This is a genomic window from Lewinella sp. IMCC34191, from assembly GCF_003390935.1.
In the GTDB taxonomy this organism is placed as follows: domain Bacteria; phylum Bacteroidota; class Bacteroidia; order Chitinophagales; family Saprospiraceae; genus Neolewinella.
This window is the reverse complement of sequence record NZ_QNQZ01000002.1, coordinates 57,178-287,863: the sequence shown is the minus strand read 5'-3', so window position 1 is coordinate 287,863 and position 230,686 is coordinate 57,178. Positions and strand designations below refer to the sequence as shown.

At 59.0% G+C, this 230,686-nt stretch carries 171 protein-coding genes, 1 tRNA gene and 1 pseudogene (2 of these 173 running past the window's edge); 93 read left to right on the top strand and 80 right to left on the bottom strand.

Annotation, left to right across the window (positions count from 1 at the left end; translation table 11 throughout):
- Window positions 1-1,901, top strand: the 3' portion of a protein-coding gene (locus DRW39_RS05720; RefSeq protein WP_116106054.1) for a glycosyl hydrolase family 95 catalytic domain-containing protein. It extends 484 nt beyond the left edge of the window; only the last 1,901 of its 2,385 coding nucleotides appear in the window; the start codon falls outside the window, past its left edge; it ends in the stop codon at window positions 1,899-1,901.
- A 2-nt stretch (window positions 1,902-1,903) separates the two neighbouring features.
- Here the strand turns inward: DRW39_RS05720 and DRW39_RS05715 are convergent, their stop codons facing one another.
- Window positions 1,904-2,698 carry an SDR family NAD(P)-dependent oxidoreductase gene (locus DRW39_RS05715; protein ID WP_116106053.1) on the bottom strand — a complete coding sequence of 265 codons (795 nt, stop codon included), beginning with the start codon at window positions 2,696-2,698 and terminating at the stop codon, window positions 1,904-1,906.
- A gap of 349 nt (window positions 2,699-3,047) precedes the next feature.
- Here DRW39_RS05715 and DRW39_RS05710 point away from each other — a divergent pair, with 349 nt between their 5' ends.
- The 4 genes from DRW39_RS05710 to DRW39_RS05695 all read left to right on the top strand — a co-directional run bounded on the left by DRW39_RS05710 (window position 3,048) and on the right by DRW39_RS05695 (window position 8,115).
- Window positions 3,048-4,178: a PepSY-associated TM helix domain-containing protein gene (locus DRW39_RS05710; protein WP_116106354.1), complete on the top strand. Its 1,131-nt coding sequence runs from the start codon at window positions 3,048-3,050 to the stop codon at window positions 4,176-4,178.
- 72 nt (window positions 4,179-4,250) lie between these two features.
- A complete protein-coding gene (locus tag DRW39_RS05705; protein WP_116106052.1) occupies window positions 4,251-4,835 on the top strand; it encodes a hypothetical protein in 585 nt (194 codons plus the stop codon).
- A gap of 52 nt (window positions 4,836-4,887) precedes the next feature.
- A complete protein-coding gene (locus DRW39_RS05700) occupies window positions 4,888-5,532 on the top strand; it encodes an SDR family oxidoreductase (RefSeq protein WP_116106051.1) in 645 nt (214 codons plus the stop codon).
- A gap of 153 nt (window positions 5,533-5,685) precedes the next feature.
- On the top strand, window positions 5,686-8,115 hold the full coding sequence (locus tag DRW39_RS05695) for a glycosyl hydrolase 115 family protein (protein ID WP_116106050.1): 2,430 nt from the start codon (window positions 5,686-5,688) through the stop codon (window positions 8,113-8,115).
- Window positions 8,116-8,732: 617 nt separating this feature from the next.
- Here DRW39_RS05695 and DRW39_RS05690 read toward each other — a convergent pair.
- Window positions 8,733-9,860 carry an NAD(P)-dependent alcohol dehydrogenase gene (locus tag DRW39_RS05690; protein WP_116106049.1) on the bottom strand — a complete coding sequence of 376 codons (1,128 nt, stop codon included), beginning with the start codon at window positions 9,858-9,860 and terminating at the stop codon, window positions 8,733-8,735.
- 580 nt (window positions 9,861-10,440) lie between these two features.
- On the opposite strand from DRW39_RS05690, the gene DRW39_RS05685 reads away from it, so the two are divergent.
- Window positions 10,441-11,802: an FAD-binding protein gene (locus DRW39_RS05685; protein WP_116106048.1), complete on the top strand. Its 1,362-nt coding sequence runs from the start codon at window positions 10,441-10,443 to the stop codon at window positions 11,800-11,802.
- A 52-nt stretch (window positions 11,803-11,854) separates the two neighbouring features.
- On the opposite strand, the gene DRW39_RS05680 is transcribed toward DRW39_RS05685, so the two are convergent.
- Window positions 11,855-12,970 (bottom strand): SMP-30/gluconolactonase/LRE family protein, encoded by a 1,116-nt coding sequence (locus DRW39_RS05680; protein WP_116106047.1) that lies wholly within the window; start codon window positions 12,968-12,970, stop codon window positions 11,855-11,857.
- 132 nt (window positions 12,971-13,102) lie between these two features.
- On the opposite strand from DRW39_RS05680, the gene DRW39_RS05675 reads away from it, so the two are divergent.
- Together DRW39_RS05675 and DRW39_RS05670 are read left to right on the top strand one after the other, a co-directional pair.
- Window positions 13,103-13,912, top strand: a complete 810-nt coding sequence (locus DRW39_RS05675) for a C1 family peptidase (protein ID WP_116106046.1) — start codon at window positions 13,103-13,105, stop codon at window positions 13,910-13,912.
- Window positions 13,913-13,947: 35 nt separating this feature from the next.
- A complete protein-coding gene (locus DRW39_RS05670) occupies window positions 13,948-16,389 on the top strand; it encodes a TonB-dependent receptor (RefSeq protein WP_116106045.1) in 2,442 nt (813 codons plus the stop codon).
- A 28-nt stretch (window positions 16,390-16,417) separates the two neighbouring features.
- Here the strand turns inward: DRW39_RS05670 and DRW39_RS05665 are convergent, their stop codons facing one another.
- The 3 genes from DRW39_RS05665 to DRW39_RS05655 are packed head-to-tail and all read right to left on the bottom strand — an operon-like array spanning window position 16,418 to window position 19,404.
- Window positions 16,418-17,689, bottom strand: coding sequence for a metal-dependent hydrolase family protein (locus DRW39_RS05665; protein WP_116106044.1), 1,272 nt, complete (start codon window positions 17,687-17,689; stop codon window positions 16,418-16,420).
- Between the two features lie 18 nt (window positions 17,690-17,707).
- On the bottom strand, window positions 17,708-18,127 hold the full coding sequence (locus tag DRW39_RS05660; RefSeq protein WP_116106043.1) for a hypothetical protein: 420 nt from the start codon (window positions 18,125-18,127) through the stop codon (window positions 17,708-17,710).
- Window positions 18,128-18,156: 29 nt separating this feature from the next.
- Window positions 18,157-19,404, bottom strand: a complete 1,248-nt coding sequence (locus DRW39_RS05655) for a Gfo/Idh/MocA family protein (RefSeq protein WP_198664798.1) — start codon at window positions 19,402-19,404, stop codon at window positions 18,157-18,159.
- A 285-nt stretch (window positions 19,405-19,689) separates the two neighbouring features.
- On the opposite strand from DRW39_RS05655, the gene DRW39_RS05650 reads away from it, so the two are divergent.
- Window positions 19,690-20,307 (top strand): hypothetical protein, encoded by a 618-nt coding sequence (locus DRW39_RS05650; protein WP_157975948.1) that lies wholly within the window; start codon window positions 19,690-19,692, stop codon window positions 20,305-20,307.
- 28 nt (window positions 20,308-20,335) lie between these two features.
- Here DRW39_RS05650 and DRW39_RS05645 read toward each other — a convergent pair whose 3' ends face one another.
- Window positions 20,336-20,764 (bottom strand): hypothetical protein, encoded by a 429-nt coding sequence (locus DRW39_RS05645; RefSeq protein ID WP_116106041.1) that lies wholly within the window; start codon window positions 20,762-20,764, stop codon window positions 20,336-20,338.
- A 110-nt stretch (window positions 20,765-20,874) separates the two neighbouring features.
- Here DRW39_RS05645 and DRW39_RS22870 point away from each other — a divergent pair.
- The 3 genes and pseudogenes from DRW39_RS22870 to DRW39_RS05635 all read left to right on the top strand — a co-directional run.
- Window positions 20,875-21,027, top strand: a pseudogene (locus tag DRW39_RS22870) (glycosyl hydrolase family 28-related protein); the annotation flags it as partial.
- 167 nt (window positions 21,028-21,194) lie between these two features.
- Window positions 21,195-21,392 (top strand): hypothetical protein, encoded by a 198-nt coding sequence (locus DRW39_RS22600; RefSeq protein ID WP_232830073.1) that lies wholly within the window; start codon window positions 21,195-21,197, stop codon window positions 21,390-21,392.
- A gap of 93 nt (window positions 21,393-21,485) precedes the next feature.
- Window positions 21,486-22,901 (top strand): cellulase family glycosylhydrolase, encoded by a 1,416-nt coding sequence (locus tag DRW39_RS05635; protein ID WP_157975947.1) that lies wholly within the window; start codon window positions 21,486-21,488, stop codon window positions 22,899-22,901.
- Between the two features lie 12 nt (window positions 22,902-22,913).
- Here the strand turns inward: DRW39_RS05635 and DRW39_RS05630 are convergent, their stop codons facing one another.
- Together DRW39_RS05630 and DRW39_RS05625 are read right to left on the bottom strand one after the other, a co-directional pair.
- Complete coding sequence (locus DRW39_RS05630; RefSeq protein WP_116106038.1) at window positions 22,914-24,341, bottom strand: amidohydrolase; 1,428 nt, start codon at window positions 24,339-24,341, stop codon at window positions 22,914-22,916.
- Window positions 24,342-24,403: 62 nt separating this feature from the next.
- Window positions 24,404-24,943: a hypothetical protein gene (locus tag DRW39_RS05625; protein ID WP_116106037.1), complete on the bottom strand. Its 540-nt coding sequence runs from the start codon at window positions 24,941-24,943 to the stop codon at window positions 24,404-24,406.
- Window positions 24,944-25,169: 226 nt separating this feature from the next.
- Here DRW39_RS05625 and DRW39_RS05620 point away from each other — a divergent pair, with 226 nt between their 5' ends.
- Both DRW39_RS05620 and DRW39_RS05615 read left to right on the top strand, forming a co-directional pair.
- The gene (locus DRW39_RS05620; protein ID WP_116106036.1) at window positions 25,170-26,093 is read left to right on the top strand and encodes a Gfo/Idh/MocA family protein; all 924 of its coding nucleotides are present in this window, start codon (window positions 25,170-25,172) and stop codon (window positions 26,091-26,093) included.
- 140 nt (window positions 26,094-26,233) lie between these two features.
- A complete protein-coding gene (locus DRW39_RS05615) occupies window positions 26,234-26,998 on the top strand; it encodes a glutamate--tRNA ligase family protein (protein ID WP_116106035.1) in 765 nt (254 codons plus the stop codon).
- Here the strand turns inward: DRW39_RS05615 and DRW39_RS05610 are convergent.
- Genes DRW39_RS05610 through DRW39_RS05580 form a run of 7 tightly spaced genes read right to left on the bottom strand, consistent with a single transcriptional unit; the run spans window position 26,937 to window position 34,281 of the window.
- On the bottom strand, window positions 26,937-27,896 hold the full coding sequence (locus DRW39_RS05610) for a hypothetical protein (RefSeq protein ID WP_116106034.1): 960 nt from the start codon (window positions 27,894-27,896) through the stop codon (window positions 26,937-26,939). The genes DRW39_RS05615 and DRW39_RS05610 overlap by 62 nt on opposite strands.
- Window positions 27,897-27,901: 5 nt before the next feature.
- On the bottom strand, window positions 27,902-29,674 hold the full coding sequence (gene asnB / locus DRW39_RS05605; protein WP_116106033.1) for an asparagine synthase (glutamine-hydrolyzing): 1,773 nt from the start codon (window positions 29,672-29,674) through the stop codon (window positions 27,902-27,904).
- A 2-nt stretch (window positions 29,675-29,676) separates the two neighbouring features.
- The gene (locus DRW39_RS05600; protein WP_116106032.1) at window positions 29,677-30,027 is read right to left on the bottom strand and encodes a hypothetical protein; all 351 of its coding nucleotides are present in this window, start codon (window positions 30,025-30,027) and stop codon (window positions 29,677-29,679) included.
- A gap of 53 nt (window positions 30,028-30,080) precedes the next feature.
- Complete coding sequence (locus DRW39_RS05595) at window positions 30,081-31,259, bottom strand: DoxX family membrane protein (protein WP_116106031.1); 1,179 nt, start codon at window positions 31,257-31,259, stop codon at window positions 30,081-30,083.
- A gap of 6 nt (window positions 31,260-31,265) precedes the next feature.
- Complete coding sequence (locus DRW39_RS05590; protein WP_116106030.1) at window positions 31,266-32,126, bottom strand: sulfotransferase; 861 nt, start codon at window positions 32,124-32,126, stop codon at window positions 31,266-31,268.
- Window positions 32,127-32,154: 28 nt separating this feature from the next.
- Complete coding sequence (locus DRW39_RS05585; protein WP_116106029.1) at window positions 32,155-33,423, bottom strand: ABC transporter ATP-binding protein; 1,269 nt, start codon at window positions 33,421-33,423, stop codon at window positions 32,155-32,157.
- 30 nt (window positions 33,424-33,453) lie between these two features.
- Window positions 33,454-34,281, bottom strand: a complete 828-nt coding sequence (locus tag DRW39_RS05580; protein ID WP_116106028.1) for an ABC transporter permease — start codon at window positions 34,279-34,281, stop codon at window positions 33,454-33,456.
- 98 nt (window positions 34,282-34,379) lie between these two features.
- On the opposite strand from DRW39_RS05580, the gene DRW39_RS05575 reads away from it, so the two are divergent.
- Window positions 34,380-35,522 (top strand): glycosyltransferase, encoded by a 1,143-nt coding sequence (locus tag DRW39_RS05575; RefSeq protein ID WP_157975946.1) that lies wholly within the window; start codon window positions 34,380-34,382, stop codon window positions 35,520-35,522.
- Here DRW39_RS05575 and DRW39_RS05570 read toward each other — a convergent pair.
- The 7 genes from DRW39_RS05570 to DRW39_RS05540 all read right to left on the bottom strand — a co-directional run bounded on the left by DRW39_RS05570 (window position 35,459) and on the right by DRW39_RS05540 (window position 41,597).
- On the bottom strand, window positions 35,459-36,463 hold the full coding sequence (locus DRW39_RS05570; protein ID WP_157975945.1) for a glycosyltransferase family 2 protein: 1,005 nt from the start codon (window positions 36,461-36,463) through the stop codon (window positions 35,459-35,461). The genes DRW39_RS05575 and DRW39_RS05570 overlap by 64 nt on opposite strands.
- Window positions 36,456-37,127, bottom strand: a complete 672-nt coding sequence (locus DRW39_RS05565; RefSeq protein WP_116106025.1) for a hypothetical protein — start codon at window positions 37,125-37,127, stop codon at window positions 36,456-36,458. The genes DRW39_RS05570 and DRW39_RS05565 overlap by 8 nt, the downstream gene beginning before the upstream one ends.
- A gap of 6 nt (window positions 37,128-37,133) precedes the next feature.
- On the bottom strand, window positions 37,134-38,069 hold the full coding sequence (locus tag DRW39_RS05560; protein WP_116106024.1) for a hypothetical protein: 936 nt from the start codon (window positions 38,067-38,069) through the stop codon (window positions 37,134-37,136).
- Window positions 38,069-38,770 (bottom strand): acetyltransferase, encoded by a 702-nt coding sequence (locus DRW39_RS05555; RefSeq protein WP_116106023.1) that lies wholly within the window; start codon window positions 38,768-38,770, stop codon window positions 38,069-38,071. The genes DRW39_RS05560 and DRW39_RS05555 overlap by 1 nt, the downstream gene beginning before the upstream one ends.
- On the bottom strand, window positions 38,724-39,449 hold the full coding sequence (locus DRW39_RS05550) for a WbqC family protein (protein WP_116106022.1): 726 nt from the start codon (window positions 39,447-39,449) through the stop codon (window positions 38,724-38,726). The genes DRW39_RS05555 and DRW39_RS05550 overlap by 47 nt, the downstream gene beginning before the upstream one ends.
- Before the next feature lie 8 nt (window positions 39,450-39,457).
- Window positions 39,458-40,564: a DegT/DnrJ/EryC1/StrS family aminotransferase gene (locus tag DRW39_RS05545; RefSeq protein WP_198664797.1), complete on the bottom strand. Its 1,107-nt coding sequence runs from the start codon at window positions 40,562-40,564 to the stop codon at window positions 39,458-39,460.
- Window positions 40,565-40,673: 109 nt separating this feature from the next.
- Window positions 40,674-41,597: a YihY/virulence factor BrkB family protein gene (locus tag DRW39_RS05540; RefSeq protein ID WP_116106021.1), complete on the bottom strand. Its 924-nt coding sequence runs from the start codon at window positions 41,595-41,597 to the stop codon at window positions 40,674-40,676.
- Window positions 41,598-41,683: 86 nt separating this feature from the next.
- Here DRW39_RS05540 and scpA point away from each other — a divergent pair, with 86 nt between their 5' ends.
- A complete protein-coding gene (scpA, locus tag DRW39_RS05535; protein ID WP_116106020.1) occupies window positions 41,684-43,735 on the top strand; it encodes a methylmalonyl-CoA mutase in 2,052 nt (683 codons plus the stop codon).
- A gap of 200 nt (window positions 43,736-43,935) precedes the next feature.
- Here scpA and DRW39_RS05530 read toward each other — a convergent pair whose 3' ends face one another.
- The 3 genes from DRW39_RS05530 to DRW39_RS05520 are packed head-to-tail and all read right to left on the bottom strand — an operon-like array spanning window position 43,936 to window position 46,086.
- Complete coding sequence (locus DRW39_RS05530) at window positions 43,936-44,193, bottom strand: hypothetical protein (protein ID WP_116106019.1); 258 nt, start codon at window positions 44,191-44,193, stop codon at window positions 43,936-43,938.
- Window positions 44,194-44,206: 13 nt separating this feature from the next.
- Window positions 44,207-45,055, bottom strand: coding sequence for an HAD-IIA family hydrolase (locus DRW39_RS05525; protein ID WP_116106018.1), 849 nt, complete (start codon window positions 45,053-45,055; stop codon window positions 44,207-44,209).
- Window positions 45,056-45,063: 8 nt separating this feature from the next.
- Window positions 45,064-46,086: a hypothetical protein gene (locus DRW39_RS05520; RefSeq protein ID WP_232830072.1), complete on the bottom strand. Its 1,023-nt coding sequence runs from the start codon at window positions 46,084-46,086 to the stop codon at window positions 45,064-45,066.
- A gap of 84 nt (window positions 46,087-46,170) precedes the next feature.
- Between DRW39_RS05520 and DRW39_RS05515 the strand changes: the two genes are divergently transcribed.
- Window positions 46,171-46,530, top strand: a complete 360-nt coding sequence (locus tag DRW39_RS05515) for a hypothetical protein (protein WP_116106016.1) — start codon at window positions 46,171-46,173, stop codon at window positions 46,528-46,530.
- Here the strand turns inward: DRW39_RS05515 and DRW39_RS05510 are convergent, their stop codons facing one another.
- On the bottom strand, window positions 46,531-47,859 hold the full coding sequence (locus DRW39_RS05510) for a glutamine synthetase family protein (RefSeq protein ID WP_116106015.1): 1,329 nt from the start codon (window positions 47,857-47,859) through the stop codon (window positions 46,531-46,533).
- A 62-nt stretch (window positions 47,860-47,921) separates the two neighbouring features.
- Here DRW39_RS05510 and DRW39_RS05505 point away from each other — a divergent pair, with 62 nt between their 5' ends.
- On the top strand, window positions 47,922-48,620 hold the full coding sequence (locus tag DRW39_RS05505) for a TVP38/TMEM64 family protein (RefSeq protein WP_116106014.1): 699 nt from the start codon (window positions 47,922-47,924) through the stop codon (window positions 48,618-48,620).
- 95 nt (window positions 48,621-48,715) lie between these two features.
- Here the strand turns inward: DRW39_RS05505 and dnaX are convergent, their stop codons facing one another.
- The 3 genes from dnaX to DRW39_RS05490 are packed head-to-tail and all read right to left on the bottom strand — an operon-like array spanning window position 48,716 to window position 51,296.
- The gene (gene dnaX / locus DRW39_RS05500; protein ID WP_116106013.1) at window positions 48,716-50,446 is read right to left on the bottom strand and encodes a DNA polymerase III subunit gamma/tau; all 1,731 of its coding nucleotides are present in this window, start codon (window positions 50,444-50,446) and stop codon (window positions 48,716-48,718) included.
- Window positions 50,447-50,472: 26 nt separating this feature from the next.
- Window positions 50,473-50,802, bottom strand: a complete 330-nt coding sequence (locus tag DRW39_RS05495; RefSeq protein WP_116106012.1) for a hypothetical protein — start codon at window positions 50,800-50,802, stop codon at window positions 50,473-50,475.
- Window positions 50,799-51,296 (bottom strand): SixA phosphatase family protein, encoded by a 498-nt coding sequence (locus DRW39_RS05490; protein ID WP_116106011.1) that lies wholly within the window; start codon window positions 51,294-51,296, stop codon window positions 50,799-50,801. The genes DRW39_RS05495 and DRW39_RS05490 overlap by 4 nt, the downstream gene beginning before the upstream one ends.
- Before the next feature lie 100 nt (window positions 51,297-51,396).
- Here DRW39_RS05490 and DRW39_RS05485 point away from each other — a divergent pair, with 100 nt between their 5' ends.
- The 4 genes from DRW39_RS05485 (at window position 51,397) to DRW39_RS05470 (ending at window position 55,703) form a co-directional block, all read left to right on the top strand.
- A complete protein-coding gene (locus DRW39_RS05485; RefSeq protein WP_116106010.1) occupies window positions 51,397-52,086 on the top strand; it encodes a response regulator transcription factor in 690 nt (229 codons plus the stop codon).
- A complete protein-coding gene (locus DRW39_RS05480) occupies window positions 52,076-53,137 on the top strand; it encodes a sensor histidine kinase (RefSeq protein WP_116106009.1) in 1,062 nt (353 codons plus the stop codon). Before DRW39_RS05485 ends, DRW39_RS05480 begins: the two co-directional genes overlap by 11 nt.
- Window positions 53,138-53,275: 138 nt before the next feature.
- Window positions 53,276-53,671 carry a BlaI/MecI/CopY family transcriptional regulator gene (locus tag DRW39_RS05475; RefSeq protein WP_116106008.1) on the top strand — a complete coding sequence of 132 codons (396 nt, stop codon included), beginning with the start codon at window positions 53,276-53,278 and terminating at the stop codon, window positions 53,669-53,671.
- A complete protein-coding gene (locus DRW39_RS05470) occupies window positions 53,658-55,703 on the top strand; it encodes a M56 family metallopeptidase (protein WP_116106007.1) in 2,046 nt (681 codons plus the stop codon). Before DRW39_RS05475 ends, DRW39_RS05470 begins: the two co-directional genes overlap by 14 nt.
- 1 nt (window position 55,704) lies before the next feature.
- Here DRW39_RS05470 and DRW39_RS05465 read toward each other — a convergent pair whose 3' ends face one another.
- The 7 genes from DRW39_RS05465 to DRW39_RS05430 all read right to left on the bottom strand — a co-directional run bounded on the left by DRW39_RS05465 (window position 55,705) and on the right by DRW39_RS05430 (window position 67,361).
- On the bottom strand, window positions 55,705-56,469 hold the full coding sequence (locus tag DRW39_RS05465) for a menaquinone biosynthetic enzyme MqnA/MqnD family protein (RefSeq protein ID WP_116106006.1): 765 nt from the start codon (window positions 56,467-56,469) through the stop codon (window positions 55,705-55,707).
- Complete coding sequence (locus DRW39_RS05460) at window positions 56,463-57,104, bottom strand: histidine phosphatase family protein (protein ID WP_116106005.1); 642 nt, start codon at window positions 57,102-57,104, stop codon at window positions 56,463-56,465. The genes DRW39_RS05465 and DRW39_RS05460 overlap by 7 nt, the downstream gene beginning before the upstream one ends.
- Window positions 57,105-57,151: 47 nt before the next feature.
- Complete coding sequence (gene mqnE, locus DRW39_RS05455) at window positions 57,152-58,342, bottom strand: aminofutalosine synthase MqnE (protein ID WP_116106004.1); 1,191 nt, start codon at window positions 58,340-58,342, stop codon at window positions 57,152-57,154.
- 71 nt (window positions 58,343-58,413) lie between these two features.
- On the bottom strand, window positions 58,414-59,052 hold the full coding sequence (locus tag DRW39_RS05450; RefSeq protein WP_157975944.1) for a hypothetical protein: 639 nt from the start codon (window positions 59,050-59,052) through the stop codon (window positions 58,414-58,416).
- Between the two features lie 324 nt (window positions 59,053-59,376).
- A complete protein-coding gene (locus DRW39_RS05440; RefSeq protein ID WP_116106001.1) occupies window positions 59,377-60,576 on the bottom strand; it encodes a hypothetical protein in 1,200 nt (399 codons plus the stop codon).
- Between the two features lie 57 nt (window positions 60,577-60,633).
- Window positions 60,634-65,652, bottom strand: coding sequence for a C25 family cysteine peptidase (locus tag DRW39_RS05435; RefSeq protein ID WP_157975943.1), 5,019 nt, complete (start codon window positions 65,650-65,652; stop codon window positions 60,634-60,636).
- Between the two features lie 122 nt (window positions 65,653-65,774).
- Window positions 65,775-67,361 carry an ArnT family glycosyltransferase gene (locus DRW39_RS05430; RefSeq protein ID WP_157975942.1) on the bottom strand — a complete coding sequence of 529 codons (1,587 nt, stop codon included), beginning with the start codon at window positions 67,359-67,361 and terminating at the stop codon, window positions 65,775-65,777.
- Window positions 67,362-67,570: 209 nt separating this feature from the next.
- Between DRW39_RS05430 and DRW39_RS05425 the strand changes: the two genes are divergently transcribed.
- On the top strand, window positions 67,571-68,065 hold the full coding sequence (locus tag DRW39_RS05425) for a hypothetical protein (RefSeq protein WP_116105998.1): 495 nt from the start codon (window positions 67,571-67,573) through the stop codon (window positions 68,063-68,065).
- Between the two features lie 68 nt (window positions 68,066-68,133).
- Here the strand turns inward: DRW39_RS05425 and DRW39_RS05420 are convergent, their stop codons facing one another.
- The 3 genes from DRW39_RS05420 to aspS form a co-directional block, all read right to left on the bottom strand.
- A complete protein-coding gene (locus DRW39_RS05420; protein WP_157975941.1) occupies window positions 68,134-68,847 on the bottom strand; it encodes a hypothetical protein in 714 nt (237 codons plus the stop codon).
- 366 nt (window positions 68,848-69,213) lie between these two features.
- Complete coding sequence (locus DRW39_RS05415; protein ID WP_157975940.1) at window positions 69,214-70,002, bottom strand: T9SS type A sorting domain-containing protein; 789 nt, start codon at window positions 70,000-70,002, stop codon at window positions 69,214-69,216.
- A 779-nt stretch (window positions 70,003-70,781) separates the two neighbouring features.
- Complete coding sequence (gene aspS / locus DRW39_RS05410; protein ID WP_116105995.1) at window positions 70,782-72,542, bottom strand: aspartate--tRNA ligase; 1,761 nt, start codon at window positions 72,540-72,542, stop codon at window positions 70,782-70,784.
- A 278-nt stretch (window positions 72,543-72,820) separates the two neighbouring features.
- Between aspS and DRW39_RS05405 the strand changes: the two genes are divergently transcribed.
- Entirely contained in the window at window positions 72,821-75,835 is a 3,015-nt protein-coding gene (locus DRW39_RS05405) for a T9SS type A sorting domain-containing protein (protein WP_198664796.1), read from the top strand.
- A 10-nt stretch (window positions 75,836-75,845) separates the two neighbouring features.
- Here DRW39_RS05405 and DRW39_RS05400 read toward each other — a convergent pair whose 3' ends face one another.
- Window positions 75,846-77,180 carry a polysaccharide deacetylase family protein gene (locus DRW39_RS05400; RefSeq protein WP_116105993.1) on the bottom strand — a complete coding sequence of 445 codons (1,335 nt, stop codon included), beginning with the start codon at window positions 77,178-77,180 and terminating at the stop codon, window positions 75,846-75,848.
- A gap of 93 nt (window positions 77,181-77,273) precedes the next feature.
- Window positions 77,274-78,722, bottom strand: coding sequence for an ArnT family glycosyltransferase (locus tag DRW39_RS05395; protein WP_116105992.1), 1,449 nt, complete (start codon window positions 78,720-78,722; stop codon window positions 77,274-77,276).
- 35 nt (window positions 78,723-78,757) lie between these two features.
- Here DRW39_RS05395 and DRW39_RS05390 point away from each other — a divergent pair, with 35 nt between their 5' ends.
- Window positions 78,758-80,188: an ArnT family glycosyltransferase gene (locus DRW39_RS05390; RefSeq protein ID WP_116105991.1), complete on the top strand. Its 1,431-nt coding sequence runs from the start codon at window positions 78,758-78,760 to the stop codon at window positions 80,186-80,188.
- A 6-nt stretch (window positions 80,189-80,194) separates the two neighbouring features.
- Here DRW39_RS05390 and DRW39_RS05385 read toward each other — a convergent pair whose 3' ends face one another.
- Window positions 80,195-81,601 (bottom strand): ArnT family glycosyltransferase, encoded by a 1,407-nt coding sequence (locus DRW39_RS05385; protein WP_157975939.1) that lies wholly within the window; start codon window positions 81,599-81,601, stop codon window positions 80,195-80,197.
- Between the two features lie 198 nt (window positions 81,602-81,799).
- Between DRW39_RS05385 and proB the strand changes: the two genes are divergently transcribed.
- The 5 genes from proB (at window position 81,800) to DRW39_RS05360 (ending at window position 87,518) form a co-directional block, all read left to right on the top strand.
- Window positions 81,800-82,588, top strand: a complete 789-nt coding sequence (proB, locus tag DRW39_RS05380; RefSeq protein ID WP_116105989.1) for a glutamate 5-kinase — start codon at window positions 81,800-81,802, stop codon at window positions 82,586-82,588.
- A 26-nt stretch (window positions 82,589-82,614) separates the two neighbouring features.
- Window positions 82,615-84,108, top strand: a complete 1,494-nt coding sequence (locus tag DRW39_RS05375) for a hypothetical protein (RefSeq protein ID WP_116105988.1) — start codon at window positions 82,615-82,617, stop codon at window positions 84,106-84,108.
- Between the two features lie 77 nt (window positions 84,109-84,185).
- Complete coding sequence (locus DRW39_RS05370; RefSeq protein ID WP_232830071.1) at window positions 84,186-84,932, top strand: MlaE family ABC transporter permease; 747 nt, start codon at window positions 84,186-84,188, stop codon at window positions 84,930-84,932.
- A 10-nt stretch (window positions 84,933-84,942) separates the two neighbouring features.
- The gene (locus DRW39_RS05365) at window positions 84,943-85,719 is read left to right on the top strand and encodes an ABC transporter ATP-binding protein (RefSeq protein WP_116105986.1); all 777 of its coding nucleotides are present in this window, start codon (window positions 84,943-84,945) and stop codon (window positions 85,717-85,719) included.
- Between the two features lie 755 nt (window positions 85,720-86,474).
- Window positions 86,475-87,518, top strand: a complete 1,044-nt coding sequence (locus tag DRW39_RS05360; protein WP_116105985.1) for an isoaspartyl peptidase/L-asparaginase family protein — start codon at window positions 86,475-86,477, stop codon at window positions 87,516-87,518.
- Window positions 87,519-87,698: 180 nt separating this feature from the next.
- Here the strand turns inward: DRW39_RS05360 and DRW39_RS05355 are convergent, their stop codons facing one another.
- Entirely contained in the window at window positions 87,699-88,328 is a 630-nt protein-coding gene (locus DRW39_RS05355) for an NAD(P)H-dependent oxidoreductase (RefSeq protein ID WP_116105984.1), read from the bottom strand.
- Between the two features lie 145 nt (window positions 88,329-88,473).
- Between DRW39_RS05355 and DRW39_RS05350 the strand changes: the two genes are divergently transcribed.
- Both DRW39_RS05350 and DRW39_RS05345 read left to right on the top strand, forming a co-directional pair.
- Window positions 88,474-88,558, top strand: a tRNA-Leu gene (locus tag DRW39_RS05350).
- A 76-nt stretch (window positions 88,559-88,634) separates the two neighbouring features.
- The gene (locus tag DRW39_RS05345) at window positions 88,635-89,396 is read left to right on the top strand and encodes a geranylgeranylglyceryl/heptaprenylglyceryl phosphate synthase (RefSeq protein WP_116105983.1); all 762 of its coding nucleotides are present in this window, start codon (window positions 88,635-88,637) and stop codon (window positions 89,394-89,396) included.
- A gap of 110 nt (window positions 89,397-89,506) precedes the next feature.
- Here the strand turns inward: DRW39_RS05345 and DRW39_RS05340 are convergent, their stop codons facing one another.
- The gene (locus DRW39_RS05340) at window positions 89,507-89,626 is read right to left on the bottom strand and encodes an STAS/SEC14 domain-containing protein (protein ID WP_410503593.1); all 120 of its coding nucleotides are present in this window, start codon (window positions 89,624-89,626) and stop codon (window positions 89,507-89,509) included.
- Between the two features lie 335 nt (window positions 89,627-89,961).
- Here DRW39_RS05340 and DRW39_RS05335 point away from each other — a divergent pair, with 335 nt between their 5' ends.
- The 3 genes from DRW39_RS05335 to DRW39_RS05325 all read left to right on the top strand — a co-directional run bounded on the left by DRW39_RS05335 (window position 89,962) and on the right by DRW39_RS05325 (window position 94,624).
- The gene (locus DRW39_RS05335; protein ID WP_116105981.1) at window positions 89,962-91,281 is read left to right on the top strand and encodes an NAD(P)/FAD-dependent oxidoreductase; all 1,320 of its coding nucleotides are present in this window, start codon (window positions 89,962-89,964) and stop codon (window positions 91,279-91,281) included.
- Window positions 91,282-91,459: 178 nt separating this feature from the next.
- Window positions 91,460-92,617 carry a fasciclin domain-containing protein gene (locus tag DRW39_RS05330; protein WP_116105980.1) on the top strand — a complete coding sequence of 386 codons (1,158 nt, stop codon included), beginning with the start codon at window positions 91,460-91,462 and terminating at the stop codon, window positions 92,615-92,617.
- Between the two features lie 411 nt (window positions 92,618-93,028).
- A complete protein-coding gene (locus tag DRW39_RS05325) occupies window positions 93,029-94,624 on the top strand; it encodes a hypothetical protein (RefSeq protein WP_116105979.1) in 1,596 nt (531 codons plus the stop codon).
- An 11-nt stretch (window positions 94,625-94,635) separates the two neighbouring features.
- Here DRW39_RS05325 and DRW39_RS05320 read toward each other — a convergent pair whose 3' ends face one another.
- From DRW39_RS05320 to pyk, 3 genes are all read right to left on the bottom strand, one after another.
- Window positions 94,636-95,391: a DUF4292 domain-containing protein gene (locus DRW39_RS05320; RefSeq protein ID WP_116105978.1), complete on the bottom strand. Its 756-nt coding sequence runs from the start codon at window positions 95,389-95,391 to the stop codon at window positions 94,636-94,638.
- Between the two features lie 17 nt (window positions 95,392-95,408).
- A complete protein-coding gene (locus DRW39_RS05315; RefSeq protein ID WP_116105977.1) occupies window positions 95,409-96,959 on the bottom strand; it encodes a tetratricopeptide repeat protein in 1,551 nt (516 codons plus the stop codon).
- A 95-nt stretch (window positions 96,960-97,054) separates the two neighbouring features.
- The gene (gene pyk / locus DRW39_RS05310; protein WP_116105976.1) at window positions 97,055-98,485 is read right to left on the bottom strand and encodes a pyruvate kinase; all 1,431 of its coding nucleotides are present in this window, start codon (window positions 98,483-98,485) and stop codon (window positions 97,055-97,057) included.
- 282 nt (window positions 98,486-98,767) lie between these two features.
- On the opposite strand from pyk, the gene DRW39_RS05305 reads away from it, so the two are divergent.
- From DRW39_RS05305 to DRW39_RS05295, 3 genes are all read left to right on the top strand, one after another.
- Window positions 98,768-99,862 (top strand): glycoside hydrolase family 105 protein, encoded by a 1,095-nt coding sequence (locus DRW39_RS05305; protein WP_116105975.1) that lies wholly within the window; start codon window positions 98,768-98,770, stop codon window positions 99,860-99,862.
- Window positions 99,859-101,121 carry an alginate lyase family protein gene (locus tag DRW39_RS05300; RefSeq protein ID WP_116105974.1) on the top strand — a complete coding sequence of 421 codons (1,263 nt, stop codon included), beginning with the start codon at window positions 99,859-99,861 and terminating at the stop codon, window positions 101,119-101,121. The genes DRW39_RS05305 and DRW39_RS05300 overlap by 4 nt, the downstream gene beginning before the upstream one ends.
- Window positions 101,122-101,205: 84 nt before the next feature.
- Window positions 101,206-104,238 (top strand): T9SS type A sorting domain-containing protein, encoded by a 3,033-nt coding sequence (locus DRW39_RS05295; RefSeq protein ID WP_116105973.1) that lies wholly within the window; start codon window positions 101,206-101,208, stop codon window positions 104,236-104,238.
- Window positions 104,239-104,249: 11 nt separating this feature from the next.
- Here the strand turns inward: DRW39_RS05295 and DRW39_RS05290 are convergent, their stop codons facing one another.
- Window positions 104,250-105,488, bottom strand: a complete 1,239-nt coding sequence (locus tag DRW39_RS05290; RefSeq protein ID WP_232830070.1) for an alginate lyase family protein — start codon at window positions 105,486-105,488, stop codon at window positions 104,250-104,252.
- Window positions 105,489-105,708: 220 nt separating this feature from the next.
- Here DRW39_RS05290 and DRW39_RS05285 point away from each other — a divergent pair, with 220 nt between their 5' ends.
- The 4 genes from DRW39_RS05285 to DRW39_RS05270 all read left to right on the top strand — a co-directional run bounded on the left by DRW39_RS05285 (window position 105,709) and on the right by DRW39_RS05270 (window position 116,957).
- Window positions 105,709-108,633 carry a TonB-dependent receptor gene (locus tag DRW39_RS05285; RefSeq protein ID WP_116105971.1) on the top strand — a complete coding sequence of 975 codons (2,925 nt, stop codon included), beginning with the start codon at window positions 105,709-105,711 and terminating at the stop codon, window positions 108,631-108,633.
- Window positions 108,634-108,688: 55 nt separating this feature from the next.
- The gene (locus tag DRW39_RS05280; RefSeq protein WP_116105970.1) at window positions 108,689-110,284 is read left to right on the top strand and encodes a T9SS type A sorting domain-containing protein; all 1,596 of its coding nucleotides are present in this window, start codon (window positions 108,689-108,691) and stop codon (window positions 110,282-110,284) included.
- A 98-nt stretch (window positions 110,285-110,382) separates the two neighbouring features.
- Window positions 110,383-112,809 (top strand): glycoside hydrolase family 2 protein, encoded by a 2,427-nt coding sequence (locus DRW39_RS05275; RefSeq protein WP_116105969.1) that lies wholly within the window; start codon window positions 110,383-110,385, stop codon window positions 112,807-112,809.
- A gap of 143 nt (window positions 112,810-112,952) precedes the next feature.
- Window positions 112,953-116,957, top strand: coding sequence for a two-component regulator propeller domain-containing protein (locus DRW39_RS05270; protein WP_116105968.1), 4,005 nt, complete (start codon window positions 112,953-112,955; stop codon window positions 116,955-116,957).
- Between the two features lie 8 nt (window positions 116,958-116,965).
- Here DRW39_RS05270 and DRW39_RS05265 read toward each other — a convergent pair whose 3' ends face one another.
- Window positions 116,966-117,790, bottom strand: coding sequence for a hypothetical protein (locus tag DRW39_RS05265; RefSeq protein ID WP_116105967.1), 825 nt, complete (start codon window positions 117,788-117,790; stop codon window positions 116,966-116,968).
- 73 nt (window positions 117,791-117,863) lie between these two features.
- Here DRW39_RS05265 and DRW39_RS05260 point away from each other — a divergent pair, with 73 nt between their 5' ends.
- Window positions 117,864-119,000 (top strand): alpha/beta hydrolase, encoded by a 1,137-nt coding sequence (locus DRW39_RS05260; RefSeq protein ID WP_116105966.1) that lies wholly within the window; start codon window positions 117,864-117,866, stop codon window positions 118,998-119,000.
- A 1-nt stretch (window position 119,001) separates the two neighbouring features.
- Here the strand turns inward: DRW39_RS05260 and DRW39_RS05255 are convergent, their stop codons facing one another.
- Both DRW39_RS05255 and DRW39_RS05250 read right to left on the bottom strand, forming a co-directional pair.
- Window positions 119,002-119,745, bottom strand: coding sequence for a T9SS type A sorting domain-containing protein (locus DRW39_RS05255; protein WP_116105965.1), 744 nt, complete (start codon window positions 119,743-119,745; stop codon window positions 119,002-119,004).
- 69 nt (window positions 119,746-119,814) lie between these two features.
- Window positions 119,815-120,957 carry a serine hydrolase domain-containing protein gene (locus tag DRW39_RS05250; RefSeq protein ID WP_116105964.1) on the bottom strand — a complete coding sequence of 381 codons (1,143 nt, stop codon included), beginning with the start codon at window positions 120,955-120,957 and terminating at the stop codon, window positions 119,815-119,817.
- An 87-nt stretch (window positions 120,958-121,044) separates the two neighbouring features.
- On the opposite strand from DRW39_RS05250, the gene DRW39_RS05245 reads away from it, so the two are divergent.
- From DRW39_RS05245 to DRW39_RS05190, 12 genes are all read left to right on the top strand, one after another.
- The gene (locus DRW39_RS05245) at window positions 121,045-123,909 is read left to right on the top strand and encodes a hypothetical protein (RefSeq protein ID WP_116105963.1); all 2,865 of its coding nucleotides are present in this window, start codon (window positions 121,045-121,047) and stop codon (window positions 123,907-123,909) included.
- Window positions 123,909-124,556: a hypothetical protein gene (locus tag DRW39_RS05240; protein WP_116105962.1), complete on the top strand. Its 648-nt coding sequence runs from the start codon at window positions 123,909-123,911 to the stop codon at window positions 124,554-124,556. The genes DRW39_RS05245 and DRW39_RS05240 overlap by 1 nt, the downstream gene beginning before the upstream one ends.
- A gap of 1 nt (window position 124,557) precedes the next feature.
- Complete coding sequence (locus DRW39_RS05235) at window positions 124,558-125,049, top strand: hypothetical protein (protein WP_116105961.1); 492 nt, start codon at window positions 124,558-124,560, stop codon at window positions 125,047-125,049.
- 551 nt (window positions 125,050-125,600) lie between these two features.
- Window positions 125,601-126,578, top strand: a complete 978-nt coding sequence (locus DRW39_RS05230) for a ribonucleotide-diphosphate reductase subunit beta (protein WP_116105960.1) — start codon at window positions 125,601-125,603, stop codon at window positions 126,576-126,578.
- Between the two features lie 55 nt (window positions 126,579-126,633).
- Window positions 126,634-127,023 (top strand): four helix bundle protein, encoded by a 390-nt coding sequence (locus tag DRW39_RS05225; protein WP_116105959.1) that lies wholly within the window; start codon window positions 126,634-126,636, stop codon window positions 127,021-127,023.
- Window positions 127,024-127,143: 120 nt separating this feature from the next.
- Window positions 127,144-129,639, top strand: coding sequence for a ribonucleoside-diphosphate reductase subunit alpha (locus tag DRW39_RS05220; protein ID WP_116105958.1), 2,496 nt, complete (start codon window positions 127,144-127,146; stop codon window positions 129,637-129,639).
- Between the two features lie 200 nt (window positions 129,640-129,839).
- Window positions 129,840-131,645, top strand: coding sequence for a CRTAC1 family protein (locus tag DRW39_RS05215; RefSeq protein ID WP_116105957.1), 1,806 nt, complete (start codon window positions 129,840-129,842; stop codon window positions 131,643-131,645).
- On the top strand, window positions 131,642-133,417 hold the full coding sequence (locus DRW39_RS05210; RefSeq protein WP_116105956.1) for a hypothetical protein: 1,776 nt from the start codon (window positions 131,642-131,644) through the stop codon (window positions 133,415-133,417). Before DRW39_RS05215 ends, DRW39_RS05210 begins: the two co-directional genes overlap by 4 nt.
- A 237-nt stretch (window positions 133,418-133,654) precedes the next feature.
- Window positions 133,655-134,041, top strand: a complete 387-nt coding sequence (locus DRW39_RS05205) for a BlaI/MecI/CopY family transcriptional regulator (protein ID WP_116105955.1) — start codon at window positions 133,655-133,657, stop codon at window positions 134,039-134,041.
- Complete coding sequence (locus tag DRW39_RS05200; RefSeq protein ID WP_198664795.1) at window positions 134,034-135,509, top strand: M56 family metallopeptidase; 1,476 nt, start codon at window positions 134,034-134,036, stop codon at window positions 135,507-135,509. Before DRW39_RS05205 ends, DRW39_RS05200 begins: the two co-directional genes overlap by 8 nt.
- Before the next feature lie 295 nt (window positions 135,510-135,804).
- Entirely contained in the window at window positions 135,805-138,075 is a 2,271-nt protein-coding gene (locus tag DRW39_RS05195) for a hypothetical protein (protein WP_116105953.1), read from the top strand.
- A gap of 102 nt (window positions 138,076-138,177) precedes the next feature.
- The gene (locus DRW39_RS05190) at window positions 138,178-138,987 is read left to right on the top strand and encodes a hypothetical protein (RefSeq protein WP_116105952.1); all 810 of its coding nucleotides are present in this window, start codon (window positions 138,178-138,180) and stop codon (window positions 138,985-138,987) included.
- A 21-nt stretch (window positions 138,988-139,008) separates the two neighbouring features.
- Here the strand turns inward: DRW39_RS05190 and DRW39_RS05185 are convergent, their stop codons facing one another.
- Window positions 139,009-141,543 carry a CHAT domain-containing protein gene (locus DRW39_RS05185; protein WP_116105951.1) on the bottom strand — a complete coding sequence of 845 codons (2,535 nt, stop codon included), beginning with the start codon at window positions 141,541-141,543 and terminating at the stop codon, window positions 139,009-139,011.
- A gap of 263 nt (window positions 141,544-141,806) precedes the next feature.
- On the opposite strand from DRW39_RS05185, the gene DRW39_RS05180 reads away from it, so the two are divergent.
- Window positions 141,807-142,832 carry a T9SS type A sorting domain-containing protein gene (locus DRW39_RS05180; RefSeq protein ID WP_116105950.1) on the top strand — a complete coding sequence of 342 codons (1,026 nt, stop codon included), beginning with the start codon at window positions 141,807-141,809 and terminating at the stop codon, window positions 142,830-142,832.
- 74 nt (window positions 142,833-142,906) lie between these two features.
- On the opposite strand, the gene DRW39_RS05175 is transcribed toward DRW39_RS05180, so the two are convergent.
- From DRW39_RS05175 to DRW39_RS05165, 3 genes are all read right to left on the bottom strand, one after another.
- The gene (locus DRW39_RS05175) at window positions 142,907-144,763 is read right to left on the bottom strand and encodes a tetratricopeptide repeat protein (protein ID WP_116105949.1); all 1,857 of its coding nucleotides are present in this window, start codon (window positions 144,761-144,763) and stop codon (window positions 142,907-142,909) included.
- Window positions 144,760-145,380, bottom strand: coding sequence for a response regulator transcription factor (locus DRW39_RS05170; RefSeq protein WP_116105948.1), 621 nt, complete (start codon window positions 145,378-145,380; stop codon window positions 144,760-144,762). The genes DRW39_RS05175 and DRW39_RS05170 overlap by 4 nt, the downstream gene beginning before the upstream one ends.
- Before the next feature lie 457 nt (window positions 145,381-145,837).
- On the bottom strand, window positions 145,838-149,386 hold the full coding sequence (locus DRW39_RS05165) for a hypothetical protein (protein ID WP_116105947.1): 3,549 nt from the start codon (window positions 149,384-149,386) through the stop codon (window positions 145,838-145,840).
- A gap of 193 nt (window positions 149,387-149,579) precedes the next feature.
- Between DRW39_RS05165 and DRW39_RS05160 the strand changes: the two genes are divergently transcribed.
- The 3 genes from DRW39_RS05160 to DRW39_RS05150 all read left to right on the top strand — a co-directional run bounded on the left by DRW39_RS05160 (window position 149,580) and on the right by DRW39_RS05150 (window position 151,793).
- Complete coding sequence (locus tag DRW39_RS05160) at window positions 149,580-150,143, top strand: RNA polymerase sigma factor (protein WP_116105946.1); 564 nt, start codon at window positions 149,580-149,582, stop codon at window positions 150,141-150,143.
- 6 nt (window positions 150,144-150,149) lie between these two features.
- Window positions 150,150-150,926 carry a hypothetical protein gene (locus tag DRW39_RS05155; RefSeq protein ID WP_116105945.1) on the top strand — a complete coding sequence of 259 codons (777 nt, stop codon included), beginning with the start codon at window positions 150,150-150,152 and terminating at the stop codon, window positions 150,924-150,926.
- A gap of 75 nt (window positions 150,927-151,001) precedes the next feature.
- Window positions 151,002-151,793, top strand: coding sequence for a DUF1206 domain-containing protein (locus tag DRW39_RS05150; protein WP_116105944.1), 792 nt, complete (start codon window positions 151,002-151,004; stop codon window positions 151,791-151,793).
- A gap of 141 nt (window positions 151,794-151,934) precedes the next feature.
- Here DRW39_RS05150 and DRW39_RS05145 read toward each other — a convergent pair whose 3' ends face one another.
- On the bottom strand, window positions 151,935-153,554 hold the full coding sequence (locus tag DRW39_RS05145; protein WP_116105943.1) for a hypothetical protein: 1,620 nt from the start codon (window positions 153,552-153,554) through the stop codon (window positions 151,935-151,937).
- Between the two features lie 68 nt (window positions 153,555-153,622).
- Complete coding sequence (locus DRW39_RS05140) at window positions 153,623-154,384, bottom strand: hypothetical protein (protein WP_116105942.1); 762 nt, start codon at window positions 154,382-154,384, stop codon at window positions 153,623-153,625.
- A gap of 61 nt (window positions 154,385-154,445) precedes the next feature.
- Between DRW39_RS05140 and DRW39_RS05135 the strand changes: the two genes are divergently transcribed.
- The 5 genes from DRW39_RS05135 (at window position 154,446) to DRW39_RS05115 (ending at window position 164,357) form a co-directional block, all read left to right on the top strand.
- A complete protein-coding gene (locus DRW39_RS05135) occupies window positions 154,446-155,696 on the top strand; it encodes an erythromycin esterase family protein (RefSeq protein WP_116105941.1) in 1,251 nt (416 codons plus the stop codon).
- A gap of 29 nt (window positions 155,697-155,725) precedes the next feature.
- Window positions 155,726-156,529: a DUF3298 and DUF4163 domain-containing protein gene (locus DRW39_RS05130; RefSeq protein WP_116105940.1), complete on the top strand. Its 804-nt coding sequence runs from the start codon at window positions 155,726-155,728 to the stop codon at window positions 156,527-156,529.
- A 715-nt stretch (window positions 156,530-157,244) separates the two neighbouring features.
- Window positions 157,245-159,845 (top strand): TonB-dependent receptor domain-containing protein, encoded by a 2,601-nt coding sequence (locus DRW39_RS05125; RefSeq protein WP_116105939.1) that lies wholly within the window; start codon window positions 157,245-157,247, stop codon window positions 159,843-159,845.
- 834 nt (window positions 159,846-160,679) lie between these two features.
- Entirely contained in the window at window positions 160,680-162,833 is a 2,154-nt protein-coding gene (locus tag DRW39_RS05120) for a gliding motility-associated C-terminal domain-containing protein (RefSeq protein ID WP_198664794.1), read from the top strand.
- Window positions 162,834-162,995: 162 nt separating this feature from the next.
- A complete protein-coding gene (locus DRW39_RS05115) occupies window positions 162,996-164,357 on the top strand; it encodes a TrpB-like pyridoxal phosphate-dependent enzyme (RefSeq protein WP_116105937.1) in 1,362 nt (453 codons plus the stop codon).
- A gap of 2 nt (window positions 164,358-164,359) precedes the next feature.
- On the opposite strand, the gene DRW39_RS05110 is transcribed toward DRW39_RS05115, so the two are convergent.
- Complete coding sequence (locus DRW39_RS05110; protein WP_116105936.1) at window positions 164,360-165,289, bottom strand: polysaccharide deacetylase family protein; 930 nt, start codon at window positions 165,287-165,289, stop codon at window positions 164,360-164,362.
- Between the two features lie 125 nt (window positions 165,290-165,414).
- Here DRW39_RS05110 and DRW39_RS05105 point away from each other — a divergent pair, with 125 nt between their 5' ends.
- A complete protein-coding gene (locus DRW39_RS05105; RefSeq protein WP_116105935.1) occupies window positions 165,415-166,566 on the top strand; it encodes a PQQ-dependent sugar dehydrogenase in 1,152 nt (383 codons plus the stop codon).
- A 13-nt stretch (window positions 166,567-166,579) separates the two neighbouring features.
- Here the strand turns inward: DRW39_RS05105 and DRW39_RS05100 are convergent, their stop codons facing one another.
- Complete coding sequence (locus tag DRW39_RS05100) at window positions 166,580-167,047, bottom strand: hypothetical protein (protein WP_116105934.1); 468 nt, start codon at window positions 167,045-167,047, stop codon at window positions 166,580-166,582.
- 333 nt (window positions 167,048-167,380) lie between these two features.
- Here DRW39_RS05100 and DRW39_RS05090 point away from each other — a divergent pair, with 333 nt between their 5' ends.
- The 12 genes from DRW39_RS05090 to DRW39_RS05035 all read left to right on the top strand — a co-directional run bounded on the left by DRW39_RS05090 (window position 167,381) and on the right by DRW39_RS05035 (window position 180,694).
- Window positions 167,381-168,106 (top strand): inorganic pyrophosphatase, encoded by a 726-nt coding sequence (locus tag DRW39_RS05090; protein ID WP_116105932.1) that lies wholly within the window; start codon window positions 167,381-167,383, stop codon window positions 168,104-168,106.
- A 67-nt stretch (window positions 168,107-168,173) separates the two neighbouring features.
- Window positions 168,174-168,617: a hypothetical protein gene (locus DRW39_RS05085; protein ID WP_116105931.1), complete on the top strand. Its 444-nt coding sequence runs from the start codon at window positions 168,174-168,176 to the stop codon at window positions 168,615-168,617.
- 71 nt (window positions 168,618-168,688) lie between these two features.
- Window positions 168,689-170,008: a serine hydrolase domain-containing protein gene (locus DRW39_RS05080; protein ID WP_116105930.1), complete on the top strand. Its 1,320-nt coding sequence runs from the start codon at window positions 168,689-168,691 to the stop codon at window positions 170,006-170,008.
- A 90-nt stretch (window positions 170,009-170,098) separates the two neighbouring features.
- Window positions 170,099-170,554, top strand: coding sequence for a hypothetical protein (locus DRW39_RS05075; RefSeq protein ID WP_157975937.1), 456 nt, complete (start codon window positions 170,099-170,101; stop codon window positions 170,552-170,554).
- 64 nt (window positions 170,555-170,618) lie between these two features.
- On the top strand, window positions 170,619-171,245 hold the full coding sequence (locus DRW39_RS05070; RefSeq protein WP_116105928.1) for a hypothetical protein: 627 nt from the start codon (window positions 170,619-170,621) through the stop codon (window positions 171,243-171,245).
- Between the two features lie 61 nt (window positions 171,246-171,306).
- On the top strand, window positions 171,307-171,645 hold the full coding sequence (locus tag DRW39_RS05065) for a hypothetical protein (protein WP_116105927.1): 339 nt from the start codon (window positions 171,307-171,309) through the stop codon (window positions 171,643-171,645).
- Window positions 171,646-171,696: 51 nt separating this feature from the next.
- A complete protein-coding gene (locus tag DRW39_RS05060; RefSeq protein ID WP_116105926.1) occupies window positions 171,697-172,644 on the top strand; it encodes an SMP-30/gluconolactonase/LRE family protein in 948 nt (315 codons plus the stop codon).
- A gap of 130 nt (window positions 172,645-172,774) precedes the next feature.
- The gene (locus DRW39_RS05055) at window positions 172,775-173,587 is read left to right on the top strand and encodes a hypothetical protein (protein WP_157975936.1); all 813 of its coding nucleotides are present in this window, start codon (window positions 172,775-172,777) and stop codon (window positions 173,585-173,587) included.
- 158 nt (window positions 173,588-173,745) lie between these two features.
- Complete coding sequence (locus tag DRW39_RS05050; RefSeq protein WP_116105924.1) at window positions 173,746-175,365, top strand: zinc-dependent metalloprotease; 1,620 nt, start codon at window positions 173,746-173,748, stop codon at window positions 175,363-175,365.
- A 283-nt stretch (window positions 175,366-175,648) separates the two neighbouring features.
- A complete protein-coding gene (locus DRW39_RS05045; protein WP_116105923.1) occupies window positions 175,649-178,768 on the top strand; it encodes a SusC/RagA family TonB-linked outer membrane protein in 3,120 nt (1,039 codons plus the stop codon).
- Window positions 178,769-178,778: 10 nt separating this feature from the next.
- Window positions 178,779-180,179: a SusD/RagB family nutrient-binding outer membrane lipoprotein gene (locus tag DRW39_RS05040; RefSeq protein WP_116105922.1), complete on the top strand. Its 1,401-nt coding sequence runs from the start codon at window positions 178,779-178,781 to the stop codon at window positions 180,177-180,179.
- 119 nt (window positions 180,180-180,298) lie between these two features.
- On the top strand, window positions 180,299-180,694 hold the full coding sequence (locus DRW39_RS05035; protein ID WP_116105921.1) for a GlcG/HbpS family heme-binding protein: 396 nt from the start codon (window positions 180,299-180,301) through the stop codon (window positions 180,692-180,694).
- 4 nt (window positions 180,695-180,698) lie between these two features.
- On the opposite strand, the gene DRW39_RS05030 is transcribed toward DRW39_RS05035, so the two are convergent.
- The 3 genes from DRW39_RS05030 to DRW39_RS05020 are packed head-to-tail and all read right to left on the bottom strand — an operon-like array spanning window position 180,699 to window position 186,417.
- Window positions 180,699-182,099, bottom strand: a complete 1,401-nt coding sequence (locus tag DRW39_RS05030; RefSeq protein ID WP_116105920.1) for an efflux transporter outer membrane subunit — start codon at window positions 182,097-182,099, stop codon at window positions 180,699-180,701.
- Window positions 182,086-185,271 (bottom strand): efflux RND transporter permease subunit, encoded by a 3,186-nt coding sequence (locus DRW39_RS05025; RefSeq protein WP_116105919.1) that lies wholly within the window; start codon window positions 185,269-185,271, stop codon window positions 182,086-182,088. The genes DRW39_RS05030 and DRW39_RS05025 overlap by 14 nt, the downstream gene beginning before the upstream one ends.
- A gap of 21 nt (window positions 185,272-185,292) precedes the next feature.
- Window positions 185,293-186,417, bottom strand: a complete 1,125-nt coding sequence (locus DRW39_RS05020) for an efflux RND transporter periplasmic adaptor subunit (RefSeq protein ID WP_116105918.1) — start codon at window positions 186,415-186,417, stop codon at window positions 185,293-185,295.
- Between the two features lie 275 nt (window positions 186,418-186,692).
- On the opposite strand from DRW39_RS05020, the gene DRW39_RS05015 reads away from it, so the two are divergent.
- Window positions 186,693-187,256 carry a RidA family protein gene (locus DRW39_RS05015; protein ID WP_116105917.1) on the top strand — a complete coding sequence of 188 codons (564 nt, stop codon included), beginning with the start codon at window positions 186,693-186,695 and terminating at the stop codon, window positions 187,254-187,256.
- Here the strand turns inward: DRW39_RS05015 and DRW39_RS05010 are convergent.
- The 3 genes from DRW39_RS05010 to DRW39_RS05000 all read right to left on the bottom strand — a co-directional run bounded on the left by DRW39_RS05010 (window position 187,246) and on the right by DRW39_RS05000 (window position 190,987).
- A complete protein-coding gene (locus DRW39_RS05010) occupies window positions 187,246-187,950 on the bottom strand; it encodes a hypothetical protein (RefSeq protein ID WP_116105916.1) in 705 nt (234 codons plus the stop codon). The genes DRW39_RS05015 and DRW39_RS05010 overlap by 11 nt on opposite strands.
- A 23-nt stretch (window positions 187,951-187,973) precedes the next feature.
- The gene (locus tag DRW39_RS05005) at window positions 187,974-189,473 is read right to left on the bottom strand and encodes an SUMF1/EgtB/PvdO family nonheme iron enzyme (RefSeq protein ID WP_116105915.1); all 1,500 of its coding nucleotides are present in this window, start codon (window positions 189,471-189,473) and stop codon (window positions 187,974-187,976) included.
- Between the two features lie 299 nt (window positions 189,474-189,772).
- Window positions 189,773-190,987, bottom strand: coding sequence for a hypothetical protein (locus DRW39_RS05000; RefSeq protein WP_116105914.1), 1,215 nt, complete (start codon window positions 190,985-190,987; stop codon window positions 189,773-189,775).
- A 94-nt stretch (window positions 190,988-191,081) separates the two neighbouring features.
- Here DRW39_RS05000 and DRW39_RS04995 point away from each other — a divergent pair, with 94 nt between their 5' ends.
- Window positions 191,082-192,647 carry a YifB family Mg chelatase-like AAA ATPase gene (locus DRW39_RS04995; RefSeq protein WP_116105913.1) on the top strand — a complete coding sequence of 522 codons (1,566 nt, stop codon included), beginning with the start codon at window positions 191,082-191,084 and terminating at the stop codon, window positions 192,645-192,647.
- Between the two features lie 12 nt (window positions 192,648-192,659).
- Here the strand turns inward: DRW39_RS04995 and DRW39_RS04990 are convergent, their stop codons facing one another.
- Window positions 192,660-193,874: an OmpA family protein gene (locus DRW39_RS04990; RefSeq protein WP_116105912.1), complete on the bottom strand. Its 1,215-nt coding sequence runs from the start codon at window positions 193,872-193,874 to the stop codon at window positions 192,660-192,662.
- Between the two features lie 81 nt (window positions 193,875-193,955).
- On the opposite strand from DRW39_RS04990, the gene DRW39_RS04985 reads away from it, so the two are divergent.
- A complete protein-coding gene (locus tag DRW39_RS04985; RefSeq protein ID WP_116105911.1) occupies window positions 193,956-194,447 on the top strand; it encodes a DUF4385 domain-containing protein in 492 nt (163 codons plus the stop codon).
- On the opposite strand, the gene argE is transcribed toward DRW39_RS04985, so the two are convergent.
- Window positions 194,448-195,599: an acetylornithine deacetylase gene (gene argE / locus DRW39_RS04980; RefSeq protein ID WP_116105910.1), complete on the bottom strand. Its 1,152-nt coding sequence runs from the start codon at window positions 195,597-195,599 to the stop codon at window positions 194,448-194,450.
- A 134-nt stretch (window positions 195,600-195,733) separates the two neighbouring features.
- On the opposite strand from argE, the gene DRW39_RS04975 reads away from it, so the two are divergent.
- Window positions 195,734-196,411, top strand: a complete 678-nt coding sequence (locus DRW39_RS04975; protein ID WP_157975935.1) for a coiled-coil domain-containing protein — start codon at window positions 195,734-195,736, stop codon at window positions 196,409-196,411.
- A 160-nt stretch (window positions 196,412-196,571) separates the two neighbouring features.
- Window positions 196,572-197,720 carry an SPL family radical SAM protein gene (locus DRW39_RS04970; RefSeq protein ID WP_198664793.1) on the top strand — a complete coding sequence of 383 codons (1,149 nt, stop codon included), beginning with the start codon at window positions 196,572-196,574 and terminating at the stop codon, window positions 197,718-197,720.
- 1 nt (window position 197,721) lies between these two features.
- On the opposite strand, the gene DRW39_RS04965 is transcribed toward DRW39_RS04970, so the two are convergent.
- A complete protein-coding gene (locus DRW39_RS04965; RefSeq protein ID WP_232830069.1) occupies window positions 197,722-198,132 on the bottom strand; it encodes a CBS domain-containing protein in 411 nt (136 codons plus the stop codon).
- Window positions 198,133-198,263: 131 nt separating this feature from the next.
- On the opposite strand from DRW39_RS04965, the gene DRW39_RS04960 reads away from it, so the two are divergent.
- Window positions 198,264-199,802 carry a T9SS type A sorting domain-containing protein gene (locus tag DRW39_RS04960; protein ID WP_116105908.1) on the top strand — a complete coding sequence of 513 codons (1,539 nt, stop codon included), beginning with the start codon at window positions 198,264-198,266 and terminating at the stop codon, window positions 199,800-199,802.
- A 1-nt stretch (window position 199,803) separates the two neighbouring features.
- Here DRW39_RS04960 and DRW39_RS04955 read toward each other — a convergent pair whose 3' ends face one another.
- Window positions 199,804-200,787 (bottom strand): tocopherol cyclase family protein, encoded by a 984-nt coding sequence (locus DRW39_RS04955; protein WP_116105907.1) that lies wholly within the window; start codon window positions 200,785-200,787, stop codon window positions 199,804-199,806.
- Between the two features lie 520 nt (window positions 200,788-201,307).
- Here DRW39_RS04955 and DRW39_RS04950 point away from each other — a divergent pair.
- Both DRW39_RS04950 and DRW39_RS04945 read left to right on the top strand, forming a co-directional pair.
- Window positions 201,308-202,837, top strand: a complete 1,530-nt coding sequence (locus tag DRW39_RS04950) for a T9SS type A sorting domain-containing protein (protein ID WP_116105906.1) — start codon at window positions 201,308-201,310, stop codon at window positions 202,835-202,837.
- A 120-nt stretch (window positions 202,838-202,957) separates the two neighbouring features.
- Window positions 202,958-208,897: an alpha-2-macroglobulin family protein gene (locus DRW39_RS04945; RefSeq protein WP_116105905.1), complete on the top strand. Its 5,940-nt coding sequence runs from the start codon at window positions 202,958-202,960 to the stop codon at window positions 208,895-208,897.
- Between the two features lie 135 nt (window positions 208,898-209,032).
- Here DRW39_RS04945 and DRW39_RS04940 read toward each other — a convergent pair whose 3' ends face one another.
- Both DRW39_RS04940 and DRW39_RS04935 read right to left on the bottom strand, forming a co-directional pair.
- Complete coding sequence (locus DRW39_RS04940; RefSeq protein WP_116105904.1) at window positions 209,033-209,758, bottom strand: LytR/AlgR family response regulator transcription factor; 726 nt, start codon at window positions 209,756-209,758, stop codon at window positions 209,033-209,035.
- A gap of 84 nt (window positions 209,759-209,842) precedes the next feature.
- Complete coding sequence (locus DRW39_RS04935; RefSeq protein ID WP_116105903.1) at window positions 209,843-210,928, bottom strand: sensor histidine kinase; 1,086 nt, start codon at window positions 210,926-210,928, stop codon at window positions 209,843-209,845.
- A 67-nt stretch (window positions 210,929-210,995) separates the two neighbouring features.
- On the opposite strand from DRW39_RS04935, the gene DRW39_RS04930 reads away from it, so the two are divergent.
- Both DRW39_RS04930 and DRW39_RS04925 read left to right on the top strand, forming a co-directional pair.
- Window positions 210,996-211,307, top strand: a complete 312-nt coding sequence (locus tag DRW39_RS04930) for a hypothetical protein (RefSeq protein WP_116105902.1) — start codon at window positions 210,996-210,998, stop codon at window positions 211,305-211,307.
- A 54-nt stretch (window positions 211,308-211,361) separates the two neighbouring features.
- Window positions 211,362-212,789 (top strand): rhodanese-like domain-containing protein, encoded by a 1,428-nt coding sequence (locus DRW39_RS04925; protein WP_116105901.1) that lies wholly within the window; start codon window positions 211,362-211,364, stop codon window positions 212,787-212,789.
- 62 nt (window positions 212,790-212,851) lie between these two features.
- Here the strand turns inward: DRW39_RS04925 and DRW39_RS04920 are convergent, their stop codons facing one another.
- Window positions 212,852-213,943, bottom strand: coding sequence for an alkene reductase (locus DRW39_RS04920; RefSeq protein WP_116105900.1), 1,092 nt, complete (start codon window positions 213,941-213,943; stop codon window positions 212,852-212,854).
- Window positions 213,944-214,158: 215 nt separating this feature from the next.
- Here DRW39_RS04920 and DRW39_RS04915 point away from each other — a divergent pair, with 215 nt between their 5' ends.
- Entirely contained in the window at window positions 214,159-214,827 is a 669-nt protein-coding gene (locus DRW39_RS04915; protein WP_157975934.1) for a hypothetical protein, read from the top strand.
- Window positions 214,828-214,839: 12 nt separating this feature from the next.
- On the opposite strand, the gene DRW39_RS04910 is transcribed toward DRW39_RS04915, so the two are convergent.
- The 5 genes from DRW39_RS04910 to DRW39_RS04890 all read right to left on the bottom strand — a co-directional run bounded on the left by DRW39_RS04910 (window position 214,840) and on the right by DRW39_RS04890 (window position 222,172).
- Window positions 214,840-215,250 carry a PPC domain-containing DNA-binding protein gene (locus DRW39_RS04910; RefSeq protein WP_116106349.1) on the bottom strand — a complete coding sequence of 137 codons (411 nt, stop codon included), beginning with the start codon at window positions 215,248-215,250 and terminating at the stop codon, window positions 214,840-214,842.
- 136 nt (window positions 215,251-215,386) lie between these two features.
- Complete coding sequence (locus tag DRW39_RS04905) at window positions 215,387-217,753, bottom strand: acyl-CoA dehydrogenase (RefSeq protein ID WP_232830068.1); 2,367 nt, start codon at window positions 217,751-217,753, stop codon at window positions 215,387-215,389.
- A gap of 89 nt (window positions 217,754-217,842) precedes the next feature.
- Entirely contained in the window at window positions 217,843-218,529 is a 687-nt protein-coding gene (locus DRW39_RS04900) for a hypothetical protein (protein WP_116105897.1), read from the bottom strand.
- The gene (locus DRW39_RS04895) at window positions 218,516-219,247 is read right to left on the bottom strand and encodes a hypothetical protein (protein WP_116105896.1); all 732 of its coding nucleotides are present in this window, start codon (window positions 219,245-219,247) and stop codon (window positions 218,516-218,518) included. The genes DRW39_RS04900 and DRW39_RS04895 overlap by 14 nt, the downstream gene beginning before the upstream one ends.
- On the bottom strand, window positions 219,248-222,172 hold the full coding sequence (locus tag DRW39_RS04890) for a DEAD/DEAH box helicase family protein (protein ID WP_116105895.1): 2,925 nt from the start codon (window positions 222,170-222,172) through the stop codon (window positions 219,248-219,250).
- 481 nt (window positions 222,173-222,653) lie between these two features.
- Here DRW39_RS04890 and DRW39_RS04885 point away from each other — a divergent pair, with 481 nt between their 5' ends.
- From DRW39_RS04885 to DRW39_RS04875, 3 genes are all read left to right on the top strand, one after another.
- The gene (locus DRW39_RS04885; protein ID WP_157975933.1) at window positions 222,654-223,571 is read left to right on the top strand and encodes a hypothetical protein; all 918 of its coding nucleotides are present in this window, start codon (window positions 222,654-222,656) and stop codon (window positions 223,569-223,571) included.
- Between the two features lie 217 nt (window positions 223,572-223,788).
- On the top strand, window positions 223,789-224,478 hold the full coding sequence (locus DRW39_RS04880) for a hypothetical protein (RefSeq protein WP_116105893.1): 690 nt from the start codon (window positions 223,789-223,791) through the stop codon (window positions 224,476-224,478).
- Window positions 224,479-224,963: 485 nt separating this feature from the next.
- Window positions 224,964-225,866 (top strand): sterol desaturase family protein, encoded by a 903-nt coding sequence (locus tag DRW39_RS04875; RefSeq protein ID WP_116105892.1) that lies wholly within the window; start codon window positions 224,964-224,966, stop codon window positions 225,864-225,866.
- Here DRW39_RS04875 and DRW39_RS04870 read toward each other — a convergent pair.
- Window positions 225,842-227,056, bottom strand: a complete 1,215-nt coding sequence (locus DRW39_RS04870) for a carboxypeptidase-like regulatory domain-containing protein (protein WP_157975932.1) — start codon at window positions 227,054-227,056, stop codon at window positions 225,842-225,844. The genes DRW39_RS04875 and DRW39_RS04870 overlap by 25 nt on opposite strands.
- A gap of 81 nt (window positions 227,057-227,137) precedes the next feature.
- Window positions 227,138-227,926: a DUF4382 domain-containing protein gene (locus DRW39_RS04865; protein WP_116105890.1), complete on the bottom strand. Its 789-nt coding sequence runs from the start codon at window positions 227,924-227,926 to the stop codon at window positions 227,138-227,140.
- A 148-nt stretch (window positions 227,927-228,074) separates the two neighbouring features.
- Between DRW39_RS04865 and DRW39_RS04860 the strand changes: the two genes are divergently transcribed.
- The gene (locus DRW39_RS04860; protein ID WP_116105889.1) at window positions 228,075-230,093 is read left to right on the top strand and encodes a thioredoxin domain-containing protein; all 2,019 of its coding nucleotides are present in this window, start codon (window positions 228,075-228,077) and stop codon (window positions 230,091-230,093) included.
- Window positions 230,094-230,099: 6 nt separating this feature from the next.
- Window positions 230,100-230,686, top strand: partial view of a PorP/SprF family type IX secretion system membrane protein gene (locus DRW39_RS04855; protein WP_116105888.1) — the 5' portion only. The gene runs 385 nt beyond the window's last position; 587 of the gene's 972 nt are visible here — the first part of the coding sequence; the start codon lies at window positions 230,100-230,102; its stop codon lies beyond the right edge, outside the window.

The window sequence follows — 230,686 nt, the reverse complement described above, 5'->3', positions numbered from 1 at the left end:
ACTTCGTCAGCCATCCCGATCAGGTGGTGGTCATCCGCCTGACGGCCGACCGGCCCGGTGCCCTCAACACCACGCTGGACTTTAAAAGCCTGTTGCGCTACGATTTCGCCCGCGGCAACCGGCAGCTGGACGTCCACGGCTATGCCCCCTACAGTGCGGAACCCAGCTACCACGACGTGCCCGACCCCGTCCGCTTCGACCCGGAGCGCGGGACCCGCTTTTCTTCCCTGTTCCGGGTGAGCAAGACCGACGGGCAGGTCAGTGTCAGCGACAGTACGCTCAGCATCCGCAACGCCAGCGAGGCGGTGCTGCTGGTGTCCATTGCCACCAGCTTTAATGGTTTCGACAAAGATCCGGCCCGGCAGGGACGAAACAACCGCACCCTCGCCGCTCAGGCGCTGGAAGTAGCGGCCAGCTACTCCTGCGATGCCCTGAAGGAGCGCCACATCGCCGATTACCGTGGCTTCTACGACCGCGTTCAACTCGATCTGGGTAGCACGGACGCCCCCCTGCTGCCTACCGACGCGCGACTCCAGCGCTACGCCACCGGCGCGGAAGACACCCAGCTGGAGGAACTCTACTTTAACTTCGGACGCTACCTGCTTATCTCGAGCAGCCGTACGCCCGAGGTGCCGGCCAACCTGCAGGGACTCTGGAACCCCTACCTCCGCCCCCCGTGGAGCAGCAACTACACCACCAATATCAACGTAGAGGAGAACTACTGGCTGGCGGGTCCGGCCAATCTTTCCGAACTGCACGAACCCCTGCTGGGCTGGATCCGGAACCTGGCCGTCACCGGCGAGGCCAGTGCGCGGAATTATTACAACAGCGGCGGTTGGTCCGTCGCCCATAACTCCGACATCTGGGCCATGAGCAATCCGGTAGGGGAGAAGGACGGCGGCGTCAACTGGGCCAACTGGAACATGGGCGGGGCCTGGCTCGCCACCCACTTGTGGGAGCACTATCTCTTTACGCTGGACACCGCCTTCCTGCACGAGGAAGCCTATCCGCTGCTGAAGGGGGCGACGCAGTTCTGCATGGACTGGGTCGTGCGCGACTACCAGGGGCACTGGATCACCTCCCCGTCCACCTCACCGGAAGCGAAGTACGTGACCAAATCGGGCTACGTCGGCTCCACCCTATACGGCGGCACGGCGGATCTGGCCATGATGAAGGAGCTTTTCGATGATTTCATCGGCGCGTCGCTGACCCTGGGTATTCAGGATTCCTTCCTGCAGGAGGTCTACAACGTCAAGGCGGAACTTCATCCCTACCGGCTAGGGCGAAAGGGAAACATCCGGGAGTGGTTCTACGACTGGAACGACGAAGATCCCCGCCACCGGCATCAGACCCACCTCTTCGGCGTGCATCCCGGGCACCACATCGCGCCGGACCTGACGCCGCAGCTGGCCCGGGCCGCACGGGTGTCCCTGGATCTAAAGGGCAACGAAAGCACGGGCTGGTCGAAGGGCTGGCGCATCAATCTATGGGCCAGGCTCTGGGATGGTGACCGCGCCTACCGACTCTACCGGTCCTTACTGAAGTACGTTCCGGCGAAGGGGGCCGTCCACGGCGGCACCTATCCGAACCTGCTCGACGCCCACCCACCCTTCCAGATCGACGGCAACTTCGGCGGCGCGGCGGGCATCATCGAGATGCTGGTGCAGTCCACCGAGGATCACATCCGCTTCACGCCCGCCCTGCCAAAGGCGTGGTCGCGCGGCAGCCTCACGGGCGTACGCACCCGCGGCGGCTGCGAGGTGACCCTGGAGTGGTCGGAGAACCGGCTGCAGCGGACGACCATCAAGGCACTGAAGGATACCCGGACGACCGTCATCCACGGGCAACGGGAGTTACCCCTGCGGCTGAAGGCGGGGGAGTCGCGGGTGATGAACTGGTAGGCCTACACGATGAAGTTCACCACGCCACCGTCCACGCGCAGGGCAGCTCCGTTGGTGGCCGACGACAGGGGGCTGGCCACGTAAGCCACCATATTCGCCACCTCTTCCGGCTCGGCCCAGCGGTGGATGAGGGAGGTCGGGCGCTTTTCGTCGATGAAGTCGGCCTTCACCTGATCCAGTGACTTGTCCTTTTTTTCCGCCTGTTCCTTCAGGGAGGCTTCGTTGGCGCGGCTCATGGTGGGGCCGGGCAGGACGGAATTGACCGTCACGTTGGTTCCCTTGGTCAGGCGGGCGAGGCCACGGGAAAGGGCGAGCTGGGCGGTCTTGCTGACGCCGTAGTGGATCATCTCGGTGGGGATGTTTTCCCCCGATTCGCTGGAGATAAAGATGATGCGTCCCTCGTTTTTCTTGAGCATACGGGGGAAGTAGTGGCGGGCCAGCCGGACGCCGCTCATCACGTTGACGTCAAAGGTTTGCAGCCACTGCTCGTCGGTGATCTCCGCGAAGGGGACCTCGCCGAAGATGCCGACGTTATTAACCAGGATATCAACGTCGGGAAGCTCCTGGAGCAGGCGATCCACATCTTCCGTTTTGGAAAAATCGGCGGCGATGCCCCGTACCTGTTCGTTGCCGGTTTCATGGCTTAATTGCGTCGCTACCTCGTTGACGTCGGCCTGCTTGCGACCGTTGACGATCACCTCCGCGCCTTCCCGCGCGAGAAGATTGGCGATGGCGTATCCGATGCCGGCCGTAGAGCCGGTGACAAGGGCGGTTTTTCCGCTTAGCTGCAAATCCATGGGTAGTGTTTTCCTTCCAACGATTGCCCGGTAGGGAGGTTGAGCCAGGGGCCGCATTAAGAAATTTTGAATTTATTGGTCAAGCGCTTGTTTTAGAGGAGGTGTGAAGTTTACATTTGTACTATATCGAATTAGTCTAAATAACATTAAGGTGCCCTTTCGTGCCTTTATCCCCGCAAAATGACCTCAGCCGGCCCGTGCGTCCCCCGTTGGTGTTCCAGCGGCCGAATCGATCCCAGACTCGTCCGTACCAACTTAGGCAACGACTTTCCTGTGTCAGTTTGTGACCGGTCCTCCGGTGGTGAAGCTTGCTTTGTCGCTGGGGGACCACTTGATTCCCTTGCATACCATGGCTAAACCAGCATCCTACGGCTTTCGCGACCTCATGAACGACGTGCATCTCTGGCTCGGACTGGCCAGCAGCATCATCCTTTTTCTCGTGTGTCTGAGCGGTACCATTCTCACCTTTGAGCACGAGATTAAGGATGCTACGCGGGAGACGATGACCGTAAACGTGGGGGCTGAAAAGCGCGACGTGGCTGACTTATTTCACCAAGTCGAAAGTCAGGAAGGGACGGTGACCGGCTTTACCCTACCGGCGGCCGACGACGAACCCTACCGTTTCTCCGTGCAGGATCCGACGCAGCGCCGGGGCCGGATCGTGCTTGCCGACCCCTATACCGGCGCCGTGCAAGGCGAAGGGCCTTCCTCCGCCGACGGTTTCCTGCTGCGGATGTTCCGGCTCCACCGCTGGCTGCTACTGGATTCGGCCGTGGGTCGCCCCATCGTGGGTGTGGCCACCATCATTTTCATGCTGCTGGCCGTCTCGGGCATCATTATTTGGTTTCCGAAAAAGCTTCGCTGGAAGTACATCAAACAGGGTTTCAAAATTAAAACCTCCGCCGGCTGGAAACGCATCAACCACGACCTGCACAACACGCTGGGTTTTTACGCCTGCCTCCTCATCGTGGTCATGGGGCTCACCGGACTGTGCTGGTCGTTCGATGGCTACCGGGAGGGGCTATCGGCCGTCATCGGCGCGAAGGTCTTCGACCGTAGCGGACCGGCATTCGAAACGGGCGGCGGGGCGCAGGTAAAAGACATTTCACCGGAAGGCGCGTTGGCTGTAGCCCGATCGACATTTCCCGGCGAGGGGGAGTGGTCCGTCAATCTACCCAGTGAGCGCAACGCCTTCTTTTCCGTTCGTAAGTATGCGGCCGAATCCTGGTCGCCGGTTACCTACGACCAGGTTTTTATCGGCCGCAGCGGGGAGGTGCTGGCCATCAATCGCTTTTCGGATAAGAGCCTAGGCGAGCGAATCGCCTCCCTGATCAAACCCCTGCATACGGGCGAAATCTTCGGCACCTTTTCTAAAGTACTGTACTTCCTGGCCTGCCTGATCGCGACCAGCCTGCCGGTCACCGGTACGATTATCTGGACCAATAAGCTGAACAAGAAGCGGCGGCGGGCAATGAACTAAATGCCTTATCTTACGCTCTTAGTAACGACTTTACGGATATTTCCGTGAAGCACTTTTAGGATTCCATACACTATGAAAACCACGTACCCGCAACTGCTTTTTGGCAGATTGTACTTCCTGATTCTATTCCTGCTCACCACCGGCCTTTCCGCGCAGGATTCGCTCGCCGTTCCCGGTCACCTCGAGGTGGAGCTGGAGCCGGCGGCCTTCATTTTTCGGGGCTACTCGATTAACATTGGCTACCAGACCGGACCCATCCGGATCAGCGTGAAGTCCTTTGCCGCCAATCAGCCCCGGTTGATACTTGGCAATACGATCTTTGCGATCCAGAGTTCCGGCATCGGATTCGAGGCGGATTACCTGTTCCGCCCGCGAAGCACTCCCTTCGTCGGGCTGCTCAGCGATTACCACAGCGATCAGCTTTTCGCCTCGAGCGGCGGCGCCACGGGGGTCCGGCAATCGGTGAGTGCCGGCGTACGGCTAGGCTACCGCTATTTCTTCGCCAAATTGGTGAAACCATACCGGGGCTTTTACCTGTCCGGCTCGGTGGCGGCCTTTACCAAACTGAGCGGGGCGCAATTGGAAATCGACGGCCGGAATATTCCTCCCCGCCCGCTCTACCTCATTCCCGCCGTGAACGTCGGCTACCATTTCTGAGGTATTTGCCAACCAGAAGCGCGGCTGAAACCTTGGTAAGGAAAGAACCATCATGAACGTTTTAATTATCGGCGCCCACGGACAGATCGGCCAAATCGTAACGGATAAAATGAACGCGGCTTCGGACTTTACACCGGTCGCCCTCATTCGTAAATCCGAGCAGCGGGAAATGTTCCGCGATAAGGGGGTAGAGGCCCGGGTAGCCAGCCTGGAGGGCAGCGTATCCGAACTGGCCGCGCAAATGAATAAGATCGACGCCGTCGTATTTACCGCCGGATCCGGAGGCAGTACCGGCCCCGACAAGACCCTGACCATCGACCTCGACGGTGCCGTGAAGGCCATGGAAGCCGCCGAGCAGGCCGGTGTGCGCCGCTTCGTCATCGTCAGCGCGCTCGGCACCGGCGACCGGAGCACCTGGACCAACGAAGACATGAAGCCCTACTACGTCGCCAAGCACTACGCCGACAAGATGCTCCAGCAGTCCGGGCTCGACTACACCATTCTCCGTCCCGGAATGCTGAAAAACGAGGACGGCACCGGCAAGATCAACGTAGCGTCCCCGATGGATACGAAGGAGGTTCCCCGGCCCGACGTCGCGGAGGTCATCCTCGCGGTGCTACGGGATAAAAGCACGGTAGGTCAGGTCATCACCTTCAATCGCGGCGACGTACCCATCACCGAGGCGATCGGGGGGTAGGTCCCTGCAAATGAAAGCAGTCCACTTCGGCAAGCACGCCGTCAGGCTGGCCAGGGAAACGGAGACGGTGTGGTTTGTCCGGATTCGTTGACGAACATTTTACCTGCGCTCCGCCGCCCGCTTCAATGATTAGGATCGGCGTACATTTCAGCAATGGCAATTCCCCTTCCGCGTTTTCTTCTATTCCTGCTCGTCTTTGCGTGCGCCGGTGGGCCGGCCATTGCGAGCGACATCCTCATCTTTGACGGGCAACGAACGCCGACCATCTACGTGGCCCCGCAGGCCGACTCCCTGATCTGGTGGGCGGCCCGGGACCTGGCGGCTGACCTCTCCCAAATGGCGGGACGGAAGATCGCCGTGGAAACCGCCGATACCGCGGACCGTAGCGCCACGGGCATCTACGTCTATGAGGCTCCCGCGGGTGAATTCCCCGCGGGAAGCTGGGAAAATTTCACGATCCGGGCGCAGGACAACAACCTTCACGTACGGGGCAGCGACCTGCGGGGAACCGTATACGGCATCTTCGACCTGGCCGAGCGACTGGGCGTCTCCCCGTGGAAGTGGTGGGCCGACGTTACGCCGCTACCCCGCGAAAGCCTCACGCTCGAACTGCCGGATGACGGACTGGCCGAAGGTCCCTCCGTGAAGTACCGCGGCATCTTTCTCAACGACGAGGACTGGGGCCTGCAGCCCTGGGCCGCCAACACCTTCGAACCGGAGACGGGCGATATCGGCCCCAAGACCTACGAGAAAATCTTTCAGCTGCTGCTGCGCCTGAAGGCCAATACCATCTGGCCCGCCATGCACCCCTCCACCCGGGCATTCTTCTCCATTCCCGGCAACCGGGAGATGGCCGAGCGCTACCACATCTTCGTGGGCAGCTCCCACGCCGAGCCGATGCTGCGCAACAACGTCGATGAGTGGGACCACGACCGCTACGGGGAATACAATTTCCAGACCAACGCCGACACCATCCTGAACTACTGGCGGCAGCGGGTGATCGAAACCCGGGCCGACAATTACCTCTACACCGTCGGTATGCGCGGCATCCATGACTCCGGTATGGAGGGTGACGCCACCGTCGAGGAGCGGGTTGCGCTGTTAGATACCATCATCAGCGCGCAACGCCGGATGCTGGCGGATGAAAAAGGCGTGGCCGCGGAAAGCGTGCCCCAGGTCTTCGTCTCCTATAAGGAAGTGCTCGACCTGTACGACGCCGGCCTGAAGGTGCCCGATGACATTACCCTCATGTGGACCGACGACAACTACGGCTACATCCGTCGCCTCAGCGAGGGCGCCGAACGGGAACGCGGCGGGGGCAGCGGCGTGTATTACCACCTGAGTTACTGGGGCCGGCCGCACGACTACCTGTGGCTGTCATCCACCCAGCCCGGTCTGATCTGGTACGAAATGCAGCGGGCCTACGCCAACGGTACCCGCGACATCTGGATCGCCAACGTAGGCGACATCAAGCCCGCGGAATACAATATGGAGTTCTTCCTGGACCTGGCCTGGGACGTGGAGGCTATCGGTCGGGATGAGATTGACCAGCACCTGCTAGACTGGGCGGGGCGAGAGTTCGGAGGTTTTGGCGCCCCGGAGATCGCCGCCCTCCTGCGGGAATTTTACCGGCTGGCGATGCTGCGTAAACCGGAGTTCATGGGTTGGAGCCAGACGGAGCCGACCACCGAAACCCGCCCCGCCGCCTTCACTTCCGCCAACGGGGACGAACTGCAGCGCCGCATTGACGCTTACCGTGATTTGTACGCGCAGTCGCGGGATATTGCCGCCCTGTTGCCCATCGCCCGCCGGGACGCCTACTTCGAGTTGGTGGACTATCCCGTCCGTGGCGCCGCGCTGCTGAACCAGGTCTACGGCTATGCCACCCAGGCATCCCGTGCCAATGATCCTATCCACCAGGACAGCCTGCAACAGGCCGCCCGAACGGCCCACGAAGAGATCAGTGTCCTGACGAACTACTACAACGACGTACTGGCCGGCGGAAAATGGAACGGGATGATCGATTATCGATCCCGGGGCCTGCCGGTCTTCGACCTGCCTGACTTTCGCGACGATGCTTCCACCGCCCCCTCTCCAGCTACCACCTCCGCCCCGCTCCCCCTACCCGTAGCAGCGTACACCACCGCTGAAGCGCCCGATACCTTCCACTGGGAAACCATTCCGGGGCTTGGCTACGGCGGGGAAGCTTTGACGCTCTTCCCCCTTGAAATTGCCCACTTTGCCGAGCACCCGTTCGTGGAATACACCTTCGAAGTGGACGAGCCCGGTGACTATACCATAGAAGTCCGGTGTCTGCCCACCCACGCCAACGACTACGGCCACGCCCTCGGTGTCTCCGTCGACGGACAGGAAACCACCGACTACCGCCTCAATACCCGCGGCCGCAGCGAAGCCTGGAAGCAGGGCGTGCTGGGGAATCACATCCCGGTAAAGCACGAAGTGAGCGTAAGCGAGCCCGGCACCCACACCCTCCGCCTTTCCGTCAACCAAACCGGCATCGTGATCGACCAGATCGGGGTATACCCAGTGGGGTATCCGGAGTTTTATGAGCTGCGGCGGTAGGGTTTTCCTCAGTGGTGTGCCGAACGTAGCGGAAGCGGAGTTCGTCCCCCCACGGGTCGACAAGAATACGCTTCTCGGAAACAGTTCAAGCCCAACCTCCCGGGCAGACGAGCTTCCGCTCGGCGGACCAGGAGGGCCCGATCCCGGGTCAAAGAATAGCGGGGCGAGCCATCCCCGGAGCTGGAGCTCCGGGACCCTGGGTGGGGTGGAGGAGCTCCAGCTCCGCCGAATGTATCGTGCGTTGACGGGTATTCGACGGGCTAGGCGAGCCATCCCCGGAGCTGGAGCTCCGGGACCCTCGGTCGGGGTGGAGGAGCTCCAGCTCCGCCGAGTGTGCCATACGTTGTCGGGTATTCGACGGGCTAGGTGAGCCATCCCCGGAGCTGGAGCTCCGGGACCCTGGGCGGGGTGGAGGAGCTCCAGCTCCGCCGAGTGTATCGTGCGTTGCCGGGTATTCGACGGGTGAGGCAAGCGATCCCCGGAGCTGGAGCTACGGGACCCCTGGGCGGGGTGGAGGAGCTCCAGCTCCGCCGAGTGTATCAAGCGTTGCCGGGTATTCGACGGGCGGGGCAAGCGATCCCCGGAGCTGGAGCTTCGGGACCCTGAAGCACTCAATTTCACCCCTTCACCACTTCCCCCCGGGTAGGCTGGTGGATCGACTCGGCCTTTGCTTTACCGCCGGCCATTTTCGAACGGAGCGATTCCATATCGATGACGTGGCGGAATTCGTGATCCGTGGTGTTATCGCGGAGCTTGGTGAAGACGTCGTTGATCCGGTCCATCTCGATGACTTCGATCTTCGGGCGGATGTTGTGCTGGGCGCAGAGATCGATGACCTCCTGGGTTTCCTTGATGCCGCCGATCAGCGACCCGGCGATCTCGATGCGGTTAAAGACCACGTCGGCGGGGACGAATTCCGGGATTTTGATAAAATTGCCCACCATCGCGAGGGTCGAGTTCTTTTTCATCAGCGGAATGAAGGTCGACAGGTCGAAGGGGTAGGGGATCGTATTGATCATGAGATTCAGGCTCATGGCATGCTGCTCCATGGCATCTTCGTCGCTCGTCACGACGACCTCGTCGGCACCCAGGGCGAGGATGGCGTCGCGCTTGCTTTCGTGGCCGGTGAAGGCGATGACCTTCGCGCCGAGGGCCTTGCCCAGCTGGACGGCCATGTGTCCGAGGCCACCGATACCGGCGACGCCCAGGGTCTGGCCTTCCTTCAGGTTCCAGTGCTTCATGGGCGAGTAGGTGGTGACGCCGGCGCAGAGGATCGGTCCGACGTACTCCGGCTCCAGCCCTTCGGGGATCGTGATGCCGAACTCCTCGCGGACCACCATATGGGTGGTGTAGCCGCCGTAGGTATTGGATCCGTCCGGCACGGTGGGCCCGTTATAGGTCAGGGTAGCGCCCTTCGGGCCGGTGCAGTACTGCTCCATGTCATTCTTGCACTCCTCGCACTGCTGGCAGCTGTTGACCATGCAGCCAACGCCGATGAGGTCGCCTTCTTGAAATTTCGTCACGCCCTCACCGACGATCGTCACGCGGCCCACGATCTCGTGGCCGGGTACACAGGGGTAGACGGAGTTGTCCCAGTCGTCGTTGACCTGGTGGACGTCGGAGTGGCACACGCCGCAGTAGATGACTTCGAAGCCGATCTCGCCCGGGCGCGGGTCTTTGCGGTCGAAAACAACGGGTTTCAGGGTATCATTGGCGGAGATAGCGCCGTATCCGTAGACTTGCATAGTGTTTGGTTTATCGTTTAGTTAATTACCCCAGTCCGGCTGCCCCACGACGGGGAAACTGGATGGCGGAAGTTTTTTACGGAGGTAAGTGGGGAAACAGGACAGGGTCGGTAGGAGGGCCCACCTTCCGTCGGTATGCCAAACTGGAATATGGGGAGTTGGTTCACGGTAGCTCGGTCCTCCGAATGCCCCTCGCTGGACTAGGGTGCGTTCGGACCTGGGGGTCCTCAACGCTTGCTGGGTCGCACCGAGGTTAAGGGCGGAAATGGGGTGAGGACCTCGGGTCCGATTGGTGGAGGAATGCCCCTCGCTGGGCTCGGGTGCGTTCGGACCTGGGGGGCCTCAACGCTTGCTGGGTCGCATCGAGGTTATGGGCGGAAATGGGGTGAGGACCTCGGGTCCGATTGGTGGAGGAATGCCCCTCGCTGGGCTCGGGTGCGTTCGGACCTGGAGGTCCTCAACCCGGGGCTACAGTCCCGACAATTCACCTACCTGCCGGGTAGAAGAGCTACCGCTCGGCGGACCGGTGGGTAAACGCTACCTTGCCTACGCCCCCAGCTCTCCCAAAAGTCGTCACGCAATGAACCGGAAAGAATTTATGAAAACTACCTCCATGGCCGTCGCCGGCGGTCTCGTCGTTGCCTTCACCGCCTGTTCCCCACAGGTGCTGCCGGGACTGGTGGAAGAGCCCGGTGCCCGCAAGAACTGGGCCGGGAATTACACCTACCACGCCGAGCAACTGTACCGGCCGGAAACGGTGGAGGAAGTGCAGGAGCTGATGGTGGAGCTGGGTAGCCTGAAGGCTTTGGGTTCGCGTCATTGTTTCAATAACATCGCCGACAGCCCCGGAAGCCAGATATCCACCTCGGGCCTGAATAAGTTGCTTTCGGTGGACGAGGAAGCCATGACCGTCACCGTTCAGGCGGGCGCCCGCTACGGTGACTTCGCCGAGGAGCTGCACGGGCGGGGCTACGCGCTCCACAACCTGGCGTCCCTGCCCCACATCACGGTGGCCGGTGCCTGTGCAACCGGTACCCACGGTTCCGGCGTGGAGAACGGCAATCTGGCTACGGCCGTGGTTTCCCTCGACTTAGTCAAGCCCGACGGCGAATTAGTGACCCTCGACCGCGAGCACCCCGACTTTCCCGCCGTCGTGGTCGGTCTGGGTGCCTTCGGCATCGTGACCCAGCTTACCCTAGCGATGCAACCCACCTTCGACGTCCGCCAGGATATCTACAACAACCTGCCCCTGACCTCGGTGGTCGACCACTTCGACACCATCATGTCGGCCGGCTACAGCGTGAGCCTCTTCACCAACTGGCTCGACGGCAACGTCAGCGAAGTCTGGATCAAGCGAAGAACGGACGAGGAAGTGGAAGAAATGGGCGGCGAATACTACGGCTCCCTGGCGGCCACGGAAAATATGCACCCCATCGCGGGACTCTCCACCGACGCGGTCAGCGACCAGATGGGCCGGCCGGGGCCCTGGTACGACCGCTTGCCCCACTTCAAGATGGGCTTCACCCCCAGCGCGGGGGAGGAACTGCAGTCGGAATTTTTCGTGCCGCGGGAAAACGCCGTCGAAGCCATCCTAGCCATCGAGGCCATGGCGGGCGAGGTTAATCCCCTGTTGCTGATCTCCGAGATCCGTACCATTGCCGCCGACGATTTCTGGATGAGCCCGGCTTACCAGCGCGACAGCGTGGCGCTTCACTTTACGTGGAAGCAGCAGGAGGAGGAAGTACTGGCCTTATTGCCCGCCATCGAGGAGGCGCTGGCTCCCTTCGCGGTACGTCCGCACTGGGGTAAGCTCTTCACCATCAATGCCGCAACCCTCCGCCAGCGCTACCCGAAGATGAATGACTTCGTGGCGCTGGCGAAGCGTTACGACCCGGAAGGGAAGTTCCGGAATACCTACCTGGACAACCGGGTGGTGCAATAGTTATTCGGATCGGATTACTGCCAGTTTTTGCGTTTCACTTATCGGTACAAGCCTACCGGTCGTTGGTGTCGGTAGTCGTGCCGAGGAACTCCGCGGGCACCTGGATGATCGTCATGTTGTGAATGTCGTCGTAACGCGTATTCACGAAGTTCTCGTTCGGGCTGTCGAAGTTGGCGACGAAGAGCTTATTACCCACCAGCAGGGGCTCGCACGGTTGGTCCATTTTGCCGTCCGCTCCGGTGGTATCGCCGTTCTCGGCCAGGGTGTGCACCGTTCCGTCCGGCTCGACGATCCGGATGGCGTTCGCCTGGGAATCGGCGATGTAGAGGTTGTCCGTGTTACGGTCGATGAAAAGGCCGTCGCAGCTGGGAATGGTCCCGTACTCGACGAATATATCCCGCGAGGCTACGGTTCCGTCCGCGTTCATCGCAAACTTGAATACGCGTCCGTCGCTGAACATGCCCACGAACAGGTTGCCTTCGCTATCGAAGTCCAGCCCATCGGTACCGAAGGCCTTGCCATTCGGCTGGCGGATGGCATGCAACGTATCGATGAGGTATTTGGCATCCATGCTGGCGGCCACGTGGATGGAATCGTTGAGGTCCGCTTCCGGAAAACGCCAGATGCCGCTGGTGTTGGTGGAGTCTTCCACTTCCCACTTCGTGTCGGTCACGTAAAGGGCTCCGTCGTGCCAACGCACGCCGTTGGGGTGCTTGAGGCCGGTCACGACCACGTCGACGCCGGTGGGCTTGCCGTCCTCCATGTTGAGGCGCAGGATCCGGCTGGCGTAGTCTTTATCCACGTAGTATTGATTATCGGCGATGTACAGGTTGCCGTCCGTCCCAAAGGTGATGCCCATCGGGCCGGCCTTCTGTGTTTCCGGGTGGGCGGGGGTAGCGTAGAAAACGCTCCATTCGTATTCGGGGGTAATCTTCAGGAGTAGCCCGGGATATTCCGGATTATTGAAGTTGGGGTTGGATACATAGACGTTTCCGGCCCGGTCGATGGCCATACCGTCGGGCTGCGCCAGGAAGTCCGGGAAACGGAAGAGCATATGCTGGTCGCCGGGCTGCAGGTCCGTGCCCGCGGTCATATCGGGCGCGACATCCTGGGCGGCGGCGCGCAGGCAGAAACAGGTCAACAGGAGGGTTAGCTTAATTACTTTCATTTGGCTTGACTAGGGTTACGCTATCAGAGGTCGCCAGGTGGGGGGTGGGTTCGGCAACAAGCCCACAGAACATACGCTGCGGCCGGCCGGTACCGTTAATCATGCCGAGTAGCTTTTTAATTACCCACACGCATGACAATCACCCGCCAGCTAGCCCTGCTGTTCTCCGTATTGCTTTCTTCCTGCCTCTTTGCCCAACAACCCTACGGCACGGCCAAGAGCGCCGAAAAACTGCAGGGCCTGAGTGACCTGGAGGCCATCGACCAGATGATGTACTACATCCCCGGCATCGGCAGTTCCGCCCGGGAAGATCTGCTGCGGCAGAACATCAAACCGTATATGATGCCGATCCGGCAAGTCCCGCAGACCGGAATGGAGTGGGCCTACGCCCTGGCCGATGCCCTGGAATACTACGTCAACCTCAACACCAACTTCAAGGACAACATGAGCCCGGACTACATCAGCATGAGTCTGGCCAACGCCGGCACCCGTCCGAACCTGGTCGACGGGCTCGGGCTGCTCATGAATTCCGGTACCGTAAGTGCCGCCATCGTTCCCTACAACAGCAACACCATTCCGAACTCCGTTTACTCCGTAGCCCGCTTCGGGATCGAAAACTTCGGCTACCTCTTCCGGCCGGAGACCCGCGCCCGCAACCGGGTCTTCGAGGCCCGGAAAGCCCTCAGTCGCGGTAACCCCGTGATCGTGGAACTGGCCACCGACGGCACCTTTACGGATCTCAAATCCGACAGTTACGAGCCCACCGGCCCCGCCACCGAGAAGCACTTCATGACCGTAATCGGTTACGACGGCGAAGCGGAAACCTTCGAGCTACGCAGCTCGCTGGGCCGCAATTGGGGCAACGGCGGCTACGTCACCATCAGCTACGACGACTTCGGGGATATGGCGCAGACGGGCTACGTACTGATTCCGAAAGAGTGAGTTTTTAGTTCCCAATCCCGCGGTACCTTAGCGACATGAAATGTTGCCTGCCGCTACTCACCTTGCTCTTCGGATGTTTTTCGGCGGTAGCCGGTGCCCAAACCGTCCTGCAAGTCCTGGACGAAGAAGGGGAGCCCCTCGCCGGCGCGGCCGTCATTCGCCTGCCGGAGGAGCAACTCGGTTACACCGACGAAAGCGGTCAGCTCGCCGTCGTCCTTTCCGCGGACGATAGCCTGCGCGTCAGCTTTATCGGGTTCGAGCCGCTTACCGTCCACGCTGAGGAGATGCGTAGCGGGCTTAACCACCTGAACATGCTTGAATTGAGCTCCGGCATCAGCCTGATGACGGCCACCATCGTCGGGCGCCGCGACGAACGCACCAACACCTTGCCCTACCAAGTAGAAACCATCGATCGGGAGAGCCAGGCCAAGATTCAGTCGCTGACCACCGTTGACGCCCTGGAATCCCTTAGCGGAGTTTACGTGCAGCGCTCCCAGCTCGGCGGTGGCAGTCCGGTCATACGGGGCTTCGAGGCGAACCGGGTACTGCTCGTGGTCGACGGCGTGCGCATGAACAATGCCATCTACCGCAGCGGCCACCTCCAGAGCGCCATCACCGTCGACCCGAACGTGCTGGAACGCATCGAAGTCATCTACGGGGCCGGAGCCCTCACCTACGGCAGTGACGCGATCGGGGGCGTCGTTCACTTCCGGACGCGTACCCCGGAATTCCGCCCCGACGGAGGGTGGGGCGGCTACCAGAACGCCAACTTCGCCACGGCCGCCAATGCCCTCAACTACGCCGGCGGCTTCGACTACGGCGGCAGCAACTGGGCCGGACTGACCAGCTATTCCGTGACCAGCATCGGCGACCTGCGCGCCGGCGGCAACCGGCCCGACGCTTACGGGGACTTCGGCCTGCGCGATCAGTACGTGGTTGGCGACGAAGTGGTCGACAACGACAACCCCCAGCTCCAGGTAGGCAGCGGCTACGATCAGTACAACCTGCTGCAGAAATTCCGCTTCCGCCTGGCCGAGCGGGTCGAATTGGATGCGAACTTTCAGTACTCCACGACCTCCGATATTCCCCGCTACGACGCCCTCATCGAACGCCGCAACGGCAACCTCCGCTGGGCACGGTGGGATTACGGTCCGCAGACCCGCGCGCTCGGCAGCCTTCGCCTCTCCGACCGCCGCCCCACCGCCCTCTACGACGTGGCTACCTACCTGCTAGCCTACCAGTACACCGAGGAGGACCGCATTCAGCGCCGGCTCGGCAGTACCCTCACCACCGAGAACCTGGAAGACATCGATGCCTACACCCTGCAGGTAGACTTTGCCAAGAACCTGGCACCCGGCACGGATCTCCGTTACGGCCTGGATGGGCGCTACGACGAAGTGACTTCCACCGCCACCCCCGCCGGTGAACCCACCCGTTACCCCGGGGGCGGCAGCCAGCTTGGCGTGGGCGGAGTGTACGTAGACCTCAGCCACCGCTTCGCAGACTACTGGCGGGTGCGCGGCGGCATCCGCTACAACTACCAGCGCCTCACCGGATCCTTTACGCCGAATGACGTCGTCTCCTGGCCGGAGGATTACCTGACCGGCATCACAAACAATTCCGACGCCCTCACCGCCGCCGTCGGCCTCCGCTACCGCCGGTCGGGCAATTCCGTGCGCCTACTTTTCGCCCAGGGCTTCCGCGCCCCCAACGTCGACGACTTCGGTAAGTTCCGGGAGCAGAACGGCCGCGTCCAGGTACCCAATCCCAACCTCGGCCCCGAACGATCCAATACCCTCGAGGTGGCCTACGGGCGGCTGGAAGGTCCCTTCCGCTTCGAAGCGACCGCCTACGGGACCATCCTTACGGACGCCGTCATCCGCAGCGCCGGCACCCTCCCCGACGGCAGCGATTCCTTCGTGAGCCGCGGCGATACCCTCTACACCGATACCAACGTCAACGCCGAACGGGCCTGGGTCTACGGCTTCGATCTCGCTACCGCCTGGAACTTCGCTACCGGCTGGGAACTGCACGGCCGCTTCAATTGGCTGCGCGGCGAACGGCGGCAGGAAACGCCCGACGGAGCGTTCCTTACCCTGCCCCAGGACCATATCCCCTCGGCCTACGGCCAGTTCGGCCTCCGCTACGAGCGGGGCCACTGGTGGGCGCGCGGCCGGGTCGACTTCCAGGTCCGAAAGCAGTTCGAAGACTACGCCGTCAACTCCATCGACGGGACCGCCGCCACCGGCTATACCCTCGATCGGGTCGGCAGCTCCGACAACATCGATCTCACCCCCAAAATGGAGGGTTCCCCCGGCTGGTACACCCTGAATGCCTACGCCGGCTACGACTTCTCCGAGCGCTGGTCCGTCCAGCTCAAGGCCGAAAACCTCCTCGACCGTTTCTACTGGCGTTTCGCCAGCGGCGTGGCCGCCCCGGGCGTCGATCTCGGATTGGGCGTCCGCTATCAGTGGTAATTGGGGCGGCGGAGCGCAGGTATAATGCCTACTCCAAGTCGACTTCCTTTCCTCCGAGCATCACCCACTGCACCTCCCGCAACCGGGACATGGCCTCCAGCGGGTTGCCGCTCACCACCACCAGATCGGCCAGCAGCCCGGCCCTGATCTGACCGATTCGCTCGGATAGTCCCATCACCTGCGCATTGCCGGAGGTGACCGACCGGAGTACCGCTTCCGGCTCCATCCCGTAGTCCACCATCATCTCCAACTCACGGACATTATCGCCGTGTGAGAACACCCCGACGTCACCACCCGCCACGATAGTCACGCCGGCCGCGAGGGCGGCGGCGAAGGAGGCACGCTTCTCCCGGATCCGCTCGGGCTCGGGGTCCCTTCCCTTTCGCCACCCGCGGTACTGTAGGATGGCGTCGCCGGCCGCCAGGGTAGGGCAGAGGGCTACGCCCCGTTCGGCCATCAGCTCAAATACTTCGGGGGTGCCGCCGTCACCGTGCTCGATGGTGGCGACGCCGGCCAGGGTGGCCCGCCGCATGCCCTCCGCCGTCGCGGCGTGAGCCACGACCGGCCGGCCGCTGCTGTTGGCTACTTCCACGATTAGATCCAGCTCGTCCTGGGTGAAGGTCGGCATGGCTTCCCCGTTCGGTCCCCAGCGGTAGTCGGCGTACACTTTGATAAGGTCGGCACCGTGGCCGATCTGGTCGCGGACTACCCGGATGATGTCGTCGTGGCCGTCGGCTTCCTCGGCTCCGAGGGGAACCTCGACGCCCTCCCGGAATCCCTTCGGTCCGTAGCTTCCCGAGGCTACGATGGCCTTGCCGGCCACGATCAGGCGTGGACCGGGAATGACGCCCTTCTCGATGGTTTGCTTGAGCCCCACGTCCACGTAACCAGCCCCCTCCGATCCGAGGTCGCGTACGGTGGTGAAGCCCGCGCGCAGGGTTCGTCCGGCGTGAACCCCGCCGCGGATGGCCCGCTCGGCGTAGGACTCATTGAGCACCTGTTCGTTCCAACCGACCTCGTTGTAGGGGTGAAGCAACAGGTGGGCGTGTCCCTCAATCATTCCGGGCATCAGGGTTCCGTCGGGGTAGTCGACCACCTTACAGCCATCCCCTCCCAGCTCCGAGGCCGTTCCGACGGCGGCGATGGTGTCACCCCGGACGAGTACGGCCCGGTTTTCGTGTAATTCGCTGCCGTCGAATACGTGGCGGGCGGTGATCAGGGTGCATTCGGCGTCCTGGGCGGATAGCACGAGGGAAAGAAGAAAAAGTACGGAAGTAAGCAGGAAAGGGGTCGAGCGCATACCGCCAAGATAATCCGCCTATTCCTCCTCGCTGGCGAGTTGCTCCAGGCGTTCGGTCTCGTTGACTTCCACCACCCCGAGAATGATCAGGTGGCCGTTGAAGTCACGCACGATGTAGCGGGTCCGGAAGTCGGTCATCCGCTCCCCGGCTTCGTTCCAGAAGATCCATTCCATTTCGACCAGCCGGATCACCCCGTTGATGGGGCTTTCCCCGATCAGGCGGTGGGTGATCTGCCGGACGCCCAGCTCGTCGTAGCTGCGGAATACCAGCTCGCAGTTGCGCAGGAAGGCCGGCCGGTCCAGCACCACCGCGTCCCCCGTGGCCGAGTACAGGGTGGCGTGGAAGTCGTACATGGCGGCTATCTGCAGGCTGTCGGCGGCCGTAAAGTAGGCGGCGTAGCGATCGAAGAAGCGGACGGTAGCGGGAGGTAGCGGCATAGGGCCTAAAAATACCAAGCTTTGCGCAGCTACCCGAGCTCCACCTCCTCCCCCGAATCGGCGGCCCGGTAAATCGCCTGCATGATCCGTACGTCGCGCAAGCCTTCTTCCCCGGGCGTCTTCGGTTCCCGGTTTTCGATTACCGAAGCGGCCATCTCATCCAGCATCGGGACGAACTGATTGGAATCCGAGATGGCTACCTCCTCGATTTGGTGTTTCGACTCGCTCCGGTCGGTGACCTTCAGGTTGCGGACGAAGTAGTCGGTGGCCGGGTCGAGGGTGATCTCCCCCTTATCGCCCTGCACGTGGATGCGTTTGTTATTGGTCGTGAGGTAGCTCGAGGAACAGTTGGCCACCGCTCCGCCAGGGAAGACCAGGCGCCACTCGATTCCCTCCTCGACGTCGATTTCCGGCCGGCCCGATCCCTCATGGTAGCGCGCGCTCACCGATACGGGTTCCTCGCCCATTAGGTAGCGGGCGCCGTTCAGGGAGTAAATACCGATGTCGTACAGACTACCCCCGCCGGCGACATCCTTTTTGGCGCGCCATTGATTCCTGGGTTCTTCCAAGGGTAAAAGGCGGTGGTGGTCGGCTACGATCAGGGACGGGGTACCGATACGTCCTTCTTTTATCAGGTCGATCGCCATGAGGTTGTAGGGGTCGTACTGGGCCCGGTAGCCGATCATCAGCTTCTTACCGGCTTGCTTGCCGGCGTCGATCATGGCCTGGCAATCCTCGGCGGTGACGGCCAAGGGCTTTTCGCAGAGGACGTGCTTGCCCGCCGCGAAGGCGCGTTCGGTCAGTTCCCGGTGAAAGACATTTGGGGTGATGATGTACACTACGTCGACCTCCGGATCATCGGCAATCTCGTCGAAGGTCTCGTAGCTGTAGAGGTGCTCGTCGCTAATGCCGTAGGTAGCGGCGATTTTCGCCCGCTTTTCCTCGTTACCGGATACCAGGGCCGTTAGCTTACACTTCTTGGTATCCCCGAGGTGGGGGATGATGATATTGGCGGCATAGTCGCCGAGGCCCACGATCGCGAAGCCGATACGCTCCTCCGGGGGCAGGCCGAGTTCGAGTCCTTTGGGCATGGGGCGGCCCACCAGTTCGGCGGGCGGAAATCCTTCCACGATGGGTCCGGTGGCACCGGCGGTGCGGGCGGGTGTCTGGGCCGATGCCGAGCCCGATAGCAGGGGCAGGGTGGACAGGGCCAGTAGTCCGCCACCGGTTTTGACGAAATCGCGGCGGTGGAGGCGTGGGGTGGATGTGTCGTTCATTGGGTCTTGGTTGTGGGTCTAATGCAATCATTCCCGTAACTCGAAAAAGCGAGATTCGGTTCCGAAACCATGCGCCGCACCTAGGCCGGCTACCGGGTCAAGATCATCCCGACTTGTCCTCTGTATCGCCCAGCTTACCAGGCTCATCGCTTGTGGATTTCCTGCTTTTCCCAATAGGCTTTATACCTGCGCCCCGCCGCCAAAATTGATGTGTTCAGCAGTCCGTAACGATGGCCGGTGCGGGGTCATTAAGGAGTAAGTCCCTCACTTATTAACCAAAGCACTATGCGTTATTTGCTGACTCCTCTTGCGCTGCTTGTCCTGATGCTGACCAGCTGCAGCGCACCCGACCCGAAAACGGGTGAAGCCGTAGTCGCCACCGAAGCGGAAGAAACCACCCCGGTCGCGGCATCCGCCGTCGAGCCGACCAACGGCAATGTGCTGTGTACGATCAACGGGGAGCCCTGGTCCTATACCGAGGCTACCGCCTTTACCAACACCTTCAAAAAGACCGGCGACCGCTACGCCTACGTCACCTTCGAGAACGACCGGACGGAAAAACCGGAAAAGATCCAGCTCCACTTCAATATCACGAAGCAGGAGATAGAAATGGCGATCGTGAACCTCTACCCGGTCGTCGACGGAGAGACCAAAACCGCGAAGTACAATTGGAACCCCAATAAGCTTACTACCCAACCGGAGAACCAAGTGTCCGGCACCCTGACCCCAACCGAAGAAACCCTATCCGGATCGGCCGACCTGGATAAGCTTGAAATCGCCGCGGGTAGCACCCTGTCCGGCCATTCGGATTACCAACGCCTCTCCATCCGGGATATAGTGTTCACGGACCTGCCCTACGAGGACCACGACGAGATGATGAAAGGACTACAGCCGGGCGGGTAGCGCCTTACTGCCCCGGTGGACGGCGTGATCAATCATTGGTGCACTCGGTTACTTCGAGCGGCATCTGTCCGGTAAATTCCAGGCTATCGCGGGACGCGAATGCGGTCCCGTCGGCAGTTACGGGGCCGTAGCCTTCGACCAGGCGGTCCCCCCTGCGGAGAAAGGCCACTTCGCGGTCGCTTACCTGGCCTTCCGACCGAAAGGTGTAGGTGGCAAACAGGGTGTCTCCGCTCCACGCGCCCTCCAGGGTGCCGGTGTTTCGGTCTTTCTCGGCCAGGGCGTAATCGAGGGTGCCCCGGGTATTTCCCTGTGGATCGGTCAAAGACAGCTTTACCGTATCCCCCTGGCCGGCGTAGGTATAGCAGGAGGCGGACTCCCCGACTTCATCTTCTGCTGCCGGGGTGGTCGTCTCATTGCAGGCGAAACATAGGAAGAGAAGATAGTAGGATGGTTTCATATGTTGCTGTTCCGTGGTTGCTACAGATTAACGACTTTGCGGCCGGGGGTGTGCGGATTACCTGCGCTCCGCCGCCCGGTTAACGTTGGGGGAATGAGTAGCTTGGGAGCATGAGGAGAATCCGGTTCTTTGTAATTTTCAGTTGTTGGTTGTCGGTGCTTGCGGGGCAGCAGCCGCCGGCGGTCTACGATGTGTACGACTTCGGGGCCAAGGGCGACGGGGTGACCAATGACCGTGATGCTATCCAGCGGGCGATCGACGCCTGTGCGGCCGGCAGCCCCGGATCGGCAGCATTTCGAATATCCGTTTTCGGAACATCCGGGGGGACGACTTCACCCAGCAGTTTCCCTCCATCATCACCGGCATACCGGGCCATAATATCCAGCATGTCACCCTGGAGAACATCGACCTCAACGTCCGTGGCGGAATCATGGAAGGTAACCGGGAGGTCATGGAGTACGATGGCAACTACCCGGAGGGCAACAAATTCGGCAATACCGGTGCCCACGGTTTCTTCGTGCGGCACACCGACCGGATCGATTTCATCGACTGCACGGTCACGACGGAGGAAAGGGATGCCCGCCCCTGGCTCGACACGGACGGAGTGGGGGAGGTCAATATTCGGTAGCGGGTCGTCAATAGGCAGATATCTAGCGTAGAAATTAAAATTCCTACTTTGAATTCCGGCTATTTGGCCCCACCCAAAAAACCCATTCCGACCATGCAAAAATTTTACCCCCTGCTCCGTACTCCGTGCGGCGTACTGGTTTTGATGATCTTCCTGCTTCCTTCCGCGACCCTTTTTGCTCAGTCCGGCCCGACGGCCGCCGAGCTGTCAGCGGACATGACCGTTGGATGGAATTTAGGCAACTCCCTGGAAGTCCCAACCGGTGAAACGGATTGGGGAAATCCAGCGACTACCAAACGACTCATCGATTCCGTAGCCGCCGCCGGATTCAACGTGCTCCGCATTCCGACGGCCTGGAACAGTTACGCCGACCCGAATACGCTCGTTATTGATCCCGCCTGGCTGGCCCGCGTCAAGGAAGTCGTAGACTATGGCCGGGCGAATGAGATGTACGTTATTCTCAACAGCCACTGGGACGGCGGATGGCTGGAAGAGAAACCTTTCTACGCCGATCAGGAATCGGTAAACGCTAAGCAAAAAGCTTACTGGACCCAGATAGCCAACTACTTCGCGGATTATGACGAGCACCTGCTGTTTGCCGGCACCAATGAAGTCCGTGCCGACTACAACAACCCTACAGACGAATACATCGAAGTCCAGCAATCCTACCTCCAAACTTTCGTAGATGCCGTGCGGGCCACGGGCGGTAATAACCTGGACCGTAGCCTGATCGTGCAGACCTATAACACCAATATCTGGCACGGGCTGGAGCACTTTACGCTACCTACCGACGTCGTTGCCGACCGGCTCTTCGTGGAAGTGCACTCCTATGACCCCTACAATTATACGCTTAACCCGAATATCAGCGAGGCCTGTACGGTTTGGGGCACCCCCTGGGCGGAAGGTGACGTATGCGACTGGGGGCAGGAGGATTACCATGACGATCTCTTCGCCCGCGTTAAGGCGGAATGGGTCGACGAAGGGGTGCCGGTCATCCTCGGCGAATTCGGGGTTGTCAGGCGGTCATCCCTCACCGGTCAGGAACGGGCGGATCACCTGGCCTCCCGGGCGTACTACCTGGACTACATCGTAAGCGAAGCCCGGGAAAACGGCATTGTGCCTGTCTACTGGGACAACGGCTGGGCCGGTGATAACGGCTTCGCCCTATTCGACCGGACCACGGGTGCCAGCGTAGACCAGGGAGCAGTCGACGCGTTGACCGCCGACCTTCTGTCCGCGAATCCCTTCGTGCCGACTAACCAGATAGCAGACTATGGAATCCTTACCGGGGCCAACCCTTTCTCCGGTACCACGCAGTTGACCATCGGCCGGCCGGAGGCGGTCCGGGATCTACGGGTGCTGGATATATACGGTCGGGAAATGCCCGTCGCAGCTTACCGTACCGGAAGCGCTACCGTGATGATCGGCGAAACCTACCCTCGGGGCACGTACATCGTACTTCTGAACGGCGAGCGGGGTCGGCAGTCCATACCCCTGATCAAGCAGTAGCGGCTGCCGTGATCAATTCCGGTAGTCCAGCGGCGGCTCTCGGTCGCCCAACATGGCTTTGTAGACGAAGTCGCTGCCGCGTTGCTCGTCCAACTCCGCCTGCGCCTTTTCGAGCAGTTCGGGCCGGCTGAAGAGATCGATGGCGGTGAGGGTCATGGTTTTGGCGGCTACAACCATTCCTTTTTTACCGATGCTCATGCCGCCCGCCGCGATGGCCTGCCAGCTGTGGGCAGAGGTGCCGGGCACCCAGGTAGCGGTACGCAGTCCGACGGTCGGAACCGCCCAACTGACGTCGCCAACGTCGGTAGAGCCGCCCGTCCCCCGGCGGATGACCTGGAAGGGTTCGACCTCCGCGGCGGAAGCCGGGTCGGCCTTCGCATTTTCGAAGGTTCCCGCGATCGATTCGGCGAATGCCCGCTCCCCGGCATCGTATTCGACGCCGCCGACCTGCTCCAGATTGGCGTGCATAACCTCCCCGAGGGTTACGTTGGGCAGGAGGTTATAGGCCCCGTGGATGACTTCGTAGTCCATGGTCGTACCGGTACCGAGGGCGGCTCCCTCCGCGGCATTGACCACCCGTTCGAAGAGCTTGTTCACTTCAGCCATTTCGGGGTGGCGGACGTAGTAGAAGACTTCGGCGAAATCGGGAATAACATTGGGTGCTTCGCCGCCGCGGGTGATGACGTAGTGGATCCGCGATTCCATTTCCATGTGTTCGCGGAGCATGTTGACCATCACGTTCATGGCTTCCACGCCGTCGAGCGCCGAGCGGCCGTTCTGGGGGGCGGCGGAGGCGTGGGCGGATATCCCGTGGAAGCGGAATTTGGCCGACTTGTTAGACAGGGAAGAAGCCGCATCGGCGGAGTTCCCGTCGGACGGGTGCCAGTGAATGACGGCATCCACGCCGTCGAACAGGCCGGCCCGGACCATGTACACCTTCCCGGCGCCCCCCTCCTCGGCGGGCGTGCCGTAGAAGCGGATGGTCCCCTCCATTTCGTTTTCCTGTAGCCAGTTCTTCACGGCAATGGCCGCGGCGGCCGATCCGGTACCGAAGAGGTGGTGCCCGCAGGCGTGGCCGGCCTCTACGTCATTCCGTTCTTCCCGCGTGGCGCTGGCCGTCTGGGTGATGCCCGGCAGGGCGTCGAACTCCCCGAGGATGCCGATGGTCGGCCCGCCGTTGCCGTAGGTGGCGGTGAAGGCGGTGGGAATATCGGCCACGCCGGCCTCGATGGTGAAGCCTTCGTCCTTCAGCAATTGCTGGAGCAGCGCGGAGCTTTCCTCCTCCTGGTAGCCGACTTCGGCAAAATCCCAGATCTGTTTGGCTACGGCGAAGTAGTCGTCGGCCTGCCGGTCGATGTCTTGCAACACCGCCGCGTGATCTTGGGCGGCCAGGGCGGAAGCGGCCAGGACCATTACGAATCCCAGGTAGAGGTTTTTCATTCTTGAGGCTTTTGGGTAAGCCTGAAAAGTACCCCTAAACCCGCAGATAAGAAAGTGCCCGGCTAGAACCGGTAGCCCATACGTAGCCCGGGCTGCACGCAAACGCTCTTGGCCGTGTAGCTGTCCGATCCCAGGCTGACCGATTGGGCTCCGGGGCGGGTAGCTACGCCGATGACCATTTCCAGATAGAGGCCCCGCATACCCTCCTCCTCGCGGCCGAAGGCCCAGCGATAGCCGGCTTGCAGGCTGGTTTCCACGGTCTTTTGCGTGGCGGTATCTTCGTTGGTAGCGCGGCTCAATTCCTCCTCGTGAAAGGCGGCGTGCAGGCCGGCGAACAGTCCGCGGGCGGGGCGCAGGAAATAATCGGCCCCGAATCCGATGCCCGAGGTACGGACGTTGACGTTCCGTTCCGCGATCACCAGGCTGGGTTGCTCGTGGTTGAAGGTCGTTACCCCCAGGCGCAGGTGGCGGTGCTGGTAACCAACGCGCACGGCATAACCACTGCGGGCGATGGACAATGCGTCCAGGTCAGCCTCGAGGCGTCCGGGAAAATCAGATTGGGAAAATAGGGAAGTGGGGTGCAGGCAAAATACCAGCAGCATTAATCCGCAAAAGCGGACAATCCGTGTAAAATTCATCGTGTCGTTTCTATAGTGTCTCGCTTCACCGGAAATATCCGAGAAGTATAAATCCAACCCAAATATCGGTTAAAAGTTTGGATCAGACAACAAACGGAGGGTTGCGTTTACGTTAAAGTCGGTTTTCGCGGCGGAGCGCAGGTAAAACAGGCTTACTCCCAGCGCGGGTAATTTCTATCTTGCCCGGTACATGCCGGATACACCCCACTTACGAATCGCCCTGGTAGGCCTCGGCGACATCGCGGAAAAGGCCTACTTACCCCTGATGACCTCGCGGGGCGGGGTAAAGCCGATCCTGTGTACGCGCGACGAAGCGACGCTCACCCGATTGGCGAAGCAGTACCGCGTCGAGGAAACGTACACTTCGGTGAATGATCTGGTCAAGCACCGGCCCGACGCCGCCATGGTGCACGCGGCGACTTCGGCCCACGCGGGTATTGTGGCATCGCTCCTGGAGGAGGGGATACCGGTTTTCGTGGATAAACCGCTCTGCGATTCACTCGTGGCCTCCAAGAAGCTCATCAACCTCGCGCGGAGGAAGCGAACGCCGTTGTTCGTAGGGTTCAACCGACGGTACGCTCCCCTCATTCATTCGCTGCTCGGCAAGGACGCGGCCATCCAGCTCAACTGGCATAAGAACCGGGTAGATATGGCGGGGGAACCGCGATCCTTCGTTTACGACGACTTCATTCACGTGGTCGATAGCCTCCGGGTACTCGGTCGCGGACCGGTGGAGGAACTCCGGGTACATACCCGGATGCGCGGCGACTTGCTGGCCAGCGTGCAGGTACGCTGGCGGCAGGGGGAGTGCCTGGTTACCGGCGGCATGAATCGCGTCAGCGGACGCACCGAAGAGCGGGTCGAGTATTATACCGCCGGGCACAAATGGGAAATTGTCGAACTCCACGAAGGCTACCACTACCATAAAGACCGCACCGAGCACCTCGGCTTCGGCAACTGGACGCCCACTCTCGAAAAGCGGGGCTTCGTCGCCATGATCGACCACTGGCTCCGCGTGGTGCGCGGTCAGCCCCCCCCCGCCAACTACCTGGATGGCGTTTTGGAGAGTCACCGCATCTGCGAAGAAGTGCTGGGGGCGTTGGATGACGGGTAGGGGCACCGATTGCCGCTTTGTACCAAGGTCGATAGCTTTCTAGCCGAGACTTCACGGACAGGCTCAAGTGAGAAGCACCCAGCACCCAGTACCCAGCACCCAGTACCCAGTACCCAACCAGCCCTCCGTACCTTCGTCACATGCACCGAATAGCGCCCACCCCCTCCGGCTATCTGCACGTCGGCAACGCGGCCAACTTCGCGGCCAATGCGCTGCTGGCCGAGGGTGGATCGCTGCTGCTGCGTATTGATGACCTGGACCGACAGCGATTCCGGCGGGAGTACCTGGAGGATGTATTCGACGTACTACACTGGCTTGGGATCGAGTGGACCCACGGGCCGAAGGACGCCGAGGATTTCGAACGGCACTGGAGCCAGGACCATCGGATGCCGATGTACAAAACGGCTCTGGATCAGCTCCTTACCTGCGCTCCGACGCAAATATTTGCCTGCCCCTGCTCGCGGAAGGAGCTGGCGGAGGGGGAACACGTACACGGGTGCCTGCGCGGACATATTGCCTTCGACCGGGCAGGGGTAGCGTGGCGGGTCGATACCCGTGGAACGGCCCTACACCAGACTATGGCATGGTTTGCCGTACGGAAGAAAGACGGGCGGCCCAGCTACCAGCTGGCGTGTACCGTGGATGACTTTCACTACGGCATTACCGAATGCGCGCGGGGGGAGGACCTGCGGGACAGTACAGCCGCCCAGGCGATGCTGAGCGATCTGCTGGGCTATCCGCCGCTGCGGGAACGCATTCGCTTCGTTCACCACCCCTTAATGTGCGTGAACGGCCAGAAACTTTCGAAGAGCCAGGGGGCCGCGGCCGTTAGGGACTCGGGGCTTACCCCAGCCGCTTTTTTTTCGGAGGCGCGAGCCTGGCTGCGCGCAGCAGACGACGCTTGAGCCGGCGCAGGCTGTTCAGGAACCGCCTTTCCGGGGTAGCCAGGGGCCAACGTAGAATGTACTCGGTGTATTCCGGATATTTCTTCCGCTGGATGACCGGGTCCGGCTGGTAGGCGGCCAGAAAGTTGGTGACGTAATCGGTTGTGATGGAACCGGCGGGGAGGGGGGGCTTGGGGGCGAGCTCCATACGCTCCAGGCCGGCGGCGATCTCCTGCCGTTTAAATTCCCGGTCGATCAGCAGATTGTCTTTGTAGTCTTCGCCGAGTTTGGCCCCCAGTAGGGCGGCTTTAAAATCGGCGTCGGACTCCTGCTCGTTGCGCCAGTAACCCTGCATTTCGGGGCGCACGTTCTGGTGCTTGTGGTAGTGCAGGAAGGTTTTGCGGGCGATGTCGTGATAGTGCTGCTCAAAGTCGTGGATACCCACCACGATCGGGGTGCGGTAAGCCTGGTAGCCGCGGTCGATCATGCGGTCGATGGTCGTCGCCTCGGGACGCAGGGTAGTGCCGTCCTCCGGGATCTCCGAGATGGCCATGCCCGCCACCCAGCTGCGGTAGATGCCGTTTCCGGCGGTGCGGATGATGGGGATGAACTTGTCGACCGTAAGGCCCTGCACGTACCAAATCGTGTCGTGCACGGACTCCGCCACTTCGTACAGCTGCCGGAAGCCCTCCGCATGAACCAGTACATCCGCATCGATGCAGAAGGTCCACTTGCACCCGCTCGCGGCCGCCAGGCGGTAGGTCTTGGCGATTGCCGCGGCAAAGGGTCGCTCCTCGACGATGACGATTCGGTGCTCCGGCACGAAAGCACGGATAAGGTCCGCGCAGGCTTCCACGGTACGTTCTCCGGCGCTGCGGATCACCCAAAAGGTATTTTCGGTCCACTGATGGTCGGTCATGTCGGTCAGTTGATTCGTAGCCACTGCTCCAGGAAGACGAGGTGATAGGCCTCCTCGCCGGTGAGGCGTTGGAGGTCCACCGGCCGGGAGAGCAGCCCTAATTTTTGTAATTCCCCGCCGTTCACGAAATCGGCGAAGGCCGGCCCCTTCAGGGCATCCCGGTGCTGGAAACCGAAGCCCTGCTTGCGGCGGTTCAGCACGCTGGCCGGCAGTCGGCCGCGGAGCTTATCGTACAGCATCTTTTTATTTCGGTTGGGGTCGAAATAGGTTTCCGTCGGCAAGGAGTAGACGAATTCGAACAGTTCGTGGTCGAGAAAGGGGACGCGTACTTCCAGGGAGTGCAGCATGCTGGAAGAGTCGGCGCGCTGCAGGCAGTTATCGAGCATGAAGGTGTCCATGTCCAGGCGCTGCCAGGATTTGATCTTGTCCGGCGACTGCCCGTAATGCCGTGCGAAATAATCGTAGGCGCGGTCCTGCATCCGGTCCATCCATTCGGGTGCGATGATTCCCCTGCCCCGCAGGTAGTGGTAGACGCCGGTCTGCTCGCGGGCATATTCTTCCAGTCGTTGGGTCTTCAGGCTCCCGTTACCGCGCGCGGCACGGAGAATGCTGCGGGGCCCCGGACGCCACCGGTTCATCTGGGGGTACCAGTGGTAGCCGGCCAGGAGTTCGTCGCCCCCGTCGCCCCCCAGGACGACCTTGTGGGTGCGGGCGGCGTATTCCGCGATGTAGTGGTAAGTCAGTTGGCTGCTGACGGCGAAGGGCTCGTCGTAGTGACGAACCAGGCGCTCGATCAGGGGGAAGACATTGTCTTCGTAGTCCAGCAGCCGGACGTGGTGGCGGGCATCGAAGGCCGCGGCGATATCGGCCGCCGGGAGGTGTTCGCTCCGGTCGCTGCCGGCAAAGCCGAGGGAGAAAGCGTCCACTTCCTGCTTCAGGTCGTGCATGTGCATGAGCACCGACGAGCTGTCGTAGCCACCACTTAGAAACAGGCCTACGGGTACGTCGCTGACCAGGTGTTCCCGCACGGATTGGCATAACAATTCGTTCATCCGCTCGGAGGCCGCGGCGTAGGGCATCGGCCGGATCTCTTCCTTGAGCTCCCAGTAGCGCACCATCCGCTGGGCGGCGGTATCGGCATCCACTTCCAGGTAGTGAGCCGGCCGCAGCTTATGTAATCCCTCGTAGACGGTATGCGGGTGGGGGATGTAGGAATAGATAAAGAAGTCCGCCAGCGCATCCTGCCTGATCTCCTTGCGGAAGGCCGGATCGCGGGTGACGGCCTTGATCTCGGAAGCGAAGACGAAGCGGTTGCCAGCGGCGTGGTACACCAGGGGCTTGATACCGAAGCGGTCGCGGACGACGAAGAGCTTGCGGCGGTTCTCGTCCCAGAGCCCGAAGGCGAACATGCCCTTGATGCGGGCCAGGAGGGCATCGAGGCCCCATTCTTCGTATCCGTGCACCAGGACTTCGGTGTCGGAAGTGGAGCGGAAGACATGCCCCCGGCTCCGTAACTCCTGGCGTAGGGGGGCGTAATTGTATATCTCGCCGTTGAAGGTGATCCAGATACTGCCGTCTTCGTTAGCCATCGGCTGGTGGCCCCGCTCGCTGAGGTCTAGGATCGACAGTCGGCGGTGCCCCAGGGCCAGTTGCCCCTCGCTTCGTATCTCGGTTCCGTATCCGTCGGGGCCACGGTGGATCAGCGTGTCCCGCATCGTATCGAAGAGGTCGCGATCGACGGTACCCGCAAAGTTTAGCTGGCCGATGATTCCACACATAATTACTCGGCTTGGGGGGTGAGGGGTAGGAAAAAGCTATCGCGGGCTACGGTAAAGTACTCCAGCTTGGGCAGCACGACCTTTTCCCGGTATACGATCTTCAGGCCGGCCAGGTCTTCAATCTGAAGGTTGCGTTGATCGGCGGACTGCTGCATATGGGGCGGTACGCTAAACCGGCTGATGAGTTCGGGGTCGTAGCGATTTTTGTTTCGGATGAACGTCTCCAGAAAGTGCTCGAAGGTAGCCGCACGGGCAGTATCGTAGCGTTCCATGCCACGGGTGCTTCGGAAGGCTTCCACCCGACGGAGATTGGTGGGGTCATCTCTCTCGTTCCAGTCGGTCAGCAGGTTCACCAGTTCAGCGTCGTTACACTGGCCGTACGTATTGGCCAGGGTCTTTTGCCGGCTCAGGAAGTAAAACCGGTATCGTAGGGTGAAAAGTAGGTGGCATCCAGTTCCGTTTCTTCTCCCTGTTTGTCTACGAGGTAAAAGGTATAGCTGTTGATGAATCCGCAGTCGTACCACGCCAATTTCCCGATGTGAACGGCCAGGGGAAGCAAAAGGAGCAACAGCCAATAGGTCAGGCGACTGCGCCAGGTAAAGAGCTGAGCTACCGCCTCTTTGCGGAACAACAGGAAGTAAATGAAGACCACTTCCAGCAAGGACCACTGCCAGAACAGGATGCCGCTGAACAGGTAGACGACCAGGTGGAAGAGCATCAGGCTGAGCGATACTACGATGGCGGTGGTCCGGTTCGTGAACAACAGTATCGGAAAGGCGATCTCGATCAGGATCGTCAGCCAGAGCAGGGGTTTCGGGCTCAGTTCCAGCATGTCCGCCAGGAACTGCTTGCTCCGGGCCGACCAGCCCTCCAGCCAGCCCTCGTCCACGGCCGCCGCGAATAGATTGTAGAGGTTGTTATAGTTCGGCCAATCCATTTCCAGCTTCCCGATGCCGGCCGCGATATACCACAGGCTGAGCGGGGCCATGACCAGCGGAACCAATAGCCCGTAGGGCTTCCGAATGCGGATAAAGCAATTCACGGCCAGGAAGCACCACGCCAGCGAGAGGATGTGGGGAAAGATGAACTTGTGGACGTGGTCGTAGCCGATCAACTGGGGCTGGCGGAGCTGGCCGGTCATCATCACCAGATCGATGAGAAAGAGCGGAATAAAGAGGGGCCGCCCGATGGCCAGGATGCCGAGGCCGACGAGCAGCAACCGATCCGCGATCATCCAATTGTTGAAGTAATGGTTGTAGTCCAGCAGGCCCAGGCTGTAGGTCTGCAGCCCGATCGCCGCGATCAACAAGGCCCGGGCTTCGGCGGGCAAATGGCGAAGGTCGACACCCCGCCACCGATCGAGGACGACGCAGATTAGCCCCAAGAAGCCGATTGAAAGTATTCGCCGTCCGTTAAGCCCCTTTACAAAATCAAGTGTCGGGGTAGTCGTATAAATCGACTCGGGTAGGGGCAGGTGGCGCAGTAAATCATCCAGGAAGTGCATACCGACCAGGGACAGGATCAGCAGGGCGACGAGGCGCAGGTAAGGAGCTTGTCGGAGGGAGGATGCGCTGAATAAGGCCATCGATCTTTATACCGCTCCTAGTTCCCTGCCGGCGAAAGCTTCCCGGATGGCGTCTATGTTGCTGATGTGCTGGTAATCCTTGAGCAGTTTATACGTTTTTGGTTTTGGCTGTTCGATCGACCGCACGTCGAGATGGTTCCAGATCGTATCGTAGGAAAAGTCCGGGGAGGTGATTTGCTCGTAGGTGAGTTCCAGGTAGGGATGACGATGCTTCTCCAACATCCCTTTCCATTCGGCGATGTCGTCCCGGGTGCGCTCCACGAACTCCAGCAGCAGGGGAATATCGATCTCGATGGTGGGCTTTTCGATCTTTTCGGATTTGGAAACCCACTGGTCGAGCACGCGCGCCTGGTACCAGGAGATGCCGGCGGCGAGCAGGTTTTCCCGGTGCAGCAGGATAATATCGTAGGGGGTCGTACCGAGGAAAATGGCTTCGATCTCGTCCCGGTACAGCGTACCGCCGTGAAACTTGATACCGATCACGGAGCGGTGGCTGTCAAATCCCTGGCTGTGATAGAAGGATTCCACGGTTTCCCGGGCATTGCGGTCTTCCCGTTCGCCGGCTTGCTCCTGCAGACGATCGAACTGGCGGCGGGCCTCGATCCCGTCGTCGAACAGCTTGCCCGTAAACGGTACCATGCCCATTTCCTGTAATTGCGCCTGGTAGTCGGGGTCGTCCTTCAGGATTTGCCCCCGCATGATGACGTCAGGGTGTTGGTTCAGGATGCTGGTGAGCATATTGCTGCCGCTCCGTTGGTGGCAGATGAGCGCGAAGCGTCGGGTAGGGAAAAAGCCCATCCTCCGGCCGCTGGTGATGGTGTTGCGGACGGTGGCGCGTACGTGGCCTTTGATTCTTCCGGGTAGCATAGCGTGGGGTTACTCGGCGATTGAGAAATTAGGTTCGGGCGGTTTCCCACCGGCAGGCGGGGGGCACCAGGAAGCCGTGGCGGTTCGCCTGGGGAAGTACCCCGCTGCCGTAGATGTCTTTCTCCAGCACCACCACCGATGTAGCGTTGAAGATGCGGTCTTCGGCAACGGAACCGGCACCGGCCCACAGGTCGATGAGATAGCGGTCGGGAATCAGATCCAGCGCGGGCAGTTCCACCACGAGCGTGTTATTTCCGGCTCGGGCGGAAAGGGGCTTCCCCTGAATGCGGTTATCCAGGGTCATCACCACTTCGCGGTAGCTGCGGCTGAATTTAATGGCGACCTGCAAGCTGGGGATATCCACCGTGGCTTCGTAATCCAGTTCCAGGCGGACGGACTCACCGGTGTATACGCCTCCGTTCTGATTGAGGCGTACGTCCGTGAACCGGATCCGTCCGCCGCCGTCGCGGTCGGTCCGCTCTGCCAGGCCGCTCGCTTCGGCCATATTCAGGCTGCCCTCGCGGTAGCGACCGATGGCCTCGCTGACGGTACCGTCGTAGGCCATCCGGCCGCCGTCCATCAGGATGCAGCGTCCGCAAAGCCCTTCCACCGCGCTCATGTTGTGGCTGACGAAGAGGATGGTACGTCCCTGTTCCCGGACGCTGTCCATCTTGCCCAGGCATTTTTGTTGGAAGGCCAGGTCACCTACGGCGAGTACTTCGTCGATGATCAGGATCTCCGGATCCAGGTGCGCGGCGACACTGAACGCCAGCCGGACCTTCATTCCGGAGGAGTAAAACTTCACCGGGGTATCGATGTGCTTCCTGATGCCGCTGAATTCGACGATCTCGTCGAAGCGGTCGCGGATCTCCCGGCGGGTCAGCCCCAGTACCGCACCGTTCATGAAGACGTTGTCGCGACCGGTCAGATCCTGGTGGAAGCCGGTCCCTACTTCCAACAAACTGGATACCCGGCCTTGGATGCGTATCTCGCCGGTGGTCGGCGGGGTGATGCGACTCAAGATTTTCAGCAGCGTACTTTTGCCCGCGCCGTTGTGGCCTACGATGCCTAGAACATCGCCCTGCTTTACCGTAAAGTTGACATCGCGTAGTGCCCAGAGAATGCTGTCATCCTCCTCGCCTTCGGTAAAGTTTTTGCGTTGCACCAGATTACGGAAGTTGCGGATGGGGTAGGTAGCGATTTGCCCTACGTGCTCCAATAGGGTTTCCGCGTGGTCACGGCCACCCAGGCGGTAACGTTTTCCCAGATCGGTAACTTCAATAACGTTTTCGTTCATAGTGCGGCTTTGAAGCCCGCGGTCACGGCATTAGGCCAAATCCGCAAAGTGACGCTCCACGCGTCTGAAATAAAAACAACCTACAATAAAGATAACGACCGCCACCAAGGCACCGATGCCGACCCACTCCCAGGGGAAGGGACGCGACTGCAGGAACATGGACCGCATGCCCTCGATGACCCCGACCATGGGGTTGATGGCGTACAGCGTACGGTATGCTTCGGGGATGTAATCTACCGAATAGACCACCGGAACACTGTACATCAACATCTTCACCAAAAAGTTCATGGCGTAGTTGACGTCGCGGTACTGCACGGCAACGGCGGCCAGCAGGCAACCGATACCGATACTCGTCAGGATGAGAATGAGCAACAGGACCGGAAACATAAAGATCGTATAGCTGGGTGCCTGACCGTAGTACAGGAGTAAGCCGATCAGGATAATAAACGCAATGGCAAAGTCCAGCAGCTTATTCAGCACGGCCGAAAGGGGCAACACCAGGCGGGGAAAGTAGACCTTACTGATCATGGCCCGGTTGGCCACGAGAGAGGTCGTAGCGTCGGTCAGGATGCCACTGAAGTAGGTCCAGACCACCATGGCGGTGTAACTGAACAGGATGTAGGGCGTGCCGTCGCTTTCCAGTTTGGCCAGGTTGCCAAAGATCACCGTGAACAGCACGGCCTGGATGAGGGGGTTAGCTACCGCCCACCCGACACCGAGTATACTCTGGGCGTATTTGATCTTGATGCCCCGGACGGAGAGGAAGTAGAGCAGATCGCGGTACTGCCAGAGTTCGGTCAGGCCAAGCAATTGCCACCCGCTGAGCGGCTTAATTATCGTCGTGGCCTGTGACTTCATCGGCTCGGTTTTCTCCACGAAGGTAGTCCGAGCATCAGGGACATACTATCTTTGGGTTGGATAATTCACAGTTTGATACCACAGCCCCCTTATTCTGCATGAAGCGACTCATCAAATTTGACATTGTCCATCCCCGTAAATACCTGAAACAGAAGCAAGCCGCGGAGCCCGCCATCCGCGATATGAACCTGGAAGAATACCGGGAGTGGTTGTTAAGCCTCTACTCTAATTACGGTGATTTTTATACCTATTACCTGAATCAGTCCGGGCAGTGGGAGGCGGAAGAATACTTTTTTCTGGACGGAGTCTTCACCCGAAAGGTAGCCGAGAAACTTTTTGGAAAGGCTCGGGCGCGGGCAATGGAGTTTGCCTTCCGCGCCTACCGGCGGGTCACGGGAAACCACCGGGCGTGGCGTAGCTACGTGGCGGATGCCTACATCCGGCACCGTAAGCCTGACGTGCTGTTTGCCCGCTCCCAACCGCAGCCTTCCTCCTTTTGGCAGCCCTACCGGGACGAGGCGCTCTTGGTCGCTCGCCTGAGCGCCCGCCTGCCGTACGAATGGCACCCCAACGATTTCGATCTCATCTATACCGATCAGCCCCACTTTAAAAAGATCTTCGAGGTCCACGGGGTGGATAGCATTCTGAACGACCAGGGCTTCGATCCCCGCATCAACGACCAGTTGGTGGAGGGCCGGCCCAGCCCTGGGGTCGTCTTTGTCGGTGGCATGGGTACGGAGAACTTCGCCGCCCGCACCGATTTCTTCGAGCGCCTGGCCGGCCGGACAAAATTCACCTGGTGGGGGTACTGGTGGGAACACGGCGGCGACGGCCGCACCCTGGCTGATTTCCCCAACCTGGCGGAGAGCTTCCGGGGCGTGACCAGTGGTCTGGAAATGTACCAGACCTATCACCATGCCGACATCTGCCTCAACGACTACGTCGACATCGCCGGGACCGTAGGCTTTAACCAACGGATGTTCGAGGTGATGGGCGTCGGTGGATTCATGCTGACCCGCATGGCACCGAACCTGGCGGCCACTTTCCCGCAGGGAATCTTTGCCACCTACGCCGACGATGAAGACTGCCTGCGGAAGATCGATTACTACCTGGAACATCCGGAGGAACGGGCCGCCATCGCCGCTCGCGGACAGCAGTTCACCCTGGAAAACTACAGCTACGAGCGGATTTCCGCGGATTTCTCGGCGGACTTATTAGCGCGCTTGGAAGCCGGTCGGTAACCTTTATTGCCCTTCAGCGAGGAAAGGATAAGCTGTCCGACGAACAGGGGGTCGTGCCGGAAGACACGATATAAATGCCGCGCCGCCCTGCGGTTTTCCTTTTCGTCGCGGTAGTGCTGGTAAAGGTGGAAATGCAAGATCGCCTTGCCGCGGGTGCCTTGGGCACTCCCGCGGGTCGCGGGGAAGTGCTTGTTGTAGGTTTCGATGTCCCGTAATTCCTGGTGCAGATGCGTCGGGTTCTTCCGGAATACTTGCTGAAAACCCGCCGGCGAGATGTAGTATGCCGCGTCGTCCCGCTCGTCGTAATAGATAGACCCGTTACGACTTAGATGCAGGAGCAGCGCGTAATCGGCCGCAATCACTTTATAGAACCAGTCCGGTAAGTCCCGAAGCTGATCGGTCCGGTACATGATCGATCCGATGTGCGGCGCGAGAACGTTGCGCATCGCTAAGTCGGCCTGGCTGTACACGCCGGTGGGGGGGCAGTTTACCTTTTCCGACATCTTGCGGATGTAGGGTTCGTATTTCGGGGTTTGGTGATAGGCCATGCGGGCATCGTGCAGGCAGTAGGCGATATCCGGCCGGTCCTCGAGGATCCGGTATTGCCGCTCCAGTTTGTGCGGATCGGTCCAGTAATCGTCACCGTCCAGCATGGCCGTGTACTTGCCCCGGCAGTTCAGCAGATTGGTGGTATTGTTCGTGCGGCCGGGGACCTCGTTCTTATACCGGACCGGGTGCAGGATCAGCTGGATTTTGTCGGGGTAGCGCGCTTTGTAATCCCGTAGTACGTCCTGGGTGCCGTCGTTGGAACAGTCGTCCCCGATGATGATCTCGAAGGGGAAGCTGGTCTCCTGTCGGAGCGCGCTGTCGATAGCCCGTCCAACTAGCTCGCGCTGGTTGTAAGTAATAATACTGACACTGACTTCGGGTAACTCACGCACAGTAAGTGAATTGTAGCGCGTTTGCCCGTACCGGGTTATCCTCCCCCGCGTTCCGGTTGCTGCCCTCGCGGTAGGCGGCGGGGGCCAGGTCAGCGGGAATCACCCGAAAGTCAAAGGACACCCGGCTCTTACCGGTATCGTTCGCCTTAGCCCCGTGGGCGTGGGTCGAACCGGGAAAACGAACGTACTCGCCCGGCCGGGCCTCCACCGGCTCGTAATCGGCCTGGCCGACCTCGCTTTCGATCCAAAAGGTATTGGTAGCGTAGGCCGGGGTGAGGGGGACCCAGTAGTTGATTTCGTTGGGGTCGTGTCCGTAATCGGCGTCGCGGTGGAACCGACTCTGCCCGGGCACGTCGGCGAAGAGGATGCGGTGGCTGGGTTTTGCCTGGTAGTAGATGGGGCCGTCGAACTGAGGACGAATCTCTTGGCGGATAAACTTGGCGTAGAGGTCATAAAATTGCTGCCCTTCCGGTGCATCCAGGGCGCTGTACATTCGCTTGAATACCGGAGACTGCTCCATATTCTTGTACAGGGAGTTAGCCAGGGAGGGTTCATCCGCATAGCTAGCGGTGAGCTCGCTGAGTTCCCGCGTCTCCAGGAATTCCTGAAAGAGGTTTTCGAAGGGGTAACGCTCCGGGTCGTAGGATAAAATGGTCGTCTTCATAGGTTTTTATTTTTGCCACCTGGCGCAGCCAAAACCGGTTTGCCCGAAGCCATTGCCGCAGTAAAAGAGATAGCGACCGTGCGGGGTGTCGACCACATCCGGGTAGGTCTGCATGGTGGAATCCCAGCCCGAATCGGCGAAATCGATGCCGGCCGCTTCGTCCTTGCGGATCCAGTTGACCGCGTCGTTACTCTCCGCGTATCCGATGCGGTAGGCGTCTTTTCCATCCCGGTAATCGTAGCTGCCCCGGTAGCAATACCACATTTTGTAGAGGTCACCGTCTTTGACGACGGCCGGCCGGGCGGTGCATTCGTTCTCGAAGGCGGGGGCAAAGATGTCCGGATTGTTGCGTTCCCAGTTCACGCCGTCCGTTGAGCGGGCGTACTTCAAATTATACAGCGGTTCAATCCGGTCGTTCACTTCCAGGAAGCCACTGCTGCTCGCGTACCACAGGTGCCAGACGCTTCCCTCGCGCAGGGCAAAGGGGCTGGCGGTGAAGTAGGGTTCGTAGCGGGTCCGATCAATGACCGCGCCGGGGAAGGGGCGCTGAAAGGATTTCCCCCCGTCCAGGCTGACGGCCAATCCAACAGCGTTGCGGTAGGGGACCGACACGGAAGGGTTCCAGCCGACATAGTACAGGTAGAGGTCACCGTTTTCGGCTCGCTCGATGCTGCACGGCATGATGCCGCCGTCATCGAAGGTACCCCGCTCACCGAGTTCCAGTATCGGGCGGTCGTGGAGGTAAACGACCTGGGTAGGGTCGGCGGCTTCCACCTCCAGGTAGGTCGGTATACTCTGCCCCTTTTGATTCCGTGGGGCGAAGTAGACCCGGATGCGGTCCTCATCGGGAAGGTAGAGCGAGGTTGGGGTACAGGCATGGGAAACCATCCAGGGCTGCTGCCCCCCGGTATGGAATACCCGTCCGAGTTTCTGCCAGGCCATTATCCGCCGGATTTATGGGAGATGCTGTCGAGATTGACGCTTTTTCCCCGGGCGACTTTTCCCTTGGCGCCCAAATGAATGGAATACGGCTCGGTATCCCGGGTGATAAGCGCGCCCATGCCTACCAGCGTTGCTTCTCCGATGATCGTTTCGTCGCGAATGGTGGCATTGACGCCAAAGAAAGCGTGATCGTGGATCGTGCAGGCGCCACTGATAACCACCTGGGAGGTTATGAAAACATGATTGCCGATGGTCGTATGGTGGCCGATGTGATTGCCACTCCAGAGTACGCAGTTGTCGCCGATGGTGACGAAGGGCTGTATGGTATTGTCTTCGAAGATGAAGCAATTCTCGCCCACATTGAGGTCCGGCCAGGTCGTGGCCTTACTGCTGACGTAGCTGATGATCGCGTACCCCTTTTCCTTGGCCGCCTCCAGCTTGGACCGTCGCAGGTGGCTCATCTGCTTGAAGGATATGGGCAGAAACATGGCGAATTCGCCCGGGGGATAATGCTCCTGTACGCTTTCGAAGTCGACGAGCGGCAGTCCTTCGTACGAATCCGACTTACGGTAGTCTGCATCGACGGTGAAGGCCACCACTTCGTGGGGACTGTCGTGGGTCAGGTAGAAATGGGCCAGACTGGCAAGCTGGGACTCACCGAAGAGAACGATTTTCTGCGGGTTGGTCTGTTGCGGGTTCATGTTGGTTGTTGGATGTCAGGGTATAGTGCGTAAGCCAGCGCCGGCAAACTTCGGGCTCGTGGTGAGCGAGCAGGTGTATGATGGAGTACCCCAAGCGCCCTGCCTGCCCGCTGTAGTCGAGTGTGGAGTGTAGGAAACGTAGTGAAATCCCCTGGTTGTTAAAGGCGGCCGCTTCGTACAGGTGGCGTCCGCCTTCCGGGTTCACAAAGGCCTCAGTTCCGGTTTCGTTCAGTAAGCTGAGGAGTTTGTCCTGCGTATCGGCATTCCGATCGTAGGTGAAGCTGCTGGAAGTCCCGAACACGGGTGCAATTTCGAGGTGTTCGGCCGTCAGTTCCACGCTTCTGGCGGCTAGAGCGCCTATATGCGTAGGCTCGGGGACGAACACGCGGTCGATCAGCTGACGCGTCGACTCATAAAAGGGGGCCCGTCGATACTGAAGATCAAATCGTTTAAGCCACTTCTTGCGGAAGCGTGCGTAGGGCTTTTCCGCTATGCGCCGATCCTTGATTGGCGTATCCATGTGGTCGGCGGCAACGGGTACGGTAAACCACCCGTCCGGTAGGCGATTCCGATTGATCCATCCATCATTGATGTATTGCACATCATCGTAAAAGATGAAGCGATCGGCCGCCATTACCAACTGAAAGTAGCCGGGGTAGGGGAAGAGATAGGGCTGCATAACCGCCGTCACCACCACTGCAGGATATTTTTACGGATGATCTTACAGATCCGCCGAACGTCGTCCAGGGGAAGATCGGGGTACAGCGGCAGGCAGACGACCGTACTGGCGGCCCGCTCCGACACCGGACAGGAACGTCGTAACTCCGGTGCAAGGAAATCCAATTGATTCAGGGAAGGTTCGAAGTACCGGCGGGGGTATATCTCCTCGGCGTTTAGCTTGGCGATGAACTCTTCCCGCATGGCGTTATCCCAGCAGAAGACGGGAAAGTAGGCGTAGTTGTAGTCGAGGCCCGGGTAGTTTGCCGGGTCCAGGCAGTTCAACGGCATCTCCGATAGCAGCTCCCGGTAAAGGTCGCTGATTCGCTTCCGCGCCGCGCGATTCTCTTCCAGGCGCGCCAGATTGAGCAGACCGATACCGCAGTGAAACTCGCTGTTTTTACCGTTGATCCCCAGCGATAGAAAGTCTCGGCCGGCGTGGCCAAAGCTTCGCATAAGCTGTAACCGCTCGATGATGTCGGGATCGGTGGACAGGACCGCACCCCCCTCAATCGTATGGAAGACCTTGGTAGCGTGAAAGCTCAGGGTGGAAATGTCGCCCCAGGTCAGAATGCTTTGGCCGTCTACCGCGACGTCGAAAGCGTGAGCCGCATCGTAGATCAGTTTCAGGTTGTGCCGCTCGGCTATGTCCGCCAGTGCCTCGTGATTACAGGGGTAGCCGTAAACGTGGGTAGCCAGGATGGCCGTGGTGTCCGGCCGGATAGCCTCCTCGATGAGGTCGGGGTTGAGGCAGAACCACTCCGGCTCGATGTCGACGAAGATCGGCGTCAGATCCGCCCAGAGTAAGGTGTTCGTAGTGGCTACGTAAGAGTAGGGGGTGGTGATCACGGAGCCGGTCAGGTCAAGTGCCCGGATAGCCAGTTGTATTGCTACGGTGCCGTTAGAAACCACTTTTAGCGGGGCGCTAAAGCGCTCGGTGAGCGTAGCTTCAAGTTGCCGGATTAGCGGACCGTTGTTCGTCACCCAATGGTTATCCCAAACTGACTCAAGCAGTTCATAATAATCCTGCCGGGTAGGCAGATAGGTTTTGCTAACTTGGATGGGTGTGTTGTTCACAAAGGGTCTCTGAAGCGGGGCTAGGCTCGACAAAAAACAAATACAAAATACCTTAGGTAAGGTAGTCTTATTTCCTCACATGGTATTTGGCCGTCCGCTCCGGCACCGGCTACACCTTGATGCCGTCCACTTTCCGGACCTCCTTAATGATGCGCACGGCATTGTGATCCGGGCGTATGGGGAAGCCGCGGCGCTTCGCCCAGGTGAAGGTGAATTCGGCTCCCAGGAAGAGGATGAGGCTGTTGTAGAAGGTCCACACCAGTAGGGTGACTAGCGCCCCGGCGGCCCCGTAGGTGTTGCCGAAGTTCGAGTTGCCGATATACAGCCCGATCAGGTAGCGGCCCAGCCCAAAAAGCAGGGCGGTGAAGATGGCGCCCGCCCAGATGTCCTTCCAGCGGGCCTTCCCGTCGGGGAGGAAGCGGAAGAGCAGGGCAAAAATGACCGCCGTGACAATCGTGGAGAGCACCCAACTGGTGATCGCCAGGACCGCAGGGCCGAGCGCCGGTAGGGAACTGGCGATTTGGTCCATGAAACCGATGATCAGCGCGTTGACGACCAGCGTGATCATCAGCAAGAAACCCAGCCCCACCACGAAGCTGAAACTCAGGAGCCGGGTTACAATGAATCCCATAACGTTGTTGCTGGGCCGCGCCTCGATCTGCCAGATCCGGTTCAGGCTCATCTTCAGCGTGGCAAATACGGTAGAGGCCGTGAAGAGCAGGGTGCCTATGCCCAATATCGTGGCCCATAGGCTATCACCGGTGGAGTAGGCATTACTTACGATTTCCTGTAGGGTGCTGGCGGCATCCGGTCCGAGCAGGCCGTTCAGTTCCCCGTACAGCCGGCCGGTGACCGCGTCTTCCCCCATAAAGTAGCTCGCGATCGCGATGGCGACCACCAGCAGCGGAGCAAAGCTGAAGACGGTGTAGTAGGCCAGCGCCGCGCCCAGCGTAAAGGCATCATCCTGGCCGTAGTTGGCGAACAACTCTTTGGTGAAGGAGATCGTACGTTTTATAAATGTTTGTTCGGGCACGGGCGGCGTCTTTGCTCATACAATACCGATACGACCGATAGTGTTCGCCCCGCCGATTTACGTATTTTACCCGCCACCCTGACTGTATGCAACGACCACAATTTTCCCGGCGCCCCGACCACATCCTGGGGCGAAAAACCCGCCTGCCGGGCGATCAACTTCCGCTGACTTCGGTCGCCGGCTACCCGCCCTACCTGCGCGGGCCCTACGCCAGCATGTACGTCGGCCGCCCCTGGACCATCCGTCAGTACGCGGGTTTTAGCACGGCGGCGGAGTCCAACGCCTTCTACCGCCGCAATCTGGCCGCCGGCCAGCGGGGGTTATCCGTTGCTTTTGACCTAGCCACCCACCGGGGGTACGACAGCGACCACGACCGCGTCCGCGGCGACGTGGGAAAGGCCGGCGTAGCCATCGATACCGTAGCCGATATGGAGCGGCTGTTCGACCAGATCCCGCTGGATAAGATGTCCGTGAGCATGACCATGAACGGAGCGGTGCTCCCGGTCATGGCCTTTTACATTGTTGCGGCGGAGCGCAGGGGAGTAGCTCCTGAAAAACTGAGCGGCACCATCCAGAACGACATTCTGAAGGAGTTCATGGTCCGCAATACATACATCTATCCGCCGGCCCCGAGTATGCGGATCGTCTCCGACATCTTCGCTTACACGGCTCAGCATATGCCCCGCTTCAACAGCATCAGCATCAGCGGCTACCACATGCACGAAGCCGGGGCCCCCGCGGCGGTGGAATTGGCGTACACCCTCGCCGACGGGCTGGCCTACGTACGGGCCGGCATTGCGGCGGGCCTCGACATCGACGACTTCGCCCCCCGCCTGAGCTTTTTCTGGGGGATCGGCATGAAGCACTTCACGGAGATCGCCAAGCTGCGGGCGGGCCGGCAGCTCTGGGCGGAGCTCATGGCCGAATTCAAGCCGAAGAACCCGAAGAGTTCGATGCTGCGGACGCACTGCCAGACCAGCGGCTACAGCCTCACCGAGCAGGACCCCTATAACAACGTAGCCCGCACCTGCATCGAAGCCATGGCCGCGGTTTTCGGAGGGACGCAGAGCCTGCACACCAACGCGCTGGACGAAGCGATCGCCCTGCCGACCGACTACAGCGCCAAGATTGCCCGGGATACCCAACTCTATCTGCAAAATGACCTCGGCATCACGCAGGCGGTCGACCCCTGGGGGGGCAGCTTCGACGTGGAAGGGGAAACGCGACGGCTCATGGACGAGGCGCGGCAACTGATCGCCGAGGTAGCCGAGGCTGGGGGGATGGTGCGCGCCATCGAATCCGGCCTGCCGAAGCTGCGGATCGAGGAGGCCTCCGCGCGCAAGCAGGCGGCCATCGATACCGGCAAGGAACAGATCGTAGCGGTCAACGTCTACCAGAACCGGGAAGCCGCAGACTTCGAGCTGCTGGAAGTCGACAACGACCGGGTCCGCCAAGAGCAACTTACCACCCTGGAGCGCACCAAACGCGAACGAGACCAATCGGAAACGGACCGCGCCCTGACCGCCCTGTCCGAAGCCGCAGCCGGTGACGGCAATCTACTCGCCGCCTCGGTGGATGCCGCCCGGGCCGGCGCTACGCTGGGTGAGATCAGCACGGCGCTGGAAGAGGTATTCGGCCGCTACCGGGCCAGCCACCAACTAATTAGCGGCGTCTACGCCGGTCACTCCGCTGGAGAAAGACTCCAGCAGGTGCGTAAGTTATCCGATCGCTTCTCCAAAGAAAACGGCCGCCGCCCCCGCATCCTCATTGCCAAGCTGGGGCAGGACGGCCACGATCGCGGCGCCAAGGTCATCGCCAGCGGCTTCGCGGACCTAGGCTTTGATGTCGACGTAGGCCCCCTTTTTCAGACACCGGACGAAGCTGTCCGGCAGGCCGTAGAGAACGACGTTCACCTGCTGGGCATCAGTTCGCTGGCTGCCGGCCATAAAACGCTGGTACCGGAAGTCATCAAGAGACTGGCGGAAGAAGACGCTGCGGATATCCGCGTCATCGTCGGCGGCGTCATTCCGCCCGCTGATTACGACTTTCTATACGAGCAGGGCGTCGTAGGCGTCTTCGGGCCTGGAACAAACATCACGGCCGCAGCGGAGGAGATATTGACGATGATGCTGGGGTAGCTAGCTATTTATTTAAGCATCGGATGTGTCAGGTCTGACAGTTTGTCAGACATCCGATGTGCTTTTGCTAAACTGTACCAGAATCGCTTCATATGGAGCTGAGTGAATCGCGTTCACTCCGGTTTTGGCCGGTTTGCCTGCGTAGATACACCTGACACATCCGATGTCTGTAACCTTGACGGACCTGACACATCTGATGTCTATTCCAGGCTGCGAATCCGGTAAAACTCCAGCAATCGCTTTGAATCCCGGTGGGGATAGAAGCGCGGTTCCACCCCCCAAGCGTTGATGTGGATGCCCGGCTCATCCCGGTCATCGACGAATTTGCCCAGTTCCTTCGGGTCATAGTCATCGGGTAATTGCTCGAGGATGCGGGGCTTAGCCACTGACCATTCCTCCCCCAGTTGGCTGCGAATGAGCCGGATGACCTTGCGATCTTTTTCGTCGTATGATGCCATGATCTACTGCTTTTTATTCTCCTACCGATTTACATACAAAGTCCGGAATAATGCCCGATGACTTGATTTCCGTTTCGGCGCTTTCCGGGCGGGTATTACCACTCAACACCAGGGCCGTTGAAACCCCATAGGTGTTCCCACCTAAAATATCCGTGTGCAGGGTGTCGCCCACCATCAGGATGTCGGCGGGGCAGACTTCTGGCATTTCCAGTGCCACGCTGTCTAGTGCCATCTGGAACATCTGGCTGGCGGGCTTACCAAACTTGACGAACTTCCGGCCCAGTACGTACTCCGCGAGCCGGGCGATGCTGCCGGTAGCCAGCGCGACATCATTTGCCGTGGTAGGGTAGAGAAGATCGGTGTTGGCCACCACCACCGGTACCTGACACTTGCGTAAAATGTTGATGAGGAGATTGATGTCGACGTTCATGTCGTAGCCCTCATCATCCAGGAAGGCTACCGCCCCGATCTCGTCTAGCCGCTCGAAATCGACGGCCGAAATCGGTATGGCCTCCAGGCCCGCGCCAATGATGTACTCCGCGGAAGCCGCCGTGCCCAGATAGGCCACCTTTCCCTTTTTTACCTTTTGTTCCAGGAAGTGGCGGGTCGTCGCACCACTCGTAATGATCTTGTCTTCGGAGATGCAGTGAATACCATAGTCCGCCATCCGAACGGCGGCGGCCTGGGGGCTGCGCGCCGCGTTATTGGTCAGTACCCGTACGTGTTTGCCCCTTTCCATCAACTTTTCCACGGTCTGTATGGCGTTGGGAATGGGGCCGCGGTGGTTGCGCAGGACGCCGTAGCTGTCGAAGAAAATTACGGGGAATTGCTCGGCTACATCGGCGAAGGAAGAAATGTCCATAGAGGGGATTAGAGTCTGAGCGTATCTAAAATCTTGTCGACGGTAAACTTCTCGTCCAGGGTCGGCAGGTGCGTCGTGAGGACATCACGGGACAACTGATCGGCAAAGGAGGGAAGAAAGAAGTACCGCCCCAGGCGAAGGGCATAATTTAACAGGAAAAAACGGTAGGCCTCCTTGATAAACAGCACCTCCGGGCGGGTGAGTGGAAAGACGTCGTGGTAGGATTTGAGAAAGAGCATAAAGCGATCCTCCAGCAGCCGGTCGACCTCGTAGGTGAAGGCGCTGCGATCGCCGATCTCGCTAACCACCCGACTCAGGAAGTAAAAGTCGACCACCCGTGTCGATATCCGAAACCAATCGTAGTCCCACCGACTGGCCAGCCGACCGTTGCGGTCAACGCTGAAGTTGCCGATGTTCCAGTCGACGAACACGGGAATTTTCTGAAAGCCGTAGACGTTGATCCGGAAGGTGTTCTCCAGGAAGCGCCGGCAGTGCTCCTCGATCAGCTCGTAGTGGTCGGGGTAATCCGTGCGGGCCGAGGCCACCAGGGCCGTTACGTCGGTCGTCATGTCGCGATCGCTACGGGGTAGGGTGTTGGTCACCAGGGTGCAGTCGCGGTGGAAATACGCCATCTCCCGGCCCAGTTGACTTACCTGGTCTTCGGTCAGGCGCTTGGGTGGGTTCTCCTGGATCTGGATCGGTCGGTAAAAGATGATCCAGGCGTCCTGATCCTCGTCGATGTGCCGGTGGAAGAAGAGTTGGTTGCCCTTCATCAGTCCCCGGCTCAGGAAGTTGGCGTAGCGCACCGGCAGGTTGTTGGCCAGCACGTTGATGATCGTATGGTCTTCGGCAAAGCCCTCGAAGGAACCGAAGTACGTTACTTTAGCAATAAGCACGTTACCGTCCTCCATCACGAGTTTGAAGACGTGGTTGGTCGATACCTTGGCACTGATGTCCTCGATGCTGCGAATCGCGCGGGTGTGGTCGTAGGCGCGCCAGGCGTACCGCAGTATGTTTTGATAGTTTGTCATGATCGGCGGTAAAGGTAGTTGATAGCCCCTGCGAATGGCAAACTTGTCCGATCAGCTTCGGTTGAGTTTTATAAAGTCGATTTCATGCGAGAAAACCCGTTACCCTTATTATTTCTCTTTGCCCTTATTGCCATTCTGCCCAGTCTTGCCCGTGGCCAGCACGCCCAAGCAGAGCCGGCCCAGCAGGCTAGCCAGCGAGCCGAACTAGCGCGCATTAAAAGAATGACCGTTTACGGCCCCCACCGCAAGAACCCCCTGGCCGCCGGTCGAATGCTGGTCATCAACGCAGCCGCCCGGCAGTCCGAACGGATCAAGCGACGGCGTATTCCGCGGGCCGAACGGCGGCAGCGCCGGTCCACCTTCACCTCGGTTCGCTACCGGGAACCCGCCCGCCTTCCGGCGGAAAAGACCAAACCAAGCGAAAAGAAATCAGGGTCCGGATGATCAGATCTGTTCGAAGTAGCGCTCCTTCTCCCAGTCGGTAACCGCCCCCAGAAAGCGTTCCCACTCCAGTAGGCGGGAACGGACGAAGTGATCGCAAAAGGCCGCTCCGAAGAGGCTGTTCACCCGTGCGCTCTGCCGCATGGCCTGCGCCGCCTGCCCCAGGTGCTTCGGTAGCCGGTTCCCGATCGCCTGATCGTACGAGCTGCCCCGCACCGCGTCCATCTCCAGGGGCAGCTCGTGCTCGATGCCGTAGAGGCCCGCCGCCAGGACCGCGGCAATCGCCAGGTAGGGGTTGGCATCCGCGCCCGGCACTCGGGTCTCCAGGCGGGTAGCGGCTCCGTCGCCCGGAATGTAGCGTAGAGCAACGGTCCGATTCTCTTCTCCCCAGTTGGCGCGGGTAGCGGCCCAGGATCCCTCCGTATACCGCTTGTAGCTGTTCACGGTCGGAGCAAACATTGGCATGATATCCGGTAGAAAGAGCAACTGGCCGGCGATGTAGTGCCGTAACAACTTACTCATGCCCCCTTCCGCCGAGGGATCGTAGAAGACGTTCTCGCCGTCGCGCCAAAGTGATTGGTGCATGTGCCCGCCGCAACCCGGGAGACTCGCCGAGGGCTTCGCCATGAAGCTGCTCACGAATCCGTGACGGTAGCTGATCTCCTTCACGCCGAGTTTCAGCAGCGCGGCCCGGTCGGCGGCTTCCAGCGCCGGCCGGTGGCTGACGGCCGCCTCCAGTACGCCGGGACCAGTCTCCGTATGCAATCCCTCGAGTTGTACCCCGAAACTCCGGAGCTGATCGAACAGGTCGCGGTGAAAGGAGGCGTGTTGGCTCGTGCGTAGCCCCGAATATCCGAACATGCCCGGAGTAAGTGGGCGGGGGGGAGCCGGTCGGGTCAGCGAGTCCGGCGTTTCCCGGTAGGTGAACCACTCGTACTCGGGCCCGAAACGTGCCGTAAAACCGAGGTCCTCCGCCCTTTGTACGATCCGGCGGAGCAGCGATCGGGGGCAGGCGGCCCCGGCAACGCCTTCATCGTTGCGAAAGTCACCCAGGAAGAAGGGAAGGGCATCCTCCCAGGGGATTTGCCTGATCGTATCGGGGTCAATACTGGCCAGGGCATCGGCAAAGCCCGGATCGGGAAGCGGATCGGGATACACCTGGTCGGCGATGTCCCACCCGAAGATGACGTTGCAGAAGCCGAAACCCTTATCCAGAGCCGACAATAATTTCTCCGCCGAAATATACTTGGCGCGCAGAACGCCGTCGAGGTCGGTCACGCCGATTTTGACGCGCTGTGTAGGATCTTCGCGGAGCTGATCGATTGCCTTCATCCGGGCGAAGATAGAAAACCCGGCGGCCGAACATTTCCCACGCCAGCCTTTACATACATATTATGAGCGAAGAAAAAACCAGCCGGCTGCAGATCATCGTTTACGTCGTTTCCGGACTGATCGTAGTCGGCCTTATCGGGGCATACTTCATGTTACCTGGTTTCCAGTCCGGCGTACAGGAAGCCTATGAGGTGGTTAGCAGTGGCGACAATCAGCGCATCACCGAATACGTCAAGCAGTTCGGCTTCTGGGGCCCCCTCGTGGTCATCCTCATCATGACCGTCCAGATGTTTCTCATCGTCGTCCCAAGTTGGCTGCTCATGATCATCGCTGTACTGGCCTACGGACCCTGGTGGGGCGGGTTGCTTTCCGTGGTCGCCGTTACCGTAGCCAGTACCGTCGGCTACGTCCTGGGCCAGGGACTGAGCGAAGCCAGCCTCACCAAACTGATCGGTGAAAAATCGGAGAAGAAACTCGAAGGTACCGTCAATAAATACGGCAGTGGCGCCGTCGTCCTTTTCCGCCTGGCGCCCTTCCTCAGCAACGATGCCATCAGTTTCGTGGCCGGTATGCTCAAAATGGGATACATCCGTTTCATTTTGGCCACCCTGGCGGGCATCATTCCCCTCACCGTCCTCATTGCCTTCTTCAGCCAGGACATCGAGCAACTGAAAGACATTCTCGTCTGGGTCGGCGGCATCGGCCTGGGCCTCTACGTCATTTACCTCGCCTACCAGTACTTCACGAACGATGATGACTAACGGGCGACGAAGTCGGCCACTAACGACGACGAAGTCGGCTGACTACTCCGGATGACGAAGTCAGCCGACCACCGTACCAAAGCCGACGAAGGCCATTATTCCTCCGGTCGCAAGTCAAACCTTTTCCGCAGCTCGTCCAGTGCCGGGTTCTTCTCCCGCATCTGCAGGTACTTATCCTTGGCCGACAAGCGCTTTTTAATCTTGGTCTGCACCGGCTTCAGGCTTTCGTCGTGCTCCAGGATCATGACCAGATTCGGGCGTTGGAAGGTGCTGCGGAGGTGTCGGATCAGGCTGTCATCTTCGCGCAGGGAGGCGATGGCCCGCGCGGAGCCGACCTTGACGACCACCTCTTCTTCCCCCTGCAGTATCGGAAGGGCTTGTTTGAGGAAGACGGCCAGGGGCGTGCCCTGCTGCTCGGTTACGAATACGTCCCATGCCCCCCGCAGATGCTCGGCGTCCAGTTCGGGGAGTTCCTCGGGCGCAACCGCATGCTCGACCTCTTCCTCGGCTTCGGCAATGAGGCTGGTCATGTCTACACTGGCAAAAGAAGCCGAGCCCAGGGTGGGAGCGGGGGCCTGCACGGGTGTCATCTCCGGGGCGGGCTCGGGGTCCTCGCTTTGCTCAGGACTTTTTTTTTCTGGGGCGGCGGGCGCAGGTAAATTGCTTTCGGAAGACGGGGTTGGTACCTCTACGGAGTCCGCGGCCTGGATAACGGGCGGCTCACTCCGGAATGCCCTTCGGATGCTGACCATCCGCAAAAGGCTCATCTCCACGTGCAGCCGCTTGTTGCGGGCCAGTTTGAAGTTCAGGTCGCACTCGTTGGCGAGGTCAAGCACCGTCAGTAGCATATTCGCGGGGGCCAGGCCCGCCTGCTGGCGGTACCGCTCCCGTAGCCGTTCGCCCACCTCCAGCAATTGAAGGGTGGCCGGGTCTTTGCACACCAGGAGGTCGCGCACGTGAGCCGACAATCCATTGAGGAAGAGGTCTTCGTCAAAGCCCCCCTTCAGGACCTCGTCGAATAGCAATAGCATACCCGAGCGGTCTTCGGTCAGGATGTAGTCCACGGCCCGGAAGAAGTAGTCATAATCGAGAACGTTCAGGTTCTCGATGACGGCCTCGTAGGTGATTGTTTTACCGCTGAAGCTGACGATCCGGTCGAAGATCGACAGGGCATCCCGCAGCGCACCGTCGGCCTTCTGCGCGATGATGTGCAGTGCGTCCTCATCGGCCTCGATCCCTTCCTGCTGGCAGATGCCCTGCAGGTGCTCGATGATGTCATTGGGCTGGATCCGCTTGAAGTCGAAGATCTGGCAACGGGAAAGGATCGTCGGAATGATCTTGTGCTTCTCCGTTGTCGCGAGGATGAAGATCGCGTAGGGAGGCGGTTCTTCCAGGGTCTTTAGGAAGGCGTTAAAGGCCTGCTGCGAGAGCATATGGACCTCATCGATGATAAATACCTTGTACTCCCCCTGCTGCGGGGCGAATCGTACCTGCTCGGTCAGCGAGCGGATGTGGTCGACCGAGTTGTTACTGGCCGCGTCCAGCTCGGTAATGTTGAGGCTGGCGTTATTGTTGAAGGCGACGCAACTGGGACAGACGTTGCAGGGCTCGTAGTCGGCCGTCCGGTTTTCACAGTTGAGCACTTTCGCCAAAATGCGCGCGGAAGTGGTCTTACCTACCCCCCGCGGACCACAAAATAGAAAGGCGTGTGCCAGGTGGTCCGTCTGTAGCGCATTCTTCAGCGTCTGGGAAACGTGCCGCTGTCCGACCACCTCATCGAAGCGTACGGGACGGTATTTTCTCGCGGAGACTACGAAATTGCTCATCCGTGCGAAGATACGATTTTACCTTCTCACTCGTCCCCGGCCGCCATCTCGCGGGAGACGATCACGCCGGCCTTCGTGTAGACCGAATCGATCCAGACGGGCTGCGACCGCACGATCCACATGATGCTGTCAAATTCGGTACGACTGTAATCGTGATCCGCGAGTATGGACTCAAAGTAGACGGTCTGCATGGAATCCCGAACCACAACCGGAATTTCAGCGATCAGTGCTTCCGCAAGCTGGAGCTCGGCGATGGTCTGCGACAGTCGGTCTACGTCTACCGGCGCCGGCCCCGGATCGACGTTTGCACACCCCAGGACCAGTAGGCACAGCATAAAGAGCGGGCGAAGGATCATTTATCGTCCTTGGGGTAAAGAAAGTCGATTCGCTTGGCTTCCGCTAATTTCCACTTGGACCACTTCTTGGTCTTTAGCGTACAGCCAACGATCCCCGTAGTAGGCACATTGCCGATGTAGTCGTCGTGCTCCATGGCGTTTGCCGCCTCGGTAAAGCCTGGATTATGGCCGAAAACCAGTACCGTGTCCCAGTCCTTCGGCAGTTCCCGGATCACCTTTTGAATGGTTTTCGGGCCGGCATGGTATAATTTCTTTTCCTTTACGACCTGAGATTTGCTCAAACCGAGCGCTTCGACGAAGGCGCGGGCGGTGTGTCGCGCGCGCTTGGCGCTGGAGGTAACGATGCCGTCTACCTTAATGCCGGACTGGGCGAGGCGGGCGGCCATTTTGGGCGCATCCTTTTTGCCCCGGGAGTTCAGCGGACGATCGTGATCTTTGAGGCTGGGGTCGGCCCAGCTGCTTTTAGCGTGACGGACTAGATATACTGTTTTCACTGGGCAATTTAATCTTTTGCTTTACGTGCTCTTAACACGTAGTTAAAGTGGAAGCCACACGCTTAGCCTAATTTTGCAGCTTATATAATCTGATGGCGTAATGACAGCAACACCGGCGAAGATACTCCTGGTCGACGATGAACCCGACATTCTGGAAATTCTGGAGTTTAACCTTCAGAAGGAAGGCTTCGAAGTCGCTACGGCCGGAAACGGGGAAGAAGGACTGGCCGTAGCCCGCGAATTTCAACCGGATCTGATTGTTCTCGACATCATGATGCCCGTTATGGACGGGGTAGAAGTTTGCCGCCAGCTTCGGGCCGATAGTAAATTCGACAACACGATCATTACCTTTCTCACCGCCCGCGAGGAAGATTACAGCCAGATCGCCGCCCTCGATACGGGGGGCGACGATTACATCACCAAGCCCATCCGGCCCCGTGTGCTCATCAGCCGCGTGAAGGCGTTGCTACGCCGTAACGCCCGTCAGGAAGAAGAGGAAGATACCAAATCCATACTTATTGGTGACCTGGAGATCGACCTGGAGCAAATCGTGGTCCGCCGCGGTGAGGAACGTATCGAGCTGGCCAAGAAGGAGTTCGATCTGCTCACCCTGCTGGCCGGAAAACCGGGTAAGGTCTTCAGCCGGGAAGAAATATTCAACAAAGTGTGGGGGTCCGACGTCATCGTGGGGAATCGGACCATCGACGTGCACATCAGAAAATTAAGGGAAAAACTTGGCGACCACTATATCAAAACCATCAAGGGTATCGGCTACAAATTTGAGTTCTAAGAGTCTCAAAAACAGTACGCCGCGGGAAATCGCCATTCGGACGGCCTTCTTCATCGCCCTGGCGACCGAGGGCTTCCTACTGCTGATCCTTGCTCTTCCCCCCGTGCCCTTCAGCTGGTGGCTCGTTCTCCTGTGCGGGCCGGCCACCTTCGTCATCAGCTACTTCATCGTCCTGATCACGCTGGATCGCTACATCTATCGCAAGATCAAACTGATCTATAAGACCATCCACAGCCAGAAGGTCAGCACCGACATCAAAAAGGAAGGGGTCGACCTCGACCAGCCCATCATCGACGACGTCGAACAGGAAGTCGCCGACTGGGCCGAAAGCCAGCAGGAGCAACTCGACCAGTACGAACGCTTTGCCGAATATCGGCGTCGCTACGTCGGTGATATCAGCCACGAACTGAAGACGCCCATCTTCAACATCCAGGGTTACCTCCACACCCTGATGGACCACGGGTACGACGACAACAAGATCACCCGCTCCTTCATCAAAAAGGCCGCCAAGAACGTGGAACGCCTGCAGACCATCGTCGAAGACCTGAGCGCCATCAGCCGGCTGGAGAGCGGCGACCTGATGTTCGACCCCGAACCCTTCAACATCAAGGAACTTGCCCAGGAGGTCATCGAGGAACTTGACCTGAAAAGCCGGCAGTCAGGCATCACCCTCGGCTTCAAAAGCGGTGCCGATATCGGATTCATGGTGAGTGCCGACCGGGAAAGCATCCGGCAGGTGCTGGTCAACCTCGTTTCCAACTCCATCAAGTATGGCAATCAGGGCGGGGCGACCCGTTTCGGCTTCTACGATATGGAAAGCTATATCCTCTGCGAGGTGGCGGACAACGGTATCGGTATCCCCGAAAAGCACCTGCCGCACGTATTCGATCGCTTCTACCGCGTGGATAAAAGCCGCAGCCGCCAGAAGGGAGGGAGCGGCCTGGGACTATCTATCGTGAAGCACATTATGGAGGCCCATCAACAGACCATCAACGTTAGAAGTACACCGGGTATGGGCTCCACTTTTGGTATTACCCTCGCCAAGGCGTAACAATTCTTCATTTGGGGAGTAAACCGCTACATGGCGGCTACCCGTTCTGACTATTTCCGCGCTCCCGGCGCAAGTATTTTTCCACTAAACTTGCAACTACGAAGGTCTTCGTATATATTTGTACGAAACAGTTCGTACATGCTTGCTCCAACCGAATCCGAATTAAACATCCTGCGCGTCCTCTGGGATGCCGGGCCGCTGACCGTAAGGGAAGTCAATGACGCCCTGAATAAGGCAATAGAGAGTGCCGGAGAAAAGCCGATAGGGTATACAACTACCCTCAAAATCATGCAGCTCATGGCCGAAAAGGGCCTGGTAGACCGCGACGTCAGTAGCCGAAGCCATGTCTATAAAGCTGCCGTAGCACAGGAGAGAACGCAGCGTAACCTGCTCAGCCGATTCGTCGACCGCGCATTCGGGGGGTCGCGCAGCGAACTGATCCTGCGGGCGCTGGGTGACGGGGAGGCTACGCCCGCCGAACTGGAGGAAATCAAGCAACTCATCAAGAAACTGGAGCAGGATGGTCATCAGTGATATTGCCGCTCTCGGTACCACCATACTGCATTCGCTCTGGCAGGCCACCCTACTGGCGGGCGTTCTTTGGCTGGTCAGCCGGCAACGCGGGTTATCCGCCCGGACGCGGTATAGCTTCGCTTACGCAACCTTGGTTGGGCAGTGCCTGCTGTCGGCAGCCACTTTTCTGCACTATCGTTCCCCCAGCCCCCACTTGGAAGCGACAGTGAAGCAGGCCGTCATCGAAATGGTCGCTGCGGGTCCGGCCGTGTCGACGCCGCGGCATCTACTCTATACACCCGATTTTTGGATGGCTGCCTTAGTGTCCTGCTGGTTGGTAGGTATGCTGGTCGGGTCCCTTAAACTGTCGGTCTCCCTATGGCATCTTCGGCGGATGCAGCGCACCGCGGTGACGGACGTGCCTCGGGAATTTGCCCAGCTGGTCAGGTACCTCGCAAACCGAATAGGATACACCGGGCCACTCCGCCTGAAGACCAGTAGCTCAGTCACTACGCCCATGTTGATCGGGCACCTAAAGCCGATCCTGCTTTTCCCCATTGCCATGGTCAACCAACTCTCTACCGAAGAGAGTGAAACCGTAATTCTGCACGAACTGGCCCACCTGCGGCGCCACGACCACTGGTTTAACCTGCTGCAGTGTTTGATTGAGGTCCTCTTCTACTACCATCCGGCCATCCACTGGATCGGTGCGCGCATCCGGGAGGAACGCGAGCACTGCTGCGATGACCTGGTACTGTACTACGGGCCGGGCCGCCTGCCGTACGCCAGAGCCCTCCTTCACTTTAGCCTCGCCGGTGCCGGCGAACCGGCAGCCCTTTCCCTTACCGACGGCGGCGGCCTGCTGGGTCGCGTACGTCGATTCCTGGATCAACAAGAAATAAGTTATAAAATGAAAAGTCGCCTTCTTCTCCTGCCCGTTATGGCCATCCTCGTTTTGGTCGCTACGGCCGCTTACGTGCCAACTGATTCGAGTTCTAATGCGGATGCCCCTTCCCCGGATCTGTCTTTACCTGCGCTCGCCGCCCAAAACACCCTGTCCGCCGGGGATACGCTGCCCCAGGGCACGCACCAGATGACCCGCATTTCCGACGGAAAAACCACCCGATTACGGGTGGAAGACGGAGAGATTAAGGAGCTTCAGCTGGACGGGAGAGAAATCCCCGAGGAAGAATTTTCGCAATACGAGGATCGCGCGGAAGAATTGCTCGGTGTCAGGCGCCAGGGAAACGACACCTTTATCACCGTGGACCCGTATACCTATGAGCACGACACCACCATTGTAATTGGAATCGGTCGACACGACGCTGCGCGCTTCCGCCGGGAGCTCGGCGAAAGCAGACGCAAGCTTGGTGAAAGCAGGCGAGCGCTCGCCGAGAGTAGTCGGGCACTGGCTGGCAGTCTTCAGGAATTGGACAACTTCAACTTCGATTTTGACTTTAGCGACCTGCAATCGGATATACACGGCCTCCATATCGACCTGGATTCCCTGGGACAAAGTCTGCGTGCCATTCAGATCGATGCCTTCGACGGAGACATCCTACTGGACGCGGATGTGGAGCTTATGGATAGCGTGTATACCCGTTCTCTAAATGGAATGAAAATCTACCGCCACCGGCTGGAAGAGATCGACGACATCGATAACCTGGATGAGCTGGAAGCCAAGGAAGAGGTCCTGCAAAAAGCGCTCGAACAGTTGGAAGAACGCAAGCGGCAACTAGGCGACCGGAAAGAGATCCGCGGAGAGGCCATGCTGGAACACGCCCGGTCCGTACGGGAACGCGCCCTGGCCCACGCCCGGGAAACCCGGGAAGCCCTTCAGCAGCGCCGCCACGCACCGGCGCTACAGCCTGACTGTCCGATCACCGTGATCGGAAGCGGTGCCGTCACGAATACGCAACTGGCCGTCGCTTCCGCTCGTTCCGGGGCGGGCGTGATCGAAATTGGCTCGCGCCCTTGTCCACCCGTGCAGGAAGTCCGCTCACCCGAGCCGATCATCTACTATGAAATCGGAGGGGACGCAAGGCCCCACTAGTTTAGACGGGTAATCCGGCCGTAACGTAGGAGAGAAACCGCTTGAGCGCCTTTCTTTTACCGGCATCCAGGCGGTAGTCGATGTGGTGGGTGTAATAATTCGTCAGGTCGAAGTCCGGGGCAGGGGAGGGCAGCAACAACTGCAACTGCGGCAGATGATCCAGCCCCTCGCGCAGCGCCGTATTGAACGATGCGATGAATTCCTCGGACAGATCCGGATTCGTGGTAACCCAGGCCGCGAATACGAAAGGTAGTCCGGTATGCTGTTTCCATGCCGTCCCTAAGTCGTAAACGTAGCGGAAGCGTTTGTCCAGACCAATTGTCCGGTCGCCGATCACCAGTCCGCCGATGGTGCCGTTGATATGATCGATATAACCGTCTTTCGCGTCGAGAAAGGTGACATGATGTTCCCAGTACTCTTCCAGAAGGAGACGCGCCAGCATGACAGACGTACGGCTGTGGTGATCGAGGTAGATATGCGTCATCTCCCGCAGCGGCACGTCGCCGTAAATGCATACCGTAGCTACCTCGCCGTCGGCACCGATGCAGTAGTCGCTGATGATCCGATATTCGTCAAGTTCGGGAAGAACGGCTACGGGCACCAGCCCGATTTCGGCTTCCCCGCTGGCCAGCCGGCGGGCGCATTCGCTGGGGATGGCCAGGTCGATTTGCAGCCGGTCGCTGAGGGAACTGCGGAGCAGTCCGTAGAGCAGCGGCTTGGTGTTGAGGTAGCTGACCGCTACCAATCGTGCTTTTTTCTTTACCATGCGCCGAGGGTCTGGGGGCCGGGCAGGTGCCGGCGATCGTTGCGGGTATGGAAGTGGTAGAGGCCATTCGGCTGCTGCTCGCCAATCCACAATCCGACGTTATTGTGCTTGAGCTCGTTCATCATGCTGATGGGCTTACCCATCATTAGGGTGATGAGTCCGCACATGGCTCTTCCGTGGCTACAGACCAGAATTTTGGATTCCGGGCGCTCGTCCAGGTGATCGATAAAGCGTTCCAGCCGTTCGCCGAGTTCGCGGGCACTCTCTCCGCCGCCGATACGGCCGTCCAGCTCACCGGCCGTCCAGCCGTTTTTAATACGCTGGTATTCGGCGATGCTATCCGGCGTGCCGAGTTTGCCTTCGTGGCTTCCCCAGCAAATTTCGTTAATGCTTTCGTGGCGTTCCCAGGGCAGGCCGCCATCGATAAAGGGGGAGACCGTTTCCCAGGTCCGCTTGAGTCCGCTGGTGAGTACTACCTCAAAATCTTCCTCGCCGTAGTGCTGGTGAAAGTGGCCGGCCTGCTGCCGTCCGGTATGGTTCAGGCTGGAGTCGACCCCGCTGCCCTGCACGATGCCGCGCAGGTTATAGTCGGTTTCTCCGTGACGGACGATATAGACGGTCTTTTGGTTTCCCATTTGGTAATACGTTAACGAAGGTTCGGGCGGTGGTGGTGCGGGCTAAACTAGACGACGGGCAGGGAGGTGTATCCGCGGTAGGCTTTATCGTCGGCGAACTCTACATCGGTGTAGTCCTTGATGACCCCGTATAACGTATCTCGCTCGATGGGACGGCGACCTACGGATCGGATCATCTTGACGAGGTCTTCGGTACTCATTGCCGGGTGCTTTTCGGCCCCAGCCATGGAGTAGATACGCGTGGTGTCGTCAATGGTGCCGTCGATATCGTTGACGCCGAAGGCCAGGCTCAACTGAGCGGTAGTGCGGCCGATCATGGGCCAGTAGGCCTTGACGTGGTCGAAGTTATCCAGGTAGATCCGGCCGATGGCGTAGTTGCGCAAATCTTCGATGACACTAACTTCCGGCAGGTGGCTCAGTTCGTTGTTTTCGTTGCGGAACTTGAGGGGGATATAGGTTTGGAAGCCACCGGTTTTATCCTGTAGCGCCCGCAGTTTCTCGAGGTGGTCTACCCGGTGGTGGTATTCCTCGATGTGTCCGTAAAGCATGGTCGCGTTCGACCGGCCACCCAGTTCGTGCCAGATTTCGTGAATACGCAGCCACTGTTCGCCGGTACACTTTCCGCCGGCGATCTGGTCGCGTACTTCCGGATGGAATATCTCCGCCCCGCCGCCGGGCATACTTTGCAAGCCGGCTTCCTTCATGAGGCGCATGCCTTCCTCGTAGCTGATTTTGGCCTTTTTGAAGATGTAGTGATATTCTACCGGCGTAAGCGCTTTAACGTGGAGATCGGGCCGGTGGGCACGAATCTGCCGGAACAACTCCGTGTAAAAGGGGACGTCGTACTGCGGCAGCACGCCACCGACGATGTGTACCTCCGTGACGGGCTGGTCGTCGTACTTACGGACGATGTCCATCATATCCTCCAGGGTGTACTCCCAGCCGTCTTCCCGCTTTTTGATCCGCCGGCTGTAGCTACAGAAGGTGCAGGTATAAAGGCAGACGTTCGTCGGCTCGATGTGAAAGTTGCGGTTGAAGTAGGTGTTGTCGCCGTGCTTCCGCTCCCGGATATGGTTGGCAAGCGCGCCTAAATACCCCAGTGGCGCTTCTTCATACAGGAGCAGGCCTTCCTCTGGCGTAATACGCTCGCCACGCTCGACTTTTTGGGCGACGGAGCGCAGGTTAGCAGCTAATCGGGAATCACGAAGCAGGGTGGAGAGGGAGGGGGCAGAAGTCATCCGGTTGAATTGGCGGTTCGGGATATAACAAACTCACCAACTTTCAGTTTTTTCTGAAAGAAATAATTCCCCTAATTAACATCTTCTACTATTCGCAACACGCTTTTATCGTCCGATCGCCAATCCAACCGGTAGCTCACCGTGTATTGGTTTCCAACGGTGAGTATGAGTTGGCGGCGCAGTTGTCGGTCCGCTACGGAGAGTCTTACCGTTCGTCCATCTTCAGCGCGTAGTTCGAGCCGGTTACCGTCGTAGGCGGTCACTTTTCCCCTCAGCTCATAGAGCGCGGGTGCTTCGATAGCGATGCTGGATCGATCGTCGGCCGGAGGGTGTTTTTCGGCGTTCGTTCCGCTGTTTCGGACGAGGGGGATATCCGTATACCGCAGTTCGGGCTCCTCTCTTTCAGGCTGAAGGTCGCGTAGAACGGTACAGTTTTCCGCTAAGGGATCGATTAATAGGGCTTCCAGCTGTTTAAGATCATCATCCCGGCGGACGGAAAGTTTCAGTTCCGCTTTTATCTGACGGGGGTGTGCGTTGACCACGGTTTCCACGCAGCGGTCGGCCTGTATGCGGGGGTAGATCAACGCTTCCGCACTGAGGCAATTGCAGACTTCGGTGGCTAATTGTTCTACGAAGGTTTGGGCGGAGAGGTGGCTACCCGCCAGCACTAAAAGGGAATAGAAATACCAACGGTAAAAGTCACAAACCATAGGTAAGGGTCGGGGAGTTGCCGCGATTCGGATATTGGAAGATACTGATCTTGACACGAAGTGCCTGGCAATATCGGAGTTGTATACGCTGGCCGACCTCCTACCACGGAGAGGAACTCAGCGTGCCAGATTTAAGTCGGTACGGCAACAACGGGGTCAGGCGTATTACTTGCGGACCGGGGGGGGGCAGCAGGGACGAATTTCCGCGCAGACGGGTGATAAAAATAGCGGGCATACCGACCGGGGCTCAAAGCTTGATTGGATTTTGGCCTTCCAGCCGAAAATGGCCATTTGCAGGGCGATCGGTAAAGTCCGAAAAAGCTCTTAGGAAGGGAAGTGGGAGGCTTTGATTTCTTGCCCCGCCCCGCTATACAGACGACGAAAGATAAGTATCCATATTCCTACCCAACAGAAAACGTAGAAGCGGTAGAAGTAGCCGGTACCCCCGACCGAGGGTTGGTACAGGAGGGTAGCTACGATCGCTCCGAGCAAGGCTGCGCACCATTCCCTGACGGAATAGGTTTGCCACCGTAACGTGCCGCCGGTCCATTCTTGCTGTAGGAAGGGGCTGACCACGGGCAGGAGGGGAAGTAAGGGGAGTAACAATAACCGGGCCTCTCTTGCCATCGCGGTGATGTATACTGCGGTGGTATTAGACAATGCCAGGAAAATGGCTGAGTAAACTAAATCCCGTTGAACGGGCGTCTGGCGGATTTCTTCCCGGTATCTGTACGCAAGTAGGAGGAAGGGGGCCAGTATGATGATCGTCAGAATCAGTGTCTCGTTGATCCTGACGTAGTCCCGGAAATTGGCCCTCCAGGCGAAGAAACGGGTAGTTTGGGTAAAAGCCATCGATTCTTGGGCCAGGTCGTTTGGTACGTAACTGTAGAGAAAAAGTAAAGCTGCTAATCCGGCGAAGCCGCATGCGATGATGGCCCCGACGGGCGACCAACTGGTGCGTTGCCAGAGTAAATAAGCCAGTACGGGTAAGCATAATAAGCTGGTTTCACGCACCACACAGGCCGCCGCAGCACAGGCGAGGGCGAGCAGGGGGCGACGATCTATTGCGCCATAGAGTACGATCAGCAGCAATAGGTACTGGTACAGGTCATCGTAGGTATGCGCGTGCGCGGTGAATAAGAATAAATTAGGGAAAACAAGTATGAAGGGCAGTAAGGTGAGTGGAGACACCGCCTTATCTGGCCACACTCGCTGTGTCAGGCGATGCAGTGCCAGCAGGCACAGTACGTAGCCCAAAAACTGTATCAGGGTGAAGAAGAGGGGGGAAGGCAAGCCCGTCCAGCGGGTACCGTACTGCATGATACTCACCATGAAGGGACGTCGGCCGAATTCCGAATCATTTAGCTTCCATTCGGTTTCCGTCTGCATGATGTCATCCTGCAGAATAGGATCCAGCGAAAAATTCAGCGTTTTAGTCCAGTTGTTCAGGTCACTGGGAAGCACGTAATTCACCAGAAAAATTGCGGCGCTTACCGCAATGATTACATACCAACTCCGTGTCATTTCCCGGCTAGTTTGTTTGATCCGCGGCTTCGTCTCTAGGACGTATTACGGATGCTCTTATCGAAGGATAACCAGCTTACCTAGCCCATTCTTGAAGTACTGATCGGTGACCGAGTGTCGATCGCGAAATTCCTGATTACCGGATGCCTGGTGGGAATCGAGGGGGGTGCCGCTGTCGTCGGCGGTAATGACGCGGTAGAGGTAAACACCATTGGCTAACTGATCACCGTACTCGTCGGTTCCGTCCCAGCTATACTGGGTTTGGTGCGTACCGATCTTGATATCCTCGTAAGCGAGCAGGTCGATATCCCGCACTACCCGACCCGATACGGTCATGATCTGGATTCGGAAAACTTCCGGTACGGCACTCCCCGTGAGGGTATAGACGAAGCGGGTCTGAGTCGTAAATGGGTTAGGATAGGTCAGTACGTTGGTGATCAACTGCTCGTTAAGCACCTCAAATTCTTGCTCGTATTCAAAGCGTCCGGACTTATTATTCGACCGGTCCTTCGCCTGTACTTTGAGTTGGTAGGTACCGTCCTGGGGCAGTTCGGGACGGAAGTAGATTTCGGCCATGTTTTCGCCGGTGGAAGGCGCGGGGATGTATTCGACCCGCTCGTCCGACATCTGGATGCGCTCGCCGCTTCTATTTTGTCCGGGATGTACCAACTCAATCTCGTAGGCCGACGAATCATCGAGCCGGCGGAACTGATTCTCATCGCGCAGCTGGATCAGAATTTCGGGTTTGGCGCTAACGAGTTCTCCGTTGGAAATCCGACGACCATCAAAATAAACTTTCAGGTCGGGGTCGACTAGATCCTTACCAACCCCCAGACTGGTGGTCAGGAGGTTGTTGAATAGAATCTCTTCCGGCTGATCTTCCTCGGGATTGAGCAACAACTGGACCCGAAGCCCGGAGTTGATGGTGGTGGTGGGCAGGGAAAATTGAACGGTATCTTGTCCGTTACCGGCGAGGGGCGGGCGGCGCTTGTACAAGCGGGTCACTTGGTTGAACTCATCCAAAACAGTCAGTTCGATGAGCATGCTGTCCATTGGAATGGGGGAGAGGTTTTCGTAGCCGATCTCCATTTTCGCTACTTCCCCCTGCAAGAGGGTATCCGGCACGGAATAGACAACGGCTGGGCTAACGGCTACGTCGCCCGGTCGTTGGTAATCGAAGTAAATATCCTGAAGCGTAGATGGTGTGTGCGATCTATCATCAAACACCTTAAATTCTGCTTTCAGGTACGGGAACTCCATAGGATCGACGTCGGCCAGTGAAACGACGAACGCTTGTTGGTCCTGAATAGGGAGCGGATTTTCTTCAATCAGTCGCCACTCGTTACCAGCATCACGTCCCAAAAGGCGAAAAAAGGTACTATCCCCTTCGCCGATTGTTTCGCTGTTAAACCGAAATCGCAGTTTGGTATAATGCTGTGCCGGACCCACCTCTGGGGTCGTGTAAATACCTCTATCCCAGCTTTCTGTTAGACCTACGCGGGCGTATGTCTGTGCTTGTGAATCAGTGCCTATAGCTTCGGCAAGTGCACCTTTGCCCTTTTGGTACATAAATGTGTAAGGTACTGAGCCAAGCGATTGCAACAGGCGGACTTGCTCAGCCCCTTCTTTTTCTAAGGCACCATAAAGCGTTTTGCCGAAAGTGGTAGAGTCTTGCTGCCAGCCGGAGTTGTGATACTCGATTTCATTTCCACGTTGCACACTCCAAACAAATACGTATTGACCATCCTGAACGTATTCGTCTAGGAATTGCATCAAACCCGTCCTTCCCTCGGGAGTACGGGTGTCAAAAGACCAGGGTGTACCACTTTTGGGCGCAGAATTATATGATCCATCACCGGGCGACCTGAACCAGGTACTGTTGTCGGTACTGTCCACAATCATTACCTGGATGCCGACGAGGATGTGCCAGGGGTGCGGGGAGTTAAATCGCTGGCCGTTCCATACCAGCCTGGGCATATCTCTGGACTCGAACAGCCCGTTTTCAATTTCAACTAAGTTTACGTTTTGGTTAAATTTCCAGCCTGGAGCGTTATTCGGTACTGATACATTCTCGACCGTACCATGTTGGAACTGGCCCGGGTGGGTTAGTGCATATCCAACTTCATGGGGTTGCTGTGCTTGGAGAAAGGTAAAATTGCTTTCACTCCACAAATATCCCTGGCCCAGCGTCAGACTACTATCTGGACTAATACGCCAAAAATAGGTCGTACTATCTTCAAAGTTAATCTGTGGTCGATACCGAATCACTCCGCCTGGCGCAATCAACGACTCTTCGGTTATAGGATCAGTAAAATTAGCCTCGCGGGACAACTGCACCAGATAACTTCTTTCCGGAGCGAGCGGATCGGAAGTTCCCGCTACCAAATCAAAGCCGGGCCCGACCACGGCATAGGGGGGAGGATAAGCTACCCGTGCCGTATTGGAGATGATCGTGAAGGGAACACCGGGCCGCCCCCCAATCGCCACTTCGTTGTTACTCTCGGCGCTCGTGGCGGGCAACTCCGATATCCGGTCCGTGGCATCCAGATCGAACAGGAGCCGGTTGTTACCGACCGCTTCGATACCGATATTGGGGATGTCCAGCGTGACGCTTTCCAGGTAATAGGGTGTAAGCACGTCAAAACGTCCTACATCCCGTACCTCACCGCTCGGCAACTCCTGGCGTACGTTGAGTACTACGCTATCCGATAATCCCTTGTCGTGCGTGCCCAGATTAAGGACGTTGAGTTTGACCCGAAACATACTATCCTGAGCAGGGATCACGTCGGGTTCGAATTGAACCGACGCGGGGTCTATCACCAAATCGGGCCCGGGGCGGGGGTGAAGTCGGAAGGCCGGATCGCCACTTAGGGAGAATTGCTCCATAAGTATGCCTATGGTGAAGTTACTGGTACCCGCAAATTCATTGATGGTAGCCCGTAGGATGTCACCCACGCCTTCCCCGTAGTAATCACTAGTTAGATTGGAATAAATGCTTCGGCCATATGTTCCAAGCGCACTGATGTATCCCAACCCCTTCGAGGCGGCGTACGTAATGGCTCCGCCTTCCGGTAAAAAAATGAACCGCTCACTGATACTTCGCGCCTCGGTGAATGCATCGCCACTGTAGCATCCGAGGCTCATCATAAACATATATTTATTCCGATTATGATAGTTCTGTGGATTGTCGATGCTGAAGTCAAACCCCTGGCTGCTGGAGTGCCCGTAAAAGGTTAGTACCGAAACTCCGCCGTTGATTCGGTCGAAGACGATATCCTGACGAGCTTCCTCGATCGGGTCGCTATTCGTTTTGTAGACGCTCGTTACATTGCCGGCGAAGAGGCTTGTCTCGAAAATTTCCTCCATGGTCCCTAGGTTGTACCGGATGGCATTCTGCTCGCCTGCCGTTCCACCTCCTCCGAGAAAGAGCGCCTGCTTCATCCATGCTACGTCATCGATGGTTTGGTCCACTTCGAAGATCTGCCGCTCTACTTCCTTGAGTTTTCGTAGGTAAATACCAACCTCTGCTCGATTGATTGCCGATAGCCGACCCGTGGCCAACTTGGAGCGGACCGTACCGATATCCGCGGAAAGTAGGTTGTCCGATGCCGGGTAACCGAAACTGGGAATGAAAAAGGTTTCCATCGCCGCTGCCAGATCGCTACTTTCTCGGATGCTGGGATACTCTCTTCCCTTTCCTACCAGGAATAAGTAGTTGAGTTGGGGGGCGACCTGCAAAGCGGCGTGGATATAGTTTCTAATAGCCTGGGGGTGACGACGAAGTCCGTAACCAAACGCGTCGTAAAGATCTTCGACATAAACGGTGTGGACCGAATACCCACCCCCCTGGACGCTCTCCCGGTAGGCGGCCAGATCGTCAATTTCCGTACCAGCCAGACGCCGACTAGTGAGAAGCAGATAGTCCGCTGCCGTACCTGGCAGCAGGTCGGCAAGCGAAATGACCTCCGTGGCGGCCGGATCAGCCGCTTCGTTGACCAGCACGTAATCTCTGCTGGCAGAACTAGCCGGCAAATTGAACCCTTCTGCGGAACCCGTGTACGCTCGGCCATCGGTCAGGTCGTACAGACGTAACTGGTCATTGCCACCCTCGAACACCAGGTTGCGTGCCGGGCCTCCCGGAAGCGAAAAATGAAGCGATCCGGCATTCGCTACGGCACGCGCAGGATAAGTAACCGCCACGAAAGCTAAATTCGCTTTGTCCCGATCTTCCGCCCGTCCAGTAATGCTGAAGTTGGCCGTGGTGCCAGTCAGGGAAAAGGTGAGTGTTGTATCGTGCAGGCTCCAGTCCCCTCCGGTTTCGATGGTCGCCAGGTCCTGGCTGTTGACGCTTACCTGTTGGGAGTGTGCGTCCCCGAATCCGAGTCCGAAGCGGACGTGCAGGCTGGCCTGACCCGCTACGGCCTCCGGCAGATCAAGTTTTTCACTAAAAGCGGTTGTCCCCCTGCTCGATAACAAATCGTTGCTACGCAGGGAACCGAAGCCCTCATTCCACTCATAATGGGAAAAATAGATGCTCTGACCGGAGGTGCGCCGAAAGTACTTGCTCTGGTGGGCGGAATATACTTTACCTGCTTCCCGGTAAATAGTAGAGGTCGGCTCTCCACCGGTTACCTGCGGCCCCGCCGTGTACCGGACTACTTCCCCTGGAGCCGCAGCCAGACTTACGTAGTAGGCTGACGTATCGGTATACATACCGTAGCGGGTATTCAAGAGCATATCGTCTCCGAACTCAAACAGGTGACGGTCCATTTCGCTCCGGGCCCGTTCGCCGTGAAAAAGCAACTCTCCGTTCACCACGTCCACGGGTACCTGTTCACCCAGGTGAATCACCCGCAGGCGGTTCAGGTCGCCACCGTCGGTCAACAAACCCGAGCTCGCAAGCACGTCGGCTGACACCCGGTACATGCCGTCTTCGGACACCTCCACCCGGAGGTGGCGGCTACCCGCGTCGTACCATTCGTGGCCGTAACGTACGCCGCTTTCTGTGGCCATTTGCGCACAAAGAGCAAGCGGAAAGACAAGGCTGAAGAGATAAAGGGTAAAGCTTCGGTACATAGTATGTGATTGGTTCGGCATAAGCCGAAAGGGGGTTCCTAAAAACCAACTTTAAAGGTAACGCAGTCAAATCGGACATGGGTACAAGTACCTACGGTAAATTGTCCGGTGTCGGACGCTCCTCACTGCATTTCAATCGTCGGACTCTGGTCACGGAGGGGGGGCATCCCCCGGTAGGCCAGACCAACACTGAGCTCCTTTACCCCATCGAAATTCATGATTTTGCCGGCGGGTCGACCGGCATATAAAAGCGTAGGGGCGCCGGCGCGCAGGTAGTTGACCTTTATCCCGGTCAGTTGCTCATACTCATAATCGCCACTCGGTAAGCGGTTGATCAGGAACAGGCGAATTGGTAGCGAGCCAGCCAGGTCGATATTCCGCGGCGCCGTGGCGTATACCCGCAGTTCGTCACTCGAAGTTGCCGGAAGCTCCAGGTCTAATCGCACGTCGGTAACTAGTTGGAAACTGTCAATGCGTCGTAATCGCATGCTCCCCTTCTGGGTGAGAAAAGTGTCCAGATTGGAATAATTCCAATTTGCCTGACCAAGTAAATAGACCGGATGGTCGTGGTACAGCGTATCCCGCTGCCAGATGTCGTACTGGCTTGGACGGTAAGCTACGTCGGTGAAGGTCCAGGCGGGCTTGCCCCCGGTGTAAAATTCATAGAGAGACGCGAAACGGTAGCTATTCTCAACGATGACCGGTGTGTCGCCGGCAATCTCCTGCAACCGCTCTACCCACGGTTGGTGATCGAAGGGCTTTTCGAAGGGTAGCCAGGTCCGCGGGGCCATCAGCAGGAGACGCGCCACCATGAGTATTCCGACCGTCAACCAGCATAGCCTGACCAGGAGATAACGCCACGATGGAAACCTTTGTACCGCACGGTAAGTAAGGTAGATCAGCGGTATGGAGAGCAGGGCCGTCCACTGTGCTTCCGTACGCCCCTTCGTAGTGGTGTACAGGAAAAAGACCAAAATGGCGGCCACTAGCCAACGCAGAGACCGCTCAAAACGGTCCCGGGCATGATCTCCGGTAAAGGTGCGTACGTAGTGGTAAAGGAGAAACGGGCTGAAGATCAACAGCTGATTGATAATGTACTGTAAGGTGTACTTGAATTGATAGGGGTCGTCTCGACCACTCAGGTGGTACCGGAACGAAGGATAATCGTGGCTATACTGCCAGTAGAGGTGTGGAAAAAACAACGCAACACCCGTCACCACCGCTACCCACGCTGCCGGGCTTCGAATTAGGTATCCCAGGTTGGGCAGGACCGAAAAGAGCATTAGCACCAATCCGTGATACTTGCTATACAACAGCGCTGCCATGGTCAACCCCCACACCGCCCCGAGGAGGTAACCCGGCCGCTGGAGAAATCTGCGGTAAGCCAGTAAGTACAGCGTCGTGAACAGCAGTAACGGGCCATCCGGGGTTGCGATGAATCCATACACCTCCAGCATCGGCTGGGCGGCTGCCAAAGCGGCCAGCGTCCATAGACTTTTTCCTTTTGGTTTGTCCAGCAGGTAGTACAGCCCCGTAAGGGTAGCGCATCCCGCCAGTACGTGGCCAAAACGCAAGCCAAAGGATCCGGGCAGCCAGTCCCTGCCCAGGGCGATCAGCACCGCCACCGCGGGCGGATGATCGAAGTAGCCCCAATCGAGCTGGCCGGCGTACATCCAGTAGTAGGTTTCGTCGGGATCCAGCGGGGTCAAGGCTGCTTGGGTTAGATTAAGCAACAACCACGCTAGCAGCAAATAAAATGGCCTGACAGTAGCGGTAGAGTGGAGCATAGAACGAAGGTAGGGTGGAACTCCGGTCATTGACTTGTCGGAGGCATCGGAACGCGGTGGCCGGCTGGTGATTTCTTCCGGTGCTTCTTAGTGATAGGTCTATGGCAGGGGTTTCGCATCTTTGCGGGTCCATGAAATACATAACCTTACTTCCGCTGATCATTTATATCTCCTGCCTCCTTGCTTGCGGTCAGGATGACTCCGTAACTTCCGAAGCCCCCGAATCCGATCTGGCACAACGCCTCCCCGGCACCTGGGAAACTGTCGAGCTCGAAGTAGACTACCGGACTTACATGGGAGCCGATACCGCTTACCAGGAGGTTATCCGGGAAGCGGACTGGGGCAAAGTCTACGGCGTAAGGCCACCGAGTACCGTCTATACCACCGACGGAAAGCTCAGAAGAACCTACCGCATGCGGTCCGGGGAAGTAGCTAACATCACCAACGGAATTTGGAAAGTCACCGGCGACAGTTTGTTGGTTATCGAACCGAATATCACCTACACTTATGCGTACGATCTTCAGGGAGACCGCCTGGAACTCACCGGTACCGTAGATCAGGATCAGGACGGAACCGCGGACGATGACTTCCGCGCCGTATACCGGCTCACCAGCAGTACTCGCTAAATATAAAAGACGGCCCCGCGAGCATTCGCGGAGCCGTCGACTCTTCATTATTGTGGTAGTAGCGTAGCCTAACGGGCTACAACGAAGCGGGCCATACGGTTCTGTAGCCGGATGGTGTATACTCCGGGCATTAGGGTAGGAACCCGGAAGCGCCGACCCTGCACCCGATACACGCCTACCTGGCTTCCGTTGGGTGCATAAATCTCCATATCGACATCCTCTGCGACCGTTTTGTCAAAGGTAATTTGCTGGCCGGAGGCAACCGGATTCGGGCTGAGTCCGAAGCTTAGGTTTTCCTCGGCCTGGTAAGTGACAAATTGCACGCCCAGGTCTGTCCGTGTACCGTCGAAGTCGTACTGCTCCAGGCGGTAGTAGTTTCCGCCCACGGCGGCTTTCCGGTCGACGTAGCGATAGGTGCTGTTCAGTCCCGTTGTTCCCTGTCCACCAATGGTGGAAACATGAACGAAGTCCTGTCCGTCGCTGCTGCGGGATATCACGAAGTGGCTGTTGTCCTCCTCTTCAGCGGTTTCCCAAACTAGGGCTACGTGGTCGTCAAAGGCTTTGGTGGTCCAGGATATCAGGGTAACCGGTGCTACGGAAGCAAGATTCGGCGCACCCAACGTACACACACCCAGGCAATCCCTAAATAAGTCGTTCAGTACCTCGACCGATTTTTTATCGTTGTTCGAGTGATAGTTTGAGGTCGACTGGCCCTTTCCACCTAAAATATGCAGATTAATCCCACCCCCGGTAAATATGAAGAAGGTTTTGTTGTCTACCAAGGTAGAAGCGGAGAATTTTGGATTCACATTTTGCCCTATCCTAATGGTGTCACCGCGTAAATCCGTAAATAATTCGAGATCGATATTATTAACCCCTTCCTCAATTGTAAGCGAACAGATCGTTTCCGGCGTTTCGCAGGCTTTGGTATGCTCCGTTCGATTGGTCGGTTGGCCATTAGCATCCGTTCCAGGATAATACTCGCAGTTACAGGAATTCTCCTGGGCTAACAAAGTAAGTGGCGAAAGAAAAACGGCCAGTATTAGTGGTTTAAATGATTTAAAATTCATCATAGTGTTGTGTTTGTGTTGGAAAGAGATAGCGCTGCTTATCAGGCTATGAAATATCTGTTTGGGATCGGGCGACTTCTATCGGGCAACGACCAGTCGGTTGGTTGATTCGTTGATGCGCACGGTGTAGACGCCCGGCTTCAGGGAAGGAACCCGGAAACTCGATGACTCCAGCATCAGGCTGGCGACAAGACGACCATCCGCGTTGAAGATGATGGCCTCCGCAGGTTTCGTCAGCTCGACGCCGAGACTTATGCGTTGACCGCTGGCCACCGGATTCGGGCTGAGGACGATTGCGTCGGGTGAAGCTTCCACTTCCCATTCTACGTATTGTACGCCGAGGGTTTCCATCGTTCCATCATAATCGTACTGGTCCAGGCGGTAGTAATTGGTGCCCCGATGTGGCTTTTGATCGCGATAGTGGTAGGTACTCGTCGTTTCAGTTGTACCCTGACCTCCGATTGATGCAATTTCAGTGAAGTTCACGCCATCGGTGCTGCGAGATACCATGAAGTGACTATTATCCAGTTCTTCTGCCGTCTCCCAAGACAATTCCACGTGATTCCGCTGCGGGGTAGTTGACCACGCTATTAGGGTAACGGGCGCTACGGAAGAGAAACTTGGAAAAAGGATGGTACAATCTCCCGGACAAAGGGAAAGAAAGAAGTTGTACCAGTTCACCCCGACTTCAAATACGGAAAGCACCAGTTGCGCTCTGTCGGAAGTCGCCATGGCTTCATAGGTGTCAAAGCTTTCTTTAAAATCAAAGCGAGTGTGCTTATTGGTAAGGGTCGAAAGCTTGAACAAGGGAATGGTACCCGGGCCGATATTCACTTCGACGTCTCGCAGATCTTCGAAGTCAGCCATGTCGACTATACCCTCCGATTCCATTTTAATTTCGCAAATGGAGGCTTGATCGGCGCACGCAGGGGATAGGATTCGGTTTTCGTTTGTACCCGATACGGTACAAACACAATCTTGTGCCGTTACCACGGCAGGGAGTATCAGGGCCGCATAAAGCAGCATCCTGTATAGGACGGAATTCATGGAATTGTGTTGTGTTGTTCAATTCGATGAATCTGATAATCAGACCATCGATAAGTGTAGTGTCAAAAAAAAGTGTCTCTCAAATCTTCTAAACCTAAAATAAAGTGTAGTTCAAGTGGGTACTGCCCTAAAAGTTGTGTTGTTCAATAGTGTCAATAGTGTCAATAGTGTTATGTAGCCAATAGTAGCGTCTCATAGTGTGTCGTGACCGCTAATGGTCAATAAATAAAAAGTCAGCGCTGACATAAACGATTAAAGGCGATATCATACAGGCGTGCCATTAGGCGCGCTTGCATCCATCACCGAACAGTAGACAATCCCTGTGTTAAGGGGGTAGAAAATTGTGTTGTTCAGTGTCGTAATTCGTGATCAACAGTATGATACATACGCAGGTCGGGCTTATCGAATACTCGATTAAACGTCATAAACCCTCGATGTAAACTGTTGATATGGTAGAAGCTAAAAACAAAAGTTTAATAAGCCGTAGATCCTCGCTATCAAAGCGTGCGATCCAATCATAATACAATTATACGGCCACCGGGTTCGATTTTCCTAAACATTATTGCCTTTATTTTCCCCATCGACATTTTTTAACGTTTCTATTCCACCGTTACGCGTAGCTGTAATTCGCGCAGCTGCTTTTCGTCGATGGGGGCCGGCGCGTCGATCATGACGTCGCGGCCCTGGTTGTTCTTCGGGAAGGCAATGTAGTCACGGATCGAACTCTTACCATTCATCACCGCGCACAGGCGGTCGAAGCCAAAGGCAATACCCGCGTGGGGTGGGGCGCCGTATTCAAAGGCCCCCATCAGGAAGCCGAACTGCGCCTCCGCCTCCTCCGGCGTGAAACCGAGGAGCTGGAAGTTCTTTTCCTGCAGCGCCCGGTCGAAGATCCGTACCGAGCCGCCACCGATCTCCGCGCCATTGATCACCAGGTCGTAGGCATCGGCCTTCAGCGATTTCATCGTTTCGTGGTCGCCGGTCAGCATCCGGTCCACTTCCTCGCGTTTCGGGCTCGTGAACGGGTGGTGCATGGCGTGGAAGCGCTCCGCCTCCTCGTCCCACTCCAGTAGCGGAAAGTCGACAACCCAGAGCGGCTTGAATACGCCGGCTGGGATCATGTCGTACTCCTGAGCCACGTGCAACCGCAGGTTACCGAGTTGCGTGCGGGTTTGCTCGTCGTTGCCGGAAAGGACCAACAGCAAGTCACCGGGCGTTGCACCTGCGCTCGCCGCCCAGGTCCCAAGCGCCTCCTGGTCGAAAAATTTGTCTACGCTGCTCTTGTAACTCCCGTTCTCGTTGCACTTGACATACACCAAGCCCTTGGCGCCGATTTGGGGGCGCTTCACCCACTCGGTGAGCGCATCCAGTTGCTTCCGGCTAAGGTCCGCCAAGCCGGGCACGCGAATACCCACCACGAGTTCCGCGCTGTCGAATACGTTGAAACCTTTGTTCTGTGCCACTTCGTTCAGTTCCACCAATTCCATACCGAAGCGCATATCGGGCTTGTCCGATCCGAAGCGGCGGATAGCCTCGTCGTACTGCATCCGGGGAAATTTACCCAGGTCGACGCCTTTCAGTTCCTGAAAGACGTGGCGGGTTAGTCCCTCGAAGGTATTCAGGACTTCCTCCTGCGTTACGAAGGCCATTTCACAGTCGATCTGGGTAAACTCCGGCTGGCGATCGGCTCGCAGGTCTTCGTCGCGGAAGCACTTCACGATCTGGAAGTAGCGGTCGTAGCCGGCAACCATCAGCAACTGCTTGAAAGTTTGCGGGCTCTGGGGGAGGGCGTAAAATTGCCCTTCGTTAAGACGGCTGGGCACCACGAAGTCGCGCGCACCCTCGGGCGTGCTCTTGATCAGGTTGGGGGTTTCGACCTCCAGGAAGTGCTGTCCCGCCAGGTAGGAGCGGACGGCCAGGGCCAGCTTGCTCCGGAAGATTAGGTTCTGCTGCAGCGGGTTGCGCCGTAGGTCGAGGTAACGGTACTTCATCCGTAGGTCGTCCCCGCCGTCGGTCTCGTCCTCGATGGTGAAGGGGGGGACCTTGGATTTATTCAGTACCGTCATCTCCCGGGCCAGGATCTCCACGTCGCCGGTGGGTCGGTTGGGGTTTTTGTTCGTCCGTTCGCGGACGGTCCCCTTTACCTGAATGACCCACTCCCGGCCCAGCTTCCGCGCCTGCTCGGTGAGGGGGGCGTCGTCGTCACTGTCGAAGACGACCTGGGTGATGCCGTAGCGGTCGCGCAAATCCACGAAGGTGAGGCCGCCGAAGTCGCGGCCGGCCTGTACCCATCCGCTGAGGGTTACTTCAGTGCCGGCGTCGGTAAGGCGGAGTTCGCCGCAGTTGTGGGTACGGAACATGGTCGCTGCTTTTTTGGGGCGGCAAAGGTACGTTAGTCTGGTAGTTCTTAGGTCGGTCTCGCCGACCGTCAACTTTACCCGACACTAAATTTTAGCGGGGGTAATTCGTTTTAGTAAATAAGACACCTAAGCCCAATACGGTCCTAATGGCCCGGTATTGAAAGGTTTTTAATGCAATTGATTGTTTTTCAGGCAATTGCATTTTCGGATAGACCTTGCAACAAATGCTACTTTTTCTTACCAGACGGTGGTTGCCGCTCTTTGCAGCGCTAACCGGTATGTTAACATCCACCACGGGATTCGCTCATGTCGATTTCATCGGCGAAGACCTCAATTGCAGTGCCGATAGCGAACCGCCCATCCCGAGTGGAGCTACAGCCGGGGGATGGCGACAGCTCGATCGCCTCACCGCACCGGATGGTGTGACTTCTTCTGCCCTCGGTAGTAGCGCGGATATCGACGGCAAGTACGCCGTCGTCGGTGCTCCCGAGGACGTGAACGGGGGTAAAGTGACCGGCGCCGCCTACGTCTATCACCGTACGCCTACCGGATGGGAGCAGATAGGTAAGGTCGTGCCGGGCGACGCCCGGGATGGCGATCGTTTCGGCGCTAGTGTTATTATCCGCGGACAATACGTGGTAGTGGGCGCCCCCGACCACGATGCCGGAAGCAAGAACACCGGAGCGGTATACGGCTTCGCGCTATCGGGAAGTAATCTCTTTCAAGTAGCCAAAGTATTAGCCTCCGATCGCTCGGCCAACGATCGATTCGGGGAGAGTCTGGCAGCCACGTACGACCGCTTATTCGTAGGGGCTAGTGGAGTGGACGGTGCTTCCAGCAACACCGGAGCGTGTTACGCTTTCCGATTAGTCGGCACGAAATTTTACCTGGAGCAAAAATTGGAAAGCTCGGACGCGGTGAACGGTCAGCAATTGGGCGGTAGCGTAGATGTAAGCGGGAACACCCTCATCGTGGGTGCATACCGCGACAATACCCAGGCCAGCGCCGCCGGGGCCGCCTATATCTGGAAGTACAACGGTTCGGCGTGGGTAGAAACGGCCAAATTATACGGGGGCAGCCTCGGGGGAACGGACCAGTTCGGTTTTGCCGTCACGATCGATGGCGGTAGGGCACTGGTCTGTGCCAGCCGCGATGACGACGGGGGCACGAATGCCGGTGCCGTATACGCGTTCGAAGAGCAGGCCGGAAGCTGGAACCAGATACAGAAGATCGTTGGCGGAGGGTCTCTTGGCGGCAATTTCGGAAGTACGCTGAAGCTACACGGAAGTTCCGCCGTGCTCGGTGCCGCGAAGGGCACGCAGGGACTTAATCAATCGGGGCAGGCGCACCTCTTCGTGTTTGATGGGTCTTCCTGGTCGGCTGAGTCGGATTTCCCCATTGATGATGGTACCGTCGAAGCAAAGGGATACTTTGGTTCCTGTGTTGCTTTTGACGGTAAATCCGTCATTATCGGCGCCAACGGACAGACCGGGGTGGCAAGCAATGCTGGAGCTATCTATACCTTTGAGCCGCGTTACACGCTATCCGCGGCCCGGTTAGTTGCTTGCGACGGGCCGGTAACCCTGCCGACTCCCGCAGCAACGGATAATTGTACGGTATCGGTCACTGTACAGCGTACGGGCGCGACCCAGTTCGCTGCTGCCGGCACCTATTCCGTCGTCTGGCACTTCGCCGATGCATCGGGCAATTATTCGTCCGCCACGCAAAGCATTGACGTGATAGTTCCCGGCCTGACTTTGCCATTCAGTGAGGACGTGGAAGCGACCACCGCCAGCCGCGCGTGCTGGATCACGGCCAACGGGGGATCGGCGAACGGATGGTCGCCCCTGGAGGATCCCACGCTGGCTTTTTCCGGTGATGGTGCTTTCTTCCTCGGGCCGGCGGCATCCGCTGATCACGATGACCGTCTCGCCAGCCCCGCTTTCGCCCTGACCGGTGGGACGGAGTATCTGCTGTCGCTGTATCACCGCCAATTGTCCGGCAGCCAGGATGAAAATTTACGAATCTACCTCGTTGACGCCGCGGATGATTCGGAGGTAAAGCAGTTGTTTGCCGATGCCGCCTTAACCGGTCATTACGAAAAGTTGAATCTGGTGTGGACCGTTCCCGCCGACGGAGAATACCGCATTGTCTTAGAAGCCACCGGCCCGGTCGGTGGGGCGGGTATCCTCGTCGACGACCTCTTGGTGGAGCAATTTGACCCCGGCAAAAACTGGAAGGGGCTGGTCGGAAACTCCGGTGATGAATGTACGACCGTCGTGGCATCCGGGCTGAGTGGGTTCGCCCGACACCGGGTGCTGGACGCCGCCGGCAATCTGGTCGTGGAAATCAACCCAAACGGGAACGACCTGGGCGACGTGAACGTCAGCCTAACCGATTACGCAGATTCGCGTCGGGCGCCATTCACCGGTCGCGAAGTGTTGGGTCGGTACATGGACATCTTACCACAAAACGGCTCCGGACCCTATATCAACAATGGAGGGGTCATTGTCCGCACCTATTACCGGCCGCAGGAACTGAGCCAATTCAATGCCGCGCGCTCGGAAAACAATGGCTGGTCGGATTTACTAATCATCCACTATTCAGACATCAACCAGGATTGCAATCTGGATAACAGCACGGGGTCCAACTATACCCTTGAAACTCCCACGGCTACGGGAGCGGTGAACGGCAGCGCCCAGTATCTCGAATTTACCACGACCAGCTTTTCCGAGTTCGGGGCCGCTTCGATGTCCGCCCTATCCGCTACGGTGGTTGATTTTACGGCCGTGCGCAATGCCGAAGGCGTATCGCTACAGTGGTGGGTGGAAGACGAAGCGAGCGTAGCTCACTACATCGTCGAAAAGTCTACCGACGGCCTTTCCTACTCGCCCACGGTCGGCGTACCCGCGCGCGGCATGGGTTTCTACGAAGCGCGGGATGGAAGCCCCGATGCGCTTACCTATTACCGCCTCCGGACGGTCGATTTAGACGGTTTGGAAATCTTCAGCCACGTGGTGAGCGTATCCGGTCGTCAACCGGCCTCCCGGACCACGGTCTATCCCGTACCGACCGACGACGTGACCTACGTCAGCTACCGGCAGGCGTTACCCGGTGCAGTACGGTTGCGCCTTACCGACCTTCAGGGTCGCGTGCTGAGCGATCGGCTGCTGGAAAAAGCCGCCGGCGAACACCGCGAGGAGGTCGATCTGAGTGGCCTCCCCGGCGGTACTTACGTGCTGGTGGTCAGCGGTATGGTCCGCACCGAGAGTTTTAAACTCGTAAAGCGGTAGGATCAGCCCGCTATCGATCGGACGCTCGGATCAACCAGCCGGGTGTGCCAGGTAGTAAATTGTAGCGGACGTAGCTGCCACTTCCGTCGGTCTGGACCGTCAGGATCCGCTCCGAAGGTGGATCGCTGACGATGCGCAGGGTCACAGCTTGCCAGCCCTCCGGTACGTACGTCTTGAAGGTGAGGGGGACGTTATAGACGGAATGGTCGAGCTGGCCGGACAGCGTAGACTTGATCGTTCCCTCGCTCAAGTGGCTGCTAACGGTAGTGGCCTCCCGCTCGCGGATGTACTTCGTCACGGTAGCGAAGGGGGCGATCCACAGGTGGTCTTCCCGCTCCTTGATGTAGCCGAAGTAATCTTCCAGTTCCTCGCCCGGGCGGGCAGCCCACCCGTAGTCATCCACCCCGTGGAATACCTCCACCAGCCAGACATTGTCGTGCGCCAGGATGGTGTCGATCCAGCTTTTCATGGTTTTCAGGCTGGTGCCGTCCGTCGGGCCGCGCTGCCACTGGACGTACTCCTTGTCCTGTGCCCCCGGGGCCTCCCGGCTGCCGCGATTGAGCTCGGCCAGGTAGGGAGCCGGCATACGGTTGCGGAGGGCGGGATAGATCTGGTGGGCGTACCGCATAACGCGCTCGTCCTCGGTGCCATAGGGCCCCTCGGCCGAGAAGGTCGCCTCCGGGCCGAGGTGGCGGCGGATATCATCGCGGCTCTGTTCGAGTTCGTAGAGCAGGTTGGCTTCGTCCAGTACCGCCAATCGGGGGTGGGTGACCGTGTGGCTCGCAATCTCGTGACCGTCCGCCTGGTACTGCCGCAGATCCCGCCAGGTAGTGGTGTCGACGGCGTTATCGTGAAAGACCACCGCGTCCGTATCCCGCAATTTCCCGTTGAGTAGCTTGCCGTAGGCTTCGTCCATTAGCCGGTAGGCTTCCCGTACCTGCCCGCTTTCGTAGGCCGCCCCGGCCCGGGAATGGTAATCGACGGCCTCGCTCGTCCCGGTAAACGCGATCAGGGAGGCGCGCTCGTAGAAATTGGTCGAATCGGTGGGCTGCTCGGCGGCCTCCCGCAGGATATCCTCCCGGTTACGACCGATAAACCGTCCGCCGAAGGACCCCCTGATCTTGCCGGTGATCACGTAGAACGTGGCCTTCAGGTCCAGGCTATCCAGGATCGGTCGCGCCACGGTAAACTGTGTGATGATGCCGTCATCGAAGGTCAGGGAAACGGCTCCGGTTTTGTCGCCCTGGTAGCGGGCGATTTCGGTCCGGCCAACCAGGGAGTCGGTTTGGGCCCGACCGATCAGACTCATCAACAGCAGAAAAAACACAAGGGTACGGCAATGCATAGGCGTAAGCGTATGAGACAACTTACGAAGGTGAACGGATTTGGGCGGCGGAGCGCAGGTAAAGCGTCCGTTAAATACCGTTATGTCGGCCGTTTAATTCTTTCCCGGTCTTTTGGTCAACCTGACCCCTTCGTCCAGGTACAGCACCTCGGCATCTCCCGGGTCCGGTAAGGGAATCCCCCGCTCCGATAGCCACAGGGTGATCCCGGTTTCCGCCCGGCGGTCCCGTTGAATGCCGTACAGCCGATTCAAGGTGCCGGTGAGCGGATAGGAGAGGGAAGAGACCTTATCGGGTGCTACACCGGCTACGTAAAAAGTGTAGGTTTCCGTATCCAGGCTATCCAGAATCGCATCGATCGCCTCGGCCTGCTTCCAGGCGGTGCGGTCCCGCCGATCGACCGTACCGTATAGGGACAGGGCGAAAATCGTAGCGCCCAGCAATCCGGTGAAGCCCACGATCCGGAGCCCGGTGTCCAGTCTGCGCTTTCTTTTGATGTAGGCTACTAAAGCCGTCAGTTGGGATCGCAGGAGGAGGGCGGCCCCGAGAAAATGAAAGGGCAAGGCCGGAAGCTGGTAGTATGCCGCCTGCTTCGGGGAAACGGCAATTGGCAAAACGGCGCAGAACCCCAGCAACAGGAGAAGGGACCCGTAGGCCTGCGCCCGTTCGTCCCGCCGACGGGGGAGCAGCAACAGCAATGCGCAGGCGATCACGCCGGGGAGGTTGGCCTTGATGAGCGAGGCGAATATCGAAAGCCGCGAATCCGCTACGTTCTCGGTAGCCTGACCGGTCAGGGCGGTGATCACCTGCCGGTCGAGGTATTCCCGGAAAAAGAGCAAAGCGTCAGGCTCGGCAAGAAAAAGCAGCCCGAAGGCCGCCCCGGTGGTGAAAACCGGAACCAGCAGCGCGGGCCAGCTCCACCGCCAATCCACGATCAGGCGGTGCAGCCAGGGCAGGGCGAGGATGAAGAGCCCCACGGGTCCCTTGGCCAGTACCGCCAGGAAGGCACCCACACCCACGGAGATCAGAGCCGGGTAGACGGCATTTCGTTCCCACCGGAAATAGGCATAGGTCGCTGATAAAAGAAGGAGTGTCATACCACATTCCAGCAGCGTGTTCGGGTAGCGCAGTTGTGTCTCCTGGTTGAGAGCGAACAGCAACAGGGGAAAGAAGAAAAGGGCGGCATTCTTGCGGCCCGCCAGTTCCCGCCAGATCAGGTACATCAGCCCCAGAGTCAGCGCCAGCACCGAGAAATTATAGAGGTCTTCCGTGTACAGGTGATCACCGAATACGCGGAAGTAAAGCGACTCCAGGTACAATAGCAGGGGCGGGTGCCCGTAGAATACCGAACCGCCCCCGTCGATAGTAGGTGCCCAGAAGCGGCCCAGCCCCTGGCTCATATTCCGGGCCGCGTTGGTGTAGGCCAAACCGTCGATGAACATACCGTCCCGCAGGATGGGTCCGATCATCAGTGCCATAATCAACGCGATGGGAATGGCCCAGAGCGCGAGGGTCGTCCCGTCAGGTTTTTGGAGGTGAGGCATAGGAATGGGCACAAAAGTAAGGTACCTTCGTCGCCGTGATCCCGGAATTATCCCGACGTACCGCGCTCGCTCTGCTGCTGGGCCTTACCCTTCTGTATGCATTCCTGTATCTCGGGGCCGAACCCTACCACGTCGGCGACGAGTCACGGGGCGGGATCAACGCCCTGGAAATGCTGGCCAACGGCGACTGGGTCAACCTCCACTACATGGGGGCCCCCGATGAGGTACGGGCCAAGCCGCCGCTGCTGATCTGGTGCATCTCCGGGAGCATGGCGCTGTTCGGGCAAACCGCCTTCGCCCTGCGCTTCCCGTCGGCAGTGGCAATCACCATTGCCTTCTACGTTCTGTTTCAGATCATCACCCTGTACCGGTCGCCGGGTTTCGCGCTGGTGGTTGGCCTGGTATTGCTTTCGGTGCCCGGGCTGGTCGGCTGGCACGTTGGCCGCACCGGAGATTTCGATGCCCTGCTCCTCCTGTTTTTGCTTTCCGGGCTCCTGTTCATCCTTCGCTATCTGGATTTTGGATTCCGCCGGGATATGCTTGCCGCGGGCTTCTTCTGGGGCTTTGCCTTCCTGACCAAGGGACTGGCCATGGGGGCTATGGTGCCGGGGCTGGTGGTCTATCTGCTGCTCACCGAACGGCTGGGCAGTACACTGCGTGATTCCCGATTCTGGGCGGGGATAGGTGTGTTTTTGCTGTTCCCCCTTTTCTGGTTTACGGTGGTCCAGCTGTACGGGGCTACCTGGGAGGACCCTCAGTATACGGGTGACAATGTTTTTGAACGCCTCATCGTCCACGACATCTATGAGCGCTTCACCAAAACGGATTTCGAGGGTAGAGAAACGACCTCCCAGTACGATTACATCCTGTATAGCCTCGACAAGATGTTCAATCTGTGGAACTTTGCCTTTTTTGCCTTTCTGTTCTATGGCATTTACCGGTGGGCACTCCTGCGCGGTCAGGCGGTGGAGTGGTTGCGTCGTCGGCGTCTGCTCTTGCTGTCGCTGTGTTTGTGGTTCCCCTACGCGGTAATCCTGTCGCTTACTACCCAGGCGCTACGGCAATACATCGTGCCGGTATTGCCCTTCGTCGGCATCGCCACGGTATTCGGATTTGAATACGTGTACCGGCGTTTACCGGCGATCCGCTATGTCTTTGCCGGACTGTTGGTGTTTACGCTCGGCCGCCGGCTATATGAGTTCGCTCACCCTCGCCCTGAGCCGCCAATCGTGGAATTCTTACCGGAAATCCGGGAGGCCGACCGGGTGTACGTTGAACTCGCTGCGCTAGCAAACGACGAATTGTATTACGTTTACCTGGCCAACCAGGAAGCGCTGGAATTTACCCCGCCCGATAATGCATCGGCGCCGGATTACCTGATCGTGCGCAAGGATAGCTCTTCTATAGAGGATGTTTACGATCGACAAGTAATCTTCGAATCGGAAACGGGGCTCATTTTCCGATAGGGGGCATCACCGCCGGCGGTACAGTTCACAGCAACCGTCGATGGGGCGGTAGAACTCGAAGTGCTGCATGAGGGTGTCGGAAAGGGGCGTTTGGGCCGCCGTATCGCGGGTGCGGAGGAGCAGGTACCCGACGTCGGGATTATCGACGACGCTACGCGCGGTAGCCGGCACGTCGATTTCGAAGGCCCGAATGTGATGATCCAGAAACATCAGTGAAGAGTGAACGTAGGGCACCGGTACCGGACGGTCGAGCAGGTGGTGTACGATCTGGAATCCATTGATGCCGAAGAAGGTCTTGTCCGCCTCCATCAGGCCGTCAATCTCCCGGGCGATGGCCCGTGGCTGGTCGCCCTTCCCGGCGTAGTAAACCGCATGGCCGATACCGAGTCCGATACCGACGATCGCGACCGCCCAAAGTACCCAGCGCCGGCGTAGTACATCGTCCCAAACCAGCCCTACGCAGGTTCCGACGTAAAGGGCCACGACCGGGTGAAGTTGAATCTGGTAATGGCCGAAGCGCTTACCCGTAAGCAATACCACGACCGTGACCAGCAGGGCCTCTAGCCCAAGATAGAGGAGCCAGGTCTGCTCGCCCCTTGTGAATCGGCCTTTTACCTGCGCTGCGGCGCCCAACAAAATGAACGGACTATAGCGCAGCAGGTAGTCACCCATGAACTTGAGACGAAGCAACCACGGGAGTTCGACGGGGTAGGCCGCCCCCACCTCTACGGTGTAAAACCACAATTCCGGAAGCAGACCCAGCGAGGCATAATAGCCCACTACGGCAGCTACCGGCAGAATAAACCCCCCAACCAGCAGCAGGCCATTGCCGATCATGTGGGCGGGGTGCTGGCGGTAAAACCACAGCAGGTACAAGCCGATGGCCAGGGCCTCGGCGGCTACGAAGGGCTTGATGACGCAGCCGATACCCAGCAGCAGTCCGGCCGCCGCCCACTGTTTCCGGTCGGCCACCACCGTAAGGGCCACCGCGGCGATGGTAAAGACATTAAAGAAGATTTCCGTGTTGGGCGACATCCCGTAGTAGGTGTATACACTACACATCAGGATGTACACCAGCCCGGCAACGTAGCCCGCCGACAATTGACCGGTTGCCCGCCGCGCGACCACCGATAACAGCCAGGCGCCCAGCGCGATAAAGGTAGTAGCCGCCAGGCGAAGCATCCAGATACTACCACCGGTTACCTTGATAAGCAGGGCATACAACCAGAAAATACCGACCGGCTTGGTATCGATGACGTCGCGCAGGTATACCTCCCCCCGCAGCAACTCGTCCGCCCCCACGATGTAGGTGCTCTCGTCGTGGTTGATGACCGATACGCTGAAACTGCCCCAGCGGATCGCCACGGCCAGGGTGAAAAAGAGAAGCGGAGCGATCCAGGAACGGTGGCGCATGATATGAGGCGGTGCAATGACGGAGCTAAGGTAGGGCACCCACATCGCCGTACACAAAGCACGCGCAAAGTTCTCCCTTCCCAACCCATCCCTAAAAGACTACCCAGCAACCAGCAACCAGCAACCAGTAACCAGTAACCAGTAACCAGCAACCACTAACCACTACCCACTACCATACTACCCACTACCTTTACCCTCATGTACCAGCGCCTAGTCATCAAGGTAGGAACCAACGTGCTCACCCGTGCCGACGGGCGGCTCGACATCACCAGCATCAGTAACCTCGTGGACCAGATCGCTTCGCTGAAGGAGCGCGGGGTCGAGTTGGTGCTCGTATCGTCGGGGGCGGTCGGGGCCGGAAAGGAACTGCTGCCGGGCCGCGCCAACGACGAAGCAGTAGCCCAGCGACAGGTCTATTCGGCCATCGGGCAGGTGCGGCTGATGGAACTCTACCGGAACTTTTTCGCGGGCCACCGGCTGCTCTGCGCGCAGGTGCTCGCCACGAAGGACGATTTCCGGAAGGGACAGCACTACGACAATATGCTCAACTGTTTCCGCGCCCTGTTACAGGACGAGATCGTGCCCGTGGTGAACGAAAACGACGTGGTCGCCGTCACCGAGCTGATGTTTACCGACAACGACGAGCTGGCCGGTCTGGTCGCCCGCATGGTCGGTGCCGATGCGCTCGTGATCCTCAGCAGCGTGGAAGGGCTGTACGACGGAGCACCCGAGCGGGACGATAGCCGGCTCATCGCCCGGGTAGCCGCCAACGATACGCAGGTAGATGCGGTCGTGCAGGCACGGCGGAGTAGCGGCGGCCGTGGTGGCATGGCGACCAAACTCCGCATTGCCCGGGAAACCGCCGCCCGGGGAATTCCCGTACTGATAGGTAATGGCCGGCGCCCGAACATCCTGGCGCATTTGTCTACCGATAACTGGCCGGGTACGGTAGTGGCCGCCCCGGACAATAGCCCGGCTACCGACTGAGTTCTTACACTTTATTGCCCTATCGTATGCGCCTACTGATTCCATTGGTTTCGCTGTTCCTGCTGCTTTTCGCCTGCGAGGTGGATCGCGATTACCTGACGGGCGACAGCGTGGAATTGCGCTTCAGCGTTGATACCCTCACCTTCGATACCGTATTCACCGCCCGGGGGAGTGCCACGCGGGTGTTTAAAGTGTACAATGACGCATCGGACCCGGTCATGATCGACCGCATCCACGTAGCGGGGGAGACGGGGGTAGAATTCACCTTCAACGCCGACGGCACCATGGGGCCGGAAGCGGAGGACGTGGTGATTTTCGGTCAGGACAGTATTTTCGTGTTCGTGGAAGTGGAGGTAGACCCCACGCAACCGAGTGCCGTCAGCCCCTTCGTTGCCACGGACCGCCTGCTTTTTGAGACGGGCAACTTCCAGCACGAGGTGACGCTCGAGGCCTATGGCCAAAACGCCTTTTATCTGAATGGATTTAACCGGGGTACCCTCGTGCAGCCCATTTGCACGGATGGCACTTTCACCCTGCCGACGGATCTGCCGACGGTGATCTACGGATCGCTGGTCATCGATTCCTGCGTATTGCGGGTACTGGCGGGCAGCCGCATCTACTTCCACGGAGGCCTACAGCGTGATAACCGGCCCGATGGGCTAGGCATCTTCGATGATGGCTTTATCTATACCTTTCCGTCCGGCCGGATCGAACTGCTCGGAACCCTGGAAGATCCGATCCTCCTCGCGACGGATCGCCTGGAGGAAGATTTCACGGAAAGTACCGGTGGGTACCGGGGGCTTATCCTCGGCCCGGAAAGCCGGGGCAACCGCATTGAGTTTACCGAGATACGCAACAGCATCATCGGGGTGACGGTAGACAGTCTGGCCGAGGTAAGCCTGGTCAATACCCGAATCACCAACAGTAGCCGGTCGGCGGTACTGAGCTACCAGGGGGACGTCACCGCGCGGAATTCCCTGTTTCATTCCAGCCAGTCGAGTACCCTCCAGTTTATAAAGGGTGGTAACCTGTTGCTCGAGCACTGCACCCTGGCGAATTACGGATCGACGGACCCCGCCCTGAGCCTGAGCAACTGCGCACCGGTACCCGACCAGGATTACTGCCTGCAGGCTCCGCTGCGGACGACCGTTCGGAACAGCATCATCGCCGGTGGCAGCCCGGCCGAGATCGAACTATTCGACGTCGACGGCCGCCAGAACGCCGCAACCTTCGACGTGCGCATCCTCAACAGCGTGGTCCGTACCGACCAGCGCTTTCTGAGCAGCCAGGGAAACCTCTACGAAGATTTTTACAGCACCATCTGTGAGGGGTGCTATAACCTGGAAGGTGGGGATCCGCTCTTTCAATCCATTCGCGACGATAAATATGTTCCCGACAGCCTGAGCGTTGCCCGTAATCTCGGGATTTATCTCCCCGACTTGCCGGTCGATCTGGAGGGGAATGACCGGGATACGGAGTCTCCCGACGCCGGAGCGCTGGAATGGCAGCCCGCCGGTTAGTGACCAAGGCAAACCAATACGGGGAACCCGACGTTAAACCGTGAACCCGCAATCCGCAACTACCCGCAACCCGCTTCATGGTCGTTACCAACATGCTTTTCCATCTGGGCCGCTACGTGTCGCTCTTGCGTGACTCGATCTCGCGCCCGGAGAAATTTTCGATGTACTATAAGGAGACGATGCGTCAGATGGATGCCATCGGGGTAGGTTCCGTCTTCATCGTTTTGCTCATCTCGGTCTTCATCGGTATGGTGACGGCGGTCCAGTTTGCCGATCAGCTGGGCGACAGCTTCGTACCGTCGTACTACATCGGCTATATCGTGCGGGACATCACCATCATCGAGATGGCGCCCACGATCACCTGCCTGGTACTGGCCGGTAAGGTGGGCTCCAACCTGGCCGCGGAAATCGGCGGGATGCGGCAAAAAGAACACATCGATGCCATGGAGATCATGGGCGTCAACACGGCGGCTTACCTGATCCTTCCCAAAATTATCGCAGCCGTTTTCGTCATCCCGATGCTGGTGGCTATTTCGGCTTTCGTGAGCATCATCGGGGGCTACCTGAGCACGGTGGTGCCGGGCACCATTTCGCATACGGAATACGTACTGGGGCTCCGGTCCTTCTTCGTGCCCCGCTATGTATTCATGATGTTCGTCAAGGCCGCCGTCTTTGCTTTTCTCCTGACCTCCATCAGTTGCTACATGGGGTACCACGTCAAGGGGGGTAGCATTGAACTCGGGGAGGCCAGCACGAGTGCGGTGGTAGTCAGCGACGTACTCATTTTGGTCTTTGACTTCCTTATCGCCCTAGTCCTCACCTAAACCGCCAGCTATGATTCGTACGGAAAACCTCGAAAAATCATTCGGCGAGAACCACGTTCTGAAGGGCGTATCGACCGAGTTCTACTCCGGCAAGCCGAACCTCATTATCGGTAGTTCGGGAGCGGGTAAGACAGTCCTGCTCAAGTTGTTGATCGGCCTGTTCGAGCCCTCCGAAGGCAAAGTTTATTACGACGATACCGACCTGTTCTCCCTCGACGACGAGGCGCTGCGGCAAGTGCGTATGAAGGTCGGCATGTTATTCCAGGGCAACGCGCTCTTCGACTCCATGTCGGTGGGGGAGAACATCCGCTTTCCCATGGATATGTTCACCAACAAAACGTTGGCCGAGAAGGAGAAACGGGTCGACGAATGCCTTGAGATGGTCAACATGGAGGGCATCAACGACCGCTACCCCTCGGAGGTCTCCGGCGGTATGCAGAAGCGGGTCGGTATCGCCCGGGCCATGGTGCTGGAACCCAAGTACCTTTTCTGCGATGAGCCCAACTCCGGCCTCGACCCGAAGACGAGTATCCTGATCGACGAATTGATCTGCGACCTCACCAATACCAATAACATCACGACCGTCATCAATACCCACGATATGAACTCGGTCATGGGCATCGGCGATAACATCGTCCTCCTCAAAGATGGCAATCTCGCCTGGCAGGGAGACAAGACCCAGGTGCTGGAAAGCGACAGCGAGGTACTGCAGGATTTCATCTTCGCCAGCCCGTTTTTAAGGCGGCTGCGGGAGGATGCGTTGAAGACGCGGCATGCGCATGATTAGGTGTCGGGTGTCGGACGCTCGCAGGAGCCCTTCGCTAGCGCTCGGCCACGCTCCGAGGTCCTGGCACCGTCAGATGGGGAGAGTATAAGACCTGCGAGTGTCCTTGGACCTCGGAGTGTCTGGCCTGAATAGCCCGTTACCATGATACCGGACGCTCGCAGGAGCCCATCGCTAGCGCTCGGCCACACTCCGAGGTCCTGGCACCGTCAGATGGGGAGAGCATAAGACCTGCGAGCGTCCTTGGACCTCGGAGTGTCTGGCCTGAATAGCTTGTTACCATGATACCGGACGCTCGCAGGAGCCCTTCGCTATCGCTCGGCCACACTCCGAGGTCCTGGCACCGTCAGGTGAGGAGAGTATAAGACCTGCGAGCGTCCTTGGACCTCGGAGTGTCTGGCCTGAATAGCCCGTTACCATGATACCGGACACTCGCAGGAGCCCTTCGCTATCGCTCGGCCACACTCCGAGGTCCTGGCACCGTCAGGTGAGGAGTGCATAAGACCTGCGAGCGTCCTTGGACCTCGGAGTGTCTGGCCTGAATAGCACGTTACCATGATACCGGACGCTCGCAGGAGCCCTTCGCTAACGCTCGGCCACACTCCGAGGTCCTGGCACCGTCAGGTGAGGAGAGCATAAGACCTGCGAGCGTCCTTGGACCTCGGAGTGTCTGGCCTAAGTATCAAGGATGGCAGGGCCGGAACCACGGAAAGTCGGTGCGCCTTCATTACCTTACTCCGGTAACCAAGCCCACCACCATGCGTCACCTGCTGTCTACTCTTATTCTGCTCACCGTAGCCCTGTTATGGACCGCCTGCCAGGAAACCGGCGAACCGGCCGTGGATAGCCCGCCGGAGTTGGAGGAGATCGGCGAAGTCCCTGAATATGCTATGGTCATCCACGGAGGGGCGGGCACCATTTTGAAAGAGAATATGACGGATGAACGGGCGGCCGGAATCCGGGAAGCGATGAACGCCGCCATGGATGCGGGGGAGGCGGTCCTGCGGGAGGGGGGAAGCGCGGCGGACGCCGTGGAGGCCACCATCTGGGTGATGGAAGACAGCCCGTACTTCAATTCCGGTAGGGGGGCGGTATTTACCAACGCCGGCATCAACGAACTGGACGCCAGTTTTATGACCGGCGAAAATCAGGAAGCCGGCGCGGTGGGTGGCATCACCAATTTGAAGCATCCCATCAGCGCGGCGCGGGCCGTTATGGAGCAATCCGAGCACGTATTACTGACCGGTAAGGGCGCCGAGGAATTTGCCGCCGGAGTAGGGCTCGAAGTGGTGGACCCCTCCTATTTCTACACGGAAGAACGCTACCAAAGCCTGCAGCGCGCCCTGGAGGGTGAGAAGGTCGAACAGGAAAAGATCGACGTAGACAAGAAGCACGGCACCGTCGGCTGCGTCGCCCTGGATAAAAGTGGCAACATTGCCGCCGGCACCAGCACGGGTGGCATGACCAATAAGCGATTCAACAGGCTCGGGGATAGCCCCATCATCGGCGCTGGTACGTACGCCAATAATGCCACCTGCGGCGTAAGCTGCACGGGTTGGGGCGAGTACTTCATTCGCTACGCGGTGGCCTATGATGTACACGCCCGGATGGCCTACGCCGGCGCCTCACTGCAGGAAGCCGCCGATGCCGTCATTCACAACACGCTGGTTGAGAAAGGGGGCACCGGCGGCCTCATCGCGTTGGATGCCGCGGGAAATATCGTCATGCCCTTCAATACGCCGGGAATGTACCGGGGCTACCTGAAGGCCGGCGGAGAGCGGGAGATCCTGTTCTACGAATAGCCCTACGCTCGTCTGCCGACCGCAGCGCAGCGCAGGTCGTCCGCCGAGCGTAGGGCTACTCGCGTTTCCTGGGGGGCAACCGTACACCGGCCTTGTACAGCGCAGCGCAGGTCGTCCGCCGAGCGTGGTCGAGCTTATCGACCTAGACCCGCCGGCGGACGAGCTCCGCTCGGCAGACGGCTATTGCTCCAGAAACATCTCTTCCAGCGGAACGCGCACCTTCGCCTTGTGCTGCGTAGCGTCTTCCTGCGAACGGTAGCCGACCGGAGCGATAACGGTAGCGGTGAGACCCCGTTCCGTCAGGCCCAGGATGCGGTCGTACTCACCGGCATCGAAGCCTTCCATCGGGCAGGTGTCGATGCGCATTTCGGCGGCGGCGGCGAGCAGCGTGCCTAGCGCAATGTAGACTTGCCGCTTGTTCCAGGCTTCGATGGATTCCACCGATTTACCGGCGACCGATCCCTTCATGTAGCTGGCGTAATCATTCAGCTGCTCGCGCGGTACGTCGTGTACCTCGGCGGTGCGGTCCATATAAGCGTCAATATGCTCGGGGGGCATCTCCTTCATGGCGCAGAACACGAAGACGTGCGAGCTCTCCGTGAGCTGGGGCTGATTATAGCTTGCCGTACGCAGTTGTTCCTTGAGTTCGGGATCTTGCACGACCATTACCCGGAAGGGTTGCAGTCCAAAACTGGTAGCGGCTAGATTGACCGCTTCCTGCAGCTTTCGCACGTCCTCATCGGATACCTGGCGATCGGTGTCAAATCTTTTGGTGGCGTAGCGCCACTGTAGGCTCTCTAAAAATTCCATGGTCTAATTAATTGTACATACATTAATTAGCGAGCTAAATAATAGTTTTGCGGCGGAGCGCAGGTAGAACAAATTTTTAAAGCCGGTAAGCATTGTAAAACTCCCCGGAACTTCCTACTTTTGCGTCCGCTTCGCGCCACAGCCTGCCCAGGTGGTGGAATTGGTAGACACGCCAGCTTGAGGGGCTGGTGTCCATTGCGGACGTGCAGGTTCGACTCCTGTCCTGGGCACATCACTTCAGACGGTCCGTTTGCTTCGGCAAGCGGACCGTTTTTAGTTGCCGCCCGGCAGTCATACCTTTGGGTTATGATCCTTAGCGCACTCACCCGGGCCCGCGAATCTGGCCGCAAACTGTTGGCCGTACTCATTGACCCGGATAAAGCGAGCCGCGCCAAGTTGAAAACGCTGGGGGAGCACAGTCGCGCCGGCTACGTCGATTTCTTCCTTTGGGGAGGGAGTCTGGTCAACCAGCCGCAATCCGAATACTATCTGCGCCTCCTCAAGGCGCACGCCGAAGTTCCGGTACTCCTGTTTCCCGGCTCCGTCTACCAGCTCGACGATCAGGCCGACGGGCTACTCCTGCTCTCTCTGATCTCGGGCCGCAATCCGGAATTACTCATCGGTAAGCACGTCACAGTGGCCGGGCGCATCAAACAGATGAAACTGCCGGCCTTTCCCACGGGGTACGTGCTGGTGGACGGGGGGCGGCCCACTTCCGTCTCCTACATGAGCGGCACTACGCCCATCCCCGCGGATAAGCCCGCCATTGCCGCAGCCACCGCCCTGGCGGGAGAGCAGTTGGGCCTGCGACTCATTTACCTGGATGCGGGTAGCGGCGCCCTACGGCCGGTGTCTCCCGAAATCATCAGTGCCGTCCGCGCGGAGGTAGACCTCCCCATCGTAGTTGGCGGGGGCATTCGCAGCCCGGAACGAGCCCGGCAGGCGCTCCAGGCCGGGGCCGATATGATCGTCGTGGGCAACGGCCTGGAAGGGAGCCTGGACTGGCTCCCCCGCCTCACCACCGAGGTAAATTCCTTCGGACGGGAATCGGTCACAGTGAAGCGCTAAGACCGTGCCAGCCAGCTTAGCGCGCGTTCCCGCGCGACCGGCCCGTAATGCTGTACTTCGGTGGTGGTAAAGGGTTTGGCCAGCTGGGTTATTCACGCCATCCAGTCTGCTTAACCGATAACGGCTACCCCTTCGAAATCACTGGCGTGGGCCGCGTCGAACTTCAGGTCACGCCAGGCCTTGCCGGCGGTCCAGGCGTCGACGTCGATCATTTTGAATAGATAGCGGATAACGCCTTATTTCTCGATGATGGCCCGGGCTTTCGGAAGCATTCGGTCGTAATCAGCCTGTTCCAGCTTGGTCGTGGCCCGCGTGATAATGATATAGGAGTCGGGGTGTTGAGCTATTTCTTCCCTAACTGGTTTCGCCTGTTTTCAGAATAGGATGGCGGATGGAGATACCCCGAGCTAAGCGGTCCCGGCGGGTATCTAAATCGACCCGCTATCCGTTAATCGGACAGAATATCGGAATGTGCGGACCGAACCGCTAGCACGGCACCTTACCTGCGCTCCGCCGCCATAGCGTCTTTGCGCGAACGAAAGCCCGTAATTTTTGTAATGCATCCATGGATGCACTCAATCTCCCCGCACCCGGTGACAAGGCCCGGATCGTTGTTGTCGGAGGTGGTTTTGCCGGCATCAATTTTGTCGATCATTTGGATACCCGGAACTACCAGGTTGTACTACTAGACCGACACAATTACCACACTTTCGCGCCGCTCCTTTACCAGGTGGCAACCGCCGGCCTCGAGGCCCCCGATATCTGTGGGCCCCTGAGAAAGTCCTTCCGCGGGAAGCCCGATTTTCACTTCCGGATGCTGGAGGTGCGGGGAATCGCTCCGGAACAACAACTTATTCGCACCGGTGCCGGTCCCATTCATTACGACCATCTTGTTATTGCCACCGGTACGCGCGCTAACTTTTTTGGTAGCCAGGACATCGAAGCGCACGCGCTGCCGCTGAAGACCGTACCGGATGCGCGGCGGCTGCGCAATCACATCTTTCAGACGCTGGAGCGCCTGGATATGACCAATGACCCCGTCGAACGCGAACGCCTGATGACCTTCGTCATTGTCGGGGGTGGTCCGTCGGGGGTCGAACTGGCTGGGGCCCTTTCGGAACTGAGGCGGCATGTCCTCAGCCGGGACTATCCCGATACGTCGATCGAGCAACTGCGCTTCATCCTCGTCGAGGGCGCCGATCAATTACTGAGCGGTTTCAGCGATAAATCCAGTTCGGATGCCCGTCGGAACCTGGAGGATATGGACATCGAGTTGCGCTTTGGAGCCCTGCTTGCCGGCTACGACGGGCAGACCGCTACGTTGAAGGACGGTACTACCATCCCGACCGCGACCGTCATCTGGGGGGCCGGCGTTACCGGGGACATCGTCGAGGGGCTGCGTCAGGATAGCCTGGAACGAGCTCGCTACATAGTGGACGATCAACTCCGCGTGCGTGGCTATGAGAATGTACATGCGCTCGGCGACGTGGCCTTATTAACCAACGCCCAATGGCCCAAGGGACATCCCGGGGTTGCCCAGGTTGCCATACAGATGGGAAGGAGGCTAGCCAAAAATTTCAATGCGCTGGCCCAGGGACATGCCGTAAAGCCTTTTAGCTACCTCGACAAGGGGAGCCTGGCCATCATCGGCCGGAACCGCGCCGTGGCCGACCTGCCGAAAAACCTGCACCTCAACGGTTTTCCGGCGTGGTTTATCTGGGCTTTTGTCCACATATTTTACCTCATCGGTTGGCGAAACCGGGCATTTACCTTTCTGAGTTGGGTCGCGAATTACGTGACCTACAACCGGGCCGTTCGGCTAGTGCTGGAACCATCGCTGGAGGAAGAATTACCGGAGGCGGAAAAGCTGACTACCCATCCGTAGGGGGGTGATACATATAATTTATAACAGTAATACCACGTCTGTAAAATGGTGGTCCCCGAAATTATTTAGGGGATAGAGTACATATTATTAGTTCCCGGTAAACCAATCGTGAAATTATTTGCTACATGAACATTGCTCATTGGGTTACGAAAACCCGCTCTGAAAATCCAAATTGAATATGAAACACGTTTTACCCATTTTATTTACCGCTGTTCTGGCCGTCTTCGGCGGCGTGCTGACCGCACAGTCCAACACCGTAGTCGACATCATCTCCGCGAGCGAGAACCACACCACCCTACAAGAAGCGCTGACCCCGGAACTGATCACCGCACTTTCGGGTGCAGGTCCCTTCACCGTCTTTGCTCCCACGGATGCTGCTTTCGAAATGTTATCCGAAGATGACCTCTCGTACCTCACCAATGAGGACAATGTCGATAGCCTGGTGTCGGTCCTCCAGTACCACGTCATTGCCGATTCCCTGCCTTCCGATAGCTTGAGGGACGGTATGATGTACCCTACGCTGAACGAAGGCGACAGCCTTTACGTCCGTAACGACACCACCCCGAACGGTGCCTTATTTGTAAATGGCGTACTCATCACCCAGACGGAAATCACCGCATCGAATGGTGTCGTTTACATCATTGACGCCGTACTCATGCAGCCGGTCGCTACGGTTGTAGATGTCATCATGGATACCGATACACTGTCAACGCTGGAAGCAGCCGTTGTCGCCGCCGGCCTGGATGATGATCTGATGGGCGAAGGACTCTTTACCGTCTTCGCTCCTTCGAATCTGGCGCTTGCCAATATCTCTCCGGATAGCTTGAATACGCTTACGACTTCCGGCGATCTGGAGACGATCCTCGAGTACCACGTCGTACCCGGAAGGTACACGTCCGCCGATCTGATGGACGGTATGATGCTGATGACCCTGGGAGGTGAGATGCTGGAAGTAACCATTAGCGGAGACTCGGTACTTGTTGACAGTTCGTTGATCATCATGGCTGACATGATAGCCGACAACGGTGTTGTCCACGTCATCGACAGTATCCTGCTGCCCATGGCAATCACCAGTGTCGACGAGCCGGCTTTCGCACGGGAGGTAAACATTATGCCTAACCCCGCGACCAGCCTGTTCTACGTAACACTGCCCAACAGCATCCTCAACAGTGCCGTACTGACACTGCGCGACTTCAGCGGTCGTACGATTGTCAGCCGTCGCGCTACCAGCGATCGCGAACCGCTTGATGTGGGTGCATTGCCTACGGGAACTTACCTGTTGGAAATCCGGGCGAACGCCGGGGTCATCCAGCGAAAGGTGATGGTGCAGCGATAAGCTGAAAACTACCTAAGGTTACCAAAGGGCCACCCTCGACCGCTGTCGGGGGTGGCCCTTTGCTTTGCGCAGCCGGAGGCTGCTTCTTGCTTGCGCGGTCGGAGACCGCATTCTACTCAGCGGTCGGAGACCGCTTTATGGCGCGCGATCGATAACTGGAGCCTATCTTGAAAGCTAACCTAAACACCGGACCGTGACATTTTCCCCCTCCCCGTTTTCGGCGCTATACTCTTCACCGGGCACCTAGGGGCGTACTGCCGCACGGCCATTCCGAGCCCGTTCGCGGAAATCACCTCAGAAGTCCGGAACCGACTGCACGGGGTATCTTAAAAAAGGTCCGGCAGCTATTGGAGGAAACGCAAACCTGCTACTTCCTACCGTGCACCCAGTGGGAGGCGAACACCCTATCCAATGAAACACATCCTGGCTATCATACTTATCGCTTTCGTAAACCAAAGCGCGATGACCCAGTCAAATCTCCACACACCCCTCGATTCCCTGCCGCGAGCGTTCCGGGAGGATGGCCTGCTTTCACCGGCCGGTGAGGCGAACCTGCGCGAAGCTATATCCAGTGACGAAATGTCAATCTTATACCAGCGTGGTGCAACCTTGCGCTCCCTTTCCGAAGACGACTATGCAGCGCAAATATTTGCTTATTTGGCCAGCGCATACAGCGCCGCGCACTACAACCGCCGCGGAATACCCGTCATCACGGAGGTAATGATACAGTTCGACTTGTCCTCCTGGCCACCCCCGGAGAACCATCCGCGCGGGCAGGAGATGCGGGATACGGTGACGGCACGTATGCGGCAGGTACCCGGATTCATCGAGGAACGCGACCGCCTGCGCGAAGCGGACCGAAGTCAGGTCAAATTTCAGGTCCTCGACGCTCGAACAGAGGTATTCTATCCGCCCATCAGTGCACCCGCCACCGGTCCGATGAATCTGGTGCCGTCGGACCGAAGCGTTTCTGGCCTGGACTGCCGGGCGACGCTGAACTCGTTGCGTAAGCACGGGCTTATCGATGAAGGCACTTACGAACGCTACCGGGCAGATATAGCGCGTAATGGCCTGTTGCCGGATCACCTCCTGCTGCAACGGATAGCTATGGAGGAGGGCCAGCAAATCTACCTCCGCGAGCAGGCGCGGCAACGAAGCCAGGCAGTCAAAAGCCTGACAGAGAATGGAATCTTGTCTGCCCAGATTGCCGATCAGCTACTGCTCGATACCGCATTTCTCCAGTCAGATGAGCGGGCGGATTTTTATCCTATCCTGGGTCCCGCGTTTCGGTTGAGGGTAGGTGAGCCCCGAACGGCCCAGCAACTAGCGGATGCCGTACGCGAGGACCTCTGTAAGCTTGACCCTGCATTTTGTGAAGTCGAGGTGGTGCTCGATCAATATAATCCAGCTACCGATACGGTTAAAATTTACGATACGAGCCCACTTCTGCAAACCATTCTACGCCCCTTCAACGCATACCTGGATCGCTTGAACGCGGCCTACCGCTTGTACTTCGGAGTAGCTAGCCCGGGAGGCCAGACAGAAGAAAGCTGGGATCTCTACCTTTTTCAATTCACTTCACCCGAGCTTCGATTACTTGCTTCGCCAGCCGTCAGCAGCCAGCTGCCGTCGATCGATTCTGCAGGAGCACGCTTTCTTTCTCCCGCGGACGTGGCGGACATCGTATCCCGACTAGAAGAGCTTGGATTGACGGCTCAGCTGTCTTCCAACGAAATAGCACGGGCGGAGGAGTGTATTCGCTCGGGCACCGTGCACGGCATTGTGGAGCTGCTTCGCTGTTATCCGGGCATTTCCCGTCCGCAAACCAGCGAAGACCTGGAGACGCCTAAAAGCCTGAACCGAAACATTCTTGCGGATGCGACCGGAACTTTGTACATCAATTATCGAGCCGGGCGCAAGCCGGAAAGCTATTACCTGCGGCTACCCGTGGCCGTAGCCGAATACATCGAACGACTGTATCCGTATGCCCTCTTTAGCTTGGATTAATCGAGGCCGGACTACCGAAAGCTGAAGGGCATCTCCACGGGGCCTGTAAACGACAGATCCGTAAACTCAAAGTCCAGCCGGGCGGTGCCTTCGCTGCCGCCGTCTACCGCGATCTGTCGGTTGCGGGGGAAGGTCTGATCGAGGCCGTCCACCGTTTCGTAGCCGCCGTTCACCACGGATAGCATCCGTTGCTGTCCGAGTTCCTGTAATTCCATCCTGCCTAGTTGGTAAGTCGTTGGATCGAAGCGGTAATCGCCGGCGAATTCCGGGCTGCGGCCGGTCAGGCGGATGTCCTGGCCGTCCCGGCTGACCTCCAGGTCGTCCGTGAGGAAAACGGCGTTGCCGAAGAAGATTTCCTGGAGCAGGTCGAAGCGGGCGGGGATCTTGTATTTTTCCTCCAGGTAACTCAGGGGCTCAGCGATGTACTCGCTTTCGAGGCGGTTATAGAGAAAAAAGCTGTCGGGGCGGATCAGGGCGCGTGCGCCTTCGATGCCGAATTTCTTGACGCTCATCCAGATGGCCTCGTCGCGGTGGAGCCGCAGGTAGGCCGTACCGCCGATGCTAAAATCTTTGGTCTCCACGTCCACGCGGGCTTTAGCGTCCATCCATTCGGCGCTGGTGCGGTTGGCTTCGATACCCCGAAGGACCTGATTGAGCCGGAGCTTACCGGTGGCCGCGGCCGTGTCGTCAGTAGCCGGTCCGGCCACTTTGCGGTTGCAATTGGCGAGGGTGAGTATGGCGGCGAGCGCCAGCAGATAAATTCGCATCGGAATAGGCTTTGGGGCTAAGAATTTTTACCGGCCAGGCTGGACGACTTGCTGCCGGCGGCTTTTGCGCGGCGATAATACCCCGCCGCGTCCTCTTTGTTGCCGGCATCGCTGCTGACATCGCCCATCAGTTCGAGTAGCAGGGCATTGGTGTTCGCGGGGTGATCGAGGGACAGTAAAGTAGCGGCGCTCGGATCGCTCAGTTGGCGCAGGTAAACGGCCAGGGGCGCTTCGGGGCCGCCCGGCAGCTGCGCGGCGTTGATGTCGCCGAGGCCGGAGCCGTCGTCCATGTTGGAAAGAGCTGCCGCCATTTCTTTCAGGGCTTCCGCGGCTTCCGGATTGGCGGACACCATGAGTTGAGCCTGCTGCAGTAAGCTATTGGCTTCGCCGAAGTCACCGCGGAATGCCTCCCCGAGGGCGTAGTAGAGGTACACCGACGGCCGGTTAGGGAAAATGTCGAGTGCTTCTTCTCCGTACTTACGCAGGTCAACGGATTGGTTGTCGAGGTAGAGCGTTGCCAGTAATTGTTCCCAGACCGGATAGACCGTATCGTCCAGTTCGAGCGTAGCCCGGTAAGCCTCGGCGGCCTCGGTGAGGCGATCGCTGTGGTAGTAAAGATCTCCCAGGATGGCGGCGGCTTTGGCATCGTCCGGATGTACCCGCCGTAGCTCTTCCGCCAGCGTGAGGGCACGATCGGCCAGGGTACGGTCGCCGGTACTGGCGACCTGGTTGATCAGGGGCAGCAGCTTACCGATCTTGAGGTCGAGATCGACGTCGGTACGGGCCAGCAGGGCCATCAGCTCGCCGTCGTCACCCCCTCCGGACGGGCTGCCGGCGGACGGCGCGGCATCCTGCAGTGCCAGTTGGGCGCGGACATCGGCGGGTTCCATGCGCAAAATCTGTTCATATACCTCGCGGGCCTGCTTGTCCTCATCCTGCGAGCGGTAGAAACCGGCCAGGAGGTGCCGGTAATCTACCTGGTCGGGGAAGGCTTCGATGAGGGCCGCCAGTTCGCGTTCGGCGCGTTTCATGTCGCCGGTGCCGACGTAGAGGGCGTGCTTCCGGCGCGTGAGTTCCGCGTTGATGCCGATCTCGTCTTCCAGCGCCTCGTAGACCCGGATGGCTTCCTTGGTGTCCTGCGCGCGTACGAGAAAGGCGGCCTGTTCGAGGTAATTCTCGGGTTCCGCGGGGTTGCGCTTGACGAGGGTGGCGTAAAGGTCCGCCCCGTCTCGGTAGCGGCCGGCCGCCAGGTACAGTTCCGCGAGGAAGGCGGCGTACACTTCGTTGGGGCGAATAGCGTAGGCCTGTTTCAGCGCGTTGATGGCCGGAGCGGTGTTTCCCGCGGCGTACTGCAGCCGGGCCAGTTCGAACAGCGCCGGATCGTTTTCGGGATCGTTTTCCAGGATACCCTCGAACAGTCCGATGGCTTCATCGGTCTTGCCGAGCAGGGCTTCGCGCTTCGCCTCGATGAACTGCTTCTGCAGATTGACCTCCTTCTCCGTCATCTCCGCCTGGGCGAAGAGGGAAGGAGCGAGCAGGACAAGAAGGAGCAGCAGGGTAGTACGCATAGGGTAGCCGCAGGTAAATCGTAATTTACTAACGTTATGAGTACCCGACTAGTGCTAAAGGTTGGCCGGCGGAATGGTAGCCGGGCCGACCTGCGCTAATCCACCACCGTGATCTTCATCATATTCATCCGGCCACGCTTCTCCAGGGGCATGCTGGCCGTATTGACGATCATGTCACCCGGCTGGACGTGATTTTTTTCCTTAAGGATCTCCACGATGTCGTCTACGGTATCGTCCGTGGTCTGGAATTTATCGTAATGGTAGCAGCGTACGCCCCAGCACAGGTTCAGGGTCGAGAGCATACTCGGAATGTCGCTGAAGATGTAAATCTTGGAACTGGGCCGGAAGCTCGACAGCTTGAAAGCGGTGTAGCCGGAACGGGTCATGCCGGTAATGGCGCGGGCCCCGACGCTCTGCGCCGCCCAGGTTGCCGCGGAACTCACGACGTCGCTGACGAAGGTGCCGCTCTTTTCGTTGGCTTTGGGGCGGCGGATACCGATCTCGTAGATCTTCTCGGCCTCCTCGATGATGCTGTTCATCCACTTGACCACCAGGGCCGGGTGCTTGCCGACGCTGGTCTCCCCACTCAGCATGACGGCGTCGGTACCGTCGAGTACGGCGTTCGCGACGTCCGTAACCTCGGCGCGGGTCGGACCGGGGTTGGTGATCATGGAGTCCATCATCTGGGTGGCTACGATGACCGGGCGGGCGCGCTGGATGCACTTGCGGATGATCTCTTTCTGGATGATCGGCAGCCGCTCCATGGGCATTTCAATACCGAGGTCGCCCCGCGCCACCATGATGGCGTTCGAGTGCTTGATGATCTTATCGATGTTGTCGATGGCCTCGGGCTTCTCGATTTTGGAGATGATCTTGGCCTGGTGGCCGGCCCGGTCGATGTGGGCGCGCAGTTCCTTACAGTCGGAGTGGTGACGGACGAAGCTCAGTGCGATCCAGTTGATTTCCGGAATGGTCAGGATGTACTGAAGGTCTTCCATATCCTTCTCGGTCAGGCTGGGCAGGCTGATCTTCGTATTGGGCAGGTTGACGCCCTTATTCGACTTCAGCGTCCCGGCGTAGAGCGCCTTGAGTTTGACGGTGTCCATTCCGTTGGTGTCGACGACCTCAAAGACGAGCGTACCGTCGTCAACGAGCACCCGCTCCCCGACGCGCACGTCCTGAGCGAATTGGGGGTAGCTCATGTATACCCGCTCGGCGTTGCCGATGCATTCCTCGTTGACGAAGGTCACCACGTCACCGGCCTCGAGTTCCAGTCCTTCGCCTTCCATCTTCCCGACGCGCAGCTTCGGCCCCTGCAGGTCGGCCAGGAGGCTGCAGTGCGTATTCATCTCGGTATTGAGCCGGATCACGTGATCGACCACCTGCTTGTGGTCGGCGTGGGTTCCGTGACTGAAGTTCAGACGAAAAACATCGACGCCGGCCTCAATGAGCTTTTTCAGCCCGTCGTAGCTATTACAGGCGGGTCCTACGGTGGCGACGATTTTAGTATTCTGATGGTCGGTCATAGCGGGGAATGAATTTTAGATAGTGTAAAGTATACAATAATGCGGGAAGGGGCTAAGGTAACAGGTAGCGAGGGAAAAATGATAGAAAGCATCCGGTACCTCCCGGTTCGCTGAGCACATTTTACCTGCGCCCCGCCGCCGCCTTTGCTTTTGGGAAGCTGACAATCATCCAGACCTGTGGGGACAATTGTACGAAGGCGGATAATAAGCGGTTCGGGAGATTCTCCCGAGCCGGTCCGCCCGCTACTTTGGGGGCGTTGATCCACGAATAGACCGTCCCTCATGCCCCGTATTTGCTATTTCCTGCTCGTCCTCCTTTTACCGGCCTGTGTCGGCGTACCCAAATTCGATCGCGACGACATCGAAGCGGCCATGGTCCGCGCGCTGGCCTGGCAGGAGGCCAACCCCATCGAATCCAAGGCGCCGACCGACTGGACCAACGGCGCCTACTACACCGGGGTGGCCCGGGCCCACATGGCAACGGATAATCCGGCCTTCCTCACGGCGCTCAGGCAGCGCGGGGAAATGACGGACTGGCAGACCTACGACCGCTACTATCACGCCGACGACGTGGCCATCAGCTACTCCTATCTCTACCTGAACGAGCAGGAGCCCGGCCTGGTAGACCTGGAGGCGACCGCCACCTGGCTCGACGACCATCTGAATAAGGACCACGAATGGAAACAGGGCGATAAAACCAAAAAGGAAGAAATCCTCTGGTGGTGGTGCGACGCCCTCTTCATGGCCCCGCCCGTAATCGCCGAGTGGGCCAGCCTGAAAGACCGGCCGGAACTACTCGACGAAATGCACCACTATTACACCGAAACCTACGAGCTACTTTACGATAAGGAAGAACACCTCTTCGCCCGGGATACCCGCTTCGTGTGGACGGGCTCGCCCGACGATCAGAAGGGCGGCAACGGGAAAAAGATCTTCTGGTCGCGTGGCAACGGTTGGGTACTCGGCGGCCTGGCGCTGATCCTGGAAGAGATGCCCGCCGACTACGAGCACCGCGGTTTTTACGTCGGCCTCTTTAAAGAAATGGCGGCCGAGGTCAAGTCGATCCAGCCCGCCGACGGCATGTGGCGGGTCAGCCTGCTCGAGCCCGAAGCCTGGGACCACGGCGAGACCAGCGGCACCGGCTTCTTCACCTTCGCCTTTGCCTGGGGCATCAACAACGGCCTGCTCGACCGCGACGAGTACCTACCGGCGGTGCGCAAGGCCTGGACGGCCCTGGAAGCGATCCAGCAGCCCGACGGAAAGGTCACCTGGGTGCAGGATATCGGCTACGACCCCAAACCGGCTTCCGCCGAAAGTTGGCAAAACTTCGGTACGGGCGCCTTTCTGATGGCCGGCAGCGAAGTCCTGAAACTATGATTTCGACACGCCTGATAGCCTTCCTGTTGGCTTTGATGCTCCTTGCGCTATGCCGGTGCACCCCGGCCGCGAACACCTCCGGGGAGGTCGCGGCAGCCGATCTGCCGGTACCGGAACTGACCAATCTGGACGGCCGCCTGCTGGCGGAAATAAAAGCGGGCGGCGGGGCGCAGGTAGAAAGATGGGCGCCGGCGTACGCTCGATTGATCGGGCGTGCCGACTCCCTGCTCGATGCCCCCCTCTACGCGGTGACGCAGAAAACGGGGGTACCGCCCAGTGGCGACAAACACGACTACCTCAGCCTGGCTCCCTATTGGTGGCCCGATCCGGAAAAGGAGGACGGCCTTCCCTGGATCCGCCGCGACGGAGAAAGAAACCCCCGCACGGCTGGCCTGGACGTCGACGTAACCGCACGAAGAAATGCGTTCGGCAACTTCTACCACCTTAGCCTGGCAGCCTATCTCTCCGACCGGCAAGCCTACGCCGACCGGGCACGGCAACAACTACGGACCTGGTTCCTTGATCCGGAAACCCGCATGCATCCCCACCTGGAATACGCCCAGGGCATTCCGGGCCGGAACGATGGTCGCTGCTACGGCATCATCGAATTTCGGGCGATCACCGAGGTGATCACCGGGGTGGAGCTACTGGGCTTTCTCGGAGAATTGACTGACGCCGAGCGCGAAGGCTTTACCAGCTGGATAAGCGACTATACGGACTGGCTCGTAAGTAGCGAGCTGGGCCGGGAAGAGGGCAGCCGGCACAACAACCACGGAACCTGGTACGACGTCCAGCTCGTCAGCATGCTGCGGTACCTGGACCGCCAGGAGGAAGCCGGTGCGGTCCTCGAGCGCGCCAAGACCGACCGGATTGCCGCTCACCTGGCGGCTGACGGAAGCCAACCGGAAGAAATCGCCCGTACCAAATCGCTCAGCTACAGCACCATGAACCTGGAGGGGCTGACGATCCTGGCTTACCACGGAAAGCGTATGGGGATCGACCTGTGGAATTACCAAGACGAGGAGGGGGTTGGGCTACCGGATGCTTACGCCTACCTCCGCCCCTACGCGCTGGGCGAGCGGGAGTGGACATATCCACAGCTCGGTGATCTGGCCGAGGTGCGGCGGGAGTTGCGGGGGCAGTTCCTGCGGGCGGGCAGTCAAATGGATGAACCGGATTACTGCTCGGAGGCGATGCGCGGTGCGCGATCGGATTCTAGCCTCCAGCGACTACTGTATCCCTGCCCCGGGGCACGCTAGGGACCCTATTCGCGGCAGATTTTCCGGTGCCCGACAGATGGGCGGACCCGAATTAGTACACACCCTATTGAAGTAAACTCGATCATGACAAGAATGCTACCCTACCTATTTCTGTTTGCCCTAGCACTGTGGGCTCTACCCGCACACGGGCAGGCGGTACTCTCCGCCGTGGATGACTCCGGAAGCGCCTATCCGGTGATCTCCGCCGCCGGCTTTGGTATCGAAGGCCCGGATGATAGCAGTCCCGACTGCGCCGGTGACGGCCCGGGTAACCATGCGTCCTTCGGCGACCATATCCTCCAGGCCGCGGATGCCGAACTGGGGCAGAACGTATTCGAGTTTTTCTCCCACTTGCCGGAGGATAATGACCGTTGTCTGGTCTTCGACCGGGCCCGCATCGAGATCAAGGGCGGGCCAAGCGGCCAGAGCGACCCGGAACTCGAACACGCGTACGGCGATACGTCCTACTACCGCTGGCAATTCCGCCTGGCCGAGGACTTCGTCGGCGCCAGCAGTTTTAACCACCTCTTCCAGAATAAAGCCGCCGGCGGATCGGACTCCGGATTCCCCATTCTCACCCTGACCGCCCGTACCTCCCGGGTGGAGTTACTGCACAATGGGGGAGCCGGGAATCCGAGCGGCACGCTGGGCCGACTGAGCGACGCACCGCTCGACCGCTTCACGGGCCACTGGGTAGAAGTAACGATGCGGCAGGTCCACGCCAACGACGGAGAGCTGGATGTCTCTATTCGGGATGTCGAAACCGGTCTTCCGATACTACTCTATACCAGCAATGACATTGACCTGTGGCGGGGTGCCCCGGACGAAGGCGGTCTGATCAACCGGCCCAAGTGGGGCATTTACCGGTCCTACAGCGAGGCGGCCGGCCTGAAGGACGAAGTCGTCCGCTTTGCCAGTTTCTGTTCCTCGGAGACATCCCTTGCTGCTTGTCCGTCCTTAATAGATCTGGGGGACGCCGCCGCGGACGCAGTCACGGACGTGCTGCCCCTGGACGGATCCGAATCCGTTCCGCTGTTTATGCCCATCGTTTGGACCGGCAGCCCCGCGGCGACCGCTTACCGGGTATACCTGGGTACGAGCCCCACGGAGCTGAGTCTGGATACCACGATAACGACGACCGGCTACCGCCCCGAATTGGCCGCCGGTACCACGTATTACTTTCAGGTGGGCAGCGTCAACGAGCGGGGAGAATCCCGTACCGATATCCAATCCTTCACGACCCTCCAAAACCCGGATGACGGAGAATGGGACGTGGCTCGCGGTCACGCCCGTCCTGAAGTGGAGGCCCCTCAGTTCTTTGAGCTTAATACGAATCTGACGACCCTGCAGATCGATTCCGTAGCCCGGCTGAACGACCGCGATGGTAACAACGCCTACTGCTACTTCTCCGGACCGAAGGAGGGGGACAACGGTAACTACCGCTGGCGCTACCGGCAGGAGGCCGAGGACGAAACGACCGTCGTCGTGCGTCTTGCCGCGCTTTCCGACGTCAATAATATCACCTACATCGAATTCTACGGACTGGGCTGGCGGCAGAAGCTCCGGGTCAACCGCTCGACCATCCGCTTCGAACGAACCACTGACGACCCCGAAGTTGCCTTCCCCGACGGCTACTGGGACGATGGGGCCGTCCACACGCTCCGCGTTACCTTTCAAAACAACCCGACGAGTGGAGAGCCGATGATCACGACGGTGTACCTGGATGAGGATCCCACGCCCTTCGGTGGCCCCTTCGCGAGTGACGAAACGAGTGACAACTCCTTCATCGACTTCGGAAGGGCGGGGAGCACCGATTACGGTGCCTGCTTCGATTACCTGGCTGTCAACGCTTCGGGTGCTTATGCCCCGGAGAGCGGTCTTGCTTCCATGCTACCGGTCGACCTGGCCGGTGACGCCGCGCTGGCCGTAAGCCAATCCCTGCCGCTGGACGGATCCGTCGACGTGCCCCTCTACATGCCAATTGTCTGGGACGGGGTGGACGGTGCCGATACCTACCGGGTCTACCTGGGGACCTCGCAGGACGAGCTGGTCCTCGATACGACGGTCGCGACAAACAGCTATACGCCGGAACTTTCCGAAGCCACCACCTACTATTACCGCATCGCGAGTGTGAACGCGCAGGGCGAAACCCCCGGTCAGGTCATGCAATTCACGACACTGGAGCGGGCCGACGACGGACCGTGGGAGGTAGCCCGGGGTCACGCTCGCCCGGAGGTAGAGGCGCCGCAATTTTTTGAATTCGACACCAATCTGGAAATGGTCGGATTGGATTCCGTAGCTCCGGTAATGGGCGAGGCGGGCAACAATGCCTACTGCTACTTTTCCGGACCGAAGGAGGGAGACAACAACAACTACCGCTGGCGCTACCGCCAGGACGAGGGGGAGGAAACCACCGTCCTGCTGCGGCTGCGGGCATTACCGGAGACCAGCAACATCGCCTACGTCGAATTCTTCGGCCTCGGCTGGCGGCAAAAACTACGCATAAACCGGTCGACCCTCAAATTCGAGCGAACCATTGACGATCCCGAGGTGAATTTCCCCGAAGGCTACTGGGACGATGGCACCTTTCATGTACTGCGCATCACCTTCCAGAATAATCCCCAAGCCGGCGAGCCCATGCTCACGACCGTCTACCTGGATGAGGAGGCTACCCCCTTTGGATCCTACGCCAGTGATGAAACGACCGATAACACCTACCTCGATATCGGCCGGGCGGGTGGAACCGATTACGGAGCCTGCTTCGATTACATCGCCGTGAATCCCAATGGCGCTTTCGGGCCGGGCGAGGGGGAGGGGATGGCTCCTCCCAGCGATCTTTGGTTGCCGGCCCCGCCGAGTAGCGTGGGTAATCAGGCGGTTTTCTCGCCGCAATTGTTTCCCAATCCTGCTTCTGACCGCCTGGTGGTAAAGGGGCTTCCCAGCAGGGAAACTTATCGCTATCTCGTCGTCAGCGCAGCCGGGCAGCAGTTACGCCGTGGCCGGGTGACCGACTCCGATCGATTCATTGATGTACGTACGCTTCCCGCCGGCGTTTATTTTCTCCAGTTGCGCGGCGACGACGGTGCGACCGGGATAAGCCGATTCGTTAAGCAGTAATTCGCGCTGACCTATCCGGGCTCCCCCCAGAGGATCGGCTGTCGCAGTGGAAAATTACGTGCGATTTCCGCCGATCGCTGGGTGGGGTCCAGGTCTTCCCACAGCTGAAGCATTTGCGGATCGTCGTAGGCCCGGGCGGCCAGTAGCAGCCCTACCGATTGGATGGGTACCTCGTCGAAGTGCATTACGTCGGGTGGATAGGGCCAGGCCGACTTATCTTTAATGTAGGGCAGCATAAACGCCCAGCCGTCGCGCAGACTGCCGTGGGTGCCTTCGTAGGTCCATAGATCGTCCTTGGGAGTAGAGGCGTATTCGGCCAGCACGGAATAGCCTTCCAGGATAAAAAGTGAGTAGATATAGGGCTTGGTGCGCCCGAGTTCGTCGGTGAAACCACCCTCGTCGTTCATCTGCCGGTCGATCATGCGCTTGAAGAGCGTGCGGGTGGAATCCAACTGAGCCTGGTTGCCCGTCAGGCTGGCGAAGGCGGCTACCTGGGCGGCGTACCAGGTGCTGTGGTTGTTCCCGTGATCGCGCTCGTCGTGGCCATAGGGGTGGGTGACCATCCAGTTCAGATAATCCTCGAACCAGCCTACTACGGCCGATTGATCTCCTCCCTGTAAATAGCCTTTTTGCCGGAGCACGGCGACGGCTTTGGCTACCTCGATGAGGTGAATGGTGTCGATGATGCCGATGCCGCGTCCGGTGACCCTGCCCTTGATGGCCTGGGCGTAGAGCAGGTGAGGCGTCATGCTGGTTTCCGGATCGACGAACCAGGTACGCAGGTATTCCATAGCGTGATCGGCATATCGTTCGTCACCGGTCTCCTCGTAGGCGGCTACGAGAGCGGCCACGGCCTTCGACAGATCGACCATCGCGCGCCGGTGGGCCACGAAGTTATCGGGATTGGTCTCACCGTCGCGACGCACGTAGGGACCCTCCGGACTATTGGGGTCCGGCCACCAGTAATCCCCTTCGGAATAGAAATCACGCGGGCCGCCGGCACTGCGGGGGCTGATTTCCCGCGTGATCGGTATCGGCTCTCGTTCGAGGAAACTGTCCGCCGCGGCGATGGCCGAGGGAAGGGAGATGGCTTGCACATCGTTCTGTAATTCGCTACCGGAAGGGGGAGCGGAGGCAGGGGAGCACCCGATGGCGAAGAATAAGCAAATCATTGACAGGCAAGCGAGAAGCCGGGCGTGGGGAGAAAAACCGGCGGATGTCCGGGGCGGGAGGGTGTGTGCAGGAATCATACCCGTAAAAGTAGGATGTCGCGGGTGCTCTATTGTTGCATAGGGGCCTACAATTTCCCTGCCGTATAGAATGTAAGTGTTTGGTATTCAAATAGTTAACGATTGTCCCCCAGGCTTTGGATGATATTCTCCGTCAATTGATCCAGATTGCTGATCAATTATCCGGAATACCGCAAGCGGGGCCCGGATCGCCTTATATGTCGCTTTGAAACTGTCGATTATGCTGAAACCGGTGTTCATTATTTGCTGCTTCTTATCCGCAATTACGGGAGCACGGGCTCAGACCGGAACGATCGAGGGCGTGATCACGGGTGCCGACGACGGCTCCAGCCTGCCCGGTGCCAGCGTATATCTGGCCAGCAATCCGACGCTGGGCACCGTCACCGACCTCGACGGCGCATATTTGCTAACCGACCTGCCCGCCGGGGACGATACGATCATGGTGTCGTACGTCGGCTTCGCAACCCAGGCCCTGCCCGTGACGGTAGTAGCGGGTGAGATGATCACCCTGGACGCCGCGCTCGGCGGATCGGTCGTCATGGGGCAGGAGGTTATCGTGACCGCGCAGTTACTGGGGCAGGCCAAAGCGATCAACCAGCAGCTGAAGGCGGACGCCATCGCCAATTTCGTCTCCGGAGATAAGATCAAGGAACTGCCCGACGTGAACGCCGCCGAGGCTATATCCCGTCTTCCGGGAGTAGCGATCAACCGGAACGGTGGAGAAGGTTCCAAAGTGGTTGTCCGGGGACTGGACCCGAAGTTCACCGCCATCAACATTAACGGTACGCGCCTGCCGTCGACTTCCGGCACTGACCGCTCCGTTGACCTTTCCCTCATCTCTCCGGAACTGCTCTCGGGAATAGAGCTCTTCAAAAGCCCGACGCCGGATATGGACGGGGATGCGCTCGGGGGAACGATCAACCTCAATATTCTGAAGGCCGACGACCGCCCGCGTGCCTCCCTGAAGGCCATCGGGGGATATAACGACCTAGCGGGTCAATTTCGGGATTACAAATTTACCGGTTCCTTCAGCCGGCGGGTCTTCGACGACCGGTTAGGCATTATCGGTACCGCGAACGTGGAGCGCTTTAACCGGGGGAGCTACTCCGTCGGGCAGGGTTGGGGCGACCGGCGGGACGCCATCATCGATACGATGCTCAACATTTTTGATCAGCAGGCCAACTCGCTCACGCTACGCCGGGAGCAGGAGGTGCGCCGACGCTACAACGGTAGCCTAGGCTTTGATTACGCTTTCGGCAAAACGACCGACGTGACCCTGCTGGGCATTTTTTCCCGTACGACCCGCGATGAATTTAACCACCGGGAGAGCTTTAATATCGAGGATGTCACCTCCAGCTTTCGTCCGGTGATCCGCGAGAGTCAGATCAGCCTGTATTCCGCTTCGCTCTCCGCCCGCCATCGGCTGCGCTTCCTGAACGTGGAATGGGGCGCCAGTTACAGCCAGACGGTAGGGGAGACCCCGCTCAATATCGAGTTCGATTTCCGCACCGAGGGTAACAGCTTTACCGAAGGCTTTCTCGAAAACCGCCGGGATCCTACCCGGATCTACAACTTCATCAATGCCCCGGCGGACCGGACGTTTCTTACAGGGGCTAATTACACCGATACCGGAAACGAGGAGGACATCGCTACGGTCTTTGCCGACTTTACGGTTCCCTTCAGCTTGGGGGATAAGGTCCGGGCGTCCTTCAAATTCGGCGGCAAGTTGCGGCGGACCCGAAAGGAACGGGATTACGAAGCGTTCTACGATAAGATCTTTTACCTGCGGGACAACAGTACCTGGGACGCGCTTAACGGGAACCCCGTGGGCGCCACGGGTATCGATCCCAGTGGGCGCACCTACCTCGGTATCGAGAACTTCCTGTCCGACGAAGCTACCCTGAGCCTGGAAGATAACTCCGGTACCTCCCGGGACATTATCTACCCCTTTGACGAAGCCATTTTGCGCCGGTTCAACGATCTCTTCAGCGAGACCTACCCCCAGGATTTCTTCGGGGTAACCAACAACTTCGATCTTCAGGAAAACGTCACCGCCGGTTACGCCATGTTCAAATTCAACGTGGGCGAGTGGCTGACGGTCATTCCCGGCCTCCGGTACGAATACAACGACAACACCTACAACGGCATCTTCGCCGATCTCAACGGCGACTGGGGACAGAGCGGGGCCCGCGACCCCCGCACGGCGACCACGACCTACGGGGAGCTACTGCCGCACCTCCACCTCAAATATCAGCCGCTCGACTGGTTTGACGTCCGCGCTTCCTACAGCACGACCCTCGCCCGCCCCGACTTCAATTACATCGTACCGGCAACGCTGGTCAACCGCAACGGCGATCTGACGATCGATCGGGGAAATCCCGACCTCGGCCCCTCCGTGTCGCGCAACTACGACCTCTTCCTGACGGCCTATTCCGGCGAACTCGGGCTGTTCAGCGTCGGCGGTTTTTACAAGCAGATCCGGGACGCCTTCTACCCCGTCACGCTGGGCGTCAATAACGACAGCATCGCGGTGGCTAACGGCCTGCCTCCGACCGGCTTCATCGGGGCCGAACTGACCTCCTTCTCCAGCTCGCCGGACTCGAAGGTGTACGGGGTGGAGGTAGACGTGCAGTCTCGCCTGAGCTTTTTGCCCCAGCCCTTTGACGGCCTCCTATTCAATTTCAATTACGCCCTGCTCTACAGCAATACCACCATTAACTCCTTTCGGGAGGAGACCGAATGCGTGGTCGTGGGCGGACGCCCCCGTTGCCAGGTGAACGCCTTCACCTTTCAGCGAGAAACCAACCTTATCGGGCAGGCGGAAACCATCCTGAATACCTCGCTCGGCTACGATATCGGCGGGCTTTCCGCCCGCGTCTCCGCCGCCTACCAGGGCAGCAAGATTACCGGCTACAGTTCCATCGCGGACAAAGACAGCTACGACGACAGCTTCTGGCGCATGGATGCGGCCATCAAGTACCGCTTTAACCGTCGCGTCAATGTCTTTCTGAACCTCAACAACCTGACCAACCAGCAGGACGTGACCTTCTTCCGCGGCCCCCGCTTCGAAACCAACCGGGCCACGTACGGAACCACCGCGACCGTCGGCGTCGAATACAAATTCATTCCCAAAGAAACCTACTGACCCGGACTATTTCCGCGGTGCAGCTAACCTCGTTCATCAACTCATCTTTCAGACCATGCAAAAACGCTACTCCCTGTATTTTTTCCTATTCGTTCTGGCGGGCGCACTTCCGGCTCAGTCGGTCGTGGTGCCGGCCGATCTCGACGACGTCGGAGGCATCCCGGCTACCTACATCGATGTCTACATCGAGGCCGATACCTCCGCCACCGGTGAACAGCTACACGATACTTACCTCCTCGAAGCCGGTGGTCTTTACTACTTCACCAAGACCAACCGCTGGGACTTCGACGTCACCATCGCCGCGACCGGTGACACCGAAACCCTGGGCCGCCCGATCGCCGACCGGGCCAATCCGACCGGGGGAACCAGCCTGGACGAGATCTACCGCGGTACGGGCAGTTTCTACTGGGACAACATCTACCTTATCCTCGGCGACGAAGGACCGAACGCCGCCATGTACGAAACGGCTTCCTTCCGGCCACAGGGCGTAGGGCAGACCTACAGCTGGAACAACTGCATCATCGAAAAGAGCCGGCAGGGAACGATTCGCGCGGAAGGAGACAGTGCAAAGGTGTTCATCACCAACTCGATCCTGCGCAACTTCGGCGACTATGAGCTTTTCCAGGGGAACGGACGCGTAGTTGACCTGCGAGCGACCTTCGGCGATTCCGTCGTTATCAAGAACAACGTCATTCACAATATTCTGGACCGGATTTACATCGGCTTCCGGCAGCGCGGACTGAATTACTTCGAATTTTCGAATAACACGGTCTTCAACCACGTCGGCCGCCACGGCTTCATCCAACTGAAAAACACGAAAGAGTCCGTTATCAACGACAACTTCATCCAGAATCCGTCCATCATGGGCTCGGCACCCTTCCTGGCCGACGAACAGATCAACTTCGAGGATGAACAGAACTTCCTCTTCACCCTCGATTCGGTAGTGACGGGTGCCAGCATCGAAATGCTGAATAACAACATCCACTGGACCGACGACGTACTGGCCCACTACGAGGATTTTGAGCCGGTGAATAAGCCGGAACTCTTCAGCCCGCTGTTCATCACCACGATGACGAACGACACCTCCGAGGCTTACTTCACCGAGGTACTGGAATTGAATGCCGTCCCCGACCGCGCACCCCTCATCCAGTACTCGGAGGAAGCGGTAACCGACCAGAACGCCACGGGACTTACCAATATCATGGTTGAAGACAGTCTCTTCGCCGTCAACTCCGCCTACGACCGGGGCTACCTGTTTGATTTCCGGCGCTTCGATCCCTGCTACGACCCGAATGCCGTTTCCGCTACCGCCGGTATGGATGGATTTGCCATCGGTGCTGCCAAGTTCTGTGGGGCCCTGATCTCATCGAACCGCCGTGCTCCCTACAACGAGAGCCTGGGGCTCCAGGCTATCCCCAACCCGGCCAGTGATCGGCTGACACTGACCTACCAGACTACCGTACCCGGCGATGTGAGCTTGGAAATCTTTGACGTGCGGGGCCTGCTGCTACGCCAGATCGTCAATCGCCAGGCGCCATCCGGTTCGCAGCAAATCGTGGTGGATGACCTGAGCGACCTACCTAGCAATATGTACATCGCCCACCTCCGGACGCCGGAAGGACGGATGCACGTGAAGTTCTTGAAGCAGTAATTCGCGCACGCTACCGACTAGTTTCATATTACCATTATACTTTTTACGGCCGCCGTCTTGATCCTTCAGGCGGCGGCCTTTTCCATACCGCAACGCTTATGTCTACCCGGCACACCGGCGGACTTTTGGTCCTCCTTTTCTTACTGATCGGGCCCGGTCTTCACGCCGGCCCGCCCGCCGACAGCCTCCGTAGCCGCACCTTGCTGAGCGAGTGGGATTACCGGGAGACGGCGACGCACGACCCCGCCACCCTTACGGGCATCGCGGCTACGTCGGTAACCGTTCCGCATACGTGGAACCAGTGGGACGCGGTGGACAATAGTCCCGGCTACCGCCGCGATGCTTCCTGGTATTCCCGTTCGCTACGGATTACCCCGCGACCGGGTCGCCGCTATCTCCTGTACTTCGAGGGGGCAAATACCAAGGCGGAGGTCTATCTCAACGGTGCACGCATCGGCGGTCACGTCGGTGGCTACGTGGGCTGGGAGGTGGATATTTCCGACCATCTTTCCCCCTCCGGCGAAAACCGACTGGACGTGCGCGTTGACAACGGATACGACCCCGACCTGATACCCTCCCAAAAATCAGATTTCTTCATCTACGGGGGCCTCATCAGGGACGTGTGGCTGCGGGAAGTCCCGACGACCTTCGTGAGTGACTTGCGCATACGTACACCGGAGGTCAGCACGGACCGCGCGCTCACCCGGGCCCAAATTAACCTGACCGGCCGCCCGGGCGTAAACTCCAGGTTGCGGGGCAGCATAACCGATCCGGAGACCGGTGAAACGGTTGCCTCCGGGAGTACTACCCCGGACGAGAACGGCGGCGCCACCCTCACTTTTTCCGCCGTGGCAAATCCCAAGCTTTGGTCGCCCCGCTCTCCCCGGCGCTACCGAGTGGTCGTGGAATTGGTAACCGGGGACGAAGTCGTCGACCGGCGGGAAGAAATGATCGGCTATCGCTGGTACCGCTTCGAAGCGAACGGCCCCTTCTACCTGAACGGTGAAAGACTTTTGCTGCGCGGCACCCACCGCCACGAGGAGCACGCCGGCTACGGAGGTGCTTTGCCCGACAGTCTGCACCGCCGGGATATCGAGCTAATGAAGGAAATGGGCGTAAACTTCCTACGCCTCGGCCATTACCCGCAGGATCCGTCCGTCTACGAGGCCTGCGACGAACTGGGCATTATCGTCTGGGACGAGTTGCCCTGGTGTCGCGGCGGTAAGGGGGGCGAGGAATGGGAAGCCAATACCGAGCGGCTGCTGCGCGAACAGATCGCACAGAACTACAATCACCCGAGCGTCTTCTTCTGGTCGCTGGGTAACGAGATCTACTGGCTGCCGGACTTCCCGGGTGGAGACGATACCTCGGCCATGAATTTATTCCTGACCCGCCTGAATAGCATCGCGCACGAGCTGGACCCCGGTCGGCTGACGGCCATCCGGAAGTACTACGCCGGGGCCGACCTGGTGGATGTTTTCTCCCCCTCCATCTGGTCGGGCTGGTACGCCGGCGTGTACAAAAATTACGGACCGACGCTGGAGATGCAGCGACCGCTTTACCCCCGCTTCCTCCATATGGAATACGGCGGATCCAGCCACGTAGGTCGCCACACGGAGACGCCGATCACCGGAGACGGTTTGGTCAACCCCGACGAATGGGCGGAAGCGGTAAATCAGGTCAACGTGGAGAACATCGCTTCCTCCGGTGACTGGACGGAAAACTACATCGTGGACCTGTTCGACTGGCACCTCTCCGTATCGGAAACTCTCGACTGGTTTCCCGGCAATGCGCAGTGGGCTTTCAAGGATTTCGGGACGCCGCTCCGCCCGGAGAACCCCATCCCGTACCTCAACCAGAAGGGCCTGGTCGACCGGGCGGGCGAGCCGAAGGATGCTTACTATGTCTTCAAGAGTTACTGGGCCGAGGACCCCTTTACCTACATCGAGTCGCACACCTGGACCGAACGTAATGGCCCGGAGGGGAAGGCCCGGCAGGTGAGCGTCTTCAGCAACTGCGATCGGGTGGAACTATTTCACAATGGCACCTCGCTGGGCATGCGCACCCGTACGCCAGGGGAGTTTCCCGCCGCCGGACTGGTCTGGGACGTATCCTTTACCGAGGGCGAAAATGCCCTTGTCAGCAGGGGATACCGCAACGAGGCGGAAGTGGCGACCGATGACCTTGCCGTCCACTATACCTACCAGAAGTTCGGCGGCGCGGACCACGTGGAGCTGACGCACCGTGCCCTGCCGAACGGAAATATCCTGGTCGAGGCGGTGATGCGCGACGCGGAAGGGCAGCGGGTACTGGACTATGAAGACCACCTGTATTTCTCCGCCGACGGAGCCGGAGAACTGCTCGTTAATTACGGCACGCCCACCCGCAGTCAGGTGATCGGCATGGCCAACGGGCGGGCGGCCATCGAATTGCGGCCCGGGGAGGGGCGCACCGTGGTGGAGGCGCGCAACCAGGATTTCAAGGGAAGCTACCTAGTCATTACATCCGATTCGGACAGCCGGTAGAAAGGCGCGTGTCGGGGAAGTGTCCGTTACCTGCGCTCCGCCGCAAGTAAAAGCGAACAGGATTGGTTGGCGCGGCAAATTTGGCTACCTTGGAAGAGGCGGACGGATTTGGAGTCGCCCGATCAAAGTCGCATGCAAGCTTTATGTTCCGAGCCATACTAACAGCCTGGCTGCTTTTTATTTTTGCCGGCGCCGGCGCGCAGGAACGTTTCCCTTTCCGGGAACTGCAGCGTAAAGACGGCCTGTCTCAGAATTCCGTCATCGGTATCGCCCAGGATGGCAAGGGCTTTATGTGGTTTGGTACGCGAGACGGCCTGAACCGCTACGACGGGGCCGAGTTCCGGGTGTACCGGGCGCAGGCGGATGACCCCCACAGCCTGATCTTCAATGATATTCATACCCTCTACTACGATGACCCAACGGATGGCTTATGGGTTGGCACGACCCGGGGCCTGTGTCGCTACCGCCAGAAAACGGATGATTTCGTAGTCTACGGATCCGACTCCGAATTAGGGGACACGTTCGTCCAGTTCATCTACCGCGACGACCGGAACATACTTTGGGTCGGCACCGAACAGGCCCTCTACCGATATGAGGACCGCACTGACCGGTTCGTACGACTGCAGGAACTGCCCGATCAGTCCTATCGGGTGATGGCGCAGGACGACTCGGGACAATACTACGTCGGAACCTCACGGGGTCTATTCCGCCTACGGTTATCCAGTGAAGGTTCTACCGGTCGGCTGGAGCGCATGTCGGTGGAAAGTAACCGCGACGGTGAGGAGCTGTACGTGCAGGACCTGCTCCCCGAACCGGGGGGATTCCTGTGGGTAGCAACCCGGTACAGTGGTTTGCACCGACTAAATCTGCGAACCGGTGAAGTCACCCCGTACCTTGCTGACGGGGCACCGGGAGCCCTGACCGATAACAACGTTCGCGCAATCGAATGGGGGCAGGACGGTAGTTTGTGGGCGGGCACCTTCGTGGGGCTGAACCGCCTGGAACCGGGAAAGTATCGCTTCGAAAATTACGACCGGGAGAACCGGCTGAGCAATTTGCGCAATCATTCGATCCACTCCCTCTTTACGGATCGTCGCGGTACGCTCTGGATGGGGAGTTACTTCGGGGGCGTGGCCTACTACGACCGTCAGCTGGAAGGGGTGCGCCATTACTCGCGGCAACGGACCGGGCTCAACGCCGATGTCGTAAGTGCCTTTGCCGAGGCACCGAACGGTGACCTGTGGGTGGGAACGGAAGGGGGAGGCCTCAACTATTACGACCGCCGCGCCGATACGCTGGGGCCCGTGGATACCGGACACGGGCTGGAAAGCAATAACATCAAGAGCTTATTACTCGACGGAAACCGGCTGTGGATCGGTACTTACCAGGGGCGCCTGGTCTACCTGGACATCACGCGGCGCGAGGTCGTCCGCGAATGGTCGCTTGCACCGGACAGCATTCGCGGACAGCTCACGAACGTCTATGACCTGATGCTGCGCAACGATACGCTGTGGATCGCCAATTACGGGATAGGGTTAACACTGCTTGATTTGCGAACGGGTGCCAGTCGTACGCTGACCGAGCGGGCGGCGTCCGGCAACCGGCTGGTTTCCGACCAGTGTCGATCCATCTTCGAGGACCGCGACGGCAATGTGTGGGTAGCGACCCAGGAGGGCGTCAGCCGGATCACGGCCCGACCGGAAGGTAAGCTGCGGATCAGTCAGTTCCTGCCGGACCAGGTAGTCTACGCCCTCGGGGAGGATCGTGAGGGGCACATCTGGGCCGGGACGTACGGGCAAGGCCTGTTTCTCATCGATCCGGCCCGGAACAGGAGTGAAGCCTACCGCGAGGGCGGGCCGCTTTCCGGCAGTACGATCTACAGCATTCTCCGCGATACGAACGGACTGCTCTGGGTAAGCGGCAGCCTGGGCGTGGCCGGTCAGGATTCCGTGACCGGCCACCTGCGTACGTCGGATACCCCCTACAACCTGAAGGAGCAGGAATACCGCATCAATGCCGCCCACGCCAGCCGCTCCGGCGACCTCTTTTTCGGTGGGACCGAGGGGCTGACCGTGTTCAACCCCGACAACCTTTACCTCGACGTTGATTTGCCCCCGGTCGTCTTTACCAAATTGCAGGTCGCCAATCAGGAGGTCCGCATCGATCCCGAAGGCGGATTGCTGAAGCAGAGCATCGATCACACGGAAGAGCTGACCTTACCCTACGACAACGCGAATTTCAGCCTGTCTTTCGCTCCTTTGGATTTCCTTGCCGCCGACCACTACCGCTTTGCCTACCGACTGGAAGGGCTGGACGAGAACTGGATCGACGGGCAGGGACGCACCACCGTCAGTTATACCCTGCAGAATGCCGGCGATTATCGCTTCCGCGTACGGGTGTTCGGAGACGGACAGCACGACCGGTTCGTGGAACGCTCGCTGGACATCACCGTTCTTCCGCCGCCCTGGCGGAGCTGGTACGCGTATCTGGCCTACGCGTTGCTTGGCGGATTCCTGCTGGCCGCGATCATGCGCCATGCTTACCTGCAGCACCGGCTGCGCCAGGAGGAACTGACCAAGCAGCAGCAGGAGGCCATCCACCAGGCTAAGCTCCGCTTCTTTACCAACATCACCCACGAGCTGCGTACCCCGCTCACCCTGATGCTCGGTCCCCTGGAGTCCGTACGGCGCAACGGCGAAGTCAGGGGCGATACGGCCAAGCGACTGCTCACCGTTGAGAACAACTCCCGCAGACTGCTTCGGCTGGTGAACGAACTGCTCAGTTTTCGGAAGCTGAACGGGCAGCGAGATACCCTCCACCTGGAGGGCTACGATATGGTCGCCTTCTGCCAGGATATCGTGGCCGCCTTCCAGGCCTACGCCGCCACGAGTCAGAAGCAGCTTCGCTTTGTGTCCGACCAGGAACGGTATCCGATGAGCTTCGACCGGGATAAGCTGGAAAAAGTGATGTACAATCTACTGGCCAATGCCTTTAAATTCACCGGGGAGGGTGGCCAGATTACCCTTCGCCTGCGGCGGGAAGGGACCAAAATGTTCATCGAGGTAAGTGACGACGGAGAGGGCATTCCGCAAGACCTGCACGAAAAGATCTTCGCGCGCTTCTTCGAGCGGCAGTCCCTCACCAGCCGCGAAGGGACCGGGATTGGTCTCGCCGTCGCCAGGGAATACGTGGAAATGCACGGCGGGGAGATCACCGTAGAAAGTACCCCGGGCCGGGGAAGCACTTTCCGTCTTTGGCTTCCCCTGCGGCCGCCGCTTGCTTCCTGGTCGTCAGCTATCACCGATGCCGGGGAGGCCGAAGTGCCGCGGGAAATAACGGAACTGCGGGAACGCCTGGCCGCCGGTAAGGACGCCGATGAGAAGCCGCCGCTGCTGCTTATCGTAGAAGACAACGAGGAGATCCGTGACTACATCGAGTCGGTGCTCGTGGAAGACTACCGTCTCGTCACTGCCGTCAATGGAAGAGAAGGATTGGAACGGGCGCGGGCGGACCATCCCGATCTGGTGATCAGCGACGTCATGATGCCGGAAATGGACGGCATCGCCCTCTGCGCCGCGCTCAAACAGGATATTCAGACCAGCCACATCCCTATCATCCTGCTGACCGCTAAATCCAGCGACCTGCAGAAACTGGAGGGCCTCGAGATCGGCGCCAACGACTACGTGACCAAGCCCTTCAGTCCACGCGAACTGCAACTGCGCGTCCAAAATCTGCTCGTATCCATCCGCAGCGCCCGCGACCGCACGGGACGTACCCTCCGCCTGGAGCCCGCCGAGGTACAGGTAACGTCAGCCGACGCCGATTTTCTGGAACGGGCCATCGATGCCGTCACCGCCCGCATGGACGATACCGACTACAAAGTCGATGACCTGGCCCGCGACCTCGCCGTCAGCCGGGCCCTGCTCTTCACCAAAATGAAGGCCATTACCGGCCACACTCCCAATAATTTCATGAAGCTGCTGCGGATGAAGCGGGCCGCCCAGCTGCTGGCTACCGGGGAATTTCTCGTGGCGGAAGTCGCGGCGCAGGTGGGTTACCGCGACGTGAAATATTTCAGTTCCAGCTTCGCCAAGGAGCACGGATGCAATCCGTCGGTCTATGGCTGCCAGGAGACCGGGCAGGACTAGATAGTCGGTTAAGGGGTAGTCAACTCCGCAAAGCGCTCGATCTTCAGGTTGCGCCCGGCGTGGCTCCGCAGGAGGGTGTCGTAGAGGAGCGTCATGGCGCCGGCGCGGGTGCCCGCCTCGCTCTCCGCCCGGAACAGGGGGAAGATGCGGCCGTGGCTGTACGCATTGAAGGAAACCGCCAGTAACTCACCGTCCCGCGTCTGGATACCGGCCGCGTTTCCCCAGCTGCGGTGCAGAATCTGGTACATGATGCGCTGCATGGCGTGGTACTTCCACTCGTTCTCGCTGCTTTCGCCGTTCACCTTATGCCAAAAATCGGCGAAGGCCTCCGGCTTGATCACCGGTGCCGGTAGGAGGTCGGCCGCCTCGCTGCGCGCCATGCGCGAGTAGTACGCGGGGGGGAAGGTATCGGTGATGCTCTCGTATTCCTCATTCAGGAAGAGGGCGTCCCCTACGGCCTGGGTGACGGTAAAGCGGCCGCTGTCCTTCGGGACCGAGGCGGGTTCGACGGTCAGTTCCCCACCGCGGAACTCCTCGGGGATGGCGTCCCAGAATGCCTGGATGCGCTTCGGACTGAGGGGCTTGACGCTGTAGACGGCCAGGTCCGGCACGAGATCCGGCTGGGTGAGGTAGGTGCGGCCCAGCCAGTTGCGGCGTTTGGGCAGCGGCATGGCACTGACGTAGTTATCGCCTTCCACGAGCAGGTCCCACTCCTTGGCGGTGGCGTTGAGGTACCAGTCGTAGCCGTAGAGACTACCGTTGGTGGCGAAGTGCACGCAGCTGTTGTAGAGCTGCTTGTCGATGTCGGCCTGGGGGATAAAGCGGATGTCCATAGAATAGTATAAACCCGCAGCCCGGAAAAGGTTAGCCGGGAGCGGCTATCTTACCGACCCCAAGCCTCAAACCATGAACCGTCAGTACCGATTGCTACTCCTGTGTACCGGAATAGTGTTCTCCTACCTCCACGCCCAAACCTTCCCCGCCGCGGTGGACGTGACGCCGCATCCGCTCGTGGAGACGGTCACCCTACAAAGTGAAGCCCTGAGTAGCTTCTGGGACCGCCCCGTCGAACTGACCTTCACCGTGCTGCTGCCCCGGGATTACGCCGACTCCCCGGATAAGCGCTACCCGGTACGCTATAACGTAGCCGGCTACGGCGGGCGCTACAATCGCGTCAATCGCCTGCTCGGTAATTCGGAATTCGCCGATTGGTGGACCTCGGAAGCCGCCCCGGGCGTGATCACCGTCTTCCTGGATGGCAGCGGCCCCTTCGGCGATTCCTACCAGCTGAACTCCGCCAGTAGCGGACCCTACGGCGACGCTCTCACCGAGGAAATCATCCCCCGCATTGACGAGCAGTACCGCACCCTCGGCACTGCCGGCCGCTTCGTCGACGGTTGCTCCACCGGGGGGTGGGTATCACTGGCCCTGCAGCTGTTCTACCCCGATACGTTCGCGGGTACCTATTCCTACAGCCCCGACCCCGTCAGCTTTCAGCGGATGCAGTTGATCGATATGTACGCCGACTCAAATGCCTTCGTGAATAAGGCCGGTCTGCTTCGCCCTAGCCGTCGCGATATCTACGGCGAACCCAATCTGCTGATCCGCGATGAATTTGCCGAAGAGAACGCCGAGGGAACGGACAGCACCTACGTCACCGGCCAGGGGCAGTGGGGTGCCTGGAACGCGCTGTACAGCCCGCGGGGGGAAGACGGACTCCCCCGGGCCGCCTTCGACGGCGTGACCGGGGGCATAGATCCGGAAGTGGCAGAGCACTGGAAAAAGTACGACCTCCTGCTGCACGTCCGGGAGAACTGGCCGACCCTCGGTCCCAAAGTAGCGGGGAAGATTTATGTCTGGATGGGGGATATGGACAACTACTACCTGAATAACGCGATGCGTGACTTCGAAACCTACTTAAAGGAAGTCACCGCGCCTTCGTCCGATGCCGTGATCGAGTTTTCGCCGATGAAGGGGCACTGTACCGACTATTCCCACCGCGAGGTACTCGAAAAGATCGGGGAGCGAGCTTCTCCGGAGTAAGCTACCGGATTACTTCAAAGCGTCTGGCTCTCAGCCCCTCGAATTGCAGCATGTACAAGCCGTTCGGTAGGCTGGCGGGTAGGTCTATACGGGGCTGCCCGGACCCTTTCGCTACCGTACCCGACATGACGGCGCGGCCCATCGCATCCACGACCCGGTATTGGGGTGAGCTTGGTAACTGACCGGACAGGTACAGGGAGTGGCCTGCCGGATTGGGGTAAAGGGAGAATAGGGCCGCCGTGGGCATGGCTGTCGTGCTGACGGTCTCGCGGCCGTAGACAAGATTGGCCTGGGTATCGGTGTATTCGATCTGCCACTTCCCGGCGGGAAGGGCCGTGGGTTCCTGGAAATTACCGGACAGGGAACCGGCGTCGACTAAAGTAATGGTGGTTTCACCGGAAGGCTCGTAGTTGGTTGGGGTAGTGGCTGTCAGTTCTCCGCTGAGCGTGGCCTGTCCGCCTAGGTTGATCTGTCCGTGCCCGGTCCCCGGCTGTTGCCCGGTGACGGGGAATTCCAGGGAGCCGGCGAGTTGGGCGTCGTTCATCACTTCTACCAGGCCGGCGATACGGATCATGCCCCCCTTTTCCAGCTGGAGGTCGCCCTCCGTCTGTAGGGCGATGTCCGTAGCCGCTGCGGGACCTACATAAAGCGTTCCGCCGGAAGCCACGGTCAGTTGACCCAGGAGCGCGGCAGGGTGGAGGCAGGTAGCCAGGGCAACAAGCAGGGGAAGGAGGTGAGGTCGCATACGGGCGGATTAAGGAGGATTCATCGCTTTATATCCGCCGCCGTCTGGCCGTTACACAATGCCATGAGATCAGGGCTCGATCGCGGCATATACCCGCCGCATGAAGGCTCCGATCTCGCTGGGCTCCAGCCAGCGGGTCACGACCACCAGGTCCCTTTCCTCATCGATAACGATGAAGTTACCGCCAAAACCCGCTGCATAATAGACATGGTCCGGTACCCCCTCCCAGGCGCGGTCGCCGGCGTTCAGCCACCACATGTACCCGTAGCTGGCGTTGGCCTCCGCGGGCGTGCGGATCATGTCGACCCAGCGCTCGGAGATAAGTTGCTCGCCATTCCAGTTGCCGCGTCGGGCGAAGAGTAGCCCCAGGCGGGCGTGGTCTTCCGTGTTGATGAACAGGCCGCCGCCGTGGTGGCCGCCGCCGCTGACGGATTGCATCTTCAGGCCGTCCAGCTCTACCCAGCTATCGTCGTAGCCGTGCCACCGCCAGGTCGTACTGGCACCGATGGGGTCCATAATGCGTCTCTTGAGCACGCGGGGCAGTGGTTCGCGCCAGACCTGCAGCAGGGAGTAAGCGAGCACGTTGACCCGCACGTCATTGTATTTGAAGTGGGTGCCGGGGACGTGCAGTTCCCGATTCTTCCAGCTGTCGTAGGTGCCGTCGGGATCGGGCCGGTCGGTCCAGTCTTCCAGGCCGAAGAGGGTGCCGGACCAGTCGGAAGTCTGCTGCAGCAGGTGTTCCCAGGTGATCTGCCCGTTGTGCTGCCCGGCAAAGGTGCCGTCCCATACGTATTCGCTCACCGGGTCGTCGACGGAGCGGATCAGCCCGTCGTCGATCGCCAGGCCCGCGGTAGTGGACAAATAGCTTTTGGTCACGCTGAAGGTCATATCCACCCGGTCGGTGTAGCCCCAGCTGGTGACGAGATAGCCGTCCTTAACGATCATACCGGCCGGTTCGCCGCGCTCCTTGGTGGGGCCGCGGAGCGTGTGGCCGGGCTCACGGCGGAAACCTTCGAGGATGGCGAGGCGCAGGTCGCGCTGGCCGGAATATTCGTTGCGCAGGGCGAACTGGACTACGCTGTCCAACCCCGCTTCGGTAAAGCCGGCTTCCTCCGCCGTATGCGTTTCCCACTCGGTAGTGGACGGAAAGTATTGCGCCGGAGCGCAGGTAATGATGCATACCACGAAGAGGATAAGGAGGATCAGTCTCATCGTTCAAAGGTAAGCCGGCGTGACAATCCCCCCGCGGGACTGTAACGGTCTTTGAAGCCGAGTAATACATGGTCAAACACTAATGACATGCCACTTACCCAAGACACGATCGCAAAATTAAATTACGGCAGCATACAGCTGGCCGGCGACAACTTCCGCAGTCTCCAGGACGCCGACCCCGCAGAGGCCGTCTCCCTGGCGGCTACCCTTTCCGAAACCCGGGCGTACCGACTCACCCGCGGGATACTGCAGACCGTCCCCGACCGGGAAACCTACGTGGCAGAGGCGGGCGGCCTGGTTCACTGGGCGGCCGGGGGCAACAGCAGCGACCGGCAGTTGGTGGCGCGTGCCTTGCGGAATGACGGTGGCAAGGCGGGGAGCGTCTTCTTAGTCCACCAGATCTCCGGCATGACCCGGCAGCAGGCGCGTCCGTTCATGCAGGATTACCTGGCGAGCGGCGGAGATATGGCTGCGGTGGCCGAGTGGATGGCCGCGGCGGGGCGGGTGCTGCGGAAGCACCGCGTCAAGTCGCCGGGAACGGCCGACATGGTCGTTGACGGATTAAAGGACGCCGCCGATTGGGTGGTCGACAAGCTGGAAGATGCCGTGGATGCGATCGCGGAGGCGGTCACCGGCGTAGTGGATGCCATCGTGAGTGCTGGCCGGTCGCTGGTTGAATTCGTCGGCGAGGTGATCTCCTGGACTGCCGAAGCGGTCGGCGACCTGGTAGAGGCACTCCTCGAAGCCGGAGAATCGCTTTTCGATATCCTGGCGGCGGCGGTCGACTATGGCGTGGCGGCGGTGACCAAATTCGTCCGGGCGATGGTCGACATCGGCAAAACCATCGGGGAAGTGCTCGTGGAGGGACTCAAATTCGTTGGAGGTGTACTGACCGACGTGGTAGACGGACTGCTCAAGGCGGGTAAGGCCCTGGTCGATATTGTCGTCTGGGCCGCCGGGCAGGTGGCGGACATAACCCGACGAACGGTACAGGCGCTCATCGAGCTTGGCCGGTCGGTGACGCAGATCCTGCGCACCGTGATCAACGCCGCCGCGGACATCGTGCGCGCCACCGTAGAAGCCATGCTGGCTATCGGCCGCACCGTTGGCGAGCTGCTCATCACCGCGATCACCGAACCCGGCAACTTCTTCCGGGCGGTGGTGGAGGCACTGGACGAGATCGGGACCACGTTGAACCAGTTTTTTGATTCGATGGCCAACACCGTCACCAACGCCGCCCGACGGGTGGCCCGCATACTCACCGAGATCGGGCATAGCCTCCTGGACCTGGCCGAATGGGCCGTGCAGCGGGGCGGTGAGATCTTGAAAGACGTACTCCGCGGCATCGTTGAAGCCGGAAAGACCGCGTTGGACATCTTCACTTCCATCGCGACCAAAGCCGTAGCATTCGTGGCCGACGTAATCCAGGCCATGACCGATATCGGCCGCACGCTGGTGGACCTGGTCCACGATATCGTCAGTCTCGGTCTGGAGTTTACCCGCCGCTTCGTCGCGGCCATGAAGCGGCTGGCGGACGGGCTGGTCCGATTCGCCGCGGAAGTGGCCCGCCTGACCTACCGGGCCGCCGAGGCGCTGGTCGGCGCGATGATCGATGCGGGACTGGCCGTAGCCGAAATTCTGGCAACGGCGGTCGAGGGAACCTACTGGATGTTTCGCCGGATGGTCAATGGCATCATCAGCCGCACCGGCCGCTTCGGGGAGATATTGGACTGGGTGCTCACCCAGGCGGAGGACACCGTATCCGAACTTTGGGAAGACGCCCTGCAGGCGGCCCGTTTTGCCGGTCAGAACATCAAGGACGCCGTGGCCTGGGCGGTCGCGCGGGGTGACGAGGCGCTCGATGCCGTACTCAATGGCTGGGAAACGATGGGAGAAAACCTGGTAGACTTTTACGAGGAAGCCGCCCGGTTGGCGCAGTCAGGCGTCGATTTCGTCTTCGAACGGATCGGGCAGGCTACGATTCACCTGGAAAATTCGGTGAGCTACGTCCTCAAATACCTCGAGAAGGACTTCCTCCCGGGGATGCGCGATTTCATCAAAGGGGCATTGGATGCGGGATACGAAATTGCCGAGTTGGTCGTCGATCTCGGGACCCTCACCGCTCAGGCGGCCATCCGGGGCTTCCGCGTCCTGCTCGACCTGGGGCATACACTGACCGAACTGCTGATTGCCGGGATGGAGAATCCGGATGAGCTGCTTCCGAGTCTCCTTACGGCGGCGGAGGAAGCGGGCAACAGCCTGCGCGACATCTACCAGGTCGTTATCGTCGATACCGGGGGGGAGTACGAAGCAGCTGTCACCCAGACCCTGCGTGATCTCGAGAAGCCCATCAAGGACATGCTCAATGCCGCGTTGGAAGTGGGCTTCGGCGCCGTCGATACCGTATTGGCCACGCTGCTTAGCGGCCTGGCCAGCTACCGGGAGATGACGCCGCAGGAAATCGCGACCGCGAGGCTGGTGTACGGCGATACGTTCGACTACAGTCGTATCCGGTTCAGCCAGGAAAGCCTCAGCAACGACATCATTTTCGGCGTACAGGGCTGGTTCGAGGAGAACGACCGGGCCTTCGTCACCAACACGCTCGTCAATTTCGACGTCAACGACGGGGGCATTGACAACGCGACCATGATCCACGAGCTCTGCCACGTCTGGCAGTTTCAGGAAACCGGTCCCTTTTATATGGCGGAAGCCATCCACGCCCAGGTATGGGGGGCCGGCTACAACTACGATGCCGACGGGAATGGTGGCGAAGACGACCTGCAACAGGTGTTCCTCGATCACCCCGGGCTCAGTAACGAGGAAGTATTCGAGGTGTTTAACCGCGAACAGCAGGCGGATATCATCAAGCATTACTACGAGCGGCGCTTCGAAAGCTCACCCAGCCAGGACGTCAGCGCCTGGGAGCCCTTCCAGCAAGTCGTACACTCGTGATGGATTACCTGACATACCACAACGAAACTGAAAACCACAGGGAGCGGAGGACCGGCGTGCAGCCGCAGCCCACTTACCTGCCCCTTCCAACCCGGGTGGTAATGGCCATGTGGAAGGAAACTTACCTGAAGCGGGCGGCTGACCTCTATAGGGCCCTCTCCCGGGCCTACGGGCCGGCGCGGGTAGCTAACTGGTCGGCCGACCGGGTGGGGCGCGACGAACTGGTCCGACGCCTGGCCGGCGGACCCGTGCCCCTCGCTTTTTACCTGGGGCACGGTCGCCCCCGCGGGTGGTCCGGTTACCGGGGCCTGCGGTATCACCACTTAGAGGCCGTGCCGACCGGTGAGCGTCCCGCCGTAGGGGCGCTCATCTCCCTTTCGTGCAGCACCCTGGAATTCGGCAGGCAGCTGGTCGACGGTGGCCGGGCTGGAGCCTTCCTGGGGGCGGCGGCCCCCCTCCGCATACCCACGCTCCTGCGGTTACTGGCTGAATTCGGGGCGGTCTACGGGGCCGAGGGTCCGCCACCGGCTACCATCCGGGACCTGATCAGCCGGATGGACCGGCGGGTAGCGGCGAGTGCCCATCCGGAACTGGCCGCGCTTTGGGAGCAGTTTGAGTTACTCGGGAATCCCGACCAGCCCATCTGATATGCGCTACGGCTATGCCATCTACCTCGTGGTCGTCGCCCTGATGTTGGGCTGTCCTTCCCGGGAGGACAGCTGCGCGCGGCTGGGGGATACCTTTTCCGACGTCCGGGTCGATACCGTTTACGCTGACTCCCTTGGCGCGCACTGGTCCCTCCAGCTGGAGACGCTGCCCGGGCTGCCGGATGCCTACTTCGCCGCTGCCGGCCTGATCCGGGTCGACCGTGACCAGCGGGGGGAGGCCCTGCGGAATCTGGCCGACTCCGCCGGCCTGGTACATGTGGACCGGGAACGACTTGAATTCGTCCTGCCCCAGCTGCCGGCGGGGGCGGAGGGCGACCTGGTCGTACAGTTCCCGGACCGCCGGGACTACGTTACCTGCTCGCATCCGGGTAGCGGTGATCACTGGTGGCTGATCCTCCATTTCCGGTACGGGAACACGGCGGGGGCCGCCGACCTCACCTGGGCCGAGCAGCACCGCCGGGGCGGGTACTAGCGGTATCGGCCAGATGATGCTAACCGCCCGCCGTATGCACCGGGCTCCATGTTTTCCACCAGACGGCATTGTGAAAAACCGACAAAACAGTAGCTTTTCCACAACTCAAAGCCGGTAGTACACAATAAACCAGCATTTTACACAGGTCAGCTGTTGAAAACACTGCAGTTTTCCACAGTGTGGATAAGGTTATCAACAATGTGGAGAAAATAACGAAAACTGTTAATTCGCTGAATAACAGCGCATTAGTAAAAGTTATCCACACAATGTGGATAAATAGGCTTTTTTATCCCTCAACAGTGGGCCTATCTTGGCACTTATACGGGGGAAACCAACAAATTGGTTGGACACCCTGCACGCTCCGGCTTGCTGATACCACTTAGGCTGAGGCGGCGTCCTGCTACAGGGATGCCGCCTTAGTAACCTGACTACTAAAAACTTACGGGTTATACCGGCCCTTTCTCCATTTCAAAGCGGATGGAGAAACGGTCATACCTGTGCCATACCATATCCACCGCAGTGCATTAGCTGCCATCAAAACCTAGTTTCTTATGAATGCCAAGCTTGAACCGATCCTCGTCGAAAATCCCAACCGCTTCGTTCTCTTCCCCATCCAGCACGACGACATCTGGCGCTACTATAAAGACAACGAGGCCTGCTTCTGGACCGCGGAGGAAATCGACCTGAGTGCCGACCTGAACGACTGGAACAATAAGCTCAACGATAACGAGCGCTATTTCATCAAGCACGTCCTGGCCTTCTTCGCCGCCAGCGACGGCATCGTGAACGAAAACCTGGCCGAAAATTTCGTCGCCGAGGTCCAGTACACGGAGGCCAAGTTCTTCTACGGCTTCCAGATCATGATGGAGAACATCCACTCCGAGACCTACAGCCTGCTGATCGATACCTACATCAGCGACACCGCCGAGAAGGATCACCTCTTCAACGCCATCGAAACCATGCCCTGCGTGCAGAAAAAGGCCGAATGGGCCCTGCGCTGGATCGACAACGGCAGCTTCGCCGAGCGCATCATCGCCTTCGCCGCCGTGGAGGGCATCTTCTTCAGCGGTTCCTTCTGCTCCATCTTCTGGCTCAAGAAGCGCGGTCTCATGCCGGGACTCACCTTCTCCAACGAGCTGATCAGCCGCGACGAGGGCATGCACTGCGACTTCGCCTGCCTGCTCTACAACGACCACATCCAGCACAAGCTGGCTCCCGGCATGGTGACCAAGATCATCAAGGACGCCGTGGAGATCGAAAAGGAATTCGTCAGCGACTCGCTGCCCGTCAACCTCATCGGCATGAATGCCGACATGATGTGCCAGTACATCGAGTTCGTCGCCGACCGCCTGCTCGTCGAACTCGGCGAAGAGAAGGTCTGGAAAGTCGAAAACCCCTTCCCCTGGATGGATATGATCAACCTGCAGGGTAAGACCAACTTCTTCGAGAAGCGGGTAGGGGAGTACCAGAAGGCCGGGGTTACCTCGGATCGGGAGAAGCAGGCGTTCTCATTGGATGAGGATTTCTAGGATTTGCGATATGTGATTCTCGATATGCGATTTCTGATTTAGCTGCCGCACGCTCATGCCCGCATCGCCAAACGCCCGCTCCGCTCAACTTGAAAACCGTCTGGTTTCATTCGCTGTCCGTATCGTACGTCTGTCTAATGCCCTTCCGTCAAACTTCGCAGGACGTCATTTTGGAAAGCAGATTCTTCGATCCGGGAGCGCCCCGGCACTACTCTACGGAGAAGCAAGAGGAGCGGAATCAGACAGGGACTTCCGGCATAAATGCAGTATCGCACTCAAGGAATTACGCGAGACCTATATCAACCTAAAAATTATTGATCAATCGAGTTTGCTGGAGACGGTTCGTCTTGAAGAGCTGCTCGATGAAACTAACCAACTCATCAGCATTTTCGTCCGTACGGTTCGCACCATGGACACGCGGATAAATCAAACCAAAGATCGATGAGGGATACAAATTTCGGCTTGCTCTTTTTCGCAACGAACGAAGTGAGCAGAGGCGTGCGGTAGCTAAATCGCATATCGAGAATCGAGTATCACGAATCGCAAATCATAAAATAATACACCCATGCAAGTAATCAAACGATCCGGACGCAAAGAAGACGTCTCTTTCGATAAGATCACCGCCCGCATCAAAAAGCTATGCTACGGGCTCGACGAGAACTTCGTCGATCACATCACCGTGAGCAAGAAGGTCATCCAGGGTCTGTACGACGGCGTCACCACGGTGGAGCTGGACAACCTGGCCGCGGAAACGGCCGCCTCGATGAGCACCGTCCACCCGGACTACGCCCAGCTGGCCGCGCGCATTGCCATCTCCAACCTGCATAAGGAAACGGATAAGTCGTTCAGCGCCACGATGGAGGGGCTGTTCAACTACGTCGACCCCAAAACCGGTGAACCCGCCGGCCTGATCGGGGATGACACCATGCAGGTCATTCGTGACAATAAGCGCAAGCTGGACGCGGCCATCATCTACGACCGCGACTTCGAATTCGACTACTTCGGCTACAAGACGCTGGAGCGGAGCTACCTGATGCGCCGCGACGGAGCCGTCGTCGAGCGTCCGCAGCACATGCTGATGCGCGTAGCCGTAGGTATTCACCTGGACGACATCGAGTCGGCGATCCAGACCTACCAGCTGATGAGCGAGAAGTGGTTCATCCACGCCACGCCCACGCTGTTCAACTCGGGTACGCCGAAGCCGCAGATGAGCTCCTGCTTCCTGCTTAGCATGACCGACGACAGCATCGAGGGCATCTTCGAAACCCTGCGCCGCTGCGCCCGCATCAGCCAGAGCGCCGGCGGTATCGGTCTGAGCATCCACAATATCCGGGCTACGGGTAGCTACATTAAGGGAACCGGCGGTACCTCGAACGGTATCGTACCGATGCTGAAGGTCTTCAACGATACGGCCCGTTACGTCGACCAGGGCGGTGGAAAGCGCAAGGGCGCCTTCGCCGTTTACATGGAGCCGTGGCACGCCGACATCTTCGACTTCCTCGACCTGAAAAAGAACCACGGTAAGGAAGAAATGCGTGCACGTGACCTCTTCTACGCCATGTGGATCAACGACCTCTTCATGGAGCGGGTGAAGAACGACGGCGAATGGAGCCTCTTCGATCCTAGCGAGGCACCCGGTCTTTACGATGCCCACAGTGGGGAATTCGAAGCGCTGTACCACCAGTACGAGCAGGAGGGCCGCGCCCGCCGCGTCGTGAAGGCACAGGAGCTGTGGTTCGCCATTCTCGATAGCCAGATCGAAACCGGTACGCCCTACATTCTTTATAAAGATGCCGCCAACCGGAAGAGCAACCAGCAGAACCTCGGTACCATCCGCAGTTCCAACCTCTGCACGGAGATCCTGGAGTACACCAGCCCCGACGAGGTGGCCGTCTGTAACCTCGCCAGTCTCGCCCTGCCGAAGTACGTCAAGGAGGATACCCGGGAGTACGATCTCGATAAGCTGGTGGAAGTCACCCGCGTCGTGACCCGCAACCTCAACAAGGTCATCGACCGCAACTACTACCCGATCGAGCAGGCCCGCAACAGCAACATGCGTCACCGGCCCATCGGCCTGGGCGTACAGGGACTGGCCGATGCCTTTATCATGCTGCGTATGCCCTTCGACAGCGAGGAGGCCCGCCAGCTGAATAAGGACATCTTCGAGGCGATCTACTTCGCCGCCTGTACCGAATCCATCGCCCTGGCCAAGGAACTCGGCCACTACGAGAGCTACCCCGGTAGCCCCGCCAGCAAGGGCGAACTTCAGTTCGACCTCTGGGGTGTCACCCCGAGCGACCGCTGGGACTGGGCCGGCCTCAAGGAAGACCTTGCCCAGTACGGCATGCGGAACAGTCTCCTGGTCGCACCGATGCCTACCGCCAGCACCAGCCAGATCCTCGGCAACAACGAGTGTTTCGAGCCCTACAGCTCGAATATGTACACCCGCCGTACGCTCTCCGGCGAGTTCGTGGTGGTGAACAAGCACCTGCTGCACGACCTGATCGGCCTCGGGCTGTGGGACAACCAGATGCGCAACCGCCTCATGCAGAGCAACGGCTCCATCCAGGACTTCGAGGACGTACCCCAGCACCTCCGCGACCTCTACAAGACGGTCTGGGAGATCAGCCAGAAGGTCGTCATCGATATGGCCGCCGACCGCGGTGCCTTCGTTTGCCAGAGCCAGTCGATGAACCTCTTCGTCGAGAACGTCAACTTCGGTAAGCTCTCCAGTATGCACTTCTACGCCTGGAGCAAGGGCCTGAAAACGGGCATGTACTACCTCCGCACCAAGGCCGCCCGTGACGCCATCAAGTTCACGGTCGACAAGGAGCAGCTCGTCAAGCAGAGCGACGACGGCGACGGCCAGGTCAAGCAGGGAACGCGGGAGATTCCCGCGCCGAAGATGACGGGTGGCGTACCGAAACCCAAAACCGAAGAGGGTGGGGCGGCAACCGCCACCGCCGCGGGAGAATTTGAAGAATTGAGTGCCGAGCAAACCGCTCAGGTAGGCAAGACGTGTAGCCTGGACGATCCGGACTGCATCGCTTGCTCCGCTTAGAGAATTACATTCCTATCCCACATTCCGGCCCGCGGCGCTTTTTGCGTCGCGGGTTTTTTTATGTCTGATCGGTCGCTCCCTACCTTTAGTAAGCAAATGAGGAGTGGCAAAGGATGAACGATTGGTCGGTCGTCGTTCGTTAGGATCCCGAGCCTCTGAATAATGTATTTACCTGCGCTCCGCCGCCCTATTTCAATGCTTTGAATACCACCCTACGCTGCATCCTGTTACTGCTGTCGAGCCTGCAACTGGGAGGGCAGCGGATCGACTACATAGACGTGACGAGCGCTGCCGGACTGGATGGACTGAATCATACCCTGACCGAGCGACTGGCTACCACCAAGGACCGGGCGAGTGGGGGAGTGGTCGTCGCCGATGTTAACCTGGATGGCTTTGCGGACTTCTTTGCCATAACCCGTGGTGAGTACGGGGGGCAACTCTGGCTCAACGATGGTAACGGTACGTTTGCCAGGGCTCCGGACAACGGATCGATCGTGGGGCCTGAGTCGGCCACCGGTCCCGCAATTTTCTACTTCGACGCCGACAGCCTGCCCGATCTCTTCATTGGCTCGGCCGCCTGGCGATCGCCCCGGCTATTCCGGAACCTGGGAGGCGGACAATTCGAGCGGGTGCACGATGCCGGCCTGGCCTCGATCGACCGGGCAAGTAGCTCATCGGCTACGCCCGTGGATTTCGACCGGGATGGCTGGGAAGATCTGTTTGTTTGTCACTGGTCGGAGTCTTACGGGACTCCCCACTTTTTCCGGAATGACGAAGGGCGAGGCCTCGTTCCCTACGACGAGGAGCTGGGCTTTGCCGATCTGGGAGATACGGGAATGGACTACGGTTTCACCGCCAATTTTCGGGACGTCGATGGCAACGGATATCCCGACCTCTTGCTGGCGGGAGACTTCGGAATGAGCCAGCTATGGCTTAACGAGGGAGGGAGACGGTTTATCCCCGCGGACCGGGCGGTATTCACGGACGAGAACGGGATGGGCAGCGCCGTCGGCGATTTTGACAACGACGGGGACGAGGACTGGTTCGTGACCGCCATCCACGACGATGACGGTGTACTGGAAGGCAACTGGGGGGGCAGCGGCAACCGGCATTACCTTAATGACGGCGCGGGAAACTTCGCGGAAGGCCCTATTCAACCGGCGGTGCAGGCTACCGGCTGGGCGTGGGGAGCGGCCTGCGGCGACCTGGATAACGACGGATGGCTCGACCTGATCGTCACCAACGGCTGGCCGCGCGGCGACGACTCCTTCAAGAACGACCGGACCAGCCTTTTCCGGGGGCAGAGTAGAAGAGGCTTCTTACCGGTAGAGGGGTTTCCGGTGGACAGTCTACAGGGCAGGGGCATCGCCCTGCTGGACCGGGATGGCGACGGTGACCTCGACGTGCTGATCAGTAATTACAACGGTCCGGTAAAGGTGTTTGATAACCGGACCGTCGGCGGTGACTACATCCGTATCGTGCCGACAGTGGAAGGGCGGGTCGCTAACGGCAGTACGGTCGTTCTTCTTCCGGAGGATGGACCGGTTCAGTACCGGCACGTGGGAGAGAGCAGTAACTACAACAGCAACAACGAGCCGGGCGCCCACTTCGGCCTTTCGGGGGGGAAGCCGTTTGCCGTAGATATTGAGTGGGCGGACGGAAGCCGCAGTACGTACCGGGGGCTGTCCCGGAACACCGTTCACAGGCTGGCGAAGAGCAAGGCGAGGCAATACGACCTAGCATCCGGTACGATCTACGTGTTTCCTAATCCCGTGGAAGTAGGGCATGCCTTTACCGTTGGGACACGAGAAGACATCGAGGGGATCGAGGTGATCGGTCTCGACGGTCGGCACCTGATCACCCTCCGCCCCGTCGTTTCCGAGACGGGCGGCTATAAATTTTTAATACCCCATGGCCGGGGGATAACAGCCGGTAACTATCTAATTAATTTTGTTACCAAGTCTTCCAAGGCTCGTCTTACACCTACTAAACTCACCGTCCGATGAAGGGCATTTATCCCCTGTTATTGCTAACCCTCCTTGCCTTTACCGGATGTCCGGCCGACGATGAAACGGGGGACGGGGACGATCCCACTACCGACGAAAAAGGCGACCTCTTCGTACGGGTGACCTATTACGGTGAACCCGTGGCGGGGGCCATCATCACCACCGATCCGCCTACTTACACCGATAGTACCGATTTTACGGGTACCGTACTGTTGCAGGACCTGGACGTGGATTCTTACCGGATACTTGCCGAGAAGGCGCCCATGGGAAAGGGTGTCGCGGCCGTCCGAGTAGTTGACGATCAGCTGGTGGAGGCCGATATACGATTAATGCCCGGAAGCTACAATTCTCCATCCCTTTCCCTGTACACCGATTCGTACTACATAGACACGGATAGTCGGGTGACGATAAGGGGGACGGTCGCCGACAATAGCCCGGCTACAGCGTTCACCATCGCTATTTCCAGTTCGCTGGACGGGCTGCTGGGCGAAGTGAAACCCTATAATTCCGGTGGTGAATTCACATTGGAGGTAGAACGACTGAGTCCGGGGCTGCACCGCATCACCGCTACCACTACGGACGAGGAGGGCCTGACCGGATCGGCGGAGACAAGCATCGAGGTAATAAAACTGCCGGACCCCGTTGTCCTGGATTCAGTGTCCCTCAGCAGCGAAGGGCTGCGGATCGACTGGCAGGCGGCTACCGAGCCGGAATTCGAGCGGTATACGGTCATGCGATCCGAGTATGGCCAGGATGGCTACTTCTACGAGATTGCCTCCATTCGGGACGCCTCCACCACGACCTACCTCGATACTGACGTGACCTACGGAACGACCTACCACTATAAGATCGGGGTAGAAGTCGGGAACGGATATAACAGCGAAAGTAATACGGTGGCGGGTCGCTACCTACTACCGGGGCCGACCCTGGATATGGGCCTGACGCGACTGGTGGCCGATCCGCAACGCCCTTACCTGTACGGGCTCGACCGGGTGAATAACAATATGGCCTTTATTAGCCTGGAGACCAGAGAGGTGGAAAAAACCATTTTCGTGGGTTCCTCGCCGTCGGATATTGCTTTCAGCCTGGATAATCAACAAGTCTTCATCGCCAACTACGGCAGTTCGCAAATCGCCGTGGTCGACCTGGAAACCCGCGAGAAGGTACGCGATATCATAGTCGATACGCAGGCGGGTAGTTGGGATGGAAACCCCTACCGCCTGGCGGTCATGGCGGGCAACCGGCTCGCCTACACGAGTGAAGACCAGTGGAACAGTGTAAAGCTGGTGAATGCGGAAAACGGCGTGCACCTGGACGATGTCGGCAGCGTGTACCAGCCCGGTTTGCTCACCAATGAGGACGGGACCATCCTTTACGTTCTGGAGTCCGGCAGCTCCGGAAGCACGGTCATCCGCTATAATCTGGACGGCAATACCCTCGTGCAGGTTGACCAGAGTAACGGCAGCTCGGGCTACGGAGACCGGGATGGGATGATGACGGCCGACGGGAAGTATATTTTCTACAACGGCCTCAAATTGCTGGCCAATAACCTGGGTACCCTCGTGGGCACCTTCAACGACGAAATCCTGGCGGCCACGGACGATGGCTCGGTAGTAGTAGGGCGATCAAAGGTGTGGGACGGCGAGACATTCGCCATTCTGGCGGAGCTGCCCCTTCGGCCCGATTTAGCGGTCATTCCTCCCGGATCCCGGAAGGCTTACCTTTACATCGATGCGACCAGCCAGCTCATCACGTACGACCTGGCGGAATAGCCAGCTCGATCCGTACTTAATCGCCGGTTAAGCTAAAAGAAATACACTCCTACCTCACATTCCAACCCGCGGCGCTTTTGCGTTGCGGGTTTTTTTATTGTTCAGGTCAATCTTGGGTGGCATCGTAGGCAAGAGCCTGTTGCGCACACCGAAGCATTATCTCTCGGCGGGGCGAAAATCTCCTAACTAGCAGCCGGTGGATTTGGAAATACTACACATGTAGTATATATTCACGGCATGGCCGAGTACCCCCTCCCCTCAGACGCTGAACTCCGGATCCTGCAAGCCCTGTGGGAGCAGCCCGGGGCTTCCGTTCACGACATCCATCGGTGGGTATGCGCCCACGAACGAGCGGTTAGCTACACGACGGTACTGACGCAGTTGCAGCGGATGCACAAGAAGGAACTGGTTCGGCGGACGAGCCAGGGACGCCAGCATCGCTACGAGGCTGTTCCTAACCGGGCGGAAGTAGAAGCCGAGCTGATCCATCGCCTTTCGGACAAGGCATTCGAGGGGTCAGCCGTCAAGCTGGCCCTCAAAGCCCTGGGTGCCGACCGACCCTCCCCACAGGAACTGGACGAGCTTCAGCGGTGGCTGGATGCACAAAAGGACGGACATGAATAATGTACTCGGACATCCGCTGCTCACGGCACTCGGGTATGCACTCCTACACTCCGTATGGGTGTTTACTATCCTCATTCTCGCCGGCCAGCTCACCGCGAAGGGCTTAGCCGATGCGGGAAAACGACATACCGTTTTACTCGTCACCCTGGCATCCTTACTCCCCGCATTCGCATTGCTGGTCTGGTGGGGGATGCCGGGGGTGGCTATGACGGCACCGGAAGCGGCCGATGGGGTAGGTCCGTTTACCGGCGCCATCGGTTCGGGAGGGATTGATTCGGCCACTACTATAGGTTGGTTGCCGAACGCGTTACCTGCGTTGTCCGTAGCTTATTTAGTTGGCCTGTTGATTAGCGGACTACGCACCGCCCGGGCTTACGGTCATATACTGACCATGCGGCGCGGAACCTTACTACCGGATGCCGAGCTGCGCGGGTCATTCCTGGCACTTCGTCGATTAATTGCTCCCGGTTCCTCGGCGGAGTGGCGGCTTTCACCCCGGGTCGAAGAAGTGTTAACCGTAGGTGTCTGGCGGCCGCTGATCCTTTTCCCCCTTGCGCTGGTCAATGCGCTTTCGCCGGCTGAGATAGACGCCATCCTGCGGCACGAACTTGCCCACTTGCGCCGCCGGGACCACTTCTGGCAGGCACTGCAGCAATGCCTGGCTACCCTCTTTTTCTACCATCCCCTGGTGCACTGGCTATGCCGGACTATGGACCAGGAGCGCGAGTTCGCCTGCGATGACATCGCGGTCGGTCCTACCGGCCAAAAGACGTACGCCCGGGCCCTGATGCGCGTGGCTACCTATTCCCTTCATCCCAAAATTCCCTTCACCGTGCCTGCCACTGATCGCTCTTCCTTTTCGCACCGCCTGCGTCGCCTCTTTGCCCATGATGCATCTCCCCGTCGTAGCGGCGGTTACCTCTTCGCTCCCTTGCTTTCCCTGCCCCTGTTGGCCCTGCTGGCTTTCGGTCCGGCCGATGGGCTTCCCTTCTTCGGTCCCGACGCGATCATCACCGGTACGGTAGTCGACGAAGCTACCGGCGACCCACTTATCGGTACAATAGTCATGATCAAGGAAACGATTGCAGGAACAGTGACCGATATAAACGGGAACTTTCGACTCGAATGGAATGGAGAAAGCGAGACTACCCTGGTGCTTAACTATGTCGGGTATGTATCCAAGGAAATTATCTTTGATAATGTGAAGGACCGGGACCTGAACATCCAAATGAGGAAGCAGGGTAGTTTACCCATGTTCATCCCCAATGCGCAAAGCAGTTCGATATCCAAAATACCAGATAATATCATCATGGTTGTCGACGGACGTATCATCGACGGAGAGAATGTGGATTTGACACCACCTGAGATTGCCGCAGTCAAAGTCATAAAGGACAAAGCCGAAATGGCCGAGCTCGGGTACGATACGGAGAAGGAGGGCGTCGTCCTGATTACGACCAAGAAGGAATAAAAATTCGCCTCCTAATCGAATTGAAAACCAGCAGGCTTCACCTACTGGTTTTTTTTTGCCCTGCCGAAATTCTTCTGAAAGCAGTTGCCGGTAGGGGATATACATTCTATATTTTCAATGTAATGCAATTTTCATTCCGTAAAAGTGATCTATTTCATTTTTATGTTTGTCCAAAGGGTTCATTGAAGAGCCTTTTAGTTAAAGTTTTTTCCAGCGCAATATTGTCGAGCACGGTGTGTAGGGAAGCGATAATTTCGATGCCTTGAACCCATAAACCCGGGTTCATCCATCACCCATGAAGCACCTGTTTACCCTCTTGTTTCTATGCTGTTTTTCCCTTTCCGGATTTGCCCAGCGCGTAGTGATCGCGCCGGGTACTTACGCCGATGCCGTGTACTTGCCTGCCCGGGACCGTCTTTACGCCATACAGCCGTCGTATAGCGCTAACGGGAACACGCTGTGCCGCATCGACCCGGCTACCGGAGCGGTTCTCGAAAGTTATGGCATCGGCATTAACCCCAAGCAGGTAGTGGCTACCACCTCCGGCAACTATCTGTACATCGCCTTTGAGGACGAGAATCGCGTTCGCCGATTTAACCTCTTCACGAACTCCATCGACCTGGATTTCAGTCTGGGAGGTGAGGAGTCCTTTGACGGACCCTATTACGCGGAGGATATTCTGCCGATCCGGGGCAGTGACGATTTGCTGGCCGTTGCCCGATTTACTCCCTATAACTATCCCCGTGGCGCTGGCGTCGTGCTATTCGACCAGGGCATTCAACTGCCCAACGTACCTACCGAGCGGCCGGCGGCCAACTCCCTGGTGTACACCGATCTGAACTCGACCATCCTGGGCTACGAAAGCGAACAGTACTACCAGCTGCAGCGGCTCGACGTAACCGAGTTCGGCCTGGACCGCACGGATACGTACGGCAGCCTGTACGTGTCATCGGGGCAACTGGAATATGCCGAGGGATTGTTGTACGGCCCCAACGGGGAAATCGCAACGGTTTCAAAGGGTGTCGCCAAGCCGCAGACGGTCTTAGGCCTGGACGGGCTCAACCAGTACGGAAGCGTAGCCGTCGAGGCTGATCCGGAGGGTGACCGCCTTTATTATCTGGGGTCGGGATCCGCTAGCGGCCGACTGAGCATCAGTACGTACGATCTGGATTCCCGGGTTTACTTCTCGACCGTGGAGATCGATCCGTATTCGCCCAGTTACAACTGGCAGGGCGGTAAGGTTCTGGAACAACTCGGTAGCCCGGAGCAATTCGCTTACGTTACGGACGACGAGGTACTGGGTATCGTAACCCTCTGCGGAGCCGCGTACACGGAAGCCCCGCCAGCCTACACGGGAAGGACGACCATCTGCACCGGGGACTCCCTGCTGCTCACCCCGCCCGCCGGCTCGATAACCGACGGCAGTGAAGTGCTGTGGTCGAACGGCGAGATCGGCGACAGTATCTACGTGACCCAGGAAGGCGAATATAGCTATCGCCTGGTCAATGCCAGCGGTTGCCCCGGTCCGGCCAGCCCGTTCTTCTACGTAGAGAATTCCTATTACGGGTCCGAGCCGCCGTACATTCAGCAGCCGCTGACGGACGTGCTCTGTAAGGAGAGTGTCATCGAACTACGGGCCGAATTTTACTACGGCCCCACCATCATCTGGAACACCGGGGATACCACGCCCGTACTGACGGTCGACGAACCGGGATCGTACGTCGCCTACGGTATCAGCGAGTACGATGGATGCCGGTCCCAACCGTCGCAGCCATTTGTAATTTCGGCCCTGGACCTGGATCCGCCCGCCGCCCCCACCGTTGAACAGGGAACGTACATCGATACCTGCACCTATGACCTGGTCGACCTTTCCGTGGCCGACCCCGGTTACCTCTACTACTGGTCCGCGAGTAACGTGGGGTACACCCAGGAATACGAGGGTAGCCCCGTCATCAGCGTATACCCCGGCTATGGTACCGTGACGACGAGTTTTACGGTTCAAGCGAAGGACGGTAACGGTTGCCTGAGCCCGATAACGACCGGTCAACTCACCATCCGCCCACTCCCGGATGCGCCGACCATTCAGTACAACGAGGCGACCACTACGCTGGCCGCCGATCTGACGGGCCCACACTACTGGTACCACGACGACGTATTCGAAGGGGAAAGCACCGGCCGCTACTACCGGCCCAAACGCAACGGCTTCTATTCAGCCCGCAAGAAAGGTCCGTTTTGCCTTTCCGAGCCGAGTAACCTCGTCAGCGTAGGGGGCGTAAGCACCGCGGTCTACGACGAAGCGCTCAGCGAACAGGTCAGTATTTTCCCCACCCCGGCCCGCGAAACCATCAACGTATCCATCGGTTCCGGACTGGTCTGGACCCTGGCTCCCGGCCTGCTGGACTATCAATTGTACAACAACGCCGGCGCCCTGGTCACGAGCGGTAAGCTAGACCCCCGGGTACCCCAGACCCCGATCTCCGTTGCGGAGCTGCCCGCCGGTATGTACGTGCTGACCCTGGCGACTCGCGAAGGAAAGATGTTGCGCAAGCGGATCACCGTCATGTAAAGGCTATCTACCTGCGCTTCGTCGCCCGAATAAGTTCCTATCTCCTTTTATGCTTCGGTGGATGGCGAGGCATCGATGATCCACCGTGTAATTTGTATTGCTATGTCTGCAATCCAGTATGACGTAGTTAAAATAGAATCCAGCCTCGACCTGCTGGGTGATTACCTCGATATGAGGAGCTTCCAGGAAGTGAGTATTGGCGGTCACCCGGCGGTCGTTCTTGCCTCGGAGGTGGGAGACACCGAGTTAGCCGATGCAATGAATGCCGCTCCGGGAAAGATGGTCCACGCCACCGGTCAGCTGCTGATGCTGACCATTCCCAGGGGCATGACGCGCATCCGGTCACTCGTGAACCGGGTAGATTGGATTACGGGTCAGGCCGATGATTTGACCCCCCTGTCCAAATCGTCGCAAACGGTACGTGTCCAGCTGATCGATCGGGCTGAACTGACTACCCCGGAGGTTGCTTACGCCAACTACCGACCGGTCATCAACCATTATTGTGACCGGGAGGCAGACAAGCATACCGGAAGCATAAAGTGGAATCGAGAGGGGAAACCGTGCTCAAAGCCGATCGCAATCGGACGTACGAACAAGGAATACCTGTGCACGCGGTGGGATTGGTACGAAACCTACGGTACGGATCCCACTAGCGGGGAGTCTTTTCGGGAGCTCATGCGGCGCCTGTTCCCCGCTACGGAGCCCGTTTATCTAGTGGGTATGATGATCCCGAACCGGAGCGTGATATGGATGCCCGTGCCGGAAGGGAAGTTCGAGGAAGTACATCGGGAGTTGGAAGGATACGGCCCCGAAAGCTTCTTCACCCTAGAGCAAATCGTCTACCTGGACGGGCCGGATATCATAATCAGCAGTGAGGTGGTTTCCAGGGCTGTGTTGGAGAATCTCGCGTAATCCGTACCTCCGCCAACGGCATCACGCCGCCACCAGCCCGGCCCAGTAACCGGGCCAGGTCCAGCGCGGGGAAAGCCGTCCCGTACGGCAAACGCGCTGGGCTTCGGCCAGGGATCGCGCCGGGGAGCCGTTCCGTGACAGCGACCGGTAGAATTCCCGCAGGATCTCGGCAGTGGCTGCCGCGGGAATAGGGTAATGGGAAGCGACGACCTGGGGGACGCCCGCCAGATGAAAACTGCGGGTGAGACTATACGTACCTTCCCCCGGCTGAGCCAAGCCGCGGGCGGTGGAACAGGCCGCCAGCACCACCAGGCGGGCCCGGAGCAAAAGACTGCCAATCCGGACGCCATTCAGGCTGTCGGCAGCGCTGAGGTAGAGGTAGTTATCGTACAGCAGATCGGCGTTGCCCCGGGCGTGAACCGAGAGGTGAAGGACATCGTACCGGCCTGCCTCGCGGAGAAAGGTTGTACTGGAAGAGCTACCACCGCCGTATACCCTGCCTCCGCTACCGGTGTTGCTAAGGATCTCACCGGCCAGCGGACCTAAATAGCTGGAAAGTCCGGGGTGCGTCCAGATACCTGCCGTTGCCTTTTGTAAATGGAAGGTTGGGTGATCTTCGTCCCGTTCCTTCGAAGTGCGCCAGCTGGACAGGTAGCGTATACTGCACCGGTCGATCAGGTAGTCCAGATCGGTAAAGTCACAATCGGATTCAATTTTTTCGATGACTAGGGCGGCGAAGGGCATCGCCGATAGTGAATTACTAGGAACAACGAGAATATCCCGTTGTCGCAGCAGACGCCCCTTTACGGGCCCCAGTAAATGGTTAAAGAGCGTATGCGCGACATCCGCGTAGGCCGGGGCGGTGACGGGTGCCCCGGGTAGCATCTGGCTGTAGTTGGCAACGAGCGGATGGACGGCAGGGTCGATCTCATAGCTCAGGCTCGTGTCCCGATCGATGTAAAGGGCAAACAGCCGGTTGTGCGCCTCCGAAAACTCAAGAAATGCCTGCCGTTCGGACAGGTGAACCCCAATATTCGAAAGGCGGTCGGTACGGGATACCGATAGACGATCAAGCGGGGTGGCTGGCGGTGGAACCGTTTGTCGCCGAATACGAAGTAGTTCCTCGTTCAGGGAAGCGAAGCGTTGCAGGCGATCTTGGTCCGGCGTGTAGCTGCGAGCGTAATCCGCCTTCAGAAGGTTGATTTCGGCCTCCACGGCCCGCCCTTTTTCGGAGGAGGGGTGCCGCCGGGCTGCGACCATGGCTTCGTATAACAATAAGGCTTTCCCTGCCTCCATGGCGTGGAATAACTGATCCAGATCCCTTTGGTTGCCGGTCCGGCGGACCTGTTCGTAAAAGGTTACGATGGCGGTTTCGATAATACGACTTCCGGGTACCAGCATCTGATTGAGCGTGGCTTCTTCCATATTCCCGCTAAGCATCATTTCGTAGCGGGTCAGGGCGTTTACGGCCAGGCGTATGGCGTGATTCAGATAGGTCGGATCGGCGGTGGCGGTATACCATTGCAGGTAAATGCGGGCCCGGGCGGCGATGTACGATCCGCAGACCGGACGGTCGCTACACACATCCCTTTCCGAGGCCTCGCTGATCGGACAACAGCCGGCCAATGCCCAGTCCTGCCGGGCGTAGGATAGCGCGTCTTCAAAGCGACCATCTTCCAGGGCAAGCTCCTTGAGCGTATAGTAAGCCTCGGCAAAACCATTCACATCGAAGGGCAGCGCCTCCCCGATCAGCTGTTGGTAATAATGTGCCGCACTGTCTTGCCGCCCGCGTCGCATATGCCAGTAGCCGAGCAAGCGGTGGCGGTCGAGGTGACTGTCCATCGCTCGGATACTCGAATGGGTGATACTGTCCCGCTCCGGGAAGCGGGTAAGCAGGACGAGGTGCTCGGCGCGCGCCTGCGTTTGCCGGGGTGAACGAATACGACGAAAATGATCGACGGCCCGCGCGAATAGCCGGTCGCTCGATAACCACGCTTGCAGCTGTTGGGGAGAGGCGGGCCGGTGAATATGACCTTGCTGTTTGCGTGCCTGGGCCTGGACGAGAAGGAGCAAGCCGTAAAGTTCGGAATCGGCCAAGCCGGACTGGCGCAGCAGCGATTGCCCCAGTTCCGACTGCATATCCATCTGCAGCCAGGCCCATTCATAGTAGTCGACGTAAGCCGCGCACAGCCGTTGGCGCGCCCGAGCTTCGGGATCGGCGGTAGCGGACAATTCATGCGCTGCAAGGGTAGTATAAAAGGTTACCGAATCCGGATAACGGCCGTGGTCGTAGTGCAACATGGCCAGGTACTGGTAGACCTGCGTTCGGATCGGGGGCGATACCGAATCCGAATGGTGTTCGAGCATCTTCCCCAGCTGGCGTCCGAGGGCGAAAGCGTCGCGCAGGTTCAGGGAATCGTAGTCGGCCGTGAGTCGGTCGAGGCTGTCCCGGAAACGTAGGTCGTAGCTCGGTTGCGGCGCCGGGACGGAATTTTCCGTGCAGGCCATCAAATACAGCACGAATAGGGCACCGATCGACAGATAATTTCCGTGCATAATTCCCGTGGCTAAACTGCTAATGTAGTCTGTGGGCGATCAATACCCTTAACTATTATCCGGCCCCGAACATGGCTGCCAGCCGGCGGGGAATTATTCCCAAACGGCACCAAAAAGGGGAAGGCAGTCCACGCCAACGGGGGGCAAAATAATTGTCAGGTGAGCGGGTCACTTTCAAATACCCGGCAGATCAATGCTCAATCCGCCACTGAAAATCAAACGCACTACCCGGCGGAGCGTAGATCACTTTAATCAAATTTATCATGTATAAATACTTTACCATCTGCCTGTTGCTTTGTGTCTCCGGCTCCCTATCGGCGCAGAGCTATGCCTTTTCCGTTGACACCGAAACTTATATTGATCGGGATGGCGGCCTACTTCTTTCAGGAACCTCCAATTGGGGGAATGATTATGATTTAGGATTCGATATACCCCTGGGTTTCGCTTTCTCTTTTTTCGGTCGCTCCATCGACACGCTGTATTTCTACGAGCGGGGTCTCTATACCGTGCCGCAACCGGCCGGTGATATCTATACCGGTGACATCATGATTCCGAATGTGGCCGACCTGGCAGATCGTTCCCCGGCAGTGGATGGTGATTCCAGATCGCCGATCACCTACCACCTGGTGGGTGACGCGCCCGCTCGAATTGGTATTATAGAATGGGAGAACGTCGGTTACGAGAATGACATATACACGAATAACTCCTCGACAGAGTACACCAACTATCAGGTTTGGCTCCACGAAGAGGACGGCACGATCGAGATCCATTACGGCCAGAGTTCAGCAGGGGTGATCGCCGGACTGGAGGAAACCGAACCCGGCGTCCTTATGGTCAAGGACTATTACGAAAATCCGGCTACGGACTCCATCGGTTGGGCTGAAATATTCTATCTGAAGGGGGATGCCGAATCTCCACTTTGGGGGGAAATAGCGACCGTCGAAGCATTAGACACCGTGGAGTATGTATTGACTAGTAATCCCTTATCCGGTGCGGTGTATCGCTTCACCGCCACCGAAACCACCGCACTATTCGGTCCAGCGGACCATTTGACTCCATGCGAGGTCTTTCCCAACCCCACCGGCGGCCGGTTGGAGCTGCGGCTACCGGGGGAGCTCAGTAGTCGGATCATCCGCATCGGGGTGTTCGACGCGGCCGGGCATCAGGTACGGGATCGTGAAAACGTGGCCGGTGATATCGATCTCACCGGATTGCCGGGCGGCCTTTACCACCTGCGCCTGATGACTGATTCCGGCCAGTCGCTGGTAGCCAGGGTAGTGAAACGGTAGAGCAATCCCCGCCGAGGGTAGCGAACGGGCACTTCCCCCCTGGGTGGGAGGTGCCCGTTTGCGTGGGACGGCACTTAAACCGGGAAACGCAGCACCACCTCGGTACCGTCCGTACTGCTGATGTGCAGCTCCCCGTCCAACTGCTCGGCGAAGGTGCGGATCAGCAGGCTGCCGAAACTTTCTCCGCCGCGCAGGGAATCCGGTCGCATGCCCTCCCCGTCGTCGGCAATACGCAACTCGTATACCCCGCCGCGGCGGCAGAAGGCCACGATGAGCCGGCCGGTGGCTTGCCGCGTGAAAGCGTGCTTCATGGCATTGGTAATCACCTCGTTGGCGATCAGCCCCAGCGGAATGAGCCGGTCGATGTCCAACTCGATATCGTCCACCCGTTTGACCAGCTCCAGCTGCAGGTTGCGGACGTTGAGGGCGCTGCACAGTTCGCGGACCAACTGATCCAGGTACGCTTTGGTGCTGACCGCCGTGGTCAGGGTATCGCGCAGGTACATTTTCTGGTGAATGATGGCCATGGAGCGCACCCGTTTGCGCCCCATTTCGATCGCGTCTAGCGCGGCGGGGTCCTTGATGAAGTTGCCCTGCAGGGAGAGCAGGCTGCTGATCAGCTGCAGGTTATTCTTTACCCGGTGGTGGATCTCGCGCAGGAGCAGATCTTTCTGGTCGTGCAGTTGCTCCAGCACCTCCTTTTGGTTGCGGATCTTGCGGAAGAGCAGCCAGACCGTCACCGCAAAGAAACTGATGATGCCCAGCCCCAGGCCGACCACGGTGAGGGCCGTGTTCTTGCGCTGGAGTTCCGCGGTGCTGATCGCCTGTCTCCGGTCGAGTTCGGCGATTTCCCGGTCCTGCGTCGCTTTCTCGTACAGCGCGTTTTTATTGGCGATTTCCCGGAGGTGATCCCGGCGGTAAATGGAATCCGATATTTCGTGGTAATCACGGTAGTAGGCGAGTGCCGTAGCCGGATCACCCTGCCCCTCGTGAGCCTTGCTCAGTACCTTCAGGGCCATACTTTCCTGGCTGAGCGACTGGTGCTTCTCACGAAAGTCCAGCACGCGGGTGGCGTAGTCGATCGCCTCGTCGTAGCGGCGCAGGTCCAGCAGGATGCCGGCTACGCTATTGTAACTTTCGGCCCGGTTGTAATGGCTCGGTAGGGAATCCCGCAGTGTTAAGCCCAGCCGGGCCAGCTCGAGCGCTTCCGGGTAGCGCCCCTGTTCCTGCCGCAACACGGCCATGAAATCGTAGTGAAAGGCAAGCCCGTAATCGGTACCCAGCAGGGTGTCCAGGCGCCCCTGCTGTAGCAGGTGATGCTCCGAGCGGTCGAGCTCGCCCCGGTAGAGGTACAGGAGCCCAAGATTCGCGTGCACGTTGGCCTGGCCGAGGGTATCGTCGGTCTTTTCGTAGAGCTGTTGTGACTGCTCGTACAGATCGATGGCCTCGTCTTCCCGTTCGAGGTCGCCGTACAGGATGGCCAGTCCGTTGAGGGCGGAAGCGCGCTGGACGTCCGTGCCGATCCGGTCGTAGATATCGGCTACCTGTAGCAGGTACCGCTGCCCCTCCATCAGGTTGCCCATGAAGGTATTCATTATGCCGATCTGATTGGCCGCCTCCACCAGTAGGGTGCTATCGGCGTGGCGGGTAGCGTAGGTGTACACTTGCTTCCAGGCACGGATGGCTTCGACGTATTCCCCCTGTTTCCGCAGAATACGGCCGCTGATCTTCAGGCAGCTGATGTCCTGTAAGGAGTCCATTTGCGGGTAGGTTTCCCGTAGGCTGTCGACGCTGGCCATCGCAACCTCCAGGTCGCTTTCCCAGGTGGTGTCCAGGCCGGCGAGCGTGGCTTCGAGTTGAAGGGATTGCGACGGAGCGCAGGTAGGAGCCAGAAGCAGAATCGTCCAGCTGATAACGTACCTCCAACTCATTTCACGCCATTTCTGGCCATGCGCAGCGCCTCGAGGCGGGAGGTTGCGCCGAGCTTTTGAAAGATCGCTTTCTGGTAATACTTGACCGTGTTCGTACTGATGAACAGCCGCTCGCCCACCGCCCGGTAGGTGAGGCCGCCATCCAGTAGCCGGAGGACTTCATACTCCCGCTCCGTCAGTTTGCACGGCAGGCCCTTATTGAGCAGTTGCCGGTTGGGAAGTTTATCGCCGGACGTAGCGGCGTGCCGGTGCAGGGCCAGCTCGACCGAGGCCAGCAGCTCTTCCCGGTTGAACGGTTTGACGATGTAACCGTAAGGCATGGTCTCCTTCACTTTATCGAGCGTATCGCGGTCGCAATAAGCCGTCAGGTAGACGAATGGAAAGTTATACCGCTGGCGGATGATTCGCGCCAGGTCGATCCCGTCGCGCGATCCTTTGATGTTGATGTCCAGGAGGGCCAGGTCGATGTCGCGCCCGGCCAGGAGGTCGAGCGCGTCGTCGCCGTTACCCGTCCGGCCGGCTATGCGGTAGCCAAGGTTACGCAGGGTATGCTCGATTTCCGTAGCTACAATGACCTCATCTTCTACGATCAGGATACGGGGGGCAGCCTCCTTCATTGGTTGAGTGTTTAAACGCACGAAAAGGTACGTATGTAGGGTGTAATGGGCGTTAGACACGCCGCTGTTACGGAATGCTGCTGATACCTGCGCTCCGCCGCCCGTTTCATTCGGCTCCGGATTCTGATCCCGTAGATGCCCGTGTGCCGGCACGGCTCAGCAAAAGGAGGCAAGGGCACGGCCCGGATACGTTGGAGGATATCCGATAGTCAATCGCGGCTGGGGTGTCGTTCATAGTGTCGGTTGCCACGGGATTACTTTACCCGGTCCGGCCCACGGTCCTTCCCCAAAGGAGGAAGAACCAGTTGCCTCAAAATCATCTCAATTCAAAAAAAACACGCTTTCAAAAGCTAACCTGAATCTTGTAACTCTTTGTTATAACAAACATACGGATTCCAGGCAGCCGTATTCCCACCCGGTTGGGTAAGATTTCTCGATCCGCTCGGGGGATGTTTGATTACTGATCTTCCAGTCGGGCCGACCGCCTGGCTTCCCGCCGCTGTTGTCGCGCCGCCTTCCTTTCCGCCCGCCACTTCCGTTTTAGTTGGCGGTACTCCTCCAGCCGCCCGCGGTCCTTGAAGTAACGGCGATTTCCCAGGCGGAACCGCATTTTCGTTTCCCCGTCGGCATTCGGTTCCATCACCAGAAAGACCTTCCAACCGGCTCGGGCGTAACCCGTACGCTGTGGCGGCTGCTCCATCACGCCGCGGCCGATGTTGCGCAAGGGAATGGCCACCAGCACATCGGGGCCCGTCTCGGGGTTAATGGACCCCTCTACGAATAATTGGGCGCCGGTAGACTGTACTTCCGTGCGGGGAATGACCATCAGCCCGCTGTCAATCACGATGTCTCCCTCCAGCGGCGCGAAGCGAAGGTAGGCGAGGCGCTTTTCCATCCAGGCTTTCTTTCCCATGTCTTTCAGCACCGACCAATCGATCAACTCCGTATCGGTGAGCCGGAAATCCAGGTTGCCGTGGGTTTTGTCCATCACGATCTCCCCGGCCGCTTCGTCCAACACGCCCACGACCGAGCCGTCGAGCGTCAGGTTGCCCCGGAGTTCGCCGACGTCTTCCGGGAGCTGGATGCCCAGAAAGGCCAACTCTTCGCGGACCTGCTGAAGGGGGAGGGTGTCGGCGGTGAAGTTCAAAGTGAAAGGGCTCAGGGTAGCGGAGTCCAGGTCGTAGCTGGCATCGAAGGCCACGCGACCGTCGGCCAGGCTAAATCCGGATCGCTCGAGCAACAGGCGGGTCGAATCCCGCAGGCGCAAGCCGGAATACAGGTGAACCAGCGGCGTCGCCTCGCCGGCGTAAAAGGTATCGATGGCCAGGCTGATATCGGGTCGGAAGCTACGCAGCACCCCCCCGGCGGTAGCGATCAGGCTTTGCAAATCCGTTGTCGTGGCGGTCGTATCGGTCCCGTCGGATTGCACGAATTTGCTGAGGTCCGACCAGTGCAGACTGGGGGCGAAAGCATCGGCGGTCACGCTAAACTGTTCACCGGGAAGCGGGTAAAGAAAGGCGTTGATGTTATTGAGTTTGCCGCTGAAGTTGACACTGCGGTCCGAACCGTCCGCCAAGAGCTCCATCCGGTAATCGGCTTGCGCATCCTGAATATCTACCGAGAAGGAGCGCAGCGGCACGAAAACGTCCGAGGGTCGGTATGCAATGCGGCTGCTGTCGATGCGCAGGCGCAGGTGGCCGTCGTTGATCAACTGCCGCAGGTCGGCCGGCGTCCCTTCCAGGTCCAGGTCGATCGTGAAGTGGCCGCTGCCGAAGAAAAAGTCCTCGGCGTCGAAGAGGACATTGACGATGTGGGGATCTCCCGACAGGTGGGCCTGGGAGAGGAGTCCGCGCGGCCCCGGTTCGTAGCGCATGTGTCCGCTGAATAGGTTCTCCCGGCCGTCGTTAAAGGTGAAGACGCCGGCATTGTAGCCGGGCTCGATGCCCAGGCTGTCGGCGATGCGTCCGCTATGCCGGAAATCGATGCTCAGGTCTTCCGGCAGGGAGTTGATACCCTCCGGGATGTACACGCCGAAGTAGTCCAGCGAGGACCGCAGTTCGTTCAGGTTGAGGTGATCCGCCACGACGTTCAGGTCGAAGGGGGTCTGCCCCGCGAGGGCCAGATCGACGCGGGCCCCGAAGCCGACCTCGCTGCCCGCCCAGTCGAAGGAGGTTTGCTCCAGGATCAGCGTATCGCCCGAGAAGTGGAGCCCCGTGCCGAAGTCCGTCAGGGTGAATACATCGTAGTATCCCACGGTGTCGAAACGTGCTTCGATGTCCGGGCTGAAGGTCTCCTGGATGCCGAGCAGCGTTTCTTTCAGGGCCGCCGCCTGGTCGACCGCCGCCGCGGTGGTGGTGTCCGGCTCGGCTTCCGTTTCGTCCTGCGGGAAGTAACCATCCTGCCCGAAGAAGGTGAGGAAGTCCGTCCAGTTGATCCGGGGCGCCGTCAGCGTGACGTCCGTATTCAGCTTGCCGCCGGGCACGTCGATGAGTAGGGGGGTGAGGTTGTCCACCTGGCCCGCCAGCTGGAAGGAAAATCCGGTCGCCAGGGGCGTACTTTCGATGTCGAACCGAATGTCCTGGTCGCTCTTATCTACGCGTATCGCCCGGAAGGCAAAGCTGGCGCCCGCGGGGCGGTAGCCGACCGATAGATCATCCAGCAGCAGGGTGCCGTCGCTGGTAGTGGCTACGTCTTCGAAACTGAGCAGGGAAGCATCGACCCGGGTATCGAGGACGAACCGGCCGCGGTCGAAGAAGAAGTCCCGGTTTTCGAGGTAGGTACTCACCGCGCTGGCCGGCCCGCTGAGCCGGAGGGGCGCATGCAGTACGGCATCCTTGCCAAATACCGCGATGACCGCCTCCGGGCTTTCGATCCGGGCCCCCAGGTAGGTGGCGTCGAGGGAAGCCAGCTGGACCCGCAGGTTCTTTTTGCTGCCGGGAATGCCCCCCTCGGCGGGGTCGAGGCGGTTCACGACCTCCCCGTGGGTGTGGACGTTGGTGAAGTTATATCCCTTGGCGCGTACGTCCTGCCCCGTGAGGGTAAAGTTGACGGTCACTTCTTCTATTTCCCCCGGCGGTAGTTTGATCGTTGCCCGTGCGGGAAATTGACCGGTGACGTAGAAGGGGTCTAGCTTAGTCTGAAGATCCTCGTGCAGGAGGGGGCGGGTATGTTCGTAAGTGGCGGCTTCCTTGTCGACGTAGATGAAGGTCGGTTCATCCGGGCGGCGGCGGATCTCGGCCGACAGCGTGAAGGGCTCACCGGCGATCGTGAGTACCGTCGGGCACACGTTTATTTCCTCTTCATCGATCAGCACCGAAAGGGGGCCGTGAACGTCCGTATCGCGGAGGTAGGCCCCTTTTTTCGTGTTGAAAGCCAATTGTCCGATTTGGGTATGCAATTGACTCTCGAGGGCTACCGCCCCGTCGGTTGCCTGCGTGGCCCGGGCGCGCAACGAGTCGATGTGCAGGTCGATCCATTTATTCCGGACGGGTAGCCGGTAGGTAAAACCGATATCGGATAATCCGATGTGGACGCCCTCCCAGGCCAGGCGCGGGAGGCGGCGATCTACCGCTACGGTGTCCGGTGCGGCCGTGCTGTCTATCCGGAAAAGGGTGCCGGCATTGAAGTTGCCGCTGGAATCAGCGATTATCCGGACGCTTCCACCGGTGAAGCGCAATTCGCGCAGGCTAACCGAATCGCTGAATAAGGAAGCGAGACTGAACTGGGCGTACAGCCGGTCGAGGGTGACGAGGGCCGGATCGCGGCGGGTCAGGGAGCTATCGCGTACCACCAGGCTATCGATGGTCAGGGAAACCAACGGAAAATCTTTCCAGGCCGTCAGGTCCACTTCGCGGAATACAATATCCAGGCCGGCGGGGTAGGCGTAGTCGCGTACCAGCTTTTCCTCCTTGGAGTTGAGATAGGCATTCAGGGCGATAACGGCCCCGGCCAGCAGCAACACCACCAGACCCAACACGATCAGGAACCAGCGGAGTAGTTTTGCCATACGGTTGAAATAATACGGAGGCTACACGTTGAACCCCCTTGTTTTGCTGCTTATACAAACCGCCCGGGTGGGGTATCAGTTCGTCAGCTTACTGTTAGCGAGGCAGCCGTAAAGAGGGCGATTGATACTACGACGTAGATTTCCTACTTTGCGAGGGTTACTTTCTTCTCCATACCCCATCAATATACGAAGCATGTCCGATGAGGCGCTACTTGCAGCCTTGCGAACCGACGACCGGGAAGCTGCTCTCAAAGCGGTTTACCAACAGTATCGCGAGCCCTGTATACGGTTTCTCGTCGGGCGTATTATCAACCGTGACCACCCTAACCGGCAGGAGGTGGCCACGGAACTTTTCACTGAAGCCCTAATTATTCTGGTACAAAACGTTCGTTCCGGTAGGTTGATTGAGCTTTCCGCTCGCCTGGATACCTACCTCAATGCCGTGTCGAAAAATCTGTACCGCAGACTGCTACGGACTAACCGCGAGATATACCTGGAACCGGGTCAACTGCCGGAAGCCCTCGTAACGCCCCTCCCTCACGAGGAAGGCGAAGCGGTCCGGCGGGAGTTGCACCGAAAGATGCGGGAACTGGGTAATCGCTGCCGACAGCTCCTTGTCCATTTTTATTTTCTGGACCTGGACTGGAAGACCATATCCGAGCTATTGGGTTACAAAAACGCGGCCTCGGCCAAAACCAATAAAGCAAAATGCATGGTTCGCCTGCGTGCGCTTTACGCCAACGACCCCGCCAAGTAAACAACCATGAATTCCGACAACCAATTACCGGCTGAAATCCTGGAGAAGATCGACGCCTATTACGACGGGGAACTGTCCGCCGAAGAAGCCGCCGGTCTGCGGGAGGAACTGCGGAGCGATCCGGAGCTTGCCGCCGCCGCCGCCCGCTATGAGGCCATCCACCGCCACGGCCTGCGATCCACTCCTGAAGAGCTCGCCATGCGCGACGGGCTGCGAGCGGAATTGCGTGAGCTGGAAGCCTCGCTGCCCCCCGTCACCGTAGCCCGGGAGCGTCAACTCTGGCCGCGCGTGCTAGCCGTTGCCGCCGCCGTCCTGCTCCTGCTGGTGGCGGGTTGGTACTTACTGGATGGTCCCGATCCGGATGTCCGCTTGGCGGAAGAGAATTTCGTCTGGCTGCCCCGGGAAGAAGCCCTGCTGGGGCCGGAAGACGATGCCCGCGACGGGTTGTCCGCCTACGACCTGCAGGAGTACGAACGGGCCTACCCCTTACTGCGTGACGGGGTAGCCACGGGGGAATTAGACAGCGTAAACCTGCTGTACGCCGGGGTTTCCGCCCTGGCCATCGGCCGTCCCCGGGACGCCCGCGACCTACTGAACACCCTGCTCGACACCGGCAATTATCCCTACGATGAGGCCGATATCCACTACTACCTCGGCCTGGCCGAACTGCAAATGCAAAATCGCTCCGCCGCCCTCCGGCAGCTGGAGTTGGCCCGGACGCAGCAGGGAAGAAACAGCGAACGGGCGGGTGACCTGATCCAACAACTGAACGCGGAAGATTGAGTAGGGCCGGGGGCGGCGCGCCTAACGAACCCCCGGAGGTGCTTTACGTATTGGTAAAGGTAACTCACCTGCACTATGACGAAGATCGCGACTACTGACTGGCAACACCAGCTCTACTTTTGGGGGCATCTGGCCAAGGGAAGCGTTTACCTGATGGTTGGCGGTCTGGCGCTGGCCACGGTCATCGGTCAGGCCAGCGGCGGCCCCGAGGGTCCGCAGAAGATCGTCCGCTACCTGCAGGATAAGCCCTTCGGTAACGTCATCCTGGTTATCCTGGCCCTCGGCCTCTTTTCCTACTGCGCCTGGCGGTGGTACAAAGCCCTGACCGACGAGGCCAATGAGGGGACGGACCGGGAGGGCATCATGCACCGGACGAGCTACGCCATGAGCGGCACCATGTACGGTTTGCTGGGTACGTATACCCTTACTCTGGTTATCGGTGGTGGAACGGAAGGGAACAAACAAACCCTGCTGGTGGAGTTGATGCAGCAACCCTTCGGCATCGTGGCCGTAGGTATCCTGGCGCTGGCAGCTTTATACGCCGCCTACCGGCAGTACGACCGTGCCGTCAACGAAACCTTCATGGACGACCTGAAGACGGATGAAATGAAAAAGGAGGAACGCGAGACCTACCGTTGGATGGGTAAACTCGGATACGGTTCCCGCGTCATTGTCTACCTGGTGGTGACTTACTTTCTGGTCAAGGTCATCCTGGCCCAGGATGCCAGCCAGTACCAGGGGCTGGGCGGAGTGCTCCAGCTGATCAGTCAGGGAGCGGGGAGCATTTTTCTGGCCATTATCTCGCTCGGGCTTTTCCTCTACGGTGCCTTCGTACTCGTGAAGGCCCGCTATCGCGAACTGAGTTAATGGCGGCGGAGCGCAGGTAAAGACACCGTAAAGAAAGACCGGGCCTTTGATCAACGAGACGCTGTTCCCCTAATCCGGCAGGCATTGCGTACCACGAAGGTAGGAGCGGCCCCTTCCACTCGATTGTCAAATTGGTGGCGACTAAAGAACGAAGCCGGGAAACTGGGCACCGGTGATCCGCCATTCCTCCCGCTCCAGGATGCACTCCACCACGCCGCCGCCCTCGAAGGTTTCCCGCTCGCCGGAGCCGGCGTTTATGGCCTGGTAGCCGAGTAGGAAGAACTGGATGGTCTGCTGATCGGACGGGGTGTCCAGTTCCGGTCCGTCGATGACATCGAAGGCCAAACCCACGATCTCCTTCCACCGCTTCCGCCAATTCACGATGTGCTGTAGCCCACGCTCGCGGGGAACCACGCGATCGTTCAGCCGCATGGTATCCGCAAGGATGTCTGCGGGAAAGGGATCCCCCAGCCGGAACATGGATAGCAGGAACCGCTCGGTGAGTGCCTCGATCGGATCGAACTGGACGAGCAGAACATCGGATTTGGAAATGATTCGCGTGGATCCGTCCGGCGGAGGGACGACGGGGTAGTCAAGCAGCTGGTCGTGCAGGTAGGCGTAATACGCGCGGTCGGACAACTCGTCGGCCTCTTCGGGGGGTAACCAGATGCCCCGTTCCGCCAGTGCCTCCGTAACCCGGGCAATTTCCCGGCGAAAGGTCGCTTCGTCAGGTATATCACGCGGGGGCACGATGGGCAGATCCCCGAGTAATATGCGGAGGGGTACGGCGTCACCGGCCGCCTCCCGTTCTTCAAATAGGCGGATCTGCTCCTGAAATCCTTCCAGCATTTCCAGGGGTAAATCCTCGGAGGTATAGGACTGGCTCCCCATTTCGGCGTCGAAGAGAGCGGTGCGCAACTGCCGTTCGAAGCTATCGTCTCCCTCGACTGCGTTGGGCGGGGGTGACGGGGTCAATCGAAAGAGCTCATAGAAGGCTGGGGTGGGACGTACCGGGTAGGGTTTTCCGTAATAATTATCCGCGTCGCCCCTTTCCACCAGTCCGTGGTAAGCCAGAAATCTCTCCAGCAAGCGAATGGTAAACGCCCGGTGTAGCTGGTCGCCGGGAAATTCGGTCTCCAGGCGGGGGAATGCGCGTTGCATGGCATCGCAGTAAAACGAGGACAACCGATTTTCCGCACCGAAGGTGAGCAGCAGGTAGGCCAGGAAGCCGAAGGACTGCTGCAGCGTATGGGACTCATTGTATCCGTCGGACCATCCCAGATTGAATTTTCTGAGGTGGCAGCAGAAGATGTCTTCGAAGAAGAGGTGATCCGCAAGCTTACGGGCTTTATTTCCACGCACCGTCAGGCTCAGCTTGTTGTGGCGCTTTTTCGTCCAGCCGAGGAGGAGGGGCAGGTGCTTGGCCACCTGGGCGGGTGCGTAGTCGTCCTCCCCCGTGAGCTTGGTAATTCCGTTTTCAATGGCGTCGTCGGGCAGCAGGCCGTCGGCGTACCAGGATTTGACCAGTTGACCCGGCAGATTGCCTTTTTGCGTAAGGGGAATCTCTTTCTCGGCGAGCCGGTCGAGTAAGTTGCGCACCAACCACACCAGGGGTAGGCGGTTACGGGATACGTCGGCCTGCGGATTGATGCGCACCACGCTTCCGGGCTCCGCGAACCGGTGGACCAACTGGTGGACCTGCCGGGGACTAAGTCCTGCCAGGTGGTCGCTGGGTTTATCGTTCGGGTGGGGGTTGGGCATGTGGGGGATCAGGTGTAGGCCCGCTGAAGATAGCAGCTTACCGCCAATCCGGTCGCTGCCGTACCCGATTACAGGCCGAGGGTTACTTCCAGGTCCAGGGGAAGTTGCCGGGTTTCGGTCTTCACCGCCTTGATGGTGAGTTCGATCGGTTCGCGGGCGGTTGCTTCGGGGACGGTCAGTCCCGGCTGTTCCTCGCCGTTTATGACGAAGGCTACCGGGTCGTGGTCGGCAAGGGATACCCGGTATTCCTGCTGGTCGCCGTAATAGGTAGCGCCGGTACGGGCAAAGTGGACCGATACGTTCTCGACCGTGACGGGCTGCCTGTCTTCGGCCGTGGTGTAAAGATTTTCTACGGGAAAGGTCAGGCTGACGGTATCGGTGGTGGCGACGGTATACGTTAGGGTACCGCCCAGATGCAGTGTCCGCGTACCGGCAGGAGGTGGGCTGACGAGATCGATTTCAAAGGTGAAGCCGCTGGTGTCCCGGGCCGGGGAGGAGGAATACGTGACGGCTTTCTGCATCCGCGTATCGAAGCGCATCCTTCCCTGTAAAGCCAGGCGGTTGGTTTCCTCGTCGTAGTCGCGCTTCCGCTGCTCGGCGACGGCAATCAGGTCGATATTCGACGGTGCCGCCTGTAGCGTTATCGGGGAGGCCGGATCCAGGGCGACCATCGTTTCGGGCGTATCGACCCAAATGAACAGATGCGTGCCGATCTTGGAGAAAGAGGCGTATTTGGCCCGACCGATTTCCAGCGCGAATACTTCCGCCCGCTGGGCAAACAGGGACGGCGTGAAGTAGAGCAGGGCAAGCAAGGTGAGGAAGCGGGCCATAAATGGTTTTACTATTTATACGGTCCCTTCGGGGAGCGTTACGCCGGGGCTATCTTTGGGTATGCGGAAACTTTGGCTGATACCTTTTTTTGGACTGGCATTTTACCTGCGCACCGCCGCCCAGTGTCCTCCTCAATTGGGTAACTACACGACGAACTTTTCGGCCATCGAGGCCGCGCAGTTTACTTTCCTGGATAATCAACTCGATAGCGTCAATATCGTGGGCTACGGGGAGGATACCCACGGCACGGCGGAGTTCACCCTGCTGGCGCAGGAGCTGCTGAAGTACCTGGTCGAGCGCCACGGATTCACGGGCATCGTACTGGAAACCATGGTGGGGGAGGGGGTCTACCTCGACGATTACGTGCAGGGGAAGCGGGACGACCGCGACTTCCTCCTCGAGGAGGTCAACAGCAGCTGGCGCTACCGGACCGAGGAGTTCGTTAAGCTGCTGGAGTGGATGCGAGAGTACAACCGGGAGCATCCGCAGGCGCGTATTCACCTGTACGGCAGCGAAATGCAGTTCGTGCAGGCCGATGCCCAACTGCTGCGGGACTACTTTGCCGAACTGGGGCACGAAGTGGGGGTAGCCCCGTACGACAAGCATATCTGGAACAGCTTCAGCCCCGAGGAAAGAACGGCCCTGTTCGACAATTACCGGGCCATCCAGGACTACCTGATCCTCCACGGGGAAGAACTCGAACGGGCCGGGTCACGGGAAACCTACGAACGGATGCTGCACCACGCGGAGGTGATCGGCCAGTTCGTGCTTACGATCAACCAGCCGAAGGAGCGGCATAAAAGTGACCTGCGGGATCTCTACATGGCGGAAAACGTGCTTCGACCCCTGCACGACGGTTCCAAAGACGTCCGGCTGTTATACTGGGCCCACAACGCCCACGCCGGCGACTGGGTCAGCAACGGGCAGGTGGACGTAGCCGGACACCAGCTGCGCAAACGAATGGGGAAAGCCTACTATAACCTGGCGACCGACTTCGGCAACGGCTCCTTCCGGGCGCTGGCCCCCAAAAACGAGGGATGGTCGTGGCAAATCGTGGACTTTGAACTCGATCCGGACACCTTCACCGCCTGTCTGGCCGCGGGGGGTGCGCCCTACACCTTTCTGAACCTCCGGCGGGCCCGGCTCGATACCTCTCTGGCCGCTTACCTGAACGCGCCGCTACGTATCATGTCCGGTGCCGGTGCGCAGTACTACGGCGAATCGATCCGGGTGGAAGACGTGGGCCGTGCCTTCGACGGCATCATCTATTTGGACCGGGTGCATTCGATCACGGTGCTGCCCAATCCGTGATGGGCTAACTTGCGCCCAATTGATAGAGTATGCGTCACCTAATATCCTGCTGTCTCCTGCTACTGCTGGCCGCCTGTAGCAACGATGCGGACATCACCTCCGACACCGATTCCTTTCCCGTAGCCGTCCCCCCCACGGACCCCTTAAGCTTCGAGGACTACCGCTACGATGACAGCACGGCGCTACGCGATCACGGCCCGTTCTTTACTTACCACTTGCAAACCCTGCGGGCGCAGGGGGGATCGGAAGCACTGCGCCGGGTCATCAACGATACCCTCAGCGCGCGGCTCTTCGGCTTCGTGGCTTCGGATAACCTCCCCCTGGATACGGCCGTGCGAGCGTACGTCAATCCCCTCTTTGCCGATTACACCGAGCAGGATATCCAGGAAGAGTGGTTGCAGGAAGCACCCCAGAGTTTCAGCCGCGAACAGGATGAACGCACCGAAGTGCTGTTCCGCGGCGATAGCCTGATCGTACTGGCTCACCTGTACTATGAGTATACCGGGGGCGCACACGGCATGCATTTCACGACCCTGCTGCCCTTCTCCGTGGAGCCGCCCGCCCTGCTGACTTACGACGACTTCTTCCCCGCCGGCGTGGAGGATAGGCTGCGTGAGTTGCTGATGGCCAAGGCCATGGAAGATCCGGAGCGGATTTTCGGAGATTCCATACCCGTCACCCGCAACGTGGCCCCCTTGCCCGACGGGGTCCGCTTCCTGTACGACCCCTACGCCATCGGCCCCTATGCCTCCGGGGAGATCGCGCTGGACCTGCCGTATGCGGAATTATCGGGCATTTTGCGGCCGGGGGTGGCGGAGTGGGTGCGCCAGTAAGGTCGCCCCGGACACTCGGAGGTGCAAGCACGCTCCGAGGTCCTGGAATTTTTCCCCTTCGTGGACAAGCGTAGCACCTCGGAGTGTGGCCGTACGGAGTAGGCGACCTGGGAGGGTGTAGGATAAACCGTGAGTGCTCCCCGCCCCGGACACTCGGAGGGGCAAGCACGCTCCGAGGTCCTGAAATTTCTCCTTCCTGGACAAGCGTAGCACCTCGGAGTGTGGCCGTACGGAGTAGGCGACCTGCGAGGGTGCGGGATAAACCGTAAGTGCTCCCCGCCCCGGACACTCGGCCGTGCAAGCACGCTCCGAGGTCCTGGAATTTTTCCCCTTCCTGGGCAAGCGTAGCACCTCGGAGTGTGGCCGTACGGAGTAGGCGACCTGCGAGGGTGCGGGATAAACCGTGAGTGCTCCCCGCCCCGGACACTCGGAGGTGCAAGCACGCTCCGAGGTCCTGAAATTTTTCCCTTTCCTGGACAAGCGTAGCACCTCGGAGTGTGGCCGTACGGAGTAGGCGACCTGCGAGGGTGCGGGATCCCTCGCAGCGACCCACGGCTGTGCCGGGGCAAACCATAGACCCAAAACACCCAATCATCGAGTCCGGCCGCACCAGTACCAGGTACACCCCAAAATCGTAGAGCCAAAATGCCGGATTGTCGAATCGTCCCATACCGCGTGTAGGTACACCCTTCCTTTGCGTGCATAACCCCCCCCAATGAAAATCTATATTAATTCCTTGTTTGTGATGTGTGTCGCCCTGTTGCTTCCGGCGTCCTTACTCCGGGCCGAAGGTCTGGCTGGGCGAACGGAAGCAACGGGCCTTTATACGGACGCCCTTGCGAATGATCCCTCCGCCGGGTCCATTACCGGTACAATCGTCGATGGTATGGACAACACGCCGGTGGGGTATGCCACCGTCAGTCTGTATAACGCCGCCGAGGAACTCGTGAACGGAACCCTTAGTGATGAAAACGGTCAGTTCACGGTAACCGACGTCGCGGACGGTACCTACCGGGTAGATATTACCTTTCTGGGCTACGAAAAGGTTTCCGTAGCGGACGTGGTCGTGGACGGTGGGAAAGCCACCGCGCTGGGCACCGTTACCCTAGGAGCTTCCGCCGAACTGCTGGAAGAGGTCACCGTCACCGGGCAGCGTTCGCTGATCGAGGAGAAGGTCGACCGCCTGGTCTACAACGCCGAACAGGATCAACTGAGTAAGGGTGGAGACGCCAGCGACGTCCTGCGCCGGGTACCGCTTCTCCAGGTCGACCTGGACGGAAACGTCAGCGTGCGCGGCAACCAGAACATCCGGGTGCTGATCAATAACAAGCCCTCGACCATCATTGCCAGCAGCGTGGCCGATGCCATGAAGATGATTCCCGCCGACCAGATCAAGAGCGTGGAGGTCATTACCAGCCCCTCGGCGAAGTACGACGCCGAAGGATCGGGCGGTATCATCAACATCATCACCAAGAAGAATAACCTCTCCGGCTACTTCCTGAACGTGGATACCGGCGTCGGCATCCGGGGCTCTAACCTCGGACTCAACGGCAGCTACCGCCGGGGTAAATTCGGGGTGACCCTGGGCGGGTTCGGCCGGGCCTTCTACAACAAATCGGAGAGCTCCATGCTCCAGCAATTTGCCGACAGCCGCAGCGAACAGTACGGTGAAGGCAACGACAACGGCCTCTTCGGTCGCTACAACCTCGGCCTGGATTACGACCTCACCGAGAATATGTTTCTCTCCGGCGGCGTCCGTTTCGGCATCCGGAACTTCGACCGCGATCAGCTGCAAACCACCAGCGTCTACGCCGACGAAACCCCGATCTCTACCTTCCTGCGCGATATCCAGAGCGAAAGCGGGGGTAACAGCATCGACATGAACCTCGATTACCTGTACGTCATCAAGCCCGGTCGCGAACTGAGCATCTCTACCCTGTACAGTACCACGGACGAGAACAGCAATTTTACGTCCAGCAACCTGGATGCGCAGGAAACGGTCCTGAGCCGCCTGCAGAACCTGAACGACAACAACAACCAGGAGATCACCCTCCAGACGGACTACGTACACCCCATCGGCGAAACCCAGATCATCGAAGCAGGTGCCAAGGGTATCCTGCGGCAGGTGAACAGCGACTTCAGCTACCTCAGCTCCGAGGGTACGGGTGCTTTCACTCGCGACCCCTTCAATCCGGCCGGTACGCTGGACTATAGCCAGGACATCGCCGCCGCCTACGGTGCCTACACCCTGAGCCTGCCCGGTGACATGACCATTAAGGCCGGCCTGCGCTACGAGCAGACCATGATCGAGGCTACCCAGAACAACGAGGCCATCGAAATACCCGACTACAACAACCTCGTACCGAGCGTCAACTTCTCGAAGCGACTGGGCGAAACCACGACCGTTAAGGCCGGCTATAGCCGTCGCATCCAACGTCCCTGGCTGCGTCAGCTGAACCCCAACGTCAACCTGCAGAATACCCAGAACATCGAGGTCGGTAACCCGCTGCTGAGCCCCGAGCTAACCGACAACTTCGAGCTGGGCTACAGCAACATGATCGGCAAGACCTACCTCAACCTGTCGCTCTTCGGCCGGAACACGGACAATGCCATCAACGAGGTCCGCACGCCGATCGACAGCCTCGACGGCGTCCTGTTGACCACCTATGAAAACATCGGTAGGGAACAGGCTATCGGTGTCAACGTCTTCATCAACCTCTACCTCACCAACCGGTGGACCGTCAACGGCGGGTTTGACGTCGACTACGCCCAGCTGGAAGGACAGGTCACGGGAGTGGACGGCATATCCGTTACCCAAACCAACTCCGGCTTCAACTACGGCGGCCGACTGATGAGTCAGCTGAAGATGAATAACGGCTGGAGCGCCCAAGCCTTTACCTTCATGCGGGGCCGTAACGTGCAACTGCAGGGCTTCCGCGGAGGCTTCGGTCTCTACGCCCTGGGGGTCAGCAAGGAATTCAACGAGGGCCGCGGTACGATCGGTCTCTCCGCCGAAAACTTCGCCGGCCGGGGTTGGACCATCCGCAGCGAACTGGAAACACCCAACTTCACGCAGATACGGGAGGACGTCCTGCTCAACCGGAACGTGAAGGTCACCTTCAGCTACAAATTCGGTGAACTGGAAGCCGAACGCACGCAGCGCAAGACCCGCTCCGTAACCAACGATGACCTGATGGGCGGCGGCGATGACGACGGTGGCGGCGGTGCCGCTCCCGCCGGTGGTGGCGGACGTCGGGGTGCCCGCGGCGGTGCGACCAGCAAGAAAAAGGATACGAAAAAGAAGAATAAGAATTAGTGAGTGAATTGTAATGCGCGGAAAAGGTCAAATCGGCCGTGTTCCGCTACGCCTCTCCCCCCGATTGGGGGAGAGGCTTTTCTTTTTTGGGCGGGGTTTGGCAGGATGCTGTATGCTCGGTCTTCCCGAATAATCCCCCTCCCGGCGCCGTAAGACATGTACACCCTCTTCGAATTCGAGATTCCAACGAGTAGTATAATATCGTGGCCCGTACGTCCGGTACGCCACTGCCGCCTTCCACCAATGCCAAAAAGGTAGCCGCCGCTGCTGCCATCCACCGGGAACGAATACATTATTTACGCCCATAATCTGGTGTCTCGGTATGACCAATCTCGGCAACCGTGGCTGCGCCTTCGATAGCTCAAGCAGCCAGGGGGCAAGCCAGAATACCGGCGGAACTCCCTGTAGTTTCCGCACCATTTTTAATCCGGTGGGGCGGCCGACGACCACGAGGGCAAATAGCCTTTTCTCACCTCCCTATTTTTCACCAATTAACCGATAGGCGGCGTCGATTTCTTGCTTTGACCCAAGGTGATCGCAACTTATATTCGCTTGATCCAGGGGCATCCGGTGCGCAACGCTGCCGGATGCCTCTATTCATTCAGCCCAGGGAATATGAAATTTCTGTTGGCAATAATTTGTTGTTTCAGCTGGGTAAACGCAGTAGGGCAGGTCGTCTGTCTGGATGGAGCTCCGTCGGCGTCACTGTGCACCGATGCCTGTTTGCTTTGCGATATTAACGGATTTACGTCGACCGTCAATAAAGACAATAGTTTTAGCGAAGGAATATCGGGCTGCACATCGGGTATCGGAGATACTTATGCCTTCGTCGCTATGTCCTCATCGTTGAGGGTGCGGGTATCTATCCAAAGTTGTCCGGAATCCAACAACGGCACGTCGAACCCAACCAGTTTCGTCATATACGCGGACGAGGGAACTTGTACGGATACGGTATTTGGATCCGTCCTACAACCGCTTACCGAGTGTGACACCGAATCGGGGCCAAGCAGCCCGCAGTGGATCGACCCCGGCTCCGAAAAAGAATTCAGTGCCGGCAACCTCACGGTCGGAAAGGTCTATTACTTTGAAATCGGCTCCGGGACGGGTGTGAACTGTGTCTACCTCATAGAAGTGCTGGAGGGGTCTACGGAAGTACCCCAGCTTACCGGATTTATGTTGGATAATATCTACGATCCCTGCCTGGGGGAGATTGTCGATTACGCCATAATCAATCCGGAACCAGCCACGGATTACATCTATACGCTTAACGGAGATACCATATCCGGGTCCGCCTTCGCTACGGTAGCTTACGATCAGCCCGGCGAATATGAAATCTGTATAGGAGGAAATAACAGCTGCAGTAAGGCGCCAACGACCTGCTACCGGATCACGGTACGCCCGCCGCAGTCCACATATATCGACGCCTCTCTTTGCCCGGGGGAGTGCTACATCACGTCGGATACTACGCTGTGTAGGCCGGGTAACTATTCCCTCTCCCTGTTCGATCGGTTCGGCTGCGACAGTCTTGTCCATATTCAATTAACGAACCGTACTCCCGATACGACGGTGTTGGAGGTAACCATTTGTGAGGGCGATACGCTACGTTTTTTAGAGCATTCTATTTCGGAGGCCGGGACCTATGCCTTCCCGCTAGCTAATAGTATCGGCTGCGACAGCACCGTCGTGGTGCAACTGGCCTTGGAGGGCTGTTTGTTACAGGGAGCTTTGGTCGCTACGGACGTTAGCTGCTATCCGGAAATGGACGGGAGCATCCGCTTCCATCTAACTTCCGGCAGTCCGCCCTATCGATACAATTTTCACCGCCTGGGCGGTGGCCCTTCCGGGAAGGGAAGAATTTTTTCCCGCGGGGCGGTCGTCCTTGCCGAGCTCCCCGCGGGCACCTATTCTATCGAAGTCAGGGACACGCTCGGTCGCGCGGTCTATTTTACAACGGAAATAGAACGACCGTCGCCGATCGGGCTGCTCCCGGTCCTACGGGACTACCACGGAAGGGATATCTCCTGCCATGATAGTCAGGACGGGCGGATTTCGCTTACCGTCTCCGGCGGTAGCCCTCCCTTCACGTTCGCCTGGTCCGGTACGAACGACAGCGGACCTACTGCCTCCAATTTGTCTGCCGGTGCCTACACGGTCACCGTTACGGACGGAAACGGGTGTACGGCAACCACTGCCGCGGTACTGACGCCCCCACCGCCCCTTAGGTTATCCGTGACTACGGTTAATGAGGCGTGCGAGCGGTCCGGAACCGGCCAGGTATTCCCCCCGGAGATAAGCGGGGGTACGGGCGCCTCCACCTTCACCTTGTTTCATGATAGCACCGTCGTATCCGCGCAGCATTATTCCGCTTTGGCAACCGGAACGTATCGCCTCGTGGCGAAAGACGCCAACGGATGCCCCGTCGACACGTTGCTTGAAATAACTGCTCCCGTACGGCCTTCCGTCTCCATTTTCCCCGATAATGCTCGGGTGATGCTTGGAGAACAAATAATCCTTTCCGTTCCCGATCAAGTGGGTAGCCAGTACCGGTGGTCTCCGGTGGATTTCGGTAATTGCGCAACCTGTGCGCGGATTACCGTACAACCGCTGGCGTCAACCACCTATCGTATTACGGCGATTGCTCCCGGCGGTTGCTTGGCCAGTGATTCGACGCGGGTAACCGTAATCCCGGTTTACAATGTTTACGTACCCACTGCCTTTTCTCCTAACCGTGACGGATACAACGACGAAGTAATCCTGTATTCCGGTAAGTCTCTGAGAATCGTCCGTCAAATGTCGATCTACGATCGGTGGGGGGGGCTGCAGTTTGTCGCCCGCGACTTTCCTGCTGCGACCGCCGCGGACCACGGCTGGAACGGCGAGCTGGAAGGCAGGCCCGCTCCTCCGGGCATGTACCTATGGGTGGCTGAAGTGGAGTTCCTGGATGGCACGGTAAAAACACTAAGCGGTACGTTAGCGCTCATCAGGTAAGGGATCTCGGCTGATTTCCCCGTTCGGCATCGGATCGGAGGATCGAGCGATATGCACATATACGCCTCCAACATGCTTTTCCGTTTCGGGGCGGGATGGATTATCAACAGGAAACATTTGCGGTTTTTTGTATTCTTGGTCGCGACAAGAAAATAATCTACCGTGCAACAACGCAAAATCACGCTCTCCGAATCCGAGATCCCCGACAAGTGGTACAACATCGTGGCCGACATGCCCAATAAGCCGCTGCCGCCCCTGCACCCGGGTACCCGCGAACCGATCGGCCCCGATGCCCTCGCCCCGCTCTTTCCCGAGGAGCTGATTAAGCAGGAAGTGAGCACCGAGCGCTGGATCGACATTCCCGACGAAGTCCGCAACATTTACTCGCTATGGCGACCAACGCCGATGTACCGGGCCCACGGACTGGAAAAGGCGCTGGATACGCCGGCACGCATCTACTACAAGTACGAAGGGGTAAGCCCCAGCGGCTCCCACAAGCCCAATACCGCCGTCGCGCAGGCCTACTACAATAAGCAGGCCGGCGTGAAGCGCATCACCACCGAGACCGGTGCCGGACAGTGGGGCTCCGCCCTGAGCTTCGCCTGCCAGCACTTCAACCTAGAGTGTGAGGTATACATGGTCCGGCTCAGCTACGAGCACAAACCCTACCGGAAGGTGATGATGAATACGTGGGGCGCCAAGGTGTATCCGTCCCCCTCCGATCGGACGGAAGCGGGCCGCAAGGTGTTGGCCAAGGATCCGAATACGACCGGCTCCCTCGGCATCGCCATCAGCGAAGCCGTGGAGCGGGCGGCCACCGACCCCGATACGAAGTACGCCCTGGGCAGCGTACTCAACCACGTACTGCTCCACCAGACCATCATCGGCCAGGAGTCGCTGCTACAGATGGAGAAAGCGGGAGAGCTACCCGACGTCGTCATCGCCCCCTTCGGTGGAGGTTCCAACTTCGCGGGTATCGCCTTTCCTTTCCTGCGGTTAAATATGACCGAGGGAAAGAAGATCCGCTGCGTCGCCAGCGAACCGGCAAGCTGCCCGAAGCTGACCCGCGGCCAATTTCGCTATGACTTCGGCGACACCGTGGGGATGACCCCGTTGCTGCCGATGTACACCCTGGGCCACAACTTCGTACCCGCCCCTATCCACGCCGGTGGGCTGCGCTACCACGGCGCCGGGGTCGTGGTCAGTCAGCTCCTGAAGGACAACTTGATCGAGGCCGTATCCCACGACAACCTGGAAGTCTTCCAGGCCGGCATCACGTTCGCGCGGGCGGAGGGCATCATCCCCGCCCCGGAGGCTACCCACGGTATCGCGACCGCCATCAACGAAGCGGAACGCTGCAAACGCGAGGGCAAGAGCGAGGTCATCCTCATCAACCTCTGCGGACATGGCAATTTCGACATGAAAGCCTACGAGGACTACTTCGCCGGTAAGATCCAGTCGCACGAACTCACCAGCGCCGAAATCGAGGCTTCCCTGGCGGAACTGGATACGCCGACGGTGTAGGCCTATTCGCCCGCAAGGCGTTCGTAGCGTTCGAGGATATCCTGCGTAGAAGGTTCGCCGCGCATCCGCTGCCCGCGGGCTTCCGGATCCGTCATCCAGCGGTAGACCCAGGAAACTCCCCATTTCTGGTAGTAGCGATCCGAGCGGTCGTACACCGGGTCAGCCAGGGCATCCGGTAGGCTAATACAGCGGTAATTCCGGGCCCTGAGCTCCCGGACGATCCGGGGCAGGAAGTCGGCGTTCAGGCGGTTGTCGTGGCAGAGGTAGATATGCCGGATCGGCCGTCCGTAATCCTTGTGGGCCAGACCCTCGAAGTAGGCGAAGTACGCCAGCGTTTTCTCCACGTAGGCCCGGCCGATCTCCCGGGCCGCCGCGGGTTCTCCGCGCGCCAGGAGCTCCTCGTACACGGCATCGTACATCCAGTCGGAACTCTCGACGGTGAACGGGGCGATGGCGTAGCCTTCGTCCGCGAGAAAGTCCGCGATTTGCCGGTGCTGCAGGGAGTCCGCCCCGAGGTCGTTATAGGGAAAGCGGAAGTACCGGAGCTCCTTACCGTAGACCGCGGCCAGCTCTCGGGTGATCGCCTCGCCCCGGCGTACCTCCCGGACGTAGCCATCGAAGCCGGTGGCGGAGTAGCGGGCGTGCTGAAAGCCGTGGTTGCCGAGCGTCACGGAGTCGCGGACGGCCCAGTCGCGCAGCAACCCGAAGTTGGCGGTCACCGAATCGGTGCGGTAGATCAGGCCCTCGTTGATGAAGACGGCCACGGGGATGGCTAGCGCGTCCAGGCTGTCCAGCAGGCGGGAGTGGTATCCGTCCCGGGCAAAGAGCCGGGTATTCGGGACATCGTCGATCGTTATGGCGACGGAGCGCTGGGAGAACAGCAGGTTGCCAAACAGGAAACAGCACAGGAACGACCAACTCCGCTCAATCATTCCGCTAAGTAAGGAACTTTGGCCGAATGTCACTTCCCGCCCTAAGACTGGCGACCGGTTATGTGAAAGGCAGCGAATCGGTGAACTGAAAATGCCGGATGAACTTAAGGTACCAAACAAACACGATGAACACTTTATACCTGCGCTCCGCCGCCAAAGCCTGTTTGCTCACCGCGGTGTGCTTGCTGGTCACCCATACGCTGACCGCCCAGAAGGGGCAGGCCCTGACGGAGGCCGGCGCAATAAAAATCGTCCCGATCGTCGATAGCCTCGAGCACCCCTGGGCCCTGGCCTTTTTACCCGACGGCCGGATGCTGGTTACCGAACGGCCGGGACGCTTGCGGATAGTCGCCGCTGATTCCACGCTGTCGGCCCCCGTTGAGGGTACCCCGGAGGTCTATAATGTCGACCAGGGTGGATTGCTGGACGTGGCGCTCGATCCCGACTTCGCCGACAATGGATACATCTACCTGTCGTACGCGCAGATGGGGGAGGATTCGCTCGCCTCGACCGCTTTCGGTCGTGGACGCTGGGTAGACGACCGGATCGAGGACTTTGAAACGCTCTTCGTGCAGGAGTACAAACTAAAGGGGGGCAAGCATTTCGGAGGACGGATCGAATTCACCGGCGAGGACATGCTCTACTTCACCATGGGCGAACGCTACCAGTTCGACCCCGCCCAGGACCTGACCAATCACCTCGGCACCATCGTCCGCTTACACCGTGACGGCACGATCCCCGACGATAACCCCTTCGCTGAAGCCAGTGACTCCAAGCCCGAGATTTACTCCTACGGCCACCGCAACATCCAGGCGGCGGCCATCAACCCCGCCACCGGTATCCTCTGGGTCACCGAAATGGGCCCGATGGGCGGCGACGAACTGAACCAGGTGATGGCCGGAAAGAACTACGGCTGGCCGGTCGTGAGCTGGGGCGACAATTACGACAATACCAAAATTCCCGACCCGACGACCCGCCCGGAATTCACGGACGCGGCCATCCACTGGTCGCCGACGATCTCCCCCTCGGGCATGGTGTTCTACACCGGTGCTATCTACGAAGCCTGGCAGGGCAATGCCCTGATCGGAGGACTGACCGCCGGCGGCATCATCCGCGTAGCGGTGGACGGCGATACGGCCGAGGAGTTGGAGCGGATCCCCATCGGTGGTCGCGTGCGGGAAGTAGCTCAGGCTCCCGACGGTACGCTATATGTACTGACGGATGCGGAAAACGGGCAGCTGTTTCATTTGCGGCCCTTTACGGAGGACGGAAAGTGAGCCGTCCCCGCTCTTACCCGCCCCAGCCCTCCGGCAGTTCCCAGTCCTTGATCTGAGGTTTCGGTACCCGCCGCCGCGCCGGGTCGTCCTCCTTCAGCAGGGGAGAAGCCAGGAAGGCCTGCAGGTCGTCGGTAGCCACGTCCAGCAGCACGAGGCGGTGTTCAGTGACCTTGATGATGTCGTAAACCAGGTGAAAGTCCTGCCCGTCGCGGTAGCGTGGGTGCAGTCGCGACTTGCCGAGGAAGTAGTCCACGGATAGCGTGAGGGCGCGGCCGGTGGAATCCGTCCGGTAGCGGCCCATCAGGTAGCGCGCCTTAGCGGCATCGGGCCCGTAGTCGAGCTGAAAGGTACCGTCGGGGGTGAGCAGAAGCCGGCGGTCGGTGCCTTCTTCCTGCCAGTGGTAGGCTTGTAGCAGGGTGTCCGCCTGGGCTGGGAGGGCCACGACGAACAACACGAACAGCAGGGAAAGGAGGGCGCGCATGGAGCGAGGGTTCAGGAAGAAGACGACGTAGGGTGCTCTCGGTTACCGGAGGCCAATAGTTTAACGTTAATTTCACCTACCGCGTTGGCCGTCGCGGAAAACGCAATTCTCCGGCACCCCGATGCCGTGGCGGCCGGTAAACTGCTCGCCGATGGGTGCTTTGCCGAATTATATTCCGCAGCCCGGGATATAAGACCGGCCCCCTCGCCATATAAAAAGGTAAAGGAGGTCATCTGCAACACGAAATTCGATGTTGCGTTCTAAACCAAGAGAACCCGATGCGCCTTTAGCGCGTACCTTTGTGCTATACACTCCCTACAAAAGAATAACCCTATGGGCAACGAAGCCTACGATAAACTTTGGAAACTGATTGGTCTGCGCTACAAGAGCCATCCCTGGCACGGGATCGATATCGGTAGCCGCGCACCGGACGTGGTGAGTGCCTTCATCGAGGTCATTCCCTCGGACACCGTGAAGTACGAAGTAGATAAGAAGTCAGGCTACCTCATCATCGACCGTCCGCAGAAGTTCTCTAACATCGTACCGGCTATGTACGGCTTTATCCCCCAGACCTACTGCAAGGAGCGGGTAGCCGATTACTGTATGGCACAGACCGAACGTAAGGATATCCACGGCGATGACGACCCGCTCGACATCTGCGTGCTTACCGAGCGCGAGGTCACCCACGGTAACATCATCGTGAAGGCGAAGCCCATTGGCGGCTTTCGCATGCTGGACGGTGGCGAGGCCGACGATAAGATCATCGCCGTACTCGACAACGATGAAGTATACGGTAGCTGGAATGATATCGACGACATTCCGCAACCCATCCTCAACCGCCTGCGCCACTACTTCCTAACCTATAAGCAACTTCCGGGTACCGATATGAAGTGCGAGATCACGCATACCTACAATCGGGCCGAGGCCCAGGAGGTCGTCCGCCGCAGCCAGGAAGACTACGCCGCGGCCTACGGAAACCTGGAAGAGGTGATGAGCGCTACGCTGATGGAAGCGCTGAACTTCGGGCAGCGGCAACGTGGAATTTTAGATAGCCTTTAGGATTTCCATCACAAACGTTCTGGGCCGGCGCTAGCGTCTTCCTGCTTATCAATAAACTTTGATGAGTATGCGCCTTTTACCCTTGCTTCTTCTTGCGCTGGCTGCGGTCAGCGGGTGCTCGACCGATGAGGACGACTCCTTTGACTATCGCCCCACTTGCGGATCTCCCATCCAGATCGTGGACGCGCTGGTCGAGATCGAAACGGACACATACGGTCTGCTCGATCTTCGGGTCGACGATCGTTGCCTGTCGGTCCGTATCCAGGCTACGGGCTGCAGCTCCACTCAGTTCCGTATGGACCTCCTGACCCGGGGGGAGGTGAAGGAAAGCCTACCGACCCAGACGTCGGCCCGCCTGATTTTCGACGATGGGGTGCCGGCGGGTAACGTCACCTGCGAGGCCCTGGTCGAAGCGGATTTCGCCTTCGATCTGGAGCCCTACCTCCACGACGGTGTATTGCCTACCCAATTTACCCTGATCGGCCTGGACACAACGCTCCTGATTGAATAAGATGGTAGTGGCCCCAGGCACATGGCCGAGGCAAACAATACGTTTTGACATGCAATCGTCGTTAGTTGCACATGATTCGCTTCGCGCTGAAGACCCTCTGTCTCTTGCTGCTGGCCCACGGTGTAGCCGCTCAGCAACGCTACTTCCCACAGACCACGGGAGAGGAATGGCAGGAACGATCCGCCGCGGAGCTCGGCTACGATGCCGCGGCCATCGAGCATCTCTACACCTACCTGGAAGCGGCAAATTCCAAAGCTTTTCTGCTGCTCGAGGACGGTGAAATCGTCCTCGAGCACTATATGAACGGTTTTGGCCCGGACAGTCTGCACTACTGGGCCAGTGCCGGTAAGACGCTGCTTTCCGCCGCATTCGGCATAGCGGAAGCGGAGGGGCACCTCAATCTGAACGAAAGCTCCCGTACGTACCTCGGAAACGGATGGACAAGTTGCACGGCGGAGGAGGAAGCCACCATTACGGTACTCGACCATCTGCGCATGACCACGGGCTTGGACGACAAGGGCGATTTCTTTTGCACCGAACCCGAATGTCTCTCCTGCCTGGCCGAGCCCGGCACCCGCTGGGCCTATTATAACGCTCCTTGCACCCTCCTGCACGACGTGCTGGAAGCGGCTACCGGTCACACGCCTACCCGGTTTATCCGGGATCACTTTCGGGCAACGACCGGCCTGGTCGGAGCCTACGTTCCGCTCGGTCGCTACAACCGGGTGTACGTCAGTACCGCCCGCTCCATGGCGCGCTTCGGACTCCTGCTGCTGAACGGCGGGGCATGGGACGGGCGCCAGGTGATTCCCGCGGATTATTATACCCGTATGACGACGCCCTCCCAGGAGCTGAACCAATCGTATGGCCTGCTAACCTGGCTCAATGGCCAAGACAGTTATATGCTCAACGGCGCCCGGGAAGTTTTCGACGGCTCCGCCTTACCCGATGCGCCGGCCGATACCTACTTCGCCGCCGGGGCCAACGGGCAGTTCATCAACGTTACCCCAAGCCGCGGACTGGTTTGGGTGCGCGTAGGAGAGGAGCCCTTCGTTGGGGGAGGGGAGTACGTCGGCGCGGACTTCAACAATGAGATATGGAAGCGGATCAACTCCGTTTTGCCTAAAACTTCCACCGCGCTAGCGGAACCGGCGCCCGCTCCCGCGGCAGCAGTCTTTCCCAATCCCGTCCACGATCGGTTGCGAATACATGCTTCGGAAGCGATGGAGACCCTCACCTTATACGACCTGGCCGGGCGTCCGCTGCGCCGGCGCAGCGTATCGGGTGACGCCGGCGAGTTCCCGGTCACGGGTATTCCCGCCGGTATCTACCGTTTGGTGATCCACTACCGTGCGGGGCGGGCCAGTCAGGTCCGGGTCAGCATTCAGTGATCACGGCGGTACAATTGGAAAACTTCGGGACATCCATCAAGCATTCCGCCATCTTTCCCGTTCGGTGGAAAAGTAACCATGTTTTAGCCCATGAAAATTAGTGTGTTCTCTCTTTTGCTGGTTGCGCTGGTCCGTTCGGCCGGTTGCAATACGGATACGGAATCGCCCGCCGAAACTACCGTGTCTGACTGCGGCGCCCTCATCCAGGTGCGCGACCCCATGCCCCGGCTTACGTCCGATGACTACCAGGTGGTGAACGCCGAGGTCGACGGCTTGTGCCTATCGGTGACCATTTCCGCAACGGGCTGCAGCAGCCAAGCCTGGCGGGTGGCACTGCACACTTCCGGAGCCGTAGCCGAGAGCAGCCCAACCCAAACTGATGCCCTGCTCGTATTCGACGACGGGGTAGGGGAGAACGAAATGACTTGCCAGGCCATCATGGAGGAAACCTACCAATTCGACCTTTCCCCCTACCTGGCCGATGCCCTGCCTACCGTGTTCACCCTGACGGGAACCGAAACCTCGGTGGCCATTCCCGCCGGGTAAAAATGTTAAAGGGACCCTAGGCGGACCGGTCGTGCGTTGGATAGGAAGCACCTATACAACCAACATGAAATCCTTTTATTTATTTCTGCCCGCGCTGCTGGTGGCCAGCCTGCTTTCCGCCCAGAACACCAAGGGCCTGTTCGTCAACTTCAACGGAAGCGCTTCGGGCATCAAATACGAAGAGACGGCGGTAGCCGATGCCGTTCTCGGTTACGGCTACGACTTTCGACTTGGCATCGGGATCAGCCCGGCTTCCACCTTTTTTCTGGGGACTTCCCGCATCCAGGTCATGGAAAAGCCGGAGTCGGTCTTCGCGGAGGAATACGCAATCGCGGAGTACGAACTCGGCACGCGCTACTATTTTGGTGGCGGCGGAGCGCAGGTAAAAGCCTTTTTGGAAATCATGGGTCAGTATGTCATGACCGAACCATTTCCAGGGGCTGACGCCCGCGGAGCCGGCGTGGGACTGGCCCCGGGCTTGTTGTTGTTCCTGAGCGAACGCGTGGCTATCGATACCCGCCTGCGCGTAAGCGGAGCGTATATGTACGACGTCCGCGACAGTGAGCTGGGCGTCCGGGTCCCCGAAGACAGTTACACCTTCACCACCGCCCGGCTCAATGTCGGATTGACCTTCTATCCCTCCGTACGCCGATCGCGTTACTCCTTCGAGCGGGGCGGCGGGCACCTGTAGCTTCATAGCAGCGGCCAAACCCGCCGGGCAGCGTATCGGTTTTTACCCCAAAACCGACATCATGAAACTCAATAAAGAAGCGGAGAAAAAAGCCCGCGACCTCATCGACGCCAACCAGTACGTCAAGGACAGCGACTGGAGCGAAGCGCAGCCCGGTACCGACGAGGAAAACGATTTTCTCGACCGGCACGGATGGGACGATTACGCCCTATGGCATTTAGGCATTCACGACGAGGAAAGCAAGGAAACCAAGGGGCGCTTCGGATTTCCGTACGGAGACTTTCGTCGGGTCCATCATTCCGGCCTGATCGCCATCAAGCAGCGGGCCGCCCAGCAACACTATACCGATATAGAGGAAGCCGCCGACCGGCTTTTGGAACGCTTCGAAGCGGCCACCTAGGGGTTTAAACAATGTGATTAATCTTCCCGTTGGTCAGTGTAAAACTCGATCATGCCAACCGGAAGACTACTCTTATTTGCTTTGCTATCCGCCTTTATCCTAACCGCCTGTCAGGAAGAATCGGCGGTTGACGTGAGCGGTCAGGAAGTAGCATTCCGCAAGGCATTTCCGGAGCTGATACCCCTACCGGACGGTTTTCAGCCCGAAGGTATCGTGGCCGGGACGGGTAACAATTTCTACGTGGGGTCCCTGGCCGACGGGTCCATCTACCGCGGTGATTTCCGCACCGGAACGGGTGAGGTGATCTTTACCCCCGAAGGAGATAGAATCGCCGTGGGCCTGGCTTTCGATCCGGCTACGAGGTATCTCTACGTCGCCGGTGGTGCCACGGGCGGCGCGTACGTACTGGATACCCGGGCGCTGGAAGTGGTCCAGACCTATGATTTCGGCGGTAGCTTCGTCAACGATGTGGCCATCACGAAGGATGGAGCCTACTTCACTGAGTCTTTCGCACCTAATCTGTACGTAGCCGAACTGACCCGCCGCGGCGAACCGACCGGTGAAACTGAAACCCTGACCCTCGGTGGCGAATTCGATTTCGTGCCCGGCGGATTCAACGCCAACGGCATCGAGGTCACGCCAGACGGCAAACAACTCATCGTGGTTAATAGCAGTCTGGGTACCTTGTATTTGGTCGATCCCGCTACCGCAACCGCCGAACAGATCGATCTGGGTGGAGAGACGGTCGTAAACGGCGACGGGATACTCCTCGTCGGCAAGTCACTCTACGTCGTTCAGAACTCCTTCAACCAGATTGCGGAAGTCTCCCTCTCGCCGGACTATACCAGCGGTACGATCACCGATATCATCACCGATGAAAACTTCCGGGTACCGACGACCGTAACGCGCAAGGGCAGTACCCTTTACGCGGTGAACGCCCGCTTCGGCACGCCCCCCGGCCCCGACGTCGATTACGAGGTGGTAGGCGTACGCCGGTAAGCCGGCCCGGCAGGGGGGGACAACCTGTGGGCAGCTTGCGTGTTTATGCTTAAAGTATTGCACTAATCGGCCATCCGTAGTGTTTCTTTGCATTGACGGTCATGCCCAGCTTATACCAATCTTGATGAATATGCACCTTAGTCCCGCTGAGCGCGAGGAATTTTTGTACCTGAATAACCGCCTATCCACCTTTGCCGGCCTAGATCCCGAGCACGTGGAAGACGCATACACCGATCCCGAACTGATCGAACGCTTCGTCCGCGAAGCCGGAGAAGACCTGACCGAACACCAAAAACAGGCGGTCCGAAACTTCGTAGGGTACAAAAAAGGGCGATTTTATCTGGTCAAGCAATACAAGAAATACGCGGTACTTCTGCAGCAAAACAGGCTCTACGGAGTAGTAGGGGTGGATCAGGCTCCGGCCGAAATGGTCCAGGATACCCTGCCGGTATACATGGAAGCGGCCCTGCTTCCCTTCAACGACACGATCGTGATGACCTCTTCCGCCGTATGCGAGAATGGCAGTGTCTCCCGCTCGGATATCGAATACGAATTTAAACAGATCAAAGACGTGCGCGGCATAACCGAAACCCTCGATCCCCAGACTCTGGAAGAGCAGACATCCCCGGCCGCCCAGGCCGCCGAACAGGAACTGCGGCAATACCTGCGCACCGCGGCGACGCGGGATAAGCACGCCCCGGATATCAAAAAGATACTGGACAGCTTCCCCGAACTGCACGACGTCTATATGCAGATGTACTCCAAGATCAGCGCCCGCACGATCAAAAAGGACCTTAAGGCCTGCGGCGTGCGCGAACGCCACTTTGCCGTTTATAACAACTCCGTCGTCGCCGTAGCCCCTACCCGGGGTGAGCTGCTCGAGCAACTGAGCGATCTCAGTTTCGATGGCATGATGGGGCAGTGCGCGCTCTTCCGCCTCTAGCGAATCTGTTTCCCGACGCGATACCAAAGGTTGGTATGGCCGCTTGTGGTTACGACGAAGTGGTCCGGTACTAGTACACGGGCTATCGGCGTTATGGTATGCAACGGGTCCTATTGGACCGGTTCTGGTATTTACCTGACTCGCTTAAGCTTCGTGTCGTGCAATTTCGTTACCGCTTGCTCCTATTGGGGCTGGTCTTCTTTGTCTGCCCGCTTACCGCTCAGCTGGCCCTTCCCCTCGATTCCTCGTTGGAGCACCGCGGCTGTGAGTTACCCGTGGTGAAACGGGATGTTATGTACCAGCGGCCCTATGCCTTTCGTAAAGGAGTCAGACCGAAAAATCTACTGTATACCGTTGACTATCGCGAGGACGGGCGGACCATGTTTGGCGATACCTGCCACGCCTGGCCACAGCAGGCTAAATCAGCCCTCGAATATGCAATTTCCGTCTGGTCGGACGTGCTGCAAAACGACCGCAGCATCGATATTCATGCCTGCTATTCCCCGGGTTTGCCTGGCGGAACACTGGGCGCGGCCCAGCCCAGGAGGTTGCTGTTCGGACCCTATATGCAGGATACGGTTTTCATATCGCAGGCCCTGGCGGAACATCTCATAGATTTTGAAATCTCCGATTCCCTGAATCCCGATATTCAGATCATCATAAACAAGAATTTCGATTTTTACTACGGTACCGATGCCAATCCGCCTGGTTCCCAGGTCGATTTCGTCACCCTGGCCATTCACGAGCTGGGGCACGGACTGGGCTTCGCGGGTAGTGCCCGCTACGACGATGGTAACCCCGGTAACGGCACCGAGTGCGCCGGCACCGACAGTACCGGCTGCATTGGGTACTATGTAGACTTTGGTCACAAAGCGCGCTATTGCGGTACGCCCTACGACCTTTTTGCCGATGTCGGAAACGACGGCCGCCGGGCGCTCGATTTGCCGAATAATTCCCGCGAAATGCTCGACGCCCTGCTCGGTCGATCCGGGGGGATATTGTTTGATGAAGGCAACTCAGACACTTACTTCACCGGCACCAATGCTCATCCGCTCTATACACCTGATAGATGGCGGCAGGGAAGTTCCTACAGTCACTTTCAGGATCCCTCCGAGGCGCTGTATTATGCCCTGTCGTACGGTTCGGCCGTCCACGACGTCGGTCGGGCCAGTGAAGTGATGCAGAGCATAGGCTGGAGTAAGGCTTTCGCGTCGTTTGCCATCCTGCCCGTCACGTTAGCTTCATTCGATGCCGCCCGGCTAGGACCTACCGTTGAGCTTACCTGGCAAACCGGCCGGGAAGTAGACCATGCCTATTTCGTGGTTGAGGCGCGCCGGAAAGACGGTAGCTTCCAGGACATAGGCCGCGTCGAAGGAATGGGTACCGGGGGTAAGGGAGCCACCTACCGCTTCGTTGACGGTCAGCCCTCGAGCGGTGCGAACTACTACCGCTTACGACAGGTAGACCATACGGGACAGGAAGCGCTGAGTTACGTCGTCGGGGTGCGTATGCAACCGACGGAGGTAGTGATCGGAAATCCCTTTCCCAACCCCAATTACGGGGGTACGCTGTATCTGGACTACGAAAGCGACGCGGACCGTAACCTCACTGCCTATACCCTGACGGCCACGGGTCGGGTAATGGCCCGGTACCGGCTGCCGGTCACGGTAGGGCAAAACCGATTGACGCTTGACGTAAGCGACCATCCGGCGGGCTTCTACACGCTCCTATTGGGCGACGGGAAGCTGCGGGCACAACGAAGGTTCGTACTCCACTAGAGAGGAGATACGCGATCGGTGGATTGGCTACCGACCGCTTTCCGCTACCGGACATCGCAACGACCGCTGATGGAATGGCTGGCTATCCGGGGTCATTCCTCTCTTGTAAAAAGGCCATGGGTGTACTGTAATTGGTGCCCCGTCACCCATAAGGTTTCTACCTGCGCTCCGCCGCCAAATTCATATAACCGCCTGTTTTGGTGGATTTTCGTGACTATTGTTATTAAATTTGTTCATCCTCTTGGCAAGTCGTCGGGGGATGAGGCTACTAAACACTAGTTATATGAAATGGCATTCTCCCCCGGGCGCCCTGACGCTCTTGATGGGTTGTTTATTCTCCTTTACCCTCACCGCGCAGCAACTCATTACGGGTACCGTAACCGGCGACCAGGGCGAGGCCTTGATCGGCGTTAGCATTCGCATCGAGGGTACGGGTACCGGAACGGTGACCGACCTGGACGGCAACTACAGCATCACCACCCAGGAAGGTAACACCCTGATCTATAGTTATACGGGTTACGGAACCGTCAGCCGGGAAGTAGGCACGCAGACGGTCATCGACGTGGAAATGCAGGCGGGTGCCCAGCTGGACGAGGTAGTCGTCACGGCGCTCGGCATCAGCCGGGAAACGAAGGCCCTCGGCTATTCCGTAGAGCAACTGGAAAGCGATGCCATCGTGCGGACGGAGCAGAACAACCTGATCAATACGCTGCAGGGGCAGGTCGCGGGGGTGCAGGTGACAAGTGCGGGCGGCGGGCCCGGACAGGCATCGCGGATCATCATCCGCGGCGTCAATTCGCTCGACCCCAACGCGAATAACGAGCCCCTCTTCGTCATCGACGGCGTGCCGATCAGCAACGAGACGCTAACCGTGGGCGGCGGTAGCGAGCGGGCGGTTTCCAACCGTATTGCCGACCTCAACCCCCAGGATATCGCGAGCATGTCCATTCTGAAGGGCGGACCGGCCACCGCCCTCTACGGTCTGCGGGCCGCCAACGGGGCCGTGATCATCACGACCAAACAGGGACAGGCCGGCGGATTGGCCATCAACTTCACGTCCACCTACGGAACCGAGGAGGTCAACAAATTCCCCGAGGTCCAACGGACCTACACCCGTGGTTTCGGCGGCGTGTACGATGCCGGCAGTTTCTGGCCCAGCTGGGGACCCACCGTAGCGGAGGCGCAGGAAATCGACCCCGACCACCCGGACGAACTATTCAACAACTACGAGAATGCCTTCAAGCAGGGCGACCAGTGGCGCAATACGCTCAGCGTAAGTGGCGGGAACGAAAAAGCGACCTTCCGCACGTCCCTCAGCCACCTCGACCACGAGGGTGTACTGCCTTTCAGTGATTACGAGAATACCAGCATCCGCATCAACGCCAATTACGTGGCGAACGAGAAATTCAGCTTCGGCGGCGGACTGAACTACATCCGCAGTGGCGGTAACCGGGTCAACCCCGATCGCTTCAGCACCCGCCTGACCTACTGGGCACCGGCGCAGGACGTCAACGATTACATCCGGGAAGACGGCAGCATGATCGGTTACCGCAACGGCGTTAGCGGTAACAACCCCATCTACGGCGAGGCGACTAATAAATTTATCGACGACGTGGACCGCTACATCGGTAACCTGAACTTCACCTACTCTCCCTTCCCCTCGTTAAAATTCAATTACACCCTGGGGCTGGACCAGTACAGCGATTTCCGCCAGAATTACGGTCAGGGATCGGTGTACGAAGGGGCGCCCAACTTCGAGGATAACCTGCCGAGCGGTTTCAACGGCTTTAACAACGAGACGCGCATTCGCAGCCGCGACCTGACGTCCAACATCAATGGCATCTTCACCAAGGACATTGCCGCGGGACTCAACCTGCGTTTCCTGGCCGGCTTCGACGTATTCGATTCCAGCTACGACCGGGTGACCACCGAAGGGCTTGGATTATCCATTTACAACTTCTTCAGCCTGAACAACGCCAGCCAGATCCGGACGTCCAGCAACATCACCAACCGTCGTTTGCTGGGACTGTACGGCGACCTATCGTTCTCTTATCTCAACGCGATCTACCTGACGGTAACGGGCCGTAACGATTGGTCCAGCACCCTGCCACAGGCGAACCGTTCTTTCTTTTACCCCTCCGTCAGCCTCGGGCTGATCATGGACGAGCTGGTAGAGCTTCCTGACTTCGTCAGCTTTTTCAAGCTCCGCGGCAGCTACGCCGGCATCGGAAAGGATACCGATCCATACCGTACGAGCGTAGTCTACGGCAGCATCACCGGCTTCCCCGTAAACGGGGTAACCGGCTGGACGCGCGGCAACCAGCAGGGAGCCCAGGACCTGCGGCCCGAACGGACCAATACCATCGAATTCGGTACCAACCTCCGCTTCTTCCAGAACCGGCTCGCGGTCGACTTTACGTACTACAATGCGAAGAGTATCGACCAGATCATTCCCGTTCCGGTATCCAGCGGCACCGGCTTCTCTTCCTTCGTATTGAACGCCGGCTCCATGCGCAACCGCGGCGTCGAACTGATGCTGAAGGGTAGCCCCGTCGCCACGCAGGATTTCATCTGGGACGTAACCGTTAACTATACCCGTAACCGCAACGAGGTACTGGAAATCTACGAGGGCGTCGAGGATATCCTGGTGGCCGACCATTACGGATACGCCAGCTCTACGGCCAGCATCCGGTTGATCGAAGGGCAACCCTACGGCAATATTTACGGCCAGAGCTACGCCCGCTACGGCGCCAGTGACGACGACCTGTTCATTGATTACAGCCAGCCACTGCTCATCGGTGACGACGGCTTCCCGATCATCGAAACCTCCCAGAAAATTCTGGGCAACACCCAACCCGACTGGTTTGGTGCCCTGATCAGCAGCTTCACCTACAAGGGGCTCGGTTTCTCCTTCCAGCTCGATACCCGGCAGGGTGTCCAGAAGTACAATCAACAGGGTAATTTCTTTTCCGCCTTCGGAACCGCCCCTTACACCCTCAATCGCAACGAAACCATCGTATTCCCGGGCGTGACCGCCAGCGGCGAGCCCAATACCAAGGCCGTCTTCCTCGGGCAGGGAGAAGGGCCCGACGGCGTCGATTACGGCAACGGCTACTACCGCAACGTGTACCGCGGTTCTACGGAAAACTTCGTGGAGGATGCCGACTGGATCCGGTTGCGGAACGTCAGTCTCAGCTACCAGTTGCCGGCCAGTCTGCTACAGAACGTCTTCATCGACAACGTAAGCCTGCGGGTGACCGGCACTAACCTCTGGCTCGACACCCCCTACAGCGGCTTTGACCCCGAGGGCAACCGCGGCGTCGGAAACGGCGACGACGGCTTCGGCGGATTCACTTACCCCGCCGTCCGCAGCGTCCTGTTCACCCTAAATCTTGGATTCTAACCCCGCAGCCATGAACCGTCTTTTTATATACTCCTTTTCGCTGTTCGCTCTGCTGCTCACCACGGGTTGCGGGGCCGATTACCTGGACATTAACGATAACCCCAACGTAGCCACGCGGCCGCCGCTCGACGGACTGATGGCCGGCACTTCGCTCGAAACGGCCACCAACCTGCAAACGGTCAGTAACGGACACGCCGGCTACTTCGTGCAGTACCTCGCCAGCCCCAACGTCGGCAGTTCCACGGATACGTACGACCGGGTGCAGAACCAGGGTGCCTGGGGATCGCTCTACGATACCATGACCGACATCTACGACCTCATCCGCTTCGGGGAAGAGGAAGGGCTGACCCGCCACGTGGCCATCGGCAAGGTTTTGATGGCCATCAACCTAGGCCAGGTGGTGGATAACTGGGGCGCGGCCCCCTATTCGGATGCCTTCACCGGTTCTACGCTGCGGCCGACCTACGACAGCGCGGAAGATCTCTACCAGACCATTTTCAACCTGCTTACGGAGGCCATCGAGTTGATGCCCGCCGCCGTCGATGCCCCGGAAGTAGGGGAGGGCAGCGATTTCATCTACAACGGCGACCTGGACCAATGGACGCGGGCGGCCTATTCGCTGCGTGCCCGTTACCTCAATCACCTCAGCGAGACTGGCCAGTACGACGCCCAGGCGGTGCTATCGGCCGTCGACAACGGATTCACCGGTAACGACGACAATGCCGCCGCGACCGCCTTCGTCAACCGGAACCCCTGGGCGCAGGTTGCCGTAGCCAATGCCGGCCTGGTTCTAGGCGGCTGGCTTTCGGAACAGTTCATCGATGCCACCAACGGCGTGACCTACGGCGAAGAGGATCCCCGGCTGCCGCTCATCACGAACCGCACGGTAGACAGCACCTTCGTAGGTACCCCGAATGGTGCCGGCCGCCAGGGTAACGGTACGGAAACGACGGAGGCATACCTTATTCCGACCAGTATCATTTCCTCGGATAACAGCCCGCTGTACATCATCACCTACGCCGAGCTGAAATTTATCGAGGCCGAGGCCGCGCTGGCCGCCGGTGACCAGGAACGGGCCGATACGGCCTTCCGCATGGGTATCCGGGCGGACATGATGGAGTTCGAGCTCGCCGACTCCGTCATTACGAACTACCTCGCCGCCACCTACGGTGAGGATGCCGTGACGGTGGACGATATCTTCCGCGAGAAGTACGTTGCGCTCTTCCTCAATCCCGAAACCTGGGTCGATGCCCGTCGCTACGACTATGGGTACGCCGATTTTGAACTGCCGCAGCGGGCCGCCCTGCAGGAATTCCCCCGCCGCGTCCTTTACCCGAGTACCGAGACGAACCGGAACGCCGAAAACGTACCGGACGTTACGATGCTCACGCCCATCTTTTGGGATATGTGATTGTCGGCAGGTGAACGGGTGGTGTGCCTGCTGAACGATTAATTTGGGCGGCGGAGCGCAGGAAATGTGCTTTTCACAAACATTACACTGGCTTTAGGTTTAGGTCCCAAACAGAAGCTATGAACGTCACCCTAGAACAAGCCGAAAAAATAGTTGCCGCCGCCCGGAAGAAGGCCAAAGAGATCGACTGCAAAATGGATATCTGCGTGGTGGATTCCGGCAGTAACCTCGTTGCCTTCGCCCGGATGGACGGTGCCTGGATCGGCTCGGTGGACATTGCCATCAAGAAAGCCCGCACCGCCGCTTGGTTTATGATGGATACAAAATCCCTGACGCCGCTGGTAGGGCCGGGTAAAAGCCTGTACCAGATCGAGCAAAGTAACGGCGGACTGATCACCTTCCCCGGGGGAGTCGTGCTGAAAAATGGCGATGAGATCATCGGTGCCGTCGGTGTGTCCGGCGATACGGTAGAAAACGATCACGCCGTAGCCGAGGCGGGCGCATCGGCCCTGTAGCGATCTACTGCCAGCCCCCGCCCAGTGCTTCGTAAAGATTCACCACCGCTTGCAGGCGGGTGTTGCGGGCGTTGACCAGGTCGAGGCTGGTATTCAGCGCGTTTTCGCGGGCCGTCAGTACCTCCAGGTAGTTGGCGTAGCCGTTGATGAGTAGTTCTTCCGAATACTCCGTGGCCAGGTCGTAGGCGGTGAGCTCCTGCTGTTTGACGTCGATCTTTTCCTCGGCGGCAGAAATGGTGTACAGGGCATCCGACACCTCCTTGGCTGCGGTCAACACGGTCGAACGAAAGTCCAAACTCGCCTGCTCCTGCTGCAACTCCGACACGGCGTACTGCGTGCGGATCCGCCTGCCGTCTACGATCGGTCGGACGGCACCGCCCACGAGGGTGGCGAAGAAGGAACTGGGATCCAGGAACTTGCCCAGCGTCAGACTCTGCAAACCCACGGTGGCGGAAAGGGTAAGGGACGGATAGAAGTCCGCGCGGGCCACGTTGGTCAACTCGAAGGCGTTGATGAGCCCGAACTCGGCGGCAATGACGTCCGGGCGGTTGGCCAGTAGTTGGGCGGGAACTCCGGTAGTGAGTTCGGTGGTCAACTGCTGATCGGACAGGGAGGAGCGGGGGAAGTCCCGCGGGTCGCCTCCCAGTAACAGCGACAGGGTATTCTCCAGTAGGTGAATGTTGTTATTCAGATCGATGAGAATAGCCCGGGCGGTAAAAATCTGAGCTTCGGTTTGCTTGACGGCTACCTCCGTTACGTTGCCGGCATCCTTCAGGGCCTGGGTCGTTTCCAGGCTATTGCGGCGGTTGCTGATGGTTTGCTCGGTAACGCGCCGCTGCTCGTCGAGGGCTAACAGATCGTAGTAGGTGGAAGCGATATTGGCGATCAACCGGCTCTTGACGGCGGTGTGGGCCGCTACCGACTGCAGGTACAGGGCACGCTGGGCGCGCTGCGCGCTGCTGATCTTATCCCACACGTCAGCCTCCCAGGAGACCGTACCGCTGAGCTGGTATTGATTGAGGGTGCTGAATTGCGCACCGAACTGACTGTTCTTCGATAGCTCCGAGCGGGAATACTGGAGGGTGCCGTCCACCGTGGGGCGGTTGCGGATACGGGCCTGCTGCAGGTAAGCCTCGGCAATCCCGATCTGCTGGATGGCGACCCGGATGTCGATGTTGTTCTCCAGTCCCTCCGCGATGTATTCCTGGAGGTAAGGATCGGTGAATAATTCCTTCCACGAAACGAGGGCCAGCGAGGCGCTGTCTTGCGTCAGGCTATCCGAACGGTAGTAGGCGGCGGTGACGATCTCTTCCTCCGGGCGTACGTACTCCCTGGCCGAATAGCAAGAGGTAAGCAACAGCGGAATACCGAGCAAGAGGTAAGTCAGCTTATTAGATACGGTCATGTTCCTTCTCTGCTTCAGATGGTGGAATGGGGGGCGGCGGTACGATGTCGGCTGCGGCGGGGGGACCACTGATCTTCTCCTGCAGCCACTGAAAGAAGGCGAACAGGATCGGAATGATGAATACGCCCAGTACGGTACCCACCAACAGGCCGCCAACTGCCCCCGTGCCGATGGAACGGTTGCCCGCGGCACCTACCCCGCTGGCCAGTACCAGGGGCATCAAGCCCAGGATGAAGGCGAAGGAGGTCATCAGGATCGGGCGCAGGCGTGACTCGGCCCCCTCGATCGCGGCGTCGACGATGGACGCGCCGTGGTGGCGGCGCTGGAGCGCGAATTCGACGATCAGGATGGCATTCTTGGCCAGTAGGCCGACCAGCATAATCAGGGCGATCTGAAAGTAGATGTTATTCTGCAGCCCCATTACGGCGGTGGTGAGGTAGGCTCCTAACACCCCGAGTGGCAGGGATAGCAGTACCGCGAAGGGAATGAGGTAGCTCTCGTACTGCGCCGCCAGCAGGAAGTACACGAAGACCAGCGACAGCAGGAAGATGGTCGTCGTCTGGTTGCCGGCATTCACCTCCTCCCGCGTGAGGCCGGAGTAAGCGGTATAGTAGTTCGTGGGCAAGTCCCGGGCTACTTCTTCCACGGCGGCGATTACATCGCCCGAGCTGTATCCGGGGTTGGATGCGGCCGTGATCTTGGCCGAATTGAACAGGTTAAAGCGCGATACGAACTGCGGGCCGTACACGCGCTCCAGGCTTACGAATTCGGTGATCGGCGTCATCTCGCCGCTCCCGGTGCGGACGAAGATTTTATTAAGGTCGGAGACGTTCGCGCGGTCTTCGGGCAGCGCCTGTACGTACACGCGATACTGTTTACCGAAGCGGCTGAAATCGGAGGCGAAGATGCTGCCGATGTAACCCTGCAGCGTGGCGAAGATGCTGCTGATGGGTACGCCCAGTTCCTTTGCCAGGGGGGCGTTAATGTCGAGTTGATACTGCGGGTAAACGGTATTGAAGGAGGATTGCGCGTAGCGGATCTCCGGGCGCTCGGTGAGCCGCGCGGCAAAGTCCTGTTTGGCCCGGTCGAGCTCTTCGAAGCTGCCGCCGGATCGGTCCAGCAGGTTCACCTCGGCGCCGGCGGCCTGGCCGAAGCCGGGGATACTCGGCGGCGAGAAAAAGACGATGTCGGCCTCCGCTATCTCCGCCGCCGCGGCGAACATATTGGCCGTGATTGACTCCAGGGATAGGGAATCGTCGCCCCGCTTGTCCCAGTCGGCCAGCCGGATAAAGCCCAGCCCGTAGTTGCTGCCGGAGCCCCCCAGGAAGCTGCGCCCTTCCACCAGCGTGCCCATTTCCACGCCGGGAATGGAGGCGAGTTTGTCGTAGAGTTCCAGGTTTACGGCGTGCGTCCGGTCGATGGAGGCACCGGCGGGTAGCTCGACGTTGACGAAGACGATACCGCGATCTTCGTCGGGTACGAATCCCGTCTGTAAACTGCCCGAAGACCACCAGATACCGGCCATGGCCAGCAACAGGATCAGCACGGTCAGCCAGGCGTGGCGGTACAGGAAACTCACCGAACGGCCGTAGCGCCTGACCGTAGCATCGAAGCCGCGATTGAAGGCGGCGAAAAAGCGCTTACTGAAACTGCGGCGCTTGCCCTCCACCGGTTCTTCGTGACCCTTCAGCAGCAAGGCACAAAGGGCCGGACTCAGGGTCAGGGCGTTGACCGCGGAAATGATAATAGCCACGATCAGCGTGATGCCGAACTGCTGGTAGAAAACCCCCGTGGGCCCCTGTACGAAGGTAACCGGAATGAAAACCGCCGCCATCACGAGGGTGATGGAAATGATGGCTCCGGATATTTCCTGCATCGCCGTGAGCGTGGCGCGACGGGGATCAGACTCGCCCTCTTCCAGCTTGGCGTGGACCGCCTCCACCACCACGATGGCGTCGTCGACTACGATACCAATGGCCAAGACCAGGGCGAAGAGCGTAAGGAGGTTGATGGAGTAGCCAAAAAGGTTGAGAAAGAAGAAGGTACCTACGATCGACACCGGAACCGCAATAGCGGGAATCAGGGTCGAGCGGAAATCCTGCAAAAAGATAAATACCACGATGAACACCAGGATGAAGGCCTCTACCAGGGTATGCAGGACCTTTTCAATGGATGCGTTCAGAAAGTTATTGGTGTTGTAAGGCACGAAGATTTCGATGCCCTCGGGCAGGGTAGCGCGGATGTTGTCGAGGGTCGCTTCGATGTCGACGATGATGTCGCGAGCGTTGGATCCCTGAATCTGGAAGATGCCCATGCTCACCGCCGGGTTCTTGGCGGTGTAGCTGCTGCCGGAGTAGGACTGGGCGCCGAGCTCCACCTCCGCGATGTCACCCAGACGCAGAAACTCTCCGTCGCCGAGCGCTTTAATGATGATATCGCGGTATTGGGCTTCCGTGTTGAAGCGGCCGCTGTAGCGGATGGCGTAGGCGAAGGCTTCCCCCGCGTTGTCGCCCAGGGAGCCCGCGGCGGCTTCGAGGCTCTGCTCATTCAGGGCGGCCGTGACGTCGGTGGGTACCAGGTTGTAGGCCGCGAGCTTATCGGGTTGCAACCAGATGCGCATCGCATAGTCGCGCTGGCCGAAGAGGTTGACGTCCCCGACGCCGTCCACGCGTTGCATTTCCGGAATAACGTTGATCTTCAGGTAGTTCTGGATGAAGATGTCGTCGTAATCCGGGTTCGTGCTGTAGAACGAGATGAACATCAGCGCGCTGGTTTGCTGCTTAGTCACCGTTACGCCCGTTTGCAGTACAGCCTGGGGGAGTAGGGGATTGGCCCGCGACACCCGGTTCTGAACGTTGACGGCGGCGATGTCCTGATCGACGTTTTGATCGAAAAAGACGGTAATGGACGCCGTGCCGCTGTTCGTGGCCGTGGAGGTCAGGTAAGTCATGCCTTCCACTCCGTTGATCTGCTCTTCGAGGGGAATGATCACGCTTTCCAGAATGGTCTCGGCATTGGCCCCCGGATAGCTCGCGCTGACGGTGATCGTCGGCGGCGCGATATCGGGATACTGCGTAATGGGCAATTGCGTGAGCCCGAGAAACCCCAGGATCACGATGATGATCGAGATCACCGTAGACAGGACCGGGCGGTTAATGAAGGTGGCTAACATGGCAGGAAATTGGTCGGGTGCTTAGCGGAACACGGTGGGCAGGGGCTGAGCGATGCTGTCGAAGGCGACGCTGACCGGCGCGATTTTGGCCCCACCGCGCAGCTTGTTAACTCCGGAGGCGACGATTTCATCACCCTCCTCCAGCCCGGATTTTATCACGAAGAGATTGTCTACCTGCGTGGCGATCTCCAGGGGTACGGCCAGCGTGGAACTGTCCGGCTGCACCCGTAGGACATAAATGGTCCCCTGCTGGTCGAAGGTCGCCGTCTGGGGCACTACCACGGCGTCCGTATACGTCTGGGGAACCCGGATGGTGGCACTGTTGCCATCGTTGAGTAAGCGGGACGGATTGTCAAAAATCGCTCTAACCTGAAGGGTGCCCGTTTGGGCGTTCACCCGGGAGATGACGGCTTCGATCCGGCCCTCGTGCTCGTAGCGGGTGTTGTTGCTCAGCTGCAGTTGGACCTTGGGCAGGTCCTTTACTTTGTCCTCGATGGTTTCCCCTTCGGCGGCCTGCATGAAATCGAGGTACTGCCCCTCGGTTACGGAGAAATAAGCGTATACCTTACTGATGTCCGAAACCGTAGTGAGGGGTTCCGCGCTGGTCGGGCTCACGAGAGCACCCGTGCGCAGGCCGATACGGCCGAGATAACCGTCAATGGGACTGGTGATGCGACCGTAGTTGATATTGGCCGCGATGCCATTCAGTCCGCTCTGCGCCTGCTGGAGCCTGGCCTTCGCGGTCTCCAACTGGACTTCGCTGATGATGTTTTTTTCCACCAGCGGTTGAAGCTTGTCCACTTCCACCTGAGCCGCGTTCACGTTGGCGCGGGCGGCGGCTTCGTCCTCGTTAAGGGCCTGCGTTTCGAGCCGGAACAGGAGTTGCCCCCGGCGGACGTGATCGCCTTCATCCACGAGGACGTCGGTGATGTATCCGGCAATCTTGGCCCGTACTTCGCTGGTGACGATGCCCGTCAGCCGGGCGGGGTACTCGTTAAAGGAGGTAACGGTTCGCCGCGCGACCGAGGTGACCGATGCCCTGGCGGGCGGTGGTGGTGCCGCGGCCTGCGATTCGGAGTCGTCGGTACAGGACGCTAGTCCTACGCACAGGCAAAAGATCGCGGCCAGGGGGATGCGAGTTCTCATAGGCTATGGGGTACACCTACTGCGGAAAAACAGACAGCAGGGTATGCTGGGGTTATGGCCAGGACGAACGACGGAGTCCGTCCGCAGGAATGATGTGCGCTAACACCTTGAAAACCGATTAGGTTGGACCGTCACCTCGCCGAACGCGCGGAGGATAATTGCTTCGTGCCTATTTTACACTATCCGGAGAATCCGGTCACAACAAATCCACGTCGAAACGAAAGGGAAGAAGGGGCAAAGCGCGTACGATTCCCTCACGCTTCGTAAGTTGGACCATGCTCCGAATCCTCATCCTTATCCTGTTTGCGACCGGCTTCATTTCCTGCGCTCCGCCGCAAAAAAAATTGCTCACCGAGTCGTCGACCTACGAATACGACATCGAGACGCGGCTGGAGGAACTCGGCATTCAATTGGATCGCCCGGGCGCGCCGGTCGCGAATTACGTCAACGTGGTTCGAACCGGTAATCTGCTCTTTCTGGCCGGCAAGGGCCCTCGGAACGGGGCGGGGGAGTACATCGCCGGCAAAGTCGGCCGCGAGCTGAGCGTAGAAGAGGGGTACGCCGCCGCGCGCCAGGTGGGGATCACGCAGCTGGGGGTATTGCAGGAAATACTGGGCGACCTGAACCGGGTGGTGCGGATCGTGAAGGTTACGGGGATGGTGAACGCAGCGGAGGATTTTACCCAACACCCCGAGGTGATCAATGGATTTTCGGACCTGATGGTGGAGGTATTCGGGGAGCGGGGCAAGCACGCCCGCGCCGCCGTGGGCATGGCTTCCCTGCCCCGAAATATGGCCTGCGAGATCGAAATGGTCGTGGAGGTAACACCTACTCCGTGACGATGAGGAGCTGCGCCGGTAGGGCTCGGTTTGCGGCCCGTAATTTGACGAGGTAACTTCCCGGTTTAAGGGGGCGTTCGACGGTCAGATGCGCGCTACCCGCGTCAGGATAGACGAGTTCATGGGCCAGCAACTGCCGCCGGGAGGCATCAAAAATATCGACTTCGAGCCTTTCCCCGGCAACGAAAGAGGGCAGACGGAAACTGATACGGTCCCCGGCATTCGGGTTAGGGTACATTTCCAAAGTACCGGCACTTCCGGCGTGGATTACCGACACGACCGGTGAGAAACGCGAGCTTCCGTCGAAGTCGGTGGACAGGAGGCGGTAGTAACTTTTCCCGTGAGGGGGTGTCTCATCCATGAACTTATAGGTGAGCTCGATTCCACCGGCGGAGGTGCCGGCTGCTGGGAGCTGACCGATCTTGGTGAAGGTCTGTCCGTCGGAGGACCGCTGGACATCGAAGTAATGCGTGCCGACTTCGTTAGTCGTACGCCAGATTAGTCGAACCCGGTCTCCTTCGCTGGCCGCGGAGACATCCAAGAAGTCAAGGGGGGCAATCGAACTACTATAAACGTAGGCGGCACTGCCATCGCCGCTACCTCCCCGGTACTGAGCGGTAAGTAGCAGGGGACCACACACGGTGGCCAGCATCAATCCGGCCCGCAGAAAGTAGAAGGTGGATAAGTTTTTCATTACGATCTTTTGAAGAGGTCAGATTAAAGGCCGCGTACGCCACGCCATTGCAGCCAATAGTAGCGGGAAGCGTTGTCAGATGTGACGACCTTGGAGTAGGAGCGGTCGGAGATCCGCATGAAGCTGCGGTGATTGTCGCTCCGTCCGCCACGAATTCCGACACCATCGACGTGGGTCGGCCAGGATGGTACGTCGGCGTAGCCGTCGGGGCCGATCTGCCCGTCGCCGTGCGTATTGGTAAAGGCCCGTCCGGCGGCATCCACGACGGTAATCACGCCTTCCCACTGATTGCCCGACAACTCCATGTTACCGTAGTATCCGGCCCCGGCCGAAACCCGGTCGGAAACGCTGATTTCGGAGACACTGCCGGCGTATACGCCACAGCGCAGGGGCCCCTTTTCCGTCCGGTCGGAGGGGTTGGTATCGAGATAGGTGGCGTTACCGATGATGCCCGTGGTGTGCAGGGTATAGGCGGCAACCTTTTCGTTAGCCAGTCCGAAATTCTCTACGTCGTAGCGGGTATCGGCTACACTGGGATTGCCCCACGCGTATTCGTCCGCTACCGGATAGAGCGGACCGCGGGCGGCCTTTTCGAACTCCAGCTCCGTAAGCGGGCGTAGGCCCGACCAGTCGAAGTAGGCCATCATATCCTGCATGGAGGTATAACCGGCGGCCGTCTCCGGCAGGGTGGTGTAAGCGTCTTCGCCGGAGGCCGGATCGTAAACGATACCGTTGTGGTAGTGCTCGCTGTCGGAATTTTTCCCGTCGGCGGCCGTCACGTCGTGCAGTTGGCGGTGGGTGGGAGAAAGGGTATTGAAGAAGTCAACCCATTGCTGCTGAGAGGTTTCGTACTTCATCAGGTAGAAGGCTTCGAATCCATTGGGGAAGGCGGCGGGGATAGGGCCGCCGAAATCCGCCCCGCGATTGCCGACGTCGGAGTACCAGAGCCGATTCCCGTTGGGGGAAACGGGAATTTCCCCGCCGTTCCGCACGCGGAAGGGTCGTCCGTTGTTCGCCTCAAAAAACTCGTCGACTTCGTCTCCCGTTCCGAGTCCGGTACCGAGGTAAAAGCCTCCTTCGGGGATGTAAACCATCTCGATGGCGAAGACGCGAACTTCGATGTCGGTGCTCCAGCTCATTCCGTCGGCACCGAGGTTCCACTGAAGCTCGAGGCCGGAATACAGGACGTTGCCGGTCACGGGGCCGCTGGCGTAGATCATTGTACCCACATCGTCCATCAATTCCACCACCGAACCTGCGGGGGACGTCGCGACAGCAGAGAGGCGGACGTGCCGCCACTCTCCGGTGCCTATGCGGTATTTGGCGAAGACCCAGGCCGCGTCGTGGTTGCCCGGAGCGGTAGTCACCCGCCAGGAGTTGTCCCATGCCACGTCCAGCATAATGGTAGCGTAACTGGGATCGGTGAAGTTTTCGGTGATGGATACGTTTGTTACACTAATGTTATTCGCCTGTAAACAGACTGAATAGAATAGGACAAACAGGAGTGAAAGGCAATGTTTCATAAGCTGCTTTAGGTGCGGGACATACCGATCCCACCACTCCCGGGGAAGTGTTTTCTTCAAAATGCTGTCTGAGTATAAAACGGGTAGGTCGTACAGGGACCTGAAAAGACTAAGGCGGGGACTTACACTCCAAACCGGTAATAGAAGTGGGTCCGTGGAATATCCACCGGCAACCAAACGGTGCCGGTGGCGGAAGGCTAATCCGGCTGCGGATAAAAGTACCCGACAGACCAGATGTCGCTATAACTGGTGAGGAGCCAGAAATATTATTAGAAAATCTATATTAAAATACTTTTAAATTATTCGCCGCTGCCAAGCCGCCGTACCTCAACCGTGTCGACGGGCACCCGTAGGGAGGCCAGTAGGGCCCGATACCGTCTGGCTGCTTCGCGAGCGTCCTGTGGGCCGGCATAACGCTTGCCCGTGGTCACGGCGGCCGGTGCCCGTGCATCGCGGTCCAGACAGGTGGCGGCGATCATCTCGTGGCCCCGGATTCCGGCGGCGCGCAGGCGTGTCATTCGAACGGATGCGTCGGCATCGGCGTAGAGGCCATCTACCACGACATACGCCACCTCGTTTGGCTTGAGTTCCGGGCACCGGGGAGGAGTAGGGTTGGCGGTTGGGGTAGCATCGCCGGTGGTGTCCGCGAGTGCTTCGAAGTCGACCGGCCCTCCCCCGATATCCACTCCTTCCGGCGTAGGGAGGGCGGGAATGGATCCTTCGCTGGTCTCTTTAATCGGATCTTCTCCGTAGACAAGCATAACCAGTCCGGCCACTACGAGTAAGATGACGAGCACCGAGAACAGCCGGCGCCGGTTCTGCCGCTTCTCGGGTGGGGTAGGGCCGTAGGTAGGTTGGTGATCGATGGTTGCCAGGATTTCGGATCGGCGGCCATAGCGGCTGAGGTAATCGTTAAAGATATGCCGGGGTCGTGGAATCTCGCGGTAAAACAACCGTCCCCGCGCGTCTACCAGGATCAGTCCTACGCCGTTTTTCCGACAGTGTTTGCGCAGCGTGGAAAGTTCTATAGGGTCTCGAAGGGTATTTTTCCCCACGGCCAGCCAGCTTTCGTTGGCGGGGTACTGCCCGAGCTGTCGGATCGCGGGTACGGAGCGCAGAAAACGCAACTGTACCCGCATCACGATAAAGTAGAGCGCAAGATTGCTGCCGATCAACGCCAGTACCAAAACCGGCATAGCCCAGCCTTCTTCCAGCCCCCGGTGACCGAGATAGGCGGACACGAAAGCAAGCAGGACAACGCTAAGTAAGCGGCCGGCACCCTTCTCACCGTGTTTGCTCAGGCGCAACTGGCGGATGGTGGTCCGGCTTTTTGCCTCGACCACTACTACGTATGGTCGCTTTGGCGCACGCATGAACGCGAGGAGCACGTCGGCCCGCTTCAGCTTGGTATATGCTTCGGTACTGACGTAGGCCGTTCGTCGGCGGTAGTAGTCTTTATTTAAGCGTTCGGCGACGGATTGCTGGATGAATCGCTCCGATAACGGTTTCCCCATGCACAAAATTAAATAAAATGTAGGTAATGCTTTAAATTATCCACAAAGTGTTTTAATATTGCTGACGGATGGTAGGTGCCGCAAAACGCAGCACATGCTGGTTAAAACATTTGCGAGCGCCGTGCAGGGCGTGGATGCGCAGTCGATAATTGTAGAGGTGAACGCGGGAGGGCCCGTGCCGGAGAATAAGCCGTGGTACAACGTAATCGGCCTGCCCGATAACGCCATTCGGGAAGGAAGCTACCGGGTGGAAACGGCGCTGCGGAACAGCGGTTACCGCAACCTGCGCCTCCGCACCGTCATCAACCTGGCACCGGCGGACGTCCGCAAGGAAGGGGCCGCCTACGATCTACCCATTGCCGTGGCTTACCTGCGCGCGACCTCCCAGATCCCTCCAGCCCGGGTCGATGAATTCCTCCTGATGGGGGAGCTTTCCCTGGGTGGACAGGTACGGCCCATCAAGGGAGCGCTCCCCATCGCCATCAAGGCGCGACAGTTAGGCTACAAGGGTATGTTGTTGCCCAAAGAAAATGCCCGCGAGGCGGCCATCGTGGATGGCATCGAGGTATACGGCGTCAGTACGCTGCGCGAGGCGGCCGAATTCATATCGGGCCAGACAGAACTGAGCCCTACCGAGGTAGATACCCGCGCGGAATTCTTCCGCGACCGAATGGCCTTTGAGGTTGACTTCAGTGACGTACGGGGCCAGGAGAACATCAAGCGGGCGCTGACCATTGCCGCCGCGGGCGGTCACAACGTGATTCTCGTGGGTCCGCCGGGTGCCGGTAAGACCATGCTGGCCCGCCGCCTTCCGACCATTCTGCCGCCCATCAGTCTGCGGGAAGCACTGGAAACCACCAAGATTCACTCCGTGGCCGGTATTCTTCCCGAAGAGGCGGCCCTGATTACGAACCGGCCGTTCCGCGCTCCGCACCATACCATCAGCGACGTGGCCCTGGTAGGTGGGGGAAGTTTTCCGTGCCCGGGCGAGATAAGCCTTTCCCATAATGGCGTACTCTTTCTCGACGAGTTGCCGGAATTCAAACGGAGTGCACTGGAGGTGATGCGGCAACCGATGGAAGAACGGCGTATCGTCATCAGTCGGGCCCGGATTACCGTGGAGTTTCCTTCCAGTTTTATGCTGATTGCCAGTATGAATCCCTGCCCCTGCGGGTACTTTAACCATCCGGAAAAAGAGTGCAACTGCAGTCCGGACGTGGTGAAACGCTACCTTAACCGGATCAGTGGGCCCCTGCTGGACCGGATCGACCTGCACGTGGAAGTTACCCCCGTTCCGCTGGACAAACTGACCGCCGAACCCGAGCGTCCCGCGGAGAAGAGTGAAGTGATTGCTGGGCGCGTTCAAGCCGCCCGGGCGATACAGGAGGAACGATTCGCTAATCACCGGGGTGTGTACTGTAACGCCCAAATGCCCAGTCGGCTACTTCGGGAGCACTGCCGGCCGGGAGAGGCTGGGAACAAGCTTCTTCGAACGGCAATGGAAAAATTGCAGTTGAGCGCCCGTGCTTACGACCGCATCCTGAAGGTGGCCCGTACCGTAGCCGATCTGGAAGGGGAACAAAACGTGAGCCCGGCCCACCTGGCGGAGGCGATCAACTTCAGAAGCCTGGACCGGGGAAGCTGGGGAGAGAAGCACTAAGTAGGTTGCATCCTAGCGGCTTTCGCGCATGCGGACGATCTTGACTTCCACGCGCTGGTTGCGTTCGTTACACTCGGGGGTATCCTCGATACAAACCGGTCGGTTGCGCCCGTACCCGCGGGGGGTCATGCGCGTACCACCAACATTCAGGTCGTTCAGGTACTGCACTACGCTGACGGCGCGCTCCTCACTGATCCGCTCGGCGAATACTGGTCCGGCCCGGTAACTGGCGTGGCCGCCGATCTCGACGACAACGTCTGCATTAGCGAGCAAGAAATCGGCAATCTCCTCCAGGGCTTCTTCGCTTTCCCGTTCCAGCTCCGCGCTATTGGCTTTGAATTTTATGTCCTCAATGGCGAAAACCTGGCCTACGCGTAACTGGCCCTCGGTTTGCCCGAGCTTCACGGTTGGGCCGGTCGGTTTGGTCGGGGTCGTTTTGGGCCGGGTGTTAGGTTGCCGGCTGGTACGGGGGGGCGTTTCGGGCTCGGGGGAAGGCTGGGGTTCGTTCGTGGCGATGACTTCCGGGGCGGGATCGTTCACGTCGCAGGCTACCGGCGTAAGCGGCTGAATGTTGTCGACCAGTACGTTGCCGTTGTAGGGAAAGAGGATGGGCGTGTTGTAATACGCTTCCAGAATGATGTGCGTGTAGTCCTGTTCGGGTTCGAGCTTGATGGTGTACTCCTGCCAGTCGCTGTTCGCTACTACCGGACTCTTCCCGATGATGGCACCCAGATCGCAGTTGCCATAGCCACCGCGTACCTGAAGCCGGGCCGGCGTATCGTAGTTCACCTCGGTTTTGGAGACCCGACTCTGCGACCGGTAAACGTCCGACTTCGCCAGGTGGAGGCGAAGTTCGTAGCATTGGCCGGCCTCCATGGAGTTGCTCATGCGCTGACTGACTCGCTCATAGGTGTCATTGTCGCGCACCACCATACCCAGGTAGGTGTGCTGGTGGAAAGCCGGTTTGCGAACGTCAAATTCCCGGTGGGGCTCGGGTTGGACGTCTACGGCCGACTCGCCGGGAAAGCCGCAATCGGTCCAGCCGCGCGGTGCCTCGCTGACGCGGGGGATATCTTCGAAGGATGGGTTAGTCAGGTAGATCGCCACGTCGTCCTGCGCCGCAAGCGTCGTGCAAAGGAGCAGGGACAGGGAAACGAATAAATAATGCATCGCGTGTCGATTGTGTTGGCTGGACGAACATCCGGCTACCGGCTCCAGCTTATTCATAGTAACCAGTTAACGCCCCAGTTGGTGAAATGGTGCAAAGAGAATGTTACTGTCCGCCTGCAGATAATCGGTCCTGAAAATATGCGAAAATTCGATTACTCCCTCGACTACGCCAGCCTGAATCTCCGCAAGCGGCCCGACCTCTACGCGATTGGCCGGGGCGAACAGGGCGTGCTTCTCGTGGAGCCCTATAAATCGGAAATCCTGCCCAATTGGCGGTTCAAGGATCCAGACATCGCCCGCGAGTCGTCCGAAAAGATCTACCGACAGTTTCTGGCTTACCTCGAGCAGAATGACTTTGTTGGGGCCGATATGGCCCGTAAGTTTCTACAGATGGGTTATACCCGCTCGCGCCGCTACGCCAACTATCCCGGAGGCAAAAAGTACAAAGGGCCGGTACCCGATGATAAGAAGGGCCAGAGCGGGGCCCACGGTCGGCCGCAGCACGAAAGGGGACCGGAAGATCCCGTAAAGGCCGAGTCCGCTCGTATCTTCAAAGCGAAGTGGGAGGAGGCGAAGGAAAATTCCGATTACCAGAAACAGAAGGAAGCCTTCCAGCGTCAGTACGGATAGTTAGCTGGACAGGTGCTCCGCTAATTTTTCCATCATCCGGCTACAGCCCTCCAACTGTTCGACCGACACGAATTCATTGGCGCGGTGGGCCTGCGCGATATCTCCCGGGCCACAGATGACGCTGTCGAAGCCCGCATTAGAAAACTGCCCGGCCTCGGCGGCATAAGCAACGGTTCCGGTAGTAGATGCGCCGCTTATTTGCTTGATCAGATCGACGATGTCCGCGGATTCCGCCGTGTCCAGGGGCGGCACCGGCGGATGGAGCGGCAGGTGTTCGATGCGAAAATCCGGATAGATCTTGCGACAAACCGTTTCCCGCTCGTGACAATACGCCTGAAAGTCGGTGAAGATTTCTTCCGCGCTGTCCCGGGGGATATTGCGGTAATCCCAGTCGAAGCGGCACTCGTTGGCGATGATGTTGAAGGCCGAACCGCCCGCTATCTTACCCACGTGGATACTGGTGTGATTGGGGTGGAAGCGATCGTCGAGGTGCCCGGCCTGAATGAGCGATTCCATTTTTTCCTCCAGGAACACTACCAGCCGGGCCGCCTCGTGTACCGCGTCCACTTCCTGCCGGATGCGGCTGCTGTGCCCCTGGCTGCCGTGGACAACGGTCGTGTAGACCATGATCCCCTTCTGGCCCACCATGGGTTGCAGCATCGTCGGTTCGCCGATGATGGCGCCGCCGGGCTTTTCGTCGTAGTGATCCCGAATGGATTCCGCCACGATATCCCCGGCGCGGCAGCCGACCTCCTCGTCGTAGCTGAAGGCGAAGTAAACGGGGCGCTTTAGGTCAGCTTGCTGAAAATGGGGTACGGCGGCGAGGCAGCAAGCGAGAAAGCCCTTCATATCGCAGCTGCCGCGGGCGAAGTATTTATCTCCTTTTCGGACCAATTCAAACGGATCCGTATCCCAGGGTTGTCCCGCGGTCGGTACGACGTCCATGTGGCCGCTGAGGATGATCCCGCCGTCCGTAGCCGGACCGATCCGCGCGTGCAGGGCAACTTTGTCACCGGCATCATTGGGGACGCGGGTATAGGTTACCCCATGCTCGGTGAGGTAATCTTCGATCCAGCGGGCGACGGGAAGGTTACTCTCCCCGCCGAGGCCGGGGAAGCTTACGAGGTGGGATAAAATTTCGGCGGCTGTCATGGGGGCGAAGGTACGCGGCGGAGTGCGGGTCGTGTGTCGGGAGCAGGGTAAGGGGTGTTTTACCGGCGGCGACGTATATTTTGTGACTATTTACGGACGGCGCGTCCTACTTACACTACCTATCAACGATGGCCATGCGCGTATTACACTACTCCGTTTTCCTGTTTTGCCTGCTGGGCTTTTCAACCGTAGTCGCCGCGCAGGTAGCCTCCCGGCAACTGGCCATGAGCAAGGGTAACAACGAGGCCCTCATCCTCGACCTGCCCACCGCCGACGCCGACGACGTGGAGGATCTCTGGGAAGACTGGCTCAAGGATACCTACGGGGTCAAGACCTCTAAAACCCGCAAGGTGCGAACCGGCGAGTTGTCTTCCCTCAATTTCGAGCTTCCCGGTATCGGCAGCGGGAACAAAGTGGACCTCTACAGCATGATCCGGGAGATGGGCGAAGGGAGCGAACTGACGGTCTGGATCGCCACCCCTCAGGGCTACGTTGGCCCCGACCTCAATACCGCCCAGTACAACGAAGCGGAAAAGATGCTCATGCGCTTTGCCCTCGAAGTCAGCCGCTACCAGATGGAAGAGGATGTCGACGCCCAGGAGGACCTGCTTTCCGACCTCGAAAAAGAACTGGACCGCCTGAAACGCGACAAGGAGCGTGCCGAAAAGGATATTGAGGATGTCCGCGAACGGATCGCCAAACTGGAGGCCGAAATTGCCGCAAACTTGGTCGATCAGGAGAGCAAACAGGCCGCCATCCAGGATCAGATCCAGGTGGTAGAGGAAGCCAAGCTCCGGCTGAAGAAATTTTAGCCCAGGACCGCGGACCGAAGGATTGACCGCCAGAGAAATTATCCGCGCCCGGGTTGCCCCTGCTTGTCAAGCATTGGTCTTGGACGGCCTTCCTGCCGTAACCGACCATTTCCGAAACACTTTTCAAAGGGGCCCGGTTAGGCAGGCAAACACCCAGACCATGGCCCGCCCCCTCAAGAGCGCTCCCCACATCAGCGGGCGCGAACCGGAGAATGCCGAGGGTATCTCGCAGTCCGCCGCTCCCCCCGTGACGACCTTCCCCGCTGCGACCCGGTCAGTCGGGCGACCGGCCCGCCTATGGAAGCCCAAGCACGTTTACTTTACGGCCGACGCCTTCCGGGAGCCACACGGTATCCGGATCGCCGAACGCTTGCGGGCGCTCGGACTGGATTATGAGGTGATGAAGGCCAACCACTTACCCAAACTCGGCGGAAGCACTACGGCGGAAACCTACCGAAAGGCTAAAAATACCCTGGCGGTCGTCAACGCGCCTCCCAGCGCGATGCGGCTCACCCCGATCCCGCCCTCCGCCGACTGGCAGTTTCACCTGGCCAAGGGATGCCCGGCCCACTGCCAGTATTGCTATCTGGCCGGTAGTCTACCCGGAGCCCCCGTTACGCGCGTCTACGCTAATCTGGATGCCATCCTGGAAAACAACGCCACTTTTATCGACCCGAACCGGCCGTTGACCTCCTTCGAGGCCAGTTGCTACACCGACCCGCTGGGGATCGAGCACCTGACCGGGTCCATCAGCCGCGCCATCCAGTGGTTTGGTTGCCAACCGGAAGCGCGGCTGCGATGGGTTACCAAATACGATGCGGTCGATCCGCTCCTGAAGTTGGAACACAACGGCCAGACCCGCTGCCGCATCAGCCTTAATGCCGATTGGGTAACCCGCCGTATCGAAGCCGGTACCGCCGACCTGGAAGCCCGCCTGCATGCCATGCGCCGGCTCGCGCAAGCGGGCTACCGTGTAGGAGCCGTATTGGCCCCCCTGATGCCCTTCGATGGGTGGCGGGAGGGATACGCGGATATGCTCGCCCGTTTGCGGGAAGCCCTGGACTTTGAAGTGGATCTGACCTTCGAACTGATCACCCATCGCTTCACACCGGGCTCCAAGGACATTCTGCTCGAATGGTACCCGAAGACCCCGTTGGACTTCGACGAGGACCGGCGATCCAAGAAGCGGAATAAGTTCGGCAGTTACAAATTCGTCTACCCCAAGGAGCAAATGACGGAGCTGAAACAATGGTTTGGGGAGGAGATCGGGGCGCGCTTTCCGGAGGCGGAGATCTTATACTTTACCTGATCTAACGGTTTTTATAGTCTTCCAACTCCACCTCCTCATCATCTAACAACCGGATCAGGTCGTGCGTAGTCAGCATACCTACCGGCTCTCCCGCCTGCCCCATGACCGGAAGGGCGTGAAAACGATTCATGCGAAAAAGATTGGCCGCGGTGCGGACGGTGTCGTCGGCTTCGATTTTGACCAGCTTGGTGGACATGATGTCCGCTACGGTTCGGGAGTTCGTGGAGGGCGCCAGCAGACGCAGGTAATCGGATGTACTCAGTAAGCCAACCAATTGCCCCCCGTCGACGACCAGCAAGTGATGAATTTCATGTCTCCCAAAAAGCCTGCTGGCCTCCTCCAGTGGGGTAGTGGGCGTAACGGTTACCAGATCGGTGGTCATGAGTTTGCGGACGGGGAGTAACGGATTCATGGTCGGTGAGTTTGAATCAAGATAACGGATGGCCCCGTCAAACGGGTGCGCGGCGATGCAACTTAACCGTCAAACCGTACGCAGAAACCGTAACGAATGGTCCCCGGCGCTCATAAAGGAAAAACGACACGATGAGGCGTACACTTACTTTCCTGATTCTGCTATTGACTTCTTTCGTTGCTGTAGGGCAATGCCCGGCCCCTAACTTGCTCCAGATCACCGAATACCAGCGTACTGCCGTGGTGCTGGTCAGCAACATTGACGCTAATTCGGACAGCATACAGATTTTGCTGGGTGACGAGTTTTTTCTCGACGCCAACCGCGATGTATACGACACCGTCTACACTTTCGCCTCTGATGGTGCTTCGGGTGCCTTTATTCTCTATGACCTGGAGCCGGATAGCCCCTATCGGGTCATTGTCCGGAGTATATGCGATGACGTCCCCGGTCTTTCGACCGAGCGCGGTGAACTATTCCGTACCGAGCCCGCCGGTCCCCCGGAGAACGACAATCGCGGTAACGCCTATTTCCTGGGGGGCGCCATCGTGCGCTGCGCCTACTATCCCGGAACCACCCGGGATGCTACGCCCACCGACACACAGGGGCCCGGTTGCACGGGCGCGGCGGACGACGAAGTGTGGTACAGCCTCCGCCAGGTATTTGAGGAATACCGGGTCTCCTTCCGACCCGTGGGGGGAACCGATCAGGACCTCGTGGTGGAGGTATTCGATACCCAAATGAATACCATCGATTGCCTGGACGCGGGGGGCGATGGCGTGGAAGAGACCTACCACATCACCGGATTGGGGCAAGATGAATACCGCTATTTCCGGGTCTTCAGCAAGGGGGCGGGATATACTGACTTCGAATACTGTCACTACGGCATTCCCGCGCTGCCGGTAGCTACGGGTACGGGGTGTATCAGCGTTCCGGCGGTGACCTTCGATGGCGGGGGTGCGCCGGACGAGCTGGTGGATATCGTTGACGGTAACGGTGCCGTCGTCGTCAGCCTCGAAAACACGCAGCCCCTGGGGGAGGTCAACGTCAGTTACTACGGCCACGACGGAGAATTGCGGACAACCGAGAATAGTGCCCGCTACGCCAGCCGCAACGTGACCATCGTACCCGCGACCCAGCCCGGTGACACGGTGGCGGTCCGCATCTACCTTTCCGCGGCGGAGGTAGGTCAGCTCCTTCAGTCGGGGGCGATAAGCGGAGCCGGTGAGCTCGACGTAACGAAAATTTCGGCGGCGACTTGCTCTAACCTCTTCCCGGGGGGAGGTAAAAACGTCACCTTCCGCGACGCGGGAACGTACGGGACGGGTTACTTCGTCGAGGTTGACGTGACGGAATTCAGTGAGTTCTTCGTGCATCCCCGCTCGGAACCCCTCACCACTACCACCGCCGTCGTTGAAAATGGGGGGGCGAACCAGCCCTGGGGCGTGGCACCCAATCCCGTCACCGACCGCGTCATCCTTACTCCTCCCACCGAACTGGAGGACCAGCGGGTAACGGCCGACGTGTTCGATGGTATGGGACGCAGCGTGACGCACCGGATATTATCCGCCGGTTCCAGGCAGACCCTCGATACCGCTGACTGGCCAAGTGGCGTATACGTTCTCGTGCTGACGGGAATGGATACCCGGACGACGATACGCCTGGTCAAGTGATTTATCCGGTCAGGCCATCGTAGGCGTTCTCACTCACTTCCAGGCCCGCCCAGCTTGCCTTGCCGTCGTAAACAACCTGGCCCCTGCGCTCGAGGCGAACACGAAGTTCCGCCCGCAGGCTCTCGTTGATTTTTCCGGTCATGGCCCCGCCGATCGGGCTGGCCAGATCTCCGCCGGGAGCGGGATAGCCGGTGATGGTCAGCCGGTACCGCCGCCTGGTGAAGGTTACGGTTACTTGCTCGGCATGCCGGTCCAGGTCAACGGTTACCTTCGACCGGTTCCAGGTGGTGAACAGGTATACCCGTCCTTCCAGCAGGAAGGTGCAGAGGAAACCCCGGAAGCTGTTGCTCAACCAGGGTATACTGGCCACGCTGAACATCAGGCTGGCCGGCGTTTCGGTGCCGGATAGATGGTTGCTCTGCCCCCAAATCCAGGCGTCGGGAAAGCCGCGTCCCCAGTCCTTTTCGGTGTATCCTATGCCGCCGGCCGGGTTGATGGTTTGCCCTGCGCTGGTTATGGTACCCTTTAAACCGTGGTGCAGGCTGATTAATCCGTGGTAACACTGCATACCCGGTATGAAGCCGTACCAACCCATTACGCCGGGGGCCAACGGACGTCTACGCCAGGGGGTGAGTTCGTTGAATTGCAGATCGATGTTGAGATCGGGTAAGTCGATGCAAAGGTGATCGGTGGCAAAGTGGTGTGGACCCACCTGCAGACTGAACCGATCGGCGGCCGGTCGAAAATCGTGGATGGTGTATTCGTGGTAAGTAGAGCAGGCGCGTGCTCCGTCCAGGACCTGGAGAAAGCTATGTCCGCAGCCCGTGGCATCGTAGCTGATGCCGGGAATAAAGGCGTAGGCAAAATATTCGTCCGGTATAACAATCTTGAAGTACCACCCCTCGAAGTAAGCGCGCCGACGCCCCCAGCCCTGAAAACGGGAGGGGTCCAAGCTGGCCCGGCGGCGGAGCAAAAAGTGGTGCATGGGCGCAAATCTGACACGGCCCCGGCATGCAAATCCGGAACAATAGTATCGGTCGGGCCAAAGGACCCAGGACCGAAGGTGGTGGTTAAATTCTTAGACGTAAGAAGCAGTCAGGCTGCTTCCGGTGTCCAGAGGGGGGCAGTTCAGGGGGGCTAAGGTATTATGGTTTGGATAATTTCCCAATTTCTGAACGATAACCACTTAACGCAGCAGAGGGGGAATAACTTCTGTCGGACACGAAAAATGACTTTTGAAAAGAGGGGGCTTTGAGCTACCCGTCGCCACTACGGAAACCATGGAGTCCCCCGTGCGCCCGACAGGGAGCCCACACCTGGTCCGGGTCCAGGTACGATCGAGCCGTGAAAACAGACCGCCTGGAATTCTTTTTCTACCTGCGCCCCGCCGCCACCTTTCATTTCAAGCGAGTTACAACGGGTATTTTATGCCATTCGGATGACACTCGTGCCAAATGAACCATACCCGTTGTGTAAAGGGCCTATATTCCTATAAATAACTCCCTATGCCTGTAAAGACTATCCGATGCTTACTTTGTTTCGCCCTGTTGGGAAGCACGCTGGCCGCCCAGTGCCCCGTGCCGACTTTCGAAAGACTAAGCGGTGACTCCGCTTCCGTAGTGTTGGCGGTCGATAGCCTGACCTTGCAGGGCCCCGCGGACGAACTGTTGCTCACCCTCACATGGGAGCCGGGCACGGGAAACGGGCAGGAGTCCTTCGATACGACCGTTACGGAGTTTACCGACGGGATAAGCTGGGAAGGCTTACTGCCCGCTACGAGGTATTCCCTGACCGGACGGGCCCGCTGCGGTACCGATACGACCGCGGCCGGGGAAGCCCTGGTCTTTTCCACCCTCGCGAATTCCCCGCCCCCTAATGACCGGCGCGTCAACGCCATCGATCTGGTTCCCGAACTGGAGGCATGCGGCACGTACACCGGAACAACGTACCTGGCTACGGGGGAGGCCAACGACGAGTGGGGGACCCTGGCGGAAGAGGAGGATGTATGGTACGCCTTCAAATTTTCGGGGCCGTTCAACTCCATTACTATTAGTAAATCCAACCGTAATAGCCCGGATATTAAGGTGCATTATTACAGCGAACAGACACAGCAGGGAGACAGTATTCGCATAGATATTGGGACCGTCCGGTTGTTTCCCAGCACTCGAAACTGGAGCAATCTGGAAGACAGCATCTATTTGCGCATCTACTCCGCCGATCCCGATCGACACGCCGAATTTGAGATCTGCGTCACGGAGCAAGATTTTTACATCGCGGAAGGAGAGGGATGTACGGAAGTCGAACCCGTAAGTTTCGATGGTACCGGCTCGATATATGACTATATCGACATCCGCACCCCCTCCGGCATCGTGGCCAGCATCTCCAATAACCAAGCTCTCGGGGAGGTCAGGGTCAGCTATTACGATTACGACGGGCCACCCCGTGAAGACGAGGCTAGCGGGGCGGTGTACCTCAACCGCAACATCAGTATCGTACCGCAAAATCAACCGACTGACAGTGTTCGGGTACGCCTGTACCTATCGGCGGACGATCTCAGCTCCATACTGGACACTGGCGTAATTAGCGAGGACAATCTGCTCGCTATCAGCAAAGTACCTTCCACGGTGTGCTCCGGAACCTATCCCGGTAATGGCGAGCCGGTCTCCGTCAGGACTTACGGAACGTACGGTCTCGGCGGCGTCATCGAACTGGAAGTTACTTCCTTTAGTGAGTTCTTCATTCATCCCGCAGACCAGGCACTAAGTACCGGCACAAGGGAGAAACGTGCCGTGGCGGCCCCCTGGCAGTTAGCGCCCAATCCGGCTCATGAGCGCATCCAGCTTACCACTCCTTCCTCCCTGATCGGGCAGGCCGTTCACGCGGAGGTATACGCCGCTGACGGGCGCCGTCTCTTTGCGGCCTCACTCCGCGCTGCACCCCGTCACTTTATCGACACCGGGGATTGGCCGGCCGGCGTTTACACCGTCGTGCTCCGGAGCGGGGAAACGCGTACCGCCCTTCGGATGGTGAAGTAGGGCGGCGGAGCGCAGGAAGAAGGTGGATAGAATCCTTTCACAGATTCTTAACGGGAAAGCCGTGTGCACTCCGGTTAACTCCGGCATCAATGGAGCGTTACGACAACCAAGCTCTATTCTATGCGCCCTCTCTTTATCCTACTGCTCGCCCTCCTGGCGGGAACCCTTATGGCCCAATACGACGATGCCTACGCCAATATTGAATCGCTAAGTAAGCAAGGCAACTACCGCAGCGCCCTCACGGCCGCCGAAGATTTATTCACGCAAGCCCTGGCCGACGACCGGCAGGATCATATGGCTCGCAGCCTGGCCTACCGCGCCCTTTTCGTCCAGTCACTGGAGGAGGACGGCCAGCAGGCTACCGTCGTTCTTTTGCGGGAAGCCACTGCGGCGCATCCCGATCTGGAGGTGTATACCGCGCTGGCCCACCTGCTGCTCGGCGAGACGTACCACCAGTACGCCGAACAAAACAGCTACCGACTGAGCCAATTGACTACCGCGGGGGAAGAAGGTGTGCCCGATACACTCGCGCTGGCCGATTACGGCCTGGATCAGTTACTCTACCTGAGTCAGCGTCATATTTACCGTGCTCTGGAGCTGACCAGCGAGAACCGCACGCCGCTGGTGGAAATCCCCGGACTTATCGAAGGCGGAGACGGGCGGACCGACGAGTTACCCACGCTTTACGACCTGATCGTCGACCGGGCCATGAACGTACTTGGTAGTGGGTTGGGGTCCGTTACCGACGATCGAACGGTCGATCCGGCCTCGCTGCTGGTACCGGCGGAAGCCTTTGCGGCGATCGATCTCGGTCTGAGCTACGACTTACGGAAGGGAACGCCCCGCAAGCTGTCCCTTTACCAGCAATGGATCACCTACCACCTGGACGCCGGCGGACCGGCCCTCCTCTACGCGGATTTGCAGCGGATGCATTTCGTGCGTGTGCTGGGTGCGGCGGATAGCTCCTACCTCAGCGCCCTGGAACGGATGTACGATAGCTACGTCGGCGTCGATACCCGCGACCGCATTCTCGTGGAAATGGCCGAAGTGCTCGACCGCGACGACGAGTCCCTCGGGGAACGTCCCCGGGTACGGGCCCTGGAATTACTGGACAGGGTAGGGGAGGAAGCCGTGGCCCGCGCCCGGGCCGGCCAGTTGCGGGCCAGCATCCGTCAGCGTAGCCTGACCGCCGAAACGTATTCCTTTTATCCACTGAAGGAGCACCTGCTGGTAAGCCTGGGGTATCGCAACGTAGACCGGGCCTACTACCGGGTCTACGCCATGGATCCCGCGGACGGCCAGCAACCCCGCTACCGCACCGATCGCCTGCTGGAAGAGCTGGCTGGAATGGAAGAGGTGGCCCGCGGAAATCAGGGGCTGCAAACGAACGATGACTTCGGCACGCACCGCACGGAGCTCGATCTCGACCCCCTCCCCGCCGGCGGCTATAGACTGGTGGTCGCCAATAGCGAGGACCTGTCGGCCGAAGAAACCACCTTTACCGTCGTTGATTTTCAGGTCAGCAATATCGCCGCTCAACGGATCAACGGCGAAGAGGGCACCTATATGCAGGTCACCGACGGGCTTTCCGGGGCACCACTCACCGACGTGGCCATTACCGTTCTCCGCGAAGGGCGTCGGGGGCAGTACCGGGAAATCGGCACCCGCCGCACCGACGATCGGGGCACCTTCGAGCTTCCCGCCGGCGATCGCTACGTGAACTACCGGCTCGTCCTGACCCGCCGGCAAAACAACGACCGCCTGGTCATCGATCAGTACCAATACGATCGGACCGAGGGCGACCGGAATGCTACGGACTACACCACCTTACTGACCGACCGACCGATCTACCGCCCCGGTCAGACCGTGCACGTCTACGGCCTACGCTTCCGCCGGGACCGCGACGAGATGCCGGCCATTCTGCCGAACGATCAGGTAACGGTCACTCTCCGAGATGCCAATTACCAGGAAGTGACCAGCCGGGACGTCACCTCCGATGCCTTCGGTCGCTTCAGCCTGGATTTTGAACTACCCGAAGGCGGGCTTACCGGTGGGTTTACCATCCAGACCGACAATGGTAGCGCAAGCTTCCAGGTCGAGGAATACAAGCGCCCTCGCTTCGAAGTCAGCCTGGATGGGCCCGATAGCGCTCCGGCCGGAGAAATTGTCACCGTCGGCGGTACCGCGCTAACCTACGCCGGTCCGCCGGTGGCCGAGGGACAGGTGAGCTACCGGGTCTACCTGGAGGAAGTGCGCTGGGCCTTCTACTACTTCCGCGGCGGTGGCGGGAATGAGCGCGAACTGCTCACCAGCGGCACCACCGAGACCGGGGAAGCCGGCACTTTCGATGTAACCTTCACCGTGCCGCCCAGCCTGCGGGCTCCCGGCTACCGCCGCTACCGCTTCGTAGTCGAGGCGGACGTGACGGACCCCACTGGCGAAACCCACGAGGCGACCACCTCCGTTGCCCTGCGCGGGGAGCGGCCGGCCGTAGCCGTCACGCCGGAGCGGGAAACCGTCGACCGCGGCGATAGCCTCACCCTGAACGTCCTTAGCGACGGCGAGGGAAACGTGCGGATTGACGTTCGCGTCATTCCCGTCATCAAGCCTAACGCCGCCCTGCTGGACCGCCCCTGGGCGATGCCTGACCGACCCGTGATCAACCCCAGCGCCTTCGAACGCAACTTCCCCTATCTGGCCTATGCTCCGGTACCCGAATTGGCGGAATGGCCCGCTGACGGGGACGCAATCTTCGAGGAAAGCCTGACGGTTAGCGGGGAAACAAATTACCTGCGCCTCGCCGCCACATTTGCCGTAGGCCACTACCGGATCGAATGGAACTACCCCGACGGCACCGCCGGCCAACCGGCCACCTTCAGCGTGTACGACGCCGGTGAAGCCGAGCTGCCGGCCGGTGTGCTCTACCAACTCGACCGGCTCAACGACACCGTGCGGGTAGGGGAGAAGCTGACCTTCCGCCTCATCTCCGCGGTAGAATTACCGCTCGTCCTGAGCCAGTGGCAGAGCCGGCGCGGGATCGACCTGCGGCGCGACGAATCCGACGGAAGCCTCACACTGAGCTACACACCTACGGAGGAAGACCGGGGGGGACTGATGTTCGAGCTGGCCTTCGTGCGCCTGAACCGTTCGTTCACCGAGCGCCGCCAACTGGAGTTGCCCTGGGACGATAAGAAACTGGAAGTCACCTACGCTACCTTCCGCGACCGCCTGCGCCCCGGCGAGCCCGAGCAGTGGACCATCGAGCTGCGCACCCCCGACGGCGAGCCCGCCGCCGCGGCCGCCCTGGCTACGATGTACGACGCCAGCCTGGATCAACTTTACGCGGGGCAGGATTGGACCTTCTCGCCGTACCCCACCTTTTACGGTGGTCCGTCGCTGACGGAAGGGGGAAGTTTCGGCAGTGCGTACGGTCGTCCGTACGGCCGGCAGGTTGACCCGGTCAGCGATACGGTGCCAAGTCTGCCCGAATTACTCCTCCCAAACTCGGGAAATATCTCCCGCATGCTGCTGGGTAAAGTACGTGGCATTACGATGCGCGCCAGTTCCGTCCAACGTTTCGAGGCAGTAGAAGAGGAGGCCGCCATTATGGACTCAGCCGCGGCGGGCAACATACCCCCGCCGCCACCTCCCGCCGAACCTACGACCCCCCAGGAAGAAGAGCCGGTCAACATCCGCACCAACCTCCAGGAAACCGCCTTCTGGCTCCCGGAACTAACCGCCGGCGACGACGGTGCCCTGCGCATCAGCTTCACCAGTCCCGAGGCGCTTACCGCCTGGAAGTTCCGGCTGTTCAGCCACGACAAGGCGCTGCGCTACGTCATCTCCGAGCGGGAGATTGTCACCCAGAAGGAACTGATGGTCCTGCCCAACGTGCCCCGCTTCCTGCGGGAAGGCGACCGCATCGAGCTCACCGCCCGCGTATCCAACACCACCGACGGTGCAATGGACGCCACCGTCGAGCTGGAGCTTTTCAACCCGCAAACCGGCGAAACCATCCCCCTGAGCGAATTTTCGGGCGGCGGAGCGCAGGTAGAAAACCTTTCCAGTCAATCCGTAAGCCTGAATGCCCAGGGGTCCGCTACCGCCCGCTTTGCCCTCTACGTGCCGGAAGGAAAAGCGCTGGAGGGACCGGTGGGCTACCGCATCATCGCCCGCAGTGCCAGCTTCAGCGACGGTGAGGAAAACGTGATCCCCGTACTGAGCGACCGCACGCTCGTTACCGCGCGGGTACCCTTCTACCTACGCCGCGGCGACACGAAGACCGTCGAACTCCCCGGTCTGGCCGACTTTGACAGCGAAACGCTCGAGCAGGTCAGCTACACCTTCGAGGCCACCACCAACCCCGCCTGGCTGGCCCTCAAGGCGCTGCCTTATCTCATGGAATACCCCTACGACTGCACCGAGCAGCTGGCCAACCGTTTCTTCGCCAACCAATTGGCCTATGCAACGGTATCGACCAAGCCCGTGCTGGAGGAGGTCTTCCGGAAGTGGCAATCCGATAGCACCGCCCTGCTCAGCGAACTGGAACGGAATCAGGACCTGAAGTCCGCCCTGCTCACCGAAACCCCCTGGGTACGGGAAGCCCAGTCGGAAAGCGAGCAGCGCGCCCGTATCGCCGATCTCTTCCAACTGACCAAACTGGCGAAAGAGCAAAAGCAGGCCCTGGCCAAGCTCGCCGCCCGCCAGGAGAGCGACGGATCGTACAGCTGGTTCCCCGGCGGACCGTCCAACCCCTACATGACGCAGTACGTACTGGAAACCTTCGGTCGAATGCGGGAGCTGGACGTGATCGACGGCAGCCAGGAATCGACCGTGCAGCGCATCACCGATGCCGCGATCGGCTACCTCGACGGCGAAATGGAGAAGCAGTACGACCGCCTCTTCGGCGAGACAAAGGACTCGGTAAAACTCCGTCAGGAATATCGTCCTACGGCCCTGCAGGTCCACTACCTCTACGCCCGGAGCCGGTTCGCCAAGATCGGCGCACTGGATAGCAAAGCACTGACTTTCTTCCGGGATCGGGCCTTCGCCACCTGGACGGGCTACGGTCTCTACGAGCAGGCCCTGGTTGCCCTCATCGCGGATGCGGCCGGAAATGACCGCGCCACCCTGATTCTGGAGAGCCTGCGGGAACGCGCCATCCACTCCGACGAATTTGGCATGTACTGGAAGTACGAGCGTGGTGTCCGCTGGAACAACCTGCCCATCGAGACCCACACCCGGATCCTCGAAGCCTTCCGGACCATCGATCCCCAATCCGAGGAAATGGACGATATGCGCCTCTGGCTGCTGACCAATAAGCGCACCAATGCCTGGCCCACCACCAAATCGACCGCCGCGGCCGTCTTCGCCCTGCTGAACGCCGAGGGAAACTTTACCGTCGGCAAAACCACGGTACCCCTCAAGGCCCGCTGGCCCAACGCTTCCCGTGACCTGAGCGACCGGATAGCCGCCCTCCAGCAGCAGGCCGAGGCCGCAACCGGAGCCTTCGAACTGCGCCTGCCCGCAGAAGAAGTAAATCGCGATCTGGCCAAGGTCCGCGTCAGCAACACCGGAAACGACCTCGTGTGGGGTGGCATCTACTGGCAGTACACCGAGGTAGCCGAGCAAGTAGAGGAGAGCCACAACGGTCCCCTCACTCTTGAGCGGCAGCTGTTCCTGCGTACCGGCGACCACCTCGAACCCCTGGCTGAAGACGCCACGCTCGCCCCCGGCGACCGCGTTACCGTCCGCCTCACCGTCACCAGCGACCGCGACATGGACTACGTCCACGTCAAGGACCGCCGCGCCGCCACCTTCGAACCCGTAGACGCCCTCTCCGCCTACACCTATCAAAACGGACTGGGCTACTACTTCGCCCCGGGCGACCTGGCCACCAATTTCTTCATCAGCGACCTACCCAAGGGCACCTACACCCTGGAGTACGACCTCTTCACCACCTACGCCGGCAGCTTCAGCAATGGGCTGGGCCGGGTGGAGTGTATGTATGCTCCTGAATTTGGGGGGAATTCTGCCGGAGGCAGAATTATAGTACGGTAGTTGGGAGTCGCCGGCTTTGCCGGCGGAGTAGTACGGTAGGCAGTGACCAGCATTCCGGTTGGTGAGCACCAGGCTGGCTGTAACCTACCGTACTACCCCGTTGACGCAGTCAACGACTACCGTACTACCGTACTCCTAAAGCTTCAGCTTGTCAATCCGCTCAGCCAAAATCTCCCGATAGCTCTTACCCACCGGGAGGGTGGTCACTTTGCCTTTCTCCATTACTTCGACCATGTTTCCCTGGAGGGCTTCGATGCGCTGGAGGTTGACGATGTAGCTGCGGTGGATGCGCTGGAAGTCGGCGGTGGGGAGCTTGTCTTCCAGGCTTTTCATGGTCTGGAGGGTAATGACGCGGTCGTTGGGGAGGCGGATGATGACGTAGTCCTTGAGGCCCTCGATGTAGACGATGTCTTCTAGGTTGACGCGGACGAGTTTTTTGTCGGCCTTGACGAAGAAGTAGCCGGGGCCGCCGTCCTGGACGGGCATGGCTTTAGCTTTTTGCTTGAGTTCGGCTTGCTCGATGGCGCGGTTGCAGGCCTGAAGGAAGCGGTCGGTACTGATGGGCTTGACGAGGTAATCGAGGGCGTTCAGCTCGAAACCGTCCAGGGCGTAGTTCGGGTAGGCCGTGGTGAAGATGGTGACGGGCGGGTCGGTGAGCCCGCGGAGGAAGTCCGTACCGGTGAGCTGGGGCATATTGATATCGAGGAACATGAGATCGACGTCTTCTTTCTTGAGGACTTCATTGGCCTCGAAGGCGTTGTCACACTTGGCAATGAGATCGATCTCCGGCATCTTTTCCAGATAGGTTTCGAGAATATCCTGGGCGAGGGGTTCGTCGTCGACGATAATGGCGTTGATCATAGTTGGGTGGTTGGATAATGATTATAGGGCGTATGTCCGAATGATCGTGGGCGGACGAGCTTCGCTCGGCGGACCACCACCATTCTACAGTTGCAGGTTTAGGTGGATGGCGTAGGTACCAGGGGTTTCCCGGATATCCAATTGGTGGCAATTAGGATATAAGAGTTCCAGGCGGCGGCGGACGTTCACCAAGCCGATTCCGCCACTGGGCCGTGCGGCATCGGGGGGGCGGGGCAGGACGTTGCCTTTCGTATTCTCCAGGTTGAAGCGAATGGCCCGCGGTTCGACGTGTAGGGTGGCGTGTACGAATCCACCCTTAATGGCGGCATTGATGCCGTGCTTGAAGCTATTTTCCAGGAAGGGGATCAGCAGCAGGGGAGCGATTTGTTGATCGACGACATTGCCCTTCACGTCCAGCGTGATGTCAATGCCGTCGCGCTGCCGCAGCCGCTCGAGATCGAGGTAGTTACGCAGATAGTTGATCTCCTTTCGCAGCGGCACCTTGGGCTCGTTGCACTCGTAGAGCATATACCGCATCATTTCCGACAGCTTAATGACGATATCGGGTGCCTTGTCCGACTTCTTCAGCGTCAGCGCGTAGAGGCTGTTGAGGGTATTGAAGAGAAAATGGGGATTAATCTGTGACTTCAGGAAACGCAGTTCCGACTGCATCGTCTCGTTCTCGACCTGCTGCTTCTTACGGTTCTCAGTGATCCAGTCGGTCATAATCTTGCCGATGGAGCTGATGCCGCCGATGAGGAAATTGCCGAGAAAGTAGGCTTCCATATTGTTGAGCAAATCGAACTGGATGGACTCCCGGTAGGAGAAGAGAAAGTATTTGATCACCAGTTCCAGCGGCGTGAATAGCACCGACAGTCCGATGAGCGCCGCCAGGTAGATCCAGAACCGGCCAGGCTTGAGGTAAGTCGGAAACAGGAACAGCAAGTTGGTGTACACCACGATGGCGAAGACCACCACCGTGATGAATTCGTTGACCACCGCCAGGCCGAAGCCGATCTCCCCGGTCTGCAACTGCAGGGCCACGAGAATCCCGAAGAAGGCCAGCCAGCCGATACCGTGATAGAAGGGACGGCGCACGAGCGTGCTTCCCAGGCGATCGGCGAAGTCACTGATCTGGGCACCGGCTGATTCTCGGGTGGCGGTCGACATAGGCCGTAAAATAAGGTGGTGGTAGGCGGATGGGAAAGACTTTTCTACCAATCCGGCCTGCGGAGCGATGAAAGAGCTCACCAACAATTCCGGATCGTGGATCGTTTTCCCCACTATGGGCACCTACTTAATTGCCGCCGTTGCCGCGGCTATCATTTACCGGATCGGACGTGAGGTAATGGGCAGTTTACGGCATCCCGACGAGGAAGAATTGCTCGATTATTGGAACGGAGTCACCCGCGATGAGGACCGGGCCGCCTACCGGCAGATCAGCGAACACCTCGCTACCTGCGAACAGTGCCGCGACCGACTCGACGAACTGCGCAAGCGCCCCGGCGGCCCCGGCGCGCATAGCCCCATGATCACGCGACGCTACTAAACATCGTAGACCCGGCAAGCGGTTAGAGGAGTACACACAGTACAGAACCCCTTCATGACCATCCAGCGTTTTCACGACGAAATTAACGACCAGTACTCTTACCTCGTCAGCGAGCACGGAGAAGCCGTTGCCATCGACCCCAGCCGCAACGTTCACCGATATCTTGAGTACCTCAATGAGCACAAGCTTCGGCTGGTCGGCATCGCACTGACCCACACGCCGGGCAGTTTTGCCAGCGGGTGGGCCGAGCTGCGGGAGAAGACCCGCGCCACGCTGATCGCCGCCACTACCTTCCGGTTTCACGGGGAGGGGGCGTTCGTTCAGGCCGGTCGGGCCACCATGTTTGCCTTCGGTGATGGCAGCCACCTGCAGACGCAGCCCACGCCCGGCTTTACCGCCGACAGCATTTGCATTCTCGCCATCGACAGTTCCCGTTCGGTGCACGGGATCTTTACCGGTGGGGCCTTACTGTACGACGGCGTGGGGTACCCCCTTCCACGTCCGACGGACAAAAATCCACTCCACGGACGGAAGAACTACGTGCAGGAGATGTACACCTCCCTTAATAAAAAGGTCCGAGGCTTTGCCCCCAAGGCGACTATCTACGCCGGCTTCGGGGAAGACGCCCACTTCAGCAAAATGGCCAACAGCCGCCACGCCCAGTTTAACCTGACCGAAGCGCAGAACGAAAGCCCCGTTTTTAATCAGAAGGACGAAAGTGCTTTCGAAAGCTGGGTACTTAAGGACTATCCCTTTGTGCCCGCCTACGTCAAGGGTTGCCTGGAGCGGAATCCGGACGGCTACCAAAGTTGGGCGCTGGCCATGAAGCCGTTCTTCGAATTACTACCTGAAGAAGAGCGCAGGGAAGCGATTCAACTCCCCGGTGAGGTGAGCCCCGCTTCGCCCCAACATTTACTGCTCGACGGGGAGGAGGTGCTGCTGATCGATACGCGACATTCGGATGATTTTAACGCCGGCCACCCGCCCGGGGCCATTAATATCCAATCCGACGGACCTTTTGCCCTGGCCCTCGGCTCCGTCGTGAAGCCCGGAGAGGTTTTCTATGTCATCATCGACGATAAGGAAAAGACCTTCGACATCGCACAGGCGGTGGCCAAAATCGGGTACGACCACCAAATCCACGGAGCGGGAATGTGGGCCGAGGCCCGCGACACCGTGCACCCGAAAGCACTCGATGCTAAGGATTTTAAAGAAAACCACGTCGGGAATTATACCATCGTCGACGTACGCTCAGCGGAGGCGGCCGAGGAGGATACCCGCTTCTATGGAGCGATCAACATCCCATACTGGGAGATACGCGATCGGGCTGCGGAGATCCCCCTGGATCGTCCGGTCGTGGTCCACTGTGGAGACGGCTATGCGTCCGCTATCGGAGCCAGCGTCCTTCGCCGCACGATTGGCGACCGGGTGCCCGTTTACGACCTGGGGCGCTCAATTAAGAAGTTCAAGGCCAACCGGTAACGAAAAAACCGCCGAACGCACATCTGGCGTTCGGCGGTTTAAATTTTATTAAATGGCGACCGCTAGGCGGTTTCGGCCAGCGTAGGGTAGGTCAGGTACCCATCTACACCGGGGGTGTAAAAGGTATCCGTATCGGGGATATTCAATTCCGCACTCTCCCGGAACCGTGTCACCAGGTCGGGGTTGGCAATGAAGGGACGACCGAATGCCACGAGGTCACCCTTATTGGCGCGAATATCAATTTCAGCCCGGTGGGCGTCGTAGCCTCCGGAGAGGATAAAGGTACGCTTGAAGGCTTCGCGGAGCTTCGTTTTGATGGCTTCGGGGACGGCCGGCGCGCCCATGGCTTCGTGGTCTACCATGTGCAGGTAGACGATACCGGTCTTATTCAGAATTTCGACCAGACGGAGGTAGGTCTCATCTACGCTGTCGAAGGGTCCTACTTCGTTGAAGTAACCGTAAGGGCTTACCCGCATACCGACCCGGTCGGCACCAATGGCGGCCACGGTAGCTTCGGTGACGTTGCGGACGAAGCGGATACGATCCTCGACCGAACCACCGAACTGATCGTCGCGCTTGTTGGTCTGCGGATTCAGGAACTGCTCCAGCAAGTAACCGTTGGCCGCGTGGAGTTCCACCCCGTCGAATCCGGCATCGATGGCCAGTTTAGCGGAGGTAGCATATTCCTTAACCGCGAAGGTGATGTCGTCGATACTCATTTCCTGCGCCAGTGGAATGTCCAGTTGGCCTTTTCCGTCGACGTACATCTTTGTGTCGGTCATTTCCACCGCGCTGGGCGCCAGGACGCGGCCGCCTTCCGGTAAATTATCGGGGTGACTTACGCGGCCGCAGTGCATCAACTGCATAAAAATCTTTCCGCCACCGTCGTGGACGGCCTGGGTGACTTTCTTCCATCCCTCCATCTGCTCGGCGGAAAAATTGCCGGGGATGCGGGGGTAACCCAAACCATTGAAACTCGGTGAGGTGCCTTCGCTGATGATCAGACCGGCCTCGGCGCGGTTGCCGTAGTAGGTGGCCATCATGTCATTCGGAACATTGCCCTCGGCGCGCGAGCGGGTCATGGGCGCCATAACGATGCGATTTTTCAAGGTGATATCGCCCAGTTGGTATTCGGATAGTAGGTGGTCTAGCATAAACTTCTTGTTTGTAATTCCAACAGCTCGCGTGGGCGAAGGTTCCGTAATCGTGTATATACATTTATTTTGATTGTAAACGCTCTGTCTGGCCTGATTATCCCGCTGATGGTCCGATTTTACCTGGAATGCCCCAAACTCCCCGGGGTGAATCGAAGCTTTTCATTAATTTGGGGAAGACTAACGCCCTTGAACCCATTAACCGCCAGCACAGCATGCTCCGCATTCTAACTGTTCTTCTATCCCTTCCACTTCTCTTCTTGCTAATCAGCAGCTACCCCGCCCCGGTGGAAGAGAGCCAGAGCGTCCCCGATATTCAAGAATCGACGCTACCGAGGAACAGTCGGGGTACGGCCTCCGGCGATAACCTGATGCAGTACCGGGGCTACCCGGCCAGCTACGTGCTCGAACAGCTCTCGGGCATGCCCGTCACGTATAATCTGGACGACGACCCCCGCATCGACTTCTATTACGTTTATCCGGAATTGACCACCGAAGAGGCGAAGAAAGTTGCCGTTCAGAAGCTGGTAGAATTCGTAGGTGGTCAGGCCCGGGAGATACCGGTAGCTACGGCCGGATATCTACTCCAGCCCACGGATGCGTTTGGCCAGGTAAGCGAGAAGGATCTTGGTCTCGAGGGAACCATAAAAAGCGTACACAATAGCGAGGTAGGGGCCACCGAATTGTCGCTCGAATCGCTGGCCGAACTCCTGAACACCCATCGGCAGGAGAAATTCTTTGTTGACGATACGGCCTGCTGCACCAACGTGCGTTTCGACAGCGATGACGCCGTCATTGAATTGCGTAAACAATTACTCGCAACGGCCGGCGTACGGCTTAAGTCCACTGAACGGAAAGTACCCATGCTCCAGGTCACGAAATAGCCCGGCAATCCCTCACCGCGGCTTAATCGAAAGTTCTCGGTACCCGGTGCTGCCGTCGTCTTCCCGTAAGAATCGGTGATCAGGTGATTCCCCGATTACGATCTCCGCAGTAGTGTATATCCTATTCCCCTCCAGGAGATGTCCCCCGATCATAGCACCGGTACTATCCGCCACGCTGAGGTGTAAGTGACTGCCGTGCGTACTCACCGTACCTACCAAACTGACGATCTCGAAGTGACCGGAACCCGACGTACCCTCCGGCTGGTTAGCAAACCGTAGATGCCAGTCGGTAAGGCTTCCTACGCACGTCATGATGTATCCCGCCTCTATCTGGTGAGCATCAGTATAGCGCTGAATGCCTTCCCGCAAGTCCTCACCTGGAAGTAACCGAAAGGGATGAATGCGGGCAGCTTGTCCGGGCATACGATTGGGGAATGATTGGCAGGACGCAATCAGTACACAACAAAGGATTACGGCCAATTTCTGAATCAAGCTAAGCATTTTTGGAGTCAGCCGTAAGGTAATTCCGATCGGACCATCATCCGACAGCTACACCTCCCTAAAGCGCGATCGGCGCTCCCAACAACTCATCCGGTATACCAAATCCATCCACCAGCACGCCCACCTCCGGCCGCAGCTCGGCGCAGAGCACATCCACCCACTTACGGATGGCCTTGCTCTTCTGCCCGCTGATGTACCCGCTCTCCATGTACCAGGCGGCATGGTGTTCCAGCGTATGGGCCGCGTAAAGTTGCAACGTCTTCTCCAAAAGGTCAGCGACTTCCGCATGACCGCCCTTTTCCCCTTCACCCCCTATCCCCTTTACCCCTTCCCCTAAAAGCCCGTCCAACCGGTCCAGGGAGGCATCCAGCGTCAGCTGCTCGACGTAGGCCTCCGCCGCGGCGATCATGTGGGTCTGACACAGCAGTCCGGCCTCATAGGCACTCTTGCCATCCTTGATATAGGCGCGCAGCCGCTGGGCCAGGGTGCTGACCAGTCGACGGGTGCGGAAATGGAAGGCGGATTGATAAAAGCCCCGGCTTTCCAGGTGCTCGCGGTCCGTCTGCCGCACCACGATCGGGTTCTGCTCGGTCACGATGGTACCGACCCGCCGGCCGATGAATTTCAGTACCGCGAAGTTGCCGTCTTCCGAGAAGTTCTTTTTGAATTCGGTAAGCAGACTCTTTGCCAGCAGCTGCATCAGCACCGTATTGTCCCCCTCGAAGGTGGTGAAGATGTCCGTGTCCGCCTTTAGGTCGGCGATGCGGTTCTCCGCCAGGTAGCCCTTGCCCCCGGTCGCCTCCCGGCATTCCTGTATGGCGGCGGTGGTAAACCAGGTAGCGTAGGATTTCATCCCCGCCGCCATGGCCTCGATCTCCCGCATATCCTCCTCGGTGCGATTCACGAAGCGCTCCAGCAAATGGTCCAGGCCGAATTGGATAGCGTAGGCCTTTGCCACCAGCGGAATCAGGCGGCGCTGCTGGTTCGGATAGTTCAGGATGATGGTTTCCGAGCGCATCGACTCGGAGGGGAACTGCCGGCGGCGCAGCCCGTAGCGCACCGCGATGGCCAGGGCTGACTTGGCCGCGCTCAGTCCCGCCCGCGGCACGAATACCCGGCCCCCCACCAGCGTGCCGAGCATGGTGAAGAAGCGCCGACCGGGACTTTCGATCGGGCTCTCGTATTCCCCTTCCTCATTAATGCCACCGTATTTATTCAGCAAGTTGGCCACCGGTACCCGCACGTGGTCGAACCACAGCCTGCCGTTGTCCACCCCGTTCAGGCCCATTTTGTAGCCGTTATCCTCCACCCGGATGCCGGGCAGCACCAGCCCTTGCTCGTCGCGCACCGGTACCACCACCGCATGCACGCCGTGGCTCTTACCGTTCACGATCAATTGGCAGAAGACGGCCGCCAGCCGCGCGTGCATGGCATTTCCGATGTACTCCTTACCCGCCGCCACGCTGGGGGAATGGACAATCAGTTCCTTCGTTTCCGGATCGTAAACGGCGGTGGTTTCCAGTCCCCGCACATTACTACCGTGGCCGGTCTCCGTCATGGCAAAGCAGCCGGGCAGATCCAACTGGCCGGTGTCGTAGAGGTATTTGTCGTGGTGGTATTTGGTGCCCAGGTTGTAGACCGCGCCGCCCCACAGCCCAAACTGCACGCCAAATTTGATTACCAGGCTCAGGTCATGGTAAGCGATGGTCTCGAAGGCCGCCGCGTAGTCCGACATGCTGTCTTGTCCCCCGTACTCCTCGGGGTAGGAGAGGGCACCGATGCCCTCCTGCGCCAGTTCCTTGCACCATCGTAAAACCTGCTCGCGGTAGTCTTCCTTGATCCGCAGGGTGGGGCGATCGAAGGAGGGGCGCAGCAGGATCTTCTTCGTGCGTTCGATGATGGCCTCGTGCCCATCTTCCAGGATGGCCTGCAACGCCCGCGGGTCGATGCTTGATTCGGCGATCGCCTCCGTCAGTTTTTCCCGCTCGTCGTACAGGGGAAAGAGCGAGCGGTAGGTATCCTCCTCTACGCCGCCCAGCATTTGCTCGATCCGCGTAAGGGCGGGGAGTTGCTCCTGCCAGAACGTTCGGCGCGCGTCCGGATCCTCCTCGGCGGCCAGTCCAAGCCAACTCCCGAGTTCGGCGAGGCTGGCGGGGCGATCGGAGGGCAGGGCGCCGGCGGCTTCCCGGCCGCTGCTCAGCCACTGCTGGTAGCGCTCCCGCGCGGGTGGCCGGGCGGGGTCGCTCCACTTTAGCAGCAGAATTTTATCCTCCCTTGACAGGAACGGCAATCCCGCTGCTTCCTCCCGGATCGATTCGATCTCGTGGACGCTCAAATGGCGGTCCGACCAAGCGGCGTACAAAAACGGAACCATCGCCTGAATGCCGGGGGAAAGGGAAGTATTGCTTTGGAGGTCTGCGCCCATGGTGGATCGATATTTGGTTTCCAAACGTCCTCCGGCCCAATGTGGTTGGTCGGGCGTCCCCCTTAACGGTAGCGGACGTCATCCGCCATTCAGGATTTTTTGGCGGCGGAGCGCAGGATTGAAGCCTTATCTATTACCGGTTGGCGGTCCATAAGCTCGAGCCGAGTTTTCCCGATATCCGATTCCGACATGGGATTCAGTCGTTGGGCAAGCTGAAACGGCGGTCGCGCGGAGTGGTAAGAGAACACGGTGATTACGGGTACGACCAGCAGTAGTATAATTACTTCTCTCCCACTCAGGTTCTGTCTAAAGAAGGGACTACAGGAAATGATGTACGGCAACACTATCCCGACCGTTGCCAGCATGAATACTTCCAAATATGCCATGACTTCCGTCCCGGCAGTCAGGTAATTATCGGTCGGATCATCTGGATTAAAGTACACGCGGTAGCGACGATGTTTAGCCAACTCCTTTAGGAAGGTCGAGGCGTCGGACTCCGAAAGTTGGCGCTTGCCCGGTGCCAAGCGGTTACCCGTGTAACGCACGCCCCTGGCGTAGAAAACATACGGATGTTCCAATTCGGCCCGGTAGTATCTTACGTTCTGAAAGATGTTGCGGTACCGGAGCGGTAAGCGGTCGGGACCGTCGGACAGCCTAGCCGGAGCTTGTGGCCACCCCAGGGTTCGCTGGTGCTTGACCTCCCTGCCAAGGATCCTGACGGCGTACATGGCACTTAGCAGGAATAAGACGGCCGCTATTCCATTAAATAGGATCATCTATCTGGGGACGCTTTAGGGGCAACTTCTCTGGATCGGTCAGCGGCAGGGGACGTTCCTCCAGGCTTCTGAGCAGGTTGTCATCGTTGAGGATTTCCTCTTCAGCTTGTTTCTTGCCCTCCAGCTTCACCGGCAGCAGCAATTTGCCGAGGTCGAAGACCGGTTGCGCTAGAAAGTATACCACGAGCATAACCACGAGAGTTACCGCGGCTACCGTGAATAGGATCGTAAATTTCTGGTCCTCGGGAAAGCTATCCGAACCGAACCAGGCCAGGCACGCCGGAAACAGCAGCCCATAGATGAGGAACAAATAAACCTTGCCGTACCCGAGGATTGGTTTGCCAATGGTGAGATAGCTCTCTTCCGGCCGGTTCGGGTTGAAATAAACCTCGTATTTGCGGTGCTGGGACAATCCCTTCAGGAAGATCTTCGCTTCGTCGGCGTTCATTTTATCCAGCCGGGGTGCCAGCCGGGAACCGGTATAACGCTTGCCCCTGGCATAAAACACGTAAGGTCGTTCCAGGGCCGCCTCGTAAAAGATCGTTTCACCCAGGTGATTGGCATCCGACCCGGCAAGCTTGTCCTCGCCGGCCTCCAGACTGGCCACCGCCCGGGGCCAGGTCAGTACGCGTTGGCGATTAGCTTCCTGTACCGCCCGCCGGACAATGCGGAGGGAGGTAAGCATAAACAGCAGAGCGGCCAGTGCGATCCAGATCATCTATCGCCAGAGTTGTTCGCGGCGGGCCGCTTCGGAAGCGACCTTACTACTGGCCTGTAACCGGGCCGTGAGCAGGTGCAGGCGACCGGCCGGCTCCCGGGTGTAGATGGCCTCGAATTCCTGCTCCACGACGCCGGAAAGCAGCCGGGCCAGTTCGTCGGCATCTTTCCGGTTGCCCAGCGCGGAGGGGACGCCGAGGTAGTATTCTCCCTTCGTCCAGTCATCGGGCAGTTTCATCCGGAGTAGGTACCGTGGATTATCCACCGGCGACATCAGCTCACCCAGGGCCCCCGCAAAGACCTGGCCGTCGTGGTGCTCCGCATCGGAAAGGAATACGATTTCCTCCCCCGCTTCCTCTTCCAGCCGCAGCCGGTCCGGTGTAGCGGTATGGAAGTGGTTACCCCGGTGCAGACTCTCCGCCAGGGCCCGACCGTATGTTAGAAGTCTGGACCGGGTATCGGCCAGCAGCGTATGACGACGCGCCGCTTCGTTGCGCTTCAGCTCGGGGCGGAAGGCGGATTGGGCCACCATCCAACTGAAATAAACGCCCACAAAAAGCAAGGGACCTTCCCAACCTACGCCTAGGAGTAGCAGAAGGATAAATATCAGGGGATGACCCAGGTGAGCACTGAGGTCGAGCTCGTCCGCAAACGCCGGATTGCGGTCGCTCCGCTCCAGCCGCGGGCGGGCCTCCTCGCGCAAGCGCAGTAGCCGCGGTATGTAATACAGGGCCCCCGCGCCGCCGATCATGGCGAGCGTCCAGGGCAGAAAGGGTAGGGCGAGCGCACTACCCGCCAGGGCACCCACCAGGCCCACCAGGCAAGCCACCTTCATTTGCAACAGTACCATCCGGTAGCGTTCTTCGATGTGCCGGTCTATGGATTCCCGGTAGTGGAGGGTAAGCGGATCCTTGGTCTCGTAGTATCGCTCGGCGGGCGGGCGGATGGTTTCCACCAGCTGGGTACCTGCCGCCAGCGCATCGTTCCAGCGCCGGGCCAGATCGTCGCGGTTGGTCGCCCTCTTTTCGCTTAGCTCCCGTAGCTCCAGCATCGATTCCGCGTTAGTGGTGGAAAAGCTTGCTGCAACCGGAAGGCTGAGTGTGTCCGATTCAACCGTTCTTTCGTGTTGTCTATTCACCTGGATATTGTAGCGTTCCAGGCCGTTCTGAATGGCCGGCTTTCCGACCAGCCGCGGGCCGGCAAAACCACGGAAACGCCGCCGAATCCGGTCGACTTCCGGCCCCCCGCGTTTCACCTCCGGATGCACGACCACGGGGTGCCAGATATTGGCCGTTTTATTCGGTTGGCCGCGTACCGTTCGGATCGCGCGCCCGCGCATCTGATTACTCAGTACGAAACTACCCACCCGGTTGGCCAGAACGAGGGTGTTGACGATCGGGGCATCCCACCCCTCCCCCAGCAGCGATTTGGTACCCACAATCACGTGTATCCCCCCTTCCGCGAAAAGTTGGGTTACCCAGCCTACGATGTGCTTGCTGGCTACGTTGGCCGTCTCCAGGACCAGGTATTCGGAGTCGGGGAAAAGTGGCCGGGAGGTGATGACCGTCTCGTCCGGCAATCGATCGTACGCGATCTCTAGCAGCCGTCGCTCTACCGATCGGGGCACGATGACCAGCGATCCGGATAACACGCAGAGCTGGTCCCGGTAGTAGGCCCCCTCCTGTCGCCTAAGGGCCTCAAAGACGGGTACCGTGCCCACCTTCAGCAGGGGCCGCCGGTCGTGTTCGGTCGTCGGTAGAAACTCTTCGTAAATGTTGTCGGTCAGGATGACCATACGCAAGTCGTCCAGCAGCGCATCGCTCTCCAATTGCGTGATGTGGATCACGGCATCCAATTGCGCCTGCGGACTTTCCAATTCGTCCGCCGCCGCCCCGCTTACCGGCGGCAAGGGTTCGTCCAGGCGGAGTTTACCCCGGTCCCAGGCCCCCATACCGGAGAGGCCCCGGCGATACGGCTGCAGCAAAGGCTTCGCGTGCTCATCCAGGAAGTATTCATCCTGCCGCAGGGCCCGCTCCAGGAAAACCTTTAGCCAGTAATCATCGAGCGCCGGGGCGAGGGTGGCTTCCCCGTGCAGCACGCCCAAAGCGGGGGCCGGGGGTTCACTCCCCTGGGCGCGCAGTACGCTCAGCAGGGAGGTAAAGTATTCCGGTTGCTCGAAGATGGCCGGATAGTGCGCCTCCGGGTCCTGAAGCCAGGGATGATCGCGAATCAGGTAAGCCAGCTCCGATCGGGTATAGGCCAGCTCCAGCAGTTGTCCTTTCCGCTCCTGCCATTCCCGAAGCAGGCGCCCTTCCCCGGGTGGCGGCAGGATGGGGTAGAGGTAATCCTGGTGGGGACAAAGGTCACCGGTCGCCACCAGTTCGGGGATGCTGATCTCTTCGTCGATCTCGCCGCAGAAGCCGTGGTAGCGCCGCCATTCAATGCCGCTCACGTCGTAGGGTGGGGTAGCGGTCAGGGCTACTAATTCGGGCCGGTAGCGCCCGGCCACTGCATCCAGCACCCGCCACCATTCCCGGCGCAGGTGGTGGCATTCGTCCACGACCAGGGTATCCAGCCATTCCAGCCCGTCGGTACCGATCTTTTCATGGTAAGCCCACAGCGCCTGGTAGGTCACCACGGTAAGGGCCGCCGGCGCGTATAGGTCGGTGGAAACATGGACCGGGTCGCCACCGAAATCCGCCCGGAAACGCTCGATCCACTGCTCGCGGATGGTCAGGTTCGGGGCCAGCACCAGGGTCTGTCCGTTGAGCCGGCGCATGATTTCCAGCCCCAGCACCGTCTTTCCTGCTCCCGGTGGGGCAACGACATGAATTTTGCGGTCGTCCCGGTACTGGTCGAGCCGGTCGAGGATCCGGGCCTGGTAAGCGCGCCAGGAGTACCGAAAGTTGAGTTCAGGCAGCGGCATGGTGAAAGGTAGAGTATGTAGCGGTTACCCGGGGAGTTTTACCCCGTAGCCGCCCCCCAATACGTATTGAAATCAAAGGTCTTAGGACAACGAATGACTACATCACAGTTTCATAATTCTAATCATTCAAAATTAAGGCTTCAGTCGCCGCTGCCCATATGTGCTGTAAATCGGGCGAAAAGCTGCATTATAAAGCAGTGAAGAACACGGGAATAATTAAAAAAGAGTAAAATTATTCTCTCAGGTATAGAATTAACCAATTCCGGAAGATGTGCTTTGGAGTGCCGATCCGGATACATTTAGGTGGGTACACAAATCACGGTTATCGAATATCGGTGAATGATATTCAAATGCAAACCGTATTGCTTGTTATCACGATTATACACCGATGCCCCGTCCAGTCAGCGAAATGCGCGGAAAGTGGCTCCCCTATCTATATTCGTGCCATTCCCCCACTGCCTGTTGGCAAAACAAACACCCCTTGACACGCACCTGCCTGACGGGGCTTTTGGTCCTGCTACTCCTTCCCCTCACGGCCCAGTTGGCCAATTCAAAAAAAGCCATCACCGAAATCCGCCGCAGCAAAATTATCCTGGGCCTGACCGGTGACGAACAGATCGATCAAGCCCTCCGTACCGCGGTGGATACCTTCTGGCGGGTCGGTCGCCTTTCCGGTGAAATGCCCTACGAGGAAGCCCTGGAAGTCGCTAACAAAGACGATGGAACCATGGTCCTCTACTTTGACAATATGACGAGCGAAACCAGTATGCTGCAAAATCAGTTCGGTCAGAGCGGGTTAACCCGGCAAACCTGGGTGCCCGGTCCTTCCAGCCGGAGCCTGATCCTCACCGTAAGCTCCGGAAAGCGACTGAAGCGGGACATGAAGGCCTTCCTCGCCCTACCTACTGACGACGATGGTACGGTGCCGGAGGCCGCCGTCCACTTTGCCGTGTCCGCTCTTAATGATATGTGTGCCACCGTCGCTCGGGCGCCGAAGTCCGGTGTTGCCCACCTGAAGGCCACCATCGCCAAACGCGGTCGGCGGCTGAAGACAAAGACCCTGTACGTCCTCGATGAGCTCATCGATAAGAAACTGACGGTTGACGAATTCACGGAATTGTACGGCTACCGGGTGGAGGTAGTAGACTACGAAGATTGGTCGCAAATCGTCCTCAATCGGCAGGAGGAAGCCGCCTATTCCATCGTGAGCCCTACCCCGATGGGCGGCAATCACGTCTATGCCCACTACCTGATGGATGCCGCTTCGGGAACCATCCTCGGCGTCGCTTATCCCAAGGTCGCCGTCGCGCTCGGTCCCATCAACCTGTCAAAGGGTAATTCAGCAACCATCAACGAAAAGATGGCGGAGATGTACCACGAAGCCGTCACGGTCCGGTAAAGCACCGGCCCCGCGGTGGCGTTCGTTGTTCCCCAAAACATTATATTCTCCGTCTAGTTATAGTCAATTAGACACCGTTTTCACCGCCGGAATACTATTTCGGCCGGATATTAGTTTATTTGACATACTGTATCGCAACTCCCGACTTTGATTTTCTGGTGAGTTTAGTACGGTCGCCTGACCCATTGCCTTAAAGTTTCACCTCCAAATCACTAACATGAAGTTGGGAAGAGCGCTGTGGTCGGTAGGCTCACTACTGATCAATTTGACCATCGTCGTCCACCTCATTATGGCCCGTCGGATGCCCGTCGGTGACCTTAGCGGACGTCTGGCCTACGTGACGAAAAACTGGGATATATACAGCATAAATTGGCGGATAGAATGGCTCCTGATGGCCATGATCGCGGCGGGAGCCGTATTCTTTGCCACCCGTACCCGTATCCTTAGTTGGGCGATCATTTCGGTCGGTCAAGTGCTCCTGCTTATCACTTACCCCGTACTTCTGGCGGGCTTCGTGGAGACATCCCTCCCAATCGCCTCTCTGGCCGGTCGCCTGGCTACCGAAATATTCGTCTCCGGAAATATTCTCTTCCTCGGCGGTCTCGGACACCTGTATCTAAACGACGAAATCGCGGCCCCCTGGCTCCGCTACCCGGCGGCGGTATTGGCGATCCTGGGTACCCTCGCCTTCGTAGCCTGCAACTTTGGCTTGGTTACGCTGGAGGAGGTGACGGTCGCCGCACCGTTGCTTATCGTGCTCCACCTCGTCAATAGCTATTACGGCCTGGTCGTGCCCCTCAGTCGCCGCGGCGGCAGTCGACGCAGCAGCAGTAGTAGCAGCCGTCGCCCCGCCCGGGAGCCACGGGTCTCCATGAGTCGACAGGATGAAAGAGCCATGCGTGTCTGATTGGCATCTTACCTGCGCTCCGTCGCAAAAATTGTAACATCCGAGGAACGCCAAGCGTATCCGGTGGGAATGTAAAAGCAACATTTCGCCCCGCCCCGGTCGTACCGCAACCGAAACGCTCTCCTTTCCAGCCTGTGATGACTTAGCCGCGCCGGCCCATCGCTTGACGCGCAACACCGCCCCTATTATTTTGTACTGCGTACCCGCCCGGCGAACGCTTCGAGTACGAATCTGCGCTATGCCATACTGGAAGAAATCGTGGAGTAGGTGAGCAGTCCCCCTTCTACTCCCTAATCAGACTGTCGGCCTGCCTTCTGATCGTATTTTTGCGGCGGAGCGCAGGATAAAATGAACGTCAGCGGCAGCAAAGCAAATTTCGAACGACCTGCTAGTACAACCGGAAAGCAAGTTCAGGTTTTCGCGCACCGGAGAGGGAGTGTGCACCCCGGGCAGAACCTTTTACCATGCGGAGTGCTTGATGAAGCATGCCCAAACTTCGCTTCTACTTCCCCTGGTTCGATCGCAAGGCCTTTCCGGTGTTAGCTGGCCTCGTCGCGGGCCTGTACCTCCTGGAAGAAGTGCTGGTCCTCCGCGAGCAACACCAGTCCAAAGTCCGCCGGTCGGTCATTAATACCGCTGTCGCGGCCAGCGGATTCGCCGTCGTACGCGCGGCGCTGCTGCCCGTCATGATCTGGGCGGGTACGGTCGCGTCACGCCGTCGCTTCGGGCTGGTCCACTGGCTGGGCCTTCCCCGTCCGGCCCGCTACGTGCTGGGTTTTTTGCTGCTGGATTACACGAATTATTTCTGGCACGTGCTCACCCATAATGTGCCGCTGCTGTTCCGGCTGCACCGGGTACACCATTCCGACATGGATATGGATGTCACCACCGGCTTTCGGTTCCACCTGGGGGAACAGGTTTTTTCCATCCTCTACCGGGGTGGCATGATCGCCCTGATCGGCGCGGATCCCCGGCTGGTGCTGGAGTACGAAGCCGTCTTCGAAGGGTGTACCGCCTTCCACCACAGTAATGTACGCCTGCCGAAGCGGGTAGAAAAGATGCTGGCGCTGGGTCTTATCACTCCCCGGGCGCACGGTATTCACCACAGCATCGTGGAAGAGGAATTCAACAGCAATTTCGGCGTAGTTTTCCCTTTCTGGGACCGCCTGCACGGCACCCACCGCTGGGAATTACCGCAGCAGCAGGTGGTTATCGGAATGCCGGCCTACCGGGATGCCCGCTCGCTGACGGTCAGCCGTTTGCACACGATGCCGTGGGAGCCTATCCGACCCTGGGCACTACCGGACGGAAGTGTTCCGCGTCGTGGTGCAGCTGACCGGACTATCGTCGAACCCGGGGATAGTCAGTCCGCATCCGAAGGCGAATAGTCGCTGGGTAGCATTCGGGTGACCTGGCTGGCACCCATGGCACCGCCGAAGCCGATCGGGCTGTCGCCCAACGTTCCATCGGCTCGGAACGTAGCTTCGGGGCCACCAACTACCATGACCGAACTGGTATACGCCGCCCGTTTGCGGCGGTCGGGTGGCAGGGGTTGCCCCCGGCGGTCGTGAAAGTAGAGTATGGTGATGGGACGATCCTGCAGCCCCGCAATGGTCATTTCTCCATCCGAGGCATGACTCAGATAGGGGCGTAAGTCTATCGGTCGGGCGTTGCCGTCGATCATCTCATAAGTAGCAAAACCCTGGCGGTCGAGATCATCCTCAAAGAGCGCCCGGAGAAAGTGCTGTCCGGAAAAGTAGTACACCCGCTGGCGGTTACGTCGGTGTTTTTTACGGGCCCGTCCGTCCGGGCCTTCGTACGGCTCGAAATAATAACTGCCGAGGCCATAGGTGCTTCCGGCACGGTAATCGACCGTGAACCGCTGTAGGTCAACGGATACCCGGTACCCCAATGCGGGGACATCGACCTGCAGCGATCCGTTGCTCTGTGCCTGCAGATCCGTTGCCTGCTCGAAGGTCAGCGACTTCCCATCAATGGACCATTCCACTTTTCTCAGATCGTCGGGTAGCCCGTATCGCTGCACGAGTACATCGGCGTTGTGTAGGGTGTCCACCTCGTAATTTCGATCAAATCGGAGCCGGTCCGGGTGAAGCAGTGTTGCGCCCTGGCTCCACTCGTCGGTTCCCAGGAATCGTTCGCTAAACTCGGCTATGTTCTTCTCGCGATTATTGCGATCCCCGACTTCCACGGCGGCCATTTCGTTACGGGCGGGTGCCAGTAACCAGTTGCCTCCCTGGCCCGCTTGCTCCACCTTGCGGGTGGCCAGTTGATAATTGAGGTGGGTGACAACTACCGTTGCCGGTAACCGGACGGTTGATAGGGATAAGCTGAAGCTACCGTCTTCGTTCGTGGTTGTTCCGATAGTCGTCCCGTCGAAGTACACCGTGGCGAAGGGAATAGGCTCCCGGTTGATGCTGTCCCGTACGGTCCCCGCGTATTCGGCCTGACTCGACCCGACCCGCGGAAACAGGAACAGGAAACACAGTAGACTGGCCAGCCGGAAAGGCAATTCGGGCAACTCGGAAATAGACAATCGGTCGGAAGGGATTTGCTGCACGATAGCGGCAAATTACACTGATGGGCGGACAACTACCGCTCGGAGCCAGATTTTCTCCCTTCATGCTGACCGGAGTCCTAATTAATCCAGATCAAGCGTTCCGAGGTGGGTGAGTGCACCATCGGCGACCATTACATTTTTCACCACTTTATTGGTGAAGGCCGTACTATCGGAAGGAACGACCTCGACGGTGTAAGCACCGGCCGGTACGTCCATTAGGAGAAAGGCACCGGTAGAATCCGCGTAGGTTCCCAGCGTATCACCGGCAGCTTGGTAGGCAAAGACCCACTGGCGGTCCGCCGGGGATAGTAGACCCCCGATGCGGCCGGTTTGCTGGTCGGCGATCTCCCGCAGGCTGGCACGGATGACCGGTTTGAGGTTGTATTTGCCGCTGCCGCCCGCTTCGACGACGCTGCGTCCGGCATCGAAGTCCAAGATCATGAGGTAGCTGTGGTCGGGCTCGAGCGTTGCGTCCTCCAGCTTAATTTTCAATCCGGACTGTTGGGCGCTGGGCGTGCTCAGGGCAATGAGTTGGCTATCGATCTGCACGAAGTTTTCGTCACCTAGTATCAGGCGTACCTCGGTCAGCTCGCCGGCGGGGAGCGCGCTATTAGCGATCAGCGTATCGATACCATTAGTCAGTTCCAGCAGGTCGTAGCTGCCTCCGATGTTTTCATCCATCGCTACGAAGTCTCCATCTGCGATGCGGACTTCGACGCCGACGACGTCCACGATGACCTTTTCGTAGTCGGCGGGGGAGTCGGTCAGGCGCACCTGGAGCCGGGGTAGGTTGGCGGCATCCTCGTTACAGGCAAATAGAAATAGGAATAGGACGGACGCGAGGCCGCGAATTAGCGTAGATAAGCTCATATTAAGCGGATTCAAATGTCAAATACGAAAGGGGAGGTAGAAACGGCCAGTTATACCCGGGGAGTGCCGCCCGGACATTCCATAACGTTTCCACCGTGCCGCCTAAACTCCTTCCAGCCTGGAGCCTTCTACGTAAAAGTCCCCGACTATCGCTAATCGATTACAGCACGAAACAAGCCCTTACCTGCTACAGCACGCCCACAATCCCGTCGATTGGTACCCCTGGGGCGAAGAGGCACTTTCCCGTGCCGAAAGGGAAGACAAGCCCATCCTGGTGAGCATCGGCTACTCCACCTGCCACTGGTGCCACGTCATGGAGCGGGAAAGCTTCGAAAACGAGGCGACGGCCGCCTTTATGAACGACCACTTTGTATGCATCAAGGTGGACCGGGAGGAAAGGCCGGACGTAGACCAGGTGTATATGGATGCCTGCCAGGCGATTACGGGTGGCGGTGGGTGGCCGCTAAACGCCTTTTTACTACCGGACGGTCGGCCCTTCTACGCCGGCACCTACTACCCGCCCGAACGGAAGTACAATCGACCCTCCTGGACCGAACTGCTCGAATACCTCAGCCGTACGTACGCCGAGGAGCGGGACCAGGTGATTGCCCAGGCCGAGCAACTGGTCACCAATCTCCGGTCGGGAGCGGATCGGCTGCTTCAGATAGAAGGTGAATCGGAAGCGGAGGAGGACGAGGGTATGATGGAGCAGCTGCGCGCCGGCTACGATGCGGCCCGCGGTGGGTTTGGAGGAGCTCCCAAATTTCCCCAGAGCCAGGCTTTGGAACTCTTCCTGACCAACGGCCTCATCACCGGTAACAACCATGATATTTACAGTGCGGGGCACGCCATGCGAGCCATGCTTGGCGGGGGTATTTACGATCAAATTGGTGGAGGCTTCAGTCGGTACACCGTTGATGCGAACTGGCGGGTTCCCCACTTTGAGAAAATGCTCTACGACAACGCGCTGCTACTGCGCTTGCTGGCGAAGCTGCAAATGGTTACGCCCGACCCCCGCTACTTACAGGCTATCGCGGAGACGACCGACTGGCTAAAGGCCGAAATGGCCCTTTCCGATGGAGGTTACCGTGCCGCACTGGATGCCGACAGCGAAGGGGTCGAAGGGAAGTACTACGTTTGGGATTATGAAGAGCTGGAAGCGCTGTTTCCCCCGGAAACCGTTGAGCTCGTGGCCGACTTTTTTGGGATCACGGCGCAAGGGAACTGGGAGGAAGAGCATACGAACATCCCGTACCGGCCCGGCCCACTGCCCGCCGTCACGGACATGCCTACGGACGTTGCCGTGGCCAAGATAGCCGATGCGAGGCGTACGTTGGCGGAAGTGCGGCGCCAGCGAATTCCGCCCGGAGCCGACGATAAGCTGATTCTGCAGTGGAATGCCTTACTCGTCTCCGCGTGGACCTGGTGCTACCGCGCCACCGGACACAAAGATTACCTGCAGCTAGCAACGAAACTGTACCGCGACCTCGTCAAAAGCCTGCTGCACGACGGCAAATGGCACCGAAGCCTGACGAATGGTCGTCTTGGCGCACCGGCGTTTCTGGACGACCATGCCGCCATAGCGGAGGCGGCTTTGGACTTGAGTGAGGTCACCTTTGAACTGGACTATGCGCTGATCGACGCCCGCCGGCACGTGGACATCGTACTGCAGGAATTTTCAGACGAGGCAAACCTGATGTTTTACCTGCGCCGGCCCGAGGGGAGTGAATTACCGGTTGCTACGAAGGATTTCTACGATAATGCGCTGCCCAGCGGCAATTCCCAGATGGCGGCGAATCTCTATCGCCTGGGGAGGCTTACCGAAGAATCCACCTATAGCGACCGCGCGCAACGGATGCTGTCCGCGATACGGGGCGCGATTCGGCGCTACCCGACCAGCTTTGCGGGCTGGGGGCAAACCTACTTACTCATGCGGCAACCGGAGCGGGAACTGGTCATCACCGGAGACGATGCCAAGGCCGCGGCACGCGAATTCTTGTCGGAATACCGACCCGGATTGTTGATCGTCGCCGCCGAGGAAGCCCGGGAAGGGGTGCCAATGTTACAAAACCGCTACCTTTCGCAACTACGTTACTTTCTCTGCGAAAACCGGACGTGCCGATTACCGGTTGATACGGAAGAGGCCGTCCGTAAACTGCTGAACTAGAAATACATGACCCGCCGTTACCTCTTTTTTTTGCTGTTGCTCCTGGCGGGTGGCATGCTGCATGCCCAGCAGCTTGGTCACTATAGTTTGTACTGGTTGGATCCGGTGCAGTTCAATCCCGCGTATGCCGGCCTGGATAACAGTCTGAGTATCACGGGTACGTACCGAGCCCAGTGGACCGGTCTGGAAGGTCAACCCAGCAGCCAGCGCGTCAGCGCCCACTTGCCCGTTTACTTTCTGAGTAGCGGATTCGGAGTAGAGGCGGAACGGGACGAGCTGGGTGCCCGGAGTCTGAACCGCTTTGGGGCCACTTGGAGCTATCAGTTAGTGACGTCCACCTCCGTCTGGTCGGTCGGCGTTTCCGGGCGGTACTACCAAATGAGCCTGAATGGCGCCGCGCTGCGCACGCCCGACGGGGAATATCCCGAGCCGAACTTTATCGAGCACAATGATGCCCTCTTGCCCAATGGTAACGAGGGGGCCGGCACGCTGACGTTTGCCGCCGGTATCTACTACCAGTCGGAACGATTGGAGGGTGGAATATCCGCGAGAAACGTAACCGAGAGCGTCATCGCCTTTCCGGGATTGGATTA

Coding starts and splice junctions, on each gene's coding strand:
- DRW39_RS05715 (WP_116106053.1), bottom strand. CDS start 2,698: ATGGATTTGCAGCTAAGCGGAAAAACCGCCCTTGTCACCGGCTCTACG.
- DRW39_RS05710 (WP_116106354.1), top strand. CDS start 3,048: ATGGCTAAACCAGCATCCTACGGCTTTCGCGACCTCATGAACGACGTG.
- DRW39_RS05705 (WP_116106052.1), top strand. CDS start 4,251: ATGAAAACCACGTACCCGCAACTGCTTTTTGGCAGATTGTACTTCCTG.
- DRW39_RS05700 (WP_116106051.1), top strand. CDS start 4,888: ATGAACGTTTTAATTATCGGCGCCCACGGACAGATCGGCCAAATCGTA.
- DRW39_RS05695 (WP_116106050.1), top strand. CDS start 5,686: ATGGCAATTCCCCTTCCGCGTTTTCTTCTATTCCTGCTCGTCTTTGCG.
- DRW39_RS05690 (WP_116106049.1), bottom strand. CDS start 9,860: ATGCAAGTCTACGGATACGGCGCTATCTCCGCCAATGATACCCTGAAA.
- DRW39_RS05685 (WP_116106048.1), top strand. CDS start 10,441: ATGAACCGGAAAGAATTTATGAAAACTACCTCCATGGCCGTCGCCGGC.
- DRW39_RS05680 (WP_116106047.1), bottom strand. CDS start 12,970: ATGAAAGTAATTAAGCTAACCCTCCTGTTGACCTGTTTCTGCCTGCGC.
- DRW39_RS05675 (WP_116106046.1), top strand. CDS start 13,103: ATGACAATCACCCGCCAGCTAGCCCTGCTGTTCTCCGTATTGCTTTCT.
- DRW39_RS05670 (WP_116106045.1), top strand. CDS start 13,948: ATGAAATGTTGCCTGCCGCTACTCACCTTGCTCTTCGGATGTTTTTCG.
- DRW39_RS05665 (WP_116106044.1), bottom strand. CDS start 17,689: ATGCGCTCGACCCCTTTCCTGCTTACTTCCGTACTTTTTCTTCTTTCC.
- DRW39_RS05660 (WP_116106043.1), bottom strand. CDS start 18,127: ATGCCGCTACCTCCCGCTACCGTCCGCTTCTTCGATCGCTACGCCGCC.
- DRW39_RS05655 (WP_198664798.1), bottom strand. CDS start 19,404: ATGAACGACACATCCACCCCACGCCTCCACCGCCGCGATTTCGTCAAA.
- DRW39_RS05650 (WP_157975948.1), top strand. CDS start 19,690: ATGCGTTATTTGCTGACTCCTCTTGCGCTGCTTGTCCTGATGCTGACC.
- DRW39_RS05645 (WP_116106041.1), bottom strand. CDS start 20,764: ATGAAACCATCCTACTATCTTCTCTTCCTATGTTTCGCCTGCAATGAG.
- DRW39_RS22600 (WP_232830073.1), top strand. CDS start 21,195: ATGGAAGGTAACCGGGAGGTCATGGAGTACGATGGCAACTACCCGGAG.
- DRW39_RS05635 (WP_157975947.1), top strand. CDS start 21,486: ATGCAAAAATTTTACCCCCTGCTCCGTACTCCGTGCGGCGTACTGGTT.
- DRW39_RS05630 (WP_116106038.1), bottom strand. CDS start 24,341: ATGAAAAACCTCTACCTGGGATTCGTAATGGTCCTGGCCGCTTCCGCC.
- DRW39_RS05625 (WP_116106037.1), bottom strand. CDS start 24,943: ATGCTGCTGGTATTTTGCCTGCACCCCACTTCCCTATTTTCCCAATCT.
- DRW39_RS05620 (WP_116106036.1), top strand. CDS start 25,170: ATGCCGGATACACCCCACTTACGAATCGCCCTGGTAGGCCTCGGCGAC.
- DRW39_RS05615 (WP_116106035.1), top strand. CDS start 26,234: ATGCACCGAATAGCGCCCACCCCCTCCGGCTATCTGCACGTCGGCAAC.
- DRW39_RS05610 (WP_116106034.1), bottom strand. CDS start 27,896: ATGACCGACCATCAGTGGACCGAAAATACCTTTTGGGTGATCCGCAGC.
- asnB (WP_116106033.1), bottom strand. CDS start 29,674: ATGTGTGGAATCATCGGCCAGCTAAACTTTGCGGGTACCGTCGATCGC.
- DRW39_RS05595 (WP_116106031.1), bottom strand. CDS start 31,259: ATGGCCTTATTCAGCGCATCCTCCCTCCGACAAGCTCCTTACCTGCGC.
- DRW39_RS05590 (WP_116106030.1), bottom strand. CDS start 32,126: ATGCTACCCGGAAGAATCAAAGGCCACGTACGCGCCACCGTCCGCAAC.
- DRW39_RS05585 (WP_116106029.1), bottom strand. CDS start 33,423: ATGAACGAAAACGTTATTGAAGTTACCGATCTGGGAAAACGTTACCGC.
- DRW39_RS05580 (WP_116106028.1), bottom strand. CDS start 34,281: ATGAAGTCACAGGCCACGACGATAATTAAGCCGCTCAGCGGGTGGCAA.
- DRW39_RS05575 (WP_157975946.1), top strand. CDS start 34,380: ATGAAGCGACTCATCAAATTTGACATTGTCCATCCCCGTAAATACCTG.
- DRW39_RS05565 (WP_116106025.1), bottom strand. CDS start 37,127: ATGAAGACGACCATTTTATCCTACGACCCGGAGCGTTACCCCTTCGAA.
- DRW39_RS05560 (WP_116106024.1), bottom strand. CDS start 38,069: ATGGCCTGGCAGAAACTCGGACGGGTATTCCATACCGGGGGGCAGCAG.
- DRW39_RS05555 (WP_116106023.1), bottom strand. CDS start 38,770: ATGAACCCGCAACAGACCAACCCGCAGAAAATCGTTCTCTTCGGTGAG.
- DRW39_RS05550 (WP_116106022.1), bottom strand. CDS start 39,449: ATGCAGCCCTATCTCTTCCCCTACCCCGGCTACTTTCAGTTGGTAATG.
- scpA (WP_116106020.1), top strand. CDS start 41,684: ATGCAACGACCACAATTTTCCCGGCGCCCCGACCACATCCTGGGGCGA.
- DRW39_RS05530 (WP_116106019.1), bottom strand. CDS start 44,193: ATGGCATCATACGACGAAAAAGATCGCAAGGTCATCCGGCTCATTCGC.
- DRW39_RS05525 (WP_116106018.1), bottom strand. CDS start 45,055: ATGGACATTTCTTCCTTCGCCGATGTAGCCGAGCAATTCCCCGTAATT.
- DRW39_RS05520 (WP_232830072.1), bottom strand. CDS start 46,086: ATGACAAACTATCAAAACATACTGCGGTACGCCTGGCGCGCCTACGAC.
- DRW39_RS05515 (WP_116106016.1), top strand. CDS start 46,171: ATGCGAGAAAACCCGTTACCCTTATTATTTCTCTTTGCCCTTATTGCC.
- DRW39_RS05510 (WP_116106015.1), bottom strand. CDS start 47,859: ATGAAGGCAATCGATCAGCTCCGCGAAGATCCTACACAGCGCGTCAAA.
- DRW39_RS05505 (WP_116106014.1), top strand. CDS start 47,922: ATGAGCGAAGAAAAAACCAGCCGGCTGCAGATCATCGTTTACGTCGTT.
- dnaX (WP_116106013.1), bottom strand. CDS start 50,446: ATGAGCAATTTCGTAGTCTCCGCGAGAAAATACCGTCCCGTACGCTTC.
- DRW39_RS05495 (WP_116106012.1), bottom strand. CDS start 50,802: ATGATCCTTCGCCCGCTCTTTATGCTGTGCCTACTGGTCCTGGGGTGT.
- DRW39_RS05485 (WP_116106010.1), top strand. CDS start 51,397: ATGACAGCAACACCGGCGAAGATACTCCTGGTCGACGATGAACCCGAC.
- DRW39_RS05475 (WP_116106008.1), top strand. CDS start 53,276: ATGCTTGCTCCAACCGAATCCGAATTAAACATCCTGCGCGTCCTCTGG.
- DRW39_RS05470 (WP_116106007.1), top strand. CDS start 53,658: ATGGTCATCAGTGATATTGCCGCTCTCGGTACCACCATACTGCATTCG.
- DRW39_RS05465 (WP_116106006.1), bottom strand. CDS start 56,469: ATGGTAAAGAAAAAAGCACGATTGGTAGCGGTCAGCTACCTCAACACC.
- DRW39_RS05460 (WP_116106005.1), bottom strand. CDS start 57,104: ATGGGAAACCAAAAGACCGTCTATATCGTCCGTCACGGAGAAACCGAC.
- mqnE (WP_116106004.1), bottom strand. CDS start 58,342: ATGACTTCTGCCCCCTCCCTCTCCACCCTGCTTCGTGATTCCCGATTA.
- DRW39_RS05450 (WP_157975944.1), bottom strand. CDS start 59,052: ATGGTTTGTGACTTTTACCGTTGGTATTTCTATTCCCTTTTAGTGCTG.
- DRW39_RS05440 (WP_116106001.1), bottom strand. CDS start 60,576: ATGACACGGAGTTGGTATGTAATCATTGCGGTAAGCGCCGCAATTTTT.
- DRW39_RS05435 (WP_157975943.1), bottom strand. CDS start 65,652: ATGTACCGAAGCTTTACCCTTTATCTCTTCAGCCTTGTCTTTCCGCTT.
- DRW39_RS05425 (WP_116105998.1), top strand. CDS start 67,571: ATGAAATACATAACCTTACTTCCGCTGATCATTTATATCTCCTGCCTC.
- DRW39_RS05415 (WP_157975940.1), bottom strand. CDS start 70,002: ATGGCTGACTTCGAAGATCTGCGAGACGTCGAAGTGAATATCGGCCCG.
- aspS (WP_116105995.1), bottom strand. CDS start 72,542: ATGTTCCGTACCCACAACTGCGGCGAACTCCGCCTTACCGACGCCGGC.
- DRW39_RS05405 (WP_198664796.1), top strand. CDS start 72,821: ATGTTAACATCCACCACGGGATTCGCTCATGTCGATTTCATCGGCGAA.
- DRW39_RS05400 (WP_116105993.1), bottom strand. CDS start 77,180: ATGCATTGCCGTACCCTTGTGTTTTTTCTGCTGTTGATGAGTCTGATC.
- DRW39_RS05395 (WP_116105992.1), bottom strand. CDS start 78,722: ATGCCTCACCTCCAAAAACCTGACGGGACGACCCTCGCGCTCTGGGCC.
- DRW39_RS05385 (WP_157975939.1), bottom strand. CDS start 81,601: ATGCGCCACCGTTCCTGGATCGCTCCGCTTCTCTTTTTCACCCTGGCC.
- proB (WP_116105989.1), top strand. CDS start 81,800: ATGTACCAGCGCCTAGTCATCAAGGTAGGAACCAACGTGCTCACCCGT.
- DRW39_RS05375 (WP_116105988.1), top strand. CDS start 82,615: ATGCGCCTACTGATTCCATTGGTTTCGCTGTTCCTGCTGCTTTTCGCC.
- DRW39_RS05370 (WP_232830071.1), top strand. CDS start 84,186: ATGGTCGTTACCAACATGCTTTTCCATCTGGGCCGCTACGTGTCGCTC.
- DRW39_RS05365 (WP_116105986.1), top strand. CDS start 84,943: ATGATTCGTACGGAAAACCTCGAAAAATCATTCGGCGAGAACCACGTT.
- DRW39_RS05360 (WP_116105985.1), top strand. CDS start 86,475: ATGCGTCACCTGCTGTCTACTCTTATTCTGCTCACCGTAGCCCTGTTA.
- DRW39_RS05355 (WP_116105984.1), bottom strand. CDS start 88,328: ATGGAATTTTTAGAGAGCCTACAGTGGCGCTACGCCACCAAAAGATTT.
- DRW39_RS05345 (WP_116105983.1), top strand. CDS start 88,635: ATGATCCTTAGCGCACTCACCCGGGCCCGCGAATCTGGCCGCAAACTG.
- DRW39_RS05335 (WP_116105981.1), top strand. CDS start 89,962: ATGGATGCACTCAATCTCCCCGCACCCGGTGACAAGGCCCGGATCGTT.
- DRW39_RS05330 (WP_116105980.1), top strand. CDS start 91,460: ATGAAACACGTTTTACCCATTTTATTTACCGCTGTTCTGGCCGTCTTC.
- DRW39_RS05325 (WP_116105979.1), top strand. CDS start 93,029: ATGAAACACATCCTGGCTATCATACTTATCGCTTTCGTAAACCAAAGC.
- DRW39_RS05320 (WP_116105978.1), bottom strand. CDS start 95,391: ATGCGAATTTATCTGCTGGCGCTCGCCGCCATACTCACCCTCGCCAAT.
- DRW39_RS05315 (WP_116105977.1), bottom strand. CDS start 96,959: ATGCGTACTACCCTGCTGCTCCTTCTTGTCCTGCTCGCTCCTTCCCTC.
- pyk (WP_116105976.1), bottom strand. CDS start 98,485: ATGACCGACCATCAGAATACTAAAATCGTCGCCACCGTAGGACCCGCC.
- DRW39_RS05305 (WP_116105975.1), top strand. CDS start 98,768: ATGCCCCGTATTTGCTATTTCCTGCTCGTCCTCCTTTTACCGGCCTGT.
- DRW39_RS05300 (WP_116105974.1), top strand. CDS start 99,859: ATGATTTCGACACGCCTGATAGCCTTCCTGTTGGCTTTGATGCTCCTT.
- DRW39_RS05295 (WP_116105973.1), top strand. CDS start 101,206: ATGACAAGAATGCTACCCTACCTATTTCTGTTTGCCCTAGCACTGTGG.
- DRW39_RS05290 (WP_232830070.1), bottom strand. CDS start 105,488: ATGATTCCTGCACACACCCTCCCGCCCCGGACATCCGCCGGTTTTTCT.
- DRW39_RS05285 (WP_116105971.1), top strand. CDS start 105,709: ATGCTGAAACCGGTGTTCATTATTTGCTGCTTCTTATCCGCAATTACG.
- DRW39_RS05280 (WP_116105970.1), top strand. CDS start 108,689: ATGCAAAAACGCTACTCCCTGTATTTTTTCCTATTCGTTCTGGCGGGC.
- DRW39_RS05275 (WP_116105969.1), top strand. CDS start 110,383: ATGTCTACCCGGCACACCGGCGGACTTTTGGTCCTCCTTTTCTTACTG.
- DRW39_RS05270 (WP_116105968.1), top strand. CDS start 112,953: ATGTTCCGAGCCATACTAACAGCCTGGCTGCTTTTTATTTTTGCCGGC.
- DRW39_RS05265 (WP_116105967.1), bottom strand. CDS start 117,790: ATGGACATCCGCTTTATCCCCCAGGCCGACATCGACAAGCAGCTCTAC.
- DRW39_RS05260 (WP_116105966.1), top strand. CDS start 117,864: ATGAACCGTCAGTACCGATTGCTACTCCTGTGTACCGGAATAGTGTTC.
- DRW39_RS05255 (WP_116105965.1), bottom strand. CDS start 119,745: ATGCGACCTCACCTCCTTCCCCTGCTTGTTGCCCTGGCTACCTGCCTC.
- DRW39_RS05250 (WP_116105964.1), bottom strand. CDS start 120,957: ATGAGACTGATCCTCCTTATCCTCTTCGTGGTATGCATCATTACCTGC.
- DRW39_RS05245 (WP_116105963.1), top strand. CDS start 121,045: ATGCCACTTACCCAAGACACGATCGCAAAATTAAATTACGGCAGCATA.
- DRW39_RS05240 (WP_116105962.1), top strand. CDS start 123,909: ATGGATTACCTGACATACCACAACGAAACTGAAAACCACAGGGAGCGG.
- DRW39_RS05235 (WP_116105961.1), top strand. CDS start 124,558: ATGCGCTACGGCTATGCCATCTACCTCGTGGTCGTCGCCCTGATGTTG.
- DRW39_RS05230 (WP_116105960.1), top strand. CDS start 125,601: ATGAATGCCAAGCTTGAACCGATCCTCGTCGAAAATCCCAACCGCTTC.
- DRW39_RS05225 (WP_116105959.1), top strand. CDS start 126,634: ATGCCCGCATCGCCAAACGCCCGCTCCGCTCAACTTGAAAACCGTCTG.
- DRW39_RS05220 (WP_116105958.1), top strand. CDS start 127,144: ATGCAAGTAATCAAACGATCCGGACGCAAAGAAGACGTCTCTTTCGAT.
- DRW39_RS05210 (WP_116105956.1), top strand. CDS start 131,642: ATGAAGGGCATTTATCCCCTGTTATTGCTAACCCTCCTTGCCTTTACC.
- DRW39_RS05205 (WP_116105955.1), top strand. CDS start 133,655: ATGGCCGAGTACCCCCTCCCCTCAGACGCTGAACTCCGGATCCTGCAA.
- DRW39_RS05200 (WP_198664795.1), top strand. CDS start 134,034: ATGAATAATGTACTCGGACATCCGCTGCTCACGGCACTCGGGTATGCA.
- DRW39_RS05195 (WP_116105953.1), top strand. CDS start 135,805: ATGAAGCACCTGTTTACCCTCTTGTTTCTATGCTGTTTTTCCCTTTCC.
- DRW39_RS05190 (WP_116105952.1), top strand. CDS start 138,178: ATGTCTGCAATCCAGTATGACGTAGTTAAAATAGAATCCAGCCTCGAC.
- DRW39_RS05185 (WP_116105951.1), bottom strand. CDS start 141,543: ATGCACGGAAATTATCTGTCGATCGGTGCCCTATTCGTGCTGTATTTG.
- DRW39_RS05180 (WP_116105950.1), top strand. CDS start 141,807: ATGTATAAATACTTTACCATCTGCCTGTTGCTTTGTGTCTCCGGCTCC.
- DRW39_RS05175 (WP_116105949.1), bottom strand. CDS start 144,763: ATGAGTTGGAGGTACGTTATCAGCTGGACGATTCTGCTTCTGGCTCCT.
- DRW39_RS05170 (WP_116105948.1), bottom strand. CDS start 145,380: ATGAAGGAGGCTGCCCCCCGTATCCTGATCGTAGAAGATGAGGTCATT.
- DRW39_RS05165 (WP_116105947.1), bottom strand. CDS start 149,386: ATGGCAAAACTACTCCGCTGGTTCCTGATCGTGTTGGGTCTGGTGGTG.
- DRW39_RS05160 (WP_116105946.1), top strand. CDS start 149,580: ATGTCCGATGAGGCGCTACTTGCAGCCTTGCGAACCGACGACCGGGAA.
- DRW39_RS05155 (WP_116105945.1), top strand. CDS start 150,150: ATGAATTCCGACAACCAATTACCGGCTGAAATCCTGGAGAAGATCGAC.
- DRW39_RS05150 (WP_116105944.1), top strand. CDS start 151,002: ATGACGAAGATCGCGACTACTGACTGGCAACACCAGCTCTACTTTTGG.
- DRW39_RS05145 (WP_116105943.1), bottom strand. CDS start 153,554: ATGCCCAACCCCCACCCGAACGATAAACCCAGCGACCACCTGGCAGGA.
- DRW39_RS05140 (WP_116105942.1), bottom strand. CDS start 154,384: ATGGCCCGCTTCCTCACCTTGCTTGCCCTGCTCTACTTCACGCCGTCC.
- DRW39_RS05135 (WP_116105941.1), top strand. CDS start 154,446: ATGCGGAAACTTTGGCTGATACCTTTTTTTGGACTGGCATTTTACCTG.
- DRW39_RS05130 (WP_116105940.1), top strand. CDS start 155,726: ATGCGTCACCTAATATCCTGCTGTCTCCTGCTACTGCTGGCCGCCTGT.
- DRW39_RS05125 (WP_116105939.1), top strand. CDS start 157,245: ATGAAAATCTATATTAATTCCTTGTTTGTGATGTGTGTCGCCCTGTTG.
- DRW39_RS05120 (WP_198664794.1), top strand. CDS start 160,680: ATGTCCTCATCGTTGAGGGTGCGGGTATCTATCCAAAGTTGTCCGGAA.
- DRW39_RS05110 (WP_116105936.1), bottom strand. CDS start 165,289: ATGATTGAGCGGAGTTGGTCGTTCCTGTGCTGTTTCCTGTTTGGCAAC.
- DRW39_RS05105 (WP_116105935.1), top strand. CDS start 165,415: ATGAACACTTTATACCTGCGCTCCGCCGCCAAAGCCTGTTTGCTCACC.
- DRW39_RS05100 (WP_116105934.1), bottom strand. CDS start 167,047: ATGCGCGCCCTCCTTTCCCTGCTGTTCGTGTTGTTCGTCGTGGCCCTC.
- DRW39_RS05090 (WP_116105932.1), top strand. CDS start 167,381: ATGGGCAACGAAGCCTACGATAAACTTTGGAAACTGATTGGTCTGCGC.
- DRW39_RS05085 (WP_116105931.1), top strand. CDS start 168,174: ATGCGCCTTTTACCCTTGCTTCTTCTTGCGCTGGCTGCGGTCAGCGGG.
- DRW39_RS05080 (WP_116105930.1), top strand. CDS start 168,689: ATGATTCGCTTCGCGCTGAAGACCCTCTGTCTCTTGCTGCTGGCCCAC.
- DRW39_RS05075 (WP_157975937.1), top strand. CDS start 170,099: ATGAAAATTAGTGTGTTCTCTCTTTTGCTGGTTGCGCTGGTCCGTTCG.
- DRW39_RS05070 (WP_116105928.1), top strand. CDS start 170,619: ATGAAATCCTTTTATTTATTTCTGCCCGCGCTGCTGGTGGCCAGCCTG.
- DRW39_RS05065 (WP_116105927.1), top strand. CDS start 171,307: ATGAAACTCAATAAAGAAGCGGAGAAAAAAGCCCGCGACCTCATCGAC.
- DRW39_RS05060 (WP_116105926.1), top strand. CDS start 171,697: ATGCCAACCGGAAGACTACTCTTATTTGCTTTGCTATCCGCCTTTATC.
- DRW39_RS05055 (WP_157975936.1), top strand. CDS start 172,775: ATGCACCTTAGTCCCGCTGAGCGCGAGGAATTTTTGTACCTGAATAAC.
- DRW39_RS05045 (WP_116105923.1), top strand. CDS start 175,649: ATGAAATGGCATTCTCCCCCGGGCGCCCTGACGCTCTTGATGGGTTGT.
- DRW39_RS05040 (WP_116105922.1), top strand. CDS start 178,779: ATGAACCGTCTTTTTATATACTCCTTTTCGCTGTTCGCTCTGCTGCTC.
- DRW39_RS05035 (WP_116105921.1), top strand. CDS start 180,299: ATGAACGTCACCCTAGAACAAGCCGAAAAAATAGTTGCCGCCGCCCGG.
- DRW39_RS05030 (WP_116105920.1), bottom strand. CDS start 182,099: ATGACCGTATCTAATAAGCTGACTTACCTCTTGCTCGGTATTCCGCTG.
- DRW39_RS05025 (WP_116105919.1), bottom strand. CDS start 185,271: ATGTTAGCCACCTTCATTAACCGCCCGGTCCTGTCTACGGTGATCTCG.
- DRW39_RS05020 (WP_116105918.1), bottom strand. CDS start 186,417: ATGAGAACTCGCATCCCCCTGGCCGCGATCTTTTGCCTGTGCGTAGGA.
- DRW39_RS05015 (WP_116105917.1), top strand. CDS start 186,693: ATGCTCCGAATCCTCATCCTTATCCTGTTTGCGACCGGCTTCATTTCC.
- DRW39_RS05010 (WP_116105916.1), bottom strand. CDS start 187,950: ATGAAAAACTTATCCACCTTCTACTTTCTGCGGGCCGGATTGATGCTG.
- DRW39_RS05005 (WP_116105915.1), bottom strand. CDS start 189,473: ATGAAACATTGCCTTTCACTCCTGTTTGTCCTATTCTATTCAGTCTGT.
- DRW39_RS05000 (WP_116105914.1), bottom strand. CDS start 190,987: ATGGGGAAACCGTTATCGGAGCGATTCATCCAGCAATCCGTCGCCGAA.
- DRW39_RS04995 (WP_116105913.1), top strand. CDS start 191,082: ATGCTGGTTAAAACATTTGCGAGCGCCGTGCAGGGCGTGGATGCGCAG.
- DRW39_RS04990 (WP_116105912.1), bottom strand. CDS start 193,874: ATGAATAAGCTGGAGCCGGTAGCCGGATGTTCGTCCAGCCAACACAAT.
- DRW39_RS04985 (WP_116105911.1), top strand. CDS start 193,956: ATGCGAAAATTCGATTACTCCCTCGACTACGCCAGCCTGAATCTCCGC.
- argE (WP_116105910.1), bottom strand. CDS start 195,599: ATGACAGCCGCCGAAATTTTATCCCACCTCGTAAGCTTCCCCGGCCTC.
- DRW39_RS04975 (WP_157975935.1), top strand. CDS start 195,734: ATGCGCGTATTACACTACTCCGTTTTCCTGTTTTGCCTGCTGGGCTTT.
- DRW39_RS04970 (WP_198664793.1), top strand. CDS start 196,572: ATGGCCCGCCCCCTCAAGAGCGCTCCCCACATCAGCGGGCGCGAACCG.
- DRW39_RS04965 (WP_232830069.1), bottom strand. CDS start 198,132: ATGAATCCGTTACTCCCCGTCCGCAAACTCATGACCACCGATCTGGTA.
- DRW39_RS04960 (WP_116105908.1), top strand. CDS start 198,264: ATGAGGCGTACACTTACTTTCCTGATTCTGCTATTGACTTCTTTCGTT.
- DRW39_RS04955 (WP_116105907.1), bottom strand. CDS start 200,787: ATGCACCACTTTTTGCTCCGCCGCCGGGCCAGCTTGGACCCCTCCCGT.
- DRW39_RS04950 (WP_116105906.1), top strand. CDS start 201,308: ATGCCTGTAAAGACTATCCGATGCTTACTTTGTTTCGCCCTGTTGGGA.
- DRW39_RS04945 (WP_116105905.1), top strand. CDS start 202,958: ATGCGCCCTCTCTTTATCCTACTGCTCGCCCTCCTGGCGGGAACCCTT.
- DRW39_RS04940 (WP_116105904.1), bottom strand. CDS start 209,758: ATGATCAACGCCATTATCGTCGACGACGAACCCCTCGCCCAGGATATT.
- DRW39_RS04935 (WP_116105903.1), bottom strand. CDS start 210,928: ATGTCGACCGCCACCCGAGAATCAGCCGGTGCCCAGATCAGTGACTTC.
- DRW39_RS04930 (WP_116105902.1), top strand. CDS start 210,996: ATGAAAGAGCTCACCAACAATTCCGGATCGTGGATCGTTTTCCCCACT.
- DRW39_RS04925 (WP_116105901.1), top strand. CDS start 211,362: ATGACCATCCAGCGTTTTCACGACGAAATTAACGACCAGTACTCTTAC.
- DRW39_RS04920 (WP_116105900.1), bottom strand. CDS start 213,943: ATGCTAGACCACCTACTATCCGAATACCAACTGGGCGATATCACCTTG.
- DRW39_RS04915 (WP_157975934.1), top strand. CDS start 214,159: ATGCTCCGCATTCTAACTGTTCTTCTATCCCTTCCACTTCTCTTCTTG.
- DRW39_RS04910 (WP_116106349.1), bottom strand. CDS start 215,250: ATGCCCGGACAAGCTGCCCGCATTCATCCCTTTCGGTTACTTCCAGGT.
- DRW39_RS04905 (WP_232830068.1), bottom strand. CDS start 217,753: ATGGGCGCAGACCTCCAAAGCAATACTTCCCTTTCCCCCGGCATTCAG.
- DRW39_RS04900 (WP_116105897.1), bottom strand. CDS start 218,529: ATGATCCTATTTAATGGAATAGCGGCCGTCTTATTCCTGCTAAGTGCC.
- DRW39_RS04895 (WP_116105896.1), bottom strand. CDS start 219,247: ATGATCTGGATCGCACTGGCCGCTCTGCTGTTTATGCTTACCTCCCTC.
- DRW39_RS04890 (WP_116105895.1), bottom strand. CDS start 222,172: ATGCCGCTGCCTGAACTCAACTTTCGGTACTCCTGGCGCGCTTACCAG.
- DRW39_RS04880 (WP_116105893.1), top strand. CDS start 223,789: ATGAAGTTGGGAAGAGCGCTGTGGTCGGTAGGCTCACTACTGATCAAT.
- DRW39_RS04875 (WP_116105892.1), top strand. CDS start 224,964: ATGCCCAAACTTCGCTTCTACTTCCCCTGGTTCGATCGCAAGGCCTTT.
- DRW39_RS04865 (WP_116105890.1), bottom strand. CDS start 227,926: ATGAGCTTATCTACGCTAATTCGCGGCCTCGCGTCCGTCCTATTCCTA.